Origin of the sequence: Actinacidiphila yanglinensis (assembly GCF_900107965.1) — a bacterium.
Classification (GTDB): domain Bacteria; phylum Actinomycetota; class Actinomycetes; order Streptomycetales; family Streptomycetaceae; genus Actinacidiphila; species Actinacidiphila yanglinensis.
Window position 1 is genome coordinate 343,434 of the sequence record NZ_FNVU01000005.1, and the last position, 212,584, is coordinate 556,017.

Annotated in this window: 185 protein-coding genes, 1 tRNA gene, 4 pseudogenes and 2 riboswitches (1 of these 192 running past the window's edge); of the genes and pseudogenes, 100 read left to right on the forward strand and 90 right to left on the reverse strand. The window is 73.1% G+C overall.

Going from position 1 to position 212,584, the window contains the following annotated elements; all coding sequences use genetic code 11:
* From C4U44_RS14120 to C4U44_RS14150, 7 genes are all read right to left on the reverse strand, one after another.
* Window positions 1-60, reverse strand: the start of a protein-coding gene (locus C4U44_RS14120) for an RRQRL motif-containing zinc-binding protein (protein WP_322973616.1). Its footprint begins 270 nt before the window's first position; 60 of the gene's 330 nt are visible here — the first part of the coding sequence; the start codon lies at window positions 58-60; its stop codon lies off the left edge, out of view.
* Window positions 61-271: 211 nt separating this feature from the next.
* A complete protein-coding gene (locus C4U44_RS14125) occupies window positions 272-2,488 on the reverse strand; it encodes an ATP-binding protein (RefSeq protein WP_235032066.1) in 2,217 nt (738 codons plus the stop codon).
* Between the two features lie 84 nt (window positions 2,489-2,572).
* Window positions 2,573-2,758: a DUF6257 family protein gene (locus tag C4U44_RS14130; protein ID WP_103886104.1), complete on the reverse strand. Its 186-nt coding sequence runs from the start codon at window positions 2,756-2,758 to the stop codon at window positions 2,573-2,575.
* A 4-nt stretch (window positions 2,759-2,762) separates the two neighbouring features.
* A complete protein-coding gene (locus C4U44_RS14135) occupies window positions 2,763-3,080 on the reverse strand; it encodes a hypothetical protein (RefSeq protein WP_103886105.1) in 318 nt (105 codons plus the stop codon).
* A gap of 17 nt (window positions 3,081-3,097) precedes the next feature.
* On the reverse strand, window positions 3,098-3,958 hold the full coding sequence (locus C4U44_RS14140; RefSeq protein WP_103886106.1) for a DUF2637 domain-containing protein: 861 nt from the start codon (window positions 3,956-3,958) through the stop codon (window positions 3,098-3,100).
* Window positions 3,955-4,254, reverse strand: a complete 300-nt coding sequence (locus C4U44_RS14145; RefSeq protein ID WP_103886107.1) for a hypothetical protein — start codon at window positions 4,252-4,254, stop codon at window positions 3,955-3,957. The genes C4U44_RS14140 and C4U44_RS14145 overlap by 4 nt, the downstream gene beginning before the upstream one ends.
* Before the next feature lie 437 nt (window positions 4,255-4,691).
* Window positions 4,692-5,471, reverse strand: a complete 780-nt coding sequence (locus C4U44_RS14150; RefSeq protein WP_103886108.1) for a GntR family transcriptional regulator — start codon at window positions 5,469-5,471, stop codon at window positions 4,692-4,694.
* 16 nt (window positions 5,472-5,487) lie between these two features.
* Here C4U44_RS14150 and C4U44_RS14155 point away from each other — a divergent pair, with 16 nt between their 5' ends.
* On the forward strand, window positions 5,488-5,949 hold the full coding sequence (locus C4U44_RS14155) for an NUDIX domain-containing protein (protein ID WP_103886109.1): 462 nt from the start codon (window positions 5,488-5,490) through the stop codon (window positions 5,947-5,949).
* 148 nt (window positions 5,950-6,097) lie between these two features.
* Here C4U44_RS14155 and darG read toward each other — a convergent pair whose 3' ends face one another.
* From darG to C4U44_RS14170, 3 genes are all read right to left on the reverse strand, one after another.
* Window positions 6,098-7,165 (reverse strand): type II toxin-antitoxin system antitoxin DNA ADP-ribosyl glycohydrolase DarG, encoded by a 1,068-nt coding sequence (gene darG, locus C4U44_RS14160; RefSeq protein ID WP_103886110.1) that lies wholly within the window; start codon window positions 7,163-7,165, stop codon window positions 6,098-6,100.
* 60 nt (window positions 7,166-7,225) lie between these two features.
* Window positions 7,226-7,885, reverse strand: a complete 660-nt coding sequence (darT, locus tag C4U44_RS14165) for a type II toxin-antitoxin system toxin DNA ADP-ribosyl transferase DarT (RefSeq protein ID WP_103886111.1) — start codon at window positions 7,883-7,885, stop codon at window positions 7,226-7,228.
* Window positions 7,886-8,362: 477 nt separating this feature from the next.
* On the reverse strand, window positions 8,363-8,869 hold the full coding sequence (locus tag C4U44_RS14170; RefSeq protein WP_146088266.1) for a hypothetical protein: 507 nt from the start codon (window positions 8,867-8,869) through the stop codon (window positions 8,363-8,365).
* 409 nt (window positions 8,870-9,278) lie between these two features.
* Between C4U44_RS14170 and C4U44_RS14175 the strand changes: the two are divergent.
* A pseudogene (locus C4U44_RS14175) lies at window positions 9,279-9,795 on the forward strand (ArsI/CadI family heavy metal resistance metalloenzyme).
* Here C4U44_RS14175 and hemC read toward each other — a convergent pair.
* Window positions 9,773-10,744 carry a hydroxymethylbilane synthase gene (gene hemC / locus C4U44_RS14180; RefSeq protein WP_103886113.1) on the reverse strand — a complete coding sequence of 324 codons (972 nt, stop codon included), beginning with the start codon at window positions 10,742-10,744 and terminating at the stop codon, window positions 9,773-9,775. The pseudogene C4U44_RS14175 and the gene hemC sit on opposite strands and share 23 nt — an antisense overlap.
* Window positions 10,745-11,167: 423 nt before the next feature.
* Between hemC and C4U44_RS14185 the strand changes: the two genes are divergently transcribed.
* The 3 genes from C4U44_RS14185 to C4U44_RS14195 all read left to right on the forward strand — a co-directional run bounded on the left by C4U44_RS14185 (window position 11,168) and on the right by C4U44_RS14195 (window position 15,608).
* Complete coding sequence (locus C4U44_RS14185; protein ID WP_103886114.1) at window positions 11,168-12,190, forward strand: SCO2400 family protein; 1,023 nt, start codon at window positions 11,168-11,170, stop codon at window positions 12,188-12,190.
* Between the two features lie 326 nt (window positions 12,191-12,516).
* Complete coding sequence (locus C4U44_RS14190; protein WP_103886115.1) at window positions 12,517-14,010, forward strand: alkaline phosphatase family protein; 1,494 nt, start codon at window positions 12,517-12,519, stop codon at window positions 14,008-14,010.
* A 209-nt stretch (window positions 14,011-14,219) separates the two neighbouring features.
* Window positions 14,220-15,608 carry a serine/threonine-protein kinase gene (locus C4U44_RS14195; protein ID WP_265737325.1) on the forward strand — a complete coding sequence of 463 codons (1,389 nt, stop codon included), beginning with the start codon at window positions 14,220-14,222 and terminating at the stop codon, window positions 15,606-15,608.
* Here C4U44_RS14195 and C4U44_RS14200 read toward each other — a convergent pair.
* Both C4U44_RS14200 and C4U44_RS14205 read right to left on the reverse strand, forming a co-directional pair.
* On the reverse strand, window positions 15,571-16,878 hold the full coding sequence (locus tag C4U44_RS14200) for a hypothetical protein (protein WP_103886117.1): 1,308 nt from the start codon (window positions 16,876-16,878) through the stop codon (window positions 15,571-15,573). The two genes, C4U44_RS14195 and C4U44_RS14200, sit on opposite strands and share 38 nt — an antisense overlap.
* A complete protein-coding gene (locus tag C4U44_RS14205) occupies window positions 16,875-17,765 on the reverse strand; it encodes a class I SAM-dependent methyltransferase (RefSeq protein ID WP_103886118.1) in 891 nt (296 codons plus the stop codon). The genes C4U44_RS14200 and C4U44_RS14205 overlap by 4 nt, the downstream gene beginning before the upstream one ends.
* A gap of 229 nt (window positions 17,766-17,994) precedes the next feature.
* Here C4U44_RS14205 and C4U44_RS14210 point away from each other — a divergent pair, with 229 nt between their 5' ends.
* The 5 genes from C4U44_RS14210 (at window position 17,995) to C4U44_RS14230 (ending at window position 25,262) form a co-directional block, all read left to right on the forward strand.
* Entirely contained in the window at window positions 17,995-18,627 is a 633-nt protein-coding gene (locus C4U44_RS14210) for an AAA family ATPase (RefSeq protein WP_103886119.1), read from the forward strand.
* A 249-nt stretch (window positions 18,628-18,876) separates the two neighbouring features.
* The gene (locus tag C4U44_RS14215; RefSeq protein ID WP_103886120.1) at window positions 18,877-19,686 is read left to right on the forward strand and encodes a response regulator transcription factor; all 810 of its coding nucleotides are present in this window, start codon (window positions 18,877-18,879) and stop codon (window positions 19,684-19,686) included.
* 116 nt (window positions 19,687-19,802) lie between these two features.
* Window positions 19,803-21,446, forward strand: coding sequence for a HAMP domain-containing sensor histidine kinase (locus tag C4U44_RS14220; protein ID WP_235032094.1), 1,644 nt, complete (start codon window positions 19,803-19,805; stop codon window positions 21,444-21,446).
* A gap of 55 nt (window positions 21,447-21,501) precedes the next feature.
* Entirely contained in the window at window positions 21,502-22,995 is a 1,494-nt protein-coding gene (locus tag C4U44_RS14225) for a bifunctional glycosyltransferase family 2/GtrA family protein (RefSeq protein ID WP_235032067.1), read from the forward strand.
* Window positions 22,992-25,262: an ArnT family glycosyltransferase gene (locus C4U44_RS14230; RefSeq protein WP_103886121.1), complete on the forward strand. Its 2,271-nt coding sequence runs from the start codon at window positions 22,992-22,994 to the stop codon at window positions 25,260-25,262. The genes C4U44_RS14225 and C4U44_RS14230 overlap by 4 nt, the downstream gene beginning before the upstream one ends.
* A 61-nt stretch (window positions 25,263-25,323) precedes the next feature.
* Here the strand turns inward: C4U44_RS14230 and C4U44_RS14235 are convergent, their stop codons facing one another.
* On the reverse strand, window positions 25,324-25,785 hold the full coding sequence (locus C4U44_RS14235) for a PPOX class F420-dependent oxidoreductase (protein WP_103886122.1): 462 nt from the start codon (window positions 25,783-25,785) through the stop codon (window positions 25,324-25,326).
* A 395-nt stretch (window positions 25,786-26,180) separates the two neighbouring features.
* The gene (locus tag C4U44_RS14240; protein WP_103886123.1) at window positions 26,181-27,119 is read right to left on the reverse strand and encodes an aldo/keto reductase; all 939 of its coding nucleotides are present in this window, start codon (window positions 27,117-27,119) and stop codon (window positions 26,181-26,183) included.
* 60 nt (window positions 27,120-27,179) lie between these two features.
* Here C4U44_RS14240 and C4U44_RS14245 point away from each other — a divergent pair, with 60 nt between their 5' ends.
* The gene (locus C4U44_RS14245) at window positions 27,180-27,377 is read left to right on the forward strand and encodes a hypothetical protein (RefSeq protein WP_103886124.1); all 198 of its coding nucleotides are present in this window, start codon (window positions 27,180-27,182) and stop codon (window positions 27,375-27,377) included.
* Between the two features lie 71 nt (window positions 27,378-27,448).
* On the opposite strand, the gene C4U44_RS14250 is transcribed toward C4U44_RS14245, so the two are convergent.
* From C4U44_RS14250 to C4U44_RS14290, 10 genes are all read right to left on the reverse strand, one after another.
* On the reverse strand, window positions 27,449-28,297 hold the full coding sequence (locus tag C4U44_RS14250) for an RNA polymerase sigma factor SigF (protein ID WP_103886125.1): 849 nt from the start codon (window positions 28,295-28,297) through the stop codon (window positions 27,449-27,451).
* A 167-nt stretch (window positions 28,298-28,464) separates the two neighbouring features.
* The gene (locus tag C4U44_RS14255) at window positions 28,465-29,319 is read right to left on the reverse strand and encodes an RNA polymerase sigma factor SigF (RefSeq protein ID WP_235032068.1); all 855 of its coding nucleotides are present in this window, start codon (window positions 29,317-29,319) and stop codon (window positions 28,465-28,467) included.
* Between the two features lie 234 nt (window positions 29,320-29,553).
* The gene (locus C4U44_RS14260; protein ID WP_103886291.1) at window positions 29,554-29,847 is read right to left on the reverse strand and encodes a Dabb family protein; all 294 of its coding nucleotides are present in this window, start codon (window positions 29,845-29,847) and stop codon (window positions 29,554-29,556) included.
* Window positions 29,848-29,875: 28 nt separating this feature from the next.
* Entirely contained in the window at window positions 29,876-30,040 is a 165-nt protein-coding gene (locus C4U44_RS41915; RefSeq protein WP_200823243.1) for a hypothetical protein, read from the reverse strand.
* A 214-nt stretch (window positions 30,041-30,254) separates the two neighbouring features.
* Window positions 30,255-32,231, reverse strand: a complete 1,977-nt coding sequence (locus C4U44_RS14265) for a phospholipase C (protein WP_103886292.1) — start codon at window positions 32,229-32,231, stop codon at window positions 30,255-30,257.
* A gap of 61 nt (window positions 32,232-32,292) precedes the next feature.
* A complete protein-coding gene (locus C4U44_RS14270) occupies window positions 32,293-35,592 on the reverse strand; it encodes a GH92 family glycosyl hydrolase (protein WP_103886127.1) in 3,300 nt (1,099 codons plus the stop codon).
* Window positions 35,593-35,970: 378 nt separating this feature from the next.
* Window positions 35,971-36,057: transfer RNA gene (locus C4U44_RS14275), tRNA-Ser, on the reverse strand.
* A 31-nt stretch (window positions 36,058-36,088) separates the two neighbouring features.
* Window positions 36,089-36,523, reverse strand: coding sequence for a nucleoside deaminase (locus C4U44_RS14280; protein ID WP_103886128.1), 435 nt, complete (start codon window positions 36,521-36,523; stop codon window positions 36,089-36,091).
* A gap of 50 nt (window positions 36,524-36,573) precedes the next feature.
* The gene (locus C4U44_RS14285; protein WP_103886129.1) at window positions 36,574-37,125 is read right to left on the reverse strand and encodes a tRNA adenosine deaminase-associated protein; all 552 of its coding nucleotides are present in this window, start codon (window positions 37,123-37,125) and stop codon (window positions 36,574-36,576) included.
* Between the two features lie 349 nt (window positions 37,126-37,474).
* The gene (locus tag C4U44_RS14290) at window positions 37,475-37,690 is read right to left on the reverse strand and encodes a hypothetical protein (protein ID WP_103886130.1); all 216 of its coding nucleotides are present in this window, start codon (window positions 37,688-37,690) and stop codon (window positions 37,475-37,477) included.
* A gap of 139 nt (window positions 37,691-37,829) precedes the next feature.
* On the opposite strand from C4U44_RS14290, the gene upp reads away from it, so the two are divergent.
* On the forward strand, window positions 37,830-38,465 hold the full coding sequence (gene upp, locus C4U44_RS14295) for a uracil phosphoribosyltransferase (RefSeq protein WP_103886131.1): 636 nt from the start codon (window positions 37,830-37,832) through the stop codon (window positions 38,463-38,465).
* Window positions 38,466-38,506: 41 nt separating this feature from the next.
* Here the strand turns inward: upp and C4U44_RS14300 are convergent, their stop codons facing one another.
* From C4U44_RS14300 to C4U44_RS14310, 3 genes are all read right to left on the reverse strand, one after another.
* Window positions 38,507-39,175 carry a LytR C-terminal domain-containing protein gene (locus tag C4U44_RS14300; protein WP_103886132.1) on the reverse strand — a complete coding sequence of 223 codons (669 nt, stop codon included), beginning with the start codon at window positions 39,173-39,175 and terminating at the stop codon, window positions 38,507-38,509.
* Between the two features lie 21 nt (window positions 39,176-39,196).
* On the reverse strand, window positions 39,197-39,493 hold the full coding sequence (locus tag C4U44_RS14305) for a type II toxin-antitoxin system VapB family antitoxin (RefSeq protein ID WP_093712089.1): 297 nt from the start codon (window positions 39,491-39,493) through the stop codon (window positions 39,197-39,199).
* A gap of 320 nt (window positions 39,494-39,813) precedes the next feature.
* On the reverse strand, window positions 39,814-40,869 hold the full coding sequence (locus tag C4U44_RS14310; RefSeq protein ID WP_235032069.1) for a LysR family transcriptional regulator: 1,056 nt from the start codon (window positions 40,867-40,869) through the stop codon (window positions 39,814-39,816).
* An 89-nt stretch (window positions 40,870-40,958) separates the two neighbouring features.
* Between C4U44_RS14310 and C4U44_RS14315 the strand changes: the two genes are divergently transcribed.
* The 6 genes from C4U44_RS14315 to C4U44_RS14340 all read left to right on the forward strand — a co-directional run bounded on the left by C4U44_RS14315 (window position 40,959) and on the right by C4U44_RS14340 (window position 46,648).
* The gene (locus C4U44_RS14315; protein WP_103886134.1) at window positions 40,959-42,359 is read left to right on the forward strand and encodes an MFS transporter; all 1,401 of its coding nucleotides are present in this window, start codon (window positions 40,959-40,961) and stop codon (window positions 42,357-42,359) included.
* 120 nt (window positions 42,360-42,479) lie between these two features.
* Entirely contained in the window at window positions 42,480-44,195 is a 1,716-nt protein-coding gene (locus tag C4U44_RS14320) for a SpoIIE family protein phosphatase (RefSeq protein ID WP_103886135.1), read from the forward strand.
* Between the two features lie 153 nt (window positions 44,196-44,348).
* Window positions 44,349-44,804, forward strand: a complete 456-nt coding sequence (locus C4U44_RS14325) for a DnaJ family domain-containing protein (RefSeq protein ID WP_103886136.1) — start codon at window positions 44,349-44,351, stop codon at window positions 44,802-44,804.
* A 94-nt stretch (window positions 44,805-44,898) separates the two neighbouring features.
* The gene (locus C4U44_RS14330) at window positions 44,899-45,483 is read left to right on the forward strand and encodes a hypothetical protein (RefSeq protein WP_103886137.1); all 585 of its coding nucleotides are present in this window, start codon (window positions 44,899-44,901) and stop codon (window positions 45,481-45,483) included.
* A 77-nt stretch (window positions 45,484-45,560) separates the two neighbouring features.
* Window positions 45,561-46,154, forward strand: a complete 594-nt coding sequence (locus C4U44_RS14335) for a SigE family RNA polymerase sigma factor (RefSeq protein ID WP_235032070.1) — start codon at window positions 45,561-45,563, stop codon at window positions 46,152-46,154.
* Window positions 46,151-46,648, forward strand: coding sequence for a hypothetical protein (locus C4U44_RS14340; RefSeq protein WP_103886138.1), 498 nt, complete (start codon window positions 46,151-46,153; stop codon window positions 46,646-46,648). The genes C4U44_RS14335 and C4U44_RS14340 overlap by 4 nt, the downstream gene beginning before the upstream one ends.
* A gap of 152 nt (window positions 46,649-46,800) precedes the next feature.
* Here the strand turns inward: C4U44_RS14340 and C4U44_RS14345 are convergent, their stop codons facing one another.
* Window positions 46,801-47,802 carry a TolB-like translocation protein gene (locus C4U44_RS14345; RefSeq protein WP_103886139.1) on the reverse strand — a complete coding sequence of 334 codons (1,002 nt, stop codon included), beginning with the start codon at window positions 47,800-47,802 and terminating at the stop codon, window positions 46,801-46,803.
* Window positions 47,803-48,130: 328 nt separating this feature from the next.
* On the opposite strand from C4U44_RS14345, the gene C4U44_RS14350 reads away from it, so the two are divergent.
* Window positions 48,131-48,397, forward strand: coding sequence for a hypothetical protein (locus C4U44_RS14350; RefSeq protein ID WP_103886140.1), 267 nt, complete (start codon window positions 48,131-48,133; stop codon window positions 48,395-48,397).
* Between the two features lie 175 nt (window positions 48,398-48,572).
* On the opposite strand, the gene C4U44_RS14355 is transcribed toward C4U44_RS14350, so the two are convergent.
* Window positions 48,573-49,073, reverse strand: coding sequence for a DUF5949 family protein (locus tag C4U44_RS14355; RefSeq protein ID WP_103886141.1), 501 nt, complete (start codon window positions 49,071-49,073; stop codon window positions 48,573-48,575).
* Between the two features lie 297 nt (window positions 49,074-49,370).
* Between C4U44_RS14355 and C4U44_RS14360 the strand changes: the two genes are divergently transcribed.
* Together C4U44_RS14360 and C4U44_RS14365 are read left to right on the forward strand one after the other, a co-directional pair.
* On the forward strand, window positions 49,371-50,084 hold the full coding sequence (locus C4U44_RS14360) for a hypothetical protein (RefSeq protein WP_103886142.1): 714 nt from the start codon (window positions 49,371-49,373) through the stop codon (window positions 50,082-50,084).
* A gap of 256 nt (window positions 50,085-50,340) precedes the next feature.
* A complete protein-coding gene (locus C4U44_RS14365) occupies window positions 50,341-50,631 on the forward strand; it encodes a chaplin (protein ID WP_103886143.1) in 291 nt (96 codons plus the stop codon).
* A gap of 605 nt (window positions 50,632-51,236) precedes the next feature.
* Here the strand turns inward: C4U44_RS14365 and C4U44_RS14370 are convergent.
* The gene (locus C4U44_RS14370) at window positions 51,237-52,106 is read right to left on the reverse strand and encodes a tyrosinase family protein (protein WP_103886144.1); all 870 of its coding nucleotides are present in this window, start codon (window positions 52,104-52,106) and stop codon (window positions 51,237-51,239) included.
* A 27-nt stretch (window positions 52,107-52,133) separates the two neighbouring features.
* The gene (locus tag C4U44_RS14375) at window positions 52,134-52,568 is read right to left on the reverse strand and encodes a tyrosinase family oxidase copper chaperone (RefSeq protein WP_103886145.1); all 435 of its coding nucleotides are present in this window, start codon (window positions 52,566-52,568) and stop codon (window positions 52,134-52,136) included.
* A gap of 380 nt (window positions 52,569-52,948) precedes the next feature.
* Between C4U44_RS14375 and C4U44_RS14380 the strand changes: the two genes are divergently transcribed.
* Both C4U44_RS14380 and C4U44_RS14385 read left to right on the forward strand, forming a co-directional pair.
* Window positions 52,949-54,073: a glycoside hydrolase family 26 protein gene (locus C4U44_RS14380; RefSeq protein ID WP_107503988.1), complete on the forward strand. Its 1,125-nt coding sequence runs from the start codon at window positions 52,949-52,951 to the stop codon at window positions 54,071-54,073.
* A gap of 147 nt (window positions 54,074-54,220) precedes the next feature.
* Window positions 54,221-54,679, forward strand: coding sequence for a carboxymuconolactone decarboxylase family protein (locus C4U44_RS14385; protein WP_103886146.1), 459 nt, complete (start codon window positions 54,221-54,223; stop codon window positions 54,677-54,679).
* On the opposite strand, the gene C4U44_RS14390 is transcribed toward C4U44_RS14385, so the two are convergent.
* The 8 genes and pseudogenes from C4U44_RS14390 to C4U44_RS14425 form a co-directional block, all read right to left on the reverse strand.
* Window positions 54,636-55,838 (reverse strand): GNAT family N-acetyltransferase, encoded by a 1,203-nt coding sequence (locus C4U44_RS14390; protein ID WP_103886147.1) that lies wholly within the window; start codon window positions 55,836-55,838, stop codon window positions 54,636-54,638. The two genes, C4U44_RS14385 and C4U44_RS14390, sit on opposite strands and share 44 nt — an antisense overlap.
* A gap of 116 nt (window positions 55,839-55,954) precedes the next feature.
* Window positions 55,955-56,623, reverse strand: coding sequence for a YveK family protein (locus C4U44_RS14395; protein WP_103886148.1), 669 nt, complete (start codon window positions 56,621-56,623; stop codon window positions 55,955-55,957).
* A gap of 8 nt (window positions 56,624-56,631) precedes the next feature.
* On the reverse strand, window positions 56,632-57,858 hold the full coding sequence (locus C4U44_RS14400; protein ID WP_103886149.1) for a glycosyltransferase: 1,227 nt from the start codon (window positions 57,856-57,858) through the stop codon (window positions 56,632-56,634).
* Window positions 57,855-58,643: a polysaccharide deacetylase family protein gene (locus C4U44_RS14405; protein WP_103886150.1), complete on the reverse strand. Its 789-nt coding sequence runs from the start codon at window positions 58,641-58,643 to the stop codon at window positions 57,855-57,857. The genes C4U44_RS14400 and C4U44_RS14405 overlap by 4 nt, the downstream gene beginning before the upstream one ends.
* The gene (gene murJ / locus C4U44_RS14410; RefSeq protein WP_103886151.1) at window positions 58,640-60,430 is read right to left on the reverse strand and encodes a murein biosynthesis integral membrane protein MurJ; all 1,791 of its coding nucleotides are present in this window, start codon (window positions 60,428-60,430) and stop codon (window positions 58,640-58,642) included. Before murJ ends, C4U44_RS14405 begins: the two co-directional genes overlap by 4 nt.
* On the reverse strand, window positions 60,427-61,839 hold the full coding sequence (locus C4U44_RS14415; RefSeq protein ID WP_103886152.1) for an O-antigen ligase family protein: 1,413 nt from the start codon (window positions 61,837-61,839) through the stop codon (window positions 60,427-60,429). The genes murJ and C4U44_RS14415 overlap by 4 nt, the downstream gene beginning before the upstream one ends.
* Window positions 61,839-62,708, reverse strand: a pseudogene (locus tag C4U44_RS43595) (sugar transferase); the annotation flags it as partial. The gene C4U44_RS14415 and the pseudogene C4U44_RS43595, both read right to left, overlap by 1 nt.
* A gap of 1,151 nt (window positions 62,709-63,859) precedes the next feature.
* Window positions 63,860-65,083, reverse strand: a complete 1,224-nt coding sequence (locus C4U44_RS14425) for a glycosyltransferase family 4 protein (protein ID WP_103886153.1) — start codon at window positions 65,081-65,083, stop codon at window positions 63,860-63,862.
* A gap of 442 nt (window positions 65,084-65,525) precedes the next feature.
* Between C4U44_RS14425 and C4U44_RS14430 the strand changes: the two genes are divergently transcribed.
* The 3 genes from C4U44_RS14430 (at window position 65,526) to C4U44_RS43450 (ending at window position 67,232) form a co-directional block, all read left to right on the forward strand.
* Window positions 65,526-65,936 (forward strand): rodlin, encoded by a 411-nt coding sequence (locus C4U44_RS14430; protein WP_103886154.1) that lies wholly within the window; start codon window positions 65,526-65,528, stop codon window positions 65,934-65,936.
* A gap of 420 nt (window positions 65,937-66,356) precedes the next feature.
* A complete protein-coding gene (locus C4U44_RS14435; protein WP_103886155.1) occupies window positions 66,357-66,596 on the forward strand; it encodes a chaplin in 240 nt (79 codons plus the stop codon).
* Between the two features lie 144 nt (window positions 66,597-66,740).
* Entirely contained in the window at window positions 66,741-67,232 is a 492-nt protein-coding gene (locus C4U44_RS43450; RefSeq protein WP_103886156.1) for a chaplin, read from the forward strand.
* 35 nt (window positions 67,233-67,267) lie between these two features.
* Here C4U44_RS43450 and C4U44_RS41120 read toward each other — a convergent pair whose 3' ends face one another.
* Window positions 67,268-67,603, reverse strand: coding sequence for a hypothetical protein (locus tag C4U44_RS41120; RefSeq protein ID WP_146088268.1), 336 nt, complete (start codon window positions 67,601-67,603; stop codon window positions 67,268-67,270).
* Between C4U44_RS41120 and C4U44_RS14445 the strand changes: the two genes are divergently transcribed.
* The 5 genes from C4U44_RS14445 to cobM all read left to right on the forward strand — a co-directional run bounded on the left by C4U44_RS14445 (window position 67,590) and on the right by cobM (window position 71,357).
* Window positions 67,590-67,868, forward strand: a complete 279-nt coding sequence (locus C4U44_RS14445) for a hypothetical protein (RefSeq protein WP_146088269.1) — start codon at window positions 67,590-67,592, stop codon at window positions 67,866-67,868. The two genes, C4U44_RS41120 and C4U44_RS14445, sit on opposite strands and share 14 nt — an antisense overlap.
* Window positions 67,869-68,024: 156 nt before the next feature.
* Window positions 68,025-68,435: a rodlin gene (locus C4U44_RS14450; protein ID WP_103886158.1), complete on the forward strand. Its 411-nt coding sequence runs from the start codon at window positions 68,025-68,027 to the stop codon at window positions 68,433-68,435.
* Window positions 68,436-68,612: 177 nt separating this feature from the next.
* The gene (locus C4U44_RS14455; RefSeq protein WP_103886159.1) at window positions 68,613-69,167 is read left to right on the forward strand and encodes a dihydrofolate reductase family protein; all 555 of its coding nucleotides are present in this window, start codon (window positions 68,613-68,615) and stop codon (window positions 69,165-69,167) included.
* 199 nt (window positions 69,168-69,366) lie between these two features.
* Complete coding sequence (cbiE, locus tag C4U44_RS14460; protein ID WP_103886160.1) at window positions 69,367-70,617, forward strand: precorrin-6y C5,15-methyltransferase (decarboxylating) subunit CbiE; 1,251 nt, start codon at window positions 69,367-69,369, stop codon at window positions 70,615-70,617.
* Complete coding sequence (gene cobM, locus C4U44_RS14465) at window positions 70,614-71,357, forward strand: precorrin-4 C(11)-methyltransferase (protein ID WP_103886161.1); 744 nt, start codon at window positions 70,614-70,616, stop codon at window positions 71,355-71,357. Before cbiE ends, cobM begins: the two co-directional genes overlap by 4 nt.
* A 45-nt stretch (window positions 71,358-71,402) precedes the next feature.
* Here the strand turns inward: cobM and C4U44_RS14470 are convergent, their stop codons facing one another.
* Both C4U44_RS14470 and C4U44_RS14475 read right to left on the reverse strand, forming a co-directional pair.
* Window positions 71,403-71,816 carry a hypothetical protein gene (locus tag C4U44_RS14470; protein ID WP_103886162.1) on the reverse strand — a complete coding sequence of 138 codons (414 nt, stop codon included), beginning with the start codon at window positions 71,814-71,816 and terminating at the stop codon, window positions 71,403-71,405.
* A 75-nt stretch (window positions 71,817-71,891) separates the two neighbouring features.
* On the reverse strand, window positions 71,892-73,031 hold the full coding sequence (locus tag C4U44_RS14475; protein WP_200823244.1) for a cobalt-precorrin-5B (C(1))-methyltransferase: 1,140 nt from the start codon (window positions 73,029-73,031) through the stop codon (window positions 71,892-71,894).
* A gap of 111 nt (window positions 73,032-73,142) precedes the next feature.
* Here C4U44_RS14475 and C4U44_RS14480 point away from each other — a divergent pair, with 111 nt between their 5' ends.
* Window positions 73,143-73,886 (forward strand): cobalt-precorrin-6A reductase, encoded by a 744-nt coding sequence (locus tag C4U44_RS14480; RefSeq protein ID WP_103886163.1) that lies wholly within the window; start codon window positions 73,143-73,145, stop codon window positions 73,884-73,886.
* A 69-nt stretch (window positions 73,887-73,955) separates the two neighbouring features.
* Here the strand turns inward: C4U44_RS14480 and C4U44_RS14485 are convergent, their stop codons facing one another.
* From C4U44_RS14485 to C4U44_RS14495, 3 genes are read right to left on the reverse strand one after another with little or no spacing between them, the layout of a single operon-like run.
* Window positions 73,956-75,581, reverse strand: coding sequence for a precorrin-2 C(20)-methyltransferase (locus C4U44_RS14485; RefSeq protein WP_103886164.1), 1,626 nt, complete (start codon window positions 75,579-75,581; stop codon window positions 73,956-73,958).
* Window positions 75,578-76,264: a precorrin-8X methylmutase gene (locus C4U44_RS14490; RefSeq protein WP_103886165.1), complete on the reverse strand. Its 687-nt coding sequence runs from the start codon at window positions 76,262-76,264 to the stop codon at window positions 75,578-75,580. The genes C4U44_RS14485 and C4U44_RS14490 overlap by 4 nt, the downstream gene beginning before the upstream one ends.
* Window positions 76,261-77,742, reverse strand: coding sequence for a hypothetical protein (locus C4U44_RS14495; protein ID WP_103886296.1), 1,482 nt, complete (start codon window positions 77,740-77,742; stop codon window positions 76,261-76,263). Before C4U44_RS14495 ends, C4U44_RS14490 begins: the two co-directional genes overlap by 4 nt.
* 93 nt (window positions 77,743-77,835) lie before the next feature.
* A riboswitch (cobalamin riboswitch) is annotated at window positions 77,836-77,944 on the forward strand.
* 52 nt (window positions 77,945-77,996) lie between these two features.
* Here C4U44_RS14495 and cobN point away from each other — a divergent pair.
* Together cobN and C4U44_RS14505 are read left to right on the forward strand one after the other, a co-directional pair.
* On the forward strand, window positions 77,997-81,782 hold the full coding sequence (gene cobN, locus C4U44_RS14500; protein ID WP_235032071.1) for a cobaltochelatase subunit CobN: 3,786 nt from the start codon (window positions 77,997-77,999) through the stop codon (window positions 81,780-81,782).
* A gap of 83 nt (window positions 81,783-81,865) precedes the next feature.
* Window positions 81,866-82,816: a D-2-hydroxyacid dehydrogenase family protein gene (locus C4U44_RS14505; RefSeq protein ID WP_200823245.1), complete on the forward strand. Its 951-nt coding sequence runs from the start codon at window positions 81,866-81,868 to the stop codon at window positions 82,814-82,816.
* Between the two features lie 84 nt (window positions 82,817-82,900).
* Here C4U44_RS14505 and C4U44_RS14510 read toward each other — a convergent pair whose 3' ends face one another.
* From C4U44_RS14510 to C4U44_RS42455, 5 genes are all read right to left on the reverse strand, one after another.
* The gene (locus C4U44_RS14510) at window positions 82,901-84,151 is read right to left on the reverse strand and encodes a S8 family peptidase (protein WP_103886166.1); all 1,251 of its coding nucleotides are present in this window, start codon (window positions 84,149-84,151) and stop codon (window positions 82,901-82,903) included.
* Between the two features lie 204 nt (window positions 84,152-84,355).
* A complete protein-coding gene (locus tag C4U44_RS14515; protein WP_103886167.1) occupies window positions 84,356-84,910 on the reverse strand; it encodes a hypothetical protein in 555 nt (184 codons plus the stop codon).
* 294 nt (window positions 84,911-85,204) lie between these two features.
* Window positions 85,205-86,974: a discoidin domain-containing protein gene (locus C4U44_RS14520; protein ID WP_103886168.1), complete on the reverse strand. Its 1,770-nt coding sequence runs from the start codon at window positions 86,972-86,974 to the stop codon at window positions 85,205-85,207.
* 461 nt (window positions 86,975-87,435) lie between these two features.
* On the reverse strand, window positions 87,436-87,897 hold the full coding sequence (locus tag C4U44_RS14525) for a VOC family protein (protein ID WP_103886169.1): 462 nt from the start codon (window positions 87,895-87,897) through the stop codon (window positions 87,436-87,438).
* Entirely contained in the window at window positions 87,894-88,211 is a 318-nt protein-coding gene (locus C4U44_RS42455; protein WP_235032072.1) for a DinB family protein, read from the reverse strand. The genes C4U44_RS14525 and C4U44_RS42455 overlap by 4 nt, the downstream gene beginning before the upstream one ends.
* A 466-nt stretch (window positions 88,212-88,677) precedes the next feature.
* Here C4U44_RS42455 and C4U44_RS14535 point away from each other — a divergent pair, with 466 nt between their 5' ends.
* A complete protein-coding gene (locus C4U44_RS14535) occupies window positions 88,678-89,799 on the forward strand; it encodes a DNA polymerase III subunit beta family protein (RefSeq protein ID WP_103886299.1) in 1,122 nt (373 codons plus the stop codon).
* A 34-nt stretch (window positions 89,800-89,833) separates the two neighbouring features.
* Here the strand turns inward: C4U44_RS14535 and C4U44_RS14540 are convergent, their stop codons facing one another.
* Window positions 89,834-90,250: a Fur family transcriptional regulator gene (locus tag C4U44_RS14540; protein WP_103886170.1), complete on the reverse strand. Its 417-nt coding sequence runs from the start codon at window positions 90,248-90,250 to the stop codon at window positions 89,834-89,836.
* Between the two features lie 247 nt (window positions 90,251-90,497).
* Here C4U44_RS14540 and katG point away from each other — a divergent pair, with 247 nt between their 5' ends.
* Together katG and C4U44_RS14550 are read left to right on the forward strand one after the other, a co-directional pair.
* The gene (gene katG / locus C4U44_RS14545) at window positions 90,498-92,738 is read left to right on the forward strand and encodes a catalase/peroxidase HPI (RefSeq protein WP_103886171.1); all 2,241 of its coding nucleotides are present in this window, start codon (window positions 90,498-90,500) and stop codon (window positions 92,736-92,738) included.
* A gap of 244 nt (window positions 92,739-92,982) precedes the next feature.
* Window positions 92,983-94,422: a hypothetical protein gene (locus C4U44_RS14550; RefSeq protein ID WP_146088270.1), complete on the forward strand. Its 1,440-nt coding sequence runs from the start codon at window positions 92,983-92,985 to the stop codon at window positions 94,420-94,422.
* Between the two features lie 67 nt (window positions 94,423-94,489).
* Here C4U44_RS14550 and C4U44_RS14555 read toward each other — a convergent pair whose 3' ends face one another.
* Complete coding sequence (locus C4U44_RS14555) at window positions 94,490-95,098, reverse strand: helix-turn-helix domain-containing protein (RefSeq protein WP_103886173.1); 609 nt, start codon at window positions 95,096-95,098, stop codon at window positions 94,490-94,492.
* Between the two features lie 163 nt (window positions 95,099-95,261).
* On the opposite strand from C4U44_RS14555, the gene C4U44_RS14560 reads away from it, so the two are divergent.
* Both C4U44_RS14560 and C4U44_RS14565 read left to right on the forward strand, forming a co-directional pair.
* Window positions 95,262-95,537 (forward strand): helix-turn-helix domain-containing protein, encoded by a 276-nt coding sequence (locus tag C4U44_RS14560; RefSeq protein ID WP_103886174.1) that lies wholly within the window; start codon window positions 95,262-95,264, stop codon window positions 95,535-95,537.
* Between the two features lie 232 nt (window positions 95,538-95,769).
* Complete coding sequence (locus tag C4U44_RS14565) at window positions 95,770-96,432, forward strand: DUF4232 domain-containing protein (RefSeq protein ID WP_103886175.1); 663 nt, start codon at window positions 95,770-95,772, stop codon at window positions 96,430-96,432.
* Window positions 96,433-96,465: 33 nt separating this feature from the next.
* On the opposite strand, the gene C4U44_RS14570 is transcribed toward C4U44_RS14565, so the two are convergent.
* Window positions 96,466-97,914 carry an amidohydrolase family protein gene (locus C4U44_RS14570; RefSeq protein ID WP_103886176.1) on the reverse strand — a complete coding sequence of 483 codons (1,449 nt, stop codon included), beginning with the start codon at window positions 97,912-97,914 and terminating at the stop codon, window positions 96,466-96,468.
* Window positions 97,915-98,113: 199 nt separating this feature from the next.
* Here C4U44_RS14570 and C4U44_RS14575 point away from each other — a divergent pair, with 199 nt between their 5' ends.
* The 5 genes from C4U44_RS14575 (at window position 98,114) to C4U44_RS14595 (ending at window position 102,486) form a co-directional block, all read left to right on the forward strand.
* Window positions 98,114-98,962, forward strand: coding sequence for an IclR family transcriptional regulator domain-containing protein (locus tag C4U44_RS14575; RefSeq protein WP_103886177.1), 849 nt, complete (start codon window positions 98,114-98,116; stop codon window positions 98,960-98,962).
* Window positions 98,963-99,131: 169 nt separating this feature from the next.
* A complete protein-coding gene (locus tag C4U44_RS14580; RefSeq protein ID WP_103886178.1) occupies window positions 99,132-100,322 on the forward strand; it encodes a CaiB/BaiF CoA transferase family protein in 1,191 nt (396 codons plus the stop codon).
* Complete coding sequence (locus tag C4U44_RS14585; RefSeq protein ID WP_103886179.1) at window positions 100,315-101,262, forward strand: citryl-CoA lyase; 948 nt, start codon at window positions 100,315-100,317, stop codon at window positions 101,260-101,262. Before C4U44_RS14580 ends, C4U44_RS14585 begins: the two co-directional genes overlap by 8 nt.
* A gap of 1 nt (window position 101,263) precedes the next feature.
* Window positions 101,264-102,127 carry a DODA-type extradiol aromatic ring-opening family dioxygenase gene (locus C4U44_RS14590; protein ID WP_103886180.1) on the forward strand — a complete coding sequence of 288 codons (864 nt, stop codon included), beginning with the start codon at window positions 101,264-101,266 and terminating at the stop codon, window positions 102,125-102,127.
* The gene (locus tag C4U44_RS14595; RefSeq protein WP_103886181.1) at window positions 102,124-102,486 is read left to right on the forward strand and encodes a hypothetical protein; all 363 of its coding nucleotides are present in this window, start codon (window positions 102,124-102,126) and stop codon (window positions 102,484-102,486) included. The genes C4U44_RS14590 and C4U44_RS14595 overlap by 4 nt, the downstream gene beginning before the upstream one ends.
* A 33-nt stretch (window positions 102,487-102,519) precedes the next feature.
* Here C4U44_RS14595 and C4U44_RS14600 read toward each other — a convergent pair whose 3' ends face one another.
* The 5 genes from C4U44_RS14600 to C4U44_RS14620 form a co-directional block, all read right to left on the reverse strand.
* The gene (locus C4U44_RS14600) at window positions 102,520-103,182 is read right to left on the reverse strand and encodes a DUF4291 domain-containing protein (RefSeq protein ID WP_103886182.1); all 663 of its coding nucleotides are present in this window, start codon (window positions 103,180-103,182) and stop codon (window positions 102,520-102,522) included.
* Between the two features lie 100 nt (window positions 103,183-103,282).
* Entirely contained in the window at window positions 103,283-103,843 is a 561-nt protein-coding gene (locus tag C4U44_RS14605; RefSeq protein WP_235032073.1) for a hypothetical protein, read from the reverse strand.
* 148 nt (window positions 103,844-103,991) lie between these two features.
* Window positions 103,992-106,349: a 5-methyltetrahydropteroyltriglutamate--homocysteine S-methyltransferase gene (gene metE, locus C4U44_RS14610; protein ID WP_103886184.1), complete on the reverse strand. Its 2,358-nt coding sequence runs from the start codon at window positions 106,347-106,349 to the stop codon at window positions 103,992-103,994.
* 156 nt (window positions 106,350-106,505) lie between these two features.
* Window positions 106,506-106,734, reverse strand: a riboswitch (cobalamin riboswitch).
* 197 nt (window positions 106,735-106,931) lie between these two features.
* Entirely contained in the window at window positions 106,932-107,606 is a 675-nt protein-coding gene (locus C4U44_RS14615) for an alpha/beta fold hydrolase (protein WP_235032074.1), read from the reverse strand.
* A gap of 341 nt (window positions 107,607-107,947) precedes the next feature.
* Window positions 107,948-109,372, reverse strand: coding sequence for a DUF2252 domain-containing protein (locus C4U44_RS14620; RefSeq protein WP_103886300.1), 1,425 nt, complete (start codon window positions 109,370-109,372; stop codon window positions 107,948-107,950).
* 347 nt (window positions 109,373-109,719) lie between these two features.
* Between C4U44_RS14620 and C4U44_RS14625 the strand changes: the two genes are divergently transcribed.
* From C4U44_RS14625 to C4U44_RS14650, 6 genes are all read left to right on the forward strand, one after another.
* On the forward strand, window positions 109,720-110,460 hold the full coding sequence (locus C4U44_RS14625) for a hypothetical protein (RefSeq protein WP_103886186.1): 741 nt from the start codon (window positions 109,720-109,722) through the stop codon (window positions 110,458-110,460).
* Window positions 110,461-110,689: 229 nt separating this feature from the next.
* Entirely contained in the window at window positions 110,690-110,893 is a 204-nt protein-coding gene (locus C4U44_RS14630; protein WP_004985680.1) for a cold-shock protein, read from the forward strand.
* A gap of 321 nt (window positions 110,894-111,214) precedes the next feature.
* Window positions 111,215-112,858 carry a DEAD/DEAH box helicase gene (locus C4U44_RS14635; RefSeq protein ID WP_103886187.1) on the forward strand — a complete coding sequence of 548 codons (1,644 nt, stop codon included), beginning with the start codon at window positions 111,215-111,217 and terminating at the stop codon, window positions 112,856-112,858.
* A complete protein-coding gene (locus tag C4U44_RS14640; RefSeq protein WP_407642834.1) occupies window positions 112,855-113,922 on the forward strand; it encodes a fatty acid desaturase family protein in 1,068 nt (355 codons plus the stop codon). Before C4U44_RS14635 ends, C4U44_RS14640 begins: the two co-directional genes overlap by 4 nt.
* Before the next feature lie 31 nt (window positions 113,923-113,953).
* Entirely contained in the window at window positions 113,954-114,199 is a 246-nt protein-coding gene (locus C4U44_RS14645) for an SCO5918 family protein (RefSeq protein WP_407642835.1), read from the forward strand.
* 141 nt (window positions 114,200-114,340) lie between these two features.
* Window positions 114,341-115,429, forward strand: coding sequence for an S-(hydroxymethyl)mycothiol dehydrogenase (locus C4U44_RS14650; RefSeq protein WP_103886188.1), 1,089 nt, complete (start codon window positions 114,341-114,343; stop codon window positions 115,427-115,429).
* Window positions 115,430-115,527: 98 nt separating this feature from the next.
* On the opposite strand, the gene C4U44_RS14655 is transcribed toward C4U44_RS14650, so the two are convergent.
* Window positions 115,528-116,673 carry a glutathione-independent formaldehyde dehydrogenase gene (locus tag C4U44_RS14655; protein WP_103886303.1) on the reverse strand — a complete coding sequence of 382 codons (1,146 nt, stop codon included), beginning with the start codon at window positions 116,671-116,673 and terminating at the stop codon, window positions 115,528-115,530.
* Between the two features lie 189 nt (window positions 116,674-116,862).
* Between C4U44_RS14655 and C4U44_RS42460 the strand changes: the two are divergent.
* Window positions 116,863-117,303 (forward strand): annotated as a pseudogene (locus C4U44_RS42460) (class I SAM-dependent methyltransferase); the annotation flags it as partial.
* Window positions 117,304-117,416: 113 nt separating this feature from the next.
* Here the strand turns inward: C4U44_RS42460 and C4U44_RS14665 are convergent.
* The gene (locus tag C4U44_RS14665; protein ID WP_103886190.1) at window positions 117,417-118,037 is read right to left on the reverse strand and encodes a MarR family winged helix-turn-helix transcriptional regulator; all 621 of its coding nucleotides are present in this window, start codon (window positions 118,035-118,037) and stop codon (window positions 117,417-117,419) included.
* A gap of 84 nt (window positions 118,038-118,121) precedes the next feature.
* Between C4U44_RS14665 and C4U44_RS14670 the strand changes: the two genes are divergently transcribed.
* A complete protein-coding gene (locus tag C4U44_RS14670) occupies window positions 118,122-118,754 on the forward strand; it encodes an FMN-dependent NADH-azoreductase (protein ID WP_103886191.1) in 633 nt (210 codons plus the stop codon).
* Between the two features lie 257 nt (window positions 118,755-119,011).
* Here the strand turns inward: C4U44_RS14670 and C4U44_RS14675 are convergent, their stop codons facing one another.
* Window positions 119,012-120,100, reverse strand: coding sequence for a serine hydrolase domain-containing protein (locus C4U44_RS14675; protein ID WP_103886192.1), 1,089 nt, complete (start codon window positions 120,098-120,100; stop codon window positions 119,012-119,014).
* A gap of 188 nt (window positions 120,101-120,288) precedes the next feature.
* Here C4U44_RS14675 and uppS point away from each other — a divergent pair, with 188 nt between their 5' ends.
* The 9 genes from uppS to C4U44_RS14720 all read left to right on the forward strand — a co-directional run bounded on the left by uppS (window position 120,289) and on the right by C4U44_RS14720 (window position 130,952).
* Window positions 120,289-121,029, forward strand: coding sequence for a polyprenyl diphosphate synthase (uppS, locus tag C4U44_RS14680; protein ID WP_265737326.1), 741 nt, complete (start codon window positions 120,289-120,291; stop codon window positions 121,027-121,029).
* A gap of 92 nt (window positions 121,030-121,121) precedes the next feature.
* Window positions 121,122-122,570, forward strand: a complete 1,449-nt coding sequence (locus tag C4U44_RS14685; protein WP_103886193.1) for an oxygenase MpaB family protein — start codon at window positions 121,122-121,124, stop codon at window positions 122,568-122,570.
* Window positions 122,571-122,741: 171 nt separating this feature from the next.
* Window positions 122,742-124,238 (forward strand): flavin-containing monooxygenase, encoded by a 1,497-nt coding sequence (locus C4U44_RS14690; RefSeq protein ID WP_103886194.1) that lies wholly within the window; start codon window positions 122,742-122,744, stop codon window positions 124,236-124,238.
* Between the two features lie 133 nt (window positions 124,239-124,371).
* On the forward strand, window positions 124,372-125,394 hold the full coding sequence (locus C4U44_RS14695; RefSeq protein ID WP_103886195.1) for an alpha/beta hydrolase: 1,023 nt from the start codon (window positions 124,372-124,374) through the stop codon (window positions 125,392-125,394).
* 125 nt (window positions 125,395-125,519) lie between these two features.
* A complete protein-coding gene (locus C4U44_RS14700; protein ID WP_103886196.1) occupies window positions 125,520-127,001 on the forward strand; it encodes an MFS transporter in 1,482 nt (493 codons plus the stop codon).
* 165 nt (window positions 127,002-127,166) lie between these two features.
* Window positions 127,167-128,222, forward strand: a complete 1,056-nt coding sequence (locus C4U44_RS14705) for an ABC transporter ATP-binding protein (RefSeq protein ID WP_103886197.1) — start codon at window positions 127,167-127,169, stop codon at window positions 128,220-128,222.
* Window positions 128,138-128,926 (forward strand): ABC transporter permease, encoded by a 789-nt coding sequence (locus C4U44_RS14710; RefSeq protein ID WP_200823246.1) that lies wholly within the window; start codon window positions 128,138-128,140, stop codon window positions 128,924-128,926. The genes C4U44_RS14705 and C4U44_RS14710 overlap by 85 nt, the downstream gene beginning before the upstream one ends.
* Window positions 128,927-128,946: 20 nt before the next feature.
* Complete coding sequence (locus C4U44_RS14715; RefSeq protein WP_200823247.1) at window positions 128,947-130,293, forward strand: sensor histidine kinase; 1,347 nt, start codon at window positions 128,947-128,949, stop codon at window positions 130,291-130,293.
* Window positions 130,290-130,952 (forward strand): response regulator transcription factor, encoded by a 663-nt coding sequence (locus C4U44_RS14720; RefSeq protein ID WP_103886198.1) that lies wholly within the window; start codon window positions 130,290-130,292, stop codon window positions 130,950-130,952. The genes C4U44_RS14715 and C4U44_RS14720 overlap by 4 nt, the downstream gene beginning before the upstream one ends.
* Here C4U44_RS14720 and C4U44_RS14725 read toward each other — a convergent pair.
* Window positions 130,924-131,451: a PH domain-containing protein gene (locus C4U44_RS14725; protein WP_103886199.1), complete on the reverse strand. Its 528-nt coding sequence runs from the start codon at window positions 131,449-131,451 to the stop codon at window positions 130,924-130,926. The two genes, C4U44_RS14720 and C4U44_RS14725, sit on opposite strands and share 29 nt — an antisense overlap.
* Window positions 131,452-131,919: 468 nt before the next feature.
* On the opposite strand from C4U44_RS14725, the gene C4U44_RS14730 reads away from it, so the two are divergent.
* Complete coding sequence (locus C4U44_RS14730) at window positions 131,920-134,322, forward strand: tetratricopeptide repeat protein (RefSeq protein ID WP_160145028.1); 2,403 nt, start codon at window positions 131,920-131,922, stop codon at window positions 134,320-134,322.
* A gap of 120 nt (window positions 134,323-134,442) precedes the next feature.
* A complete protein-coding gene (locus tag C4U44_RS14735) occupies window positions 134,443-135,762 on the forward strand; it encodes a choice-of-anchor A family protein (RefSeq protein ID WP_103886201.1) in 1,320 nt (439 codons plus the stop codon).
* Window positions 135,763-135,860: 98 nt separating this feature from the next.
* Here C4U44_RS14735 and C4U44_RS43605 read toward each other — a convergent pair whose 3' ends face one another.
* Entirely contained in the window at window positions 135,861-136,652 is a 792-nt protein-coding gene (locus tag C4U44_RS43605; RefSeq protein WP_103886202.1) for a helix-turn-helix domain-containing protein, read from the reverse strand.
* A 238-nt stretch (window positions 136,653-136,890) separates the two neighbouring features.
* Between C4U44_RS43605 and C4U44_RS14745 the strand changes: the two genes are divergently transcribed.
* Entirely contained in the window at window positions 136,891-137,556 is a 666-nt protein-coding gene (locus C4U44_RS14745; RefSeq protein ID WP_103886307.1) for a DUF4097 family beta strand repeat-containing protein, read from the forward strand.
* Here the strand turns inward: C4U44_RS14745 and C4U44_RS14750 are convergent.
* Together C4U44_RS14750 and C4U44_RS14755 are read right to left on the reverse strand one after the other, a co-directional pair.
* On the reverse strand, window positions 137,537-138,268 hold the full coding sequence (locus C4U44_RS14750) for a DUF4253 domain-containing protein (protein ID WP_103886203.1): 732 nt from the start codon (window positions 138,266-138,268) through the stop codon (window positions 137,537-137,539). The genes C4U44_RS14745 and C4U44_RS14750 overlap by 20 nt on opposite strands.
* A gap of 76 nt (window positions 138,269-138,344) precedes the next feature.
* On the reverse strand, window positions 138,345-138,653 hold the full coding sequence (locus tag C4U44_RS14755) for a carboxymuconolactone decarboxylase family protein (protein ID WP_103886204.1): 309 nt from the start codon (window positions 138,651-138,653) through the stop codon (window positions 138,345-138,347).
* Between the two features lie 225 nt (window positions 138,654-138,878).
* Between C4U44_RS14755 and C4U44_RS14760 the strand changes: the two genes are divergently transcribed.
* The 9 genes from C4U44_RS14760 (at window position 138,879) to C4U44_RS14800 (ending at window position 149,528) form a co-directional block, all read left to right on the forward strand.
* A complete protein-coding gene (locus C4U44_RS14760) occupies window positions 138,879-140,492 on the forward strand; it encodes an MFS transporter (RefSeq protein WP_103886308.1) in 1,614 nt (537 codons plus the stop codon).
* Window positions 140,493-140,766: 274 nt separating this feature from the next.
* The gene (locus tag C4U44_RS14765) at window positions 140,767-141,432 is read left to right on the forward strand and encodes a GntR family transcriptional regulator (RefSeq protein ID WP_103886205.1); all 666 of its coding nucleotides are present in this window, start codon (window positions 140,767-140,769) and stop codon (window positions 141,430-141,432) included.
* A 63-nt stretch (window positions 141,433-141,495) separates the two neighbouring features.
* Window positions 141,496-142,437 (forward strand): dihydrodipicolinate synthase family protein, encoded by a 942-nt coding sequence (locus tag C4U44_RS14770; RefSeq protein ID WP_200823264.1) that lies wholly within the window; start codon window positions 141,496-141,498, stop codon window positions 142,435-142,437.
* 92 nt (window positions 142,438-142,529) lie between these two features.
* Entirely contained in the window at window positions 142,530-144,269 is a 1,740-nt protein-coding gene (araD, locus tag C4U44_RS14775) for an L-arabinonate dehydratase (protein ID WP_235032098.1), read from the forward strand.
* A 68-nt stretch (window positions 144,270-144,337) separates the two neighbouring features.
* Window positions 144,338-145,606: an extracellular solute-binding protein gene (locus C4U44_RS14780; protein ID WP_103886206.1), complete on the forward strand. Its 1,269-nt coding sequence runs from the start codon at window positions 144,338-144,340 to the stop codon at window positions 145,604-145,606.
* 14 nt (window positions 145,607-145,620) lie between these two features.
* Window positions 145,621-146,964 carry an ABC transporter ATP-binding protein gene (locus C4U44_RS14785; RefSeq protein ID WP_103886311.1) on the forward strand — a complete coding sequence of 448 codons (1,344 nt, stop codon included), beginning with the start codon at window positions 145,621-145,623 and terminating at the stop codon, window positions 146,962-146,964.
* Window positions 146,961-147,884 carry an ABC transporter permease gene (locus C4U44_RS14790; RefSeq protein ID WP_103886207.1) on the forward strand — a complete coding sequence of 308 codons (924 nt, stop codon included), beginning with the start codon at window positions 146,961-146,963 and terminating at the stop codon, window positions 147,882-147,884. The genes C4U44_RS14785 and C4U44_RS14790 overlap by 4 nt, the downstream gene beginning before the upstream one ends.
* Complete coding sequence (locus tag C4U44_RS14795) at window positions 147,881-148,792, forward strand: ABC transporter permease (protein WP_103886208.1); 912 nt, start codon at window positions 147,881-147,883, stop codon at window positions 148,790-148,792. The genes C4U44_RS14790 and C4U44_RS14795 overlap by 4 nt, the downstream gene beginning before the upstream one ends.
* A 157-nt stretch (window positions 148,793-148,949) precedes the next feature.
* Complete coding sequence (locus C4U44_RS14800; protein WP_103886209.1) at window positions 148,950-149,528, forward strand: snapalysin family zinc-dependent metalloprotease; 579 nt, start codon at window positions 148,950-148,952, stop codon at window positions 149,526-149,528.
* A gap of 104 nt (window positions 149,529-149,632) precedes the next feature.
* On the opposite strand, the gene C4U44_RS14805 is transcribed toward C4U44_RS14800, so the two are convergent.
* Window positions 149,633-149,938, reverse strand: a complete 306-nt coding sequence (locus C4U44_RS14805) for a hypothetical protein (RefSeq protein ID WP_103886210.1) — start codon at window positions 149,936-149,938, stop codon at window positions 149,633-149,635.
* A 336-nt stretch (window positions 149,939-150,274) separates the two neighbouring features.
* Here C4U44_RS14805 and C4U44_RS14810 point away from each other — a divergent pair.
* Both C4U44_RS14810 and C4U44_RS14815 read left to right on the forward strand, forming a co-directional pair.
* Window positions 150,275-150,826 (forward strand): annotated as a pseudogene (locus C4U44_RS14810) (SigE family RNA polymerase sigma factor); the annotation flags it as partial.
* 89 nt (window positions 150,827-150,915) lie between these two features.
* Window positions 150,916-152,139, forward strand: a complete 1,224-nt coding sequence (locus C4U44_RS14815; protein ID WP_103886211.1) for a hypothetical protein — start codon at window positions 150,916-150,918, stop codon at window positions 152,137-152,139.
* Window positions 152,140-152,159: 20 nt separating this feature from the next.
* Here C4U44_RS14815 and C4U44_RS14820 read toward each other — a convergent pair whose 3' ends face one another.
* The 3 genes from C4U44_RS14820 to C4U44_RS14830 form a co-directional block, all read right to left on the reverse strand.
* Window positions 152,160-153,305, reverse strand: a complete 1,146-nt coding sequence (locus C4U44_RS14820; RefSeq protein WP_235032099.1) for a metallophosphoesterase — start codon at window positions 153,303-153,305, stop codon at window positions 152,160-152,162.
* Window positions 153,306-153,529: 224 nt separating this feature from the next.
* On the reverse strand, window positions 153,530-154,564 hold the full coding sequence (locus C4U44_RS14825; RefSeq protein ID WP_103886213.1) for an RNA polymerase subunit sigma-70: 1,035 nt from the start codon (window positions 154,562-154,564) through the stop codon (window positions 153,530-153,532).
* A gap of 13 nt (window positions 154,565-154,577) precedes the next feature.
* Window positions 154,578-155,159: a TIGR03086 family metal-binding protein gene (locus C4U44_RS14830; RefSeq protein WP_103886214.1), complete on the reverse strand. Its 582-nt coding sequence runs from the start codon at window positions 155,157-155,159 to the stop codon at window positions 154,578-154,580.
* 295 nt (window positions 155,160-155,454) lie between these two features.
* Here C4U44_RS14830 and C4U44_RS14835 point away from each other — a divergent pair, with 295 nt between their 5' ends.
* Window positions 155,455-156,708, forward strand: coding sequence for a chitinase (locus tag C4U44_RS14835; protein ID WP_103886215.1), 1,254 nt, complete (start codon window positions 155,455-155,457; stop codon window positions 156,706-156,708).
* Between the two features lie 137 nt (window positions 156,709-156,845).
* Here the strand turns inward: C4U44_RS14835 and C4U44_RS14840 are convergent, their stop codons facing one another.
* Complete coding sequence (locus tag C4U44_RS14840) at window positions 156,846-157,427, reverse strand: TetR/AcrR family transcriptional regulator (protein ID WP_103886216.1); 582 nt, start codon at window positions 157,425-157,427, stop codon at window positions 156,846-156,848.
* 83 nt (window positions 157,428-157,510) lie between these two features.
* Here C4U44_RS14840 and C4U44_RS14845 point away from each other — a divergent pair, with 83 nt between their 5' ends.
* Window positions 157,511-158,392: an SDR family oxidoreductase gene (locus C4U44_RS14845; RefSeq protein ID WP_103886217.1), complete on the forward strand. Its 882-nt coding sequence runs from the start codon at window positions 157,511-157,513 to the stop codon at window positions 158,390-158,392.
* 137 nt (window positions 158,393-158,529) lie between these two features.
* Here the strand turns inward: C4U44_RS14845 and C4U44_RS14850 are convergent, their stop codons facing one another.
* The 4 genes from C4U44_RS14850 to C4U44_RS14865 form a co-directional block, all read right to left on the reverse strand.
* Window positions 158,530-159,786 (reverse strand): hypothetical protein, encoded by a 1,257-nt coding sequence (locus C4U44_RS14850; protein ID WP_103886218.1) that lies wholly within the window; start codon window positions 159,784-159,786, stop codon window positions 158,530-158,532.
* An 87-nt stretch (window positions 159,787-159,873) separates the two neighbouring features.
* Entirely contained in the window at window positions 159,874-160,932 is a 1,059-nt protein-coding gene (locus C4U44_RS14855; protein ID WP_103886219.1) for a hypothetical protein, read from the reverse strand.
* Complete coding sequence (locus C4U44_RS14860; protein WP_103886220.1) at window positions 160,929-161,516, reverse strand: RNA polymerase sigma factor; 588 nt, start codon at window positions 161,514-161,516, stop codon at window positions 160,929-160,931. Before C4U44_RS14860 ends, C4U44_RS14855 begins: the two co-directional genes overlap by 4 nt.
* 200 nt (window positions 161,517-161,716) lie before the next feature.
* Window positions 161,717-163,501, reverse strand: a complete 1,785-nt coding sequence (locus tag C4U44_RS14865) for a serine/threonine-protein kinase (protein ID WP_160145029.1) — start codon at window positions 163,499-163,501, stop codon at window positions 161,717-161,719.
* 413 nt (window positions 163,502-163,914) lie between these two features.
* Here C4U44_RS14865 and C4U44_RS14870 point away from each other — a divergent pair, with 413 nt between their 5' ends.
* The 4 genes from C4U44_RS14870 (at window position 163,915) to C4U44_RS14885 (ending at window position 167,924) form a co-directional block, all read left to right on the forward strand.
* The gene (locus tag C4U44_RS14870) at window positions 163,915-165,645 is read left to right on the forward strand and encodes a ricin-type beta-trefoil lectin domain protein (RefSeq protein ID WP_103886222.1); all 1,731 of its coding nucleotides are present in this window, start codon (window positions 163,915-163,917) and stop codon (window positions 165,643-165,645) included.
* A 282-nt stretch (window positions 165,646-165,927) separates the two neighbouring features.
* Window positions 165,928-166,311, forward strand: coding sequence for a peptidase inhibitor family I36 protein (locus C4U44_RS14875; protein WP_160145030.1), 384 nt, complete (start codon window positions 165,928-165,930; stop codon window positions 166,309-166,311).
* 309 nt (window positions 166,312-166,620) lie between these two features.
* Complete coding sequence (locus C4U44_RS14880) at window positions 166,621-167,169, forward strand: hypothetical protein (protein ID WP_103886224.1); 549 nt, start codon at window positions 166,621-166,623, stop codon at window positions 167,167-167,169.
* 5 nt (window positions 167,170-167,174) lie between these two features.
* On the forward strand, window positions 167,175-167,924 hold the full coding sequence (locus tag C4U44_RS14885; RefSeq protein ID WP_146088271.1) for a hypothetical protein: 750 nt from the start codon (window positions 167,175-167,177) through the stop codon (window positions 167,922-167,924).
* A gap of 57 nt (window positions 167,925-167,981) precedes the next feature.
* Here C4U44_RS14885 and C4U44_RS43455 read toward each other — a convergent pair whose 3' ends face one another.
* Together C4U44_RS43455 and C4U44_RS14895 are read right to left on the reverse strand one after the other, a co-directional pair.
* Window positions 167,982-168,290, reverse strand: a complete 309-nt coding sequence (locus C4U44_RS43455; RefSeq protein ID WP_322973623.1) for a VOC family protein — start codon at window positions 168,288-168,290, stop codon at window positions 167,982-167,984.
* Window positions 168,291-168,337: 47 nt separating this feature from the next.
* Complete coding sequence (locus C4U44_RS14895) at window positions 168,338-168,658, reverse strand: EthD family reductase (protein WP_103886226.1); 321 nt, start codon at window positions 168,656-168,658, stop codon at window positions 168,338-168,340.
* 114 nt (window positions 168,659-168,772) lie between these two features.
* Here C4U44_RS14895 and C4U44_RS14900 point away from each other — a divergent pair, with 114 nt between their 5' ends.
* The 3 genes from C4U44_RS14900 to C4U44_RS14910 all read left to right on the forward strand — a co-directional run bounded on the left by C4U44_RS14900 (window position 168,773) and on the right by C4U44_RS14910 (window position 173,313).
* Window positions 168,773-169,867 carry an AraC family transcriptional regulator gene (locus tag C4U44_RS14900; protein ID WP_103886227.1) on the forward strand — a complete coding sequence of 365 codons (1,095 nt, stop codon included), beginning with the start codon at window positions 168,773-168,775 and terminating at the stop codon, window positions 169,865-169,867.
* 9 nt (window positions 169,868-169,876) lie between these two features.
* Window positions 169,877-170,419 carry a hypothetical protein gene (locus C4U44_RS14905; RefSeq protein WP_103886228.1) on the forward strand — a complete coding sequence of 181 codons (543 nt, stop codon included), beginning with the start codon at window positions 169,877-169,879 and terminating at the stop codon, window positions 170,417-170,419.
* Window positions 170,420-170,523: 104 nt separating this feature from the next.
* A complete protein-coding gene (locus C4U44_RS14910) occupies window positions 170,524-173,313 on the forward strand; it encodes a PKD domain-containing protein (RefSeq protein ID WP_146088272.1) in 2,790 nt (929 codons plus the stop codon).
* Window positions 173,314-173,328: 15 nt separating this feature from the next.
* On the opposite strand, the gene C4U44_RS14915 is transcribed toward C4U44_RS14910, so the two are convergent.
* From C4U44_RS14915 to C4U44_RS14925, 3 genes are read right to left on the reverse strand one after another with little or no spacing between them, the layout of a single operon-like run.
* Complete coding sequence (locus tag C4U44_RS14915; protein ID WP_103886230.1) at window positions 173,329-174,816, reverse strand: UbiD family decarboxylase; 1,488 nt, start codon at window positions 174,814-174,816, stop codon at window positions 173,329-173,331.
* On the reverse strand, window positions 174,813-175,412 hold the full coding sequence (locus C4U44_RS14920) for a UbiX family flavin prenyltransferase (protein WP_200823249.1): 600 nt from the start codon (window positions 175,410-175,412) through the stop codon (window positions 174,813-174,815). The genes C4U44_RS14915 and C4U44_RS14920 overlap by 4 nt, the downstream gene beginning before the upstream one ends.
* Window positions 175,413-175,438: 26 nt before the next feature.
* Window positions 175,439-176,194 (reverse strand): SDR family oxidoreductase, encoded by a 756-nt coding sequence (locus tag C4U44_RS14925; RefSeq protein WP_160145031.1) that lies wholly within the window; start codon window positions 176,192-176,194, stop codon window positions 175,439-175,441.
* A gap of 207 nt (window positions 176,195-176,401) precedes the next feature.
* Here C4U44_RS14925 and C4U44_RS14930 point away from each other — a divergent pair, with 207 nt between their 5' ends.
* Entirely contained in the window at window positions 176,402-177,034 is a 633-nt protein-coding gene (locus C4U44_RS14930; protein WP_103886233.1) for a response regulator transcription factor, read from the forward strand.
* A gap of 17 nt (window positions 177,035-177,051) precedes the next feature.
* On the opposite strand, the gene C4U44_RS14935 is transcribed toward C4U44_RS14930, so the two are convergent.
* A complete protein-coding gene (locus C4U44_RS14935; RefSeq protein ID WP_103886234.1) occupies window positions 177,052-178,950 on the reverse strand; it encodes a sensor histidine kinase in 1,899 nt (632 codons plus the stop codon).
* 139 nt (window positions 178,951-179,089) lie between these two features.
* Here C4U44_RS14935 and C4U44_RS14940 point away from each other — a divergent pair, with 139 nt between their 5' ends.
* The gene (locus C4U44_RS14940; RefSeq protein WP_103886235.1) at window positions 179,090-181,903 is read left to right on the forward strand and encodes an AfsR/SARP family transcriptional regulator; all 2,814 of its coding nucleotides are present in this window, start codon (window positions 179,090-179,092) and stop codon (window positions 181,901-181,903) included.
* Window positions 181,904-181,945: 42 nt separating this feature from the next.
* Here C4U44_RS14940 and C4U44_RS14945 read toward each other — a convergent pair whose 3' ends face one another.
* A complete protein-coding gene (locus C4U44_RS14945; protein WP_103886236.1) occupies window positions 181,946-183,598 on the reverse strand; it encodes a serine/threonine protein kinase in 1,653 nt (550 codons plus the stop codon).
* A gap of 204 nt (window positions 183,599-183,802) precedes the next feature.
* Here C4U44_RS14945 and C4U44_RS14950 point away from each other — a divergent pair, with 204 nt between their 5' ends.
* On the forward strand, window positions 183,803-184,597 hold the full coding sequence (locus C4U44_RS14950) for an FHA domain-containing protein (protein WP_235032078.1): 795 nt from the start codon (window positions 183,803-183,805) through the stop codon (window positions 184,595-184,597).
* Between the two features lie 67 nt (window positions 184,598-184,664).
* On the opposite strand, the gene C4U44_RS14955 is transcribed toward C4U44_RS14950, so the two are convergent.
* The 3 genes from C4U44_RS14955 to C4U44_RS14965 all read right to left on the reverse strand — a co-directional run bounded on the left by C4U44_RS14955 (window position 184,665) and on the right by C4U44_RS14965 (window position 188,269).
* A complete protein-coding gene (locus C4U44_RS14955; RefSeq protein WP_103886238.1) occupies window positions 184,665-184,961 on the reverse strand; it encodes a hypothetical protein in 297 nt (98 codons plus the stop codon).
* A gap of 33 nt (window positions 184,962-184,994) precedes the next feature.
* Window positions 184,995-187,451 carry an ATP-binding protein gene (locus C4U44_RS14960; RefSeq protein WP_103886239.1) on the reverse strand — a complete coding sequence of 819 codons (2,457 nt, stop codon included), beginning with the start codon at window positions 187,449-187,451 and terminating at the stop codon, window positions 184,995-184,997.
* Between the two features lie 83 nt (window positions 187,452-187,534).
* Window positions 187,535-188,269, reverse strand: coding sequence for a Crp/Fnr family transcriptional regulator (locus tag C4U44_RS14965; protein ID WP_235032079.1), 735 nt, complete (start codon window positions 188,267-188,269; stop codon window positions 187,535-187,537).
* Between the two features lie 181 nt (window positions 188,270-188,450).
* Between C4U44_RS14965 and C4U44_RS14970 the strand changes: the two genes are divergently transcribed.
* From C4U44_RS14970 to C4U44_RS15000, 7 genes are all read left to right on the forward strand, one after another.
* Window positions 188,451-189,260 (forward strand): hypothetical protein, encoded by an 810-nt coding sequence (locus C4U44_RS14970; protein WP_103886241.1) that lies wholly within the window; start codon window positions 188,451-188,453, stop codon window positions 189,258-189,260.
* 9 nt (window positions 189,261-189,269) lie between these two features.
* Window positions 189,270-189,686 (forward strand): hypothetical protein, encoded by a 417-nt coding sequence (locus C4U44_RS14975; protein WP_103886242.1) that lies wholly within the window; start codon window positions 189,270-189,272, stop codon window positions 189,684-189,686.
* Window positions 189,683-190,930: a protein phosphatase 2C domain-containing protein gene (locus tag C4U44_RS14980; protein WP_103886243.1), complete on the forward strand. Its 1,248-nt coding sequence runs from the start codon at window positions 189,683-189,685 to the stop codon at window positions 190,928-190,930. The genes C4U44_RS14975 and C4U44_RS14980 overlap by 4 nt, the downstream gene beginning before the upstream one ends.
* Entirely contained in the window at window positions 190,927-192,078 is a 1,152-nt protein-coding gene (locus C4U44_RS14985) for a hypothetical protein (RefSeq protein ID WP_103886244.1), read from the forward strand. The genes C4U44_RS14980 and C4U44_RS14985 overlap by 4 nt, the downstream gene beginning before the upstream one ends.
* Before the next feature lie 14 nt (window positions 192,079-192,092).
* On the forward strand, window positions 192,093-192,743 hold the full coding sequence (locus tag C4U44_RS14990) for a vWA domain-containing protein (RefSeq protein WP_103886245.1): 651 nt from the start codon (window positions 192,093-192,095) through the stop codon (window positions 192,741-192,743).
* Window positions 192,743-193,072, forward strand: coding sequence for a superantigen-like protein SSL4 (locus C4U44_RS14995; protein WP_103886246.1), 330 nt, complete (start codon window positions 192,743-192,745; stop codon window positions 193,070-193,072). The genes C4U44_RS14990 and C4U44_RS14995 overlap by 1 nt, the downstream gene beginning before the upstream one ends.
* An 88-nt stretch (window positions 193,073-193,160) precedes the next feature.
* Window positions 193,161-194,366 carry a DUF4185 domain-containing protein gene (locus tag C4U44_RS15000; RefSeq protein ID WP_103886247.1) on the forward strand — a complete coding sequence of 402 codons (1,206 nt, stop codon included), beginning with the start codon at window positions 193,161-193,163 and terminating at the stop codon, window positions 194,364-194,366.
* Between the two features lie 294 nt (window positions 194,367-194,660).
* On the opposite strand, the gene C4U44_RS15005 is transcribed toward C4U44_RS15000, so the two are convergent.
* Both C4U44_RS15005 and C4U44_RS15010 read right to left on the reverse strand, forming a co-directional pair.
* Window positions 194,661-196,169 (reverse strand): DUF4246 domain-containing protein, encoded by a 1,509-nt coding sequence (locus tag C4U44_RS15005; RefSeq protein WP_103886248.1) that lies wholly within the window; start codon window positions 196,167-196,169, stop codon window positions 194,661-194,663.
* 132 nt (window positions 196,170-196,301) lie between these two features.
* The gene (locus C4U44_RS15010; RefSeq protein ID WP_103886249.1) at window positions 196,302-196,892 is read right to left on the reverse strand and encodes a TetR/AcrR family transcriptional regulator; all 591 of its coding nucleotides are present in this window, start codon (window positions 196,890-196,892) and stop codon (window positions 196,302-196,304) included.
* A 183-nt stretch (window positions 196,893-197,075) separates the two neighbouring features.
* On the opposite strand from C4U44_RS15010, the gene C4U44_RS15015 reads away from it, so the two are divergent.
* The 6 genes from C4U44_RS15015 to C4U44_RS15040 all read left to right on the forward strand — a co-directional run bounded on the left by C4U44_RS15015 (window position 197,076) and on the right by C4U44_RS15040 (window position 208,658).
* A complete protein-coding gene (locus C4U44_RS15015; protein WP_103886250.1) occupies window positions 197,076-198,014 on the forward strand; it encodes an alpha/beta fold hydrolase in 939 nt (312 codons plus the stop codon).
* 121 nt (window positions 198,015-198,135) lie between these two features.
* Entirely contained in the window at window positions 198,136-199,815 is a 1,680-nt protein-coding gene (locus C4U44_RS15020) for a DUF262 domain-containing protein (protein ID WP_103886251.1), read from the forward strand.
* 171 nt (window positions 199,816-199,986) lie between these two features.
* Window positions 199,987-200,520: a DUF6000 family protein gene (locus C4U44_RS15025; RefSeq protein WP_103886252.1), complete on the forward strand. Its 534-nt coding sequence runs from the start codon at window positions 199,987-199,989 to the stop codon at window positions 200,518-200,520.
* A 392-nt stretch (window positions 200,521-200,912) separates the two neighbouring features.
* On the forward strand, window positions 200,913-204,842 hold the full coding sequence (locus tag C4U44_RS15030; protein ID WP_200823250.1) for a glycoside hydrolase family 3 C-terminal domain-containing protein: 3,930 nt from the start codon (window positions 200,913-200,915) through the stop codon (window positions 204,840-204,842).
* Window positions 204,843-205,095: 253 nt separating this feature from the next.
* A complete protein-coding gene (locus tag C4U44_RS15035; RefSeq protein ID WP_103886254.1) occupies window positions 205,096-207,042 on the forward strand; it encodes a YncE family protein in 1,947 nt (648 codons plus the stop codon).
* A 251-nt stretch (window positions 207,043-207,293) separates the two neighbouring features.
* Window positions 207,294-208,658 carry a tetratricopeptide repeat protein gene (locus C4U44_RS15040; protein WP_103886255.1) on the forward strand — a complete coding sequence of 455 codons (1,365 nt, stop codon included), beginning with the start codon at window positions 207,294-207,296 and terminating at the stop codon, window positions 208,656-208,658.
* A gap of 26 nt (window positions 208,659-208,684) precedes the next feature.
* Here the strand turns inward: C4U44_RS15040 and C4U44_RS15045 are convergent, their stop codons facing one another.
* From C4U44_RS15045 to C4U44_RS15055, 3 genes are all read right to left on the reverse strand, one after another.
* Window positions 208,685-210,067 carry a serine hydrolase domain-containing protein gene (locus tag C4U44_RS15045; protein WP_103886256.1) on the reverse strand — a complete coding sequence of 461 codons (1,383 nt, stop codon included), beginning with the start codon at window positions 210,065-210,067 and terminating at the stop codon, window positions 208,685-208,687.
* Between the two features lie 124 nt (window positions 210,068-210,191).
* Window positions 210,192-212,087, reverse strand: coding sequence for a phospholipase C (locus C4U44_RS15050; protein ID WP_103886257.1), 1,896 nt, complete (start codon window positions 212,085-212,087; stop codon window positions 210,192-210,194).
* 149 nt (window positions 212,088-212,236) lie between these two features.
* A partial coding sequence (locus C4U44_RS15055; RefSeq protein WP_200823251.1) for a Dyp-type peroxidase occupies window positions 212,237-212,584 on the reverse strand: 348 nt, incomplete at its 5' end.

A 212,584-nucleotide genomic window follows, 5' to 3' on the forward strand; every position in this document is an offset into this window, starting at 1 on the left:
TTGGGTGCGGGTCATCAGGCCGTGCGGGGCGAGGCGGTAGCGGTAGACAGGCAGGGTCACAGCGTCGTTCCTTCCTGACGCCGGGATGGTGACTGTGCGTGCAGGGAGGGAGGCATAGGGAGGTCCGGGAGCCCTGGTTTTCGGGGGTTTCCGCAGGTCCCGGGAGCGCTCCTCCCTGACTCCCTGTCGGGGTGTTGTGGCTGATCAGGTCAGGGAGCCGGGGTGAGGGAGGCGGGTAGGGAGTTCTCCCTGCCTCCCTCACCGCCTCCCTTTACTCAGCGTCATCCTCGGCGGTGTCCGCGTCGGTGTCGCGGCGGGCGATGGCGTCGCGGACGGCGTCGGCGGACACGACCATGACGCCGCCGGACTTGTACGGGGCAGCCCCGGCGTCGGTGAGAACCGCGGTGAGGTCCTGCGCGGTCCAGTGCGCGTACGCGGCGGGGTTGAGCGCGGCGAGGCGGTGGCGGACCTCGTCGGTCCGCAGCCGCTTCGCCTCCCCGAGCACCGTGGCGATGTCGGCGAGGTGGTCCACCCGCTCCATGTCGCCGGTGTCGGCGGTGGTGCGGGTGTCGACGCCGGCACGCCGGGCCTTGATCCGGGCGGCGAGTTCCTTGGCCTGGTCCTCGTCGATGTAGTGCGTCCGCACCGTGACCGACGGCTGGCCGGGGGCGAGCTTGATCCCGTCACCCGCGACCACGACGACGCCCTTGTCGAGACCCTGCCGGAGCTTGTGCGGGGCCGCCCCGGCGTCGATGGGGTTGTCGCCCAGCGCCATCCGTGCCTGCGACTCCGTGCCCAGAACGAGCGAGGCACGGATGTGGTTGCCCTCGCGGGACCGCTTGGGCAGGTTCTCGTTCGTCGGGTCCTGCGTGCCCTCCCAGATCGTCACGTTGACCGCGCGACCCTGGTCGTGGATCTTCTTGACGGCCTGGAAGTACCGCGAGGTGGCCTTCGACCCGCCGTAGGGAGCGCCGTACCGGACGGTGCCGTTGTCCGTGACGTACGTGTCCCGGGCTGCGGAGCCGTAGGCGACCTGCGCTTCGTCCACGATGAACACCAGCGGCGGGAACGTGCTGCCGCCAGGCGCGAGCAGGCGCCGGTTCATCTCCTCGACGCCGCCTTCGACCATCTCCGTCACGTCGATGACGTGCTCGTCGGTCGGTCCCTCGATCAGGACTTCCGCGATGCCGGTGAACATCCGCCAGTCTCCGATGCCCTTGAGGTCACCGATCCGGAAGATGACCGCCGGGTCGTGGCCGAGCCACAGCGCCAACGCCCGCAAGCTCGCCGTCTTGCCCTGGTTCGACAGGCCCGTGATGAGCATGTGCCGCTGATACAGGCTGATCAGGGCGGCATCCCCGCGCAGGTCGACACCCCACGGGGCGCGTCCCTTGGCGTAGTCGGCGCTGATGTCCGCGTCGAGGACGAGCGGGGACGGTCCGATCGGCTCATCCAGCGCCCCGGAGTCCGCGATCCACGCCCGCACGGTGCGGGCGGCGGGAGCGACCGACAGGTGCACCTCGTGCTCATGCCGACCCAGGTTCTCCGCCAACTTCCGGCGCCGGGCCAGCACTTCCTCCGTACTGGACCCCGACGGCAGGGTGATGTCGACTTCCACTCCGCACCCGGCAAGGACGATCGGGGAGAGCATCCCCGCGCCGTTGTCCTCCATAGCTTTGATCGACGCCCGAAGCGGCGCAATCCCCAGGTCACGGACGGCGGTGACCACGATCGACGGGGTGATCGGCGCCCCGTCGCTTCGTTCCCGAGCCGGAAGCGCCCATTGGGGTGCGGCTCCGCGCAGGCGGCCGGTGTTCCATAGCCCGAGGAACGCGCCGCAGGGGGCGAGCCACAGTGCGGGGCCCCACACGATGGTCACGAGGACCACCGCCCAGCGGACGGCGTCGATGGTGCCCATGATGGGGGCGAGCACCAACCCGGGGTGCTTCTCCGCGATCGCCAGCAGGACACCCAATCCGAGCAGTCCGCCGGTCGCGGTTGCGGCACCGACCACCAGGGCTTTCGCGACTCGCTGCGGCATGGTCAGCAGATCCATCCGGCGCTGGTGACGCGCGGCACGAAACTGCCGGCCGCGCTCTTCCCACTCCTTGGCTTCCTCGCTGTTGCCAGCGGCTTCGGCGATGCGCATCATTCGCTCGTACCGAGCAGCACTGCGGCCGTCCCACGTGCGCTTGGCGAGCACGCCGGCACCGCCGACCACGTAGGAGCCGTGCCGGGCCACCAGCCGGGCGCCGGTCTTGGTGCGGTCATGCGTGACGACGTGCCGCGTTACACCCGCGGCACGTCGCAGCCCCGCCCCGGCGAGCGCGGCGCGTGCGGCAGCGGACTTGGCTCGCCCTGGAACCCCGGAGGGGATAACGACCCCTTCCAGCACTCGGGGGGCGTCGCGGGTGGGGTCGCTGTCGTGCTTGGTCAGGTCCGGGACGGGCCGGGCCCGTCGTGAGTTGAGGTCGATGATTTCGGTCATGCTGGTGTTCCCTGCTCTCTGGTGTGAGGTGCGGGGCCCGGACCGGCCGGTGTCTTGGCGGATGACGGTCGGTCCGGGGTGGAGCTACTCGGCGTTCTGCTCGGCGCGCTTGCGGGCGGCGTTGAGGATGCGGTCCAACTTGCGCTGCAAGTCGGTCAGGTCGACGTCGTCGCCGGCTAGACCGCGCTTGCCCATACGCGCGATGAGCCAGGCGACGCGTGCCGCCTCGCCGGTGGTGAGGGGCGGGTCGTTGGGGTGGGTGTGGATCATCGGGTCACCGCTTCCGGATGTCGCGGTAGATGCCGTAGACGACCAGCGCGACCAGGGCGATGCACGCCGACGCGATGGCCAGCGCCACGGCGGCGAACGCCACGGTGACCATGAGCATCGAGCCGCCGATACCGATGGCCAGCCACTTGCCGGCCGTGCCCGCGCTGGACTGCTGCGGGACGGCCACGGGCGGCGGCGGGGTGGTGGGCTGTTGGGCCTGGATGATCTGGGCGGCCTGGATCGCGGCGAGGATCACCGCGAACTGCTCGCCCTGCCGGGCGGCTTCCACCGCCTCGGCGGACGCCTTGTTGAGGTCGGTCATGACGGGGTCTCCCGTTCTCACAGCGCGGCAGCGGTGTCGGCGTGCTGGTCGGTGTCGACCAGGTGCAGGGGCGCCGGGGCGGTGCGCTCGGCGCGCAGGGCGTCGCGCAGCATCCGGCCGTTGGCGGACGAGGTGTGCACGGCCTTGCGGATCGCCTCGCCGGTCAACTCGGTGTCCGACCAGTCGGCGGTTGCCCGCCGTGCCTCGGTCAGCAGTTGGTCGGGGGTGCGGGTCGGTCGGGGCGTGCGGGCGACTTTGGGCACCGGGCCGGTCGGTCGACGGGGACCAGCCGGAGCAGGCTCGACGGGTGCGGGGAGCGGCGCCGGGTCGGTCGACTCCGGAACGGTCGGGGCGACCGGGGTGGGCGGGGTGTCGGCGCTCGACTTCCGCAGGTCAGACCCCAACTGATTTACGGTGGATGTGATGGTCTGATCCTGGTTTGCGACCGGGGTGGGTCGGTGGTGGAGGACCTTGGCGACCAGGTCGGAGCCGAAGAAAATCGACCCGACCGGCAGCGAGGTGGCCAGCAGGACCAGCACGCAGTTGGCGGGCCCGTAGTCGACCAGGTGCATCCGGCCGGCGGCATGCGCGTGCAGCGCGGGCACCAGACCGTGCACGTAGTTCAGGACCAGCGAGGCGGCGGTGTAGCCGGCCAGCACCCGCAAGGCGAACTTCCGGTCCGCGCCGGTCAGCACCAGCGTGGCGACCAGTGCGAGGGCCATCAGTCCGTCGACCACGAACGGGTAGAGCAGGGCGGCGGTGTGGTCGGCTCCGACCGTGCTGGCGATGTCGCGCAACGCGTTCCAGGACACCCGGAACGCCATCCCGACGACCACCACTAACGCAGCCACCAGAAGGGTCTTGGCGGTCCGGTTCATGCCGCCAGCCCCTTCCTGCCCACCCGGCGGCGGACCACCGTGGCGCGGCGGGGCGCCGGGGCGAGGTGCAGCAGCTCCGGCATCGTCCGGCCGATCGTCTCCACCGCCAGAGCAGTGGTCCGGTCGACCATGCCCGGGTCGTCGGTGAGGATGTCTCGGGCCGCCGCCTCACGCGCGGCCCGCTCCTGCTCGCTCTCGCCCTCGACGCCCAGCCACAGTTCCAGCGTGGTGCCCAGCGCGAGTTCGATGAACTCGGTCGTGCTCTCGGCCCGGTGGGGGCCAACGAAGTCGTACACGGGTCGTCTCCTGACGATGGATGGAGGGCCCGGAACGGCGGAATGTCCTTGGTCGGGAGCCGCCGAACCGGGCTGTGGGTGGTGCGAGTGCCCCGGGCCGGATCTGATCCGGCGCCCTCGCGGCGTGGATGCCGGGGCTGACGTGCATGTCTCCTTCGGGCCAGCGGCTCCCGTATCAGGTAGAGCCGCCTAAGCCCGTTGCAGGCAGAGACGTGACCTTTCGGTCTCGTGCCCTCCGGATGCAAAGGCCCCGGGCGCCTCGGTCCGCTCTGTCCCGGACCCCTTTTGGCGTGCCTGAGCAGCCCTGAAGAGGGCCACTGAGTCACTCCTGCACTCATGTGCAGGAGTGACATTTAGAAGAGTGCATGACTCCTGTACATGAGTCAACCCGCCGCGAAGAACTTCGTTCGCGACGGGCTGCGGGTGGCGCGCTGCTGTCAGTCTCCGGCGGGGATGCGGTAGTCAAGAACGAACTGGTCAGCCGCCATGATCGTGTCGCAGACCTCCACTACGCGGCCGCTCTCGGCTTCAGCGCTTCGGGTCAGATGGATGACGGGGGCTCCGGGGCTGAGCTGAAGCGCGCTGGTCTCCTCCTTGGTGGCCAGCCGTGCCCGCACGGTCTCGGTGAACTCCTTGAGGAGATGGCCGTTGTCCTCCAGCCGTGCGTAGATGCCCCCGCCCCCGGGGTTGTTCTCGAAGAGCTCCGGGATGTCCTTGGCTACGTCCCACGGCAGGTAGGACGTGGCTTCTTCGGTCGGTGTGCCGTCGCTGAAGTACAGGCGCCGGCGGGCCAACACCTTGGTTCCCGCGGTCACATCCAGGCGCTCGGCGATGTCGGCTGGTACGTCGATGGGACCGACGTACAGGACAGTCACACCCGGAGTCTTGCCGGCCTGTTCCGACTCCGCGATGTACGCCGCCTTGCCCGCAGCGCGGTGCGACCGGCGGAAGCGGTCCGACGACTTGCGGCGCACAGGGGGCTTGCTCTTCACGAACGTGCCCTTGCCGTGCAGCGTGTCGACCAGGCCCATCGGCCGCAGCTCGGCGACGGCCTTCCGCGCGGTGCCCTGCGCGACGGAGTACCGGCTCATGAGCTGTGCTTCGCTGGGTACCTGCTCACCAGGCTTCAGAACGCCTTCCCTGATCTGGTCTGCCAGGTCTTCGGCGATCTGTAGGTATCGTGCCCTGCCAGAGTCGCGCGAGGCAGTAGAGCCCATGTCCTTCAGTCCTCCTATGCTCATGTACATGAGTAACGCTACCGAGGTGAGTCCGTCAATGCCGCTCCATTCGGTCTCGGTCGCCGGCGTCGTGGTCCGCGACGACGGTCGGGTCCTGGTGATCCGCCGCGCGGACAACGGCGCGTGGGAAGCCCCGGGCGGGGTGCTGGAGTTGGACGAGGAGCCCAGCGCGGGGGCGTGCCGAGAGGTCTGGGAAGAGACGGGAGTGAAGGTTGAGGCACTGCGACTCACAGGCGTTTATAAGAACATGACGCGCGGCGTGGTCGCTTTGGTCTTTTGCTGTCGTCCAATCGGTGGTGGAGAACGCACTTCAGACGAGTCCACAGAGGTACGGTGGTTTACGCGCGCGCAGGTGCGCCGCAATATGTCTGAGGCGTACGCGATTCGCGTACTGGACGCACTAGACGCCGTTGATGTTCCCGTTCGAATCCACGATGGCCGTCGGCTTCTCCCGTGACCGATATGGGAGGTTGGGCGAGTCGGTCGATCTGACCAATTGCAGAAGTTCTACTGAACTTCGACGCCGGGATAAGAGTCGTGCGCCCATCAGAGTTTCCCTCTAGAGGAGAGATCGCTGATGGGGGCACCGATCAGCGGGCTGAAAGTTAGATCGCGTGAAGTCCGACGTCCTTAATCCGTTCCCACGCAGTCGCAACGTGAGCGTTGGTGAAGAGTCGATGCTTGCGGTCGTTCCACCCCTGGGTGCACTCAACGATTTTCTCAAGAGTGACAGGCGGGTCCACAAGTTCCTCTGATGCGAAAAGAACGGTACTAAGAAGTTCCATTCCGAACGGATCTTCGAAGCCCGAGATGAGCTTCTGGAACCTGCGAGAAACAACCTCGAATTCGGTTGACCTTAAAACAAACTTCTCGGCCTCTTCAACCGCTTCTTTGTCAAGTTCGAGAAGCGCTTGTGCCCCGCTGGTGCCGTCGCCAAATCCAGTGACAAAATGTCCCTCCATCACTGAGACCGCCCGGTCGAGTGGCTGGGAGTAGGGGCCGTAGGTACCCTTCTCAAATTTCAGGCCAAGTGGCAGCCCAAGCTTTTGAAGGAAGTAGGCAACCTTGTGAGCTTCGAGGAGTGAGACGCGCGGTTCGATCGCAAGTCCATTAGCGATTCCCGATTGGACGTAGCGACCCAATGCCGCGAGGAAGGACGCTCGTTCACGATTTAGCGGAGGCCTAACCGCTGCATTGGGCATCGCCTTTGGATTTGGCGATCCTGACGGTTCCCAGATCCGGACTTCCACTCCAGGAATAGTCCCAAGTGTTTGCTCGATTAGGGGGCCGACGTCACGCCAGTCCAGTCCACCATTTCCACATCCCAAGGGAGGGACGGCAATTGACTTTATTCCTCGCTTGACGATCTCATCACGCAAAGTGATGAGGCCAGAGGTGATATCATCAATCTTTGATGGCGAACGCCAGTGCCGTTTCGTCGGGAAATTGATGACGAAGCGTGGGCCGCTTACCTGATTGAGCTCGTGGACGTGCATGCGACCGACTTGAACTTCGCCAAGGTCACACGCAGCCTTGTAGTCCTCGAAGTTCGTCGGATAAGCCCGCTTGAATTGCAAAGCGATGCCCTTGCCCATTACGCCCACGGTGTTAACCGTGTTAACAAGGGCATCGACATCTGCCATGAGCAGGTTGCCGGTGCCTCGGGTGATCATTTGAGCCCTTCCTCGCGGTCGATGTCGCCCCTGGCTTGATGTAGCTAGTTACCGCACGGTTCAGTAGTACCACCCACGTCTGACAGTCACTGGGAGTTCGATTCCTGCTCCCCTGAGCAGGTGGGTCACTGGCTGAGCGTGTTCATGATCATAGACGGCTACCGTGTGGATAGCGGAGATCGGCAAGTGCTCGTGGACCAGGAACTCGGCGGCACGACGACGCATGCGGTCCCCGTCATCGCTCGTATTGGCCCAGTATGTGGCCTTGATGACGTCCCAATCAACGACCTCGTCCATCGATCTCAGGTCCGTGTAGTGCCTGGTGATCGCAGCGGCACAGTTGCCGTCGCTGTATACGTACGGCTGTCCAGTGCTGACGGCGTCATCAACACTGGTCACGAGGTAGACCAAGGGGTTCTGTCCGTCGCTGTAGGTTGGCACGCCCCCTTTGCTGATCACGTAGAGCATCGGCGAGCGGGGGGCGAAGTAGAACGGCACGTAGTCGGCTGGACAGCCGTACGGGGGTAGCGTGATGTGCCTGGTCCTTCGTTCGGACTTGATCGATCGATCGCCGCACTCCATGGGCACGCCACCCCTGCCTTGCATCACGCTATCGGCCACCAGGCGCTTCTCCGCAAGGATGTGCGGCAAATTGTCCAGGTGCGTGAAGTGGAACAGGTTTCGATCGCCGACTAGTGTCACGACAAGCGAGTACACCACGGATCGTCCGCCAAAGTGGACGGATAGTCAGATTCTCATGCAGCAAACGGACTTGATCAACTATCAGCCGCGTGACATCAACTGCTGACATCAACGTCCGCAGTCAGCAGCGCACATCGACCCTGCGATGTGTGATCAAGGCCTAGCGGAACGTGGTTCGTGTCGTTGATCCGCAGCACTCGGGAACGTCGTGCACGCGCCTACGGATCAGAAGGTTGCAGGTTCGAATCCTGCCGAGTGCACCACAGGTAAGAGCCCCGCCCGGATCACCCGGAGCGGGGCTCTTCCGTGTCGCGCGGCGGCGAGGGACGGCAACGGGCCCGGTCGGCCGCCCATCGCTTCGGAGAGCCGCCGCGGCGCCTCGCGCGGGGTGGAGCGTGAGGGCGACCAGGAGCGGGCCGCATGTGTGGCGGGGCTTCGGGCGTGGGAAGGCGAATCCGGCTCGGATGGTTCCCGCTTGACGGCGGACCGTATTCCTCAGGAGTCCGCGGCGACTTCGGTTTCGGCGGAGTCGGAATCGCCGCTGCGGGCGGTCGGAAGTTCGCTCTTCGCAGGCTCGCCTTCATCTTGCGGGATCTCGCGGTTCGTTGTCATTCCCAGGATGGAGAAGAGCGTGATGGCAACGACCGTCCCCGGAAAGAGCGAGTACCAGACGAACCCTCCCTTGTCGAGGGTGTATGTCCACAGTCCGAACCCGGCGGCGACCACCGTCGCCAAGGTGACGCCACCCTTGGAGATCGGCCTCTTCGGGTTCCCGAGGGGCTGTTTCGCGAGCCTGGCCACATCGAGGGCGACGCGACCGCTCAGCCAGGTGATGGCGGGAGTGTGATCACGGATGACGGAGTTGGCCTGCAACTCGTCCAGGAGGCGCAGATTGTCGCGGATATTTCCTCGCAGCCTCTTGTTCCTACTGAGGACTCCGGCTAAGGCTCCAAAAGATCCGATGACAGAAACTGCCGCATTGGCAATGCTCTCTGGGGTCACGCGAGAACGATACGACGATGAATCGCCGCGTGTGCCCCCAATTGGGACCTACCCTGTTTGTCCTGGATCGCAAGCCGGCGGATGGAGGGCGCTCGGACTCCGTGGCATGGGCGCGAGCGGGGAGTGGGGAGTTGGCGATTTCTTGGCCGGGTCGTCGCCTTGTGTGCCGTTCGCGCACGTGCCGCGCAGAAGTGAGGCGTGGCGCGGGGAGGGTCGCTCCGGCCGGACGGCGGGATTTCGGGACGGCACGGGCCCGGAAGTGGCCGCTCGGAGCCGGCCGGGTCCGCCTCGCGCGAAGGCTTGCGGACCGTCCGCACGCGGGGCGCCCCGGCGTTCTGTCCGAGCGGCGGCCTGTCTGTTTCGACCGATGTCTATATTGACAGCCGCCTCACCAGGTGTCACGGTGGAATTGTATCGACAAACGCCGAAACAAGGCTGCCGATGGGAGTACGCCAAGGCCCGCGTTCAACTCGCCCTGCGCGTCGCCGACCTGGAGGGCTCGATCGCCTTCTACAGCAGGCTGTTCGGCGCCGAACCCGCCAAGCCGCGCCCGGGCTACGCCCACTTCGCCGTCGCCTAGCCGCCCCTCAAGCTCGTGCTGATCGGGGGCACGGCGGGTGAGGACACCCGGCTGGACCACCTCGGTGTCGAGGTCGCCGGCACCGAGCAGGTCACCGCCGCCACCGAGCGCCTGCGGGAGGCGGGCCTGGCCACCTTCGAGGAGTAAAGACACGTCCTGCTGCTACGCGGTGCAGGACAAGGTGTGGGTGACCGGACCCGGCCGTGAGCCGTGAGAGGTGTACACCGTCAAGGCGGACGCCGGCACCCTCGGTGCCAGTGGCCAATGGCCAGTGGCCGCGCCGCCGGGACCGCGTGCTGCGCCGGCGGCGCCGCCGGCTGACCTCAGTGCGGAATGGCCTCGATGATCTCCCGGGCGCCCTGGCGCAGCAGTTCCGCCGCGACGCGGGCGCCGAGAGCGGCCGGGTCGTCGGTGCTGCCGTCCCGCAGGTGGGCCTGGACGAGCGTCGTGCCGTCCGCGGAGAAGACCATGCCCCGCAGGCCGAGCCGGCCGTCCGGCTCGGTGACGCAGTGCCCGGCGATCGGGCTGTTGCAGTGGCCGCGCAGGTCGTGGAGCATCACGCGTTCGGCGGTGAGCTCGGTCATGGTCCGCTGGTGGTTGAGCCGGCTCAGCAGCCCGATCACGGGCTCGTCGTCGTGACGGCACTCCAGGCCCAGGACGCCGGCCCCGACCGCCGGGAGCATCTCGTCCACGGTGAAGATCTGGCGGCCGCGGTGCGACATCTCGAGCCGCACCAGGCCGGAGGTCGCGAGGATCATGGCGTCCAGCCGGGCGCCGGCGTCCTTCTTGCCGTCGAGCTTGTCGATGCGGCTGCCGACGGCGCCCCGCACCCGTACGACGTCGAGGTCCGGGCGCATCCGGCGGACCTGGGCCTTGCGGCGCACCGCCGAGGTGGCGACCGTGGCGCCGGGTGGGAGGTCGGCGAGGGTCCGCAGCGTCGAGCCCTCGGGGAAGAGGAGGACGTCGCGGACGTCGTCGCGCGGCAGGTGCGCCGCGAAGACCAGGCCCTCGGGCAGTGGTGTGTCGCCGGGGACGTCCTTCATGCAGTGGACGGCCAGGTCGACCTCGCCGCGCTGGAGCATCACGTCGATCTGCTTGACGAACAGCCCCTTGCCGCCGAGCTGGGACAGGTCGCCCTGCCACCGGTCGGCCTCGGTGGTGACGTCCACCAGCTCGACCTGGAGGTTGGGCTGTTCCTTGCGCAGGAGGTCGGCGACCGTGTGGGCCTGGGTCAGGGCCATCGGTGAGCTGCGGGTGCCGATCCGCAAGGATCGGCCGGCCGGGAAGGTGATCATGGCGGAGGAGTCCTCTCGTTCCTGCTCTCACGGTAGAGGGTCGCGCCGGGCCCCGGAGCAGGGCCCCGGGCGCGGCGGCCTTGCCGTCGCCGTTGCTGCCGCCGCCCCCGTCGAACGGCCCCGTGCACATCACCGTCGACCGGCCCCCGTACAAACGAACGACCACTCCACAAACGGGGATTCGGGGCCGACGGATCGTCTTTCGCCCGGGCGCGGGTGTCACGGCCCGTGGGCCGGCTCCGTTGATGGGGTTGCCGGGGAGGCCCACGGGGCACGGGGTGCGGCCTCGGGTCTTTTCAAAAGCAGCACAACTCCCCTGCAAGCTCTGCCGTTACTCCTGTTATGGTCGGGCGCCTGCCCCTTCGCGCAGACGTGGACATGCCAGCGGCCTTCGGCTGCGAAGCCAGCACAGAGAGACCGCGAATGGACTTCTGCTACACGTGCCAACGGATAGTCAACGGCGCGCTGGTGTGCCCGGGCTGCGGTGCCTACGCGCCCGAGCCGGCCCCGGCCGCCGCCACCGTGCCCGGCGGGCATCACGACGGCATGTACCCGACGGGTCCCCAGGCCGGCTTCGCGCCGGACGGGTTCCAGCCCGCGGCCTCCTCCGCGGAGCCGGCTCCTCTGCCGGAGTACGCCCCGGCTCCACACGCGGGCATGACCCGGTTCGAGCAGGCCCTGTTCGAGCCGTCCGCGTTCGAGCCGTCCGCGTTCGACCCGACCGCCTCCGCGCCGACGGCGTTCGCCCCCGCCGAGGCCCCGGGGGACGGGGAGAAGCCGCCCGCGGAGTCCGTGCTCGGCCCCGCCTCCATCGCGCCCACCCTGCACCGCGGCCGTGCGGCCCGGCGCCGCCAGATGGCGCGGTGGAAGAAGAGCCGGCGCCGCGCCGGCGTCGCCACCGCCTTCGCGCTGTTCAGCGGTGGCGTGACCCTCGCCTCGCTGCACGCCCACGGCGGCAAGGGCGGCGCGACCACCGCCTCGTCCGACACCGTGGCGCCGGTGAACCTGGAGACCCACACCTCGCCGGGCAACGGGCCGTCCTCGCTGTCGCAGCAGGCGCCCACCCCCGCGCACCACGCCACCCCCGGTCGGCACGCCTCCGCGGGTACGCCGTCCGTGCCGTCCGTGCAGGCGACCCACACGGTGACCGACAACGCCGGCTCGGTGCGCATCGCCGACGGAACGTCCAGCGGTGGGAGTACGACCCACACCGGGCAGTCCCCGCAGGCCACGACGACCACCGCCCCGTCGAGCAGCGACTCGGGGACGAGCACGAGCGGCGGCACGGACACGACAGCGACGGGGAGCACCGGCTCGGGCAGCGGCGGCACCACCACCGCGACCACCCCGCCGGCCACGTCCACCCCCTCGACCCCGCCGGCGACCACCTCGCCGACGACGCCGCCCCAGCAGGGGCTGTGCATCCTCATCCTCTGCATCGACTGAGCACCGCTCGCCTCCCGCCCCGTCCGTAGGCATTCATGCAGCGGGCGGGGCGGAGTTGTCCTCACCCAAGCCACCTCACCACCCGCATGCGTCCGATACGTCCGCATACCGGCGCCCCCATGGTCACTCCTCCGTGGGGGCGCTTCCGTCATGGACGGGCGGAGTGCTGCCCAATGCCCAACCTCTGGTGCCTTGTGGGGAGTTGCTGGCCGTATTCAGACAGACTTCAACGTTCGGCCACATGATCAGGGGCCGATCAGCGTCTGGCGGGGTGAGGTTTTCGAAGGCCCCCATGTCGGCTCCTGCCGACAGTCGAAAGGACTTCGATGAACAACACTCCGGACCAGAGCGCTCGTTCAGGGTTGACGCGGCGACGCCTCCTCGGCTCCGCCGCCACGGTCGGCGGCCTGGCCGCCGTCGACTCGGCCCTGCCCAGCAACATCCGCAAGGCGGTTGCCGCGGGCGCTGCCAAGGCCGGCAAGCTGTCCGACATCAAGCACGTTGTCCTGCTGATGCAGGAGAACCGTTCCTTCGACCACTACTTCGGCACCCTCTCGGGCGTGCGCGGCTTCAGCGACCCGCAGGCCGCCACGCTGCCGAACGGCGACTCCGTCTTCAAGCAGCCCGACCCGTCCAGCTCCGCGGGCTACATGCTGCCGTACCACCTGCCGACGCTGACCACCAACGCCCAGGCGATCCCGTCGACGAGCCACGCGTGGGAGGTGCAGCACGCGGCCTGGAACAACGGTGCCATGGACAGCTGGCTGCCCGCCCACCGCGCCGCGGACGGCAACACCAACGGCCCCTACACGATGGGCTACTACACCCGCGAGGACATCCCGTTCCAGTTCGCCCTGGCGGAGAACTTCACCATCCTCGACAACTACCACTGCTCGGTGATGGGCCCCACCCACCCGAACCGCTACATGTGGATGAGCGGCACGATCGACCCCAACGGCCTTGCCGGCGGCCCCGCGCTCGACAACGGCGCACCCGCCAACACCTACTCCTGGACCACCTACCCGGAGCGCCTGCTCCAGGCGGGGGTGAGCTTCAAGTTCTACCACTCCAACGCCGACGGCACCGGTACCGACCAGATCCACCACATGAAGCAGTACATGGCGCTGTCGCCCGACTCGCAGCTGTACCAGCAGACCGTCGCGACGTCGCCGATCGGCCAGTTCCAGTACGACGCACTGAACGACAAGCTGCCGACGGTCAGTTGGATGTTCCCGCCCGGTGGTCTGGACGAGCACCCGGCCAACCTGCCCGCCGCCGGTGCCAACTTCGTGGCGAGCATCGTGGACGCGATCGCGGCCAACCCCGACGTGTGGGCCAAGACCGTCTTCATCCTCTCCTACGACGAGAACGACGGGCTGTTCGACCACGTCGTGCCGCCGACCCCGCCGGCCGGCACGCCCGACGAGATCGTCAGCAAGAACTCGGTGACCGGCGTCAAGGGCGCGAACCTGCCCGTCGGCCTCGGGTTCCGCGTGCCCTGCATCGTCGTCTCGCCGTGGACCGTCGGCGGCTGGGTGAGCTCCGAGGTCTCGGACCACACCTCGCAGCTGCGCTTCCTGGAGAAGATCACGGGCGTCAAGGAGACGAACATCAGCGCCTGGCGCCGCCAGAACGTCGGCGACCTGACCTCCGCCTTCCGCTTCTCCGACGCGAAGAAGAAGTTCCCGGCACTGCCCGACACCAACGGCCAGTACAACCTGGCCCAGTACGAGGTGAGCCAGCTGCCGAAGCCGGCCACGCCGCCGGCCACGCAGACGATGCCGCGCCAGGAGCCGGGCTCGCGCCCGCACATTTTCTGACCTCCGCGCGGTCCGCCGGCCGCGCTTCGATGAGCACAACAATGAGCCGAGCCGCCTCCGCCCGCGTCCCCGCGGTGCGGAGGCGGCTCGCGTGTCTCCGGGGTCGTGCGGCCGTGCGGCCGCGGGGGCGGGCGATCGGGTTGGGGGCGGGACGGGGTCTCTGGGAGGGTGGAGCCGGTGATCCTGGGCCTGGGGGGCGGGAGTCGGAGTTGGAACGCATCGGTGGGTACGGCGTCGTGCGCAAGCTCGGCGAGGGCGGGATGGGGATGGTGTGGCTGGCCCGGTCACGGGGAGGGCGGCTGGTCGCGGTGAAGGTGGCCCGCCCGGAGCTCGCGGGCGACCCGGTGTTCCGGGAGCGGTTCCGGGCGGAGGTGGCGGCGGCGCGCAGCGTCGGGGGGTTCCACACCGCGCAGGTGGTGGACGCCGACCCGGACGCGGAGGCGCCCTGGCTGGCGACGGCGTACGTGCCCGGGCCGACGCTGGCGCGGCTGGTGGCGGAGCAGGGGCCGATGGACGAGGAGCGGCTGCGCGGTCTGGGCGCCGCGCTCGCCGAGGCGCTGCAGGCGATCCACCGCTGCGGGCTGGTGCACCGGGACCTGAAGCCGGCCAACATCGTGATGGCCGAGGACGGGCCGCGGGTACTGGACTTCGGGATCGCGCGGGCGGTGGAGAACACCCGGCTGACCGTGACGGGCACGGCGTTCGGCACCCCGGGCTTCCTCGCGCCCGAGCAGGCGGAGGGCGGGGAGGTCGGGGCCGCCGCCGACGTGTTCGCGCTCGGCGCCGTACTGATCGCGGCCGCGGGCGGTTCGGCGTTCGGCGGCGGCACCCCGGTCGCGCTGATGTACCGCTCGGTGCACCAGGATCCCGACCTCAGCGCGGTGCCCGAGCCGTTGCGGCCCATGGTGGCCGCCTGCATGGAGAAGGACCCGCTGCGCAGGCCGGACACGGACCGCCTGCTCGACTGGTTCAGCCCGCCGGACGAGGAACCCCGTGACGTCGCGGCCGGATCCACGAACGCCGGACCCGTGGATGCCCGCCCGGTGGACTTCCGTCCCGCCGACGCCATGCGTCCGCTCGCCGGCGCGCCCCGACCCGCTGCCGCCGCGGGCCCTCCCGCGCCCAGCACCCCTGCTCCCGCCGGCCCTTCGGTCCCCCCGATGCCCGGCTACGCCCCGGCGCCCCCCGTCCCGCTGCCGCCCTCGCCGTACGCCCCGACCTCCCCCTACCCTCCGGTGGCCGGGTACGGCTACCCCGGCCCGGCGCCCGCCGGGCCCGGCTACGGTGTCCAGCCCGTCGACCAACCCCCGCCCGGTGCACCCGAGTTCCTCGCTATGGACCGCAAGAACGCGATCCTCGCCGATGCCGCGGGCATCTCGCTCGGGGCCAACGGCGAAGTGCGGGAGTTCCCCTGGCCGTCGGTCGACGTGATCTGGTGCGAGAGGGGCGCCGGGCGTCGCCACGTGCTGGTGGTGGCGCTGACGCTGCACGACGACAGCCTGCACTCCTGCGAGGTCGGCACCCGGCAGCCGGCCGAGCTGGACGGGTGGATCGCCTCCCTCAGCGCCCTGCTGGCGTATTACCACCCGGAGGACTGAGCCGCGGCGACGGGAGTTCGGCGGCCTCGGGCGGCCCGGCGACCGCCGCGGTGGCGGGGACCGGGAATACCGTCGGCCCACCGCGGCCGGAGAGTTCGACCGGCGCGCCGGACCGCCGTATCGACCTGCGCAGCGCCCCTGGCAGGATGGCCGCGACCAGTCCCGATGTCGCCATCCCGAGCAGGCCGACCACGACCGCGAGTTTCGTCCACAGCGACACCTGCGGCAGCACGAACACCGCGATGTCCAGGCCGAAGGAGGCCGCGCTGACCACGGTGAGCGCGGCGGCGACCCGGTTGAGGCGGGCGTCGAGTGCCTCGGCCCGTTCGGAGGCGGCGGCCAGCAGCGAACTGCTCACGTAGCCGAGGAGCTTGTCGGCGCGCTCCTGGGTGTCGTCGAGGCCGATGACCTGGCGCGCGGACAGATAGCTGGCGCGGGGGACCTGCCCGGACTCCATCCGGTAGCTGTCGAGGTGGTGGAAGTCGGCCCACAGCCCGTCGAGGAAGCGCCGGAAGGCGTGCACGTCGGTGTTCTCGGGGTGCGCGTGCGCGAGGTCGCCGAGCACCCAGCGCCCGGCGATGATGGCCCCGGTGAGCACGGACTGCTGCGCGACGGCGATGTCGGTCGGTTCCGTCATCGTCAGCAGGTCGGACAGCGGGGCGTCGGGGTCGTGGTCCCACGCGTAGGTGTAGGGGAGCAGGATGTGGCACTCGGGCCCCGACGCCACCTCCGGCACGCGGGAGTCGGGATCCCACGGCGGGTCCTCGGTGACGAAGTGCGCGTTGTAGCGCGCGGACCGGCGGTCGATCGGCGAACCGGCGCCGGCCACCGCGAGGTCGGGGCGCAGCGCGATGCTCTGCACCAGGCCGCTGCTGACCGCGGCGGCGAGGACGGCGCTGAGGATCGGCGCGTCGGCTTCGCGTAACACCCGGTTGATGCCGGCGTCGAGGGCGTCGAGTTCGGGCAGGCTCAGCAGCCGCAGGTCCTGTTCGTGCCGCAGCGCGTAGACCACGATGACGGTGCCGGCGGTCAGGATGCGGGCGTGGCAGGCGGTGATCTCCGTGCCGGGAAGTGCCACGGCCGGGCGGATGATCGCGGTGAGGTCCAGTTCGATGGTGCCGTCGGGGTTGTAGGCGAGGGACTTCAACGACCCGGTGACGGGGCGGAGTTCACCGTGGTCGGGCACGGCGAAGGGGGCCAGCGAGGTGGTGGGGGTGCGGTGGTGCAGGGGGTAGGCGCGGCACTGCAGGTGCAGTACCCCGCCGCTCATGCGGTGGCCTCCCGCCCGCCGGCACCGCCGTCGCCTCCGGGGGTGCGGTCGGTGCGGCCCGCCGCGCGCGCGTGCCATGCCACCGCCACGTACTCCGGGATCAGCGCGGACTCGGGGACCTCCACCCGGTCCAGGTAGCGCCGCTGAAGGTCCTCGGGGCCGAGGTCGTCGAGCGGCGCGCCCAGCAACGAGGCCAGTTCGGCGTGCGTGTGGTGGCTCGCGTCCTCCGGGACCGACCGGCTGCGGAACCAGGCGCGCTGGTCGGCCAGGACGGTACTGCCCGAGCCCGCGGCGGGCCAGTAGCTCACCGCGGTCACCGCGGTGGTGCCGAACCGCGCGCCGAGCGTCACCAGCGCCCGCGCGTCGTCGGGGGGCAGGTAGAAGACGACTCCCTCGACGACGTAGGCGACCGGCCGGCCGGCGGCGACCCCCCGCACCTGCTCGGCCACCGCCGCGCGCTCGGCGGGCACGGCGAGGTCGGCGCCGATGTGGCGTACGTCGCGCTCCGGCGCGGTGCCGGCCTCCATCAGCTCCGCCGCACGGAGCCGCTTCGCCTCGGCCATGTGCGGCAGGTCCACCTCGACCGCGACCGGGAAGGGCAGCAGCCACGGGTACGACGAGAAGCCCGCGCCGCACACCACCAGCACGGTGTCCGGATCGGCCCGCAGCGCCTCGGCGAGGGTCTCCGCGATGTACCGGCCGCGCAGCGAGACCACCAGGTCGTCATGCGGGTAGACGGCGTCGGCGAACTCCTGCCACAGCGCCTTGACGCCCGGCCGCCCGTCCTCGGGTATCCACGCCGCCGCCAGGCCGTCCTGCGCGAGGTCGGGCCGGCGGGCCCGTGATTCGTTGACGAGGTACGCCGTCAGTCCGACTCCACCCTGCATCGCTCGACCTGCCCCCGTCCGACGATCCGATCGCGGTGTTCGCGCGGACCGCCGTGAAGATCCGCGCTCTTCGTGACTACCCGTCACCATCCCTCCGAACCCGATGGCGCCGCTCTCTTTGGTATCACCCGGAAGCGGGACGGCCCAAGGGGTCGACCCGCGTGGGCCGTCCGCGGCACCGCCGTTCGTGCCGTCCGGCCGCGGCGGACCGCCGTTCTAAGCTCGCCCCATGCTGATCTGGATCAACGGCCCCTTCGGTGGCGGCAAGACGCAGACGGCGTACGAGCTGCGCCGGCGGCTGCCCGGGAGTGTCGTCTGCGACCCCGAGCACGTCGGGTTCGGGCTGCACCGGATGCTGCCGCCCGCGCTGCGCGGCGACTTCCAGGACATTCCGGTGTGGCGCGACGCCGTCCACCACGTGCTGGGCCTGGCGCTCGCCGGTCAGCCCGGCCCGGTGATCGTGCCGATGACCGTGGTCGAACCCGCCTACTTCCGGGAGACGGTCGGCCGGCTGCGCGCGGACGGCCACGAGGTGCACCACTTCGCCCTGCTCGCCGAGCGCGAGACGGTCCTGCGCCGGCTGCGCGAACGCGGCCTGGGGCGGGTGCTCCAGCGGGCGGCGGGCAAGGACGCGCCGCCACGGCGGGACACCTTCGCCGTACGCCGCCTCGACGTGTGCCTGGAGCGGCTGGCCGGAGCGGAGTTCGCCGAGCACGTGTGGACCGACCGGCTCACCGTCCCCGAGGTCGCCGACCGGGTGGCCGCCTCCGCCGGGCTCGGCCTCGCCCCCGACACCGACAGCGCGCTGCGCGGCAGGCTGCGCCGCGCCGCGGTCGGCCTGCGGCACATCCGCTTCGACTGAGCGGCCTTTGGAGTGCCCGGGGTGTCCGGGGTACCTGAGGCGTGCCGTGGGGATGCCCTGAGGCTGTCCTGGGGGTGCGCTGAGAGCCTCCCGAGCGTGCCCTGAGCCCGCCCTGAGCGCCTCCTGAGCGTGCCGTGAGCGGCCTCCACGGCCGCGTCAAGCAGACCTTCATCCGTCCGCCCAGGATTCTCAGAGTTTTCACAGAAACGGATTAAGGCTGCTCTCATAGCGCGTGCACAGGGTGATCGCATGCCTTCCACTTCTTCGGCGACCACCCGCGCCACCCACTCCGCCGCAGCTGCCGGCCACACCGCCCACACCACCCCCGCACCGTCCCCGGCCGGCGACCTCGCCCGCCCGGACGGCTCCCCGGTCCGGGTCCTCGTCGTGGACGACGAGGCCCCGCTCGCCGACCTGCTCTCCATGGCACTGCGCTACGAGGGCTGGCAAGTCCGCACCGAGGGTGACGGCGCGAGCGCGCTGCGCTCGGCCCGCGAGAACCGCCCCGACGCGGTCGTGCTCGACGTGATGCTCCCCGACATGGACGGGCTCGAGGTGCTGGCCCGGCTGCGCCGCCAGACCCCCGACGTCCCCGTGCTCTTCCTCACCGCGAAGGACGCGGTCGAGGACCGGATCGCCGGCCTCACCGCCGGCGGCGACGACTACGTGACCAAGCCGTTCAGCCTGGAGGAGGTCGTCGCCCGCCTGCGCGGACTGCTGCGCCGCTCCGGAGCCGCCGCGATCCGCAACGAGTCCGTGCTGGCCGTCGGCGACCTCGTCCTGAACGAGGACAGCCACGAGGTCAGCCGCAGCGGCGTCGACATCCACCTGACCGCCACCGAGTTCGAGCTGCTGCGCTACCTCATGCGCAACCCGCGGCGCGTGCTGAGCAAGGCCCAGATCCTGGACCGGGTCTGGTCCTACGACTTCGGCGGCCAGGCCAACGTCGTCGAGCTGTACATCTCCTACCTGCGGCGCAAGATCGACGTGGGCCGCGCACCGATGATCCACACCCGGCGCGGCGCCGGCTACCTGATCAAGCCGGGCGAGCCGGTGTGATCCGTTCCACCCTCACCGCGGCGCCCCCGCCGGCGCCCGCGGGGACGGCGGCCCCGCCGCCGCCCGCGCGTCCGCCCGGCCGCCCCCGCCCGCGCTTCTCGCCGCGGCGCTGGTCCCTGCGCCGCCGGCTGGTCGCCTCCTGCGTCGCGCTGGTCGCCGTCGTCTGCGCCGTGATCGGCTCGGTCACGATCTTCGCGCTGCACGACTTCCTGTACGGCCAGCTCGACTCCAAGGTGCACGACACGGCGGTGCGCGCCGACGGGCCGCGCCCCGGACAGGGCGGCCCCGGCGTCACCCCCGGCCAGCGCGGGGCGACCGGCCCGGACGACCGCGCCAGAGCGGGCGCCCTCCCCGGGGCCATCCCCTTCGTCTTCCTCGCCGGCGGCGGCCAGCCCGGCGAGACGGTCGGCGCGACGGTCAGCTCCGCCGGCACCGTCACCGAGGCCGCCGTCAGCGCCACCAGCCCCAGCACCGGCCAGCTCGTCGCCGACGACCTCACCGCGAAGCAGGCCGCCGCCTTCGCCGGCGTGCCGCGCGACGGCAAACCGCACACCGTGACCGTCCCCGGCCTCGGCGACTACCGGGTGGAGTCCGCCACCCCCGCGCAGGACGGCAGCACCGTGCTGGTCGGCCTGAGCACCGAGGGCACCCAGGACACCCTGTCCACGCTGATGTGGGTGGAGGTCTCGGTCACCGCCGCCGGGCTCGTCGCGGCCGGGCTGGCCGGCGCCGCCCTGATGCGGATCGCCCTGCAACCACTGCGCCGGGTCGCCGCGACGGCCACCCGGGTCGCCGAACTGCCCCTCCACCGCGGCGAGGTGGCCCCGCTGACCAGGGTGCCGGACTCCGACACCGATCCGCGCACCGAGTTCGGCCAGGTCGGCGCCGCCCTCAACCGGATGCTCGGGCACGTCGGTTCCGCCCTGCACGCCCGCCAGGAGAGCGAGACCCGGGTCCGGCGGTTCGTCGCCGATGCCAGCCACGAGCTGCGCACCCCGCTCGCCTCCATCCGCGGCTACGCCGAGCTGACCCGCCGCGGGCAGGAGCCGGTCGGCCCCGACACCCGGCACGCCCTCGGCCGGATCGAGTCCGAGGCGGCCCGGATGACCACCCTGGTCGAGGACCTCCTGCTGCTGGCCCGGCTCGACGCGGGCCGGCCGGTGGACCGGACCGAGGTCGACCTGTCACCGCTGGTCGTGGACGCGGTCAGCGACGCGCGCGCCGCCGGCCGCGACCACGACTGGCGGCTGGAGCTGCCCGACGAGCCCGTCGCCGTCCACGCCGACGCGCCGCGGCTCCAGCAGGTGCTCGCCAACCTCCTCGCCAATGCCCGCACCCACACCCCGCCCGGCACGACCGTCACCGCCCGGGTGCTGTCCGGCCCGGCCCAGGTCGTGCTCCAGGTCGAGGACGACGGTCCGGGCATCCCCGACGAACTGCGCCGGCACGTCTTCGAGCGCTTCGCCCGCGGCGATGCCTCCCGGTCCCGTACGGCCGGCAGCACCGGCCTGGGCCTGGCCATCGTGCACTCCGTCGTCGTCGCGCACGGCGGCACCGTGGAGGTCGCGTCCACCCCGGGCCGTACGGTCTTCACCGTCACGCTGCCGGCCGCGGCGAGGTCCGTGCCGGCGGTGGCCGCCGTACCGAGCACGCCGGACGGCCGGTCCTGGCCGGCGCCGGAACCCGGACCCGTACCGCCCGCGCCGCCGGCGAAGGTGGCCTGGACCACTCCTGCCCCACCCGCATCACCGGACTCATAGGCGTCCCTCAGGCTCGGCACATCGCCGTGACAGGGCGGTTGTCGAGGCTCTTGGCATGCGAACCAATCTCGGCAACCTGCCCGCGCGTCGGCACCTGCCGGTCACGGCCGCAGCATCCTCGCCCGGCGCCGCGGCCCGCCTCACGACCGGCCCGTCCGGGGCGCCCTCCTCCTCCGAGGCGCCACCGGTGCTCGACGTCGTCGTCCCCGTCCACAACGAGGAAGGCAGCCTCGGCCCCTGCGTGCGCCGCCTGCACGCCCACCTGGAGGCCACCTTCCCGTACAGCTTCCGGATCACCGTCGCGGACAACGCCAGCACCGACCGGACCCCCGCGATCGCCGGGCAACTGGCCGCCGAACTGCCCGAGGTCGTGTCCTTCCGGCTGGAGCAGAAGGGGCGCGGGCTGGCGCTGCGCACCGTGTGGACCGCCTCGGACGCACCGGTGCTGGCGTACATGGACGTCGACCTGTCCACCGACCTCAACGCCCTGCTCCCGCTGGTCGCCCCGCTGATCTCCGGCCACTCCGACCTGGCCATCGGCTCGCGGCTCGCGCAGTCCTCCCGGGTGGTGCGCGGTGCCAAGCGGGAGTTCGTCTCCCGCACGTACAACCTGATCCTGCGCGGCTCGCTCGCGGCGCGGTTCTCCGACGCGCAGTGCGGCTTCAAGGCGATCCGCGCGGACGTCGCGCAGCGGCTGCTGCCGATGGTCGAGGACGGCGGCTGGTTCTTCGACACCGAGATGCTGGTCCTCGCCGAACGTGCCGGGCTGCGCATCCACGAGGTGCCGGTGGACTGGATCGACGACCCGGACAGCAGCGTGGACATCGTGCGCACCGCGGCCGCCGACCTGCGCGGCGTCTGGCGGGTGGGCCGCGCGCTGGCCACCGGGCGGCTCGCCCTGGACCGGCTGCGCCGGCCGTTCGGCGAGGACCCGCGCGACCGCGAACTGTCGGGCGTACCAGCCGGGTTGGCCCGCCAGCTGGTCGGGTTCTGCGCGGTCGGCGTCCTCAGTACGCTGGTCTACCTCGCCCTCTACTTCCTCTTCCGCGGCGCCATGGACTCGCAACTCGCCAACGCGCTGGCGTTGTTGCTCTCCGCGCTCGGCAACACCGCCGCCAACCGGCGGCTCACCTTCGGGGTGCGCGGCCCCGGCCGGGCGGTCCGCCACCAGGCCCAGGGGCTGGTGGTGTTCGCCATCGGCCTCGCCCTGACCAGCGGTTCGCTCGCCGCCCTGCACACCGCGGTGCCGCATCCCGCGCACCGCACCGAACTCGCCGTGCTGATCGCGGCGAACCTCGCGGCCACCGTGCTGCGCTTCCTGCTCTTCCGCGCCTGGCTCTTCCCCGACCGCACCGACCCGTACGGCCGGACCGGCGGCCCTGAGTCCCCCGCCGATGCCGGATCCGGCGCGGTCCTCGCCGATGACCTCGCCACCGTCCGTCCCGCTCCCGTCGGCCCCGCGCCCGGAGTTCCCGGTGCTTCCGGTGACCGCGACGACCGCGGTGACCTCGGCGGATTCGACGACCACGACCTGAGGAGTGCCCGATGACCTCCCCGAGCGACGCCCACGCGCTGGACGGCGCGGCCCGCCCGGCCGCCCTCGATCCCGTCGCCGACCCGGTCGGGCCCGCCGCCCCCGAGGCCCCGAGCCGCGCGCAGCCGACCTCCGCGGTCGCGGCCCGCGCGGCGCGCCGCGGCCTGCACCGGATCTGGCGCGGCAAACCCGAGGACCCGGCCTGGGCCCGGCCGGCGTTCCTGGGCCTGCTGGTGGCGACCCTGGTGCTCTACCTGTACGACCTGGGCGCCTCCGGATACGCCAACTCCTTCTACTCCGCAGCCGTCCAGGCGGGCAGCCAGAGCTGGAAGGCGTTCTTCTTCGGCTCCTCCGACGCGGCGAACTCGATCACCGTCGACAAGCCGCCCGCCGCGCTGTGGCCGATGGGCCTGTCGGTACGGCTGTTCGGGCTGGGCTCGTGGCAGATCCTCGTACCCGAGGCGCTGATGGGCGTGGCCACGGTCGGCGTGCTCTACGCGGCGGTCCGGCGCCGGTTCGGTCCGGGTGCGGGCCTGATGGCCGGCGCGGTGCTCGCGCTCACCCCGGTCGCGGCGCTGATGTTCCGCTTCAACAACCCCGACGCGATGCTGGCGTTGCTGATGGTCACGGCGGTCTACCTGGTGCTGCGGGCCGTCGAGGACGCCCGCACCAAGTGGCTGCTGCTCGCCGGGGCCGTCTTCGGGCTGGCCTTCCTGACCAAGACCCTCCAGGCGTGGCTGATCCTGCCGCCGCTGGCCGTCGTCTACGCGTTCTGCGCGCCGACGCCGCTGCGCCGCCGCCTGCTCCAGGTGCTCTACGCGGCCGTGGCGATGGTGGTCGCGGGCGGCTGGTGGGTGGCGATCGTCGAGTTGTGGCCGAAGTCGTCCCGCCCGTACATCGGCGGCTCGCAGGACAACAGCTTCCTGTCGCTGACCTTCGGCTACAACGGCTTCGGCCGGATCACCGGCAACGAGACCGGCAGCGTCGGCGGCGGCGGGGGACCCGGCGGCAACGGCGGCGGCATGTGGGGCGCCACCGGCATCGGGCGGCTGTTCAACTCCGAGATGGGCGGGCAGATCGCCTGGCTGCTGCCGGCGGCGTTCGCCCTGCTGGTCGCCGGGCTGTGGATCACCCGCAGGGCGCGCCGCACCTCGGCGACCCGGGCGGCCTTCCTGGTCTGGGGCGGCTCGTTGCTGATGACCTTCGTGACGTTCAGTTACATGTCCGGCATCTTCCACCAGTACTACAACATCGCCCTCGCGCCGTACATCGCGGCCGTGATCGGCATGGGAGCCTCCCTGCTCTGGCAGCGCCGGGAGCACATCGCGGCCGCGTCCGTCCTCGCGATCACCGTCGCGGGAACGTCCGTGTGGGCGTACGCCCTGCTGCACCGCTCGCCCGACTGGCACCCGTGGCTGCGCATCGCCCTGGTCGTCGCCGGTGCGGTGGCCGCGCTCGCGCTTCTCGCGGGCGCGCTGCCCGGCATGGCCACGACGCGGATCGGTGCCCGGCTCGCGGTCGGGACGGCGGTGGTCGGTATCGCCGCGGCGCTGGGCGGGCCGGTGGCGTACACCCTCCAGACGGTCGGCACCGGGCACGAGGGGTCCATCGTGACCGCCGGGCCCGCCGTGCAGGGCGGCATGGGCGGGTTCCCCGGCGGCGGTGGTGTCCCCGGTGGTGGCAAGGGCCGCGCGGGCGGCGGCTTCCCCGGCGGTGGCACGAGCCCGTTCGGGCAGGGCCGGACGCCGGGCCAGGGCCAGGGGCAACTGCCCGGGCAGGGCCAGTTCCCCGGTCAGGGACAGGGCGGGACGCCCGGCCAGGGCCAGACGCCGGGCCAGGGCACCAACGGCATCCCGGGCGGCGGCACCTCCGGTGAGGGTGCGGGCGGTTTCCCCGGCGGCGGAGGCGGGATGGGCGGCCTGCTCGACGGCGCCCAGGTCAGCTCGGCCATGAAGTCCCTGCTGCTCAAGGACGCCGGCAAGTACACCTGGGTCGCGGCCGCGATCGGCTCGCAGAATCAGGCGAGCTACCAACTGGCCACCCAGAAGCCGGTGATGTCGATCGGCGGCTTCAACGGAAGCGACCCGTCACCCACGCTCGCGCAGTTCGAGAAGTACGTGGCAGACGGCCGCATCCACTACTTCATCGGCGGCGGCACGGGAGGGGGCGGCAGCATGGGCGGCAGCAACGCGTCCTCCGCGATCAGTTCCTGGGTCCAGTCGCACTACACCGCCAAGACGGTGGGCGGCACGACCGTCTACGACCTCACCGCGCCCAAGTGACGCGCTGAGCCGGCAGCGGCGCGGCACGGACCTCCCGTGCCGCGCCGCGCCGTACCGCTGTTCAGGCCAGCCGGGCCGGGAATCCGCCGGTGGCGATCGGGCTCCAGCGTTCGGGGGTGATCCGGATCAGGGACTTGCCCTGGCGGATCATCGCCTCGCGGTACTCCGCCCAGTCCGGGTGCTCGCCGGAGATGTTGCGGAAGTACTCCACGAGGGGTTCCACCGACTCGGGCACGTCCAGCACCTCGGCGCTGCCGTCGACCTGGACCCACGGTCCACCGAAGTCGTCGGAGAGCACGATCACGCTGACCCGCGCGTCCCGCTTGGCGTTGCGCGTCTTGGCCCGCTCGGGGTAGGTGGAGACGACGATCCGCCCGGAGTCGTCGACCCCGCAGGTGAGCGGTGAGCCCTGCGGGCGGCCGTCGGCACGGGTGGTGAGGAGGATCGCGTGGTGCCGGGGCCGGACGAACTCCAGCAGTCCGTCCCGGTCGACTGTGGTGTTGGTGGCGATGTTGGGAGCCATGCCCGCACCCTACGCCGGGCCGGCCGGCCGGGGCGGAGGCAGCGCCCCCGCCCGGCGGGCTCGGCTGCCCCCGTGTGTGGGTCCCGGCGTGCGGCCTCGGCCGTCCCCTGCTCCGGCCGCCGCCAGGACCCGTACCCGTGCCGTACGCGCCGACCTCTCCGCTGCGGGTCGGCGCCGTACGACCGGGAGTTGACTCCCCGTGGTGTTCTCCCCCGCTTCCTCGCCTTCCCTGCCCGGATGTCTCCGCACCTTTGATTGCCTTGAGCAACCGTAGGGAGGAAAGGTTGTAGGACGCAAGTGCTGCGGGCCGGTCGAGTGCGAGGTCACAGGAGGGCGGCAACAGGGCCGGGAGCCGGATCCGCGAGGGAGCCGGCCCCGCGGCCGGGCGGGAGCGGTCAGGAGGAGGCGGCGGTGAGCGCGGCCACCTCCTGCGCGGTCAGCTCCAGGTCGGCGACCGCGGTCAGCGACGGCACCTGCTCGGCCGTGCGGGCGCTGGCGATCGGCGCGACCACCGTCGGCTGCGCGGCCAGCCAGGCCAGCGCGACCGTGCCGACCTCGGCGTCGTGGGCGGCGGCGACCTCGTCCAGCGCCTCCAGCACCTTGGGGCCGCTGCCCTGGGTGAGGAAGCCGGCCGCCCGAGGGGCGCGGGCGCTGTAGACCTCGGTGGCGCCGGGGCGGTACTTGCCGGTGAGGAAGCCGGAGGCGAGGGCGTAGTACGGGGCGGTGGACAGGCCGCGGGCGGCGACCAGGTCGGCCAGCGGGCCCTCGAACTCGTCGCGCTCGACCAGGTTGTACTTCGGCTGGACGATCTCGTAGCGTGCCAGGCCCTCGCGCTCGGAGAAGTCCAGAGAGGCGGCCAGCCGCTCGGGTGAGATGTTGGAGGCGCCGATCGCCCGGACCTTGCCCTCCCGCACCAGGGCGTCCAGCGCGGTGATGATCTCCTCGACGGGCGTCGAGAGGTCGTCGCGGTGCGTGTAGTAGAGGTCGATGTAGTCCGTCCGCAGCCGGCGCAGCGACGCCTCGACGCCCCGCTTGATCGTCTCGGACCGCAACCCGGCGGCATCGGCGTGGCTGCCGACCTTGGTGGCGAGCACGATGTCGTCGCGCCGGCCGCGCCGGGCCAGCCAGCTGCCGAGTATCGTCTCGGACTCCCCGCCGGAGTTGCCCGCCACCCAGGCCGAGTAGACGTCCGCGGTGTCGATGAAGTTGCCGCCGCGCTCGGTGTACGCGTCCAGGACGGCGAAGGACTGCGGCTCGTCGGCCGTCCAGCCGAAGACGTTGCCACCGAGGGCGAGGGGGAAGACGTCGAGCGCAGAGTTACCGATGCGTGCCATGTGGTGAGGTAACTCGCGGGGGGTGCGGGTTATTCCGCCGACACGCTAGGGTCTGGCGGCATGTCGAACTCCTCGCCCAACCCTGAGAACAACTACGACCCGGCCGGCAGCACCCAGATGTTCCGTGCCTTCGTCGACGAGCAGCCGCCCCCGGCGCAGGTGCAGCGCGCGCAGGGCCGCAGCCGCGCGGGCCTGGTCATCGGTGTGATCGTGGTCCTGGTGGTGATCGTGGGAGTGGTCGCGCTCGCGATGAAGTAGGCGGCCTTCCGCCTCGCGAGGAGCGGTGCGATCCGCTGGGCAGCCGAGCCCGGCGACCACTCCATCCCGTCCTACGCCTCGGCGGTCAGGCCCACCCTCAGCTGCGCAAGCGTGCGGGTCAGCAGCCGGGAGACGTGCATCTGGGAGATGCCGACCTCCTCGCCGATCTGCGACTGCGTCATGTTCGCGAAGAACCGCAGCATGATGATCTGCCGCTCGCGCGGGGGCAGCTGGGCCAGCAGCGGCTTCAGCGACTCGCGGTACTCGACCCCTTCGAGCGCGGTGTCCTCGTACCCCAGCCGGTCGGCCAGGGTGCCCTCGCCGCCGTCGTCCTCGGGCGGCGGGGAGTCGAGCGAGCTGGCGGTGTAGGCGTTGCCCACCGCGAGGCCGTCGACCACGTCCTCCTCGGAGACGCCGAGGCAGTTGGCCAGCTCGGCCACCGTCGGCGAGCGGTCCAGCTTCTGCGACAGCTCGTCGCTCGCCTTGGTCAGCGCCAGCCGCAGCTCCTGCAACCGGCGCGGGACCCGCACCGACCACGAGGTGTCGCGGAAGAACCGCTTGACCTCGCCGACGATGGTGGGCATCGCGAAGGTCGGGAACTCCACCCCGCGCTCGCAGTCGAACCGGTCGATCGCCTTGATCAGGCCGATCGTGCCGACCTGGACGATGTCCTCCATCGGCTCGTTGCGGCTGCGGAAGCGGGCCGCCGCGTACCGCACCAGCGGGAGGTTCAGCTCGATGAGCGTGTCGCGGACGTAGGTGCGGTCCGGGCTGCCGGCCGGCAGCTCCGCGAGGCGCAGGAAGAGCGAACGGGACAGTGTGCGGGTGTCGATGGCATCGCTGTGCACAGCGTCATGCGGTACGTCTGCGTCGGTTGCGTCGGTACGAAGCATCTTGGGACTGCCCAACTGTACGGACATGCCACCCCCTTGAGGTCGCGGACGGGCGTCGCGAGCGACGGTTGTTCCTCCACTGGAATACCGGAGGTCCGGCCGTCACAAACGCGCTCCCCGCAGAATGTCACATGTCGGCAACACGCTGTAGCGTCATGTCGACTTATCTGTGCAGGTGGCTTAATCCCGGTGGGTTACGATTCGAGCTGGTTTGCGGACCTCAGCCGGGCGAAGCTCCGCGACAGCAGCCGGGACACGTGCATCTGCGAAACCCCCAGCTCGGCGCTGATCTGTGACTGGGTCAGGTTGCCGAAGTAGCGCAGCAGCAGGATGCGCCGCTCGCGCTCGGGTAGTTGCACCAGCAGATGCCGGACCAGGTCGCGGTGCTCGACGCCGTTGAGCGCGGGGTCCTCGTAGCCGAGCCGGTCCAGCAGGCCGGGGGAGCCGTCGCCCTCCTGGGCGGCCTCCAGCGAGGTGGCGTGGTACGCGCGGCCGGCCTCCAGGCAGGCCAGCACCTCGTCCTCGGACAGCCGGAGCCGCTCGGCGATCTCCGCGGTGGTCGGGGAGCGGCCGTGCAGCACCGTGAGGTCCTCGATCGCCCCGCTGACCTGCACCCACAGCTCGTGCAGCCGGCGCGGCACGTGCACGGTGCGCACGTTGTCCCGGAAGTAGCGCTTGATCTCGCCGACCACGGTGGGCATCGCGAAGGTGGGGAACTGCACCCCGCGGTCGGGGTCGAACCGGTCGATCGCGTTGATCAGGCCGATCGTGCCGACCTGGACCACGTCCTCCATGGGTTCGTTGCGGCTGCGGAAGCGGGCGGCGGCGTACCGCACCAGCGGCAGGTTCACCTCGATCAGCGCGGCCCGCACCCGGCTGTGCTCGGGCGTACCCGGTTCCAGCTCCACGATCTGGTCGAAGAGCACCTGGGTCAGCGCCCGCGCGTCGGCCGCGTTGCTGTTCGGCGCCCGCGTCCTGCCGCGCGGATACGTCGCTGCCGGCGTTGACGCCGACGTTGACGCCGACGTTGACGTCGTTCGGGCCGGCACCGCCACACCACTCCCCTTATCGGTCCACTCCAGCCTGCTGCGGGCACAGCATCCGCCGAACATCCGTCAAAACGTCCAGCAAAGCGGTCATAGCATCACCATTCATGAGTGCTTTGTGCAAGCACCGCATATTGCCGTGTTGTAGGAACGGACCCCGGCCCGGGGCGGCACGGAAAAGCCCCCCGCCGGGGACGGCGGGGGGCCGGTGCGCACGGGTGTGCGACGGGGGCGGGGTCAGATCTCGTAGTCGGCGATCACCCAGGTGGCGAACTCCGACCAGGGGGCGACCGCCGCCTGGTGTGCGGGGTGTTCGAGATAGCGGGTCAGGGCGCCGGTGTCGGCGACGGAGGAGTTGATGGCGAAGTCGTAGGCGATCGGCCGGTCCGTCACGTTCCAGCCGCACTCCCAGGACACCACCTCGGGTACCTGCGCGCCGAGTTCCGCGAAGCCGCGGGCGCCCGCCACCACACGTTCCTCGTCCCGGCTCACGCCCTCGTTCAGCTTGAACAGCACCAGATGCCGGATCATCGCCACTCCTCGCGTCTTCCTTCGGCCATCAGTTGGCCAGGTCGTGCATGAACTGCCCAAGGCTCTTGGCGGCGTTCGAGATCCCGACGAACCCCACCTGCACAAGATCGGCTGCCCGGGCCGGCTGGTCGATGATCGTGTAGAGCACGAAGATCACCAGCACGTAGGTGGCGATCTTCCTCGCCTGCGCCATGCTCCTTGGCCTCCCAGCAGCGACTCGGCACCAGCGGTCACAAGTGTGCAATCGCCGAATTCTATCCGCCGTACGGAGTAACCAGACGACCGGACAGCATCATCATCCGCAAAAAATAAGAGGATCGCGAGGCCTTACGGGTGACGGCGCGAGGCCCCCGCCGGTCCGTTCCGGCGGGGGCCCCGTGTCTACCTGCGGTGCGGCGGACGGACCGTCACTTCACCTCCGCCGTCCCGGCAGTGGTACCCGCACCGGATCCGGACGCCGCCGCGGACCCGGCCGTACGCCGGCGCCGGGCCAGCAGCCAGAAGGCCGCCGCGCCCGCGACCAGCACGGCCGGCACCGACACGCCCGCGATCTCGGCGCCGCTCAGCCGGAAGTCGTCCGAGCGCGTCGCCGCCAGATCCGGACCCGCCGACCCGGAGGCACCGCCGGCGCCCTTCCCGCCCGCCGACGCCGACGCCGCGTCCGGGCCGGAGGCGGTCGCCTTGGTCCGCGGGGCGACCCGATCCGAGCCGGGCAGGACCGTCATGCGCCCCGGCGCGACCTTGATCGGGACCTTCACCGCCACCGATCCGTCCGCGCCGAGCAGCACCGCGCGCTGCTGCGGCCTGGCGAAGTCGAACATCGAGTCGAGCGAGCCCGCCTTCGCGTCGAACGAGCCGTCGCCGATCCGCCCGGTCCCCCAGTTGTCCTCGATGAAGCGCAGCACGGACGACTGGGTGGTCTGGGTGTGATCGATGTGGTTCTGCCTGCTGTAGGGCGAGATGACCAGCAGCGGCAGCCGCGGCCCCGGACCGCAGCGGTCCAGGTAGCCGGCGGATGCGGCCGGGCCGGAGGTGCACATCGCCGTGTCGGCGCCGGAGTCGGTGGAGCCGTTGCCGACCGGCGCGGCGACCTGGTCGTACCACCCGTCGGAGTCGTCGTAGGCGACGACCACCGCGGTGCTGGACCACTCCGGTGACTTCTGCAGGGCGTTGATCTCGCTGGTGAGGAAGTTCTGCTCGTCCAGCGGGTCGGAGTAGGCCGCGTGGCCGTCCTGGTACTCGCCGGCCTTCAGGAACGACACGGCCGGCAGGTTCCCCGCGGCCAGCGTGCGGTCGAAGTCGGTCAGGTCGTACTGGTGGTTGGCCTGGTCCTGGTGGCCGATCGCCGACGTCGACGTCGGCGGCAGGTGGTGCGGGTTGGCGGTGGACGCGAAGTACTGGAACGGCTCGTGGTGCGGCGAGTAGTCCACCGACGAGGCGCCGCCGACGTTGGCGTGGGTGGCGCCGCAGACCGCCTTGCCGCCTGGGGACGAGGTCGGCGCGAAGCCGCCCTGGAACCAGCCCCACGTGACGTTCCGGGCGTTCAGCAGGTCGCCGATGTTGCGGCCCTGCACGGCGGTGAGGTCGCTGGTCGAGGTGTGGTTGTTGTCCGAGCAGTCGTCGTACGCCGGGTCCGAGTCGCCGTAGACCGTGCCGACGCCGGTGGTCGGGTCGGGGCTGCGTACCGTGCCCGAGGCCGACGGGGAGCGCTGCGCGCCCGTGGTGGAGTCGACGGTGATGCCGCCGTGGGTCTGCCCGGAGATCAGGCCGAGCGCGCCGGGGGTGGACGGCCCGAACACGTCACCGAAGCTGTTGTCGCTGAGCGCGTAGTTCTGGGCGTAGTTCCACAGGGCCGTGACGGTGTTGCCGTCGTAGTAGTCCATGGTCAGGCCCGGGCTGCCGTACAGCCCCGAGCAGCGGTCGCTGCTGGTGTGCTGCACGAACTGGTCCATCGCGCCGTTGTCGTAGGCCTGCTGCTCGGGGGTGTAGCTGTGGTTCTGGTCGCAGGTCAGCGCCTCGGAGTCGGCCAGGCGCCGCGGCTGGTACTGGTTCGGGTTGGCGGTCAGCAGCTTGGAGCCGTCGCTGAGCAGGTTCACCGGCGTCTGCGTGCCGGGCGCCGCCGTGAAGGAGGTGCCGTCGGTGTTGGCGGCCTTGGGGTACGTCCCGAAGTAGTGGTCGAAGGAGACGTTCTCGTCGAAGAGCACGACGAGGTGCTTGATCGGGGAGGCGGTGGCCAGGGTGCCGGACGCGGGTGCCGCGGGGGTCGCCGACGCCGCGGGCGCGACCGTGAGCGCGGCGGCGAGCGTGACCGCGGCGGTCAGCGCCGTGGCCGCCAGCGCGCCGGGCAGGCGCCGCCCGCGGGGCCGCCGTGGTGCGAGGTGCATGGTGGTTTCTCTCATGTCGGATGTGCCGGTCCTGCGGCCGGCCGTGGTGATGGTGCGCATCTCAGGACACCGCCAGCGACGTGGTGACGGTCCGGGTCGAGGTGCCGTCGGAGACCTTGACGGTGACCCGGTAGCGGCCCGGGGAGCGGTACGCGTGGCTGCCGAAGGCGGAGTAGTCGCCGGACGCGCCGAGCGCGAGCACCGTCGCGGTGCCGCTGTGGCCGTCGCCCCACTCGACGCTGACCCGGTAGTCGGCCGCGCCGCCGCCCGCGCCGCCGGACAGCGTCACGAGGTCGGCGTTCACCTGGCGGCCGCTGTGGTCGGGAAGCACCGCACTTGCCTGCAGAGGAGCCGCGTCCGCCGGCGAGGTGCCGATCGCGAACACGTGCATCACGCCGTTGTCGGTGGCGGTCGGCAGCGTGACGCTGGCGATCGTCTTCCAGGGGTCCAGCTTCTGCGGGCTGGTGCCGTAGACCATCGCGGGCGTGTTGTCCTGCGTGCCGTTGGCGTTGTCGCGGTGGGCGGTGGTCAGCACCGTGGTGTTGGCGCCCGAGGGCAGGTTGGGCGAGGTCCAGTCGTTGAGGTCGACCGGGACGTCCTGGTGCGTGCCGTCGGTGTAGTCGACCGACGCCATGCCGGCGGACGGACCGTTCGTGGCCGCCCCCAGGAAGGAGATCTGCCCCGCGCGCACCCCGCCCATGGCGATGGTCTGGCCGTGCGGGATCCAGTTGTCCGGTGCGCCCGCGGCCGTGTCCGGCCAGGTGTACGTCACCGATGTGCCCGGCAACGCGACCGTGGCGCCGGGCGCCGGCAGCAGCCCCGCCTGGTAGCTGTTGTTCGAGGCGTCGAAGCTGCCGGTGTCGCCCTCACCCGAGGGCGTCGCGCCGATGTTGTTGTAGGCGTCGCTGCCGTCGGAGAAGGACGGCGGGACGTCGTCCTTCCCGGTGCCCCAGCTGCCGGGGTGGTCCGACATCGTGAAGTCCACGGTGCCGCCCTTCTGCGCGAACGACTGCGGCAGCCAACTCGCCGAGCCGGCCCGGCCGTCCACCCGCATGCCGGTCACGTACCGGGAACTGTCGCTCTGCCCGGGCGCGTTGAGCGTGTACGTCCGGTGCGACGGGCCCGAGCTGGTGATCTTCACCGAGCTGAACGCCGGTCCCGACACGACCAGTTCGGAGCGGCCGTAGACCGCCGGGAACACGCCGATCGAGGACCACACGTACCAGGCGGACAGCGCGCCGAGGTCGTCGTTGCCGAACAGCCCGTCGGGGTCGTTGTCCGTCCACAGCGCGTCGCGGATCTCCTGGTTGACGTCCGCGGTGCGGTCCGGGCGGCCGATCCAGTTGTAGAGCTCCGGGTCCTGCGAGTCGATCTCGTTGGACATGTAGGCGTAGGGGCTGTTGGAGCCGGGGTTGGCCTGGGTGGAGCCGGGCGCGAGGTTGCTGAAGAACGCGTCCAGTTGCGCCTCCACCTGCGCGGCGCCGCCCTTCTTCGCGACCAGCCCGGCGATGTTCTGCGGCACCATCCAGCCGTACTGCGCGCCGCTGGCCTCCGCGAACTGCCCGGTGTTGACCTTGAGGTTCACCCCGCGGTCGAAGCCGTTCTTGTTGCGGGGCGCCAGCGCGTCCTGCCCGGTGTCGAAGAGGTTCTGCCAGCCCTGCGCGCGCTGCATGAACGTCCCGTAGGCGCTGTCGTCACCGAGGCGCTGCGCCATCTGCGCGATGCCGAAGTCGTCGACCGTGTACTCCAGGTCGCTGGATGTCGGCCAGGCGATGCCGTTGGTGTCGCTGTCGAAGCCGAGCGCCGCGTACTGGTAGAAACCCTGGCGCCGGTTGGTGACCGGCACGCCGCCGGCGGGCGCGTTCGGGGCGTCGTTGGGCACCAGCGTCTGGCTGTCGACCATGCTCCGCAGCGCGCCGGCCCGGTCGTAGTCGGTCGCGCCGAACGCGTCCATGCTCGCCAGCACCGAGTCCAGCGAGTCGCCGTCCATCTTGTTCTGGGCGGAGTCGAGCATCGGCCAGTTGAACCAGCCCGCCTGCGTGGCGAGATCGGTGATCGACTGGTTCATGTCCGAGGCACGGTCCGGGAAGAGCAGCGCGATCAGCTGGGCCTCGTCGCGGTAGATGTCCCAGCCGGAGTACGTGGTGTACTCGTGGTGGCCGGGCTTCACCGCGTGGAGCTTGCCGTCGTAGCCGGTGTACTGCCCGTCGGCGTCGTCGAAGACGTTCGGGTGCAGGGTGGCGTGGTAGAGCGCGGTGTAGAAGGTCTCCAACTGCGCCGACCGCGCGGTGCCGGTGGGCTTCCCGCCGCCGACCCGGATCTGCCCGAGCGTGCTGTCCCACGTGCGGTGGGCGCTCGCGCGCAGCGCGTCGAAGCCCGTGTGGCCGACCTCGCTGTCGAGGTTGGCCCGCGCGCCGTCCGCGCTGACGTACGACAGCCCGATGTCCGCCACGGTGGTGCTGCCCGGCGCGAAGCTGACGAACGCGCCCGTGCCGTGGGCGGCGTTGGACGACGCCGACACGTCCGTCGAGGCGCCCAGGTCCACGACCGCGCTCTCCGCCGAGTCCTGCCAGGTGCCGGCGGCGGTGAAGGGCGTGGTGAAGCGGGCGTAGAAGTAGGCGGTGTAGGACGGGCCGACCTTGCAGGTGGGCTGCACGGTCGTGCTGCCCTCGATGACATCGTTGCCAAGGATGCGCACGGTGGCGTGCGAACTGCCGTTCAGCGAGCCCGCGGTGTCGAAGACGAGCGTTCCGGACGCGGCCGAGGCGGGGAAGGTGAAGCGCGCGTCACCGGTCCGCGTGGTGGCGGTCAGCTCGCTCTTGATCCCGTTCCCGAGCGTCACCTGGTACGACCCGGGGGTCGCGCTCTCCTGCGCGTGGTCGAAGGAGGAGTAGTAGGACTTGATGCCGCTCGCACTCGGCACCGTGGGCAGCACCCCGCCGGGCAGCGCCCCCGCGTACGGGAAGACCGGGAAGTCCTCGGCGCCGTTGGTGCCCGCGCAGCCCGTCCCGGAGATCCGGTTCAGCGAGAAGCCGCGGATCTGGTCCGCGTCGTACTCGTAGCCGCCCTGGTTGGTGTAGCTGCCGCCCGCGGTGTTGTAGGTGGTGGGGTTGAAGTCGACCATCCCGAACGGGGTGGTGGCGCCCGGGGTGGTGTCCCCGTACGCCGACTCCGTCGTGTTGGCCGCGTGGTTGTCCTGGGTGCCGATGAACTCGTCGACGAGTGACGCGGGATCACTCGTCGCCGCCCGGGCGGACGGAGCCGCCAGGGCCGGTGGCGCGGTGAGCCCGCCGACCCCGAAGGCGGCCAGCGCGAGTCCCGCGACGCCCACCCTCCAGGATCTGCCTGCGTGGAGAGCCATGTCCGGTTGCTCTTCTCTCTGTTCGTGACCGGACCGGCCTGAGGCGTCGTACGCGAGGCCGACCGGTCGGGTGGCCGAGCCGTACAAACGTGCGGAGTACACCTCATCGTGGGAACGCCCGGGTGAACAAGAGGGGGTGGATCACCGGCAGCCCGGCGGAATGTGCATGCCCCAGGCAATTCGGGGCGGCGGCGGCCGAAGCGGGGCGTTGCGGGAGGTGCGCGGGGGGACGGTGCGCGGCGTGGTGCGGTGGCTTGTGGTGGGTGGCGCGCGACGCGCGCGCGGCGTCGTGCGGAGAAGGGCAGGCGCGGAGACGCGGAGACGCGGAGACGACGAAAGCCGGTGCGCTGGGAAGCGCACCGGCTTTCGGTCGAAGAGCGGTAGCGGTGGGATTTGAACCCACGGAGGAGTTGCCCCCTCACACGCTTTCGAGGCGTGCTCCTTAGGCCGCTCGGACACGCTACCGGGAGAGAGCTTAGCCCACGGGAGGCGATGGTCAGAAATCGTTTGGACGGAAGAAGCGGGTGAGGAGGGTCGCACTCGGGCCGGGCAGCACCTCGGCGATCACCTCGGGGCGGTGGTTGAGGCGGCGGTCGCGGACCAGGTCCCACAGGGAACCCGCCGCGCCCGCCTTCGGATCGGGCGCGCCGTAGACCACCCGCTCCAGCCGGGACAGCACGATGGCGCCCGCGCACATCGTGCACGGCTCCAGGGTGACGGCCAGGGTGCAGTCGGTCAGCCGCCACCGGCCGAGGCCGGCGGCCGCGCGGCGGATGGCCAGCACCTCGGCGTGGGCGGTCGGGTCGCCGGTGGCCTCGCGCTCGTTGTGCGCACGGGACAGCACCGAACCGTCGGGGGCCAGCACGACCGCGCCCACCGGCACATCACCGGTGAGCGGGGCGTGCTCGGCCTCCGCCAGGGCGAGCCGCATGGCGGGTGCCCAGGGGTCCCGCAGGACGTCGGGTTCGGTGCCGGACTGTGTCAGCGGACCGCCTCCAGTACGTCGGACGCCCCCAGCGCGTCGGCGATCTCGCCCAGGGCCTCCCCGGTCAGGGCGCCGTCGCCGCTCAGCGCGAGCAGTTCGGTGGCGCTCATGCCCAGGTCGGCCAGCAGTTCGGTCTCGCCGAGCGGGCCGGTCGGCACGTGGTCCTCGGAGGGCCCGGCTACGGAGTCCTCGTCGGTGTCGTCGGTATCGCCGTCCTCGGTGCCGTCGAGGTCGACAAGGTCGTCGAGGTCGTCCGCGTTCTCCGGGTCGCGGCCCAGCACCTCGTCGGTGAGCAGGATCTCCCCGTACGAGCTGCGGGCGGCGGCGGCCGCGTCGGACACATAGATCCTGGGGTCCTCTTCACCGTCGACCCGGATGACGCCGAACCAGGCGTCCTCCTGCTCGATGAAGACCAGAACCGTTTCCTCCTCGTCGCCGGCCGTACGAGCCAAGTCGCTCAGGTCGGCGAGGGTTTCCACATCGTCGAGATCGGGTTCGCTCGCTTGCCAACCGTCCTCGGTGCGCGCGAGCAGTGCGGCGAAGTACACCGTGACTCTCCCACAGGTCTCAGGCCGTCCGGACCGGGTGGGTTCCCCACTTCCGGTTCATGAGGGTTCCATGATGGTCCCACCCACTCGGCATCGTGGCAGAAACAAGGGCGTTGCGAAGGGTCTTCGACACCGCGACGTGCCAGGACTTGGTCACTTCTCGGGAAAACCCCGATGTTGGCGGACCCCCGACCGGCCCCACCGGTCACTCGACCGCCATAAGCGGTCACGCTCCGCCGATCGCACCGGGGGCGTGAAGGGACGTGAAGAGACGTGAGGGGAGTGGAGCGGAGGCGCGAGGAGACCGCGCCGAGGCGCCTCCCTGTCGCCGGCGGAACCGGCGCGCGGGTCACCAGCGGAAGGTCCGCATCCGCATCTGCTGGCGCATCCGGGCCGCTCGGGCCCGGCGGGGCTTGACCCGGTCGCGGAGTTCCTTCGCCTCGTCCAGCTCGCGCAGGAACGCCGCGCGCTTGTGACGCCGCTCCAGCTCCCGTTCGCGCTGGGCCTGTGGAAGGGCTTTGGAGCCGCGTGCGCCGCCGCTGTCGCGGCCCGTCGTGTCCGGCATGAGTGCCACCGTCCCCGCGTCTGTGTCGCGATTCCCCGGGAACCTTCCCCCGAAGGGGCGGTTTACCCGTTCGCGAGCACAGAGGGCGAGGGTGAGGAGGGCTATCCGCGGACCCGAGGGGGCCGGATACAGTCCTCCCATGCGTCTCCACGTTGTCGACCACCCGCTGGTCGCGCACAAGCTCACCACGCTGCGCGACCAGCGCACCGACTCGCCCACCTTCCGCCGGCTCGCCGACGAGCTCGTCACGCTGCTCGCCTATGAGGCGACCCGCGACGTGCGGACCGAGCAGGTCGACATCTCCACCCCGGTCGCGCCCACCACCGGGGTGCGGCTGTCGTACCCGCGGCCGCTCGTGGTGCCGATCCTGCGGGCCGGGCTCGGCATGCTCGACGGGATGGTCCGGCTGCTGCCGACCGCCGAGGTCGGCTTCCTCGGCATGGTCCGCGACGAGGACACCCTCCAGGCCACGACGTACGCCACGCGCATGCCCGAGGACCTGTCCGGGCGCCAGGTGTACGTGGTCGACCCGATGCTGGCCACCGGCGGCACCCTGGTCGCGGCGATACGCCTGCTGATCGAGCGCGGCGCCGACGACGTCACCGCCCTCTGCCTGCTGGCCGCCCCCGAGGGGGTCGAGCTGATGGAGCGCGAACTCGCGGGCAAGCCCGTGACCGTCGTCACCGCGGCGGTCGACGAGCGGCTCAACGAGCGGGGGTTCATCGTCCCCGGCCTCGGCGACGCCGGTGACCGCCTCTACGGCACCGTCAGCTAGCCCCGGCTCGCACCTGCCGGCCCTGGTGGCCGGCCACGGCACTAGCTCTTGTGTGTCGGGCCGGTCGAGGGGGTCGTGCAGACCGGCTTCGGCGGCGGCGGGTTCTCCGCGGTCACCCGGGCCGCGGCGGCCTGCGTGGGCGTGGAGAGCTTGGCGAAGGCGCTTCCGATCATCACGTCGACCGTGGTGCCCTTGCGCCGGGGATCGATCTTCACCGTGGAGCCGAGCACCTGGGTACCCGCCTCGCGCGCGGCCGCCTCCCCGGCCGGCCCGGCCACGATCAGCGCGGACTGGGTGACCTTCGCGTTGTACGGGTCGGGCGCGTTCCCGAACCGCTCCACCTTGAAGCCGCGGCTGGCGAACTGGTCGGCGGTGGATTTCGCGAGGCCGCCCCGGGTCGTCGCGTTGAGGACGTTCATCGTTACCTGCGTCGGCTGCGGCAGGGGCTTGGGCTTGCCGGTGGCCGTCGGGCTGGGCGTCGGCGCGCAGGAGGGCCTACTGGGCGCGGCGTTCGCCTTGGAGTCGTTGTCGTCACCGTTGAAGACATGGAAGAGCTGCAAGGCGCCCCAGCCGAAGAGGCCGAGTACGACTACCGCGGCGATCAGGACGGTCACGAACCGTCCGCGTCGCTTCGGCGGGCGCATACGCGGATACGAGTTGCCCGTTACCCGGTACTTCCCGCCCATCCCGGAGGGCGTCAACATGCTCATGAGCGCAGCGTAAGCGGATTGTCAGTCCATCTCCAGGACCCGAGCGTGCAGCACCTGCCGCTGCTGGAGTGCCGCGCGCACCGCGCGGTGCAGCCCGTCCTCCAGATAGAGGTCGCCCTGCCACTTCACGACGTGTGCGAACAGGTCGCCGTAGAACGTGGAGTCCTCCGCCAGGAGTGTCTCCAGGTCGAGCTGTCCCTTGGTGGTCACCAACTGGTCCAGCCGCACGGGACGTGGGGCGACGTCCGCCCACTCGCGCGTGCTCACCCGGCCGTGGTCCGGGTACGGCCGCCCGTTTCCGATGCGCTTGAAGATCACACGGAAAGCCTACCGGCCCGGCTTGTCCGGGCGCAGCCTCGACGCAGGGATGGCGTGCAGCCGAATTACCCATAGGCGTACGAAAGGTTGAACCTGCCCGGTTCGGCCGTCAGTGTGGCGGGGCTTCCGCCGGGGTGACGACCCCCCGGAGGCAGGGCCGGTGACGCGGCGACGGTTCCGGGACGGCGGGGTGACGAGGCGATGGCAGCGCGATGGCGTTCTGGTGCTGCGGTGTGACGGTGTGACGATCTGACGGCGAGGCGGCCGGACGCTCCGGACGCGGCGACCTGACGCCCGGACATCTGCCGGCCCCCGCGCGGTCAGCCGCTCGCGGCGTACAGCAGCGCCCTGGTCGGCGGGTGGGTCGCCCGCGACGGCGGCCAGATGAGCCGCAGGTGCAGCGTCGGGGTGCGCAGCGGCAGCGCGGCCAGGGCGCCGGAGGCCACCTCGTCGGCCACGGCGAACGACGGCAGCAGTGCGATGCCCATCCCGCGCCGGGCCCAGGCGCGCATCACCGCGACGCTGCCCGCGTGCACCCGCTCCACGCCCGGCCCGCACAACCGGTCGGCGGCGAGGGCGAAGGAGCAGGCGGAACTGACGTTGACCAGCAGCCGCTCCCCTCGCAGGTCCGCCGGGGCGAGCCGATCCGCGGTCGCGTGCCGGTGCCCGGGGGCGGCGACCAGCATCAGCGGCACCGGCTCCAGGTCCAGGAACTCCAGGTCGGTGCCCGAGGGCAGCGGGAAGCCGAGGCCGCCGAGGGAGTCGCCGGCGTCCAGCACCAGGGCCGCGTCGAGTTCCCCGGCGGCGACGGACGCCAGCAGCGCGGAGCGGTCGGCCTGCGAGGTGACGTCGACGGCCAGCTCGGGCCGGCGGGCGGCGAGCCGTTCCAGGATGCCGGGCACGATGGCGGCGGCGATGGACTCCAGCGCGCCGAGCCGTACCGCCGTCCGCTGCCGGCCCGCGTCGACCACCTCGCGGCGGGCCTGCTCGGCCTGCTCCAGCAGCCGCCGGCTCCACACCAGCAGCCGCTCACCGGCCGGGGTGAGCCGCATTCCGCGCGGCAGCCGTTCGAACAGCTCGACGCCGAGCGACTGCTCCAGCGTGCGGACCGCCTGCGATACGGAGGACGGGGCCAGCCCGAGACGTACCGCGGCCTCCGTCACGCTTCCGGTGCCGACGACGGCCTCGAAGGTCCGCAACTGCCGCAGCTCCATGCCAGATGCGCCTGAGGTGCCGGATGTGCCTGCGATGCCCGCAGCGCCTGCGGTGCCCGGGCTGCCCGCGTCGCCCGCGCTGTCCCTGGTCACGGTGGCGCCCGCGGTGCGAGCCGTGCGCGTCGTGCCGGACGGGCCGGGCGCCGCCCCTCGCTTCGTCATGCCCGCCATCGTCGCATTCGGTTCCGCCGAACGGAGAGTGCGAGCCAGGCGGTGGAGCGCGGCGCGGGCGCGGCGGGAGGGTGCGGGGCATGTCGCACACGCTTCCGCCTACCCTGCCGCCCCAGGCGGCGCCGCCCGCGCCGCGCACCGGGCCCGCTCTGCTCGGCATCGCCCTCGGGTACTTCATGGTGCTGCTCGACACCACCGTGCTGTCCGTCGCCGAGCCCGACCTGGCGCGCTCGCTGGGCAGTTCGACCGTCGGGCTGCAGTGGGTGGTGACCGGCTACACCGTCGCGTTCGGCGCGCTGCTGCTGTCGGCGGGCGCGGTCGGCGACCGTTACGGGGCGCACCGGGTGTTCCGCGCGGGTGTCGCCGCCTTCGGCGCCGGGTCGCTGCTCAGCGTGTGCGCGCCCGGGCTGTGGACGCTGGTGGGGCTGCGGGCGGTGCTCGGGGTGGCCGCGGCGGCCTGCGTGCCCAGCTCCATGGCGATGATCACCCGGCTGTATCCGGAACCGGCCCGCCGGGCCCGCGCGGTGGCCGTGTGGGCCGCGGTGAGCGGGGCGGCGCTGGCGGCGGGTCCGATCGCGGGCGGGCTGCTGGTCGCGCTGGCGGGATGGCGGGCGGTGTTCGTGGTGAACGTGCCGCTCGCCGTGGTGGTGCTCGCCCTGGTCGCCGGTCCCTCGGTGCGCTGCCCGCGCGGGGAGCGCCGGATCGACTGGGGCGGCCAGCTCGCCGCGTGCGCGGCGCTCGCGCTCACCACGGACGCGCTGATCGCCTTCGGCGCGCACGCGGCCGTGCACGGAGCCTGGTCGGCGGCCGGCGCGGTCGCCGCGGGTGCGCTCTTCGCGCGGCGGGAGCGGCGCAGCGCCTCGCCGGTGCTGGTACCGGCGGTGCTGCGGGCGCCCGGGATGGCGCCGATGCTCGCGGCGGGCGCGGCCGTCGGGTTCGCCCTCACCGCGGTGCTGTTCGTACTGCCGCTGTTCCTCCAGGCCACGCGCGGCTACGGCACGGTGGCCGCCGGGGCCGCCTTCCTGCCGCTGACCCTGCCCACGGCGGTCAACCCGCTGCTGGTGACGGGGCGGCTGGTGGCCCGGCTCGGGCCGGACCGGCCGGTACGGGCGGGGCTGGCGCTGCTCGTGGCGGCGGGCGGCGTGATGGCGGGTGCGGCGGGGGCGGGGGCGCCGTACCCGGTGCTCGCGGTGGGGCTGTGCGCGGCGGGCTGCGGCGTCTCGCTGGCGCTGCCCGCGCTGACCACCGCCGTGATCACGCTCGCCCCGCCCGGGTCGGCGGGTGCGGCCGGCGGCCTGCTCAACGCGGTCCGCCAGCTCGGGGCGACCCTCGGCGTCGCGGTGCTGGGCGCCTTCGTCGCGGTGCACCCCTCCGCCCGGGGCGCTGCCTGCGGCCTGCTGCTGCCGGCGCCGGCCTGTGCACTCGCTGTGGTCCTGTCCCTCGTCCTGCGTGCGGCGCGCTCCCGCCGCGCCGGCGCCTGAGCTCCGCCGGGGCGGGCCCGCCGGGGGTGGGCACCCCTCCGTCTCCGTACGCACTCGCTTGAATCGCCGATCCGGCGACCTGCGGGCAGGGTGGACGTACGACCACGAGGAGGGACGCCGATGCAGCCCGACGTTCCGCCGCTCGGCAACGCGGTCTGGCAGGTGCTGCTGGACGGCACGCGGGCGGGCGTGGCGCTGCTCGACCGCGAACTGCGCTTCCTGTACGTGAACCCGGCGCTGGCCGAGATCAACGGGGTCGACGCCGACGCGCACCTCGGGCGGCACCTGGCGGAGGTGGTGCCGGGCGTCGACTTCGACGAGCAGATCCTGCGCAGCGTGCTGGCCGACGGCGTGCCGCGCGAGGTGTCCTCCAGCGGGCAGACCCGGGCGGACTCCGCGCACGCCAGGCGCTACTGGAACGGCTGCTGCCACCGGGTCACGGACGACGCCGGCGGGGTGCTGGGGGTGGGCCTGGTGCTGCTGGAGGTGAGCGAGGACCGGGAGACCCAGCGCGAGCTGGAGCGGGCCAGGGAGCGGCTGCTCGTCCTGGACGCGGCGGCGGTGCGGATCGGCTCCACGCTGGAACTGGAGCAGACCTGCCAGGAGCTGGTGGACCTGCTGGTCGAGGTGCTGGCCGACACCGCGGCGGTGGAGGTCCTCTCGACAGGCCGCAGGGACGGGCACCGGCCGCCGCCGCACGGCACCGTCCGGCTGCGCCGGGCCGCGATGAGCGCCCGCCCCGCGCTGCGTGCGGTGGTCGCGGGCTTCGGCGAGCCCGGGGAGTACGTCGACTACCAGCCCGGCTCGGCGATCCCGCGCTGCCTGGAGACGGGCCGCCCGATCCGGATGAACCTGCTGCCCGACGAGGAGCTGAGCCGGTCCGCGCCGAATCCCGAACGGGTGGCCGCCTACCGGGCGGCGGGCATCCACTCCGCGCTGATCGTGCCGCTGGCCGCGCGCGGCGAGCAGATCGGCACGGTGACGATGATCAGGGCCGGGGACTCGCCCGGCTTCGACGACGAGGATGTGGCCGTGGCCGGTGCGCTCGCCGAGCGGGCCGCGATCAGCCTGGACAACGCCCGCCGCTACACCCGGGAGCACGGCATCGCGGTGGAGCTGCAGCGCGCCCTGCTGGCCGCGCCCGGCACCCCGAACCCGCGGGTCGACGTGGCGTCCCGCTACCTGCCGGCGGGCGCCAACGACCTGGTCGGCGGGGACTGGTTCGACACGCTCGCGCTGCCCGGCGGGCTGACGCTGCTGGCGATGGGCGACGTGATGGGCCACGGGATCGGCGCCGCGGTCGAGATGAGCCACTACCGGTCGATGCTGCGGGTCGGCGCCAGCGAGGGGGACGCGCCGGACCGGGTGCTGCGCCGCATCGACCGGCTGCTGTCGGCCGGGGGCGCCGAGCGGCCCGCGACCTGCCTGCTCGCGATCGCCGACCCGCTGCGCGGCGCCGCCTGGTTCGCCAGCGCGGGCCACCTGCCGCCCGCCGTCGTCTCGCCGGACGGGCGGGTGCAGCTGCTCGACGTGCCGCCCGGCCCGCCGCTGGGCGCGGACCTCCGCGGTTCCTACGAGACGGTCTACGCGCCCTGGCCGCCCGGGCACACCCTGCTGCTGTACACCGACGGCCTGGTGGAGCGGCGCAGCGAGGACATCGACGCGTCGCTCGCCCGGCTGGCCGGGCTGAAGCTGCCGCACGCCGACGGGCCGCTGGACGCGCTGCTGGGACAGGTGGTGAGCCGGCTGGCGCCGGACGCGGCCGAGGACGACGTGGCGGTGCTGGCCGCGCGGGCGGCGCCCGGGCACGGGCCGAGGCGCGAGCCCGCGCGGTAGGCACCGCGATCGCCCGGGTTACGCGAGCGGTAAGGCCCGCGATTCAGGGAGCACACCCCTTACCGCCGGGTCCGGCGGCCTTGTTAGCCTCGGAGGTGCACGCGCCGCTGGTGCCCCGCGATCCCGTGTCGAGGCGTATCGAGGAGTGACCCCGTGACCGAACGCAAGCCGCCAGGCGTTTCCTTCGAGACCTGGACCGACCGGCAGATCCGCGAGGCCGAGGAGCGCGGTGACTTCGCGAACCTCCCCGGCCGGGGAAAGCCGCTCGCCTCGCTGAACACCCCCTACGACGAGCTGTGGTGGGTCAAGGGCAAGATGCAGCGCGAGGGGCTGTCCTTCCTGCCGCCCTCGCTGGTGCTGCGCAAGGAGGCCGAGGACGTGGTCGACGCCGTCGCCGAGGCCCGGTCCGAGCGGCAGGTGCGGGCGATCATCACGGCGGTCAACGAGAAGATCGAGGCCGCGATCCGCCGGCCCCTGGAGGGCCCGCCGCTGAACCTGAAGCCGTTCGACGTGGAGCAGGTCGTCGCGGACTGGCGGGAGCGCCGGGCGGGCGGCGACGGACCCGCGGGTGACGGCCCCGCGCCGGGCGGGCGGCAGCCGGCGGGCTGAGCGCCCCGGGCCGCACCCGGGAGTGGACCCGCGTCCGATGCGCCGTCGCGGGCGGGGAGTTCCGGCGGGCCGTGCCGCCTGATAGGCATGGCCCGTGCGATTCGACGCGGTACCCAAGCCGCCGCCCGTCGAGGCCAGACCGCGGGACGAGCGCGGCTACCCGGTTCCCGCGATCACGCCGTGGCAGGGCGAGCAGCCGCAGTTCGCGCTCACCGACCATGCGCGCAGCGCGGACTGCGCGCGGCACCGGCTGTGCTCGGTGTGCGGCACCCCGATGCCGCGCGGCCCGGTCTGGCGGGTGGTGGGCGCCGCCGAGGCCGAGGCGATCGCCGACGCGCGCGCGGCGGGCCGCCCGTACCGCAACCTCGCGCCGACCACCGAGGGCCCCGGGCACCGGGCATGCATGCTCTATGCCTCGATGGTCTGCCCGTACCTGGCCCGGCCCAACGCCCGCCGTGGCGCGGACGCCGAACACCCCGACGGCATGACCGCGCACGTCGTGCGGGGCGCGACGCGCGGGGTGCTGGGCGCGGTGGTCGGCTTCGCGGAGTTCGAGTACGCGGTGACCGCGCAGCGCACGCTCTTCCGCTTCCTGGACGTGGTGGAGTTCCTGCCGCACGAGACGGCCGACACCCACCTCGGCGCGCTGCGGGCCGCGCTCGACGACCCGGAGGTGTGACCCAGGTCTCACCTTGCGCGTGCAGCAGACGCGACCGCTTTCCCGTCGAGGAGGGGTGACAGGAAGGGAGGGGGAGCGTGGAGCTGGCAACCGAGTACCTGATGCGGGTCCGACGCGGTGAGCCCGGGCGGGCGGAGGCCGAGTCCGATGCGGGGTCCTACGAGGACTTCCACGACTTCGTCGTCGCCCGGTCGGCCGCACTGTTCCGCGGGGCGCTGGTCCTGACGGGAAACCGTGAGGCCGCGGAGGACCTGGCCCAGGAGACCCTGGAGCGGGCCTGCCGGAAGTGGCGCACCATCGCCGCCAAGGACACACCGGACGCCTACGTGCGGCGGATCATGGTGAACCTGGCCAACGACCGGTGGCGGCGGTTCCGCCGTACGGTCCCGCACCAGGACGGCGCCGACCGGGCCGCCCCCGGGGACCAGTTCGGGCAGGTCGACATGAGGGACCAGCTGATCCGGGCCCTTCAGGGCCTGCCGATGCGGATGCGGACGGTCGTGGTGCTGCGGTACATCCACGACCTGTCCGACGACGAGATCGCGGCCGACCTGAGGATCTCGCCGAGCACCGTGCGGTCCCAGCTCGCCCGCGGCATCGACAAGCTCAGAGGCCAGTTCCCCGCACTCCCCGGCCCTTCATCCCGGCAGCCCACGGAAGGAACCCGATGAGCACACACGGTTCGCGGCCTTCCGGCTGCACACCTTTCGAGCAGGAACTGGTGAACGCCATGAAGGACTTCATGAACACCGCCGAGACACCGCACTTCGACACGGCCGCCATCGCGCGCGGGGCCCGCCGCAAGCGGGCCACGGCCATCGCGGGCATCGCCACCGCCCTCGTCGTGGCCGGCGCGGGCACCGCACTGGCCGCCGGAGCCACCGGCGGCAGTTCGCACACCACCCAGCGGACCGCCGCGGCCACCGCTGACAGCACTACCTTGCTTGTCCGCACCAGCGACGGCACGGCCACGGAGCAGTTGGCCGGTGTGAGTTCGGCGAGGGCCAGGGTGGCGCTCGTCCACTTCGGTCTCACGCCGACGTTCACCCGGGTCCGGAAGGCCGACTGCTCGAAGCCGGAGGATGCGGTGGTCCTGGTCTCGCCGCACGCCCCGACGGTCGTCCACGCGGGGGACACCGTTCTCGTGACCACCTGCTACCGCTGACCCCGGCAGAGCCCGGACCCCGGCAGAACCGGGCACAAGGCGGCCTGACAGGGCCGGCCTGACAGCACGGAGAGTGGTGGCCCCGTCGGAACCGGGGCCACCACCCCCGCATTCCACCACGCCCGCCCGAACGGGCCCCGCGCGAGGGGAGTTCAGGAGGTGCGGAAGGCCGGCAGACCCTTGTAGTCGGAGACCTTCACCGGCGACCCCGTGCCGTCGAGACGCACCTCGACGATCCCGGCCGGGGTCCGCGCGGCGACCACGTCCCCGGCGGGCGAGAACGCCGGCTCGGTGTAGTCGGTGGTCGCGCCGGGCGTGAGGTCCTTGAACGTCGGGCCGTTGTTCGTGCCCCGGTCCAGGAACAGGTGGTCGTGGCCGTCGACCGAGCGGACGAAGACGATGTCCTCCATGGCGTCCGCGGACATCGCCGGCTCGGAGCCGGTGGTGACCGCCGAGCCCTGCTGCCGGATGTTGTCGTCCCGGATGTAGACCTTGCCGGTGCCGGGGTTGGCGTAGGCCGCCGCGCCGTTGGAGCCCGCGTTCGGCCAGATGTTGCCGGTGGCGGGCAGCGGGTCGGGGTGGTCGCTCGGCAGTTCGTTGAGGCCGATCGGCTGCGGGGCGCCGCCGGTGGCCGGCACGCTCTCCAGCTTCGTGGTGCCGCCCGACTGCGCCGCGAACATCAGGTTGTCCAGCGCGGTGAGGCCGTTGGCGGGGTCCGCCTTGCGCGTCTGCCAGGTCGGGTGCGACCAGGTCTGCCCGCCCGGGTTCTTCGCGACGACCACCCGGCCGCTCCCGTCGGGGTCGCTCACCACGAGGTCGCCGTCGCCGTCCACGAAGGCGGCCTTGGTGCCGTCCGGGGACCAGGACAGGTCGCGCACCAGGGTGCCGAAGTCGACGCGGGTGCCGTTCATGACGACGTACCGGGTGCCGTCGCTGATCGTCAGCCCGCCGTGCGCGGTGCCGTTGAGCGCGGAGGAGGAGGTGACCGGCTTCACGGGGGCGGTCGGGGCGCCCGTGGTCGCGGGCGGCGTGGTGCCGTCCGCGGTGGGGTCGTCCGGTCCGCACCCCGACAGCAGCAGGGCGGCGCCGGTGACACCGGCGGTCAGGGCGATGGCGGCAGCGGTGCCGCGGCGGCGGCGTATGGGCGCGGGCATCTCGGTTCCCCCATGAACGATGAGACGGAGCGGTGGCGGTGAACCACCTGTGGGGGCAGCGTGTCAAGGCGACTTCCCGGCCCTGTGCGGTGGTTGTCACGACCGGGCAACAGCGCGGGCACGCCCCGGACGGTCCGTCACCTGCGTCCCTCAGGCCCCTGGCCACCCGTCAACCGGGGTCCGTACGAACGGGAGGCCGCCGCCGGGATGGGCGGCCCGGACACGCGGCCCGGATGTGCCGGTCCACCTGCGGGTGAACGCGGTGGACGGAGGCTGACGCTCGGCGCCGCGGGCGTACCCTGCGGCGGGTTCGGACGTTGTACCGATCATGAACGTATTCCGCATCCTCACCACCGCCGCGGCCGGCTCCTTCGTGCTGGCCGCCGCCGCGGCCCCCGCCGTGCAGGCCGCCGACCTCAGTTCCACCCTCGCGAGCACCGCGGTGACCGCCTCCGACGCCGGAGCCCAGGCCGGAGGTGCCGCCACCGGGGTGATCCAGCAGTCCGGGGTCGGGTCCAAGGTCGACGCCGTGCACAAGGCGGTCCAGGCCGGGTCCGACGCGGTGAGCGCGGGCAACGAACTGGTCGGCGGCTGACCGCTCCCCGCACCGGCGGGACATCACCGCCCGAGCACGGCCCGTACGAGAAGGGGCGCCCCTCCCACCGGAGGAGCGCCCCTTCGCCGTCTGTTCCCCGGTTCCCCCGTCGCCTCGGCCGCCGGTCCGTGTGCCCGCCCGGGCCGCACCCGTCCCACCCGGGCGAGCACACCGCTCAGCGGTTGAGACTGCCCGCCGGGACCCGGAAGTGGGCCGCGGTGCTCAGGACCTCCTCGTCGGCGGCGAACGCGCGCAGCTCCTCCTCGGTGATCCGGGCGCCCGGCACCCCCTCGGGCCACGGGCGGCTGGCCAGGATGACGTGGACCGACCCGCGGGCCCGGGCGGCGGCCGTCCACTGGTCCGGCACCGGACAGGTCACCTTGAGGTAAGGCATCGTCAGCACCGCCTTGTCGGCCGCGACGAGCAGCCGCACGTCGAACTTCTGGACCTGAGCGACGTCCAGGACGGTGCCGCCCACCGGCAGGCCGATCTCCCGCGCGGCCTCGAGCACCGCCTCCTGCCCGGCAGCGGGGCCGTCCACCCCGTCGCCGAGGGAGTAGGCCAGCAGGAACGCGATGTCCTCGCCGTCCTCGTGGGCGCCGGCCCACGGGATCACCACGAGGGTGCCCATCCGGCTCTGGAGCGACGACGTGGACGCGGTATTGGTCTGGCTCATGCGCGGGACCCTAACGGTCCACCGGCGCCGGACCGCGCCGATGTCACCTCTGCGGGCGACTCCCGGGCCCCGGATTCGCCCGTTCGAGGAAGCGCGCGGGCCGGTGCGCGCACCCCCAACGGCCTATCTCGGCCCCGCCGGTGGTGAACGGCCGAACCCCGGCCACCCGCAGCCGACTTGCGCGGGCGCCGGGCCGCGCACCCGCGGCCCGTGGGTGCCGCTCGGTTGCGGGCGCAGGTGGCCTTTTCGACGGTGGTCGAGGTATCAGCTCCACCCCCCACGAAGGGAAACCGTCCGATGCACAGCCTTCGCACCACCGGTGTGGTCGTCTCCGCCGCGCTCGTCGCCGCTCTCGCGGGCGGCGCGGTCGGGACCGCGTCCGCCGACACCCCGCGCCACCACTCCGCCGCCGCCCAGCCGGCGGCCCCCAAGGCGCAGGCCGACGCGGCCACGCTGCTCGCCCAGGCCAAGACGCTCGGCAACCTGGGCGGGGTGCTCGCCCCGGTCACCACGCTGGTCCAGGACGCGCTGGCCACGCCCGTCTCGAAGGACAAGGTGACGTCGGACGTCACCGCCGCCACGAACGCGATCGCCGCGGCGAAGTCGGCGCTCCCCGCCGCCTCCTCGGCCCCGGCCGCGCCCAACGCCCCGGCCGCTCCCGCAGCGCCCGATGCTCCCGCTGCTCCGGCCGCCCCCGCGGCCCCCGATGCTCCCGCCGCTCCGGCCGCCCCCGCGGCTCCGGCTGCGCCGGCCGCCACCACCCGGACCGTGCACCCGCGGGCCGCCGCCGACGTGCAGTCCGACGCCCTCGCCGCCCTCCAGACCGCGGTCGACTCGCTGAGCAAGGCCGTCACGGCGGGCGACGTGGCCGGCACGGTCACCGCCGCCACCGCGGTCATCACCGGCCTGGTCAACGTCGCCGTCGCCACGGTGCTCGGCGGCGGCCTGCCCGCGCCCAACCTGCCGGGGCTGCCGGCGCTCCCGTCGCTGCCCACCACCCCGACCCTGTGACGACCTCTCCGCGCTGACCGCGCGCACCTGGCTCGCCGCCCGCCGCCTTCGTGAGGAGGAACGGGCCGCGGGCCGCGTGCGTGCCCGGGCCCGCCCGTATTCATCCCCGCGGCCCATTCCGCCCGCCCCGCAGCGGAATTCCCACCGATTCGGCTCAACCTGCGTGACCATTGCTGATCCCGGGCGTTGCCCAAGGAGTCAAAAGCCGCAGCGTTGCGGTAATTCTCATCTTGTCGGACGTCCCAGGGAGATCTTGATGTCGCGTATCGCGAAGGCCATGGCCCTCACCGCCGCCGCAGGTGCTGCGCTGGCCGCCGGCGCGGGTGTGGCTTCGGCCGACGCCGGTGCCGGGGCCGCAGCGGCCGGCTCGCCGGGTGTGGTGTCCGGCAACGTCGCCGAGGTGCCGGTGCACGTTCCGGTGGACGTGTGCGGCGACACCATCGACGTCGTCGGCCTGCTCAACCCGGCGTTCGGCGCCCAGTGCGAGAACAGCTCGTCGCACGGTGGCGGCAGCAACTGGGACAGCAACGGCGGCGGCGAGTACTGAGCCGCACCCGCCCAGCCGAACGGCCCCTGCCTCCGCACGAGGCCGGGGCCGTTCCCCCGCCGGCCACGGAACCTCGGCGAAGTCACCTCTGCCGAGGAGCCGCTGGCCGGCCCCTCCGTAACTCGTGTGTCAGCCCGCTGTTTTTCGGGTCGGGCTTCCTGCTCGTTCCCTGCGCGGTCGGTCCCTTCCGGGAGAGTGGGCGATCGCGGGTGAGGGCGGACCGGCCACTCCGGGAACTCGGGCGTCAGCCCGCTGTTTTTCGGGTCGGGCTTCCTGCTCGTTCCCTGCGCGGTCGGTCCCTTCCGGGAGAGTGGGCGATCGCGGGTGAGGGCGGACCGGCCACTCCGGGAACTCGGGCGTCAGCCCGCTGTTTTTCGGGTCGGGCTTCCTGCTCGTTCCCTGCGCGGTCGGTCCCTTCCGGGTCGGGCTGCTTCCGGGAGAGTGGGCGGTCGCGGGTGAGGGCGGACCGGCCACTCCGGGAACTCGGGCGTCAGCCCGCAGTTCCACGGGTCGGGCCTCCTACTCGTTCCCTGCGCGGCCGGTCCCTTCCGGGAGAGTGGGCGATCGCGGGTGAGGGCGGACCGGCCACTCCGGGAACTCGTGCGTCAGCCCTCTTCATAGGTGTAGTACTTGCGGTGATCCAGCACCACCGACGGCTTCACGTTGAACGGCGGCATCGGCTCGGTGAGGCTGATCACGCGGCCGTGTTCCGGGTCGCTCGCCTTGAGCGGCTTCGCCGGGAGGAAGCCGGACTTCGGGTGCTTGCGCTGCCAGCGGGTCCAGATGAGGTCGATGAAGGCGTGGTGCAGCCAGAAGACCGGGTCGTTGGGCGAGGACCCGCCGATCATGTGGCCGCCCACCCACTGGTGCACCCGGTTGTGCAGGTAGCCGCCCTCGGTGTCGCTGACGGTCCAGCCCTCCATGGTGTTCCGCAGCCCCTTCGTGCTCGGCGCGGAGTTCCACGGCGCGGTGTCGTAGGTCGCGGTCTCGAGCGCGTCGTTCAGCTCGGCGGCGGTCGGCAGCACGATCGGGCGGTCGGGGCGGCCCATGTTGCGGGTGAGGTAGTTCTCCCGCGTGACGCCGTAGGTGATCGGCCAGTTGCCGGTCTGGTACGCGAACGGGCCGGTCGTCACCTGGCCGTCGCTGGAGCGGCCGTTGCCGCCCATGAAGTCGGCGTCCCACAGGGCCGAGGTCGGGGAGCGGTCGGCGGTCCAGTCCCAGTACGGGATGGTGACGTCGGGGTCGATCATCTGCAGCTCGTGCTCGAAGACCAGCAGGAACTGCCGGTGCCACGGGAAGAAGGTGGGGGCCATGTGCGCCACCCGCAGCCCGGTCTCCCCGTCGGCGGTGAAGTACTGGGTGTGCAGCTTGACGTACTTGTCGTAGCCGCCGCTCTGCTTGAGCTTCAGCACGGCCTGCACGAAGCGGGAGCGCTGGGCGCTGGTCAGGTTCCGCTGGTTCTTCCGTGTGTACACAGGTGCGCTCCCTCGACGCTCGGTCGGTCAGTGGTGGTGCGCCGCGGCGGCATCGGCCAGCTGGGCGCCCCCGATCACGTCGACCGCACCACGGGCGGTGGCCAGCGGGGTCGGGTAGGACTGGTAGTGGTCGGCCATGCTGATGAAGCTGCCGTCGAACCGGCGCATCGCGCCCAGCGGCCGCCCGTCGACGAGCAGCAGCAGGCCGCTCGCGTCGGTCGAGGTGAAGCCCTGGATGCGCCGGCCGCGGTAGACCTCGTCGAACAGCGGGGTACTCACGCCCTCGCCGGTTCCTGCGGTCACGCCGGACTTCCCGTCCGAGCCCGCGGGGACCTCCCCGCCCGGTGCCTGGTCCGCGGCCGGCTGCCCGGCCGCGAGCATCGGCCGCAACGCGATCGCGGTGCCCGAGACGGCGGCGGCGGTGGTCAGCCCGGTCCTGAGCACTCTCCTGCGTGACACCATGCCCGGCTCCTCTCGTCGGTCCCCCTCGGCTCCCCCGCCGGCCGTGGCTCTCGTCGATGGTCCTCGGCTCCCGGCCGCGGTTCATCTTGCCTCGTACGGCTGAGAATCCCGGCATTGCAGCCGATTATCAGCAAGGGTGATCCCGGAATTCATCCGGCCGAGTGATATCGCTGCGAGGGCGTGGCGTGTAATGAGATGGAAATGGATTCCGCCGTGGGTACGGGAGTTGGGGTCGGATGAGGCGATCGTATGTCCTTCCGACCATTTGCAGCACCGCCGCGCCCAGGTCGCCGAATCCGCGCGCGCCATTTCTTCGTACGTTATGACTGTCGCTCAGGAGGCGCGTCCGGGGCGTCCTTGCCGGCGAACGAGGAGTGGCCATGGCCGATCGGCACCAGTGGTGGTCGAGGGGGAGAGTCGCGGCGGTCACGGTCGCGCTCCTGGTGTGCGGCGTGACGGCGTCGCGGCTCGGGGACGGCCCGGCCGGCAGCGGACCGCTGGGCACGGCGGCCCACGGCAGCCCGGTGGCCGCGCACGCGCGCGCGTCGTCGGCGCCGGGAACCCGGTCCGCCGGGGCCACCGGTGTGGTGCCGCCGCTGGGGGCGTTCACCGACTCCGGCAGCAAGGGCGTCGAGAGCCTCGGCGGGCTGCAGAACTGGCTCGGCGGCACCGAGGTGAGCGTCGCCCACACCTACCTGCCGGGCGACGACTGGAGCAGCATCGAGGGCGACGGGGCCCTGCTCCGCCCGTGGGCCCGGTGGACCCGCGCCGAGCCCGGCCGGCTCTTCGTGCTCAACGTGCCGATGCAGGCCGACAACGAGGGCGGGGTCCCCGACGGCGAGGTGCGCGACCTCATCGAGCAGGGCGCCGGCGGCGCGAACGACGTGCACTTCACCCGGCTTGCCCGGCAACTGGTGCGGCTCGGCGTCCCCGACACCGTGATCGTGCTCGGCTGGGAGATGAACGGCACCACGTACACCCACCGCTGCGGCCCCGACCCCGCCGGCTGGAAGACGTACTGGAACCGGGTGGTCGCTGCCATGCGGGCCGTCCCCGGCCAGCACTTCCGCTTCGACTTCGCCCCCAACCGCGGCCAGGACGCGATCGCCTGGACCGCGTGCTACCCCGGGGACGCCACCGTCGACATCATCGGCATGGACTCCTACGACCAGCCGCCGGGGTCGACCTTCCACGACCAGGTCACCGAGCCGTACGGGCTGCAGGAGCAGGTCGACTTCGCGGCCGAGCACAAGAAGGCGATCTCCTACCCGGAGTGGGGCCTGTTCACGAACGGCGACGATCCCGACTACATGAGCCTGATGCTCGGCTGGATCATCGCCCACCACCCGCTGTACCAGACGATCACCGACTACTGCCCGCACGGCGTGTGGAAGTGCGACCAGAACCCCAAGTCGTCCGAGGTGTACCGGTCGCTGCTGTTCGGGCGGAAGACCGCGGCCGTCGCCGCGCCGCACGCCCCGACCCGGTCCACCGGCCACAAGTGAGGTCCTGACCTGCCCGTACTTGCTCTGACCTGCGACGACACGGCCGATCCGGTTTTCCCGCCGGATCGGTCACATCTCCCGGCGGCGCTTCGTCACTGCGGTGGAGGCACCGAAGGGGCGCCTCCGGGAGACCCGAGGAGAGCAGTCATGCAGGCACGGATGAAGAACCCGGCGCAGATCATTCCCGCGGCGATGCCCGCCATCGTGGAGGTGTTCAAGGCGGCCGGCAGCAGCGGGGTCGAGCACTCCACCATGGAACTGGTGCACCTGCGGGCGAGCCAGATCAACGGGTGCAGCGCCTGCGTCGACGCCGGGGTGCGCAACGCCCGCAAGGCGGGCGTCACGGACGAGCAGCTCGGCGCGGTCGCCGCCTGGCGCGAGGCGCCGTACTTCTCCGACGCGCAGCGCGCGGCGCTGGCGCTGACCGAGGCGGCGACCCGGCTCGCCGACAATCCGGCGGGCGTCTCCGACGAGATCTGGGAGGAGGCGGCGCGGCACTACACGGAGGAGCAGCTCGCCGGGATCACCCTCATGATCGGGGTCACCAACCTCTTCAACCGCCTCAACGCGACGACCCGTCAGGTGGCCGGTGAGGGTGCCTGGTAGCCGGTGCGGCCTTCCCCGCCGGGGCCTCGCGTGACCGCCGCCGGCGCCGCAGTTCGCGCAGTGCGGCGCGGAGGGCGGCCAGCGCCCGGCGGGTGAGGAGGGAGGGCAGGGACCGGCGGGTGGACAGCAGCAGCCGGGTGTTGGAGGTGGGGACGGGGCGCCAGTGGGACTTGTGGGGCTCGGCGCCCCTGAGCATGCTGTGGACGGGCCGGTCGGCGGCACTGGTGAGGCGGGCGCCGTGCCGGGTGAGGAGGGTGTTGAGGTCGACCTTGGCCGCGCTCAGGGCGGGGAGGTCGGCGCCGTAGAGGTAACCGCCGGCCAGGGCGGGCGACAGGACGGTGAGGTTCACGGCGACCACCGCGCCGCGCAGCCGGAACTCGGTGAGCAGCGCCTCGCCGGATTCCGTCATCAGGGCGCAGGCGTGGGAGAGGTGCGCGGCGAAGCGGGGCCGGAGGTGCTCGGGGGTGACGCCCCGGCCCTCCCACTGCGCGGCGTGCAGCCGCAGCATCGTGGCGACGGCGGCGGGCACGTCCGCGGCGGGCACGTCGTGCTCCTGGATGCCGGCGGCGTCGATCTTGCGCAGGTTGGAGCGGATGCGCTGGCCGCGTGAACTGCCCACCCGGGCGATGAGTTCGGACATCGGGCCACCGGGCAGTTCCAGGCACTCGGAGTCGGCGAGCATCCGCTTGGGGCCGGGCCACAGGTCGTACAGCCGCCCGGCGGCGCCGCCCGGGGGCACCTCGCCCAGGTCGACCAGCGAGCCCCGGGACGCCCGGCGCATCCCCCGCACCAGGGCGGCGGCCACCGCCTCGCCGCCCGCGCCGGGGTCGACGAGCGCGTCGGAGAAGTCCGTGACGGCGCCGCCGAGCGGGACGAGGGCCGGCAGCGGGCGGTAGGTGCGCATCAGCGCGAACGCGCCCACCAACTCCCCTTGGCCGCCGGACTCCGTGCCCTCCCCGGCCGGGTCGCCGCCGCGCCGCACCAGGACGATCCGCAGCCGCCCCGGCCGGCCGTACCAGAGCCACCACGAGTACAGCCAGCCGTGGCTCTGGAACGGGGTGGCCCGCGGGCAGGCGCGGTGCAGGCGCGCCCACTGCGGGGCGAGCGCGGCGAACTCGCCGGGGTCGCGGCAGATGTGGACGTCGAGTCCGGCCGCCATGGCCGGTGCCGAAGCGTCCGTCGGGTGAGCGGCGCCGGTCGGCGGTGCCTCCGGAGTCCTCGGGCGAGGGGTGCCGGTGACGGCCGGGGGCGCCTGCGTGTCGGGGCCTTCCACGCTCACACCGCCGCGCGTTCGGGCCGGGGTTCGGACGGGTGGACCGACGGGGCCGGCAGCGCGGTGCGGGCCGGCTCGCCGTCCTCGCGCCGGGGCCGGACCAGCAGGACGAGGGCGCCGAGCAGGCCGCCCGCGCTCGCGCCGACCGCGCCCGACAGCGTCGCGGACGGGGAGGAGGGCGCGGCGGGGGCGGCGGCGGGGGAGAAGACGAGCAGCCGGACGCCGGTGCTCGCGGAGTCGCGGTTGCCGGTGGCCGCCAGCGAGCGGGCCACGCCGTTGGCGATGGTGGCGGCGGTCCGCGCCCGGGACGAGCTGCCGGTGACCGAGATCATCGGGGCGTCCGGTGAAGTGGCCGCCTGCACGTGACCCTTGAGGTCGGCGGCGGCGGTGTGGGTGGCGGCCTGGGCGCCGGCCAGCACCGCGGAGCCGGTGACGATCCGGCCGTACGCCTGCGCGAAGCCGAGCGCGGTCGTCGCGTCGGTGCCCTTCTGCGGTACGACCATCACGTACCCGGTGGCGGCGTACTGCGGGGTGGCGGCGAGCCCGTAGCCGAGGCCGCCGAGCAGCCCGATGCCGATGCCCAGCGGCACCGGCAGCCAGCGCGGCAGCGCGCGTCGTGGCGCGCGCCGCCTGCGGTCCTGCGGGTCGCTGGTGTCGCCGGTGTGGTTCACGGTGTGTCTCACTTCTGCGCGGGTGTCGGGGTGGTGGGTTCGGCGGTGGCCGCGGGTGCAGCGGGTGCCGCGGGCGGTGCCTGCGGGGGTGTGGCGGCCCGGGCCGGGTGGGGTACGGTCGCTGCTGCTTCCTGCCGGTGGGGCCGCGGACGGTGCCGCTCGCCCGCCTCGGCGTACAGCGCCATGACGCGCTGCGCGGTGCGGGCGATGTGGTAGATCCCGACGGCCGCCGGGACGGGCAGCCGGCGCGGTCCCGCGCGATGCTCCGCGGCCAGTGCGGCGGGCAGTTCGCCCAGGTCGATCCGGCGGGTGCCGGGCGCGTCCTCGGCGGGCAGGTCCTCCACGGCGGGGCAGGCCGTGTGGAGCACGGGCAACCCGGCGGCCAGTGCCTCGACCACCGCAAGCCCGAACGCCTCCTCGGCGGAGGCCGAGACGAACAGGTCCATGGCGGCCAGCAGCGCGGGCACGTCGGGGCCGCTGGAGTCGGTGACGTGCACCCGGTGCTGGAGGTTCAGGCGGTGCACGAGCCGCAGCAGCGGCACCCGTTCGGGTCCGTCGCCGGCCAGCACCAGGTGGCTGCCGGGCACGTCGGCGACCGCCCGGACCAGCGCGTCGAACCGCTTTCCCGGCACCTGCCGGCCGACCCCGCCGACCACGTACGCGTCCTCGGGGATGCCGAGCCGGACCCGGGCGGCGGAGCGCACCTTCGGGTCGAAGCGGAAGGGCTCCGGGTCGATGCCGTTGGGCGCGAGGTGCACGCGCTCGCGGGGCACGCCCCAGCGCACCAGCCGCTCCGCGACGGTCGTGGACACCGCGAGGGTGCCGTGGCCGAGCCGTTCGGTGGCGCGGTACAGGGCGCGGGTGCCGAGGGTCAGCGGGCGGCCCTCGATCTGGGTGGCGCCCAGCGAGTGCTCGGTGGCCACGACGGTGCGGACGCCGGCCAGCCGCGCGGCGAGCCGCCCGTAGACACAGGCCCGGTACAGGTGGGTGTGCACCACGTCGTAGCGGCCGGCGCGGATGAGCGCGGTGAGCGGGCGCAGCACGCCCACGTCGCGGTTCCCGGTCATCCCCAGGTGGTGCACCCGGACGCCGTCCGCCTGGATCGCGTCGGCCACCGGGCCGGGGTCGGTGAGTGTGAGCACCTCGCAGTCGGCCTCCAGGTGCGGGAGCAGCAGGCGCAGTTGCTGCTCCGCGCCGCCGACGTTGAGGCCGGTGATGACGTGCAGGACCCTCATGCCGTGCCTCCTGCCGGCACGGATCCGGCGGGGAGCGGGGCGAGCCGGGGCCGCCGCACCCGGTGCAGCAGCCGTTTGGCGTGCAGCCGGGGGGAGTTGTCGGCCTGGCCCACGTACGCGCGTGGCAGCGCGTGGCCGCATGCCAGCGGCCCGGGGTCGACCGCGCAGGCGTAGTCGTATCCGGCCCGCCGGACCGCGGCCACGGTGCGCGGGTCGACCGCGCCGTAGGGGTGGCAGAAGCCGGCCGGGACGCTGCCGGTGATCTCCGCCAGCAGCCGCCTGCTCTCCTGGAGTTCGGCGTCGAGTTCGTGGTCGTCCAGGGTGGTCAGGTCGCGGTGCAGCAGGCCGTGCGAGCCGATCTCCATGCCGGCGGACCGCGCCCGCCGGATGCCGTCGGCGGTGAGCAGCTGCTTGCGCGGGCCTTCCGGGTCCCAGACGTTGCTGCCGCCGAGCCGGCCGGGCAGCGCGAACACGGTCGCGGTGTGGCCGTACTCGCGCAGCAGCGGCACCGCCTCGGTGAGGAAGTCGGCGTAGCCGTCGTCGAAGGTCAGCCCGACCAGCCGGGCGGCTCGGCCGCGGGCCCGGGCGGTCAGCAGCTCGCGCATGCTGACGCCGGTCAGGCCGTGCCGGCGCAGCCAGCGCAGCTGGCGCGCGAGCCGGTCCGGGGTCACCGTGACCAGGTACGGGTCGCCGGCCCGGCGGTCGCCCACCGAGTGGTACATCAGCGTCCAGGGTGCCGGGCGGCCGGTGTGGACACCCGCGGGGAGGAGGAGGTCAGCGGTCATGGACGGCCCTTCCGTGTGACGATGGCGAGCAGGTCGGGGACTTCGGGCACCCGGGCGGCGAGCGCGGCCGCGGCGAACACCGCGGGCACCGCCACCGCGCAGGCGGCCACGGCGACCGCCGGGTCCGGCAGCCGGTGCGCCAGCGCCCACCCGGCGGCGGTCGCGCACAGCGCGGCCAGCGCGATCCGCGCGATGCGGGGCGCCACGGCCCGGGCCCGGACGGCGACGGTGTGGGCGCCCAGGCCGCGCAGCAGCAGGGCGGCCGTGACGGTGATGCCGAGCGCGTTGCCGGCCGCGATGCCGTACACGCCCCACGGCCCGGCGGCGGCCGCGTCGGTGACCACGGTGACGAGCAGGCCCAGCGCCATCGCGGCGGCCGGGTACCAGGTCGGGCCGGCCGCCGAGAAGTACGGCCGGACCAGGGCGCCCACCAGGCTCTGGCCGAGCAGGCCGAGGGCGTAGACCCGCATCACCGTCGCGGTGGCCGCGGTGTCGGCGGCGGTGAACTCGCCGCGCTGGAAGAGGACGTCGATGATCTGCGGGGCGCACGCGACCACGTAGGCGGTGCCGAGCAGCACCACCAGGCAGGCGAGCGCCAGGTCGCGTTCGACCCGCTGCCTGGCCTGCTCCAGGTCGCCGCCGGCCAGCGCCCGCGACAGGACCGGGAAGGTGACCGTCACGATCATCACCGACAGCGCCATCGGCAACTGGGCGACCTTCTCCGCGTAGTTGAGGTGCGAGATCGCCCCTGCGGGGAGCGGTGCGGCGAAGAACCGCTCGACCAGCACCTGTGCCTGCCGGCTGAGGGTGAACACGACGACCGGGGCGAGCAGCGCCAGTCCGAGCGGGTTGCCCGGGACCGGCCCGGCCGGGCCGGGCGGCGTGGCGCGCAACACCTGGACGAAGGACGGCAGTTGGACGGCGATCATCAGCGCGCCGCCGACCGCGACCCCGGCGGCGGCCGCCTTCACGCCGAGCCTGCCGTGCAGGGCGAGGAGCACGGCGACGATGCCGGTGTTGTACGCGATGTAGATCGCGGCGGGTGGCACGAAGCGGCGGTGCGCGCGCAACGCGGCGCTGAGGTAGCCGGCGACGCCGAAGGTGAGCACGGTCAGCGCGGTCAGCCGGGTGCACGCCACGGCGGTGGCCGGGTCGGCGAGGCCGGGGGCGAGGACGCGGACGACCCAAGGGGCGCCCGCGGCGAGCGCGGCGGTCAGCACCGCGAGCGCGGCGAGCAGGCGCGGCAGGGTGCCGCGCACCAGGGAGCGCGTGCCGTCGCCGCGGGCGAGGACCGCGCTGAAGGCGGGCACCATCAGCAGCGCCATCGCGTCCTCGATCAGGACCGTCGCCGCGATCTCGGGGATCGTCCACGCCACGAGGAAGGCGTCGCTCTCCGCGCCGGCGCCGAACAGGTGGGCGATGCCCTGGTCGCGGACGAGGCCGAGGACGGAGCCGGCGACGCTCAGCCCCGCGGTGACCGCCGCCGCGTGTGCCATGCGCGAGGGGCGCGGCGCCGCGTGCGCGCCGCGGGTGCGGGGCGGGCGTACCTCGATCGGCTCGGGCGGCAGCGCCCAGACGTCGGGCGGGTCGGGGAGGAAGGCCGATCCGGCGGACGGGTGGGCCGGGTGGAAGGAGTCGGCCGGGTGGGTCCACAGGTCGTAGGGGGCTCCGTCGACGCTTCCCGCGGCGTGCGGGTCCGGCGCCGCCTGCCGCGCCGGCCTCCTCCAGGGTTCCGCGTCCTCGGGCGGGCCCTCGCCCGCGGGCCGCGGGACCTCCGTGCTCGTCATCGGGCGGGCCCGTCGGCGGAGTGGAGGGCCCACCAGGCGGTGAGGCCGAGCAGGACGGCGGTGAGGGTGGTGGAGGGGCCGCCGATGTCGGCGTAGAGGAAGTCGACGGACTGCCACAGCAGGAGGCCGACGGCGGCGAGCCCGGGGGCGACGGCGCCGCCGGAGCCGAGGGCGCGCGGCGCGCGGCGCGCGCGGTGCAGGCGGGCGGTGCCGGCCGCGAGGAGGGCGGCCCAGGACCCGGTCAGCAGCGCGCAGCCGAGGAGGCCCTGCTCGGAGAGGGTGAGCAGGTACATGTTGTGCGGGGAGAGCAGGGGTTCGCGGGTGAACGTCTGCCCGGCGCCGGCGGTGTCGCTCCCGGAGTCGAGGGCGAGGGAGGCGTGGGAGTCGCGCTCGTCGGGGAAGCGTTTGAGGCCGACCCCGGTGGCGGGGTGCTCGCGCCACATCGACAGGGCGGCCGACCAGAGGGTGTAGCGGTCGGTGACGGACTGGTCGGGCGCGTCGGTGACCTGGGTGATGCTGTCCAGGCGCTGGGTGATCATCTGGGAGCCGACCCCGACCCCGCCGACCAGGAGCACCGCGCAGGCGGCGAGCACCCCGAGGACGCGAAGGGCCTGCCGCCACCCGGCGAGCAGCGTCATCGCGGTGAGGGCGAGCGCGGTCGCGATCCATGTGCCGCGGCTGAAGGACACGGTGAGCGGCACCAGGAGCAGGGCGGCGCAGACGGCCGCCCCGGTGCGTACCGCGCGGCGGCCGGGCGCGAGGGCGTACCCCGCGGCGATGACCAGGCCGTACGCGACGACCGTGGCCATGCCCATGATGTCGGAGGGCCCGAACGTGCCGACCGCGCGGACGTCCTCGCCCTGGTACGAGGCGCCGGTGCCGGTGGCGTACTGCCACACCCCGATCCCACCCTGGACCAGCGCGAGGGCGACCACCGCGCCCGCGACCACCGCGAAGTCGCGCCGGTCGCGCAGGAGGAGCACCAGCGCGGCGGGCACGAGCACGAACACCTGGGCGTAGCGCAGGAATCCGGTCACCCCGGCGCCGGGGTCGGGCGAGGTGATCGCCGCGACCGCGAAGCCCACCACGGGCGCGCCGAGCACGATCGCCGCGGCCGGGGTGAGCAGCCGCCGGCGGTCGCGCAACAGGCGGACGGCGCAGGCGAGTACGAGCACCGCGGAGGCGGCGTCGGCGGGGGTGACCTTCCCGGAGGTGGTGACGTCCCCCGGGGTGACCGGCGCGGCCAGCAGGGCGATGGTCGCGAGGGCGGGCAGCAGGTGGGCGTACGGGGCGAGCCGGCGGAGCAGCGGTGCGGGCGCCGCTGCGCGCGGGGGCGCCGGTACGGGTGCCGGCCCGCCGCGGTGGGTGGCGGGGGCGGTGCGGCCCGGCAGCGCGGGGGTCCAGGTCATCAGCTACCGCCGAACCGGAAGAACGAGGTCGCGGTGCGGACGAGGATCGCGATGTCCTGCCACAGCGACCAGCTGTCGATGTAGTGGTTGTCGAACCGGGCGCGGTCCGGGATGGAGGTGTCGCCGCGCAGGCCGTTCACCTGGGCGAGGCCGGTGATGCCGGCCGGCATCCGGTGCCGGTCCTGGTAGCCGGGCAGTTCGCCGCTGAACTTCTCCACGAAGAAGGGGCGTTCGGGGCGCGGCCCGACCAGGCTCATGTCGCCGCGCAGCACGTTCCAGAACTGCGGCAGCTCGTCCAGCGAGGTGCGGCGCAGCAGCCGGCCGACCGCGCTCATCCGGTGGTCGTGGGCGACGTTCCAGCGGGTCGCTGCCTCCTGGTCGTCGGCCGGCCGCAGGGTGCGGAACTTCAGCAGGGTGAACGGCCGCCCGCCCAGGCCGATCCGCTCCTGCCGGAACAGCACGCCCGGCCCGTCCGCGAGGCGCACCGCCAGCGCGCATCCGGCCAGAGCGGGTGCCGCCGCGGTGAGCGCGAGCCCGGAGAGCACGATGTCCAGCGCCCGCTTGCCGCGCCGCCCGGCGCCGCGCCCGCCCGCCATCGGGCGGCACGCGTAACCCCACAGGTGCGGCGGTGCGATCCGGCCGGGCGCGTCCGCGCCGGTGGCCTCCGGCCGGTGTCCGGCCGGGTCGACCTGCCAGATCCGGCAGCCGTGCGCGGCCAGCAGCGCGACGGCCCGCTCCGTGGCGGGCCCGGCCGGTCCGACCACCACCGCGTGCCGCACCGCCTCGCGCACGGCGATCCGGGCGATGTCCGCGGCGGCGGTCGTGACGAGGTGGGGGAGGGCAGCGGGGACACCGGGGGCGAACTGGCCGGGCGGACCGGGGGGATACGGCGCGGGCGCGCCCGGTACGGCGAGCGCCTCGGCCTTCGCCGTGCGGCGGGCGAGGGATTCGCGGAGGTGGGGCCCCGGCGGGTGGGCGAAGCCCGGGAACACCGGTGCGGCGAGGTCGTGCCCGCCGGGACCGGAGGGGGGTGCCGGGGCGGTGATCACCACCGGGGCGAGGCCGTATTCGGGGTGGGCGCGCAGCGCCGCGGCGAGGTCCTGCGCGGCCGGTGCGGCACCGATGACGAGGGTGCGGGCCGGAGTGCGGCGCGCGCGGTGCCGGTGCAGACGGTGCGCGAGGGCGCGCAGGAAGACGGCCGCGCATCCGGTCAGCGCGGTGGCGTCGAGGAGTTGGGACCAGCCCAGCGCACCGTGCGGCGCGGTCGCGGCGGTCGCGGCGGCGGCCAGCCCCCAGGCGAGGACGGTGCCCAGCGCGATCGCCGGCACCTCGTCCAGCGCGGCGGGCGTGAGCGCCGGCCGGTAGAGCCCGGCTCTTCGGTGGGCGGCGAGCAGCACGCACAGCAGGACGGCGGGCAGCACCGGGTTCCCGGCGAACCCGACCGTGCACAGCCCGAACAGTCCGGCCAGGCAGTCCGCCGCGGCGAGCACGCCGCCGCGCGACAGCCGGCCCGCGAGGGCCGGCGGGCGGGCGTCCGGGGCCGGTCCGGCCGCGCGGTCGCCCCGCTCGGGCGCCGCGGGCCGGGCACCGGCGCCCGCCTCCGGCCGGGCGTGCGGCTGGGGGACGACGAGCCGCAGATCGGGCTCGTCGGTGCGGTCGGGGGCCGTCGCCGGGACGTGCCGCTGGGCCGGGTCGCCCGCGGTGGGCGCCGTTCCGAAGCCCGGCCCGGGAGGGGCCGGCGCCGGGGTGAACTCGCCATAGGGGAAGCCGGGTGGGGCCGCGGCCCCCGCACCGGCGGCCGCTCCCGGAATGGCGCCAGTTCCGTACGGGTCGCCGTACGCCGTGTCGCCGAAGGCGGGGCCCGGGTAGGCGGCGCCGGGGTAGACGGCGCCGGGGTACGCCGCGCCCGGGTAGACCGCATCGCCGTATGCCGCGTCGCCGTACGGCGGGAGGCCGGTCTCGGGCCAGGGCGGCGGGGCGATGTCGTGCGGGACCGAGTGGTCCGGGGTCGAGGGGCGGTTCACCGGGCGGGCACCTCGACGTCCTGGAGCGGCGAGGGACGGGTCGCGGGCGGTGGCGCGAGCGACGTGTACAACGCGCCGACGGCCGCGGCGGTGCCGCGGACGTCATGGCGGGCGCGGACGTCGGCGAGGGCGCGCAGCCCGGTGGCGGTACGGGTCGCGGGGTCGGTGAGCAGCCGCAGCAACGCGCCGGCGAGCGCGGCCGGTTCCTCCGGCGGCACGACGCACAGCTCGGTGTCGGCGGCGGGCAGCGCCTCGCGGGCGCCGCTGACGTCGGTGGCCACGACCGGCCGCGCGCACGCCATCGCCTCCAGCGGCGCGAGCGCCATCCCCTCCCAGCGGGAGGGCTGCACCACCACGTCGGCGGCCTGGTACCAGGGCAGCGTGTCGGCCGCGGCCCCGGCGAACAGCACACCCGGGGGAGCGTCGTGCAGCAGCCGCTGCCGGTCCGGGCCGTCGCCGACCAGCGCCAGGCATGCCGTGGGCAGTCGCGCGACCACCGCGGACCAGGCGCGCAGCAGGACGTCCTGGCCCTTCTGCGGGCACAGCCGCCCCACGCACACGACCAGCGGGGTCTCGTCGTCGAGGCCGGCGAGCGCGGGCAGTGCCGCCCGCGCGGAAGAGTGCCGCAGCGGCGGGCGGAAGCGGGCGGTGTCGACGCCGTTGGGGACGACCGCCCAGTCGGCCCGTACCCCGTGCCGCACCCCGGAGTCGCGTTCGGCGGCGCTGACGCACAGCACGCGGTGCGTCCAGCGGGTGGCCGCCCGCTCCCAGCGCAGCGCCGCCCGGGCGGCCGGGCCGGACACCGCGTCGTAGGACCAGGCGTGCGGCTGGAAGACGGTGGGGACGCGGCCCCTGGCGGCCAGCCGGCCGGCGAGTCCCGCCTTGGAGCTGTGCAGGTGCAGCAGGTCGGGGCCGGCGGCGCGGATCAGCCGGGCGACGGACCGGACTTCGGCGGGCAGCGCGGCGCCGGGCGAGCGGCGGGCGGGCCAGGGCATCACCTGCGCGCCGCGGTCCGCGGCGGCCGGGCCGAGGTCCCCGCCGGGCGGGCAGGCCACCACGACCCGCGCCCCCTGGGCGGCCTGCGCGCGCACCAGGTCGGCGACGACGCGGGCCACCCCGCCGTCCACCGGCTGCGCCACGTGCAGCACCGTCAGTCCGTCGAGCCGTGGCCCGTCGGCTCCGGGGGCCGACGGGTCCTGGTCGTCTTGGTCTTGCGGCATCGCGCGCCGTTCCCTTTCTCCGGGACCCGGAGACGTCCGAGGTCCGGTAGGTACCGCGGTCCGCCGATCGGTCGGGGTGGTCGCCCCGAGCACCGGTGGGCGGTGATCAGCGGATCGCGTGCAATCAACGAATAGCGTGCCTGTCAGGTAATCCCCTTGAATCCTCAGCACACGGTCGCAGACGACCCCAGGTAACTCACGCAGGACGCGCGGCACCGCGGACAGCTGCTGTGAGCTGCCCGTTTCTTATGACCATCGGATTTGACCTGCGGGAGGGTGTGCCGGGGTCACATGCCGATATTCACTCGTGTGGGGGAATGTGTAATGCACGATGATCGGCAGCGATCCGTTCGGGTGAAGGATCATTACCAACCGGCGGTCACGCTGTTGATCAGACCGGACCCTGGTACCGGGGCCCGCTCTCTTCCCAGAAGGACCAATCGTGATCAAGAAGCTCCTCGCCACGGCCGCCGTCGCCGCCTCGCTCGCGGGTGTCTCCGCGACGGTCGCGCCCGGCGCGATGGCCATCGGCGACGAACAGGGCACCACCACCGCCAACGGCAACGGCTCCGAGCAGAGCTACGGCAACACGTACACCAGCGGTGTGATGAGCCCGTCGTTCGCGCTGGTCCAGGGATCGCTCAACAAGCCCTGCATCGCCCTGCCGGCCAAGGCGAACCTCGGCTCGCTCGTCGGCGTCGTGCCGATCAGCGTCCAGGACCTGAACGTGCTGACGTCGCCGCAGAACCAGCAGTGCACCGAGAACTCCACCCAGTCGCAGGGCGACGAGCCGCTGTCGCACATCCTGGACGACCTGCCGATCCTGTCCGGCAACGGCACGGCCAACCACTGACGCCTTTGACGGCGGGCCCGTCCCGCCGTCGGGCGCTGCGTACGGCCCCGGCCCCGCGCTGTCGGGTGCACCGGGGCCGTCGCCGTAGGGAGAACGAGCCGGAGCTTCCGGAACCGCTGGGAACCGCCGGAACGGCCCGGGCGGCACGTCGACCGGGTGGTCCGGAATTCACCCGCACCCTTTTCCGTACCGGCGCCGGGTCGTGATTTCCCGGCGGCGTCCGCTCGCGCCTTTCCGGTGTGAGGAATTTCCGCGCCCATTCGGGTGGATGGTGTACTCCGGGGGCCGTTCGGGAGTTTCCTCGGCACAAGTGCCATCGTTGATCCGGTCGGCAGCGGTGTGCTCGGGCGAGGAATTGCCCGGCGGCCGTCACGAAGGCCGTGGCGGTGCACGACGCCGTTTCCGGAAAAGGAGTTCACCGTGAAGTTCTCGAAGATCGCAGCGGTCGCCGCCGGCACCCTCATGGCAGCCGGTGCCGCTGTCCCCGCGTTCGCCAACTCCGGCGCCGATGCGGTCGACGCCGGCTCCCCGGGCGTGCTGTCGGGCAACGTCATCCAGGTCCCGGTGCACGTGCCGGTCAACCTGTGCGGCGACACCGTCGACGTCATCGGGCTGCTGGACCCGGCGTTCGGCTCCACCTGCGTCGACGCCGACAACTGACGTCCGCCTGCGGGGCGGTGACAGCGCCTTGATCAGGTACCGCCCCGGAGCGCCGGATCCGTCCGCGCCCCGGGGCGGTGCGTCTGGCGGGGGCGCGCGGACCAGCCGCGCGTTCCTGGAGAAGCGAAGCCGAAAGAAGAATCGATGCGACACATCCTGAGCCGGAGCCTGCTGACCGTCGCTGCCGCGAGCAGCGTGATGGCCGTGACAGGGGGGTACGCGCAGGCGGATGCGGGGGGCGGGAGCACATCGACCGGATCGCCCGGCATCCTGTCGGGCAACTCGGTGGACGTTCCGGTGCATGCGCCGGTCAACGTGTGCGGCGACAGCGTCGACGCAGTCGGGCTGCTGAACCCCGCGTTCGGCAGTTCCTGCGGCAACGACGCGTCCCCCGCGCCGACCACCCCGCCGCGGCAGGTCCCCCCGCCGCGCACCGAGCAGGTTCCGCCGGCGCCCGAGGCGCCCCCGGTCAAGCCGGTCGTGGTGCACCAGCGGCTGGCGGAGACCGGGCTCGACCACCGCGAGATCGGTCTCGCGAGCGCGCTCGGCGCGGCGCTGCTGCTGGGCGGCGCGGTGCTCTACCGGCGTTCCCAGAGCGCCTCCCGGGCCGCGCGCGCCACCGCCCGTACGCGCTGACGGTGTTCCGGCGCAGGACGGAAAAATGCCTTTCGTCACTGAAAGGTGATTAGTAGGAGAACTGCGCCAAGGTTCCGCACGTACGAGTGATTGTCCTTGCTGTCCTTCTGTTTCCGTTTCCTGTCGATCGGCGCGGTCGTTGTGCACGGCGCCGGACTTCGGCGTCCGACGGCGTTCCACGGCTGCTCGACTTCCCAGGGTCGAGCCGCCGGCTTTCGGCTCAGGAAAGGGTGGCAAGTGAAGTACTCAAAGGTTGCGGCAGTACTGGCCGGTTCGGTGATGGCGGCCGGGATGGCCGCACCGGCCTTTGCCGCTGACAGCACCGGATCGCCCATCTCGGCCGACGACATGTCGAGGATGCCCACCAGCATCAACGGCGGGGTGGACCAGGCGCTGAGCGAGCAGCCGGTGCAGAAGGCGGTCGACGACACGGCCGTCGGGTCCACCCTCCAGAAGGGGCAGGACGCCGCGCACGCCGCGGGCTCCGCGCTGTCCGGAGCGCCCGGTGCGACCGGAGCGAACGGCCCCGCCGCTGCGCAGCCCGGCAGTTCGCCGCTCGGTGGTCTGCCGCTGAACGGGCTGCCGCTGGGCGGCCTGCTGGGCGGGCTGCCGCTGAGCGGCCTGCCGCTGGGCTGATCCGCCCGCCCCCCTGCCGTACCGACTTCCCGGTCCTTCTCGGCCGACTTATCCCCCGTCGGAGTGAAAGACCGGAACCAAACCCCGCTGGAGCGGTTGATCAATTCGCTCCAGACCTTCCAGAACAGTGCGCCAAGCACCAAAAAAGGAACACAAATGATCAAGAAGATGCTTGCCGGTGCTGCTCTCGCCGCGTCGGTCGTCGCAGTCGGCGCCACCGCCGCCCCGCAGGCCATGGCGGTCGGCAACGACGAGGGCACCACCACGGTGGACGGCAACGGCGCCGAGCAGGCGTTCGGCAACACCATGACCAGTGGCACCGAGAGCCCCGACCTGGGCCTGGTCCAGGGCACCCTGAACAAGCCCTGCGTCGGCCTGCCGCTCAAGGCGAACGTCGGTTCGCTGGTCGGCCTGGTCCCGATCACCGCCCAGGACATCAACGTGCTGACCTCGCCGCAGAACGAGCAGTGCACGGAGAACTCCAGCCAGATCCAGGGCGACGAGCCGGTCTCGCACGTCCTGAGCGACATCCCGGTGCTCTCCGCCAACGGTGCGGGCAACCACTGACCCGTTCCCGGTCACACCCTGGCAACCGGCCGGTGAGGCTCGCGTCCGCGAGCCGAGCCGGCCGGCTGCTCCTCCGCTCGGGCCGCCGGCCTTCCCCCCTCGCCGGCGGCCCGTTCGCATGCCCGGGTCCCGCGCGCGCCCACCGGCGGTGTCGGTGCCCGCGGCTACGGTGAACCCATGGCGAAGACCACCTACTTCACCGCGACCAGCATCGACGGCCGTATCGCCGACCCGGCCGGTTCCCTCGACTGGCTCTTCGAGGTCGAGCAGCGCGAGGACCGCTTCGCGCCCTTCTTCGCCGGCGTCGGCGCCTTCGCCACCGGCGCGACCACCTACACATGGGTGCTGGAGCACGAGAAGGTGCTGGAGCGGCCCGACAAGTGGCAGGGGTGGTACGGCAGTACGCCGTGCTGGGTCTTCACCCACCGGGACCTGCCGGCCGTGCCCGGCGCCGACATCACCTTCGTGCGCGGCGACGTCCGCCCGGTGCACGCGGCGATGGCCGCGGCCGCCGGGGACCGCGCGATCTGGCTGGTCGGCGGCGGCGAGCTGGCCGGCGCGTTCGCCGACGCGGGACTGCTCGACGAGATCGTGCTCGGGGTCGCGCCGGTCCTCCTGGGCGGCGGCGCCCCGCTGCTGCCGCGCCGGCTGACCGCCTCCCGGCTCACCCTCACCGCCGCCGAGCAGTCCGGCCAGTTCGCCTACCTCACCTACGCGGTCGGCCGGCCCTGAGGCGCGGGGGGACCGGGAGCGGCGCCCCCGGCCCATCCGGGCGCACCCGGCGCATCCGGTGAACGTCCGGCGGCGCACCCGGCATGTGCGGCCCACCCGGCGGAGCGCCCGGGAGCGGTGAACCCGCCCGGCGGGCGTCGGCGCCAGGTCAGTAGAGTCCTGCTGACCTGGCCCGCTCCCCGACCCCGAGGTGTCCCGCGTGATCTCCGCCCCCACCCCGGTGACCGTCGTCGGCATCGGCGCCGACGGCTGGGACGGGCTGCCCGAGGAGTCCCGCGCGGCCCTGCGCGACGCTGACGCGGTGATCGGCGGTCCCCGCCAACTCGACCTGCTGCCACCGGAGTGCGCCGTCGCACGCGTGCCCTGGCCGTCGCCGCTGCGCCCGGCCGTGCCCGGGCTGCTGGCCGCATACGCCGGCCGCCGGCTCGCGGTGCTGGCCAGCGGCGACCCCTTCTTCCACGGCATCGGCCGCACCCTGGCCGAGGTGCTCGGCCCGGACACGCTCCGCGTGCTGCCGCACCCCTCGTCGGTCGCCTACGCCTGCGCCCGGCTCGGCTGGCCGGTCGAGGACACCGCGGTGATCAGCGCGGTCGGCCGCCCGGTGGCCGCGCTGGCCGCCGCCCTGCACCACGGCCGCCGGCTGGTCGTGCTCAGCGCGGGCGCGGCCACCCCCGGCGAGGTCGCCGCGCTGCTGCGTGACCGCGGCTACGGGCCCAGCCGGCTGCGGGTGCTGGAGCAACTGGGCGGCGCCCGCGAGCGCGTCGCGGCCGACGGCACCGCCGACGGCTGGGCGCCGGCCCCCGGCGACCCGCTGAACGTCGTCGCCGTCGAATGCCGTCGCGCCCCGGACGCGTTGCGGCTCGGCGCGGTGCCCGGGCTGCCGGACGAGGCGTACGACCACGACGGGCAGCTCACCAAGCGCCACGTGCGGGCCGTCACGCTGGCCGCGCTCGCCCCCGCGCCCGGCGAGCTGCTCTGGGACGTCGGCGGCGGCTCCGGCGCGATCGCGATCGAGTGGATGCGCACGCACCCCTCGTGCCGCGCGGTCACCGTCGAGCGCGACCCGGTCCGCGCCGCCCGGATCGCCGCGAACGCCGAGCGGCTCGGCGTGCCGGGGCTGCGTGTCGTGACCGGCGCCGCGCCCGCCGCACTGGCCGGACTCCCGTCCCCCGACGCCGTGTTCGTCGGGGGCGGCCTCACCGCCGCCGGGCTGCTCGACGCCTGCTGGGACGCACTGCCCGCGGGCGGCCGGCTCGTCGCCAACACCGTCACCCTCGAGTCCGAGGCGCTGCTGGCCGCCCGCTACCGGCGGCACGGCGGCGACCTCGTCCGGCTCGGCGTCGCCCACGCGGCACCCGTCGGCGCCTTCACCGGCTGGCGCCAGGCGATGCCGGTCACCCAGTGGTCGGCGGTCAAGCCGGCCGGCCCCCCAGGAGCGGACCAGACATGACCGTGTACTTCATCGGCGCCGGGCCCGGCGCCGCCGACCTCATCACGGTGCGCGGCGCGCGGCTGCTCGCGTCCTGCCAGGTGTGCCTCTACGCCGGGAGCCTGGTGCCGCGCGAGCTGCTCGCCGACTGCCCGGCCGGGGCCGAACTGGTCGACACCGCCCGCCTGGACCTCGACGAGATCACCGCGGCGCTGGTCCGCGCGCACCGCGACGGGCACGACGTGGCGCGGCTGCACTCCGGCGACCCGTCGGTGTTCAGCGCGGTGGCCGAGCAGATGCGCCGGCTCGACGCGGCGCGCGTGCCCTACGAAGTGGTGCCGGGGGTACCGGCGTTCGCCGCCGCGGCGGCCGCGCTGAAGCGGGAGCTGACCGTGCCGGCGGTCGGGCAGACGGTGGTCCTCACCCGGGTCGCGCAGCGCGCCACCCCCATGCCGCCCGGCGAGGACCTGCCGACCCTCGCCGCCAGCGGAGCGCTGCTCGTGCTGCACCTTGCCACGGGCTACGTCGACCGCGTCGTCGAGGAGTTGCTGCCGCACTACGGCGCCGGCTGCCCGGCCGCGGTGGTCGCCTACGCCAGCCGCCCGGACGAGGTGGTGCTGCGCGGCACCCTCGGGACGATCGCGGAACAGGTCCACGCCGCGGGTATCCGCCGTACCGCGGTCATCATCGTCGGCCGCACCCTGGCCGCGGAGTCCTTCCCGGACAGTCACCTGTACTCCACGGCCCGCCCGCGCGACTGAGCGCGGGGGCGGGCCGCGGACGTGCGACCGTGCGGACGTGGTGGGTCAGTTCAGCGCGACCGGCGCGGGGGCCCCGTAGAAGGTGATCGCCGGCCAGCCCCTGCTCTGCGCGTACGCGGACAGGGCGTTGGCGATCTCCAGCGGGGTGACGTCGTAGGCCGCCGGGGCCTCGGTGCACTGCACGGTGAAGGTGATGCTGAGGTTGCTGTTGTCCTCGCCCCCGGGCAGGGTCGGGCTGACGTTGCCGGTGAAGGTGGTGCCGAACGGGAAGTCCGCGGTGGAGGCGCCGGCCTGCTGGGCGTGGGCCGTCGCGGGTGCGGTGTGCGGTGCGCTCGCCGATGCCGTCTCGCCGGGCTGTGCGGCCTGGGCGGACTGCGCCGTGGCCGCCGTCGCGAGGATCGTGCCCGCCGCGGCGGTGCCGGTATAGCCCAGAACGGAACGCCGGGAAATCCCTGACATGGTGCCCCCCTTGCTGTCGGTGCCGGCCCGCCCCCTGCGAACCGGTGTACGAACTCGCTTGATCCTAGGCAGAGTTCACCGCTCGCGACGCGGAATGGCGCACTTCGGATCGGCCCGGCCGACCACCTGGCCGGCGCGGTCGATGCAGAGCACGTCGAGCGTGACGGGGGCGCCGCGGAGGACCGCGAGCGCCTGGTCGCGGGCGGTGCGGGCCACCTCGTCGCCGAGGGGAACCCCGTCCGCCGTGGCGAGTTGGAGGGCGCCGAGCGCGGTGTTGGCGCCCTCGATCGCGGTGGCGAGGGCACTGCCGGCGCCCGCGGCGCGGGCGAGGCCGGCCAGGTGCGGCAGGTCGACCTGGGAGCGGGCCGAGTGCAGGTCGAGGTGACCGGCGGCGAGCTTGGACAGCTTCGCGAAGCCCCCGCAGAGGGTGAGCCGGTCGACGGGGTGGCGGCGCACGTACTTCAGGACCGCGCCCGCGAAGTCGCCCATGTCCAGCAGCGCGTCCAGCGGCAGGCCGTACTCCGCGGTGACCGTCTTCTCCGAGGTGGCGCCGGTGCATCCGGCCAGGTGGGTACGGCCCGCGGCCCGGGCCACGTCCACCCCGCGCCGGATCGAGTCGATCCACGCCGAGCAGGAGTACGGCACCACGATGCCGGTGGTGCCGAGGATGGAAAGACCCCCGAGAATGCCCAGCCGGATGTTCCACGTGGAACGTGCGATCTGCTCCCCGCCGTCCACCGAGACGGTGATCTCCACGTCGCCGGCGTCGCCGTGGCGCGCCGCCACCTCGGCGATGTGGTCGCGCATCATCTGCCGCGGCACCGGGTTGATCGCCGGCTCGCCCACCTCCAGCGGCAGCCCGGGACGGGTGACCGTACCGACGCCGGGACCGGCCCGGAAGACCACCCCGGAACCGGCGGGCAAGCGCCGTACGGTGGCCCGGATCAGCGCGCCGTGCGTCACGTCCGGGTCGTCCCCGGCGTCCTTGACCACGCCCGCCATCGCCGTGCCGTCCGCCAACTCCTCGACGGCCAGCGCGAACGCGGGGGTCTGGCCGCGCGGCAGGGTGATCGTCACCGGGTCGGGGAAGTCGCCCGCCAGCAGTGCGGTGTACGCCGCCGTGGCGGCGGCGGTCGCGCAGGCACCGGTCGTCCAGCCGGGCCGCAGCCCGGTGTGCTTGAGTTGGGCGCTGCGGCCGCCCTCGACCCCGCTCACGCGGGCACGCCCCAGCCGGTGCGGACCCGGTTCCGCACCCGCGCCCGTACGTCCGCGCACCCGCTCGGCGTCATGCCCGCTCCCGACCGCTCACGGAAGGAACGTACCGCCGTGCACGTGCTGATCCTCGGCGGGACCACCGAGGCCCGCGAACTCGCCGGGCTGCTGGCCGCGCGCTCGCCCGCCACCGCGGTGACCAGTTCGCTCGCCGGGCGGGTCGCCGCACCCCGGCTGCCGCCGGGCGAGGTGCGGATCGGCGGGTTCGGCGGCGCGGCGGGCCTGGCCGGCTGGCTGCGGCGGCACGCGGTGGACGCCCTCGTCGATGCCACCCACCCCTTCGCCGACACCATGAGCCGCCACGCGGCCGAGGCCGCCGCGCTGACCGGGGTGCCGCTGCTGGCGCTGCGCCGCCCCGGCTGGACGCCGGTGGCGGGCGACCGCTGGCACCCGGCGGACTCCCTTGCACACGCCGCGGAGGTGCTGCCCGCCCTCGGCGCCCGGGTGTTCCTCACCACCGGACGCACCGGGCTGGCCGCGTTCGCCGGGCTGGACGACCTGTGGTTCCTGGTGCGGTCCGTGGACCCGCCGCAGGGGGCGGTGCCGCGCCGGATGCAGGTGCTGCTGGACCGGGGGCCGTTCACGGTGGCGGGGGAGGCGGCGCTGCTGCGGGAGCACCGGATCGCCGTGGTGGTGACCAAGGACAGCGGTGGCGCGGCGACCGCGGGGAAGCTGGTGGCGGCCCGGGAGGCGGGAGTGCCCGTGGTGGTGGTGCGCCGGCCGCCCGCGGTGGCGGGGGTGGAGGTGGCCGAGGACGCGGAGCGGGCGGCCCGGTGGGTGCGCGAACGGACCGGCTGAGTACGCGCCGGCGGCGGGACGGCGGGGGACGCGGTGGCGGCCATGGTCGCGGGGAGGGCGCGGCAGGCCCTAGGGCCGGGGGTAGGTGCGCGGCGTCCAGACCACCTGCTCGCCGTCACCGCGCACCACGGTCCTGGTCCGGGACGAGCCGACGATGAGCAGGGTGCGCATGTCGACCTCGGCCGGGTCCAGGTCGGCGAGCCGGATGATCCGTATCTCCTCGGCCGTTCCGCCGACGTCGCGGGCGACCACCACGGGGGTGTCGGGGGCGCGGTGCTCCAGCAGGAGTTCGCGTGCCTTGGCCACCTGCCAGGTGCGGCTCTTCGACCCGGGGTTGTACAGCGCGAGCACCAGGTCCGCGGAGGCGGCCGCGCGCAGCCGCTCGGCGATGACCTCCCACGGCTTGAGCCGGTCCGACAGGGACAGCGCCGCGTAGTCGTGGCCGAGCGGCGCTCCGACCCGCGCGGCGGCGGCGTTCGCCGCGGTCACGCCGGGCAGCACCCGGATCGGCACGTCCTGGTACGGCGGCTGCGAGGCCGCCTCCACCACGGCGGTGGCCATGGCGAACACCCCCGGGTCGCCGCCGGACACCACCGCCACCCGGCGCCCCCTGCGGGCGAGTTCCAGGGCGAACTGGGCGCGCTCGTCCTCCACCCGGTTGTCGGTGCCGTGCCGGCGCTGGCCGGGTCTGACCGGCACCCGGTCCAGGTAGGTGGTGTAGCCGACCAGGTCGTCCGCCGCGGCGAGGGCGCCGCGGGTCTCGGGCGTCAGCCACAGCGGCCCGGCCGGACCGGTACCGACGACCACCACGTGCCCGGCCGCACCCTCGCCGTTCCGCTCGTCCCCGTCCGTGGCGGGACCGGGTCCTTCCGCGCCGTCCTGCGCCTCGCTCGCCGCCCGGGCGGCGGGGACCACCGCGCCGCCCCGGCTCGGCAGCACCGCCACCGCGAAGTACGGCACCGACTCCGGGTCCACCGCGGCGAGTTCGGTGATCCGCTCGCCCGCCATCGTGGCCCGCTCGACGTACCGCGCCTCCGCCAGCCGGCCCGAGCGCTCCAGCGCCCGGCGCACCGCGGGGAAGGTACGGCCGAGCTTCAGCACCACCGCCGTGTCGGCCGCCGCCAGCCGCGCCGTGAGCTCCTCCTCCGGCAGGGTGCCGGGCAGGACGGTCAGTGCCTCCTCGCCCTCCACCAGCGGCGTGCCCAGTCGCGCGGACGCCCCCGCCAGCGAGGTCACCCCCGGCACGACCTCCGCCGGGTACCGCCCGGCCAGCCGTTTGTGCATGTGCATGTACGACCCGTAGAACAGCGGGTCGCCCTCCGCCAGCACCGCGACACTCCGCCCCGCGTCCAGGTGCGCCGCGAGCCGCGCCGCCGCCTGCTCGTAGAACTCCTCCATCGCGCCCTGGTAGCCGCCCGGGTGGTCGGTCGTCTCCGTCGTGACCGGGTAGACCAGCTTCTCCTCGATCTGCCCGTCGCGCAGGTACGCCGACGCGATGCCCCGCGCGATCGACCGGCCGTGCCGCGCGCTGTGGTACGCCACGACGTCGGCCGCCGCGATCACCTCCACCGCCCGCACGGTCAGCAGCTTCGGGTCGCCGGGCCCGAGGCCGACCCCGTAGAGCCGCCCCACGCCCGCCTCTCGCGGCGGGGCGGCGGCGGTGGATGCCGGGTCGGGGGACACAGGGGCGCTCATTCTTCCTCGCTCGCGATCGCGTTGAGAGCGGCTGCCGCGATGGCGCTGCCGCCGCGCCGGCCGTGGACGACCAGGTGGTCGAGGGCCGACGGGTGGGTGGTGAGGGCCTGCTTGGACTCGGCGGCGCCGACGAAGCCGACCGGGACGCCGATGACGGCGGCCGGGCGCGGCGCGCCGTCGGCGACGAGTTCGAGCAGCCGGAACAGTGCGGTGGGCGCGTTGCCGATGGCGACGACCGCTCCGTCCAGCCGGTCCCGCCACAGCTCCAGGGCGGCCGCGGTGCGGGTGGTGCCGAGCCGGGCGGCGAGCGCCGGCACGGACGGGTCGCCGAGCGTGCAGATGACCTCGTTGTCGGCGGGCAGCCGCTTGCGGGTCACGCCGCTGGCGACCATCGCCGCATCGCACAGGATCGGCGCTCCCGCCCGCAGCGCCGCCCGGGCGCGCGCGACCGCGTCCGGTGTCCAGGCGAGGTCGGCCACCAGGTCGACCATGCCGCAGGCGTGGATCATCCGGACCGCGACCTGGGCGACGTCGGCGGGCAGCCCGCCGAGATCGGCCTCGGCGCGGATGGTGGCGAAGGAGCGGCGGTAGATGGCCGCGCCGTCCTTCTCGTAGGCGAAGTCGGGGAAGTCCGCGAGGTCCGGGGACACCGGGGGCTCAGGGGGCACGGTCGTCTCGCTCATTCGGTCAGCGCGCCGCGGCGCGCCGCCGCCACGGTGGCGACGAGGTCGGAAGGGCGGGGGTGGGTGCCACCGGTCACGGCGCCCGCGCGGAACAGGTCCACGCGGTAGCCGTCGGGGGTGGCGACGATGTCGACACGGTCGCCGGTACGGGGCCGGCCGCAGCCGCGGGAGCAGCCGGACCAGTAGACGGGCAGCGGCCGCACGCGGGGGTCGCCGGGTTCGCCGGGTTCGCCGGCGGCTCCGCGGACGAAGGCGGCCGCGTCCGCCCGCACGTCGGCGAGCGACTTCGCGCACCCGGGCCGCCCGGCGCACGCGCCGACGCCGACCCACGGGGAAGCCGTGTCCGTCACCAGTCCGGCCGCCGCGAGGACGGCCAGCTCCTCCCGGGCGCGGCCCGCGGGCACGCCGGGGACGACGGCGCCGCGCCACGGGGTGAGCCGCAGTTGCGCGGCCGGGGTGCGGGCGGCGAGCGCGGTCAGGGCACGCCAGGCGGCGGGGGTGAGGCGCCCGAGCGGGGCGAGGACCGACAGGGCGAGCGGGCCGCCCGGGTCGTCCGGGTGCGGGACGGCGCCGAGGGCCGGGGGCGCCGCCGACCCGGCCTCTCCCCGGGTGCCGTCGCGAGGCGCGGTGGCGGGGGGTGGGCCGGAGGTGGTGGACGCGGGGAACGGGGGTGAGGCGGCGGACGCCGGGGACGCCGGAGATGCGGCAAGACGGCTGGCGAGGGCGGCGGTGAGGCCCGCGCCGCGGTCGGGCAGCTCGGCCACCCGCCACGCGGTCGGCTCGCCCCCGTCGGGCGCGGCCGCCGCCGGGAACGCCTCCGCGGCGAGCAGGGCGGCCCGGGGCGCGTCGCCGGCCGGAAGGCGGAGGGGCGCGTTGCGGCCGATCCGCAGCAGAGCGGCTCCATCCGGCGCCGCGCGCAGTGTCACGTCGGGTGCGAGCGAGGCGACGTCGCCGCGCCCGTCGTCCAGGGCGAAGAGGAACCGTCCGGACAGCGCCGCGGCCGCGGGGCTGCCGCACAGCAGCTCGTCCAGCGCCCGCACCCACTCCCCCACGTCCAGGTGCCCGCGCCCGTCGAGCCCGGACAGGGGGGAGGCGACGATGTTCCGTACCCGTTCGTGCGGGACGGACGGCAGCAGCCCTGCCCCGTCCAGCAGTTGGGCCAGCTCGGCGGCGCAGTCCGGGGCCAGGCCGCGCAGTTGGACGTTGCCGCGCGAAGTGAGATGGACGTCACCGTCGCCCCACCGCCGGGCCGCCTCGCCCAGCCGCTCCGCCTGCGCGGCGCCGAGCAGCCCGCCGGGCAGCCGGATCCGGGCCAGCGCGCCGTCGTCCGCTGTGTGCAGCCGCAGCGCGCCCGGGCAGGCGTCCGCCCGCTCCCGCGCCCTCGGCGCGCCGCCGCCCGCCTGCGCGTTGCCGTCCGCCGGGCATGCCGCGGCGTCCGGCCGGGGCGGCCGGAGGGGCTGGTCGGGGGCGGTGGGCATGGCGGCGAGCATACCCACCGTGCTGTGAATCGGATGATCTGCCGAGGGGCGGCGGCGCTTACTATGCTCACGTGCGGGCCATCAGGTCCGCCATCGCCGCAGACGGCGACAGGGGAGGAAGCCCGGTGCGAATCCGGCGCGGTCCCGCCACTGTGAACTTTGCCACCAGGGTCTCCCCGGTGGCGGGGTGAGCCAGGAACTCCCGCCGTCCGACCACCGCCCGGGGCGTGGACACCCCGAGGAAGGGTAGCGCCGTGACCGGATCATCCGAGTTGTCCCGTTCTGCCGACCAGGGACGCCCCGAGCGGATCGCACTGCTGAGCACGTCCGACACGGACCTGCTGAGCGCGCGGGCGGCGGGCGGCCCGGTTCCGTACCGCTTCGGCAATCCCGCCCGGCTCGTCCTGGACGACCTGCCGGAACTGCTGGACGGCGCCGGCCTGGTGGTCGTCCGGCTGCTCGGCGGGGTGCGGGCGTGGCAGGAGGGGCTGGACACGGTGCGCGCCACCGGCCTGCCCGTGGTGGTGCTGAGCGGTGAACAGGCCCCGGACGCCCAGCTGATGGCGGCGTCGACGGTGCCGGTGGGCATCGCCGCCGAAGCGCACGCGTACCTGGCGCACGGCGGCCCCGCCAACCTCGAACAGCTCGCCCGCTTCCTGTCGGACACGGTGCTGCTCACCGGCCACGGCTTCGAGCCGCCCGCACCGGCGCCGTCCTGGGGCCGGTTGGAGCGCCGTACGGACACGGCCTCCCATGCACGCGACGCTCCCGCCGTCGCGGTGCTCTACTACCGCGCCCACCACATGAGCGGGAACACCGCCTTCGTGGCGGCCCTGTGCGACGCGATCGAGGCGGGCGGCGGCCGGGCCCTGCCGTACTACGTCGCCTCCCTGCGCAGCCCCGAGCCGGAACTCGTCGCCGAACTCGGCGCCGCCGACGTGATCGTCACCACCGTCCTCGCCGCCGGGGGCACCCGCCCCGCCGAGGCGTCCGCCGGGGGCGACGACGAGGCGTGGGACGCGGGAGCGCTCACCGGCCTGGACGTGCCCGTGCTCCAGGCCCTGTGCCTGACCGGCTCGCGCGCCGCCTGGCTGGAGAGCGACGAGGGGGTCTCCCCGCTGGACGCCGCCACCCAGATCGCGGTGCCGGAGTTCGACGGGCGGCTGATCACCGTCCCGTTCTCGTTCAAGGAGGTCGACGCCGACGGCCTGCCCGCCTACGTCGCCGACCCCGAACGTGCCGCCCGGGTGGCGGGCATCGCCCTGCGGCATGCCCGGCTGCGCCACATACCCCCGGCCCGCAAGCGCCTGGCCCTGGTGCTGTCCGCCTATCCGACCAAGCACTCCCGCATCGGCAACGCCGTCGGCCTGGACACCCCGGCGAGCGCGATGGCCCTGCTGCGCCGGCTGCGCGAGGAGGGCTACGACTTCGGCCCCGACCCGGTCCCGGGCCTCGACGACGGCGCGGCGGCGCAGGACACCACAGCGCCCCGGAACTCCGACGCGCCGCAGGACACCCACGACCCCGACGCGGCCCCGGACGGCGCGGCGGGCAGCGCCCCGCACCCGGGCGACGCCCTCATCCGCGCCCTCATCGACGCCGGCGGCCACGACCAGGACTGGCTCACCGAGGAGCAGTTGGCCCGCAACCCGGTCCGGGTACCGGCCGCCGACCACCGCCGCTGGTACGCGACCCTCCCGCGGGAACTGCGCGAGTCCGTGGAGCGGCACTGGGGCCCGCCGCCCGGCGAGCTGTTCGTGGACCGCAGCCGCGACCCCGAGGGCGACATCGTGCTCGCCGCGCTCCGGTACGGGAACCTGCTGGTCCTCATCCAGCCGCCGCGCGGCTTCGGCGAGAACCCGATCGCGATCTACCACGACCCCGACCTGCCGCCCTCGCACCACTACCTGGCGGCGTACCACTGGATCTCCGCGCCCGTCGAGGACGGCGGGTTCGGCGCCGACGCGATGATCCACCTCGGCAAGCACGGCAACCTGGAGTGGCTGCCCGGCAAGAACGCCGGCCTGTCCGCCGCCTGCGGCCCGGACGCGGTACTCGGCGACCTGCCGCTGATCTACCCGTTCCTGGTCAACGACCCGGGCGAGGGCACTCAGGCCAAGCGCCGCGCGCACGCCACCCTCATCGACCACCTGGTGCCGCCGATGGCCCGCGCCGACTCCTACGGCGACATCGCCCGCCTCGAACAGCTCATGGACGAGCACGCCCAGATCGCCGCCATGGACCCGGCGAAACTGCCGGCCATCCGCGCCCAGATCTGGACCCTGATCCAGGCCGCCCGGCTCGACCACGACCTCGGCCTGGCCGACCGCCCCGACGACGAGGGGTTCGACGACTTCCTGCTGCACGTCGACGGCTGGCTCTGCGAGATCAAGGACGCCCAGATCCGGGACGGCCTGCACGTGCTCGGCGGCGCCCCGGCCGGCGCCGCGCGGGTCGACCTGGTGCTGGCGATCCTGCGCGCCCGGCAGATCTGGGGCGGCACGGCGGCCCTGCCCGGGCTGCGCGAGGCCCTCGGCCTGGACGAGTCGGCCCCCACCCGCACCGCCGCCGACGCCGTCGAGGAGCGCGCCCGCGCCCTGGTCCAGGCGATGGAGGACGCGGGCTGGGACCCGGCCGCCGTCCCCGGGATCGCCGCCGGGCTGGGCGAACAGGTCGCCGCCGTCCTGGAGTTCGCCGCCCGCGAGGTGGTCCCCCGGCTGGCCGCGACCACCGCCGAGCTCGACCGCACCGTGCACGCGCTGGCCGGCGGCTTCGTGCCGGCCGGGCCGTCGGGCTCGCCGCTGCGCGGCCTGGTCAACGTGCTGCCCACCGGCCGCAACTTCTACTCCGTCGACCCCAAGGCGGTGCCCTCGCGGCTCGCCTGGGAGACCGGGCAGGCCCTCGCCGACTCCCTGCTGGCCCGCTACCGCGCCGACAACGGCGACTGGCCCGCGTCCGTGGGCCTGTCCCTGTGGGGCACGTCCGCGATGCGCACCGCGGGCGACGACATCGCCGAGGCGCTGGCCCTGCTCGGCATCCGCCCGGTGTGGGACGACGCCTCCCGCCGCGTCACCGGCCTGGAGGCCGTGCCGGCGGACGAGCTCGGCCGCCCGCGGATCGACGTCACCCTGCGCATCTCCGGCTTCTTCCGGGACGCCTTCCCGCACACCGTCGCGCTCCTGGACGACGCGGTCCGGCTGGCCGCCTCCCTCGACGAGCCCGACGACCTCAACCACGTCCGCGCGCACACCCGCGCCGACCTCGCCGAGCACGGCGACGAGCGCCGCGCCACCACCCGCATCTTCGGTTCCCGCCCGGGCACGTACGGCGCCGGGCTGCTCCAGCTGATCGACTCCCGCGACTGGCGCACCGACGCCGACCTCGCCGAGGTCTACACCGTCTGGGGCGGCTACGCCTACGGCCGGGGGCTGGACGGCCGCCCGGCGCGCGGCGAGATGGAGACCGCCTACCGCCGGATCGCCGTCGCCGCGAAGAACACCGACACCCGCGAGCACGACATCGCCGACTCCGACGACTACTTCCAGTACCACGGCGGCATGGTCGCCGCGGTCCGGGCGCTGCGCGGCACCGCCCCCGAGGCGTACATCGGCGACTCCACCCGGCCCGAGACCGTCCGCACCCGCACCCTGGTCGAGGAGACCTCCCGCGTCTTCCGCGCCCGCGTGGTCAACCCGCGCTGGATCGAGGCGATGCGCCGGCACGGCTACAAGGGCGCCTTCGAACTCGCCGCCACCGTCGACTACCTCTTCGGCTACGACGCGACCACCGGCGTCGTCGCCGACTGGATGTACGACCGGATCACCGAGGCGTACGTCCTCGACCCCGCCAACCGCGCCTTCCTCCAGGACGCCAACCCCTGGGCGCTGCACGGCATCGCGGAACGCCTGCTGGAGGCCGAGTCCCGCGGCATGTGGGCCGAACCCGACCCCGAGGTGCTCGCCGCGCTCCGCCAGGTCTACCTGGACACCGAGGGCGACCTCGAAGGCGGCGCCGACGGCGGCGACCCGTCCGACGGGTGACCCCCGCGCCCGGGCGGACCCGCCCGTAGGATCACCGGGAGCCGCCGCGCCGGGACCCGGCGCCCAGACCAGGAGGAGCCGCCGTGTCGTTGCGAGTCGCCGTACTGGACGACTACCAGCAGGTCGCCGAGTCGCAGGCCGACTGGTCCGGGCGGCTGCCCGGCGCCGAGACGGTCTTCTTCCCCCGGCACATCGCCGACCCGGACGAACTGGTCGCCGCCCTCGCGCCGTTCGACGTGGTGGTGGCGATGCGCGAGCGCACCGCCTTCCCGCGCGAGGTGCTGCGGCGGCTTCCCCGGCTGCGGCTCCTGGTCACCACCGGCATGCGCAACGCCTCCCTCGACGTGGCCGCGGCGGCCGAATTCGGCGTGCTGGTGTGCGGCACCGGCGGGTACCCGACCGGCACCTCGGAGCTGACCTGGGCGATGATCCTCGGCCTGGTGCGCGGGGTGGCCGGCGACGACGCCCGGGTCCGGGCCGGCGGCTGGCAGCAGCGGGTCGCGCCCGACCTGTCCGGCGAGGTGCTGGGCATCGTCGGCCTCGGCCGGCTCGGCACCCAGGTGGCCGCGGTGGGCGCCGCGTTCGGCATGGACGTCGTCGCCTGGAGCCCGCACCTCACCGCCGAGCGCGCCGCGGAGGGCGGCGCCCGGCTGGTCGGCAAGGACGAGTTGTTCGCGACCGCGAAGGTCGCCACCGTGCACATGGTGCTCGCCGAGGGCACCCGCGGCCTGATCGGCGACGCCGAACTGGGCGCCATGCGGGCCGGCTCCTACCTCGTCAACACCTCGCGCTTCGGGCTGATCGAGGAGGAGGCGCTGCGCCGCGCGCTGGCCGGGGACCGGCCGGCCGGGGTCGGGCTGGACGTCTTCGACGTCGAGCCGCTGCCCGACGGCCACTGGCTGCGCACCGCCCCCCGCACCCTGCTCTCGCCGCACATGGGCTACGTCACCGAGCAGACGTACCGGATCTTCTACGGCGACGCGGTCGAGGACATCGCGGCCTGGCAGGCGGGCGCGCCCGTACGGACCCTGTGACCTGACAGGTCCCGGGGGAGTCCGTACGGGCGCGCCGGTGGCCCGCGTCCTGCGGGCCGGACGGGTGGTGCGGGTCGTGCGGGGTTACAGGCCGCCGGTGAACAGCAGCCGGTTCGGGGAGTCCTGGACGCCGGACAGCACGTTCTCGGTGGCGTTGTCGTCCAGCCAGGTCCGCACGTCGGCAGCCGTCGCCGACGGGTGGGCCGCCTTGTAGAGCAGCGCCGCGCCGGCCACGTGCGGGCTGGCCATCGAGGTGCCGTCCATGGCGATGCTGCCGCCGCCGAGCTTCGCCGAGACGATGGCCTGGCCGGGCGCGAACATCGACAGGCACGAGCCGTAGTTGCTGAAGCTCGTCTCCTGGTCGGTGCGGTTGCTCGCGCCGACGGTCAGCGCCTCGCCGGCGCTCGCCGGGGAGACGTCGCAGGCGTCCTCCGTGCTGTTGCCGGCCGCGACCACCGGCAGCACCCCGCTGTCGGCGAGCGCGTCGGCGGCGGCGTTGAGCGCCGGGGAGTAGCCGCCGCCCAGCGAGGCGTTGACCACGGCGGGCTGCTTGGCGTTGTCCGCCACCCAGTCGAAGCCGGCGATGACGCCGGCGAGGGTGCCGGAGCCCTGGCAGTCGAGCACCCGCACGCTCACCAGCGACGCCTGGGGCGCGACGCCGAAGGTGGCGCCGCCGACCGTGCCGGCCACGTGGGTGCCGTGGCCCGCGCAGTCCGCGCCGTCGCGGCCGTCCCCGATCGCGTCGAAGCCGGGCACCGCCCGTCCGCCGAACTCGCTGTGCCCGTAGTCGATCCCGGTGTCCACGATGTACGCCGTGGCGCCGGCGCCATGGCCGAGCGTGCTGAACTGGTTGTCCAGCGGCAGGTTGTGCTGGTCGATCCGGTCCAGGCCCCAACTGGCCGCCGTCACCCGGGGCTGCGCCCCGCCGGCGCCGCCGCGCGGGCCGCCGATGCGGCGGTCGAAGTCGGTGACCTGGGCGTTCTGCTCCACCGCGAGGACACCCGGGGTGTTGCGCACGGTGGCGAGCTGGGAGGCGGTCAGCACGGCCGCGAAGCCGTGCATCACCTTGCCGTAGGTGAACAGCGGCTTGATGTCCAGGGTGCGCGCGGCGCCGGTGAGGTTGACGTCCTTGTCGAGCGTCACGATGTACTGGTCGGGCACCGAGGTGCCGGTGGCGCTGACCAGCGGGGCGGGGGTGGTCCGGGTCGGTCCCGGCGGCGGCGCGACCGGGCCCGGGCCGAGCGGGGGTCCGCCGGCGGCGGAGGCGGCCGTCGGCAGGAGGGCCAGCGGGGCGAGCAGCAGGGCAGCGGACAGGCCGCGTGCGAGCAGGCGCATTCGTGCTCCGTGAGGGCGTGGGGGGAGATGCGGAGGGCGGCGCGATCGTCCGGACGCGCGGTGCACGCGTGCCCGGCGGGCGCCGCCCACCACCATCCGCCGCCGCCGCGGCAGCCTCCCGGCCCGACACACCGGCACGCCTGCGCGTCAGCCGATCGGGCGGCACGACCCTCCGGCCAGGTGGGCGCGCCGTGCGGGGCCGTCCTACATGCCCGCCTTCGCCAGCAGGTCGCGGGCCCCGCGCGCGTCGATCGCCTCGGCGAGTTCGCGCAGCGCGCCCCGGTCGGCGAGCAGTCCCGCGGTGTGCGCGTGACGGGCGCCCCGGTCGAGTGCGTGCCACAGGAACGGGTTCGCGAGCAGTACGCCCGCCTCCACCGACACCACGCCGCCGAACGCGTCGCGCAGCACCACCCGTCGGTCTATGGCACCCAGGAACCGGGCCGACACCAGGTAGTCCGTGTACACGCGGCGCCTGCGCAGCAGGCCGCGCACCTCCAGCCAGCCCTCGCCCGTGGTGGTCCGCTCCGGCAGCAGGATCGCGAAGAGCGCCACCGCGAACACCAGCCACAGGACGAGCCGGGCGGGGTCGAGCGTGCCGTCCCAGGCATCCAGTGCGAGTGCCGCGGCAAGGACCGTCACCGCGGCGGCGTAGGCCGTCCGGCGCCGTCCGGCCCACGCGCGGTCGTGCGCGGTGGCAGGGCCGTCAGCGTCCCCGACCCGGGGCCGGGGGACCGTGCCGGAGTACTCGCCGCGTCCCATGGTGCCGACGCTAGGTTTCGCCCCGGCCCGGGGGCCGGGCCTTGACGCCCCCCTGACGCGGGGCGCGGTCTTACTGACAGCTTCTTTACGCCTGCGTGGCCAGGTCGGGGGCCCCGCCGCCGGATCGGGTGGCAGGACACCGCCCCGCCGGGCCGGCGCCGGGCGGGAGGGAGCGGTGCGGGCCGGTCCTGACATCCCGGCCCGTACCGCCCGGCGAAGGGGCGTCCTGGTGCGGCGCGGACGTGGCACCAGGACGCGTGGCCGATCGGTCCCCGGCGGAACCGGGGACCGGGATCAGCTGCCGTAGACCTGGAACTCCCACAGCGAGTAGCCGTACTGCGTGGCGCGCTGCGTGCCGTACAGGCGCACGTAGCGGCCCGATCCGGTGACCGCCAGCGTCTGGTCGCCGCCGGTCCCGCTGGTGGTGGAGTAGACGGAGGTCCAGTTCTGGCCGTCGGGTGAGGTCTGGATCTGGAACGCCGTGCCGTAGGCGGTCTCCCAGTTCAGCTCGACCTTGCCGATCGTGTGGGTGGCTCCGAGGTCGACCTGGAGCCACTGCGGGTCGGAGAAGCCGCTGGACCACCGGGTGCCGGCGTTGCCGTCGACCGCCGCGGACGCCGGGAAGCTGCCGTTCTCCGTCGAGGATGCGGTGGCGGTCCTGCCCTGCGACAGCAGCGTGCCCGTACCGCCGCCGGGATTGCTGCCGCCGGACGGCGTGCCGTACAGGGCCAGTTCGTAGAGCGAGTCACCGTACTGGCTGGCTCTCGCGGTCGCGTAGACCCGGACGTAGCGCCCTGTGGTGTTCAGCGCGGTGTCCTGGAGGTCCTGCGGGCTGTTGCTGTTGGTGTACGCGGTCGTCCAGTTCTGGCCGTCGGCGGACACCTGTAGCTGGTAGGCCGCTGCGGCGGCCGCCTCCCAGGTCAGGCTCGCGTGGGTCAGCTGGTAGGACTGGCCGAGGTCGACCTGGAGCCACTGCGGGTCGGAGAAGCCGCTCGACCAGCGGGTGGAGATGTTGCCGTCGGTCGCGTTGGACGCCGGGAAGTCCGCGCTCTCGTTGGAGGACGACGTGGTCGGCTTGCCCTGCGCGATGTTCGCGCCGAGGTCGCCCGCGGCCGGCTTGTTGTAGACGGCCACGTAGTCGATGTTCATCTGGCCGCCGGACGCGGTCGCGGACGTCGGACCGCCGCCGAAGGCACCCGGGAAGGCGCCGCCGATCGCCAGGTCGAAGATCACGTAGTAGCTGTGGTCGACCGCGTTGGCCCAGGTGGTGGCGTCCACCTGGCTGGAGTTGACGGTGAAGTAGTTGGCGCCGTCGAGGTAGTAGCGGATCTGCTCGGGCGACGTCGAGCGGTCGATCTCCACCGCGTAGGTGTGGTATCCGGTCTGGCATCCCGAGCAGGCGCGCTCACCGGAACCGATGCCGGTCGACTCGTTGCACGGGCCGCCCGGGCTGACCCCGCAGTGCAGGGTGCCGAACACCGAGCTGCGGGCGTTGATGTCCTCCATGATGTCGACCTCGCCGGAGCCGGGCCAGCCGACACCGACCCGCAGCGGCGAGCCCAGCATCCAGAACGCCGGCCAGTAGCCCGCGCCGGTCGTGGTGTTGAGGTTCGGCTGCTGGATCGACGCCTGGATGCGCACCACGCCGCCCGGCCGCGCGCCGAACCCGTCCGCCTGGGTCTCGACCCGGCCGGAGGTCCAACCGGAGTTCGGGTCGGTGCCGGAGTGCAGCGCCTTCAGCACCAGGTGGCCGTTGCCGTCCGTGTAGACGTTGGACGTGCTGTTGGTCGTGGTCTCGATCTCGCCGGTGCCGAAGTTCGCGCCGGCGCCGTCGTCGTAGCGCCATGTCCCGGTGTCCAGCGCGGAGTTGGCGGCGCCGCTGAAGTCGTCGCTCCAGGTGGTGCTGAACCCGGACGGTGCGGCCGGCACGTCCGAGGGTGCGGCCGCGGGGCGGGCGGCGGCCGGTGCCGCGGCCGCCTTCGCGCTCGCGTCGGCCATCGCGGACGGCGAACCGGCCAGGGCGAGGCCGGTGAACGCCGCGACCGCGGCGATCAGCCCGACCATGACCCGGCCGCGGCGCAGCCGGGTCCGCGGTGCCGATGCGCCCGCCGTTCCCGATGTGCCGGGTACGACAGGTGGGGTCTGCGGTGACCTTCGTCGATGGCGCGACGCTGTCCCGCGCGTGTCTGGGGTGGACATGCGTCCTCCCTTTCCTTCCGCTGTGGGGGGTGTGGGGGTTTGTGTGTGGGGGATGGGGGGTTGCGTGCAGTCCCGTTCGGATCCGATCGCGCAGCGTCCGAACGGCGTGCGAGCATGCCTGAGAGCGCTCTCAGAACGCTCCCCCAGGAGAATCGGCCCTCGCTCCGAGCGGTGTCAAGGGAACGGCAACGTTTACGGAATCGCGCGGCAAACGTGGACGGAACCGCGGTGGCCGCCGGCCGGCCGTACCGCCGCCCGAGCGCCGCACCTTCCCTGAGGCCGCGCCAACTCTCGTTGCGTCGCGACCGGTTGGCGGGGCGGCGGCATCAGTCCAGGCAGAACTCGTTGCCCTCGGGGTCGGTCATCACGAGGAAGCCGGCGCTCATCGGCGGCGCGGGCTCGTGGCGGCGCACCCGGGTCGCGCCCAGCGCGACGAGCCGGTCGCACGCGGCCTCCAGCGCCGCCATCCGCTCCTCCCCCGCGAGTCCGGGAGCCGCGCGGACGTCGAGGTGCACCCGGTTCTTGGCGACCTTGCCCTCCGGCACCCGCTGGAAGAAGATCCGGGGGCCGCGACCCTCCGGGTCCTCGACGGCCGACCCCGCGTTGCGCTCCTCCTCCGGCACGCCCGCCCGATCGAGGAACGCGTCCCACGCGGCCAGCGGGTCGGCTCCCTCGGGCAGGTCGACACCGGGCGGGCCGGGGTGGACGTAGCCGAGCGCCTCGCGCCAGAAGGACGACAGCGCCTGCGGGTCGTGGGCGTCGAAGGTGACCTGGATCTCGCGGCTCACCGGATTCCTCCGCTCGTGGGGGCGTGCGCCTGGTGCCGGTAGAGGTCGCGCAGCAGGCAGACCTCGGACAGATGGTGGATCAGCTCGCGGTGGATGTGCAGCACCAGGTCGGCCATGGGCGCGTCGGGGAAGGGCTCCTCCGCCCCCACCGGGACCCGCAGCCCCTCGTCGCCGAGCCGGGCCACCCCCGCGAGCCACAGGTCGAGTTGGGCCTCCAGCTGGCCGAGCGCGGCGTCCGCGCCGCCGGCGTACTCCCAGGTGGCGGGTGACGCCGCCGGTGCGCCGAAGTGCGCGGCGTTGCGCGCGGCCAGCACGCCGGCGACGACGTGGCCGAGCCGCCAGGCGATCGGTGGTGAAGGGCGCCGGCACCGAGCCGGGGTACGCGTCGTCCAGGAGGAAGTCGCCGGCCCCGAGCTGTCGTGGCCGCCCCGTGCCTTCGCCGCCGCCGGAGCGACCCCGCGCCGTGGGATTCCCCGGGGGAGCGCCCTCGCGCCGCCGTACACTCCAGGCGTCCGGCACCGGGGACCAGAAGTACTCGTCGTCGGTGAGGCCGGCGAGCCGTGCGCGGAGCTGATGGTTCCAGTGGAACTCCCACTGCTCGCGCAGTGCCCGGTTCCAGTCCACTCCTGTCGTGCCCATGGAGCCACCCTGGCATCCCGCGCGGGGGCAGTGGGAGTCGTTCTTCCGGTCGGTGGCGGTGCCGGTCGGTGGCGGTCGGGGCGGATCGGGGTTGACCCTCGACCCGGTCGAGGGAGGAGATTCACGCGAGTGGAGAGCGGGATGCGCAGTATCGGCGAGATGGCGCGGGACAGCGGCCTGGGCGTGAGCGCCCTAAGGTTCTACGACGGCGCGGGCGTGCTGGTCCCCGCGCGGGTGGACCCGGCCAGCGGGTACCGCTGGTACGGCCCCGGGCAGCTCGCCGAGGCGCGGCTGCTGGCGCGGCTGCGCCGGACCGGCATGCCGCTGGCGGACGTCCGGCTGGTGCTCGCCGCGTGGTCCGGCGCGGACACCGACCTGGTACGGACGCTGCTCGACGCGCACCTGCGCCGTCTCGAACGCGGGCTGTCCGAGGCCCGCGCCGCGCTCTCCACGGTCCGCGCACTTCTCGAACACCGGGAGAACCCCATGACGTCATTCCGCACCCCGACCGTGAGTCTCACGGTCGCCGCCGACGAGCTGGCCGCGGCGCTGGACGCGGTCCGCTTCGCCGCCAGCACCGACCCCGAACTGCCGGTGCTCGGCGGTGTGCTCTTCGACACCGAGGACGACGCGCTCCGGGTGGTGGCCACCGACCGCTACCGGATGGCCGTCGCCCGGGCCGGTGCGAGCGGGCACGACGGGCCGCGCGCGCAGTTCGTCGTGCCCGCGCCGGTCGCCGACGCGATGCGGGCGCTGCTCACCGGCAGCGGCGGCGGCGACGGGGGCGTCCGGCTCTCCGTCGCGGACGGCCGGGTGGTGCTGGAGGCGGGGGACCGCCAGGCGGCCGGCCGGTGCCTCGACCACGACTTCCCCGACTACCGCCGGCTCGCGGCCCTGCCGCCGGGGACGCGCACGCTCGTCGACGTCGCGGCCCTGCGCGCGGCGGTGCGCGGCGGACCGGTCCGCGCCGGCGACCCGGGCGAGGAGGGCGGCACCGCCCGCGATCTCAGCCTGCTCGAGATCACCGCCGACGGCACCGTGGCCGTCGTGGACGAGGGGGACGGCGCCGGCAGGGACCGGATCGCGGTCGACCGCGACTACCTGCTGGACGCGCTGGACGCGCTGGCGGCCGGTACGCGGGAACGGCTGGTCGTGGAGTTCGGCGCCCCCACGGCGCCGATCGCGTTCCGCCGCGTCGACGAGGACGGGGCCGAGGAAGGGGACGCCTTCTCGCTGCTGATGCCGGTCCGCCTGGAGGACTGAGCGACGGGCCCGGCCGGCGGGGGCGACCCGCCGGTCAGGCCAGGAGGCAGGAGGGGCACAGGCCGCGGTAGGTGACCTCGGCGGTGGAGACGGTGAAGCCGAAGCGCTCCTCGGAGGGGAGGTCGGCGAGCGGGTCGCGGGCCGGGTGGACGTCGCGGACGGTGCCGCAGCCGGAGCAGACCAGGTGCTGGTGGGGGCGGTGGGCGTTGGGGTCGTACCGCTTCGCGCGGCCGTCGGTGGCGACCTCTATGACCTCGCCGAGGGAGACCAGCTCGCCCAGGGTGTTGTAGACGGTCGCCCGGGAGATCTCGGGCAGCCGCTCGGCCGCGCGGGCGTGCACCTCGTCGGCCGTCAGATGGACGTGGTCGCCGTCGAGCACCTGCGCGACGACGCGCCGCTGGGAGGTCATCCGCCAGCCGCGGCCACGCAGTCGTTCCAACAGGTCGCTCATGTCGGTTCACCTATCAGGTTCGCGGAGTGACCGCAGTTTACCAGCGGACGTCCTGATTTTGATCGGATATGTGCTTGGCCCGCTTCTTGACTTGGACTGCGTCCATCGTAGGATCGGTTCCGGCGACAGCCAAGGGTCAGGAAGAGCCGAGTCCCCGCGGGGGCGGCCCCGGGCGCTCGCGCCCCGGCTCCTCCGCACCCCCGCAGTTCCTGAGCACCGTGCTCCGCCCGGTCCGGAAGGATTCCCCATGTCTGACCACACCCCCAACAACGACGACGCGATCGTCACGGACGCCAAGACCGAGGGCGCGGGTGGCTGCCCGGTCGCGCACGACCGCGCCCCGCACCCGACCCAGGGCGGTGGGAACCGCGGCTGGTGGCCCGATCGGCTGAACCTGAAGATCCTGGCCAAGAACCCGGCCGTGGCCAACCCGCTGGGCGAGGAGTTCGACTACGCCGCGGCGTTCGGCTCCCTCGACCTCGCCGCCGTCAAGCAGGACATCGCGGAGGTGCTGACCACCTCGCAGGACTGGTGGCCCGCCGACTTCGGCAACTACGGCCCCTTCGCGATCCGGATGGCCTGGCACAGCGCGGGCACGTACCGGATCAGCGACGGCCGCGGCGGCGCCGGGGCCGGGCAGCAGCGCTTCGCGCCCCTCAACAGCTGGCCGGACAACGCGAACCTCGACAAGGCCCGCCGCCTGCTGTGGCCGGTCAAGAAGAAGTACGGCCAGAGCCTGTCCTGGGCCGACCTGCTGGTCCTCACCGGCAACGTCGCGCTGGAGTCGATGGGCCTGCAGACCTTCGGCTTCGCCGGCGGCCGCGAGGACGTCTGGGAGCCGGAGGAGGACGTCTACTGGGGTCCGGAGACCACCTGGCTGGACGACCGGCGCTACACCGGCGACCGCCAGCTGGAGAGCCCGCTCGGCGCCGTCCAGATGGGCCTGATCTACGTCAACCCCGAGGGCCCCAACGGCAACCCGGACCCGATCGCGTCGGCCCGCGACATCCGTGAGACGTTCCGCCGGATGGCGATGAACGACGAGGAGACCGTCGCCCTGATCGCGGGCGGCCACACCTTCGGCAAGACCCACGGTGCCGGTCCGGCCGACGCCGTCGGCGACGACCCCGAGGCCGCGCCGATCGAGGCGCAGGGCCTGGGCTGGAAGAGCAGCCACGGCACCGGCAAGGGCGCGGACGCCATCACCTCCGGCCTGGAGGTGACCTGGACCAGCACGCCCACCCGCTGGAGCAACGGCTTCTTCGACAACCTCTTCGGCTACGAGTGGGAGCTGACCAAGAGCCCGGCCGGCGCCAACCAGTGGAAGCCGAAGGACGGCGCCGGCGAGGGCACCGTCCCGCACGCCTACGACGCGGACCGGAAGATCGCGCCGTCGATGCTCACCACCGACCTGGCGCTGCGCTTCGACCCGGTCTACGAGCCCATCTCCCGCCGCTTCCACGAGAACCCGGCCGAGTTCGCGGACGCCTTCGCCCGCGCCTGGTACAAGCTGACCCACCGCGACCTGGGCCCGAAGTCCCTCTACCTCGGCCCGGAGGTGCCCGAGGAGACGCTGCTGTGGCAGGACCCGCTGCCGGTGGCCGACCACGGGACCATCGACGCCGCGGACGTCACCGCGCTCAAGGCGAAGATCCTCGCGACCGGGCTGACCGTCTCGCAACTGGTCTCCACCGCTTGGGCGTCGGCCTCGACGTTCCGCAGCAGTGACAAGCGCGGCGGTGCCAACGGCGCCCGGATCCGCCTCGACCCGATGCAGGGCTGGCCGGTCAACAACCCCGACCAGCTGGTGACGGTGCTCGGCGCCCTGGAGGGCGTCCAGCGCGAGTTCAACGCCGGTGCGGGCACCAAGAAGGTCTCGCTGGCCGACCTGATCGTCCTCGGCGGCGCCGCCGCGGTCGAGAAGGCCGCCAAGGACGGCGGGTTCGCGGTGGAGGTGCCCTTCACCCCGGGCCGCGTCGACGCCACCGAGGAGCACACCGACGCGGAGTCGTTCGCCGCGCTGGAGCCCGGCGCGGACGGCTTCCGCAACTACGTGGGCAAGGGAAACCGGCTGCCGGCCGAGTACCTGCTGATCGACCGGGCGAACCTGCTGTCCCTCAGCGCCCCCGAGACGACCGTCCTCGTCGGCGGCCTGCGCGTGCTGGGCTCGAACCACGACGGTTCGAACCTCGGCGTGCTGACCGACGCCCCGGGCACCCTGACGAACGACTTCTTCGTCAACCTGCTCGACCTGGGCACCACGTGGCGGCCGACGGCGGAGGACGCGACCACCTTCGAGGCCCGCGACGACGCCACCGGCCAGGTGAAGTGGACCGGCAGCCGTGTCGACCTCGTCTTCGGCTCGAACTCCGAGCTGCGCGCGCTGGCCGAGGTCTACGCGAGCGACGACGCGCGGCAGAAGTTCGTCACGGACTTCGTCGCGGCGTGGAACAAGGTCATGAACCTCGACCGGTTCGACATCGCCTGAGCACCCGTCACCCGCTCCACCCCGCCTGACCGCCGTCCCCGGACGGCGGCGCGGTGGACCACCACGTCCGGGCCGGCCCCCTTTCGGGCCGGCCCGGACGTCGTTCGTCCGGCGGCGCGGACGGCCGATCCCGGGACTCGTGGGCCGGGTGGGGCGTGGCGGACCGGGATGAGGGCGGGCGGTCTGCATGATGGCGGGGCGGGTCTCTGTCGTCGGTCGCGATTCCGAGTGGAGTGGGTGCAGCATGCCGGAGCAGGAGCTTTCGTCGTCCGGACCGGCTCGCGGGGTGAACCGCCGGTCACTGCTGCGGGCGGCCGGGCTGGGGACCGGGGTGCTCGCGGCGGGCGGGCTGGCGGCCGGGCGGGCGGACGCCGCGGGCCCGGCGGGGCGGGCGGCGACGGCCGCGGTTCCGGCGCACGTGGCGGACGGGTCGAGTGCCGCGGCGAGCACGGACCTCCCGCTCGTCGGGGGCCCGGACTTCCCGATCGGGCTGTTCTGGCCACCGCACCCCTACGAGACCACGCTCGCCCGCTACCAGGAGATCACGGAGGCCGGCTTCACCTTCCTGATCACCGGGAACTACCTGTTCGACGCGCGCAGCGCGTCCTACGCGCTGGGCATGGCGGACCAGGTCGGGCTGAAGGTGCTGGTCGCCGGGGACCCGCGGATCGAGGCGATCGCGCAGCACATGACGGTGACGGACGACCGGACCGTGCCGTCGTCGATCACGACGGCCGACGCCACGTCCTGGGTGAGCGCCGCCCTGGCGAGCTATCCCGACCATCCGTCGCTGGCGGGCCTCAGCGTCTACGACGAGCCCTCCCGCGAGCGCTTCCCCACCGTCGGCGCGCTGACCGGCATCGTGCGCGCCACCGCCCCCGCCCTGCTGCCGTACGCCAACATCAACCGGGGCAACGGCGCGACCTACGCCGACTTCGTGCAGGCGTACGTCGACGCGGTGCGGCCCGCGCTGATCTCCTTCGACCGCTACCCGATCCTCACGGACGGGGTCGACGTCAACTACTTCGACACCTGGGCGATCGTCCGCGCCGCGTCGCTCAAGGCCGGCGTGCCCGCCTGGACCTACATCCAGTCGACCGGCTACAACGGCCACCGGGTGCCGACCGCCTCGCAGCTGGCGTGGCAGGTCAACATCAGCCTGGCGTACGGCTGCAAGGGCATCCAGTACTTCACCTACTGGACGCCCGACCCGGCCCGCGGCGAGGGGTACACGCAGGCGCTGATCACCGTCGACGGGAAGCGCACCCCGCTCTACGACGCCGCCAAGGCGCTGAACGCGGGCTGGCTCCGGCCGGTGGGCCGCGAACTCAAGCCGCTGGTCTCGGAGTCCGTGCAGCACGCCAACGACACCCCGCTGCCGCCCGGCACCACGGCGTTCGCCCCGGGGCCGTACGTGGCCACGGCCACCGGTGACGCGGTGGTGCTCGCGCTGTTCAGGGCCGGGGCCGGTGCCACGGACGACGGCACCCGGCACCTGCTGGTCGTCAACCGCGATCCCGACGGCGCCGCGTCGGTGCGGATCGGGGTCAACCCGGCCCAGGTCAAGGGCGTCGCAAGGTTCACGCCGTCGAGCGCCACGTACACGGACACGGGGGCGGCGGGCCCGCTCACGGTGGACCTGGAGGCGGGCGCGGCGGCGCTGTACCGGCTCTCGCCGAGCTGAGGACGTCCACCGGCCGTGCCGGCGTCCGGCCGGGGCCGCGCCGTGCCGGCGGCTACCGCGCTTTCGGCTACCGCGCGTTCTTCGGGTGCTCGGAGCGCTGGGCGCGGCCGCGGGTCCTCGGGCTCTTCCGGCCCTTCGGGCTCTTCCGGTTCTCCGGGTCCCGGTCCTTCGGCGCCGGCGCGGGCTCCTGCGCATGCCACTCCGGACTCCGGGCGAGCAGTACATCGACGCGCCCGCGCAGGTCGTCCCGCTCGAACGGGTCGAGGTCGACGGGTGCCCGGAGCAGGACGGGCTCCAGCATGTGCCAGCGCTCCTCCACCCGGGTCCGCGCGCCGGCCGAGCGCAGGGCGGCGTCGGCGTCCCGCCGCTCCTTCTCCGCCGCGGTGGCGGCCTCGGCCTCGATCCTGCGGAGCGCCTCGGCGGCCCCGGCGCGGTCCACGGCCTCCAACTGCTCGGCGGAGACCCCCACTCCGCGCGCCATCCGGGCCAGCGTCTCGTCGACGCCGCGGGTGGGCACCTTCACCTTGTTCACCAGCTGGTAGCCGGACACGATGCGGCGCCACCAGGTCTCGCTGACGTCGGCCCGGCGGGCGGCCTCCCGCTGGGAGATGCGCAGCTTCTTCGCCGCCGCCATGATCAACAGCCCCTCGGGCGGCGGCTGCGGGCCCTCAGTCATGGCGCGAGCTTCGCACAACTACGCACGCAGCGTCCAGCGTCCTCGCCCCGCGGCCGCCGGGGGATCGGGCTGGCCTGCACCGATGTGCCGCACTACGCCCGCATGTCGCGTAGTACGCGCGTAGTACTTGATCCACGCCCTACTACGCGCTAGTTTGTCCCGCATGACGCCCCGCAGCCGCACCCGTCCGAGGAGGCTCTGCCAGGAGCCGGAGGCGGTCACCTGGGCGCGGGAGAAGTCCGGGCTGACCAAGCGGGCGCTGGCCGATCGCGTCGGCATCTCCGAGCAGTTGATGGGTGAGATCGAGTCCGGCTGGCGCAGCGCCACCCCGGCCAACCTCGTGAAGATCGCCGAGGCGCTGAACTGCCCCATCGTCGTCCTGGAGCGCAAGCGCCATGCCGCCGGGGTCGCCCCGTCGAAGGACGCGCCCGGGGCCTGACCGGTGCGTGCCGCGCGGAGTCGCGGGGTCGCGGTGCCGTAGTGTCGCGGAGCCCGGAGGATCTTCGTCCGGTTCCGGTCACACGCCCGGGGGGTACGTCACGAGGTGCCTACTCGCCTGTCACGGGAGTGTCTTCGTGTCACTCCGGCCGAAACCGCGCCGGTGACCAGGGAGTCCGGGAGGGAGAAGGGCCTGCCCGGCACGGGTGGGCATCGGTTGAGAAGGAGAAGTCATGCGGATCCGGAAGATCTCGTTCGTTGCCCTCGTCGCGGTGGCCGCGGGCCTCTCGCTCACCGCCTGCGGGGGCGGCAACGACTCCTCCACCGCGGATGCTTCGTCCCCGTCGGCGTCCGCCACTCAGGACGCCTCCGGCTCCGGCGGTTCCTCCGGCTCGACGGCCGACCCCTCGGCGAACGGCAAGGGCGTGTCGGCCACCAGCGACTCCGGCTCGGGCAACTCCGGTTCCGGCAGCTCCGGTTCGGGCGGGTCCGGCACGGGCGGCGGCGGGGGCTGCCAGACCGCCGACCTCTCCTTCAGCCACTCCTCCGGCATGGGCGAGGGCGAGGTGCTGATCAACCTCACCAACCACGGGGCGGACACCTGCACCCTGCACGGCTTCCCCGGGGTGGACCTCAAGGGCAAGGACGGCACGATCAGCGCCGCCCGTACGCACCTCGCCGCGCCCGACGTGACCCTGACGCCCGGTCAGGAGACCAACTTCACGCTGCACTTCCCGCCGAACAACTCCGGCGGCAGCGGTGTCACCTTCACCAGCCTCGTCGTCACCCCGCCCAACGAGACCCACTCCCACACCATGGACCTGGCGATCAACCTGCCCGTCAGTGACAGCACCCAGTCCGCCGTCACCGTCGACCCGGTCGGTGCGGGCAAGTAGTCCGCGCGCACCGACCGGGGCGGAGCCTGCGGCTCAGCCGCCGTGCGTGCTCCCGCTCTGGTAGTCCGTGTACGTGTAGGGGTTGTCGAGCACCTTCGTCTCGGGGACGTCGGGGTTCATGCCGCGCTCCCAGGCCTCGGGGCCGAGTTGGGACCGCAGGTGGTCGACGGTCCCCTCGACGGTGCGGCGCAGCGCCGGGAGGTCGACGTCGAGCAGGCGGCCGTCGCGCTTCACCAGCCGGCCGTCGACCAGCACCGTGTGGACGTCGCCGCGCTGCGCCTGGAAGGCGACGTGCCCGTGCGGGTTGAGCAGCGGGAAGGAGACCGGCGAGGCGTCGTTCTTGATCAGCACCAGGTCGGCCTTCTTGCCGGCCTCGACGCTGCCGAGGTCGGACTCGCGGCCGAGGGCGCGGGCGCCGCCGCGGGTGGCCCACTCCACGACCTGGTCGGCGCGCAGCGCCGCGTGCGTCACCGTCTCCCCGGCCGCGTGGGCGGTCAGGTGCTCGTGGGAGCGGTCGGCGCCGAGGGTGGTGCGCATGGCGGAGAACAGGTCGCCGCTCCACCAGACCGAGGTGTCCATGGACAGCGAGACCGGTATGCCGTGGGCACGCAGCGCCCAGGAGGGCGGGTAGCCCTGCCCCGCGCTCTGCTCGCTCTCGGTGGAGACGGAGGCGGACCCGCCGGTGGCGGCGATCCGCTGGTAGGAGTCCTGGGACAGCGAGGCGCTGTGCACGTAGACGGTCTCGGGGGTCATGAAGCCGTGCTCGTGCATGAGCCGGATGCCGTCGTCGCCGGTGGCGCCCCACACGCCGGCGTGCGTGGTGACCGCGACGCCCAGGTCGCGCGCCACCTCGAAGGCGGGCTTCTCCGGGAACGCCGGGTCGCCGGTGACGTCGAAGGCGAGCTGGAAGCCCAGCATGTCGTCGCCGGTGATGCGGCGGGCGACGAAGTCGCGGAACTCGGGGGCGGCCGTCCAGGTGGCGGGCGCCTCCTGGATGTTGCCGTAGGCGAGCACGAACCGGCCGGGCACCGCCTGGAGGGCGTCGACGGCCGCGTCGGCGTGCTCCGTGGTGCGCAGCCCGTGGGACCAGTCGACGGTGGTGGTCACACCGGCGTCCAGCGCCTCCCAGCCGCCGAGCAGGTTGCCCGCGTGGATGTCCTGCGGGCGGAAGATCTTGCCCCACTCCAGGTAGTACCAGACGAAGTACTGGGTCAGCGTCCAGTCGGCGCCGTAGCCGCGCATCGCGGTCTGCCACAGGTGCCGGTGGGTGTCGATCATCCCCGGCATCACGATGCCGCCGGACGCGTCGATCTCGACGGTGCCGTCGGGGACGGCGAGACCGGGGCCGACCGCGGCGATGCGGTCGCCGACCACCAGCACGTCGTGCCCGGGCAGCACCCGCCGGGCGGCGTCCACCGTCAGGACGGTGCCGCCGCGCAGCACGACCGGGCGGCCCGCGGTGTCGTCGGTCCGCTGGCTCATCGCCTCACGCTCCTTCGCGTTACGCGTACACACGTCCGCTCTGCGGACAGTGCTTGGCTGGGGCCACCCTCGCGCAGGCCGCCGCCGGTGTCAATGGACGATGCGGAGCCGGCCGCCGCGCATCGCGGGCAGGACCGTCCGTAGCGCGGACACCTGCGGCTACCCTTCGGGGGAGGCCAGCTCGCGAGGAGGTCGTGCCATGCCGCGTACGGGGACGGGTCCCGACTTCATCGAAGCGCTGGCGCGCGGGCTGGAGGTGATCACCGCGTTCCGCCCGAACCGCCCGGCGATGACGCTCGCCGAGGTGGCCGCGGCGACCGGGCTGGCCCGGCCCACCGCCCGCCGCATCCTGCTCACCCTGGAGGAACTGGGCTACGTCCGCGCGGAGGAGCGCGGCTACCGGCTGACCCCCCGCGTCCTGGACCTCGGCGTCGCGTACATCGGGTCCATGGGGCTGTGGGAGGTGGCGCGGCCGCATCTGGAGCGCCTGGTCGCACGCACCGGCGAGTCCTGCTCGATCGCCCAGCTGGACGGCTCGGACATCGTCTACGTCGCGCGGGTGGCGGTGCCGAAGATCGTCTCGCTCGCGGTGCAGATCGGCACCCGGTTCCCCGCGCTCGCCACCTCGCTGGGAAAGGTGCAGCTGGCGGCGCTGTCGCCGCAGGAGCTGGAGGAGGTGCTCGCCCAGCCGACCCGTTCCGGCCTGGCGGCCCGCGAGGTGCCCGAGTCCGCGGAGCGCGACGCCGAGCTGCGCGACGTGCGGGCCCGTGGCTGGGCCCTCACCGACCAGCAACTGGCCCTGGGCATCCGGTCGGTGGCGGCTCCGCTGCGCGACGGTTCGGGCCGGGTGATCGCCGGGATCAACGTCAACTGCCATGCCGCGGAGACCACGGTGGAGTACCTGCTGGAGCATCATCTGCCGCTGCTGCTCCAGGCCGCGGGGGACATCGGCGCGGACTTCGCCCGGGTGCAGGACCTGCCGCAGGTCAGCGTCGCGCCCGGCGCCCCCGCCGCGGAGGGCCCGCGCCCGCAGCCCGCGCGGCGGTGAGGCGGCAGGGGTGAGGCGGCGGCGTGCGGGGCCGCGCCGCCCGGCGCAGGGAGCGGTCACGCGCCCGGAGCACCTTGACCGATGGGGCGCGCGGCGGCAGACTCGCCGTTACGGACAAGGGTCCGCTGTGCGGACAGAAGTCCGCGCAGGAAGGCGAGAGGCGGAGCGCATGGCGGACCACCCCACGACGGCGGCGCCACCGCCCGGCCCCCTGTCGGGCCTGCTCGTCGCGGACTTCTCCCGGGTGCTCGCCGGCCCGTACGCCACGATGCTGCTGGCCGACATGGGCGCCGAGGTCGTCAAGGTCGAGGGCCCGCACGGTGACGAGACCCGCGGCTGGATGCCCCCGGTCCGCGGCGACGTCTCCACCTACTACCTCGGCGTCAACCGCGGGAAGCGCTCCGTCGCGCTCGACCTGCACGACGACGGCGATGCCGGGCTCGCCCGCGAACTCGCCCGCCGCGCCGACGTCCTGATCGAGAACTTCAAGCCCGGCGGCCTGGCGAAGTACGGCCTCGACTACGACAGCGTGCACGCCGCCAACCCCGGCGCGGTCTACGCGTCGATCAGCGGCTTCGGCACCGGCCCGGGCCGCGACGTGCCCGGCTACGACCTGATGGTGCAGGCCGTCTCCGGGCTGATGAGCCTGACCGGCGACCCGGACGGGCCGCCCTACCGGGCCGGCATCTCGGTCTTCGACGTGATGGCGGGCAACCACGCGGTGATCGGCATCCTCGCCGCACTGCGCCACCGCGACGCGACCGGCGCGGGCCAGCACGTCGAGGTGAACCTGCTGTCCTCCGCCCTCACCGGCCTGGTCAACCACAGCTCGGCGTACGCCGCCGGCGGCGTGGTGCCGTACCGGATGGGCAACGCCCACCCCAGCGTGTTCCCGTACGAGCCGCTGCCCACCGCCGACAACCTGCTGATCGTCGCCGCCGCCAACGACGGCCAGTTCCGGCGGCTGTGCGAGGTGCTGGAGCTGCCCGGCGTGCCGGACGACCCGCGGTTCGCGCACAACGCCGACCGGACCAGGAACCGGGAGGAGCTGCGCCCGCTGCTGGAGGAGCGGCTGGCCACCCGCGGCGCGATGGAGTGGTTCGACGCGCTGACCGCGGTCGGGGTGCCCTGCGGGCCGATCAACACCATCGACGGCGGGTTCGCGCTGGCCGAACGCTTCGGGCTCGACCCGATCGTGGAGGTCGGCGAGGCGGACCGCGCGGTGCCCACCACCCGCAACCCGATCCGGTTCTCCGGCACGCCGGTCGGCTACCACCGGCCGCCGCCCGGGCTCGACGAGCACGGCGCCGAGGTGCGCGCGTGGCTGGGCGACGCCCGGAAGGAGGCGGACCATGGCTGACCGGCCCGGGAGCGAGCCGCCCGCGAGCGAACGGCCGGCTGACGAACAGCCCGCCGACGAACAGCGCCCGTACGAGCGGCCGGTGTACGCGACCGCGCTGGGCGCCTCCACCCGCGACACGATCACCCTGCTCGGGCACGACCTGGCGCGCGACGTCATGGGCTCGGTCGGCTTCGGTGAACTCGCCTTCTGGCTGGCCACGCAGCGCCGCCCGACGCCGGGGGAGACCCGCGTCTTCGAGACGGTCCTCGCGGCGCTGGCCGACCACGGCTTCACCCCGACCGCGATCGTCACCCGGCTGACGTACCTGTCGGCGCCCGACTCGGTACAGGGCGCGCTCGCGGCCGGGCTGCTCGGCGGCGGGTCGCGGTTCCTCGGCGTGACCGAGGACAGCGGCCGGTTCCTGCACGACGTCCTGGCCTCGGTCGACGGTCCGCTGCCGGACGACGACGCCGGATGGGACGCGCTGGCGCTGGCCACGGTGACGGCCCGGCGGGCGGCGGGCGTGTTCGTGCCCGGCCTGGGCCACCACGTCCACAAGGACGGCGACCCGCGCACCCCGCGGCTGCTGGAGATCGCCGCCGAGGAGGGGCACTTCGGCCCGCACCTGTCGCTGTTCACCGCGATCGGGCGGGTGCACCCCCAGGTCCTCGGCCGTACGCTGCCGCTCAACGGCGCCGGTGTCTGCGGCGCGGCGCTCGCCGACCTCGGCCTGCCGCTGGAACTCCTGCGCGGCTTCGCGCTGCTGGCCCGTACCGCCGGACTGATCGGGCAGCTCGCCGAGGAGCTGCGGCACCCGGTCGGCAACGACGTCTTCTTGTCGGTCGACCTCAACAACCGCTCCGTACCGCCGGATCCGTACCTGCCCGACGGGTGCCCGCTCCCCCCGGACGCCGAGGCACCCGCGTCCGGCTCCGACTCCCCCGCCGAGGAAGGTTGACATGGCCGAACTGGTCGCGGTCATCGCGTCCACCCACCACCCCTTCTACTACCGCGCCAGTACCGCGACCGGCGCGGACCGGCCGCCGTTCGCCGACGAGTGGGTGCGCAAGATCGAGGCGTTCCGCGCGACGCTGACCCGGGCCCGCCCCGACGTGCTGGTGATGGTCGGCTCGGACCACTTCCACCAGCTCTGGCTGGACAACATGCCGCAGTTCCTGGTCGGCAAGGCGCCCTTCTACGACGCCAACTTCTCCAACGAGGAACGCGAGTTCGGGCTGCCGAAGATGCTCCTGAAGGGGCACGAGGAGCTCTCCGCGCACGTGCTGCGCGAGGGCCTGGACGCCGGGTTCGACCTGGCGTTCTCCAACGAACTGCGGATCGATCACTCGATCACCTGCCCGATCATCACCCTGCGGCCGCAGGCCGACCTGCCGATCGTGCCGGTGTACACCAACATCTTCGCGCCGCCCCTGCCCCAGCCGAAGCGGTTCGTGCAGCTCGGCGGGATGATCCGGCAGGTGGTGGAGTCCTGGCCGTCGGACCAGCGGGTCGCGGTGATCGGCACCGGGCACCTGTCGCTGGAGCTGGGCGGGCCGCGGCAGTTCGGCCCGCACGGCCCGGACCCGGAGTTCGACCGGAAGGCGGTCGGCTGGATCGCGGGCGGCGACATCGAGGAGTGCCTGGCCGAGGTGAGCCTCGACAGCCTGCACCTGCCGGGCAACGCCACCCACGGGTTCATGGACTTCATGCTGATGATGGGAGTGGCGGGGCAGGGCCGCAGGGCCGACTACGTGGACACGCTCGACCTGTTCCACACCATGGAGGCGTACTTCACCTGGTACCCGAACGGAGCGCCTGAGTGAGCAAGTACCTGCTGAACAAGTTCCTCTACACCGTCGACCGCGACCCGGAACTGGTGGAGCGCTACCGCGACGACCCGGCCGGGACCGTCGCCCACTGGGAGGCGGAGTACGCCGGGCGCCTGCTCAACTGCGTGGCCGGCGAGGCCACCACCTGGCTCGCCCTCGACGACACCGAGCGGGCCGCGCTGGTCGCGCACGACTACCCGGCGCTCTTCGCGCTGGGCGCGCACCCCTTCCTCACCCTCACCCTGTTCATCGCGATGTTCGAGCGGGACCACGCCGAACCGCTGGGCTTCCAGCTGGAGTACGCCCGCCGGCTGGCCCATGTCACGCTGCCGTACCCCGACATCGCGACCTGAGCCTGCCGGGGCGACCCCCCGCCCCTGAATACGTCAGAGCACCGGGCCGACCGCAGACGTGCCGCCCTCGGTTGCCGGCGTCGCGTCGACACGGCCCGCGAGGGCGGCATCCAGCGGGTAGGGGCGCTCGTCGGGGAGGAGGGCCCTGGCGCGGTCGAGATCCTTGGCGCGGACGTGGGCATGGATCGTGTGGGCGAGGCCGGTGACGTCCTCGATGCCGGTGACCCACGCGTCGAGGTAGCGGTCGACGGCCTCGCCCCGCAGCCCGACCTGGAGCGAGCGCCACGCCAACGGGCGTGCGTGCAGGTCGCGTTCGGGGTCCCACTGGACGCGTACGGGGCAGCGGCGCATGTCCTGCCGCCACTGGTCGCGGGAGGCGTGCACCCGGTCGGTGTACGAGGAGAGCGCCGCGTGCGCCAGTGCCCAGTCCAGCCCCTCGCGGCGGATGCGGATGGCCAGCACCCGCTCCTGCCCGGGCGCGGTGGCCCACGCGCTCCGGTACATCATCCACAGGAACGACGGCTTGATCCACGTCATCCGGCCGCGTCCGTAGTCCGCCGGGAAGCGGCCGGCCGCGGCGGCGGGGAGTGCGATGGCCGGGGAGTACGCCTGGTAGACGGTGAGGGTGTCGGCGCTGTGGACGGCGCGGATGCCGCGGGTGGGCACGGCCGCGGGTACGGGCAGGGACGTGGACATGCCCGCATCGTCGCAGCCGCCCGGCGGGGTGGACCACCGGATTCCGTGCGGCCGCGGCCCGTGCGGGGGCCGGCCCCCGCACGCCTGCGGACCCCGCGGGTCAGCCCGTCGTGGTGACCCGGGCGGACAGGTGGACGAGGCGGGCCACGCCGAACTGGAGGATGAGCGGCAGCGTGTGGGCGGCGGTGACGCCGTGGACCGCCGTGAAGGTGACGGTCGGGCCGGTGCCGCCGAAGGTGACCGTCGTGCCGGTGGGCAGGTAGATGCCCGCGTCCATCATGCTGCCGCTGTCGCCGGTCACGCCTTTGGTGCTGCCGGCCAGGGTGCCGCGGCCCGCGTCCGGGGCGCCGACCATGTCGAGGTGCTCGGGCACCCCGCTGTCGTTGCGGACCGCCATCGTGAGGGTGCCGTTGCCCGCGCCGTCGAGGTGCGCGACGGCATCGGTGATGGTGAGGTCGACGTCGTCCTCGTGCACGGTGACCTGCCCGGGGGTGTCCGGTGCCGCCGTGGTCTCGGCCGGGGTCGCGTGCGACCCGGAGCCGGAGTCGGAGCAGGCCGTGACGAGTCCGGCGAGGACCGCCGCCACCGCGATCGCCCGGGCGGTGCGCACGGCTCCGGAGGCACGGAAGGCTCGGGCGGCGGTTCGGCGGTTTCGGCTCATTTACGCATCATGCCAAGCCGCGGGCCCGGCCCGGCGGGCGCCCCCGCCGTGTCGGGCCCCGAGTCGGGGCGGGGGCGCCGCGCCGGGCCGCGGAACGGGGCGGGTACGGCGCCCTGGACGCCGTCCCGCCCGCGCCGGTGCGTACCGCTCAGCCGCCCGCGGCCAGCTCGGCGCGCACCTCGCGCGCCGCCGCGACCAGGTGCTCCAGCGAGGTACGCGCCTCCGGCCAGCCGCGGGTCTTCAGCCCGCAGTCCGGGTTGGCCCACAGGCGTTCCGCGGGGATCGCGGCCAGGCCCTGGCGCAGGAGCGCGGTCAGCTCGGCGGTGCCGGGCACCCGGGGCGAGTGGATGTCGTAGATCCCGGGCCCGGCCTCGCGCGGGTAGCCGTGCGCGGCCAGCTCGTCCGCCACCTGCATGTGGGAGCGGGCGGCCTCCAGGCTGATCACGTCCGCGTCGAGGTCGTCGATGGCCTGCACGATGTCGCCGAACTCGGCGTAGCACATGTGGGTGTGGATCTGGGTGTCCGGGCGGACCCCGGCGGTGGTGAGGCGGAACGCCTCGGTGGCCCAGGCGAGGTAGGCGGGCCGGTCGGCGGTACGCAGCGGCAGGGTCTCGCGCAGCGCGGGCTCGTCGACCTGGATGACCGCGGTGCCGGCCGCCTCCAGATCGGCGACCTCGTCGCGCAACGCGAGCGCGACCTGGCGGGCGGTGTCGGCGAGCGGCAGGTCGTCGCGGACGAAGGACCAGGCCAGCATCGTGACCGGGCCGGTGAGCATCCCCTTGACCGGGCGCGGGGTGAGCGACTGCGCGTAGGAGGTCCACGCGACGGTCATCGGCGCGGGCCGCGAGACGTCGCCGGCCAGGATCGGCGGGCGTACGTAACGGGTGCCGTAGGACTGCACCCAGCCGTGCCGGGTGGCGAGGTAGCCGGTCAGCTGCTCGGCGAAGTACTGCACCATGTCGTTGCGTTCGGGTTCGCCGTGCACGAGGACGTCCAGCCCCGCCTGCTCCTGGAAGGCGATCACCTCGCGGACCGCGGCGGCCATCCGCTCCTCGTACCCGGCGGCGTCGATCCGCCCGGCCCGCAGGTCGGCGCGGGCCGCGCGCAGGTCGTCGGTCTGCGGGAACGACCCGATGGTGGTGGTCGGCAGCGGCGGCAGGGCGAGGCGTTCGCGCTGCGCCGCGGTGCGCCGGGCGTACGGCTGGGAGCGGCGGTCCCAGGAGGTGTCCGCGGCGTCGACGGCCGCGGCGCGGGCGCGCACCGCCGGGTCGTGCACCAGCGCGGAGTGCGCGCGGGCCGCCAAGTGCGCCCGGGCGGCCGACAGTTCGGCCGCGATCGCTCCGGTGCCGTGGGCCAGGCCGCGGGCGAGCGTGACGACCTCGGCGGTCTTCTGCCGGGCGAAGGCGAGCCAGCGCAGCACCTGCGGGTCGATGTCCTTCTCGGCCGCGGTGTCGAGCGGCACGTGCAGCAGCGAGCAGGACGGGGCGACGTCCACCCGGCCGGCCAGGCCCAGCAGGGTGCCGAGGGTGGACAGCGAGGCGGCGAGGTCATCGATCCACACGTTGCGGCCGTCCACCACGCCCGCGACCAGCCGCCTGCCGGGCAGGCCGCCGACGGCCGCGAGGTCGTCCAGGTTGGCGGCCCCCGGCCCGGTGAAGTCCAGCGCCAGGCCCTCGACCGGCGTCCTCGCGAGCACCGGCAGCGCCTCGCCGAGCCTCCCGAAGTACGACGCGACCAGCAGCTCCGGCCGATCGGTGAGCCCGCCCAGTTCGCGGTACGCGCGGGCCACGGCGTCCAGTTCGGCCGGGGTGCGGTCCTGCACCAGCGCGGGCTCGTCGAGCTGGACCCAGCGCGCGCCGGCCGCCCGCAGGTCGGCCAGCACCTGCGCGTACACCGGCAGCAGCCGGTCCAGCAAGGTCAACGGGTCGAAGTCCGCGCCCACTTCGGGCGCCGGCTTGGCCAGCAGCAGATAGGTCACCGGGCCGACCAGCACCGGCCGGCCGTCCAGCCCCATCTCCCGCGCCTCCCCCAACTCGGAGACCTGCTTGGCCGAGTCGGCGGTGAAGACGGTGTCCGGACTCAACTCCGGTACCAGGTAGTGATAGTTGGTGTCGAACCACTTGGTCATCTCCAGCGGCGCCGTGTCCCGCGTGCCCCGGGCCATTGCGAAGTAGCCGTCCAGGGCGCCCCTCCGCAGCAGGGCCCGGTGCCGCTCGGGCACCGCGCCGACCATCACGCTGGTGTCCAGCATGTGGTCGTAGTACGAGAAGTGACCGGTCGGCACCTCCCCGAGGCCGGCCTCGGCGAGCTGCCGCAGGGTCGTACGGCGCAGCTCGGCGGCTGTCCGCCGGAGGGCATCGGCCTTGACCCGGCCCTTCCAGTAGCCCTCGACGGCCTTCTTCAACTCCCGGTCCGGTCCCTGCCGCGGGTAGCCGTACACGGTGGCCCGGAGCCGGGGCGGCGGGGGCGCGGAAGCGGCGGGCGTGGCGGGTGTCTGCGGTGTCACTGGGGCTCTCCTTCGCGAGCGTGTGTCCCGAACGGTTCCGGGGACCGCGCGGGGCGCGAAGGAGCGGCGGGCCGGGCGGTCGCGCACACGAGGTGCCGCCGCTTCGTCCCGTACGCCGACCCGCCCTCGGGGTCACCGGATCTCCGCGCGCGCCGGGGCGCGCACGGGCAACGGGCAGGTCTTCGGACTCACGAGCACGTACTCCCGGCCGGGCCGGACGTACACCTACTGGCCGTCGCTTCCCAGGTCCGTACCCGGACCCAGTGCGTATGACGGCGGTCGTTCCCGCTCACCGCTGCGGGGCAGTCCCGGATTCCCACCGGGTTCCCTCTTACGACGCGCCCCGCCTGGCGGGCGGGAGCGAACCAGCTGCTCCTGCCAGCCTAGTGCCGTGGCAGGAAAGGTTCACCGTTTCGCGGCACCCGGCACGGCACCTGTCCCCCTGCCTCCGGCGGGAGGACAGGTGCCCCCAGCGTTGTGGGAGCCGCATGAGTACGCATGCACCGCACCGGACACCGCGAACCAGGCAGACCTTTCCGGCCACGGCACTGGACGCAAGCCGCCCCACCCGCGTGCCGATCGCTACGCCGCAGTCCGCGCCGGGAGCATCGGGAGCGCGAGGCCGTCCGGCTGACCGGCGCGCTGGGCGAAGGCCGAGGCCATCTCGGCGGGCACCGGCCCGAGGCCGAGCACGGCGCCGGCGGCACAGGTCGCCAGGTCGTGCCACACCCGCATCCGGCGGAGCATCGCGTGGTCGCCGCCGGGCAGTTCGTAGCGGGCCACCTGCGCGCCCGCCGCGCGGGCGTCGACCGCCATCTGCAGCGACTCGGCGGGCGAGGTGACGCGGTCGCCGGTCGCGTGCGCGAACACCAGCCGGCGGGACTCCAGTTGGGCGACCGGTTCGCCCGGCGGGCACCACGGGGCCAGCGCGACCACCCCGACCACGTCCGCGGCCCCCGCCGCGCGCAGGGCGGCCCTGGCACCCATGGAGTGCCCGATCAGTACGGTCGGGGCGCCGCCGGTCAGCTTCACCAGCCGCTCCACCGCCTCGGCGGCGTCGTGCGCGGCGTCCGCCCGCTCGCCGTTCCACCCCCGGAACCGGTACCGGGCCTCCGCGACGGCCACCCCCCGCCCCTCGGTGGCCCGCGTCACCGCCGCCGCGAAGGGCCGCATCCGCAGCCCGGGCGCGTTCAGCCGCGACGGGCCCCTGGCGTCCTGCTCGTACCCGCCGTGCAGCAGCAGCACTGCCCCATCCACCTCCCGAGGCATCCGCCGCACGGCCAGCCGCCCCCCAGCGCTCTCCCTCACACCCACCCTCCCTCACCCCCGAGCCCCCCAGTCTCCTCCCCCGAGCCCTTGCCAGGGGCGCGAGGAACGGCGCGAGCAACCACCGGCGGCCTGCAGGTCCGGCGACAACCGTCCGTACCGATTGGTGCGGTCCGCCCGCGGTGGCGGCCAGCGGCCCCGTCAGCGGCGCTGGTGGCACCTCCCAGCCGCCAGGCTGGGGGAGGAACGGCGCGAGCAACGCCCCACCGCCGGATGGTCCGGCGACAACCGTCCCTACCGATTGGCTCGGTCCCGCCCCGAAGCCTCCGCACTCACGACCCCTTCCGGGCCCGCGCCCCCCGTCCCCCGGCCACCGCAACCCCTTCCGCCCGCACCCGCCGCGCCTTCGCCGCCTTGCCCAGCGCAGCAAAATCCCGCTCGTTCTGATCCGCGTACGCCTCCGCGAACGCCGCGACCGCCCGGTCGAAGACGTCCCCGCGCCCGAGGTACGCGGCGATGGCGATCCGGTCGCCGGACCGGGCATGCGCGCGGGCCAGCGTCGCCCCGCACAGCTCGCCGAAGACGCCCATGCCGCGCGGCACCATCCGCGAGGGGTCGACCACTCCCTTCCAGTCGCGCAACTGCCGTACGTAGAAGTCGCGTTGCACCCCGTCCATGCCCAGCGTCCGCTCCCACCCGAGGAAGATGTCCCCGGCCGACTGCATGAGCCGCTGCCCGACCACCACCCGCTTGCCCTGGAGGGCGTAGCGGCTCGCGCCCGCGTAGGGGGCCAGCACCGACGTGTCGGCCTCCTTGGCCTGGAGGAAGAGCGGGTCCCCGCTGTCGCGGCCGATCAGCAGCATCACCCAGCAGCGGGTGCCGACGCTGCCGACCCCGACCACCTTGCGCGCCATGTCCACCACGCCGAACTGCTCCAGCAGGTGCTGGCGGTCGGGCTCCAGGGTTCGCCGGTAGCCGCCGAGCAGCTCCCGCAGCAGGTCCTCGACCCGCTCGGCGTCCGCGCCGGGCAGCAGGTCCTCGAGCCGGGTGAGCATCGGCGGGTCGGAGACGATCCGCTGCCTGCCGCCGACGACCTCGGTGAGTTTGCGTGCGGCCTGGAGGCTGTCGCGGCCGCGCGCCTTCGCGAGTTCCGAGGACAGCCGCTTGCGCCCGCGCGCCTGCAGCCGCCCCGCGGCCAGCGACTGGAGCAGCTCGGCGTCCGCCTTGGCGTACCAGACGTCGAGGTCGCGCATCCCGGCGAAGCGCCGCATCTGCTCGCGGTAGGACCTGACCGTTCCGCGCACGATCGATCGCCGCTCCCCGTCGTCGAAGCCGTTCTCCCGCGCGGCGATCACCATGCTGGTGGCCAGCCGCTTCACGTCCCACTCCCAGGGCCCGGGCAGCGTCTCGTCGAAGTCGTTGATGTCGAAGAGCAGGTTGCGCTCGGGGGAGGCGAGCAGGCGGAAGTTCATCAGGTGGGCGTCGCCGCACAGCTGGGTGCGCAGCCCGGAGCCGGGGGTGCGGGAGAGGTCCTCGGCCATGATCGCGGCGGCGCCCCGGTAGAAGCGGAACGGCGATTCGAGCATCCGGCCGTACCGGATCGGCACCAGTTCCGGCAGCCGGGTGGCCGACTGGCGCTCCAGGGTCTCCACCGGGTCGGTGCGGTCCGGGGCCGGGGCGAACTCCGCGTGCGAGGAGCGCGGCGCGTCCGCCCGCGCCGCCCGGCCGAGCCGGGCCCGCTCCTCGGGGGACCGCATGGCCGCGCCGCTCACGGTGGCCACCCCGCCGGACCCGGCCTCGTCCTCCCGGTCCCGGTCGACGCCCGTCGGCTCGGCCGCAGCCTTCCGCCCGGTCCCGGTCCCGCGCTTCGCCTTCGTCGCCTCGGTCTGCTTCATCGCCGGACCTTCCTGACGCCCGCGCGGAGGAACCCCAGGCTCCGCACCCGATAGACACCGTTTTGTCCGGACTCTACGACACCCCTTCACGGCCGACCTCCCGGAGGAGCCCATGCCGGGGCCTGCGTCCGTCGAGGTGTCCGTCGAGGCATACCCACAGGGGGTGCCCGCAGGGCAGGATGCGGGCAGGCCGACCACGAGGAGCAGTCGTGATAACCGAGCCGGAACTGACCGGGGGCTCCGAGGAGTCCGGGCCCGACGTGATCGGCGACGCCGGCGACCGCCCCCCCGGCCGCCTCGCCCGCCGGCGGCACTGGACCTGGGGCGCCGGCGGGCTCCTGGTCGCCTCCGTGCTGTGGATGATCGGCCTGCACGTCTACGACGACCACCGGGACACCGGCCCCGACCTGCACGGCTACGCGCTCGGCGCCAGCCCCTGCTCGGACGGCAGCCTCGACCCGCTCACCCGGGCCCTCGGGGCCACCGACAGCGAGGCGGTCACTCCCGCCGCCGCCCACCTGGGCCCGGCGCTGGACCAGATCCACTGCACCCTGTCGGTCGGGTCCCGCACGCCCGGCACCGTCACCAGCAGGTACCAGGTGTTCGTCACGATCGACCTGCACAAGAGCACCGATCCGCGCGCCGAGTTCGACGACCAGCGCGGCCTGGACACCGGCGACCTCAATCCCGCCGAGGCCGACTCCTCCGTTCCGGGGATCGGCGACGAGGCGTACCTGCTGACCATCAGCTCGCAGACCGAGGAACTGCGGGTACGGCACGGCGGCGCCGTCTTCTCCGTCACCCTGACCGGCTTCAACGACATCGCCCCCGATCCGGCCGTGGCGAACTCGCTGCAGGGCACCCCGCCCAGCCCCGACGACCTGAGCCGGTACCGTTCGGCGCTGGTCGCGTCCATGCGGGACGTGATGGCGGCGCAGCGGCGGCACTGACCCCGAGCCCCCTGCGGCGGCCGTGTGAGCTGCGTCCCTTCGCGTGCCGGGGGAGGTGTGCTAGCCTGGCAATTGTTGCGGTTGTGGTACCCATGAATTCTGTGTGCGCCTGACGGGATGTGACCCTCGGGCGCATTTTGTTTTCCGGCCTCCAGATGGGGTTCATTGCAGCGACGCCGAACGCGTGACGTGCGGGTTCGGGAACTGCACCTATCAGAGGAAGTTAGACATGGCAACCGGTACCGTGAAGTGGTTCAACTCGGAAAAGGGCTTTGGCTTCATCGAGCAGGACGGCGGCGGCGCCGACGTCTTCGCCCACTACTCGAACATCGCCACCTCGGGCTTTCGTGAGCTCCAGGAAGGCCAGAAGGTGACCTTCGACGTCACGCAGGGCCAGAAGGGCCCGCAGGCGGAGAACATCGTCCCCGCCTGATCGCGGACGACGCACCACCTGGGGCCGGGTCCCGCTGCAATCGGGCGCGGGGCCCGGCCCTCGCCGTACCCGGGTGCGCTTTTCGAACGGACCACGGAATACCGTGTCCCCCGTTCGCCGCGTACCCGGGGTCCCGGTGCTCCCCAGCGTTCTCCGGGGTCCCCCCCGTGTTCCACGCTTTTCCCGCGTCCCCCGCAGTTCACCTTTCGCTGCGGTCCGACTCCTCCGCTGTTCATCTCCGGCTCGTTCTGCGGGTCTCCGCCTGATGTCACTTTGCGGAGTCTTTTTCGGCACGCGCCGCCTTCGAGGAAGGCTTCACGCATGCCCGAAAGAAACCGGCAGTCCACATCGGGTGGCCCCGCCCGCCCCCGCCGCCGCTCCCGTGCTCCCCAGCAGGGTGCCGGCCGTACCGGTGCGCCCCGGGGGTCAGCCCGCGGCGGCGCCCGCCCGGCCGACACCGGCTCCGACGAGCCGAGCCTGATCGTCACCGGCACGCCCGCCCCGCCGGCCGTCACCACCTTCGCCGAGCTCGACCTGCCGACGCCGCTGTCCGAGGAACTGACCCGGCAGGGCGTCAGCGTGCCGTTCCCGATCCAGGGCGCCACGCTGCCCAGCTCACTGGCCGGGCGCGACGTCCTCGGCCGCGGGCGCACCGGGTCCGGCAAGACCCTCGCCTTCGGGCTGGCCATGCTCGCCCGTACCGCCGGCCACCGCGCCGAGCCGCGCCGGCCGCTCGCGCTGGTGCTGGTGCCCACCCGCGAGCTCGCCCAGCAGGTCACCGACTCCCTGACGCCGTACGCCCGGGCCCTGCACCTGCGGATGGCCACGGTCGTCGGCGGGCTGTCGATCGGCCGCCAGGCCGCGGCGCTGCGCGGCGGCGCGGAGATCGTCGTCGCCACGCCCGGCCGGCTGCGCGACCTCGTCGAGCGCGGCGACTGCGCGCTCGACCAGGTCGTGATCACCGTGCTCGACGAGGCCGACCAGATGGCCGACATGGGCTTCCTGCCCCAGGTCACCGCGCTGCTGCGGCAGGTGGTGCCGGGCAGCCAGCGGATGCTCTTCTCCGCGACCCTCGATCGCAACGTCGACACCCTCGTGCGACGGTTCCTGTCCGACCCGGTGGTGCACGCGGTGGACCCGTCGGCCGGCGCCGTCTCCACCATGGAGCACCACGTGCTCCACGTGACCGGCGAGGACAAGCGCGACGCCACGGTGCGGATCGCCGCCCGCGACGGACGGGTGCTGCTCTTCCTGGACAGCAAGCGCGCCGTGGACCGGCTCGCCAAGACCCTGCTGGCCAGCGGGGTGCGGGCGGCCGCGCTGCACGGCGGGAAGTCCCAGCCGCAGCGCACCCGGACCCTCACCCAGTTCAAGAGCGGCGAGGTGACCGCCCTGGTGGCCACCAACGTCGCGGCGCGCGGCATCCACATCGACGACCTGGACCTGGTGGTCAACGTCGATCCGCCCGCCGACCACAAGGACTACCTGCACCGCGGCGGCCGGACCGCCCGCGCGGGTGCCTCCGGCCGGGTCGTGACGCTGGTGCTGAGCGACCAGCGCCGCGACATGGAGCGGCTGATGGCCAAGGCCCGGATCACCCCGCACACCGCGAAGGTGCACTCCGCGGACGACGAGCTGGCCCGGATCACCGGTGCCCGGGTGCCCTCCGGGGTGCCGGTCGTGATCACGGTGCCCACGGCGGAACCGCGTTCCGCCGGCGCCTCCACCGGACGCGGCGGCAGCAGGCGGCGGCCGCGCGGCAGCGGCGCACCCGCCACGGGCGCGGCCCGGGGCGGCGCGGGCCGCGGCGGCTCCGGCCGCACCGGCGGCGGGACCTCCGCGGGCCGGGGCGGTGGCGGGACCTCCGCCGGCCGGGGTGGTGGCGGGTCCTCCGCGGGCCGCACCGGCGGCGCCCGCTCCTCCTCCGGCGCGCGCACCGCCCAGCCCCGCCGGCGTGCCGCGTGAACCCCACGTCCGACACGGCCGCGACGGCCGTCTCGGTACCGCCCGTCGAGGCGGCTGCCTGCGACAGCAGCGACTTCTCCGTGCTGGTCCGGCGGATCACCGACTCCGGACTGATGCGGCGCCGGCCCGGCTACTACGTGGCCAGGATCGGCGGGGTCGCCGTGCTGTACGCGGCCGCGTGGACGGTGTTCGCGCTGCTCGGCCCCACCTGGTGGCAGCTCGCCGTCGCGGTCGTGCTCGGGGTGCTCTTCTCCCAGATCGCGCTGGTCGCCCATGACATAGCGCACCGCCAGGTGTTCCGGCTGCGTCGGCCCAGCGAGACCGCCGGGCGGATAGCGGGCAACCTGTGCGTGGGCATGAGCTACGGCTGGTGGCAGGACAAGCACACCCGCCACCACGCCAATCCCAACCACGAGGAACTGGACCCGGACGTCAGTCCCGACATCCTGGTCTGGTCGCAGGGCCAGGCCCGCAACGCCCGCGGCGTCGCGCGCTGGATCGGCGGACGCCAGGCGTACTGGTTCTTCCCGCTGCTCACCCTCGAGGGCATGAACCTGCACGTGGCCGGGGTCCGGGCGCTGTTCGGGCCCGCGTACAAGCAGCGCACCCTGGAGGCGGTGCTGCTCGGCGCCCACATCGTCGCCTACATCACCGCGCTGCTGCTGATCCTCCCGCCCCTCCAGGCCCTGGCGTTCGTCGCCGTCCACCAGGCGGTGTTCGGCGTCTACATGGGCTGCACGTTCGCGCCCAACCACAAGGGCATGCCGACCCTGACCGGCAAGGACCGCCCGGACTTCCTGCGCCGCCAGGTGCTCACCTCGCGCAACGTGCGCGGCGGGATGCTGATCGATGTCGTGCTCGGCGGGCTGAACTACCAGATCGAGCACCACCTCTTCCCGAGCATGCCCACACCCCATCTGCGCCGCGCCCAGCCGATCGTGCGGGCGTACTGTGCGGAACTGGGCATCCCCTACGCCGAGAGCGGGCTCCTGGCCTCCTACGCCCAGGCCCTGCGCCACCTGCACCACGTCGGCGCGCCGCTGCGCTCCGCCGCCACCGTCTGACCTTCCCCGTCCTCTCACCCCCTGTCGAGGCATGATGCGTGTCACCATCGCCCGCCGTCACTTCTACTTCCACCCGGCCGAGGTCGAGAAGGCGATGAACGGCGTCGCCCCCGAACCCGTCACCGGCGGTTCGGTCGACATCGGCGGGGTCCGCTACCCGCTCATGCAGGTCGGCGCGGTCATCACCCGCCAGGACCGGCGGGACTTCAACGCCGGCGAGGTGCAGCGGGCCATGCAGGCGCTCGGCTTCCCCCTGCACGCCGCGACCAGCCAGTAGGCCCCTCCCGACCGTCCCCCGCCGTTCGCCGGCGGGGGACGCGGCACGGCTGGGCGGCAAAGGTGCCGGGTGCTGTTCCCGGCGCCGCTGGATAATGCCCGGCAGGCGTACTCCGCAGAGATCCGCAGAGAGGTGGATGCCGTGGTGCAGCAGGTTCGGGGTGTGGTGGCGCGGGACAAGGGCGGGGCGGTGGCGGTCGAGACGATCGTCGTGCCCGACCCGGGACCGGGCGAGGCGGTGGTCGCGGTGCAGGCGTGCGGGGTGTGCCACACGGACCTGCACTACCGGGAGGGCGGCATCGGCGACGACTTCCCGTACCTGCTCGGACACGAGGCGGCCGGCGTGGTCGAGGCGGTGGGCCCGGGAGTGACCGAGGTCGAGCCCGGCGACTTCGTGGTGCTGAACTGGCGTGCGGTGTGCGGGCGTTGCCGTGCCTGCCGGCGCGGGCGGCCCTGGTACTGCTTCGACACGCACAACGCCCGGCAGAAGATGACGCTGCTGGACGGCACGGAGCTGTCGCCCGCACTGGGCATCGGCGCGTTCGCCGAGAAGACGCTGGTCGCCGCGGGGCAGTGCACCAAGGTCGACCCGGCGGCGTCACCCGCCGCAGCGGGCCTGCTCGGCTGCGGCGTGATGGCCGGGCTCGGCGCGGCCCTGAACACCGGGAACGTGGGCCGGGGCGACTCGGTCGCGGTCATCGGCTGCGGCGGCGTCGGCAACGCGGCCGTGGTCGGCGCCCGGCTGGCGGGCGCCGCGCGGATCATCGCGGTGGACGTCGACGACCGCAAGCTCGCCACCGCGCACCGGCTGGGTGCCACGCACACCGTCAACTCCCGTACGGACGAGCCGGTCGAGGCGATCCGCGAGCTGACCGGCGGCTTCGGCGCCGACGTGGTCATCGAGGCGGTCGGCCGCCCCGAGACGTACCAGCAGGCCTTCTACGCGCGGGACCTGGCCGGGACCGTGGTGCTGGTCGGCGTGCCCACCCCGGAGATGAAGCTCGAACTGCCGCTGCTGGACGTGTTCGGCCGTGGCGGCGCGCTGAAGTCGTCGTGGTACGGCGACTGCCTGCCGTCCCGCGACTTCCCGATGCTGATCGACCTCTACCTGCAAGGCCGCCTGGACCTGGACGCGTTCGTCACCGAGACCATCGAACTCACCGACGTGGAGCAGGCGTTCGCGCGGATGCGGGACGGCGACGTGCTGCGCTCGGTGGTCGTGCTCGAATAGGGCCGCAGGCCTTCCGCCACCCGCCGGCCCCGTTGCGACATCCGTCGGAACGGGGCCGGCGCGGTGAACCGTCCGTCGTCGGTCGTACGGTCGGGCGGTCAGGCGGCGAGTGCGGGGTGCAGCACCACCTTCGTGAAGCCCTCCACCCGCATGTCGAACTTCTCGTACGCCATCGGCGCCTGCTCCAGCGGGAGTTCGTGGCTGACGACCAGGCTGGGCCGGGCCCGCCCGGCGGTGATCAGGTCGCGCAGCCGGCGGTTGTAGCGCTTGACGTCGCACTGCCCGGTGCCCATCCGCAGGCCCTTCTCGAACATCTTGCCGATCGGGACGAGCAGCCGGCCGTGCCGCGCGTCCTCGTCGGACGCGCCGGGGTCGGAGGGCACGTAGAGGCCCGGGACGCCGATCGCGCCGGTCGGGCGGACGGTGTCGACCAGGGCGTTGAGCACGGTCCCGGGCTCCTCGTTGCCCGCGTCGTGCGCCTGTGCCTGGTAGCCGACCGCGTCGATGCCCTTGTCGGTGCCCTCGCCCTCGGTGAGGTCGCGGATCTGCTCGACCGGGTCGCCTTCGGTGTAGTCGACCGCCGTCGCGCCGACGCACTCGGCCTTCGCCAGCCGCTCGGGCACCCGGTCGACCACGAAGACCCGGGACGCGCCGCGCAGCAGTGCGGAGTAGCCGGCCATCAGCCCCACCGGCCCCGCGCCGTAGACCGCGACCGAGTCGCCGGGGGCGACGTCGGCCAGCTCGCAGCCGTGGAAGCCGGTCGGGAAGATGTCGGCGAGCAGCACGAAGTCGGTCTCGAACTGGTCGCCCGGCGGCAGCTTCAGGCAGTTGAAGTCGGCGAACGGCACCCGCAGGCGTTCGGCCTGGCCGCCGGGGTACGGGCCCATCGCCACGTAGCCGTACGCGCCGCCGGCGAAGCCCGGGTTCACCGTGAGGCAGAAGGCGGTGCGGCCGGCCACGCAGTTCCTGCAGAACCCGCAGGCCACGTTGAAGGGCATGACCACGCGGTCGCCGACCGCCAGGGACGTCACGCCCGCGCCGACCGCCTCGACGACGCCCAGGTTCTCGTGGCCGAAGACGATGCCGGACTCGGCCGCGGTGCGCCCCTCGTACATGTGCAGGTCGGATCCGCAGATCGCGGACGACGTGATGTGGACGATCACGTCGGCGGGATGCTCGATGACCGGGTCGTCGACCTCGGTGACCGCGACGGAGAAGGGTTTCTCGTAGACGACAGCCTTCATGTTCACCACCTCCGTGGTCCTTCCAGCGAACACCCGCGGGCGAGGAGGCTCAAGGCGGCGGCGCACGCGCAGCGTGAGGCGGCGGGCACGGAACCCCTCCGGCGCCCCGTCGCGGCCGGGCGCCGAGGGGGTACCGGGGCGGCGCGGCGGTGCCAGACTGGCGGGAGGGAGCCACACGAGGGGGCGGCGATGGGGATCTACACCGACCGGGTCCTGCCGCGGCTGATCGACGCGGCCTGCGGGTCGCGGCAGGCCGCGGTGCTGCGCCGCCGGGTCTGCGCGGAGCTGGCCGGGACCGTGGTGGAGATCGGCTTCGGCTCGGGGCTCAACGTGCCCTTCTACCCGCCCGGCGTGACGCGGGTCGACGCCGTCGAGCCCTCCGACAGCGGCTGGCGGCTCGCCCGCTCCCGGCTGTCGGTCTCGGCCGTACCGGTGCTGCGGTCGGGTCTGGACGGCCAGGCGCTGCCGTTCGCCGACGCGACCTTCGACGCGGCCGTCTCCACCTGGACGCTGTGCACGATCCCGGACCCCGACGCGGCGCTGCGCGAGGTGCGGCGCGTGCTGCGCCCCGGCGGCGTGCTGCGGTTCGCCGAGCACGGCCTGGCCCCCGACGAGGACGTACGGCGCTGGCAGCGGCGGCTCGAGCCCCTCCAGCGGCGCGTGGCCGGCGGCTGCCGGCTCACCCGGCCGATCCCTGACCTGCTCACCGGCGCGGGCTTCACGCTCGCCGAGCTGGACGTCTTCTACGAGGAGGGGACGCCGCGCTTCGTCGGCGCGATGTCGCTGGGCGTGGCCGTGGCGCCGTCCGGATCGGACAGACAGGAGTCACCCTCGGTGAAGGCGGAGCGCGCGTCGGCCACGCAGGGCTCGGCATCGGCGACGCAGGACTCGGCGTCCGTGACGCAGGACCCGTCGGCGGAGGATTCGCCGAGCTGAGCGCAGGCGGCGGTCCGCAGCAGTTCGTACAGCGTCTCGCGCTGCGCCTCGTCGAGGACACCCAGGACGTCGTCCTCGGCGCCGGAGAGCGCGAACTCGGCGTCGGCCAGCCGCTGGGCGCCTGCGTCGGTGAGGCGGACCACGTGGCGGCGCCGGTCCTCCGGTGAGCGGTGCCGCTCGACCAGGCCGTCGGCTTCGAGTTCGTTGAGCAGCCCCACGACGTTGGCGCGGTCCAGCGTGAGGGTCGCGGACAGGGCCTGCTGGGTGCTGCCGTGCCGGTCCCGCAGCACGGTGAGCGCCAGCAGGTGGCGCGGCCGCAGGCCCAGCTGGGCCAGGGCGGACTCCCCGCGCAGCCGCATGCGCCGCGCGAGCTGGTCGAGGAGCGCTCCGGACCGCCTCGGGGACTGGTTCCGCACGGGCAGGGCCATCCGCAAAGTCTACCCGGACGTCAAGAAGAGTGGTGTGCTATAAATCGTTGGTGTTGCACAAACTATCTATGGAAGGCCAACGACATGCCCCATCTCCTCCACATCGACGCGAGCATCCAGGGCGAGCGGTCCGTCAGCCGGAAACTGACCGCGCGCGCCGCAGCCAAGTGGCAGGACACCCACCCGGGCGGGACCGTCACCTACCGTGACCTGGGCGCACACCCGCTTCCGCACCTGATCCCCGCGTCCGTGCACGCCGGTGCCGTGCCCGCCGCCGACCGCACCCCCGAGCAGGCCGCCGCCTGGGCGCTGAGCGAGGAGATCATCGGCGAGGTCAAGGCCGCCGATACGGTGCTGTTCGGCCTGCCGCTCTACAACTTCGGCGTTCCCAGTGGCGTCAAAACCTGGGTCGACCACCTGATCGTGCCGGGGCTCTCGCTGGACGCGGAGACGATGGCGCCGCTGCTCGGCGGGCGCGAGATGATCGTGCTGGCGTCCCGCGGGGGCGGTTACGGCGCGGGTACGCCCCGCGAGGGCTGGGACCACGCCGAGCCCTGGTTGCCGCACGGTGTGTCCATGACGGGGCTGGAGCCGCGGTTCATCACCGCGGAGTTGACGCTGGCCGGGAGCAACCCGGCGATGGCCGAGCTTTTGCCGTTGGCCGAGGCGAGTCTGGCGGCGGCGGAGGCGGAGATCGACGAGATCTGGAAGCCCTGACGGGGGTTGCCCGCGCCTCTGGGAGGTGCCCCCACGCGCCCCTGGGTAGGTGCAGGTCTCCCGCGGGGGCCGGTGCGCTGACGCGCCGGTGATGCGGGAGAAGGGCAACTCAAGGGGCGCGGGGGACGGCGCGGGTCACCCACAGCGCGCGGGCACTGTGCGACGGACCGAGCCACCCCGGGGGCGCGGGGGACGGCGCGGGTCACCCACCACCGGAGGGTGGTCCCGGGGCGGGCGGGATCACCCGTCGTCGGGGGTCACGCGCAAGACGTGATCACCGCATCGCTCACCGCACTCTGGTGCCGCGCCCCCTCGTGCCCGCCGGTGAGCAGGTCGGTGAGGTGGACGAAGACGAGGCCGCGGCCGGGATCCGCCCAGGCAAGGCAGCAGTTGCTCCCGTTGTGCCCGAAGGCGTCCTCGCTGCTGTGCCGGCCCATGGGCCGGGCGTGGGCGGCGTCGCGGGGCGGACCGCCGAGCTGGAACCCCTGGGCCCAGCGGATCGGCAGCCGGATCACGCGGTCCACCTCGTCGTCGCTGGACAGCCGCCGCGCCTCGCGGACGGTGTCGGGTGCCAGCACCCGGGTGCCGTCCAGCTCACCCCCGCGCAGCAGCATCGCGTAGAAGCGGGCGAGGTCGCGGGCGGTCACGGAGACACCGGCGGACGGGATGACCGCGCGGCGCGTGGCGCGACGGTTGAGGGCGCGGCCGCTGAGGCGTGCGGCGGTGCCGCGCCCGCGGACGGGGACGTGCCGGGACCAGGCGCCGTCGGGCAGTCCGAGGTGCAGGTCGCGCAGCCCGAGCGGTGCGAGGAACTCGGTGCGCAGGAGTTCCCGCGGCGGCGTGCCGGTGACGCGCCGGACGAGTTCCCCGAGCACGAAGCCGTAGATGATCACCTGGTACGCGGGTGCCTGGCCGGGCGGGTGCCGCAGCGGGGCCCGCTCGATGCCCCGGACCGAGCGCTCCCAGTCGGTCATCGCCAGCGCGTCGCCGAGCATGCCGCGCGCGGTGGACATGCCCGAGCGGTGCTGGAGGACCTGCCGTACGGTGACCGCTTCCTTGCCGTGCTCGCCGAACTCGGGCCAGTGCCGGGACACCGGGTCGTCGAGGGCGAGCCCGCCCCGCTCGGCGAGGAGGTGGACCAGCAGGGCCACCAGGGGCTTGCCCGCGGAGAAGGTCAGGAAGAGCGCGTCCGGGTCGCAGCCGAAGGAGCGGTCCAGCAGCACCTTGCCGTCGCGCAGCACGCACAGCTGGGACACCGCGCCCCGGGCCCGTACCAACTCCGTCACCCGGCCCAGCCGTTGCCGGTCCACGCCCACGTCCTCGGGCGGGCACTCCGTCCAGTCCATCACGCCCCCTCGGCCCTCACACCCGTGTCTACCGGCCGGGACTCCCGCTGTCCACGGCCCCCGGGAGCGCCGGGTTCGGACGGGCGTGCGGAGGGTGAACCCGGGGGGAACCCGGTGTGGCGGGGGGCGGGCGGCGGCAGGCTGTCGGGGGGTCCGGGGTGCGGGCCGGATCAGGTGGGGGAGGACGTGTGACGGTCGAGGAAGCAGCTCCCACCGCCGGCGGCACCCGGAGGGGCGTGCCGCGCCACGTCGCCTGCGTGATGGACGGGAACGGCAGGTGGGCGGCGGCCCGCTCGTTACCGCGGACGTCCGGTCACCAGGCCGCCGAGACGACGGTGATCGACGTCATCGAGGCCGCGCGGGCCGCGGGCGTGCGGTGGCTGAGCCTGTACGCGTTCTCCACCGAGAACTGGCAACGGCCCAGCGGCGAGGTCGACTTCCTGATGCGGCTGGTCCGCCGCGTGGTGCGCAAGCACGCCGCGCTGCTGCACGCGCGCGGCATCCGCTGCCGCTTCCTCGGGGTGGCGGACCCGCGGATCCCGGCGCCGCTGGCCCGTGACTTCGCCGACCTGACGACGCTGACCGGCACCAACCGGGGCATGACGCTGACCGTCGCGTTCGACCACGGCGGTCGCCGGGACATCGTCGAGGCCGCCCGCTCGCTGATCCGCAGCGGGTTGCCCGCGGACGCCGTCGACGAGCGGCACTTCGCGGCGCACCTGCCCTTTCCCGACACCCCCGACGTGGACCTGGTCATCCGGACCTCCGGCGAGCAGCGGATCTCCAACTTCATGCTCTGGCAGGTGGCCTACGCCGAGTGGATCTTCCCGCCGGTGCTGTGGCCCGACTTCCGCGCGCCGCACTTCCTGGAGTGCCTGCACGCCTACCGCCGCCGCGACCGCCGCTTCGGCGGCGTCACCCCGCGCTGACCCCGCCCTGACCCCGGACTGCCTCCGCCCACCCCCGTACCAACTGCTCTACCGCGCCGTACCGATGCCGCCCGCGAACGGAGACCCCACCCGTGACGGACACCCCCGCCCAGCAGCCCGCCTCCCTCTTCGGCCCCGACTCGCAGTTCCACCGCTTCTTCAACGATCCCCGCTGGGCACTGGCCGTGGTCAGGGCGACCGTCATGGAGGCCGCACATCCGCAGATCGGCGCGGCCCTGATCGACAACTCGTCCTTCGTGATGCACCCGTGGCGACGGCTGCGCAACACCCTGGTGAGCCTCCAGCGCATGTTCGGTCCCGACGAGGAGACGCGGCAGCGGGAGGCGGCGCGGCTCAACCGCCTGCACGCGCGGCTGAGCGGCACCGATGCGCGGGAGCGGCCCTACGACGCGATGGACCCGGAGGTCCGCGCCTGGGTGGTGGCCACCCTCTTCGAGAGCTCGGTCACGATGTGCCGGCTGAGCGGACAGCCGCTCGACCAGGCCACGATGGAGCAGCTCTACGCCGAATTCCGCGCGTTCCTGGACGTGTTGACGGACCGCCCGGACCATCTTCCGCCCACGTTGCCGGAGTTCTGGCGGTACTACGACCGCGTGGTCGAGGAGGAACTGGAGAACACCGAGGCGCTGCAGATCATCCTCTACAAGCTCTTCGACCACCTCCCGGCGCCGCCCGTGCTGGACGGCCTGCCCACCGTGTGGGCCGCCGGCCGCGCCCTCGCCGGCCCGCTGATCGGCACGATCACCGTGGCCTCCCTCCCCGAGCCGTTCCGGCGGCGGGCCGGCCTGCCCGAGACCCCGGGCGCGCAGGTGCTGATGCAGAGCGTCTACACGGCCGTCGGGCTGTCCCGCTTCCTGCCCGACGGCTGGCTGCGGACCGAGACCCTGACCAACCTGCTCTACCTGACCCCGGACAGCGACGACCCGCAGGCCGCCGCGCTCACCGCGGTGCGCGACCGGATGAAGCAGGCCGGCGCGCTGTTCCGGCTGGTCGCGCCGCTTCCCGAGCAGCGCGGACCGGCCGAGCCGGGCGGTGGTGGTGCGCCGCGCGGCAGCGGCGAGTTCTTCACCGCGGTGCTGGACCAGACCGGCGACGGTTATCTGGACTGGCCCGACCTCGCGTCCATGGCCCGGGAGGTGGCCTCCCGGCTCGATCTCGACGAGCCGGAGGAGACCCGGCTCTACAACGCCTACGCGGCCTGGTGGCGGGAGCTCCAGTCGGACCTCGACAGCGACGGCGACGGGCGGATCAGCAGGGAGGAGTACGTCGCGGCCGTCCCCTCGCTGGCCGGGCCCGCGCTGATCCGGGTGGCCGAGGTGCTTTTTGATGTCACGGACGCGGATGGGGATCAGGTCATCGACGCGGAGGAGTACCGGGCGCTGTTCCGGACCGGGTTCCGGCGGGTCGTGGGCGGTTCCGGCGGGAGCTGCTCGCGCAGCGCGTTCGTGAAGGAGTTCCTCTCCTTCATGGCGGGGCGGCAGCGTTCCACCGCGTACGATCCGCTGCTCACCGGGGCATAGGTCGGGCCGCACCAACGGGTGCGAACGGTTGGTGCCGGGCCTCGCGGTCGGTGGAGGGTTGCCCGCGCAGCCTCCCCCAGCGCCCCGGGTGGGGCCGCCGGGCGCGGCGAGTGCTTCCCCCAGGAGGACTCGTACTGGTCCTTCCGCGCGGCAGCGGTCAGGATGGGCGGCATGACTGTGACCGACCCGCGGCCGGCCTCGGTCGACGTCCTGATCGTGGGTGCCGGCATCTCCGGTATCGGCGCCGCCTACTACCTCCAGCGCGAGCACCCGCAGCGCAGTTACGCGGTGCTCGAGGCGCGCGAGGCGTCCGGCGGGACGTGGGACCTGTTCCGTTACCCGGGGGTCCGGTCGGACTCGGACCTGCACACCTTCGGGTATGCGTTCCGGCCGTGGCGGGACGGTCCTGCCATCGCCGGCGGCGACCGGATCCTCCGCTACCTGCGGGAGACGGCCGCCGAGTACGGCATCGACCGGCGGATCCAGTTCCGGTCGAAGGTGCTCGGGGCATCGTGGTCCTCGGCCGACGCGCGCTGGAGCGTGGAGGTCGAGGACACCGGCACCGGCGCGCGCCGGGTCGTGTCCTGCAACTGGATCTTCTGCGCCGGCGGCTACTTCCGCTACGACGAGGGCTTCATTCCACGCTTCGAGGGGCAGGAGCGGTTTCGCGGGCAGCTGGTCCACCCCCAGCACTGGCCGCGGGACCTGGCGTACGACGGCAAGCGGGTGCTGGTGATCGGCAGCGGCGCGACCGCGGTCACGCTCGTCCCCGCGCTGGCCGGGGCCGCCGCCCACGTGACCATGCTGCAGCGCACCCCCTCCTACGTGGTGGCGGTGCCGGCCGCGGACCGGCTCGCCCGGCTGCTGATCCGGGTGTTCGGCGAGCAGCGCGGCGACCGGCTGGCGCGGCGCAAGAACATCGTCCGCCAGCAGGCGTTCTACCGGCTCTCCCGGCGGTACCCGAAGGCCGTACGGCGGATCATCCGGCGCCTCAACGCGCGGCTGCTGCCCTCGGGTTATCCCGTCGACGAGCACTTCAACCCGCCGTACGACCCCTGGGACCAGCGGGTGTGCGCCGTGCCCGACGGCGACCTGTTCCGCGCCATCCGCCGGGGGACGGCCTCCGTGGTCACCGACCGGATCGCGTCGTTCACCGCGACCGGTGTCCTGCTCGCGTCCGGCCGCACGCTGGACGCGGACGTCGTCGTCACCGCCACCGGCCTGAACCTCCAGGCGATGGGCGGCATGGCGCTGACCGTGGACGGGCGGCCGGTCCACCTCGCCGACGCGATCGCCTACAAGGGCATGATGCTCTCCGGGGTGCCGAACTTCGCCTACGCGATCGGGTACACCAACGCCTCGTGGACCCTGAAGATCGGCCTGCTGTGCGAGCACTTCTGCCGGCTGCTCGCCCGCATGGACGCCCGCGGCGACGACATCGCGCACCCGGTGCCCGCCGACCCGGCCATGCCGACCCGGCCGTTCCTCGACTTCGGCGCCGGCTACGTCCGCCGCGTCATCGACCGGCTCCCGCGGCAGGGCGACCGCGCCCCCTGGCTGACCTCGCTGAACTACACGGGCGACGTGAAACTCCTGCGGCACCTGCCGGTCGAGGACCCCGAGCTCCACCTCGACCGCAGCACGCGCGCAGGGCCGCGGCCCTCGTGACCGTGCCGCAGCACGGCGGTCGCCGCCCCGGGACCGCCCGCTCCTCCACCCGCCCGACCGCACGTCCCCTCGCCCACCCCGATCGCCGCCGAGCCGGCCGGCTCGACGGCGCCACCCACCCCGGAGGTCGTTCATGCCCGACACCGACTGGCGGCCGGACATCCTCGGCGACGGCTACCGCCGGCACGAGATCGACCTGGGCGCCGACCCCGACGGGGAGGGCCGGATCTCGGCCGTCCTGGTCCGGCGCGAGGTCCGGGCGCGGGAGGCGGTCCACGGCGCGGTCGTGTACGTCCACGGCTTCTCCGACTACTTCTTCCAGACCGAGCTGGCCGACTTCCTCGCCGGGCAGGGACTGGCCTTCCACGGCCTGGACCTGCGCAAGTGCGGCCGGGCGCGGCGCGCCGGCCAGACCGCGCACTACGTGTCCGACCTCGCCCTGTACGACGACGAGCTGGAGCGCGCCCTCGCGATCGTCGCCGCGGCCCATCCCGGCCTGCCGGTGTACCTCGTCGCGCACTCCACCGGCGGGCTGATCGTCCCGCTCTGGCTGGACCGGCGCCGGGCCGCCGGTCAGGTCGCGCCGGTCGCCGGCGTGGTGCTGAACAGCCCGTGGTTCGACCTCCAGGCCAAGCCGGTGCAGCGCGGCGCGGTGACCCAGGCGCTGCGCATGCTGGTCCGGCCCTTCCCGCGGCGGCGGCTGAAGCTGGGCCCGAGCGTGTACGGGGAGACGCTGCACACCAGTGGCACCGGGGAGTGGGAGTTCGACCTGGCGATGAAGCCGCTGGCCGGATTCCCGGTGACCGTCGGCTGGCTGCACGCCATCCGCCGCGGGCACGCCCGGCTGCACCGGGGCCTGGACATCGGGGTGCCCTCCCTGGTGCTGCGCTCGGACCGGTCGCACTTCTCGTCCCGCTACACGGAGGTGAGCGATCGCGCCGACACGGTGCTTGACGTCCGGCAGATCGCCCGGTGGGCCGGCTGCCTCGGCGGCGAGACCTCCGTGGCGCCGATCGAGGGCGCCCGCCACGACGTGTTCCTCTCCCTGCCCCGGCCGCGCGCCCGGGCCTACGCGGTCCTGGACGCCTGGCTCGACCGGCGCCGGCCGGCGGGCGCCGCGGTCCCCGAGGAGGCGGTCGCCCAACACGAGGAGTAGCGACTGCGGCCGGCGGAGCATCGAACGGGTGACTTCAGCGGCTGCGCTTGGCGGGAGATCGGCGGCAGCGGGTCACGATAGGGACCGTACGCGTACATTTCCCACCGAACGTGAAGGAATCGCCCATGCACGAAGGCCCGCTGGCCGGCCGGTATCCCGCGGTGGCGGCGATGGTCGTCTTCGCCCTGGTCCCCTACCTGGCCCTGTCGGCGGCTCTGGGGCCCATCACCCCGATCATCGCCGGCGATCTGAACATGAGCCTCCAGGCGGTCGCCATCACCTCGGGCATGGCCAACGCCGGGTACGCGGTGGGGACCGTCCTGGCGGTGCAGTTCGCCCAGAAGCGCCCGCAACGGCGGATGCTGCTCGTCTACGGCACCCTGCTGCTGATCGGCTCGGTACTCACCGCGGCGGCGGACTCCGCCGCGATGTTCATCATCGGGCACGTCCTGCAGGGCCTGTGCACCAGCCTGCTGCTGATCGCCGCCGTACCGCCCCTGATCACCGGGTACCCGGCCGCCCGGTTGCGCGAGACCGCGGTGATCATGAACGTCTGCATCTTCGGCGCGGTCGCGCTCGGCCCGGTGCTCGGCGGCATCCAGGCCTCCTCCAACGGCTGGCGCCCGCTGTTCTGGGCCATCGCCGGGGTCGCCGCGGCGGCACTCGTGCTGTCCGTGCTGACCTTCCAGGACACCCCGCCGGTCGATCCGGGGGCGCCCATCGACTGGATCGCGCTGTCGCTGGCCGTCATCGGGTGCGCCGCCGCCTTCTTCGGGGCCTCGGAACTGCTCACCCACCCCTTCGTCGACGCCACCACGATCGGGCCGCTGCTCGGCGGGCTGCTGGTGATCGTCATCCTCTTCGTCCACGAGTACACCGCCAAACGCCCGCTGCTGTGCGTGCGGAGCCTGATCAGCACCCTGCCGGTGGCCGGCATCGTGGCGGCCATCTGCGCGGCGGCCGCGTCGGTGTCGGCGATCTCGCTGACCGAGACCGTCCTGGCCCACCGGTTCTCCGACATGCACCTGGGACTGCTCTACCTGCCCGAGTTCGGCGGCGCGGTGATCACGGCGGTCACCTTCGGCATCGTCTTCCGCACCCGCTTTCTCCACTACTACGTGCTGGTCGGCCTGGCCTTCCTGGCCGTCGGCATCGCCGTCATGAACGCCGCCTCCCCGCCCACCTCCGTCCTGGTCGGGGTCGGTTCGGGACTGGTCGGCATCGGCGTCGGCTCCTCCGTCGTCCCGGCCCTGTTCATCGCCGGCTTCTCGCTGCGCTCGCCCCAGGTGCAGCGCGTGTTCGCGATCGTCGAGCTGATCCGCGCGGTGGCGGCCTTCATGATCGCCCCGGTCCTGCTGTACGTCGCCGCCACCGTCGGGAGCAATGCCGACGCGGGCACGAGGACCGCGCTGTGGATCTGCTTCTGGATCTCCATCACGGGCGGCGTGATCGGCGTCGCCCTGTACGCGGCCGGTGGCGTGCGCCCGCCGAAGCCGTCGGTGGACGCCTGGATGACCGGCCAGCAGCCCGGCTGGTACTCCCCGCCGCTGCTGACCCGGCTCCGCCGGCGCGGCCCCTCCGACGAGGACGTCGACGCCTGCCCGTAGCCGTACCGCCGCCGCCTCCACCGATCGGTGGAGGCGGCCCTCCGTCCGGTCGATCGACCGGTCCGCGCCGGAATGGGGCCGGGCGGCCGATGGGGCCGTGACCGCGTCGCTGGCAGGCTGAAGGCCAGCGAACGGCGGACCACGGAGCCGGAGGAGACGTCGGGCATGCCAGCGGTCATCGAGGTGCGGCACCTGCACAAGAGCTACGGCGCCACCGTGGCGGTCGACGACGTCTCGTTCACCGTCGAGCAGGGGGAGATCTTCGGCATCCTCGGCCCGAACGGCGCCGGCAAGACGACCACCGTGGAGTGCGTCGTGGGGCTGCGCGACCCCGACCGGGGCGAGATCAGGGTGCTGGGGCTCGACCCCCGGCGGGATCGGGCCGAGGTGACGCAGCGGCTCGGGGTCCAGCTCCAGGACGGGCAGCTGCCCGACCGGATGAAGGTCGGCGAGGCCCTGCGGCTGTACGGCTCCTTCTACCGGAAGCCGGCCGACCCGGAGGTCCTGATGGACGTGCTCGGGCTGGCAGGCCGGCGCGGCACCCCGTACGCCAAGCTGTCCGGCGGGCAGAAGCAGCGGCTGTCGATCGCGCTCGCGCTGATCGGGAGTCCCGAGGTGGCCGTACTGGACGAGCTCACCACCGGGCTGGACCCGCAGGCGCGTCGCGACACCTGGGACCTCATCCAGGACATCCGCTCCCGCGGGGTGACGATCCTGCTGGTCACCCACTTCATGGAGGAGGCGGAACGGCTCTGCGACCGGGTGGCGGTCATCGACCGGGGCCGTGTCGTCGCGGTGGACAGCCCGACCGCCCTGACCGAACGCGTCCAGGACGGCCAGCGGATCCGGTTCCGCCCCTCGGTCCCCTTCGAGGACGCCCTGCTGACCGGCCTGCCCGAGGTCACCGGCCTCACCCGCCAGGGCGACCTCGTGGTGGTCACCGGAACCGGCAACACCCTCCACGCGATCACCTCGGTGCTGGCCCGCAACGACATCGTCGCCGAGCACCTGCGGGTGGACCGGCCCAGCCTCGAGGACGCCTTCGTCGCGCTGACCGGTGACCGCGCCGCCACCGCGACGGGCGCCGCCGGGGCCGCCGTCGGCGCGAACCAGCCCACGAGCAGGAGGAGCACGCCATGTCACCCACCACCCCGGCCGGGCCCGTACCACCGGCCGTCCCCCGCGGATCCGTGCTGGGACGGCTCGCGCTCGCCGAACTGACCCTGTTCGTCCGGGAGAAGGCGGGCCCGGTCCTCGCCGTCTGGATGCCGATGATGCTGCTGGTCGTCTTCGGCAACATCCCCTTCTACAACCGGCCGCGGCAGAACCTCGGCGGCTCCACCCTGCTCGACCTCTACGTGCCGATCCTCGCCGCCTTCGTCCTGGCCACCGTGTCGTTCAACGTGGTGCCCCAAGTGCTGGCCGGATACCGGGAGAAGGGGGTGCTGCGCCGGCTGCGCACGACCCCGGTCGGGCCGGCCCGGGTGCTCGCCGCCCAGCTCCTGGTCAACCTGGCGACCGCGGCGGTCTCCGTGATCGCGCTCCTGGTGGTGGCCCGGCTGGCCTTCGGTGTGTGGATGCCCCGCCGGCTCGGCGGCTACGTGCTCGCCCTCGTGCTGGCCGCGCTCGCCCTCACCGCGATCGGCCTGTTCGTCGCCGCGGCCTCGCCCAACGGCCGGATCGCGAGCGCGGTGGGCGCGACCCTCTTCTACGTGATGATGTTCTTCGCCGGGCTGTTCCTCCCGATCGCGGCCATGCCCGCGCTGCTGCGGCACGTCTGCCGGGCCACCCCGCTGGGCGCCGCGGTGCAGGCGCTGACCGACGCGACCGAGGGGCACGGGCCGCATCCCCTCCAACTGGTGACGCTGGCCTGCTATGCCGTTGTCTTCGGCGTGGCCGCGGTGAGATTGTTTCGCTGGGAATGACGCCGACGTGGAGGGCACGCATGAGCGGGCGGGAGTTGCCCGCCATGAAGGGCGGGCAGGACGAGCGGTTGCTGCCGCTGGTGACGGTCGTGCCGTACGTGCTGCTGGCCGCGCTCGCGGTCGTGACCCCGGTCCTCCGGCACGGAGTGGGCACCCCGCCGGGCGTCGACCTCGGCCTGTGCGCCGCGACCGCGCTGTGGATCCTGTGGATGTTCACCCTGCACCCGGACTGGTGGGACCGGCCCGGCGTGATGGGGCTGTTCTTCGCCGGGCTGGTCGTGCTCATCGGCGTCCTGGTCCTGCGCGACCCGTGGTTCGGGCTGTTCACACCGGCCTGCTACTTCTACGCCTTCGGGATCGTGCCCTGGCCGTGGCGAATGCCCGGGGTCGCCGCGGTCGCGCTGGAGTCGGGCTGCGCCCAGGCGGCGGGGGTGCCCAAGGACAGCGCCGTCGGTCTGACCGCCTTCGTGGTCGTGCTGGCCGTCAACGTGATCTGCCTGTGCGGGTTCGCCTGGTGGGAGCGGAACGCCGAACGCGTCAACGAGGCGCGGGAGGCGGCCCTGGCGGAGGCGCGGGAGGCCAACCGCCGGCTGCGGGCGACGCTGGCCGAGAACGCCGGGCTGCACCGGCAACTCCTGGTCCAGGCACGGGAGGCCGGGGTGCTGGACGAGCGGCAGCGGATGGCGCGGGAGATCCACGACACGCTGGCGCAGGGCCTGATCGGGATCGTCACCCAGCTGCAGGCCGCCGAGCTCGCGGGCGGCGTACCCGAGCGGGGCCGCACGCACTTCGCGGCGGCGACCCGGCTGGCCCGGGAGAGCCTGGCCGAGGCGCGCCGGTCGGTGGACGCGCTGCGGCCGCAGCCGCTGGAGACCGCGGGGCTGGGGGAGGCGCTGGCCGGGGTCGCCGAACGCTGGTCCGCGCTGCACGGCGTGACCGTCCGGGTCACCACCAGCGGTACGGCCCGCCCGACCCGGCCGGAGGCGGAACTCGCGCTGCTGCGCGCGGCGCAGGAGGCGCTGGCCAACGTGGCACGGCACGCAGGTGCCACCACCGTGTCCCTGACACTCGGTTACCAGGAGGACGAGGTCGTCCTGGACGTGCGGGACGACGGCCGCGGCTTCGAGCCGGCCGCGGGCCGCCCGCCCGCGCCGGTACTTCCCGTCCCCGTTCCGGCCGTCCCCGTTCCGGCCGTCCCCGTTCCGGCCGGCTCGGGGGCGGGGGGCGGGCCCGGCGGCTTCGGCCTCGAGGCGATGCGGGAGCGGATCGAAGCGCTGTCCGGCACCGTGCGGGTCGAGTCGGCACCGGGATCGGGGACGACCGTCTCCGCCCGGGTGCCGCACGGGACAGCGGAGGCCGGCGCGTGAACTCCCCCGAACCGGCGCCCATCAGGCTGCTCGTCGCCGATGACCACCCGGTGGTCCGGGACGGCCTGAGCGGTCTGTTCTCCCCCGATCCGGCGTTCGAGGTCGTCGGCGAGGCGGCCGACGGCGCCGAGGCGGTACGGCTGGCGGCGAGCCTCGCACCGGACGTCATCCTGATGGATCTGCGGATGCCCGTCATGGACGGCGTGGCCGCGATCGCCGAACTGGCCCGGACGGGCAGCACCTCCCGGGTGCTGGTGCTGACCACGTACGACTCCGACAGCTACGTCCTGCCGGCCATCGAGGCGGGAGCGACCGGCTACCTCCTGAAGGACGCGCCCCGGGACGAGTTGCTGCGGGCCGTGCGCGCCGCCGCCAACCGGGAGGCGGTGCTGTCGCCGTCGGTCGCGGCCACGCTGATGAAACGGGTCCGCACGCCCGCTCCCGGGCTGCTCAGCCAGCGGGAGGCCGAGGTGCTGAAGTGGGTGGCCGCCGGTGCCACGAACCGCGAGGTGGCGGCCCGCCTGCTGATCAGCGAGGCCACGGTGAAGACCCATCTGATCAACGTCTACGGCAAGTTCGGCGTCAGCGACCGCGCGGCCGCGGTGGCCGAGGCGTTCAACCGCGGCCTGCTCACGCCCCGCCGACCCGCGGAACCCTGACCGGCCCCGTACCCGATCCGTTCCCCGGCAGCGGCGTGGCGGACGCGCCGAGGGCGTGCCGGCGGTGCAGCGCGCGCAGCGCCGCGAGCTTCGCGTCGAAGGCCACCTGGTCGTCGGCGGCACCGCTCACCGGCAGCGGCAGGCGCCAGGTGCGTCCGTCGTGCCGCACCACGCGGACGCGGCGGACCCGCGTGCCGCGCACCTCCCGCACCTGGACGCGCAGGTCCGCGACATCGCGCCACGGCACGCTCCGGCGCCGCAGCACCGTACGGGAGCGCAGGCCCTCCGCGTCCGCGTCCACCCGCGCGCCGAGCAGGTGCACGCACGGGACGCCGACGACCGTGAAGACCAGGCCCAAGTCGGCCCAGGGGTCGTCGAACGCGGCCCCGTACACGAAGCGCGCCGCGGCCACGCCCGCCCCGAGCACGCCGGACGCGATGAGGTACGCCAGGGTCCGCGGTGCGGTAGGGCGGCAACTCACGGTGCGGGAGTCGGTCATGGGCGCCATCGTGCCATCGGCCGGGGCGGACGTTCTTGTGCGGAACGCGGCAGCTTTCCGGGCCGGATCGCTTCCGGCCGCGGCCGGATTCCCCGAACGCGGGGCCACCGTCCGAGAGTCGGTGCCCTGGTGCTCGCCGCCCGGGTCGTCACGGCCGGTCGCGCGGTGCCGGGGGGCGGAGCTCCCCCGTCCGGCTCCGCCCCCGCCACGCGGCGGCCGCCGCCGTCCCCGTGCCCGGTCGCCCGGGCGGGCACGCCTCCGACCTGCGTCGGGTGCCGCGAGGGCACGTGGCGCTGCGGGTACGGTCCGCGGCCTGCTCGACGATCCTGACCGGCCGGGTGCGGGGCCGTCGAGACCCTCAGGTGGACGTGGGACAATCCCATCCGTCCCAGAGCCGTCACCTCGTCTTTGGGACGCGAGGGTGCGCCGATGGGGACGGGCGCGAGAGGGACGACAGGGAGGCTGGCCGTGCCGACCAACTGGGTGCCACTGCCGGACGGGCTCACCACCCCCGCCCGCGAACTGGCCCAGGAACTGCGGAGCTTGAAGGACGCGCGCGGCTGGACGCTGGCCGACCTCGGCTCCCGGACGCACTACGCGCGCTCGTCGTGGGAGCGCTGGCTGAACGGCAAACGGCTGGTCACCCGCTCGGCGCTGGCGAACCTGGCGCGGGCCGCCGAGGTCGACGAGGCCCCGCTGCTGGGCCTGTGGGAGCGCGCGGCCGGCGGCGCCGGGCCCGCCGAACCCGCGGTGCCGGTACCGGCGGAGCCGCCGGCCGCCGCCGCGACCCCGCCGGTGCCGTCCCAACTTCCCCCGGACGCGCCGGACTTCACCGGCCGGACAGCGGAGGTCGAGCGGCTGGCCGGCGCGCTCACCGCGACCGCGGGCGGCCCGGGCAGCCCCGCCGTCGCCACCGTCACCGGGGGCGGCGGCCTGGGCAAGACCACGCTGGCCGTGCATGCCGCGCACCTGGTCGCGCACCGCTTCCCCGACGGCCGGCTCTACGTCGACCTGCGCGGCGCGGACGCCAACCCCCGGCACCCCGCGGACGTCCTGGCCGCCTTCCTGCGTGACCTGGGCGTCCCGCCCCGCGAGGTGCCCGACGATCTCGAAGGGCGCACCGCGCGCTTCCGCTCCGAGGTGTCCGGGCGCAGGCTGCTGATCCTGCTCGACAACGCCCGCGACACCGCGCAGATCCGCCCGCTGCTCCCGGCCGCCGCCGGCTGCGCCGTGCTGAGCACCAGCCGCGGCCGGCTGTCCGGACTGCCCGGCGCGCACCGGCTCGACCTGGACCTGCTGCCGGTGCAGGACGCGCGGCGGCTGCTCGCGTCGATCCTCGGGGCGGAGCGCGCCGCGGCCGAACCCGCGGCCGTCTCCGCGGTGACCGCCGGCTGCGCGGGCCTGCCCCTGGCGCTGCGCATCGCCGGTGCCCGGCTGGCCGAACGCCCGACCTGGTCGATCGCGGGGTTCGCCGCCCGCCTGGCCGACCGGCGCCGGACGCTGGACGAGCTGTCCGTCTCCGACCTGGCCATCCGGGCGTCCTTCGACCTCAGTTACCGGTACCTGCTCCAGGCGGCGGCCTCCACCGGGCGGGTCCGCCGGGTGGACGCCGCCCAGGTCTTCCGCACCGCCGCCCTCGTCCCCGCCTCCTCGTTCGGCACCCAGGAGGTGGCCGCGCTGTCCGGCGCGCCGGCCGCCGACGTGGAGGCCGCGCTCGACCATCTCGTCGACATCCACCTGCTCGTCGGCCTCGAACCCGGGCGCTACGCCTTCCACGACCTGATCTGGTCCTACGCGTGGGAGCGGCTGGAGGACGCCGTGCCCGGGGCGGAGCGGGACGCTGCCGTGCGGCGGCTGCTGTACTGGTACACCCGGGCCGCGGACGCCGCCATGGTCGTGATCGACCCGACCCCCTCCTCCCTGCCGGAGCCGGCGCCCGAGCCCGGGGTCGGTGAACCGCCCCGCTTCTCCGCACCCGAGGAGGCGGTGGCCTGGTTCGATCAGCACGCCGAGGCCCTGTCCGCGGCGGTGGACGCGGCCACCGGGTGCGGGCGCGCCGACCTCGCCGCGCTCATCGCCATCCGCATGATGGCCTATGCGATGACCGACCTGACCTTCGACTGGCGCGGCTGCCTGGAACGGGCCCTCGTCGTGGCGCGGCAGAGCGGCGACATCTCCGCGGAGGCGTGGACGGTGCACCGGCTCGGCGTCTGCCACGGCGTGTGGGAGCGCAGCGAGTCCTGCCTGGCCCGGCTCCAGGAGGCGCTGGCGCTGCACCGGCGGGCCGGGGACGGCGTCGGCGAAGCGGTCGCGCTGGGGAACCTGGCCAGCCTCTACTCCCAGATCCGGCAGGGCGACCGGGCCATCGAGTGCGGCGAGCGGGCCCTCGCCCTGTGGGCGGGGTTCCCGCCGGAGATGGGGATCAAGAAGTCCACCCCGCACGTCGCCATCGCCGATGTCCACCTGGACGGCGGCCGGTTCGAGCAGGCGGTCGTCCACTACCGCCGGGCACTGGACTCCCTCGGCACGACGCGCTCGTCCTACACGCGTGCGGTCGCCCTCAACAACCTCGGCGACGCCTACCGGGGGCTGGACCGGTTCGAGGAGGCGGTCGCCTCCATCGAGGAGTCGCTGGAGGTCTCGACCGGCGCCGGCATCCAGTACCTGCAGGGCGACTCCCTGCACACCCTGGGCCGGACCTTCCACCACTTCGGCCGCGCGGACAGTGCCCGCGACTGCTTCCGGCAGGCGATGGAGATCTTCGAGGAGCTCGGCTTCCAGCCGGGCCTCGCGCGGGTCCGGGACAACCTCGCCCGCCTGGACCCCGCACCTCCCGACGCTGCCGCACCGAACCTGCCGGAGCCGGCCTGACGCGTCGGACGGGGCGCTTCTCCTGGGTAAATATGATGATGCGTCCGATCGGGTCGATCATGGAGTGGCCGTCCGTGTACAGAAGAGTGAACCCCGTACGGCCTTCCTAGTGTCGAAGGTATGCATACTCCCCCACTCGCGTCAGCGCTCGTCTGTGCCGCCGGCCTCGCCGTCGCCTGTCTCGTGACCCTGCCCTCCGCGGACAGCGCCGCCGCCGCGCCGCGCGCGGCGATCGGCAACCCGGTCGAGGGGAACCAGGGATTCGGCACGATCGTCGAGCACGACGCGCTCCTCGGCAGCACCGAGACGGAGGGGACCGTCGCCCTGGGCGGCGACCTCTCCTTCGGCCCCGGCTACAACGTCGCCATCCACACCGCCGGTTCCTTCACCGACGCAGGCGACGCCCGCCCGACCGCGCTGCTGGTGGGCGGCCGGGTGGACACGGCCGACAGCGCGCCGGCCGGGGTGCTGCGGGTGGGGAGCGACGGCTACCTGAAGATCGGCGACCGCGCCGGGGTGTCGGTCCTGGACCACGACGCCAACGGGGCCGAGGTCCACGACCGCGTCGTCCCGGCCGGCGCGGGCTACGACGCCACGCCGCGGGTCGAACTCACCACCGACCAGCCGACGGACTCGGTCGCACCGCGCCCGGGTCTGATCGACTTCCCGTCGCTGTTCTCCACCTATCGCGCCCGCGCGACCGAGATCGGCACCTGCGCGGCGAACGTCACGCTCGACGACGCCCAGGGCGCCCCGCTCGACCCGCAGACCGGTTTCGCCGACGGCACCCAGGCGTACGTCACCCTCACCCCGGGGCGGACCAACGTCCTGCACATCACCGGCCGCGACCTCAACCGGCTGTCGGTGCTGACCTTCCGCAACCAGCCGAGCGCGAACACCCCGTTCGTCGTCGTGGTCGACACCACCGGCACCGGCGGGCGGTACTCCTGGCAGAGCGTCGAACTCGCCGGTGCCGCCGGACCGCAGGCCCCGTACATGCTGTGGGACTTCCCCGACGCGCACACCATCGACATGACCTCCGGCGACAGCCTCGAAGGCACGGTCTACGCGCCCGGCGCGGACTTCACGGACCTCGACGCCTCCAACATCGAGGGCGACATCGTGGTCCGCTCCCTCCAGGCCGGCCCGTCCGACGGCAACGGCGGTTACGTGAACGCGGGCGAGATCCACGACTTCCCCTTCGCGGGAGCCATCGACTGCAGCACGTCGCCGACGACCCCGCCGACCACGGAACCCACCACGGCGCCGACGACTTCGCCCACGACGACGCCGCCCACGACTCCGCCGACCACCGAGCCCACCACGACGCCGACGACTTCTCCCACGACGGAGCCGCCCACGACGCCCACGGCCTCGCCGACGTCCTGCCCTCCGTCGGACGAGCCCACGGACCAGCCCACCGGCGGCTACGGCCACTGACCCGGAGGCGTTTCCCGCCGGGCGGTCGACGGGGGCCGGTGGTGCCGAGGGCGCCGCCGGCCCCTGTCCGTTACCCGTTATCCGTTATCCGTTATCCGTTATCCGTGTTCCGGGTCCGGCCGGGCCGTGCCGCCGGAACCCGCCCCGGGAGTGTCGGGTGCTCCGGGAGTTCCGGATGACGTGTGGAGCACCTCCCGGGCCTGGTCGGCGGCGCGGGTGATGCTCTCGCTGATGAAGTCGAGGAAGCGGGCGATGTTCTCCAGCCGGGCCGCGGCGGGGGTGCCGGTACCGAGCACGGCGACCCCCTGGCGGGCGGCCTCCACCAGCCGGTCGTTCGCCCGGGCGCTGGCGATCGTCGCCTGGTAGAAGAGCTCGTCGTCGACGGTGTAGCGGTCGCGGCGGTGCTCGTCGCGCTCCCGGCGGACGAGGCTCTGGCCCTCCAGGAAGGCGATCGCCTTGGACACGGACGCGGGGCTGACCTCGCAGCGCCGGGCCAGCTCGGACGCGGTGAGGCTGCCCGCGTCGGTGGTGAACAGGCAGGTCAGCACCCGGGCTGCCATCTTGGTCAGGCCCGAGGTCATCAGGACGGTGGTGAGCGTCTCCTCGTACTCCGCCACGGCTTCCGCGTCGCGTCCGTGCGGGTCCTGCGGAGCGCGGGCTGACGCCGGGCCGCGGGACGAGGCGGGGGAACGCCGGTGGGCGCGCTTCTCGGTGGCGCGGTGGGCCAGGTCCGCCCGGTAGGAAGTGGGGCCGCCGTTGCGCATCACCTCCCGCGTGATCGTCGAGGTCGGGCGGTCCAGGCGCCGGGCGATCTCGGCGTAGGCGAGGCCGTCGGCCAGTCCCAGCGCGATCTGCCGGCGTTCCTGCTGGGTGAGCCTGCCTCCGGGCATCGCGCTCTCCTCGGTACTCCCTGGTGATGGTCCCCGATCTCTCCGACCCTAGCGTTCACCTCTCGCCCATTGCAACGCAACGCAAGTCGCCGTTGCGTTAGTTCTCAGACGATTGCAACACTTCTACGGCTCTGAGCTGGTCAGATAGTGATGTCATGCAACGAAGCCGTTGTCCGATCATGGAAAGCAACGTAGCGTTTCACTCATCGGAAACAGCGAACGAGCAACGGAGAGCATGATGCAGAAGTTCGACACCCCCGCCCCGATCTCCACCGTGCTGGACATCCCCGCGGGTCGTATCCAGATCATCGCCGCCGAGCGCACCGACACCACCGTCGAGATCCTGCCCGCCGACTCCAGCAAGTCCCGTGACGTCAAGGCCGCCGAGCGGACCACCGTCTCCTACGCCGACGGCGTCCTGCGGATCGCCACCGACCAGCCGCAGAACCAGCTCTTCGGTCCGTCCGGTTCCGTGCAGATCACCGTCCAGCTGCCGGCCGGTTCCCGTGTCGAGGGCAAGTCCGCCGGTGCGGAGCTCCGCGGCGTCGGGCGGCTCGGTGACCTCGCCTTCGAGGGCGCCTACCGCCACACCAAGGTCGACGAGGCCGGGAGCGTCCAGCTCACCGCGGTCGACGGCGACATCGAGATCGGCCGGCTGGGCGGGCCCGCGGAGATCAGCACCGCCCGGGGCGACATCCGGATCAACGAGGCTGTGACCGGTGCCGTCGTCCTGCGCACCCAGTCCGGTGCCATCTCGGTCACCGCGGCGGCGGGGGTCTCCGCCGCCCTGGACGCCGACACCGGTCACGGCCGGATCAGCAACGCACTGAAGAACGACGGGACCGTCGCGCTCGACATCCGCGCGACCACCTCCCACGGGGACATCACCGCGCGCAGCCTGTGACACGGCGCGAACGCCCGTACGTCCCCGGCCGGTTCGTGCCGGCGACCGGATCGACACCGGTCGCCGGCACGGAGCCGACCCACCGCGCCCGCACTCGGCGGGCGCGCACTGTTTCCCCCCAGAAGACCCACGCCTCCGCGTCCAGCACCTGGTTGGCGGCGTACTCGCCGAGGGTCTCGTCGTCGCCCTGGGTGATGGTGTCCGGCGAGAAGGCGAAGTGCTCGGCGGCAACGGCCTGCGCCTCGGCGGCCGTTCGGGCCGACGCCGCCACCGAGACGATCACGCGGTCCGGGCCGACCCTCACCAGCCGGGTGCCGAAACGCTCCTCCCACGACCGCAGCACCACGCTCAACTCCTGCGCGTCATGGACCCAGCAGTCCACCAAGCCGCGCTGCTCGGCCAGGTCCGGCAGGTCCGCGGCGCGGTGCACACCGTCCAGCCGGCACTCCTGCCAGCCGCCGTCCTCCGCCATCTCGGCCAGGACCTCGGCCGCCTGCCGGTCGGTGCCCGGCCGGGCCCCGGCCGTCGCGGCCAGTCCGGGCCACGCGGCACCGAACGGCGCGACGACCTCCTCGAAGTCGTCGGGCTCGCCGAAGAGTTCGGCGATCCTCTCCCGGCCCGGGTAGTCCTTCCCCGCGCTCTCCTGCTTGTCCTTCGCGTCGATCTCCCAACCGCGGCGCAGGATCCGTTCTGCCGCTGCGTGCTCGCCCATGGGACGTTCCCCCCACCGTGCGGATGCGCTTGCGGCGGGAGGCTAGAACGCCCCACGGACAGTTCAGCCAGTTCGGCTAGCTCTCGGCGACCGTGATGGCGAAGCCGAGCGCGTCCGTGATGCGGTCCGCGGCGGCCATGACGCGTGCCGTGCCGACGACCGGGGCGACCGCGATCAGGACGTCCTGCACCTGCTCCGCGGTCACGCCGGCGTTGGCGGCCGGCTCGACATGGGCGAGATAGGACACCGCGGGCGCGTCCATGGCGACCAGCGCGGCGATGCGGGTGAGGAGGAACGTGCGCTCGTCCAGCCCGCAGCGGTCGATCGAGTCGAGCGTCATGGCGGCGAGGGTGTCGAGAACGGGGGTGTCCGACGCTGTGGTCATGTCCGGACCACCTTTCAGCGATGCCGTGAGCCGCTACCGATGGTGCGTGAAACGGCGGCTTGTCCTTCCACGGTAACGCCGGACCGCCCCGCGGGCCGGTCCGGCAATGCGGCGAAAACGGTCGGACAGGGAGTTATCGTGTCGACTCCGCGCCCGGTGGCCGTGCCGGCGCCGCAACCGCCGGTCACGCGCTGCGCGCAGCGCGTCCGCGCCGAGGAGACGCACATGGGACGCTGGCGGGCGCTGGTCATCCTCGGCACGGCGCAGTTCCTGATGGTGCTGGACACCTCGGTCATGAACGTCTCGATCAGCCAGCTGGTGAAGGACTTCGACACCGAGGTCACCGCGATCCAGGCGGTCATCACCCTCTACACGCTGGTCATGGCCGCCGCCATGATCACCGGTGGGAAGCTCGGCGACCTCTTCGGCCGCCGGCGGATGTTCGCCGTCGGCCTGGTGGTGTACGGCGCCGGCTCGGCGATCACCGCCGCCGCCCCGGTCCTGTGGGTGCTCGCGGTCGGATGGTCGGTCGTCGAGGGGCTGGGTGCCGCGCTGGTGCTCCCCGCGCTGGCCGCGCTGGTGGCCGGCGCCTACCGGGGGGCCGACCGGGCGGTCGCCTACGGTGTGATCGGCGGGCTGGCCGGCGCAGGGATCGCCGTCGGCCCGCTGCTGGGCGGCTGGGTGACCACCTATCTCACCTGGCGGCTGGTGTTCGTGGGCGAGGTCGTGCTGGTGCTCGCGATGCTCGCCCTCCTCGGCTGGATCGCACCGGACCCGCCGCGCGGCTCGCGGCGCGCGCGCCTCGACGTGGTCGGCGCGCTGCTGTCCGCGGCGGGGCTGGCCGTGCTGGTGCTGGGTGTCCTGCAGAGCAGTTCCTGGGGCTGGTTGCGGCCGCGGAACCCGCCGTTCACCGTGCTCGGCTTCTCGCCGACCCTCTTCGTCATCGCGGCCGGCGGCGTCGTGCTGGGCTTCTTCGGTGCCTGGGAACGCCGGACGACGGCGCGGCACGACGAGGGTCGCGGCCCGGCGCCACTGGTGAAGTTGTCGCTCTTTCACCTCGCCCCTCTGCGCTCGGGGTTGGCGATGCTGCTCGGGCAGAACCTCATCCTGCTCGGGCTGTTCTTCACCATCCCGCTCTATCTCCAGGTCGTGCAGGGCCTGGACGCCTTCCAGACCGGGCTGCGGCTGCTGCCGGTGTCCGCCACGATGCTGGTCTCCGCGATGAGCGGGCCCGTGCTCGGGCGGTTCGCGAGCCCCCGCACGGTGGTCTGGATCGCCCTGCTCGTCCTGCTGGTCGCGATCGTCTGGCTGCTCGCCACGATCGCCCCGCACATCGACGACCTCTCCTTCGGGTTCGCCATGGCGGTGCTGGGGCTGGGCATGGGACTGCTCGCCTCGCAACTCGGCAACGTGGTCCAGTCCAGCGTGGGGGAGACGGACCGCAGCGAGGTGGGCGGGCTCCAGTACACCGCGCAGAACCTGGGGTCCTCACTCGGTACCGCGCTGATCGGCTCCCTCCTCATCGGTGCGCTGGTCACCGCGTTCACGACGCAGATCGAGAGCGATCCGCGGATCTCCGAGGCGGCCCGCAAGGAGGCGGCCGTCAGGATGGAGGCGGGCGTCAGCTTCGTCAGCGCCGACCAGGTGCGTGCGGGGGCGCAGAGCGCGGGCCTGCCACCGGCGGAGGTCGACGCCGTCGTGGACGCGTACTCCACCGCCCAGCTCGACAGCCTCAAAGCGGCGATCCTGGCGGCCGGCGGCATCACCCTGGCGAGCTGTGCCTTCACCCGCCGCCTTCCCGCGACCCGGCCGAACCGGAAGCGCCCCGCGGCGAGCTGACGCACCCCCGATCGGGCGCGAGGCCCGGTCGCTCGCCGTCGCACATCAGATATCAGAGCCGACCGGTCCGGCGTATAGCCCGTCCTCGCCGCCCTAGCACGATGCGTGGCGGAAGGGGCTGATACGGCCAGTTATGCCCGGTGGGAGCGATGCGGCGGGATGGTGCGCGACCCCTTGACCGTCCACGACCAAGACCCTACGGTCGGCGCACATCGTATATGAGAGGCCGTACGGCACAGCCCCACCTGGTGCGAACCCCGGGAGCCGAGAAGACGTGTCCGACACCGTCGCCCACCGCGATCCGTCCCGCCCGCGCGCGCTGCCCTCCCGAACCGAGGCAGTGCTCGCGTCGATCAAGCACGCGATCCTGACGGGGGAGTTGAAGCCGGGCCAGGCGCTGGTCGAGGCGGATCTCGCCGAGCAGTTGGAGGTGTCCAAGACCCCCGTGCGCGAGGCGCTGAAGACGCTCGCCGGCTCGGGACTGGTCATCATGAGCCCGTACAAGGGCGCCGCCGTGCGCGAGGTCGACCAGGCGCACGCGCGCTGCGTGTACGACATGCGCCTGCTGCTCGAACCCGCGGCGGCGGCCCGCAGCGCCGCGGCCGGACGGATCGGGCGGGAGGCCGAGGAGGCGCTGGACCGGGCGGACCGCGCGGCGGACACCGCGGAACGCTCGCTGGCCAACCGGGCGTTCCACCGCGCGCTGTACTCCCGTTGCGGTAACCCCCTGCTGGTGAGATCGCTGGACGAACTGCGCGACCAGACCGCGCTGCTGTCCAGCGCGGCGTGGTCGCGGCAGCCCTCCTGGCGGATGGAGGCGGCCGAGCACCGCGCGATCCTGCGGGCCGCGGAGGACGGGGACTCCGAGCTGGTTCGCGACCTGATGCGCAGTCACATCAGTTCCTTCGCGGCCCGCAACTTCCCCGAGGACGGAGCCTGAGGCACCAGCGGCCGTCGACGATCACGCGGCTGCCCGGACGAGACGGTGAGTGAGGCGTACCTGATGATCCTGGAGACGCACGACCCGGCCTCCCCCATGGAGGCATTACGCGACCGGCTGGCGACGATCATCGCGATACCGGTCACGCCGTTCCAGGAGGACGGCAGCGTGGACTGGGACAACCACGCCGCGCTGATCCGCCGCCTGGTCGAGCACGGCGTGGACGCGATCACGCCGAACGGCAACACCGGCGAGTTCTACACGCTCACCGAGGCGGAGACGCGGCGCTCGGTGGAGTCGGCCGTCGCGGCGGCGGGCGGCGGGGCCGCCGTCATGGCCGGCGTCGGGCTCGACGTCGAGAGCGCGGTGCTCGCGGCCCGGCACGCGCGCGGCGCCGGCGCGGACGCGGTGATGGTGCATCAGCCGGTGCACCCGTACCGCTCCGTGGAGGGGTGGATCGAGTACCACCGCAACATCGCCGACGCCGTGCCGGAACTCGGGGTCGTGCTCTACGTCCGCGACCCGCGGATCAGCGGCGAGCAGATCCGCGCCCTGGGCGAGCGCAGCCCGAACGTCATCGGCGTGAAGTACGCCGTCCCCGACCCGGTGCGCTTCGCCGGGGTCGCGCGTGACGCGGGGCTGCGCCGGTTCGTGTGGATCGCCGGGCTGGCCGAGCTGTCCGCCCCGGGCTACTGGGCCGTGGGCGCGACCGGCTTCACCTCCGGCCTGGTCAACGTGGCGCCCGGGCTGGCCACCGCACTGCTGGAGTCGCTGCGCCGCGCGGACTACGCGCGGGCGATGACGGTGTGGGAGTCCGCCCGCACCTTCGAGGAACTGCGCGCCGCGGACGCCTCCGCGGACAACGTCAGCGTGGTCAAGGAGGCGCTGGCCCACCTGGGCCTGTCCGGGCGGGCGGTACGCCCGCCGTCCCGCGTGCTGCCGCAGGACCTGCGCGAGCGGATCGCGGGCCTGGTCGGGCAGTGGCGGCAGGAGGGTTGGCTGTGAGGGATCCGGTGAACGGGCAGGCGGGTGGTCCGGCGAACGGCTCGGCGCACGGGCCGGTGAACGGGCAGGCGCACGACACCCCGGCCCCGCGGCTGCGCAGCGCGGCCTGGTTCGGCGAGGGCGGCGCGGCCGACGGCGGGCTGCGCACCTTCAGCCACCGCTCCCGGATGCGGCAGCTCGGCTACCTGCCCGAGGAGCACCTGGGCAAGCCGGTCATCGCGATCCTCAACACCTGGTCCGACATCAACCCCTGCCACATGCACCTGCGCGAGCGCGCCGAGCAGGTCAAGCGCGGGGTGTGGCAGGCCGGCGGATTCCCGCTGGAGTTCCCCGTCGCCACCTTGTCGGAGACCTTCCAGAAGCCCACCCCGATGCTCTACCGCAACCTGCTCGCCATGGAGGCGGAGGAACTGCTGCGCTCCTACCCCGTGGACGGGGCGGTGCTGATGGGCGGGTGCGACAAGACCGTTCCGGCGCTGCTCATGGGCGCCGCCAGCGCCGGCCTGCCCGCCGTGGTGGTGCCGGCGGGGCCGATGCTGCGCGGCCACCACCGCGGCCGGACGCTGGGCAGCGGCACCGACCTGTGGGCGTACTGGGACGAGTACCGGGCCGGCCGGATCGGCGGGTGCGAGATGGCGGAGCTGGAGTGCGGGCTCGCCCGCTCGCCGGGGCACTGCATGACGATGGGCACGGCCTCCACCATGACCGCGGCGGCCGAGGCGCTGGGCATGGCCCTTCCCGGCTCCTCGTCCATCCCGGCCGTGGACTCCGCGCACCACCGGATGGCCGCCGCCGCGGGTGCCCGCGCCGTCGCGGCGGTCCGGGAGGAGCTGACGCCCGCGCGGATCATGACCCGGGACGCCTTCACGGACGCCGCCACCACGGTGCTGGCGCTGGGGGGTTCCACCAACGCGCTGATCCACCTGGTCGCGATGGCCGGGCGGGCAGGCGTGGATCTGGCCCTCGACGACTTCGACCGGATCGGGCGCCGGGTCCCCGTGCTCGCGGACGTCCGGCCGGTGGGCGCGTTCCTGATGGAGGACTTCCACTACGCCGGCGGGCTGCCCGCGCTGCTGCGCCGGCTCTCCGAGGTGCCAGGCGCGCTCCACCCGGACCGGATCACCGTCACCGGCAAGGACTTCGGCACCTACTACGAGGGCGCGGAGGCGTACGGCCCGGACGGCACCGCGTCCACGGTGATCCGCACGGCGCAGGACCCGGTGTCGCGCGAGGGCGGCGTCGCCGTGCTGCGCGGGAACCTCGCGCCGGACGGTGCGGTCATCAAGCACCTCGCCGCCGATCCGCGGCTGCTGACCCACACCGGCCCCGCGGTCGTCTTCGACTCCTACCGCGAGTTGCAGGAGCGGATCGACGACCCGGCGCTCGGCGTCACGGAGGACACCGTGCTGGTGCTGCGCGGCGCCGGACCGCTGGGCGGGCCGGGCATGCCCGAGTACGGGATGCTGCCGATCCCGGCGTACCTCCTGGAGCGCGGCGTCAAGGACCTGGTGCGGATCTCCGACGCGCGCATGAGCGGCACCAGTTACGGCACCTGCGTGCTGCACGTGTCCCCCGAGTCGCACATCGGCGGTCCGCTGGCGCTGGTCCGCACCGGCGACCCGATCACCCTCGACGTCCCGCGGCGGCTGCTGCGCCTGGTGGTCGACGACGCCGAACTGGAGCGCCGCCGCCGGGAGTGGCGCGCCCCGCCGGCCCGCTACGAGCGCGGCTACGGCGCGCTGTACGCGGAACACATCACCCAGGCGGACGAGGGCTGCGACTTCGACTTCCTCGCCAGGCCGGGCCGCAACCCGGCACCCGACCCCAGCTGACGTCCCGTCACATCCCCATCGGAGTACGGCCCACGCCCACTTCCTGCGACCGAAGGGTTCCACCGGACATGTCCCCCACCGGCACCTCCCCGCTCGGAACGTCCCCCAGCAGCCCGCAGGGGCTGCCCCGCCGCCGGGTACTCGGCACCCTCGCCACGGCCGTCGCCGCCGGTCCGGTGCTCGCCGCCTGCGGCGCGCCCAGCAGCGGCAACTCCGACGACAAGCCGGCCGCCCCCACCGCGCTGGCCGGCAAGCCCTCGAAACCGGTCACGCTGAACATCCTCGACGTCGCGGGCAACCTCGCCCTGACCCAGCCGATCATCGACGCCTTCAAGGCGGCGAACCCCGGCTACGTCTCCAAGATCACCACCACCACCGGCACCGCCCCCGAACTCGCCCCCAAGGTGCAGGCGCAGCAGCAGGCGGGCAACGTGCAGATCCAGCTGGTGCTGACCGGCACCGACGGGCTGTCGGCGGGCATCCAGAAGAGCCTGTGGTACGACCTCAAGCCGTACTACCCCGCGTTCTTCCCCGACCTGATGTCCAACTACCAGCCCTCGGCCGCCGCCATGGCCACGCTGGCCCAGGACCAGGGCATCGAGCTGGTGTGGTACCCCTCGGGCCCGCTGCTGGAGTACGACCCCGCCAAGGTCCCGACCCCGCCCACCACCACGGACGCCCTGCTGGACTGGGCCAAGGCCAACCCGGGGAAGTTCCAGTACGCCCAGCCGCGCAACTCCGGCCCGGGCCGCACCTTCCTGATGGGCCTGCCGTACCTGCTCGGCGACTCCGACCCGACCGACCCGACCAACGGCTGGTCCAAGACGTGGGCGTACCTGACCGAGCTCAACAAGTACGCCGCCGCCTACCCGTCCAAGACCTCGGCGACGATGACGAACATCGCCCAGGGCACCACGCACCTGATGGCCAGCACCACCGGCTGGTACATCAACCCGCGCGCGCTCGGCACGGTGCCGAAGTCCATGAGGGTCACCAAGTTCGACAGCATGACCTGGGTCAGCGACGCGCAGTACGGCGTCATCCCCAAGGGCGTCTCGAACGACGAGCTGATCGCCGCGATGAAGCTGCTGGCCTTCATCCTCACGCCCGAGCAGCAGGCCGTCACCTACGACCAGGGGTACTTCTACCCCGGCCCCGCGGTGAAGGACGTCAGCATCACCCAGGCCCCGGCCGCCTCCCGCGCGACCCTGGCGAAGTACGGCGACCCGCGCTTCGACTCCTGGATCTCCGGCAACCCGATCAAGAACTCGCTGCCCGCCACCGCCCAGGTGACCGCGTTCGATCTCTGGGACAAGCGGATCGGCTCGACCAAGTGAGCACGGTGACCGACATGACCGCCAGCGCGAGGACGCCCGCCACGAGGGCGGGCGGGGTCCGGGCCGCCTCCCAGCTCGGCGAGCTGCGCCTGCGCGGCATGAGCCGCGCGTACGGTGCGTACACCGCCCTGCACCCGCTCGATCTGACCGTCAGGGGCGGTGAGTTCGTCGCGCTGCTCGGCCCCTCCGGCTGCGGCAAGACGACCGCGCTGAACTGCCTGGCCGGGCTGCTGCCGCTGACCGCGGGCGAGATCCTGCTGGACGGGAAGCGGGTGGACACCGTGCCGCCGGAGAAGCGCGGCTTCGGCATGGTGTTCCAGAACTACGCCCTCTTCCCGCACCTGACGGTGCGCGCCAACGTCGCCTTCGGGCTGAAGATGCGCGGCGTGCCGAAGGCCGAGATCCAGCGGCGGGTCGAGGAGGTGCTCCGGCTGGTCCGGCTCGGCGAGCACGCCCACAAGCACCCGGGGCAGCTTTCCGGCGGCCAGCAGCAGCGGGTGGCCATCGCCCGCGCCATCGTCATGGAGCCGCCCCTGGTGCTGATGGACGAGCCGCTGTCCAACCTGGACGCCGCGCTGCGGCTGGAGATGCGCAGCGAGATCCGCCGGCTGCACCAGGAGTTCGGGCTGACCACGCTCTACGTGACGCACGACCAGGAGGAGGCGCTGTCCCTGGCCGACCGGCTGGTCGTCCTGGACGCCGGCCGGGTCAGCCAGATCGGCACCCCGGCCGAGCTGTACGAGCACCCCGCCGACCCGCACGTCGCCGCCTTCATGGGCTACCGCAACCTGCTGGCGCTCGAGGTGGTGTCCGCGCGCGGGCCTGAGGTGGTCGCGGCCCGGCGCGGACTGCGGCTGACCGGGACCGTGGTGGGTGACGCGCGGGTGACGCAGGGGCAGCAGGTGACCGTCGCGATCCGTCCGGAGGACGTGCGGATCGCGGAGGAGGGCGAGCCCCGGGTCGCCGAGGCGGTGGCCGAGATCGTGGAGTACCACGGCAGGGTGCTGCACGTGGAGGCGGTCACCGCCGATGGCGACCGCGTCCACCTCCGGGCCGGGCGCGAGGTCAGGCCGGGCGACGCGATCGCGCTGGCGGTGGACGCGGAGCGTGCGCTGGTGTTCGGGGCGGGGGGTGCGCCGGCCGGGGCCGCGGAGCCCGGCGGGTCCGCGGAGCCCGGCGGGTCCGCGGAGCCTGACGAGCCGGGCGGGCCCGAGGGGTCCGCGGAATCCACTGGGCCGGCCACGCTCGCCAAGTCCGCCGATTCGTCCGAGCCCGGCGATTCGTCCGAGCCCACCGCGTCCGCTGAATCCACCGCGTCCGCCGGGTCCGGCGAGTCCGCTGAGGAGGGGTCCCGGTGAGCGGTCCTGCGACGAGCGGCGCGACGATCCCGGCCGGGAGCGAGCCGAAGGCGGCGCTGCGCCACCGGCTGGCCGAACGCGGCGTGGACCGGACGCTGCTGCTGGTGCTGCCCGCCGCGCTCGCGGTGATCGCGCTGTTCTGCTACCCGTTCCTGTACGGCCTCCAGCTGTCCTTCCAGCCGGCCAAGGGCGGCGCCCTCGGGGCGTACCGGCAGTTCTTCTCCGAGCCGTTCTCCCGCAAGTCGATCTGGGCCACCTTCTCGCTGGCCCTGCCCGCCTCGCTGATCAACGTCGGGGTGTCCGTGCCGATCTCGTACCGGATGCGGCGCGAGTTCCGCGGAAAGCGGCTGCTGCTCGCCCTGCTGGTCGTCCCGATCACCCTGGGCACGGTGCTCACCGCCGAGGGCATCCTGGAGTTCTACGGCCCGGCCGGCTGGTTCAACCGCACCCTGCACCTGCTGGGGCTGGCGGACTCGCCGATGCACCTCACCATGAACTACACCGGGGTGCTGCTCTCGCTGATCATCAGCGGCTTCCCCTTCGCCTACCTGCTGACCCACTCGTACCTCTCCGGCATCCACCCGAGCCTGGAGAAGGCAGCGTCCACGCTGGGCGCCGGCTGGTGGCAGCGGTTCCGGTACATCACCTTCCCGCTGCTGCTGCCCGGGCTGCTGACCACCTTCAGCCTGTGCTTCGTGCTGGCGTTCGCCGTCTTCCCCTCGGCGATGATGGTCGGCGACCCCAACGGCAGCACCCACGTCATCTCCATCGAGGCGTACCAGGCCGCCCTGGAGCGCTTCGACTACGCGCAGGGCAGCGCCGACGCGATGATCATGACCGCGCTGATGCTCGTCGTCCTGGTCGCCGTCGCCGTGCTGCGCTCCCGGCTCTACCGCGGATCCACCGGAGGCAAGGGATGAGCGCGAGCGTGCACGCGGCCGATTCCACGGCGGGCTCCGGGCCCGCTCCGGCCACCGGCCCCGCTCCCGGTGCCACGGCCCGGCGCCGCGGGGGGCTCGCCCTGCGGCCGGGGACCTGGCTCACCTGGGCGGTGCTGGCGTTCTTCTTCGTCAACCTGCTCGGGGTCATCGGCACCGTGCTGGTCGACTCGCTCGGCAGCCGGTGGTTCGCCAGCTGGCTGCCCTCGGGCTGGACCGGCCACTGGTACAGCGACGCCTGGAAGGAGTTCTCGCTGGGCCAGGTGCTGGGCACCACCGTCGAGGTGACCTTCCTCGTGGTGCTCCTGTCGCTGGTGCTGGCGGTGCCCGCCTCCTACGCCCTGGCCCGCCGGGACTTCCCCGGCAAGAAGCTGCTCACCACGTTGTTCGTGCTGCCGATCCTGGTCCCGCCGATCGCGTACGGCATCCCGATGGCGACCGTGCTCTACAAGTTCCACCTGGCCGGCTCGCTCACGGGTGTGGTGCTCGCGAACCTGGTGCCGTCCATCCCGTTCGTGATCTTCACGATGACGCCGTTCATCGAGCAGGTCGACCCGAAGATCGAGGCGGCGGCCCGGATGTGCGGGGCCTCCACCTGGACGGTGCTGACCCGGATCCTCGCGCCGCTGCTGCTGCCGGGCATCCTCGCGGCCGGAATCCTGGTGCTGGTGCGGACGTTCGGCATGTTCGAACTCACCTTCCTGACCGCCGGTCCGACCAGCCAGACCCTCATCGTGGCGCTGTTCTCCGCGGTCAACTCGGCCGGAATCCGCAGCACCCAGTCCATCGACGCAATGGCCGTCCTCTACACCGGGACGATGGCCGTCCTGCTGCTGGTCGCGCTCCGCTTCGTCAATCCCACCCAGCTCGTGACCCGTTCGTCGGACTGACCGGAAGGAGCGGTCGGGCACCCGGCCGGGTGGGCAACCCCGAGCGATTTCGCGCCGATTCGGCGAACGTGCGGAGCCGGCTACTTGTGGAGGCCGCCATCCTGATGGTGCCCTTGTGGCGTGTGAGGCAATCGATGCCGAGGAGGTGCACGAGCCTATGATCAAGCGCATAGTCGCCGTGGCGGCGCTGGTTCCGGCGATGCTGGGCACGACGTCCGCCGTCGCATCGGCGCAGTCCGCGCCGAAGGCGACCGCGGCGGTGGTCACCCTGACCTACGACGACAGCCAGGCGGGGCAGTGGGCGAGCGCGATCACGCAAGGAGCGCAGAACTGGAACGCCGCCCTGCACAACGTGCAACTGAAGCCCGCCAGTTCACGCGGCTCCGCCGACTACGTCTACGTGGCGACCGCCGGCTGGCCCCAGACGACGCTGGGGCCGGTCTTCCCCGGCGACAGCGGTGAGGTGCAACTCGGCCAGGAGGCACTGGACGAGGGATACGACGCGACCCGGATCGCGGCGCACGAGACCGGGCACATCTTCGGTCTGCTCGACGACTACACCGGCCCGTGCTCGGAGCTCATGTCCGGCCACGGACCCGGCACTTCCTGCACCAACGCCCTCCCGAGCGCGGCCGAGGCGGCGCAGGTCGACCGGACCTACGCGGGGGACGCGGCGGCTCCGCGCGTGAAGCACCACCAGATCGTGGTCGACGTCTGGTCGAACGCGGCCCACTGATCCACCGTCACCTCGCCTCACCGGCAACCGGGTTGAGGCAGACCCGAGGGGCCGCGCCCCGGATCCCGGACGCGGCCCCTCTCCGGCTCGATGCCTCGGTGAGGTCAGCTGCCACCCTCGGCCGGGACCGGGTGGTCCCCGTGGTACCAGAGCTCGGTGGCATTGGCCCCGCCGCAGTAGAAGTACCCTCCGTCCACCGCGTTCTGCGCCTGGTTGATATCCCTGTCCCGTGCACACGAGGCCGGGTTGTCGTAGGTGAAGATGTAGTAGTTGGCGTCGGCCGCAACCGTCGGAGCGGCCGAGGCGGTCGCGGCGGAGGCCGGTCCCGCGGTGAGGGCAAGAGCTGCGGCGGCCATGCCGCCGGCAAGGGCGACCGATGCAGTGAATTTCTTCACGCGCGCGGCGATCATCAAGAGGTAGGTCCTTATGGCTGGCACTGCTTCGAAAGGGGCAACGGGGGTGCGTTGACCCTCCATTGGTCGAGATTCGACCCTAGGGCGGAGAGCGGCGGTGAACCTGTCACGGCCGCACACCCCGTACCGCGGGAGCTGTCGGATCGCCACACCGTCGACCGGCCCGGCCCGGCCCGGGCAGAAGGCCTGGACGCGCCGGGACATGGTGTCCTCGACGCGAGCGCGGTGTCCGTGGCGGCACAGTGCCTGCAAAGGTGAGGCATAGCGGGGGCCGTCGGCAGGCGTCAGTACCGGCAGGAGGGGGCAACGGGCCGCCGGGGAGCGAAGGTGATCATGGATGCCGAAGACCAGGACGTGTTCCGGGAGTTCGTGGCGAACCGATCCACCGCGCTGCTGAGGACCGCCGTGCTGCTCAGCGGCGGCGACCGGCACGCGGCGGAGGACCTGCTGCAGAACGCGCTGGTCAAGGTGGCCAACCGGTGGCACCGGATCGACGAACCGGAGGCGTACGTCCGGCAGGTGCTGTACCGGCAGCAGGTCAGCCGGTGGCGGCTGAAGGGGCGCCGCAAGGAACTGACCGTCGCCGAACCGCCGGAGGGGGCGGCCGGGGGTGACGGCACCGGCGCCGCCGAGTTGCGGCTGGTGATACGCGGGGCCCTGGCTCGCCTGACCACCCGCCAGCGCACCGTGCTCGTCCTGCGCTACTTCGAGGACCTGCCCGAGGCCGAAGTGGCCCGCATGCTCGGCTGCTCGGTCGGCACGGTGCGCTCCACCACCCACCGCTCGCTCGCCCGGCTGCGCGCTCTGGTACCCGAGTGGGGCGCCCTCGACGAGCCCGCCGGGCCGGACTCGCCGCACGCGGAAGCCACGGGGAGTCAGGCCCGCGGCCGGCCCACCACTCCCGCGCCGCCTTCCGACGACCACCGTGGCGACGCCAGTCCCGCGTCCGCCGGCACCCCTGTGGAGGTACGACCGTGACCTTCGACGAACTCGTCCGTGACACCTTGCACGAGCAGGCGGCGTCCGCCCGGCCCGCGCCCGCCGACCTCGCCGAGCGGGTCCTCGCCCGCCGCGTCCGCCGCAGGAACCGCGGTCTCACCGCCGCCGTCGTCGCGGTCGCGGCCGTCACCGCCGCGGTGATCACGCCCACCGCGCTCGACCGGGGTGGCAACGGCCCGTCAGAGAGCTCGGGCGTCAGCGGCGTCGAGAGCCATCCGTCGCAGTCGCCGCCCCTCGACCGCATCGCGGCCGGTGACCAGGTGCTGGCCGCCTACTACTCGACCCGGAGCGTGCGCCAGCCCGACCACGACGTGATCCAGACCCGTACCTACCACCTGCTGAACCCGCGCACCGGCCGCTACACCTCGGACCCGCGCTGGTCCGACGTGGCCGTCGCCCCCGGGCTGCGCACCGCCGTCGTCATCGAACAGACCCTGCCGGCACGCCGGGTGGGCCTCCTCGACCTCGCCACGGACCAGGTGACCCGCTGGATCCCGGTGCCGCAGGGCGCCGGCGCGGTGGCCGTCTCCCCGGACGGCGGCAAGGCGGTGGTCACCACCTACGACCAGAACCCGAACCGCCTGTTCTGGGCGAAACGTTCCATGGTCAACGACACGTACCAGCCGCGGGCGGAGTACTCCCGTACCGGTTTCGCCGTCGTCGACCTGCCGTCCGGAGCGTCGCAGTGGCATCCGGTGGCACCCGACGTCTCCGTGCCGTTCGAGGCCTTTCCCCGATCCGGCTCGGCGCTGCTGTTCAGCGCCGACGGCTCCCTGCTGATGGACCGGAGGATGACGGCGCCCGTGACCGTCTTCCGCCGTCTCGACGGCACCGCGGTGCCCGCGCCGGGAAGGGAGAAGTACGAGGACACCGAGGGCGTGCCGGCCGGGCTGTCCCCCGACGGCACCCTGATGGCGGGAGGTTCCGCCGGCCACGGTTGGTCGACCGCCACCGAGGTGCTCGACCCGGTCACCGGCAAGCGGGTCGCGCTGCAACGGGGGGAGGTACTCCTGGCCTGGGTCGACGACAGGCACCTCATCGCGTGGGACATCATGCCCGGCAGCACGAACGAGTTCGGCACACGGCTGGTGCTGGTCACCGTCGGCGGCAGCAAGGAGGTTCCCCTCTCCGGGCCACGGCACACGACCACTGACGAACCGTCACCCGGAGGCTGGGAGCCCGTCTTCGCCCACCGCTGAACCGGGCGGGGCCGGGCGGGTCAGGCGGTGGTGGTGGCGCGGAGGGTGAGCAGGGTGATCTCGCTGGGGGCGAAGACCCGGAAGGGCGGGCCCCAGAAGCCGGTGCCGCGGCTGGTGTAGAGCTGGGTGCGCTCGCCGTGCTCGCTCAGGCCGTGGACGACCGGCTGGTCGACGCGGACGAGGTAGTGGAACGGCCAGATCTGGCCGCCGTGGGTGTGCCCGGAGATCTGCAGGTCGACACCGGCGGCAGCGGCCTGCCCGACGTACTTGGGCTGGTGCGCGACGAGCAGGACCGGCCGGTCCGGGTCCGCCCCGTCCAGCGCGCCGGCCAGGTTCGCGCGGTGCCCGGCCAGGCCGGAGGACTCCGCGGTGACGTCGTCCACGCCCGCGAGGACGAGGTGGTCCCCGCCGCGCTCCACCACGACATGGCGGTTGTGCAGCGGTTCCCAGCCGAGGTCCGCCATGCGGTCGAGCCAGCCCTGGGCCTCCCCGAAGTACTCGTGGTTCCCGGTGACGTAGACCTTCGCCAGCCGCGACCGGATCGTCCCGAGCGGCGCGGACTGCTCCTGCCGCTGGGCGGGGGTGCCGTCCGCGATGTCGCCGGCGTGGACCACGACGTCGGCGTCGAGCGCGTTGACCGCCTCGGTGACCCGCGCCGACCAGCGGGCCCGGTCGATCGGCCCGTAGTGGGTGTCGGCCAGCACCACGACGCGGGTGCCGTCGAGGCCGGCGCCGAGCCGCGGCACGCGGACGTCGACCCGTTTCACCCGGGGCACGCGCATGGCCTCGTGGTGGCCCCAGGCCAGCAGCACGGCCGAGACCGCGGCGACGGCCACGGCGACGATCCTCGCGCGGTGCGCGCCGCCGGCGTCGAGGCCGAGCAGCACCAGGTGCACCAGGCCGCCCAGCACCGACCAGGTGAACAGCACCCAGACCACCCCGAGGGTGCTGTCCGCGATCCGAGCCGCGCGGTCGGCCCGCCGCCGCCCGTGGCCCGCGGTGATCAGGAAGGGGAAGGAGACCAGCGCGACGGCGAAGACGACGGTGCCGGCGAGGAACACCGGGAACGGCCAGCCGGCGCCGGAGCCGAACAGCGTCCACCAGGGCAGCACGAACAGCAGCGCGAGGACGAGGAAGACGACGGTGGTGCCCAGCCGCCGGCGCAGCGACCCCCGGGGACGCCCGCTCCCGGGCTCGCCACCGGTCCCGGATTCGGTCCCGGTTCCGGGCGCGGCCCCGGCGTCCGGCGCGCTGTCGGCCGCGGGCCGGGCGCCGGCCGGTGCGCGCTCCGGTTCCCCGCCGGGCGCCCGCGTCCCCGCCTCCGCCCGGATGGATTCGCTCTCCGTCACTGCGCCGCCCCTCACACCCGCCGTCCTGCCGTCACCCCCCATCATCCGCCACGCGGCGCCGTCGCGACGCTGCCCGGTGCCCGCCGCCGTGGGAAGCCGAACGCGGCGGCCAGCGCGGGCTGGTGGAAGGAGGTGATCCGGCTGATGCCGCCGACGGTGACGGTGAGCACCACCACGCCGTACGCCTGGTAGCCGCCGCGCCGATCACGGGTGTACGCCATCGCGGCGGGCTGCCCGTTCGCGCGCGTGGGCAGCATGAGCCAGTCGCCGGGCGATCCCAGCACCCAGGTACGGAGGTAGGGCACGCAGGTCGCGTTCCCGGCGAACCAGGTGGTGAAGGGGGTCGCCTCCAGGGTGGCGTCACGGCGCAGCAGCCGTTCCAGGGCCGGTGCGTCGGCGTTCTGGAAGGCCGCGATGTACTGGTCGAGGAACGCGTGGGCCGCCGGTTCGGTGGGCGGCGTGATCTCGTCGGCCGCGGGGGACACCTCCCGCAGCCGGCTGCGGGCGCGCTGCAGCGTGCTCTTGACCGCCGTCGTGGTGGTGCCGAGCATGGCGGCGACCTCCGCGGCCGGGAAGGACAGCACCTCCCGCAGGATGAGCACCGCGCGCTGCGTGCCGGACAGGTACTGCAGGCTCGCGACGAGCGCCAGCCGCAGGTCCTCCCGCGCGAGGACGACGGAGGCGGGATCGGCTGCGTCCGGGGTCACGAGCACGTCGGGAAGCGGTTCGAGCCAGCGGACACCCGGTGCGGCCGGTACCGGCGCGGCCTCGGGGTCCGGTTCCGGACCGCCGAGGCCGGACGGCAGCACCCGCCGGCTGTGGTGCGCCAGCGCGGTCAGGCAGGCGTTGGTGGCGATCCGGTAGAGCCAGGTGCGCACCGACGACCGGCCCTCGAACGCGTCGTAGGAACGCCAGGCGCGCAGGTAGGTCTCCTGGACCGCGTCGGTGGCGTCGTCGACCGAGCCGAGCATGCGGTAGCAGTGCGCCAGCAGCTCCCGCCGGAAGGGCTCGGTGGCGCCGGCGAACGCCTCGCCGTCGGGAGTGCCGGTCTCCCGGTCGGGTCCGTACCAGGTCACCAATGGTCTCCGGTCATGTGGAGCGGCCGAGGAAGGCGGCCAGCCGGTCGGCCGGGTACGCGCCCGTCGGAGCCTCGACGACGGGCCCGAAGGGTGCCTCTCCTTCCCCGCCGCGGTAGGCGTCGGGGATCTCCACCCGGGCCTGGGCGAGCAGTTCGTCCGCGAGCCCGGGATCCAGGTCGGTGTCGTGCCCGAGGGCGCGGGCCAGGTCCCATCCGTGGGTGAACTGGTCCCTGGCGAGCAGTCCCATCAGGCCCGCGCCCGACAACGTACCGAACCCCAGCTCGAACGTCCCCTCCAGGACTCCGGCGGACCCGAAGGCGGCCAGCGCGACCTTGATGCCGTCGTCGTAGACGGCGAGGAAGTCGCCGGCCGCGAAGTCCTCGTCGGTGTGCTCCCCGCCCGTCCCCAGCGTGGCGGAGGCTCCCCAACGGGCCGAGTCGACGAGGTGGTTGATCAGGGCGCGTACGTCCCACGACCGGCACGGCGTCCCGGCGTCCAACCCGTCGGGTCCGACCCGGGCCAGCACGGCCCGGGTGCTGGCGAAGGCCCGGCTCAACTGCCGGAAGGGCGCGGAATCCTGCTGACTCTCCACCGGTGGTGATCCTCTCTGACGGTTCCTGGTACCTCGGCCCTCGGCCCGCCGCGCACGCGGAAGGTCCTCGGGCCCCGACAGGTAGACCGTCCGGGACCGGAAAAGGAATCGCGGCGCCCCGGAACGCAGCTCAGCGCACCGGGCGGTGGCGCTTCGTCAGGGGCGGGTGGGGCCGCGGGAAACAGGAAAGTTGGTCTAGTCCTCTTGACGCGGTGTGCTCGCGCGCGGTTTGGTACGTACCAACTCAGGCCCGAGATGCACGCTCCCCCCACCACTTCACGCTTGAGGGGCTTCCATGCGCCTTGCGAAATGGGCGGCTTCCGCCTCCGCGCTCACGCTCGCGACGACCGGTGCGGTCCTCGCCCTGGCCCCCGCCGGCAACGCCGCGGCGACCAGCACCTACTCCGTCGCTCCCTACGTCGACATGTCGAACGGCCAGGAAGGCATGCTCGACACCGCCATCACCGGCCACGGGCTGAAGGCCTACACCGCGGCCTTCGTCCTCGGCTCCGGCTGCAACCAGATCTGGGGCGACACCCTCCCCATCGGTGCCGACTCCTTCACCGACCCGCTGATCGCCAAGGCGAAGTCCGAGGGCGCCTCCGTCATCATCTCGTCCGGCGGGGCAAGTGGGCTGCCGCTCGCCTGGACCTGCTCCACGCAGAGCTCGATCGAGTCCGGCTACCAGGCCCTCATCAACGACTACGGCGTCACCCGGCTGGACTTCGACATCGAGGGCGCCGCGATCGCGGACACGGCCGCCACGGCCCGCCAGATGCAGGCCATGAAGGACCTGAAGGCGTCCAACCCCAACCTCCAGTTCTCGGTGACGCTGCCGGTGCTGGCCAGCGGGCTGACCTCCGACGGCGTGAACATCCTCAAGGCCGCCAAGACCGCGGGCGTCAAGATCGACGTGGTCAACATCATGACCATGGACTACTACTCGGGCACCGGCACCGAGATGGGCCAGGGCTCGGTCGCCGCGGCCGGGGCCACCCTGTCCCAGATGCAGTCCGTCGACTCGAGCTACTCCTACGCCAACCTCGGGATCACCCCGATGATCGGCAAGAACGACGACGGGTCGACGTTCACCCTCGCCGACGCCCAGACCGTGGAGAGTTTCGCCGCCCAACACGGCATCGCGCGGCTGGCGTTCTGGTCGGTCAACCGCGACCAGCCGTGCAGCGGAAGCGCCAACTCCCTGCCCACGTGCAGCGAGATCAGCCAGAACAGCCTGGCGTTCACCGACGCGTTCCTCCAGTACGCGGGCGGCTCGGGCGGGACGACGGGCGGCACCACGGGCGGGAGCACGACCGGCGGCAGCACCACGGGCGGGACCACCACCGGCGGGAGCACCACCGGCGGCAGCACGACCGGCGGGTCCGGATCGACCTGCACCACCGCCTCCTGGAGTTCCTCGCAGGTCTACACCGGCGGCGACAAGGTCAGCTGGAACGGCCACAACTGGTCGGCGAAGTGGTGGACGCAGGGCGAGGAGCCCGGCACCACCGGAGAATGGGGTGTCTGGCAGGACCTCGGCGCCTGTTGAGCCGCTGATCCGCGTGATCCGCGTGATCGGCGTGATCGGCGTGATCTGAGAACGTCCCACGGCCTGGCCCGAGTTCGGGGCCAGGCCGTTCGGCGTCGTGGGGTCCGCGGCGGAGGCCGGCTCTCCGGCCGCCGTCCTCAGCGAAGTTCCGCCGCGGCCGCCCGGAGCTCGTCGAACGCCGCCCGCGTGTGGGTCGCCAGCTCGCCGGGGTCGGCGTCCCGGGCGGGGTCGGCCCAGCGGGCGTACCCGCGCTTGAAGGCGAGCACGCCGATCTCGGCGGCCACCTGCGCCGCGGGTTCCGCGACCTCGCGGCGCGTCAGCGCGTCGGTCATCGCCGCGGCCATGCCGATGCTCTTGAGCGCCTCGCGGTTCCGCAGCTCCTCGTTGGCCTCGATCGCCGCGCGCAGCATGGGGCCGAGCTCGCGGTTGAACGACGTCATCGTGCCCGACGCGCGCTCCAGTCCGGCCGCGACCGCCGCCATCGGCGTCGCGTCCGCCGGCGCGGAGTCGATGCCCTCGGCCAGCAGCCGGCTCAGCGCCTCCTGCCCCGCGGCGAGGATCTCCCGCTTGTCCGGGAAGTGGCGGAAGAAGGTGCTCCGGGTGAGCCCCGCACGTGTGGAGATCTCGGCAACCGTCGTGTTGTCGTAGCCCTGCTCGACGAACAGGTCGAGCGCCGCCACGATCAGGCGCTCGCGCGCATCCGGTTTCCATCTCGGCATACCGCCAGCCTAGCCGATGGGACAGGTGTCGCATCACGGTGTACGGTGATGGGACACCTGTCTCATCATGTCTGGGAGCTCCCATGCGCGTCTTCATCACCGGCGGAACGGGCCTCATCGGCACGGCCGTCGTCGCCGAACTGCTCACCGCCGGCCACTCGGTCACCGTCCTCACCCGTTCCGACGCCTCCGCGGCACGCGCCCGGGCCGCGGGCGCCGACGCGCTTCCCGGCGGGCTCGCCGACCTCGCGGTGCTGCGCGGCGGCGCGGAGCAGGCGGACGGCGTCATCCACCTCGCGTTCAGCAACGACTTCAGCTCGCCCGAGGCGTGGGCCCGGGGCATCGCCGAGGAGAGCGCCGCCCTGGAGACGCTCGGCGAGGCGCTGGTCGGCACGGGCCGGCCGCTCGTCACCGTGTCGGGCACGCCCGCCGCCGCGGGCCGCGCGTCGACCGAGGACGACCCGGTGCCGACCGACGGACCCGTCGGCGGCCGAGGCCGGTCCGTGAACCGCACGCTCGCCCTCGCCGAGCGCGGCGTGCGCAGCTCGGCCGTCCGCATGCCGCGCACCGTCCACCACCAGGGCGAGGGCGGCTTCGCCGGGCTGCTCACCGGCATCGCCCGCCGCACCGGCGTCTCCGGCTACCCGGGAGACGGTGCGCAGCGCTGGCCGGCCGTCCACGCGCGCGACGCCGCCACCCTGTTCCGGCTCGCCCTGGAGGAGGCCCCGGCCGGAACCGCCTGGCACGCGGTTGCCGACGAGGGCGACGCGGTACGCGACATCGCCGCGGTCATCGGGCGGCGGCTCGGCCTGCCCGTCGAGTCGGTGCCGCCGGAGAGCTTCGGCGCCCTCGCCACGATCTTCGCGGCCGACCAGCCCGCTTCCAGCGCGCACACCCGCGCCGCCCTCGGCTGGAAGCCGACCCACCCGAGCCTGCTCGACGACCTGGAGAACATCCAGCCCTGAGCACGGGCGGCCCGGAGTCTCCGATCGACTTCGGACGAAGGGGCGCCACCCGTCGGCCCGAGCCCCCTCCGGGTCCCCCGGCAGCCGGCGGGCGGCGTCCGGGAGATGGGGGACCCGGGTGACAGGTGGGTGGCAGATCAGGCGCCGCTGGTGAGGATCATCGGCTGCGGCTCCGGCTGGGTGGGATCCGCGACCACGCCCACCACGGTGGTCTGCCGCGACGAGGAGCCCACCACGCCCTCCGGGTCGAAGAGCGTGCCGGAGGGCAGGGCGAGCGAGTGCCAGGTGCCGCCGGACAGGCGCATGGCGTACCCGTCGGCGCCGGGGCCGGGGTAGGCCGCGGTGGTGGTACGTCCGACGGCCACGACCCCCTGGGGGGTGACCGTCACGGCGCTGAGGCGGCCCGCCGCCGCGGGGACGGTGACCTGCCGCCAGCTGTGGCCGTCCCAGTGCGCGACGAGTGCGTGGCCCTCGTCGCTGTCGTCGAGGACGGTACGGCCCACCGCCCACACGTCGTCGGGCCCGGTGCCGGCGAGGGCGTTGAACTCGCCTGCCAGGCCCACGTACTGGGGCGCGGGCACCTGCGTCCAGCCGTGGCCGTCGTCGTGCATGAGCACCGGCTGGTCGCTGTCGGTGGTGCTGCCGGCGGCCCACACGTCGTCCGGGCCGATCTCGGTGACGGCGTTGAGGACGAATCCGTCGGCCGGCTCCGGGAGGCGCTGCACCGTCCAGGAGGAGCCGTTCCAGTGCTCGGCCAGCCCCGCCATGTGCGTCTGGGTGTACGGGAGCCCGCTGTCCGGGTCGGTCGCGGTGCCGTCGTCGATCTGGGCCCAGCCCACGGCCCACGCGTCGTCGGAGCCGCGCCCGGAGATGCTCAGCAGCCCGGCCGAGTCGTCGTAGGTGGCGGCCGGGACGGGAGCGGCGTTCAGGCTCCAACTGGCGCCGTTCCAGCGCTCGGTGACGATGCCGCCGGCCTGCGCGGCGTCGTCCCCGACGACCCAGCCGTCGGAGGCCGAGGTCGCGGTGACGCCGTTGAACCGGGTCTGGGCCCCGTCGGGCAGGGTGGCGGTCGGCGTGCTCACCCAGCCCCGCGGGTCGCCGGCCCGGCGGGTGAGCAGCACCGGCGTGTGCACGCTGACCTTGCCGATCTGGGTGATGCGGAAACCCGCGGCCCAGGTGGTGCCGGCATCGGGCTGGGCGGCGCCGTCGAGGACGGTGTCGCTCACCGGCAGGGTGGCCGAGGTCCAGCTCGACGCATTGCCGGCAAGGGACGGGGACCTGGGCGCCGCCGAGGGTGAGGACCGGGGCGCTGCCTGGGCGGTGGCGGTGGTGGTCGCCGTCCCCGCCACGATGAGCACGGCGGTCGCGAGGGTCATGATCGTCGATCGGGACATGGTGATCTGCTCTCCAGGAGGGCGTGCGGGGGTGGCCCGGCGGCCGGGGTGGCCGCCGGGTGGAGCGGACGGAAGGGCGTCAGGCCGTCAGGGTCGGTCGAGGCCGGTCGCGGGGCCGATGGACGTGTAGGTGGTGCGCTCGACGACGCCGCCGGCGGGCACCGCGGGCCGGCTGCCGTCGATGCCGCGGCCCTGGGTGACGCCGTTCATGCCGGCCAGGCTCCGCAGCCTGGTGGTCGTGGGCAGGGCGGGCAGCGCGTGCTTGGTGGTCACGACCGTCTCCAGCAACCGGCCGGTCGGGTCGATGAGGTAGCGGATGACGACCGAGCCGTCGCCGCGCTCGACGGCAGTGCCGTGCCGGCCGCTGCCGTCCGTCGCCGGGCCGACCACGTGGACGCCGGGCAGCCGGGCGGCGACCCGGAACAGGGCGGCCCGGACCCGGGGCGGTGCCGGCGAGGCCAGCAGGTCGCCGACGGTGCCGAAGACCTCCTCCGAGGGGTCCTGGCCCGGCTCGGCGTACGGCTGGAGCCGCGCCCGCAACTCGACAGGTGAGGTGGGGAGTTCGGCCAGCTGGTCCCACGTCAGCCGGCCGGTCCCGACGGTGAAGCGCCACGGCCCGGCGGACGGCTTGTCCTCCGTGACCGGGGCTGTGGCCCGCAGGTGGGACGTGAGCCCCGCGCGGTGCGCGAGGAACGCCGTCACGTCGCCGCCCGGGTTCCCGCCGGCCTCGACCCGGGTGGACACGACCTTCCAGTACGGCGCGTCCTCCCAGTCGGCGGACCCGATCGACTGCTCGGAGGCGACGTCGGTCAGGAACGAGGTGCCGCTCCCCGGACCGGTCGTCCCGCGGTGGTGCGCGGGGAACGGCGCGAGGGTGATCACGGCCGCGGCGGCGGCCGCGGCGAGGCCGGTCACGGCCACGCGCAGCGCCGGGCGGCGCCGTCGGGGCAGCCGCCGCACGTCGTCCCGTGTGACCTCAACAACCGCTTTCGTGCGGGGACATGGGGAGGTGTCGCGGTGGACTGCGCCGGCGACCGCCGTACGCGCCGCCGCGAGGACCGCGGGGTCGGCGGCCGGCGCCGCGCCGGCGGCCACGAGCTCGTCCCAGCCGTCGAACGGCAGGTCGTGCGGGCTGGGCTCGGTCACGTCTGTGCACCTTTCAGGACGAGGGGAGGCGGGGGGCCGGCCCGCCGGTCGGCGGGGTGGTCCGCCATGAGGTCGCGCATCCGGGCCCTGGCCCGGTGCAGCCGGGAGCGCGCGGTGGCGGCGCCGATGCCCACGGTCTGCGCCGCCTCGGCCGGGGTGAGCTGCTCCCAGGCGGTGAGGACCAGCACCTCCCTTTCCACCGGCGGCAGTTCGCGCAGTGCCGCGCGCAGGGCGGGCCGCAGTCGCGCGGCGTCCAGCCGGGCGTCCACCGCGTCCCACGTGTCGTCGCCGCCGGGCGCGGGGCTGCCGGGCGTGGGCGCCGACGCGTTCCTGCGCCAGTGCGCCAGCGCGTGGTTGCGGGCGATCCCGAACAGCCAGCCGCGCACGGTCCCCGTCTCCACGACCCGGAAGTCGGCCCTGCGGGCGTACGCGGTCAGCCAGACCTCGGAGAGCAGGTCGTCGGCGACCGGGCCGCAGCGGCGGAACAGATACGCGTGCAGTGCCGCGGAGTGCCGGTCCACCAGCGGTTCGAACGCCGCCGGATCGTGCCGCGCGCGTGACAGCGCCTCTTCGTCGGTGCTCACACACCCTCCTCGTCCCGTCCCCGCTCCCGGGGCTCCCACCCTCTACATGTCGCGACGGCGAAAAGCGTTCGCGGCGGGGCTGGTTGGGGGCCGTTCGGGGGTGGGGGCGGTGGTGTGCGCCGGGAGGACGCGCGGACCGGGAGGGGCGGATCCGAGGGTGGGCCCGTGGGTGGGTCGGAGGGCGCGGGAGGGCCGGCCCGTCAGTCGTTCGACCACATCATGTCGGAGGAGGCCGTGCACGCCCTGGTGACCGCGTACCCGCCGACCGCTGTGGAGTTCTGCAGGCACTGGCCGGCCGAGGTGTTCTCCAGCGTGCTGCGGGCGGACTTCGGGGAGCCGAACTTCCAGCGGTCGGCGTCGGTGCTGCCGCAGGTGGTCATGTAGGTGAAGTTGTCCCCGCTCCCGGCCAGGCAGTTGCCGGTGCTGCCGTTGCGCAGTTCGAAGGTGCCGTCGGAGATCGAGAAGTAGGTCCACTGGAAGATGCTGTTGGAGCTGCAGCTCGCGAGGTAGGCGGAGGTGCTGTGGTTGACGTTGGAGGCAAGGCAGTTGCCGTCCAGGGCGGAGAGCAGGCGGTGGGTGCCGCTCGCGGAGATCGCGGAGCCCGATCCGGACGAGCCGGTGCCGCCGGAGGAGCCGCCGGACGACGAGCCGCCCGCACCCGAGCCCTTCGACCCGCCGGACCCGCCCGCGTTCGTCGAGGAACCGCCGTCGGCCGACCCGGAGGAGCCTGACGCACCCGAAGTAGCCGTTCCCGCACCGGCGGTGCTCCTGCTGCCCTGTTTTCCCGCACCGTGCGGGGGAGAACTGTGCGCCGTCGTCGAGGGCTTGGCCGAGGACGGCGTCGCGGACGGGTGGGAGGAGCGCGTGGTGGCGCCAGCAGGCGTTCTGGTACCCCCGCTTGCAGCGGAGGACGGGGTGTGGGTCTTGGGCGTGAGCACGTACGGGACGAGGACCGCCGCGCCGCCGGTCGCGACGACCACCAGGGGTATCACCAGGACACGCGGTAGTCGCCACCTGTGCCGTTCGGGACCGGCCGCCGGGAGCGGCGCCCGGCTGATGTCCGCGGGAGCGTCCTCGGACCGCGGTTCCGGCATGCGGCGGGCCGACTCGGTCCGCATGGCCAGGGGTTCGCGCACGCGGGGTGGCCAGGGGGGCACGTCCGCGGCGACGTGGGGAGTGGCGCGGCGCACCAACTCCGCAGCGGTGGGCCGGTCCTGGGGGTCATAGGCGAGGCAGTCGGCGACCACCGCGGCCAGTTCCCGGTCGACCGCTCGCAGCGGTTCGAGGTCCGGCTGTTCGTGGATGATGCGGTACAGCATCTGCACGCCACCGCCGTCCCCGTAGGGCGGCTGCCCGGTCGCGGCGTACCCCAGCAGGCAGCCCAGCGCGAACACGTCGGTCGCACCGGTCAGGTTCCGCCGACTGGAGGCCTGTTCGGGCGACATGTACGCCGGGGTGCCGATCACCATCCCGGACTGGGTCAGCCGGCTCTGCTCGAGTGCCATCGCCACGCCGAAGTCGATCAGGGTGAGCCCGTCCGGGCGCAGCATGACGTTCGACGGTTTGAGGTCGCGGTGCACGATGCCGGTCCCGTTCACCGCCGCCAGTCCCGCGGCGGCGTCGCGCAGCAGCAGCCAGACGTCCGGCACCGGCAGCGGCCCGCCGTTCACCTGCAGCGCGGCGTCCAGAGTGATGCCGGGTACGTACGCGGTGGCCAGCCACGGCGGCCGGGCGTTCCGGTCGCTGTCCAGGAGTTCGGCGCTGACCCCCGCGGGCAGGCGGGCGAGATGGTCCAGCTCGTGACCGAAGCGCCGCAGGAAGCCCTCGTCCTCGGTCAGGTGCGGATGCACCCGCTTGACGGCGGCGAACCGCCCGTCGGCCAGGCCCAGATACACCCGCCCCATGCCGCCCGCCCCGAGCCGCCCCACCAGGGTGAAGGGCCCTATTCGTGGCGGGTCGTCCGGTGTGAGCGGTGTGGCTCCCACGTCACTCAGGCCACTTCGATCTCCCCCGTGTGCAGTCATGCGGTGCAGGCTAGCCAACGCGTGTGCGCCATGTCATACGGCGAAGCGACGGTTCTGTCCCGGAGCCGGTGGCACAGGTTCTCGTCGATGGCGGAGGCCGCCCCGGAACCGGCCGCCGCCCCTCCTGTGCCAACGGCCGGTGCCAACGGCCCTGTCCCCGCAGGCGATCACGGCATCGGCGCCACCGGCCCGGAGGGTTGGCGTGTCCCGTGTCTTGTCGTGCGACGGGGCGATCGACAAGCTGTGTACATGACATTCCCAGGTGTCTGTCCTCGCGGGAGGCAGACGCACCCCGGCGTCCTGCGCCCGGGGCCTCCCGCCAGAGGCGGCGTGGCGGACACGCGGAATCGTGCCCTTTCCCGGAGGTCGGACATATGCGTTCAACCCTTGCAAGGCTGCGGCGCGGCGGGTGGAAGAGAGCGGCGATCCTGGTCCCCGCCGTCGCGGTCATGATGGCGGCCACCGCCGTCATGACCCCGAACGCCGGGGCGACGGTGCCCCCGACGCCGTCGGGTTTCACGCTCACCTGGAGCGACGACTTCAACGGTGCGGCCGGCACCGGCATCGACCAGAGCCTGTGGAAGTACGACACCGGACCGGGCAGCAGCTTCGGCACCGGTGAGATCGAGACCATGACCAGCAGCACGTCGAACGTCGCCTACGACGGCCAGGGCCACCTGGTGCTCACGGCGCAGCACTCCGGTTCCGACCCGGGGAGCGGCTGGACGTCCGGCCGCGTGGAGACCCAGGCGGCGACCTTCGGCGCCCCGGCGGGCGGCGTCGTCCGGATCGAGTCGATCCTCCAGCAGCCCAACGTCACCACGGCCAACGGGGCGGGCTACTGGCCCGCGTTCTGGATGCTCGGCGAACCGCTGCGCGACGGCGTGACCTGGCCGAAGTCCGGCGAGGTCGACGTCATGGAGGACATCAACGGCCGCAGCTCCGACTTCAGCACCATCCACTGCGGGGTGAGCCCGGGCGGGCCGTGCAACGAGTCGACCGGCATCGGCTCGGGCGAGCGCGCCTGCTCGGGCTGCCAGACCGGCTTCCACGACTACGCGGTGGAGATCGACCGCTCGGTGTCGCCGGAGCAGGTCAGGTTCTACCTCGACGGGAACAACTTCTTCACCGTCAACGCCAACCAGGTGGACGCCACGACCTGGTCCGACGCGATCGACCACCCGTTCTTCATCATCTACGACCTCGCGATGGGCGGCGGCTTCCCGGCGGCCTTCGGCGGCGGCCCGAACGCGGCCACGGTCTCCGGCGGCAAGCTGGTCGTCGACTCGGTGGCCGTGTACAACAAGGCGCCCGGTTCCGGTTCCGGGGGCGGCGGTTCGGTGACCGGCCAGACGATCACCGGCCCGGGCGGCAAGTGCGTCGACGTCTCGGGTGACGACACCGGCGGCGACGGCGCCGCGGTCCAGCTGTGGGACTGCCAGTCGGCGGCCGCGGACCAGCACTGGACCTGGAGCGGCCAGACCCTGCAGACCCTCGGCCGGTGCCTGGACATCGCCGGCGGCGCCAACGCGAACGGCACGAAGCTCCAACTCGCCACGTGCAACGGCGGCGGCTACCAGAACTGGGTGCGGCAGACCAACGGTTCGCTGCTGAACCCGACCACGGGCCGCTGCATCGACTCGCCGTCGGGCGCCACGGACAACGGCACGCGGCTGCAGATCTGGGACTGCAACGGCTCCGGCGCCCAGAACTTCGCCATCGGCACCCCGATCTACGGTCCCGGCGGCGCCTGCGTGGACGTGGCGGGTGACGACACCGGCGGCGACGGCACCGCGGTCCAGCTGTGGGGCTGCCAGCAGGCGACCTCCCTCGACCAGAAGTGGACCTGGAGCGGCCAGACCCTGCGCACGCTGGGCCGGTGCCTGGACGTCGCCGGCGGCGTGAACGCCAACGGCACGAAGCTCCAACTCGCCACCTGCAACGGCGGCGGGTACCAGAACTGGGTCGTCGACGCCGACGGTTCGCTCTCCAACCCGACCACGGGCCGCTGCATCGACTCGCCGTCGGGCGCCACCGCCAACGGCACGCGCCTGCAGATCTACGACTGCAACGGTTCCGCCGCCCAGAAGTTCGCCCTGGCCTGACCCACCCCTCGAAGGGCCCCGCTCCATACGGCGGGGCCACTTCGGTGTACCCGGGCCAAGAGTGGATCGGATTCTTTTCGTCCGTTCGGAAGAATTAATTCCAGGTGACTCGAAATGCGCTGCGGTGCGCGTCCGTTGCGAGATTTCCTGGCTGTCGGGGCCGGCCGCTGCTAGGTTCGTACGGCGACATCTCGTCATAGCCGGCACCTTTTCTCGGTGAGAAGAACGGATGCGTACATGCGCGTACGAAAGTCTTTCTCCGCGGCCGCTTTCTCCGTCACGATGGCTACCGCGTTCCTGGCCGGCAGCGGCGGGAGCGCGTCCGCGGCTGATGGAGCGCGGCAGGCGGCCTCCGTGCACCCTGCGGCGTACACGGACTGCAAGGACGGCTGGGTCTGCTTCTGGGACTACCCGGGCTTCGCGGGTGGCGCCTGGTCCGAGGTCAACGGAAAGGGCGCCTACGGCATACCCGCGCCCCTGGCGGGCAAGGTGTCCAGCGTTCTCAACAATTCGCCGTACACCATCACCCTCAACTCCAACGGCGATTGCTCGCCTTCCCTTTCCCTCAAGCCCGGCAGATGGTACGAAGATCTATCGCTGGAGAACTGCGGCGGCACCGTCTACGACACCTGGAACAACAGGGTAACGGGAGTCGACATCGGTTAGACGAAAAGGAATCGATTTCCCGTGACACCGAAGGGCCCCGCTCCGCACGGCGGGGCCCTTCGCACGGGGTGAGCGGCTGCGAGCAGCGAGGCGGCACGTGGTGTCGAGGGAACCGCGAGGCCGCCCCGGCCAGTCGTTGACTTGAGGGCTCCTACAAGGGAGGCACGGGCATGACCGACAAGGAAACAGCGGCTGACCTCCGTTCACGTGTGCAGAGCTTCGTTCCTGCGCCAAGCGTGACAGGCCCAACGCCGTCTGGGTGAAGCGACTGAAGACCGGCGTCATACACGCTTACCCGACCACGATTGGATGACGATGACCTTCTGGATCCAGACCGGGGACCCCGAGGTCAGGGATGTCGGTGACGAGGTCGTCCTGGACATGGGGGACGCGCTCGTCGCCCTCTACCCCGACCACACGGAGCGTCTGGTCATCTCGTGGAACCGGGTGCCGGTCGTCGTCAACTACTGTGACGACCTGCGCGTCTTCGTGGACGACATCGTCGATCTCCTGGAGGAGCTCCGGTCGGACGGATTCGTCCAGGCCGAACTGACCACCGGGGCGGCGGATTTCTTCGCCGTGTGGTCGTTCCGGCCGGAGGGGGAGAATCTGGTCGTCGACTCCCGGTGGGACAACATCGTCGGCAACTACGAGTTCCTTCTCAACGAGCGTTCTCGACTCATCGTGCGCAGAACCGATTTCGTTGCCGAGTGGCTGAAGGTGATCCGTCGCGTCGTCGGCGACATCACCGCGCAGTCCGTATCCATGGAGATCGACGAGACGTTCCTCCGTGCGAAGGGGCTGCTCGCCGACGGCGGCGAGGCGGCCGGTGCCACCGGCGCGACCGGTGGGGTGTGAGTCTGGTGACCCAACCCGACATCTTCGGGCCGGGCACCGAGTGGCTGCCGGAGTTGCGGACCCTGCTGGAGGCGTACCGCTCGGTGCCGGTGCCGGCGGAGGAGTGCTTCGTCGACACAGAGGACACGCCGTCGCGTGGCATGTCCAGCTATCTACGGGTGGCCGTGTACTACCCGTTGCGCTGCTTCCGGGCCACCCGGGAAATCATGGAGGTGGTCCATCTCGGCGTCGAACACTGGGACGTGTCGGCCGCGTTCGCACGGATGCCCCCGCTCATCCCGCCGCGCGGCAGGATCCGCGTCGAGTGCCTGATGATGATGGTCCCGTACCTGGCGGCGTTCGAGAACGAGGGCTACCGGGTGGCCCCGGCGCCGCCCGACACCCACTGGGAGTGGCGGGAGCGGTTCCCCAATCTCCAACGCCTGCTCTCCCGCGGCGGCTTGGACCCCGCGAGTGCGGTGCCCGACCGCAACGCGGGTGCGCCCTCGGCTCCGCTGGAGGACTTCCGTATCGCGGCGGCCCGCCGGGAACTCGACGAAGTGCGGGGCCTGTGGCCCGCGGGCGCGACGGAGGCGGAATGGGCCGCCGCGGTCCACGGCCTGCGGGCCTCCGGCCTCCCGGACGGAACGTCCGTCCCGGAATGGCTCGCACAGCTCGACGCGGACGCCGCCGCACATCTGGATGCCGCCGGATACCGGTTGCCGGCCGCACCCGATCCGGCCTACCCCGCGCACGACATCCGCGCCCTGTGGTGAACGGCTCCAACAGGCGGAGGGACCGGGCGTGTTGAGAGCGGCCCGGCCCCCGGTCGTTCAACGGTGCGGCGCGTCAGTAAGGGGGCGGGTGGGGGCGGTGCCGTAGCCGGGGGCGGGGTGGTCGGTGGCGTCGACGACCTGGGCGATGCCCTGGTCCATGACGTCCGCGGCGACATCGAGGTGGAGGCGGACCGTGCCCTGGCGCGGCTCGGTCACCGGCCGGAAGGTGAGGCGGGGCTGCGGGTCGTCGGGCCGGCCGAGGTGGACCCGGCCCGGCCGGGAGGGGTCGGTGGCCGGTCCGGCAGCGCGCTCCGGAAACCCGCCACCCGCTCGACGTCGACGCAGTCGACCGTTGCCCCGATCCAGCGGTTCGCCATGCCGTCACCCCTTCCCCGTTCCGGACGCACGACAGGTCAGGCGTCCTCGAGGATCTCCGCGAACGCGATCACCACGCCTCCGGTGGCGTGTTCGAGGGTGGCGGTGACCAGGGGGCCCGCCTCCGCGGTGGCGGCGCTGGCCGACGCGTAGTCGGTGAAGTACAGGTCCAGCAGCCGGTACGCCGGCGTGGGGCTGCCGTCCTCCTTCGGCCAGACCTTCGACGCCTGCAGCCGCAGCAGGCCGGGGAGCTTGCGCGCCAGCGTGAGCTGCTCGGGGTAGGCCGCCTCGAACGCGTCCGGGTCGGTGGGGTTGGAGTAGACGAAGCTGATCTTGGTCGGGTTGTCCTGCTCGGTCACGGGTGGCCTCCTGTGTCGTCGGGTGCGATGCGGACGATCCGTCTGCGGCGGGGGCCTGAGCCCTACGCTTCACTCGCTGTACGTCGAGCCTAGGCAGGGAGAAGGGGGGCGGCCATGACGGTTCCGCCGCGGGATTTTGCTGATCGTCCACGGTCGCCGGGCGAGGGGGTCGAACCGCCGCGGGAGGGCGCCGGAACTCCCGCGGACGGCACCGCGGCACCCGCCCCGGATCCCGCCGGCCAACCGCACGACCTGCTCTCGGAGTTGCTGCGGAGCGTTCGCCTCAGCGGTGAACGCATGGCGGTGTACGCCCCGTCGGGCCCCTTCTCGGTCGGCTTCTCCGGCGTCGGCACGCTGCACCTCGTCGAGGAGGGCGAGGTCCTGCTCCGGATCGACGGCGCCCCGCGGGCCGAGCGGGCCCGGCACGGTGACGTCATCCTGCTGCCGCGCGGCGACGCGCACCACATCAGCGGCACGGGGGAGCCGGCGCCCGCCACACCTCTGACGCCCGCCGTACCTGTCGCGCCCGCCGCCCGTATCGCGGCTCCGGACGGGTCGGACGGGTCCACCCCGCAGGACGCCGCCGCGCCCGGACCGCCACGCTGGCTCTGCGGGACCTTCACGATCGGCGACCCCCGGGCGAGCCACCTGCTGGCGAGCCTCCCGCCGGTGATCGTCCTGCGCGGTGGCGGCGGCCCGGCACTGGAAGGGCTCGAAGTGGCCCGCAGGATGATCCTCCTGGAGATGGAATCGCCCTCCCAGGGATCGGCGGTGATGGTCGCCCGCATCCTCGACCTGCTCTTCATCCAGATCCTGCGCGCGTGGGCCGCCGGCACGGGCGCGGAACCGAACTGGCTCGCCGGCGCGCTCGATCCGCAGATCGGCCCGGCCCTGGGCGCCGTCCACCGCGACCCCGGCCACGACTGGAGCGTCGAGGAACTCGCCCGCACGTGCAGCCTCTCCCGCTCCGCGTTCTCCGCCCGCTTCGCCGCCCGGGTCGGGAAGCCGCCGGCCACCTACCTCGCCCACGTCCGCCTCGACGCCGCCGCCGACCTGCTCCGCGGCACCTCCCTTGCGGTCGGGGCGGTCGGGGACCGGGTGGGATACACCTCGGAGGCCGCGTTCAGCCGGGCGTTCAAGCAGCGCTACGGCAGGTCGCCGGCCCTGTGGCGGCGGGACGCCCGGGCCGGCGCCGGGACGGTTCCGTAGACTCCGGCCATGTTCAAGGGGTGGTGGCATGTCCTGCCGGACGAAGAGCGGCAGCAGTGGACGTCGGAGCCGTACAAGGCAGTGGGGCCGCTGCACTTCGGCATGAGCCCGGCCGAGGTCGCGGACGCCATGAGCGGCGTCACGGAGGAGACCGAGCGGCAGCAGAAGGCGGCTCGGGCCGGGGAGGCGTGGAGGGTGGTGGAGGGCACCTTCCAGGAGTTCGGACTGCACCTCTACTACACCGACGAGCGCCTCGCGGGCGTGGTGGTCGATGCCCTGTGCGGACCCCAGGTCCGCGCCGACGGGATGGCGCTGGTCGGCCGGGTGCCCTCCGTGCTGGAGCAGTGGATGCTCGACCGTGCGGAGACGCGCCCGCCGGAGACCGAACTCGTCTACTTGAGCGCGGGCGTCCCCGCGTCGGAGTCGCTGGGCGTGACGATCAACGTCCAGCGCGAGGGCGACCGCCTGCTCACCCGCCCGATCTTCTACCCCGCCGAGGCGTGCGACGACCTCTTCCACTGGCTGCCCCGCGAGGCCTGGGCCGTCCACTGAACCGGCCCGGCGGCTACTGATAAGGTCAGGCGCTTTCCTCACGTTCGTCACTCGCGGCGCCCCGCCCGCGTCGAACGGTGGAGCGCGGTCCCTGGGGGGGAACTGTGCACAGATCACGTGCGGTCGGTGTTGCCGTGCTGGCGCTGCTCGTCGGCGGCGGGCTCCTGCCGGGTGCGGTGGCGACGGCGTCCGCCGACACGTCCACGCGGTACGTCGACATCAACAACGCGTCCTGCTCCGACACCGCCGCCGGTACCGGCACGCAGGCGGAGCCCTACTGCACGCTCCAGGCCGCGGTGGACGCCGCGCAGCCCGGCGACACGGTGTCCGTGTCGGGCTTCGGGGAGTACCCGGCCACCACGGTGACGACGTCCGGCACGTCCGGTGAACCCGTCACCATCGAGGGCGGCTTCACGGTCGCCGGGCTCACCTTCGCCGGCGTCCACGACGTGGCCCTGCGGGCGGGGTCGCTGACGCTCTCCGCCGGTTCCGTGCGGGTGCAGGACTCCGACGACCTTACGATCGACCGGTTCGACTTCAACGGCGCCGAGGACGCACCGACGATCGCGGTGTCGGGCAGCAGCAGCGACCTGACGATCAGTCGCGACTACTTCAACCCCAGCGACGAGGACAGTCCCGTGATCAGCGTCGGCGCGGGGGTACGGCACACCGTCGTCACCACCAACGACATCGACGAAGGGGAGTACGCCGACCGCGACATCGTCCTCGACGGAGCCGTGGACACCGCCGTCACCAGCAACAACCTGGGCGGGCTCACCGACCTCGTCGCGATCGACGGCGCCTCCACCGGCACCACCGTGGAGAACAACGGGTTCGACCGCGGCCGGATCGAGGTGAGCGCGGACTCCACGGCCACCACCACGATCGGCTACAACCTCTACTACCCCCGGGCCGGAGGCGCCGCCTACCGCTGGGCGGGCACCGACTACTCCGAGGTCGCCCCGTTCCAGGCCGCCACCGGGCAGGGCAGCCACGACATCGTCGCGGGGACGGCGTCGACCGCCAAGGGCTTCCAGTGGTACGGCGAGGGCAACCCCGGTATCGACTCGGCCGACGCGAACGCCCCCGGCGAGCTCTCCTCCGACATCCTCGGCTACCCCCGCGTCGACGACCCGCTCACTGCCGACACCGGCACGGATCCCGGCTACTTCGACCGTGGCGCGAACGAGCAGCGCAACCCGTTCGCGGTCGGCTACCCCGAGGTTTCCTCGAACCGCATCGCGGTCGGCGCCACCGTGACGGTCACCCCGCACGACACCAACCCGTGGGGGACCACGGTCAGCCGCACGTACGACTTCGGCGACGGCACCCCGGAGGTCACCTCCACAGCTGCGTCCGTCCGGCACACGTACACCGAACTGCCTGGCGGTGACGGCCGCGTCGTGATCACGGTCGACACCGACGCGCCCCCCGGCGCCCTCGCCTGGGAACGTCAACTGGTGCTGTACATCGCCCCGCAGGCCCCTTTCGCGGCCGACATCGACGTGTACGCGCAGGACGCGAGCAAGCCGCTCGCGGTGAGCGTCACCGACCGGGCCCTGCAGACGGACCCGTTCGAACTCGGCTCCTGCCGTATCGACTTCGGTGACGGAACGCCCGCGACGACCGGCAACTACTCCTGCCAGGACCTGCAGCACACCTACGCGAAGGCGGGCACCTACACCGTCCACGCCACCGAGGACGACCTGGGCGGGCGGACGTCGAGCACCACGGCCAAGGTCACGGTCGGCCCGGTGTTCGTCTCGACCAGCCCCACCCGCATCCTCGACACCCGCACCGGGCTCGGTGCGTCCAAGGGGCAGGTCGCCTCGGGCGGCGTCGTCCACCTCAAGGTCAACGGCGCCGGTCCCGTCACGAACGCCACCTCCGTGCTGCTCAATGTGACGGTCACGCGCTCGACCGCCGGCGGGTACGTCACCGCCTATCCGGGCGGCGCCTCCCGGCCCACCTCGTCGGTCCTCAACTACGCCAAGGGCCGGACCGTGGCCAACCTGGTGACCCTGCCGATCGGCCCCGACGGGACGGTCTCCCTCTTCCACTCCGGCGGCTCCGCGGACCTGGTCGCCGACGTCGAGGGCTACACCACCCTCACCCCCGGTACGGGCCAGGGCGATGTCCTCGTCGACGAGGGCGACGAGTGGAAATTGCTGGACACGCGGGGCGACAAGGCACGGGGCCTGCCCGCCCTCGGCAAGGTCGCCGCACACTCCTCCCTCACCTTCACCGCCCTTCCTCGCATCGGCGTCCAAGGCTCCTCGGAGTACGGGGCGACCTCCGTGGTCCTCGACGTCGCCGAGACCGGTGCGACCGCGAGCAGTTACGTCACGGCGTACCGCCCCGGGGACGCGGTGCCGACCGCGTCGAACCTCAACTTCGGTGCGGGGGAGACGCGTGCGGCCATGGTCGTCGTCCCCGTCGATGCCCAGGGCAGGGTGTCCCTCTACAACAACGCCGGTGCGGTCCACCTCATCGCCTCGATCGAGGGCTTCTACACACCGTTCGGCCCCCAGGCCCAGCCGGTCAACAAGCCTCTGCACCCGATCACTCCGGTCCGGGTGCTGGACACGCGATCCGGCATCGGAGGGCCCAAGGGCGTGATCACGTCCCGCGGGGGAGTGCAGGTCAAGGTGGCGGGAGTCGCCGGCATCCCGTCGAACGCCACCGGCGTCCTGGTCAACCTGACCGCCGTCGGCGCCAGCGCCAACGGGTACCTCGCCGCGTACGACTCCGACGTCTCCACGCTCAACTTCATGGCGGGCCGCACCACCGCCGTCCTCACCTACGCTCCCCTCAAAAACGGCCGCCTCGTGATCCAGAACGCCAGCGACACGGTCAATGCCGTCGCCGACGTCGAGGGCTACTACACCAGCTGAGCCCGGCCGACGCCGTCACCGGTAGCCGTACGCCTCCCACCTGGCCAGGACGCGCTCCCGGATCTCGGCGGGCCATCCGTTCTCGAAGCTGCCCTTGACCGGCCGGTCCCCCTTGGCGAACAGGTCGGCCAGCAGGCAGTTGTGGAGCACCTTCCCGGCCCGGTAGGAGTGCGCCTCGGCCTCGGAGAGGTAGACCGACAGCTGGACGTGCGGCAGGGCGGGGAAATGGATCTCGCCGTGCTCGGGGTGGGTCCGGGTCGCGAAGGCCCACACGACGTCGTCGATGTCGGTGATGTCGATGTCGTCCTCGACCAGCAGCACCTTCGGGACACCGAACCCCGCCTTGCCGGTGAAGACCACGTCGCCGATCCTGCGGGCGAGTTCGGCCGACGGCACGGCCGTCACCTCGTGCCAGTCCGCGCGCACCGAGACGATCAGCCAGTGCATCGCCGACTCGAAGGAGAACCACGCCGAGGCGACCGGCAGGCCTGCCGCGCGGAGCTGGTGGAGGATCTCGGCGGCGTGCATGGTGCCGGTGACGGTGTGGTCCTCCTCGACCGGCGGGCCGGCCGCGACGACGGGGAGGACGGCGCCGTTCCGGTGGGTGATCGCCGAGACGTGGAACACGGGCTTGAGCGACTTCTCCAGGGCGTTGTAGCCGGGGTACTCGTTCATCGGCCCCTCCATCACCGTCTCGTCGAAGGCGATGTGGCCCTCGACGACGATCTCGGCGGTGGCCGGCACCATCAGGTCCACGGTCTCGGCGGGGACCACCTCCAGGCCCTCACCGAACAGTGCCCCCAGGAAATGGGACTCGTCGGCGCCTTCGGGCAGCGGCATGCCGCCGATGAACGGCAGCGCCGGTTCGACGCCGAGGGCCAGCGCGATCGGGAGCGGCCTGCCCTCCGCGGCCCACTGGGCACGGATGATGCCCAGGTGCTGCGGGCCGGGGATGAGGCAGCCGAGGGTGTTCCGGTCGGCGATCATCATGCGGTTGACCGACCAGTTGGTCCAGGACCCGTCGGGCGTGCGGGCGATGTTCATGCCGTACGTCTGGAGGTAGCGGCCGCCGTCGTTGCCGTGGATCAGCGGCGTCGGGAACCTCAGCAGATCGACGTCGTCCCCGAGGAGCACGTTCTCCTTGCACGGAGCGTCCTCCGCGCGGACGACCCGCGGTGGGATCCCGGGTTTCGCGCGGGCCGCGACGACGGTCTCCATGATCTCCGGCCCGGTCGCGCCGGCCGGCAGCCCGAGGGCCAGCGCGATCCGGGCCAGCGGGTGATCGGGCCCCGACAGCGCGCCGGGAGCACCCAGCACCGCGAACCCCGTGCCCTGGTATCCCGTGATGTTGGTGAACAGGGGCGCGGGCGCCCGCAGGTCGTAGGAGCGGCGGATGACGGCGCCGATCTCCAGCCGCCAGTCGACCTCCTCCTCGATCCGCTGGACCTCCCCGATCGCTTCCAGTTCCTCGATGAACTCGCGCAGGCTGCGCAGGTGCTTCACGACATGTCCTTTCGAGAGGGTTGTTCGCCCCATCGGGGCATGCCCGGGACCTTCATCCCGAACAGGTCCAGCGCACGGCCCACGGAATGGTCGACGATGTCGTCCAGGTTCCGCGGCCGCAGGTAGAAGGCGGGAACCGGAGGCATCACGATCGCTCCGGACTCGGTGGCCGCGGTCATCGCCCGAAGGTGCCCCAGCGTCAGCGGCGTCTCGCGCACCAGCAGCACCAGCCGGCGCCGCTCCTTCAGCGTCACGTCCGCCGCCCGCGTCAGCAGGTTGTCGTTGCCGCTGTAGGCGACCGACGACAGCGTGCGGATCGAACAGGGTGCGACGAGCATCCCCGCGGTGCGGAAGGAGCCGCTGGCGATGGCCGCACCGACATCCCCCGGACGGTAGGTCACGTCCGCCATCGCGGCCAGGTCCGCCGCCGTCAGATCCGTCTCGTAGGCACGCGTCTGCTGGCCGGCCGGCGTGACGACCAGGTGCGTCTCCACTCCGGCCTTGCGGGCGAGCTCCAACGCGCGCATCCCGTAGGCGATCCCGGTCGCGCCGCTGATGCCCACCACCAGGCGGCGCGGCGGCGTTTCGTCATTCATCGTCGGGTTGTCCGTCATCCCCGACGTCAGAACATGGCGCCGTTGGCGCGGACCGTCTGGCCGGAGACCCAGCCGGCCGCTTCGCCGACCAGCCAGCCGACGACGGGCGCGACGTCCTCGGGCCGGCCGAGGCGGTTGCGCGGGCTGTGGTGCGTGGCAGCCGCGATCGCCTCGGGGGTCTCGGCGTCGCGGTAGAAGGAGTCGTCGATCGGCCCGGGCGCGACGGCGTTGACCGTGACGCCGCGCGCACCGAGATCCTTGGCCGCGGCCAGCACCATGCGCTCGACGGCGGCCTTGGAGCCCGAGTACAGGCCGTAGGGCCCGGTCATGATCGAGGTGAGCGTCGTGGAGAGCACGACGTAGCGGCCGTTGTCCGCGATCGTGCGTGCCGCGGCCCGCAGGGTGTTGAAGGCACTACGGGTGTTCAGGTCGATCAGGTGGTCGAAGTCGGCGTCGGTGAAGTCGGCCAGCGGCTTCTTGATCACCGCTCCGGGCGTGTGCACGACGATGTCGAGGTGGCCGTGGCGGGTGAGGACGCCGGCGAACAGCTCGTCGACCTCGGCCGAGCGGCGCGCGTCGGAGCGGACGGCCTCGGCGACGACCTCGTGCTTCTCCAGCGCGGCCAGGGTCCGTTCGGCGGCGCCCTCGTCGTTGGCATAGCTGACCACCGTGGTGGCGCCGCGGGAGGCGATCAGCTCGGCTATGGCCGCGCCCTGGTTGCGGCTGCCGCCGACCACCAGGGCCACCTTGCCGTCGAGGTCGCGTCTCGGTTCGTCGGGCATGACGTCCTGTCCTTTCGAGGAGGCGGACCGGGCGGTGGCAGCAGGGGCCCGCGGTCCACGCGCCTGCGCGTGGACCGTGTGCACCGGCCCGGGGAAATCAGCCTGTCGTGCCCGGCGTGGATCTCGAAGTGCCGCTGTCAGGTATCCGGTTGTGCATTTCGCACAGTCGCGGTGGTACATCCGCCGGTGATCGGTGAGAATGCCCCCATGGCCGAGGGTCTCGCGTCGGATGGTCGGATACGGATCCTCATCGCCGAGGACATGCACTTGCTGCGCGAGGCCCTGGTCGGCCTGCTTTCCGCCGAGCCGGACATGGCCGTCGTGGCCGAGGTCGACGACGGCGCACGGATCGTGCCCACCGCCCTGACCCACCGGCCGGATGTGGCGATCATCGACATCGGGATGCCGGGTCTCGACGGCGTCGAGGCCTCGATCGGGCTGCGCACGGCGTTGCCCGGGTGCAAGGTCGTCATCCTGACCGCGCTCACCGCTCCGGGCCAGCTGCGCAGGGCACTGCGGGCCCAGGTCGCCGGCTTCCTGCCGAAGGCCGCGCGGGCCGCGGAACTGACCTCCGCGATCCGCACGGTGGCGGCCGGCGGACGGGTGATCGACTCCGATCTCGCCGTAGCCGCGCTGGAGACCCCTGCCAGCCCGTTGACCCAGCGGGAGACCGAGGTGCTGCGCCTGTCGGCCACCGGCGCCCAACCGGCGGAGATCGCCCAGCGGTTGTTCATCACCTACGGCACCGCGCGCAACTACCTGACCTCGGCGGTGGGCAAACTCTCGGCCCGCAACCGCGTCGACGCGATCAGGATCGCCACCGAGGCAGGGTGGATCTGAAGCGGCCGTGACGCGACTCAGGAGAGGGCGACGAACTCGGCGACGACCTCGAAACGTCCCCGTGGCAGCGGCCCGGCACTCAGCCGGCCCCCGGTCCGCTCGGACATCCCGAGCAGCCCCGAACCGCTCGTTCCCGGTGCGGCGGGCACCCGGGCGGCGGCGCTCGGCACCGGCGTCGCACCGTCGTTGACCACGCGCAGGCGCACCACCCCTGCCACCGACGTGATCGCTATCGTGCAGTTCCCGGCCCGGCTGTGGCGCACCACGTTGGTGACCGCCTCGCGCAGCACCGCTGCCAGCGCCGCGTCCACCTCGGGCGGCAACGGGCCGTCGGGCACGGACACGTCGGGGCGCACACCGACGCTCTCGAGCACACTGCGCGCGGCGGCCACCTCGTCGTGGGTGCGCAGCAGGGCGGGGCCGGAGACGAGCGCGTCGAGTTCGGCCTGCATCCGCTCCGCGAGCTCGGGCAGCTCCGCGAACCGGGCCCGCGCCCGCGCGGGATCGGAGGCGAGCAGCCGCCGGCACGCCTCACCCTGGAGCGCCAGCGCCGAGAGGCTGGAGGAGACCAGATCGTGCAAGTCCCTTGCCACCCGGGTGCGTTCGCGGATCACCGCCTCCCGCGCCAGGTCCTGCCGGGCCTCCCGGAGCACCACCACGAGCTGGGACAGCCGGATCAGGCTGTAGGAGACCCAGGTGAGTACGACCATCGACATCACGGACGCCGCGATCCCGGCGGGATTGGGGATCGGCGGCGGATAGACGAACAGCGACGCGTACGGGATCGCCAGCGCCCCCGCGACGGACCAGGCCACCCGCCGCCGGTACTGGGTGAAGACCGGGCCGAGGACGAACGGCCACAGCAGGGTGAACAGGTTGAGCTCCCACAGCAGATCGCCCAGCGGGAACGCGGTCGGGACCAGGAGCAGCCCCAGCAGCACCGTCTGCCGGCGCGAGGGCCGCATCAGCAGGAGCACCGCGCCGGCCGCGCACATGACCGGCACCATGACCAGCACCGTCCAGGGCCGGTGGAACTGGGCGAGATCGCTGAAGACCACGACCAGGGCGTCGGACAGGTACACCCCGGCCAGGGCCCGTCTCGCCTCCTTCGGTGACACGATCGGTGCGGTGGCCGGCGGCGGGCCGGTGGCCGGACGCGGCCCGGAGGGCTCCCGGTAGGAGCCCGCCGCGCGGCGGACGTCGGCCAGGGCGCCTCTGGCCGTCTCGACCATCACCTCGAGCCGGCTGTCCACCTCGTGCTCCGGCCCGGCCTCCGGCGAGTGCGCCAACTGCCGTGCGAGCAGGCGCAGGCGCCGTCCCACGAGGGCGCGCAGCTCTCCGTCCAGCCGTTCCCGCTCGCGTGCGAGGAGTTCCCTCGCCAGTTCCCCCCGGGTCGCGTGCAACTGCGCCACCATCGCGGCCAGAGCGTAGAGGCCGAACACGATGAAGCCGTCGATCGCGGTCTTCGCCGTCCTCTCGCTCGCGACCACGACCCCGTCGTCCAGCCGGAGCCCGGCGAGTTGCGTCACCACCAGGACGAGTCCGAACAGCGCCCAGCCGAGCCGCCCGCGGAACCTGCACAGCGCGACGACCGCGACCGGCCACGGCAGCCAGTCCCAGTGCACGCCGAGCAGCGTGAACGGCAGCAGGTAGAGCACCGCGAACAGGGCCGGCAGCAAGCCGCGGACGGCAGGTCCACCTCGCGGCGGCGCCCGGAGCAGCGCCACCATCGGCGGGTAGGGGGCCGTCGCCAGCAGCACGGCCGGCCAGGCCAGACCCTCCTGCCACGCCGACAGCAGCCTGATCACCATGATCAGACCGACCGCGGCCCACAGCATCGTCCGCACGAGACCGAGCCGTAAGTCGCCGGTGTCGTCCCGGTCGTCGCCGAACCCGGATCCGCCGATCGAATCCACCCGTGCCCCCTCGTCGGCCCCCAAGGCAGGCGGGGGGTCCCGCGCCGCCGCGCCCATCGTGCGCGTCCGTGGTCGAGACTGTCAGCCCCACCTGTACGATCGCTGTCCCCCCCGGCTGCGCGCCTGACACACTGCCCCGGTGCAGATCCTTGTCCTGGGCTTGTTGGAGTTGCGGCACGAGGGACGCGCGGTCGTCCCCACCGCCGGCCGGGACCGGGCCCTCCTGGTCGAACTGATCGTCCACCGCGGCAACGTGGTGAGCACCGGCCATCTGGCGGAAGTCCTCTGGGGTGCCGATCAGCCCACCGACCCCGCCAACGCCCTCCAGGTACGGGTCTCCCGGCTGCGCGCGCTGCTGCGTTCGGTGGCGGGACCGGCCGGAGCCTCCCTGCTGCACACACGGCCCGGCGGCTACCAGTTCACGCCGGCTGAACCGGAGCTTGACGTCCTTGCCTACGAGGCGGCGCTGACCGCCGCGTCACAGGCCGCGGCCGACGAGGACCGGGCGGCGGCGCTGATGCTGCACGAGCGGGCGGCGGCGCTGTGGCGTGGAGAACCCTTCGGCGGGATGCCGGTCGGCGGCTGCGCCGCCGCGGAGAGCGCCCGGCTGGATGAACTCCACCTCACCGCCTGCGAGGATCGGGCCGCCGCGGCCCTCCGTGCGAGACGTCCCGCCGACGTCCTCGCCGCTCTCGGCGCCCAGGTCGCGGCGCATCCCCTGCGCGAACGCGCGCACGCCCTCCTCATCGCCGCGTTGCGCGACCTCGGTCGGCCCGCTGAGGCCCTGGCCGCCTACGGTCGGCTGCGCACCGTGCTCGCCGAGGAGTTGGGAACGGAGCCCTCCCCGGAACTGCGCGCACTCCATCTCGATCTGCTGCGCGTCACGGCCGCACCGGCGCCGGCACCACCTCGGCGCCCGGCCCAACTGCCGCCGAAAACCGTCTCGCTGGTGGGTCGGAGCGACGAACGCGCCGTTCTGGACGACGCGTTGACACGGGACATGCCGGCGGGCGCGTCGACGGTCGTGGTGGTCAGCGGCATGGGCGGAGTCGGCAAGACCGTGCTCGCGTTGAGTGCCGCTCATGAACTGAGCGAGCGTTTTCCGGACGGGCAGCTCTTCGTCCGGCTGCACGGTGCCACCCCCGGGCTGGAGGCCGTCGCACCGGCCGGAGCCCTCGACACCCTCATCCGTTCGCTCGGCGACGCCCCGCCCCCGGGGGAGGGAGCGGAGGCGGCCGCCGCTCATCTGCGGTCGCTCCTCGCGGGTCGCAGGATCCTGCTGGTCCTCGACGACGCCCTGTCCGCCGCACAGGTACGGCCGTTGCTGCCGGCCGGGCCGGGCTGCGCCGTCATCGTCACCAGCAGGGTCCGGCTGGCGGGCATCGAGCACGCCGTGCACGTGCCGCTCGGCCCGCTGGCCGAGGAGGACTGCGTGGCCCTGCTCGGCTCGGTGGCCGGCCGCGACCGGATCGCCGCGGAGCCCGCAGCGGCCGCGCAACTCGCCGAACTCTGCGGGGGCCTGCCGTTGGCGCTGCGTATCTCGGCCTCCCGGCTGAGCGCCAGAACCGCCTGGTCGGTCTCCTCGTTGGTGGAAAGGCTCACGGGACACCGCGAGCGGCTCGACGAACTGGACCTCGACGACCTGAGCGTGCGGGGGACGCTGTCCGTCACCTACCAGGCACTGACCCGTGGCACCGGATCCGAGGAGCGGATGGCGGCCGAGGTCTTCCGGGGCATAGGAACGCTGGACCTGCCGCATTACAGCGCGCCGGTGGTGGCCGTCCTGCTGGACGTCACCGAACACCAGGCGGGCAGGGCGCTGGACCGGCTGGTCGATGTCGCGCTGCTGGAGGAGACCCACCTCGGCCGGTACGCACCCCACGACCTGGTACGCGACGTCTGCCGGGAACTGGCCCAGCAGGAGACCGACCGCGAAGGCCGGAGCGTCGCGGTCGCCCGGGTGCTGGAGTGGTACGCGGCGATGGCCGGCGGTGCGGCCAGGGCGCTGCTTCCGTCCCGTCACCGCGGGCTCGTCTTCCTGGCGCCGGGGAACGGTGTGCGGGTGCCTGTCGACGCCACGCGGGCGGCTGCCTGGTCCGAGGTGGAGCGGACGAACGTCCTGGCGCTGCTGGGCAGGACGTTCCCCGGACCGCGCGCCCACCCTGTGGTGATCCAGCTCGGCATGGCCGCGTGCGCCTGCCTGCAGCGGCAAGGGCGCTTCGCGGAACTCCTGGCCGCGGGCGGCATCGTCGCGGCCACGGCGACGGCGGCGGGCGACACCCCCGCGCGGGGAGCGGCATGGAACTACATGGCCGCCGCCCACTGGGGTGCCGGTCGCCACGGTGAATCACTGGCCCTCATCGACGACTGCCTCGATCTGTGGCGCGCGTGCGGTGACACGGACGCGGAGCGAGGGGAACTCTGCAACCGCGGGCTGCTCCTGGACAAGCTGGATCGGCTGGAGGAGGCGAGGGTCACCCTGCTGGACTGCCTCCGGCTGTGCGAGGAGTCGGGGGACCGCTACAACGAGGCCATCACCCTCAGCCATCTGGGCAATCTCCATGATCGCATCGATGCGCGGCTGTCCATCGGCTTCCACCAGCGCAGCCTGCGGCTGGGTGAGGAACTGGAACACGCGGTGTTCATGGACACCGCGCGGTGCAACATCGGTTACGCGCTCCTGGCTCTCGACCGGCCCGGGGAAGCGCAGCTCCATTTCGAGGCCGCCCTGGAACTGCTCGACGTGGACGGGCAATGGACCACCGAACGCGAGATCCGGCTCGGTCTGAGCCGCGCACTGCGAGAACAGGGCGCCCATCAGCGCGCGGCGCGCGAGTGCGCGGTCCTGCTGGAACTGAGCGGGAGCCGCGACGACACGTACTCCCTGAAACTGGCCCGCGCGGAGGCGGCCGTCATCGACGAGCTCCTCGCCGCCGAGCCGGCGACGACGTGAGCGACGTTCCGCCGTCGCGGCTCCCGCGTCGTGCCGTCCGCCTCACTCCTTGACGGGAGTGGTCCCGTTCATGCCGAAGCGGGGGGAGCACTGCTCGCTGGAACGGTCGCTCGCGTTCCAGACGCAGATCCACATCGTGCGGCCGGCGTCCGGGAGGAAGGTGGTCTTCGCGGCGCCCCGGGCCGCCTGGAAGGTGTACGCGACGCCGTCGCTCCGGTAGAGCTCGGCGCCGCAGGTCTGGTTGAGGGAGGTGTTGAGCACGCCCGCGAGCCCGCCGGAGCCGTTGTCGTCGAGCCAGGCGGAGCACGTGGCGTCGTTTCCCACCCAGGTGGTGTCCGCCTCGGAGCCCTTCACCTGCGTCGTGTCGTCGGTGCCGTTGATGCCGCTGATCGACGAGGAGGTGGGATGGGGATCAGGTTTCGCGGGCGCGGTGGTGCCGGCGCCCGAACCCGGGTGGGGCGCGCCCACGGAGGCGGTCGGGCCCGGTGAACCCGCGCTCGGGTGGGGGGACTTGGCGGCCGTGGACGCGTGCGGGCCGCTCGGACTCGCGGTGGACGTGCCCGGGTGACCTGAGCTCGCGGCGGACGGGCGGGTCGTCCCGGCGACGGGCTCGATGGTGGCCGGCGCGCTCCCGGACGACTGCCCGGCGCCTTTCCCCGAGGACGCGGACGGCAGGAAGGTGAGCACCGTCGCCGTGGCGCCCAGGGCGACCACTCCCGCGGCCAGGCCCAGGAGCAGGCGGGTGCGGGGACGCGGACGGCGCGGCGCCGCGGGGGAGTTCGGCACCGTCACGGGCTCCGGGGCCGCGTCCGGGCTCGGCGGCGGGACGGTCTCCAGCCTGCCGACCGGCGTCGCGGCGAAGGCACGGCGCGAGGCGATGCGTGCGGTGACCTCGGCGGGCCAGGACGGGGAGTCGACGGGCAGGTGCCCGCGGGCCGCTTCCACCACCTCACCGGCGGTGGGGCGGTCCCCGCGGTCGGTGGCGAGGCAGGTCGCGACGACGGCGGCCAGGCCGGCGTCCACGGCGCGCAGCGGCTCGACGTCGGGGACGGCGCCGGGCGTGCGACCCGAGGCGGCGTAGAGGAGCAACGCCCCGAGCGCGTACACGTCCGCGGGCGCGTGCACGTCCTCGTCGCCGGCCTGCTGCTCGGGCGCGGCGAATCCGTGCGTCCCGTAGCCGGCACCGGTCCTGGTGAGCCGCGCCTGGTCCGCGGCGCGCGCGATGCCGAAGTCGATCAGCTTCACCCCGTCGCGCACCAGCATGACGTTGCCGGGCTTGACGTCGCGGTGCGCGATCTCGGCGGCGTGCACGGCGCGGAGTTGGGCGGCCGCCTCGGCGAGCAGCAGCCACAGCGACTCCGCGGGCAGCGGGCCGTGCAGCCGTACCGCCTCGTCCACGGTGAGCCCGGGGACGTACTCCGTGGCGAACCAGGGGCGTTCGGCGGTGACGTCGCTCGCCAGCACCCGTGGCCCGACCCCGCCTGGCACGCGGTAGAGGATGCCGACCTCGCGCTCGAAGCGCTCGCTGGTGACGAGGCGCGGCCGGACCCGCTTGACCGCGGCGTAGCCCCGGTCCCACGCCCCGAGGTAGACCTCGCCCATGCCACCGGTGCCGAGCAGGCCGATGATGTGGAAGCTGCCGATCTCCTGTGGATCGTCCGGGCTGAGCGGTTCGGCGATCGTGCTGTCCATCATCAGCGGTTCCCCGGCTGCTCGTGCTCGCGGCGGGTCGGCTGCCGCGAGCAAGTCGGGTCCACACCCTACGCGTTGGCGGCGAACGCGCGCGTGCCCTCCGGGCGGACCCCGCGTATCCCGGACGCCGGTGCACCGCCTCTGGTAGGAGGACCGGTCCCCGCGGTGCGCTCGTACACTGGCGCGAGCCGACCGGAGGTTTGTGATATGGAGTACGGAAATTTCCCACCCCAGATGCTGCCACCGGGGAGCCCTTCCGACCGGGTGATCTCGTCGCCGCCCGGGACGATCTTCGTCCTGGGCCCGGAGGGCGGGTACGCGGTGCCGCCGCGCCGGTACACGCTGCTGTTCGGACGGGACCGCGAGGACGTGCATGTGCCGGTCGGCGTCGACGATCCGACCGTCAGCCGCAGGCACGGCCTGTTCACCCGTACGGGAGCGGACGGCGACTGGTGGCTGATCAACACCGGCAACCTGCCGATCGAACTGCCGGACGGCGTGCTGATGCTCACCGGCCACAAGAGGATCATCGCGTCGGGGTACACGCCGCTGGTGATCAACTCGTCCAAGCAGCGCTCCCACCTGGTGGAGGTGCGCGTCGTGGACGAGGACCGCCGCTACCCCCGCTCGACGAGCAGCGCGGAGACCGTGGATCCCGAGACGGTCCACGAACTCTCCCCGCAGGAGCGGCTGGTGCTCACCGCGCTCGCCCGGCGCTACCTGGAGGGCCACGACGCCTTCCCGCTCCCGCTGGCCTGGGAGGACACCGCCCGCCTGGTCAACGCGTCGCCGTACGCCACCAAGTCCTGGACCCACAAGTCGGTCGCGAACGCGGTCGAGGACGTCCGCGAACGGCTGCACCGCCGGGGCGTGCGCGGGTTGCGGCGCGACGAGGTGGGCGAACCGGTCGGCTCGACGCTCAGCGTCAACCTGATCCGGGAACTGCTGAAGACGGCGACGTTGAGCGCTCAGGACCTGGAGTTGCTGGCCGACCAGGAGTGAGCGGAAGTGCGGGAAGCGGTGCGGGTGCGTGCCCCGGTCGATCGCCGACCGGGGCACGCGGCGTTCCTCAGCGGTCCGCCCCGGGTTCCTCCGCGGGCTCGGGCGCGGTGTGTTCCGGGTGTGCGGCGTGTGCGGCGAGTGCGGCGTTCTCCGGGGTGTACGTGACGTGCATGGTGCCGTGCGCGACGGAGAAGACGGCCGCCTGGTCCGCCGCGGAGTTCCGCTGCTGGGGTCGGGGCTCGGGCTGGGCCTGCTCGGGGGCGTGCGTCGCGTGCGTCACGTGGTTGTCGTCGCCCACGATGAACGTGCCGGAGACGTCCCCCACGTGGATGTTCCCGTGGGGCGGGCTGCTTTCCGCGGTCATGGGCGAGCCTTTCTCTGCTGGTCGGGGGAGATGTCATTCACCGCAGTCGGTATCCAGGCTGTCCGCGGCCGAGAGGATTGACGACTGCTGGTCCAACGTGTCGAAGTCGGTGCCCTGTGCGGAGTTCTCGTACGACTGATACAGGCTCTCCATCTGCTGAACGGGATCCAGCATGCTGTTGACATCTGTTGCCACGTCGTCGTCCTGGGCCTGTAATGCTGCCGTCTCCAGCGTGGACTCGACGGAGCCCAGGTCGCTGATGACGGTGCGGACCGCGGAGAACACCGCGCCGGAGTCGGGAGCGGTGGCCGCTTCGCCCGAGTTCCAGTCGCCCATGGCGCTGTTGTACGTGTCCATCTCGTCGGTCGCGGCGGAGGCATCTGTGCTGAACTGCTCGATTTCTGGGGGCAGGTCAGAGACCAAACTCGCGCACACGGGATCGACGGTGGGCGTACTGACGTCGTCGGGAGCCGTCGTACTGATGTCATCCACGGGGGGCGTACTGACGGGGCCCGATGCGACGGCGGGACTCGGGTCCGGCCGGCTGTGCTCGTAGGCCGCGGCACCCACGCCGAGCACGGTGACGAGCCCGAGCGCGCAGGCGATGGCGAGGGCCGACATGCCGCCCTTGGCACCCACGGCGACCACGGGGGCGAGCGCCGCGTGGCCCGAACCCCCTGCGGAGACGCCCGTGCTCGCGGCATGGGGCGACTGCGCGGCGGAGGTGTGCGTGGCGGAGGTGTGCGCGTGCGAGAGGTCGATGCGCTGCGGGATCTGCGCGGCGGGGTTCGCGCCGGCTCCGTGGGCGGCCGAGGCGGCTGTGTGTGCGGCCGCCGCGGGGGGCTGCTGGGCGGCGTGGGAGAGGTTGACCACCGGCCTCGCCGCCGACGCGTGCAGGTGGGCGGACGCGGTGGACGCGTGGCTCGCCGTGTGCGCGCCGCCGGCCGTGTGGATCGGGGTGTGCGCGGGGGTGACCGGGTGGGCCGGCGGGTGCGTGACCGGCGGGGTGACCGGGTGGGCCGGCGGTGGGACGGCCGACGCCCCGTTGACGACCTGCTGGATCGCCGTGTGACCGCGCAGGACGGTGAGTTCGTGCCACAGCACGTCCGCCTCCAGCACCAGGGCCGTCGTCAGCGCGGCCCGGCCGATCGCCTTCCGGCGGGTGCGGGCCTCGCGCAGGAAGAACTCCTCGCCCTCCTTGTCCCCCGCGCTCTTCGCGGCCGACCACCCGGCGCCCAGCAGGCTGCCCCACGCGTCGAACTGCCGGGACAGCGCCAGCTTCGGCGAGGCGGCACGGGCCAGCCCAGCGCCGAGCGCCGCGTGCCCGCTCCTCTCCGCCCCCACCACCGCGGCGTCCAGGACCCGGAAGTGCGCCGCGACGTCGTCCGGCGCGGTGTCCGTCGCCCGGACCCATACGGTGAGCGCACGGCAGAGCCGATCCGCCGGAAACGTCGTCGCCCGGCTGTCGAGGACATACGCGGCGACGTCCGGCGGGCAGCTGTAGCCGGTCTCCGAAGCGAGCAGGAGACCGCGGCGCACCAGGCCGTCGGCGACGGCGTCGCCGTCCGGACGGCCGAGCAGATCGTTGAGGTGCCGGGCGGCCAGCTCGGCGCCGGACACCGAGCCGAGCAGGTGCAGCAGGTCGTGCTCCTGCGGCTGGAGCCGGCGCACCAACGCGGGGAGCAGTTCCGGGAGATCGGCGATGCCCGGCAGGCCCGCGCCCGTCGCGGCCGCCGAGGCGATGCGCCGCAACTGGAGCGGGCTGCCGTCCACCACGTCGCGCAGCGCGGCCACGGTCGCCGCCTCGTCGGGCCGCAACGCGCGGCCCAGCAGGGCCTCCACCAGTTGCGCCGTCGCCGGGGGCGTCAGCCCTTCGAGCCGGATCGCGTGCACCGCGCCGACGGTGGACCGCTGTTCCGCGGTGAGGACGAACGTGGACAGCTGGGCCAGGTCGAAGAGCCGGCGCAGGTCCTTCTCGTCAAGTCCCGCGTCGTCGAGGTAGATCCGCAGCCGCAGCGTCTTGAGATGCTCCTTCAGCACCTCCAGCGACGGCTTGTAGTTCGGCGCGTCGAAGCTGATGTCGAAGATCGCCTGCGCGATGTCGTCGGCGGTACGTCCGCCGGCCTCGATGTAGGCGGCGCCTTCGGGCCCGGGCGGCAGCGTCCGCGCGAGATGGCGCAGCAGCGCACTCTTGCCGACCCCGCTCGCACCCCACACCTGCACCAACTGATGGGCGTCGACGGCCTCGTGCAGGATCCGGAGGTCCCGCGCGCGGCCGATCAGCGGCTCGGCGGTGGACCGCGGCAGATGGGAGATCGGCCGGCGCTTGACCGGATCAGGCAGCGGCCCCCCGTGCACCGTGACGGTCGATCCGTAACCAGCGGTGATCCTCAGGTTGTTGACGGTGTTGTGGCTGCCCACGACCATCGTTCCGGAGACGTCGCCGACCCGGATCTCGGAATCGTCCAGCTCACCGTTGTTGTCCGGCATCCGCTCTCTCCCCGTTCTCTCCCGCGCTCGGGTCTCGGCACCCGGTCATGCTGGCGCCGGCGCGTCGTGCGAACCCGGCGCTTCTACGTGTTTGGCGACATTGGCCGGCCGTTCGGCGGTGCGGCCGCGGCGGCGATCCGGGCCAGGTGCTCCAGGTCGAGGATCGTGATCCTGCGGTAGCCGGTCACGACCGCGCCCGACTCCCGCAGCGCGCGCAGGGCCTTGTGGATCGAGGACTCCGCCGCGCCGACCAGGGTGGCCATCTCCGGCTGCGACAGCGGAAGTTGGGCTTCGTTCCGGCCGGGCAGCCGGTAGGTGACGGCCAGGTGGTGCAGGATCCTGGCCAGCCGGCCGAGCACGTCGCAACCGGTGAAGTCGACGATCCGGGTGGTCGCCGTGCGCAGCTTGGCCACCACGCTCGCGCTGAGTGCGAGGCCGATGGCGGGGTGCTTGTTCGTGCACTCCAGCAGTTCGGCGCGCAGGATGTAGCGGGCCAGTACCCTGCCGCAGGCGGTCACCGTGCCGGTCCGCGGCTGACCGTCGATGCCGGCGAGTTCGCCGACCAGATCCCCGGCCATCCGCACGGCCAGCAGCGCCTCGCGGCCGTCCAGCGCGTGCGCGGTGACCTTCACCGTGCCGCCGAGCAGCAGCAGCGCGAAATCCGAGGTGTCGGCCTCGTGGATGGTGATCTGACCAGCGGGGTAGACGACGCGGTGGCCCAGTCCCAGCAGGGTTGCCCGGTCGGCCGCGTCGACCCGGCCGAGCAGTCCCGCCGGCGGCCAGTAGGCCGCGGTCACGCGCACCGGTGTGCTGTTCATCGGCCGCACCTTCCTCCACGTTTCTTTCTCGTCCCGCCGAAACGGCACAAGCGCTATTAGTAGCCGTTCTCCCAGAGGACCCCTCCCCTACGCTCTCGTCAATCATCGTGCCGACACCGGGATATCCGGGACGGCGGCCTTTCGATCTTCGAATTGCCGCCCCAGTCGTAGCCGCGGAGGAATGGTGAATGCGACGTACGAATACCGAGCGCTGCTGGCGTGCGACATCGCGGGCTCCGCGGGCCGGGGCGAGCAGCGGCTGCAGCGGATCCGCGGCGTACTGCGTGCCGCGCTGTTCGACTCCCTCGATGCCGCGGACCTGGACGGACGGGACTTCGCGTACTTCGACACCGGCGACGGCTGCCTGCTGGTCGCCCCGGCGGGGTTGCCCAAGGCCCGGCTGCTGGTGCCGCTGCTGCCGGAGCTGAACGCGCGCCTGCGCGAGCACAACCGGCACGCCGACCAGGGCACCCGGCTGCGGCTGCGGGCCGCGCTGCACGCGGGGGAGATCCGGGTCGACGAGGAAGGCGCCGCCTCCGGCGCCCCCTTCGAGGTGCTGGCCCGGCTGCTCGACTCGGCGCCGCTGCGGCAGGCGGCCCTGGCCGGCCCGGACGGCACCCCGGTGGCCGCGATCCTCTCGCGGCACGTCTACGAGGAGACGGTCGGGCACGGCCACGCGGGGCTCGACACCGACGCGTTCACGGCGGCCGACGTCCGGGTCAAGGAGTACGCCGCGCGGGCCTGGCTCTGGTACCCGGGCAGCCCTGTGGGCCCGCGCGCCGGCTCCGACCGGGAGGACGCCGGCTCCCGCACCTGCACGGACGCCAAGGCCAACGCCGACGCCCGCTCCGACGCCCGCTCCGGCTCCGGCGAGCAGCCTGCCGGTCCCGAGCCGCGCACCGCGGAGCAGTCCGTCCACGCCACCGGGCACGGCACCGTCTTCGCCGTCCACCGAGGGGACCAGTACATCCGCCACGACGACCGGAGTTGATCCGCGCCGATGAACGAGGAACTCGCCGAGCTGGCCGCGACCGGGGCCACCGCTCTGGTCTCCGCGATGGGCACCGATCTGTGGACCGAGGCGAAAAGGCTGATGAGCCGGGTCCTCGCGGGTGCGCGCGGCGGGCGCCAACGGGAGCTGTCCGCCGCACTGGACCGGCCGTCGACCGCCGCGAGGGGAGCGGTCGACGGCACGGCGGTGGCGTACTGGACCGAGGCACTGTCCTCTCTGCTCGACCGGAATCCGGCTCTCGCCGAGGACGTCACGGCGCTTGCGTCGCTGCGCGTCCCGGAAAGGCCGGACATCGCGATCCAGGTCAATTCCGCCGCCGATGCAGGGGAGGTTTTCGCGGTGCAGCACGGGAGTCAGCACTTCGCCGCCGGTCCGAAATCCCGCGAGCCCGGGGAACGGCCGTGAGCCGGGAGGACGGCCGGTACGACGGCCGGTACGAGAGCCGGGAGGACAGCCGGTACGAGAACCGGGACGGCGGTCTCATGGACGGATGGGTGCGGGCGGTGCTGCTCGCGGCCGTCGTCATCGGGGCGTTCATCGAGGTCAGCACGCCGCATCGGCAGTACGGCCGGGTGGTGGACGCGTTCGCCCTCGCCGCGGTCGGCGTCGTCGGCACGGCCGCCGCGCTGGGCTCCCAGGCCGCCGCGACGCTCGCCCGGCAGCGGGACCGGCTCGCGCAGGAGCCCCAGCCCCCCGCCGCGGCTCCGGTCTGCCGTTACGTCACCGGACCGGCGCCGCAGGCCCGGCCCGCCCGGCTCCGGCCCTTGTTGCGCGAGCGGCCCACCGACCTCAGCGTTCCCCGCTTCGGCGACGGCGCCCGCGCCCAGGGCTACCCCTGGCTGCTGCCCGAGCGCACCGTGCAGAACGGGATCGCGGCCGACGAGGCCACCGTCGGTGCCCTCACCCTCCGCGCGGCCTCCGTCATCGGACCCGGCCACCGCTGCGCCCGGCCCGCCGAGCCGCGGCAGGACTCCTACCGGATCGGGCGGAGCCGGGACAGCCGGTACGCGATCGTGGCCGTGGCCGACGGCCTGTCCAGCGCGGCGTGGTCCGATGCCGGCGCCACCACGGCCTCCAGCCAGGCCGTCACCCTGCTGCGCGAGCAGCTCGCGACCGCGGGCTTCGACGGGCTCGACGCCAAGGGCCTGTACGGGCGGATCGCCGAATCGGTCGCCGCGCAGGCGACCGGGCGCGGCGTCGCCACCTCGGACGTGGCCACCGTGCTGATCACCGCGGTGGTCGGCGAGCCGGACGCGGACGGCGTCGCGGGGGCGTGGGTCGCGTGGCTCGGCGACAGTTCGGCCTGGACGCTCGATCCGCGCGACCCGCTGTGGCTGTTCTCCTCCGGCGATCCCAAGGACCGCGCGGCCGCGGTGATCTCGAACGAGGTGGCGGGGCGGCTGCCGGACACGCCGCAACTGGCGAGGGACCACTTCGTCACGCTGCCGCCCGGTGCCGCCCTGGCCCTGGTCACGGACGGGATCGGCGACGCGTGGGCGGACCCGGCGAGCTCCGTCAACGAGTACTTCGCGCAGACCTGGCGCTCGCCGGTCCCGGCGACGCGGTTCGTCGCCGACGTCGGCTTCGACGCGCCGCAGTGTCTTGACGACCGCACCGCGGTCGTGGTGTGGAACGGGGGCCGGTCATGACGAACCCCCCGCGCGTCGAAGGAGCCGGTGCCGGGGCCGGCAACGGCGCCCCGGCGGCCGATCCGCGCGGCTGGACGCTGCCGCCGGCCGTGCGTCTCGACGATCTCGGACCGCTCGCCGAGCCGATCTCCGAACGCAACGGCCAGGCCATCGCGGTGCGTCCGCTGGCGGACCACCCGGGCTGGCTGGCGAAGCTCTACCGGCCCGGCCGGCACGCCGAGGACGCCGCCCGGCTGGACCTGCTGATCGCGGCTCCGGGCACGCTCCCGGAGGCGGATCGTGCGGTGCTGCACGCCGGGACGTGCTGGCCCGCGGCCCGGATCCATGCGCCCGGCAACCCGGCCGTCGGCTGCGTGGTCCCGATGGCGCCCGAGCACTACCGCGCCGAGCTGCGGCGCGGCGGGTTCGGCGAGCGCCGCTTCGTGGAGATCGACTGGCTGGCGAAGCCCGACGCGTCGATCCGGCGGATCGGACTGCCGCCCCCGGGCTTCGACGGCCGGCTGGCCGCCTGCCGGCGTCTCGCCGAACTCGCCGCGGTCATCGCGGACCTGGGCCTGGTCTACTCGGACTGGTCGTTCTCCAACGCCTTCTGGAGCCCGGACCGGCACTCCGTCTACCTCATCGACGTCGACGGCTGCCAGCCCGCGAAGATGCCCGACGTCCACCAGCCGAACTGGGACGACCCGCTCACGCCGCAGGGCACCGACGCGGACACGTACACCGACCGCTACCGGCTCGGTCTGCTGGTCGCCAAATGCATGACGGGCCTGCGCGACGCGGACGCCTTCCACGCCGTCGCCGCGTCCCCCTGGCCGAACCAGTCCGCCGTCTGCGAAGTACTGCTCGACACGCTGCTCGCCACGGACCGGGAGCGGCGCCCCTCGGCCGCCCAGCTCCACCAGGCGCTGGACGGGGGGCCCTACCTGCGGGCCATGCCCCGTCCGCCGCGCGCCGCGCTGCCCCTGCTGCCCGTCACGAACCCGCGGCCTCGCACCGCCCTCGTCACGGACCCCGAGAAGACCGCGCCGGTCGCGCCGCCGACCGCCGAGAAGAAGCAGCAGGCGCCGACCCCTTCGTACGACGGATGGATCCTCGCGCTCGTCGTCGTCGCCATGATCGTGATCTTCATCCTCGCTGCCAGCCACTAGCCCAGAGGTGCACCATGTCCGTCTGCCTGCCCACCTACGTGGTGATCGACGCGTCCTCGTCGATGAAGCCGCACGAAGCGGTGCTCAACGCCACCCTCTCCCGCCTGCACTACAACCTCGCGATGAACCCCCGCGTCTCGGAGTTCGCCCGCATCTGCGTGATCGCCTTCTCCACCGACGTGCACGTGGTGATCCCGATGTCGGACATGGAGCAGGTACCGGCCATGCCCGAGGTGATCTGCGGCGGCCGCACGGAGTACGGCAAGACCTTCGACCGGGTGCGGCAGTGCATCGAACAGGACGTCCACGAGCTGAGGTCGCAGCACCTCAGCGTGCTGCGGCCGACGGTCTTCTTCCTGACCGACGGCGGCCCGACCGACGCGCAGTGGCAGAACTCCTTCCGCACGCTGGTGGACAGGGACTGGCCCCGCCACCCGCACGTGATCGCCTACGGCTTCGGCGGCGCGAAACGGAACGTGCTGGAACAGGTCGCGACCAAGGCACTGTTCATCGCCGACGGTTCGGACACCGAGTCGGCGCTGAGCTCGGCGATCTCCGGCCTGCTCAACACCCTGATCGCCTCGTCGCAGACCGGCACGATGCTGATCGACACCGACGTCAAGGGTTTCGAGTACGTCCCGGTCGCCCAGGAGTACGTCGACTGATGAGCGCCGCCGACCCGCGTTCCACGACGTCCCGTTCGCTGCGCGCCTCCGTCGGACTGACCGTGCTGGCCGCGGTGCTGCTCACCTGCGGCGCCGCGGTCGAGGCGACGGGCAACCTCCGCGGGTCCGCCGCGGACGGGAGCGGAAGCGGCTCGCCGCCGGCGACGACGGTGCGGCCGACCCACACGAGCCCCCACCCCGGCGCGCACCCCACCCCGCACTCCCGTGCCCCGGAGGTGCCGTCACCCCCGACGCCGACCGTACGGACCTCTCCGCCGAGCCCGACCACCCTGGCCGACGTGCCCCGGAATCCGCTGAGGTGGCGGTAGGGCCGGGCGCCACGCCCCCGAACCACCGACCCCGGCCCGACACACCGACCACGCCCCCGCAACAGACCACGTCCGGAGGACCCCACACATGTCCGACCCCTCTCGTACCCCTCCTCCCTCTCCCGCCTCCCGCCCGAGCCGGCGCACGGTGCTCAGGTCGGGCCTGGGACTGGGCCTCGGCGCCACCGTCGCAGGCGCCGGCCTGCTGGGCGCCGCGCCCGCACAGGCCGCGGGGCAGAACGGCACCCCGCTGTGCGACGAGCCCGGCGACTCGGCGAGCGCGCAGGGCCTGGGCTCCGGCGACCTCGGCATCCCGTACCACCGGGAACACGACAACACCTGGGGCTACGTCTTCGGCGACGCGTGGACCCACATCCAGCAGGGGGAGCCGTACATCGGCTCGCCGGTGATGCTGAACCAGGACTCCTTCGACGCGTCCGGTGCCTCGCCGATCTCCTTCACCTGGGCGATGCCGACCGGCGGCGCGGCGGGCCAGCTGTTCGGCTACGCGCACCGGGCGGACAACGGGTACGGCTTCGAGATCAGCCGGATCCCCAACGACTGCATCGAGTTCGGCGGCCGCACCTACATCCAGTACACCTCGGTGTACACGTGGGGAGGGCCGGACGACCCGCCGTGGGTGGACGGGCACGACGGTTCGCTGATGTCGGGGGTCGCGTACTCCGACGACTACGGCGTGACCTGGACCGACTACGACTACCACTGGGACGGCGACCACCGGGGCATCAACCAGTCGATGTACGGCATGTGGTCGTTCGCGGGCATCGACCCCGACGGCTGGCTGTACATCTTCTCCAAGCGCTGGAACGGCACGCACCGGAACTCGGCCGACGGCGGCGCGATCCAGCTGTTCCGGATCCGGCCCGACGACTTCCGCGCCGGGAACTTCGGCGCGCAGCAGAACTGGGCCTACCTGAACGGCTCCTGGCAGTGGACCGGCTCCGCGACGCCGCCGTCGGTGATCCTCTCCGGCAACAACACCGGCGAGTTCTCGGTCAAGCGGATCGGCGACACCTACTGCATGAGCTGCTTCGACGTGGTCCTGGGCGCGATCTTCACCCGTACCGCCGCCCGCCCGGACGCGGTCTGGAGCACCCCCGTCCCCAAGATCACCAGCGTGCAGGTGCCGAACCTCTACGGCGGTTACATCCACCCGGGCAGCGCGAGCGCGTCCTCGCTGACCCTGATCGTCTCGCAGTGGAACGGAACGGTGGGCGCCCCGCCGTACTGGGTACGGCAGTTCGACGGGGTCAACCCGACCTCGGTGGTGTGACGGCCGCCCGGCGGGGCGGACCGCACGTTCAGGCCCTGCGCCATCCGGCCGGCAACTCCGCCGGCCCGTACACCGCCTGAAGCCCGGAGCCGCTCACGCCGTTGCGGGAGAAGGGTGGATCGGGTTGGTATCACCAGAGATCGTATCTGTCGCGATACCACTCCGCGCGCTGGTGGAGCGTGCCGTCCCTGCGCCGGGAAGCTCCTTCGCCCGCGGCCACCCGGACGGCGGCGTCGGGGTGGCCGCGGACGCGACCGGCCGCGGCCCGGGGGGGCGCTCCGGGCCCGGAGCCGCTCAGTGCTCGCAGAGGGAGAACTCGCGTTCGTAGAGCTGCTCGTTGTGCTCGTCGACGAAGAACTTCCGCTCCCGCATGAGGTGTTCGCGGTAGGTCCTGGCCTGTTCCAGGGTCATGGTCGAGGTGTCGGACCACGGCTGCTGCGGCGGCACGTCGGAGGTCGAGACGATGTTCTCCGACGGGTCGACCAGGAAGAACGCGAGGATCTTGCGGTGCCCCGGGCGGGTGGGGTCGGCGAGGCGGAACGAGCCGACGCGGTGCTGCAGGATGTTCGGGAAGGCCAGGCAGCGGCCCGCCGGGGTCGACGCCGAGCCCAGCGACTGGTTCAGCGCGTCCTCGTCCTCCAGGCCGTAGACCTCGCGCAGGCCGTTGTCGTCGTTCTGCTCGTAGTCCGGGTCGTCGAGCGCGGCGCGGAAGCTCAGCCGGCTCTCGGTGATGTTCTCGCTGTCCCAGTAGTAGATGCCGGTCGAGACGATCCGCTCGTTCACCATCCCCTCGACGTGCCAGGAACCGCCGGCGTACTCGGGCCGCTCCGGGGTGAGGTGGATGGTGGCGAGCTTGACGATGACCTGGAGGCGGCGGCCGCGCAGGTCGACCCGGGCGGAGCCGTCGGGCACCTCGGGCGGGGTGAAGGCCGGGGCGTCCGGGACGACCGGGCGGCGGGTGTCCCACCAGGCCTCATGCGCCTCTTCCCATACGCCCCGGGCTTCGGCGTAGGCCGCGTCGTCGGCGTAGGAGGACCGGTCCGGATACGCCGGCTCCGAGTCGTACCACCCCCAGGGATCGGCCGTGATGCGCAGCGGCCGCGGATGGCGCAGATCGGTGAGGACGTTCTCCAGCAGCGGGAGCATCCGCGCGAACAACTCGGGCAGGACGGCGGACAGTTCGCGGTGGGTCTCGGGGTGGACGTTGTTGACGTACGAGCGGAACGCGACCTCGCCGTCCTCGTTGACGTCGACGTCCGTGGGCAGCCACTGGAACCGCTCCGAGAACTCGTACGACGAGTAGCGGTCCGTCGGGTTCTGCCAGGCCCGCTCCGGGGCGCCGCTGACCTCTCTCACCAGGCAGAACAGCGAGGGGTGCACCAGGTCCAGCACCTGGCCGCCGGATCCGGGATGCCAGTCCCGGTCCGGCTCGGGGACCTCTTCCAGCACCCGCACCGCCGTGCGCAGCCGCGACCTCAGCTCGTCGTCGACCAGCGTGTCCGACTGCCACACCCCGTCGACGGCGGACACCTCGACGCCGGTTCGCCCGTCCCGCAGCGCCGCGTAGTAGCCGAGTTCGGCCAGCACGTACCGCACCTGCGCCTCGGTGAGGCCCTGGGCGAGGGCCTCCTGGGTCCACCGGGCGGCGATACCGGTGTCGTTCCTCTTCTCGAACCACTCCGGCTTCTCCCGGATGTGGGCGCTGCACTGCATCATCTCGAGTTCCCGCAGCGTCCGGGGTGTCGCGAACGACAGCGAGCGGGAGGCGTGGAAAGGCAGCGGAAAGGCAGACAGGCCGGTCAATTTCTCTCGGTCCCCCCAGTCGGTGTGCGGTGGCGGGAACGATACTTCAGCGGACCGACACGACAGCCGTGGTCCCGCCGCCTTCACGGCCCTCCCCGGTGACACGCCCGGCGCCGACCGCGACCTGGGCAACTATGCGTGTGCGCCCAGCGCTTGGGCGAGCGCGTCCACCGTCACGCCCACGACGGCCCGCAGTTCCGCCGCGCTCGTCCCGGCTCTGCTCATGACGGCGAGCGAGTGGTTCACGGCGGCCACATGGACGGCGAAGGCGTCGGCCTGCTGGTCGTTCAGCCCGCCGGCCGTCAATGCGGCGCGCAGCCGCAGCCGTTGGAGGCCCAGCGTCTCCTTCGCGTGCGCCGCGACGCCCGGGCTCAGCACCGGGATCGCCATCGCGGACTGGGCGACCAGGCAGCCGTCCGGCAGCGCGGGATCGGCGATGCGCTCCAGGGTGACGTCGAAGAACGCGCGGACGGCGGTCAGGGGCTCGTCGGCCGCGCACGCCAGGGCGGCGTCGTACCTGTCGCCGTAGCGGGTGGCGTAGCGGTCCAGGCAGCGGACGAAGAGCGTGTCCTTGTCCCCGAGCGAGGAGTAGATGGAGCTGCGGTTCAGGCCGGTGGCCCGGGACAGGTCGTCCACCGAGGTGTCGGCGTATCCGGAGCGCCAGAACCGGATCAGCGCCGCATCGAGCGCGGTGTCCATGTCGAACTGCTTCTTGCCTGCCACGTGGCACTTCCTTGCCGAGGGGTGTTCCGATCGTACGGGCCGGTGGGTGACGGCTTCATCTTGAACTAACCAGTCCATGATGCGCTAGTCTTCCCGTGTGGCGCCTCGCCGGGGGTGCCGCGCTCAGGGCCCGCGCCCTCGTGACGCACCGCATCAGCACACCTGGCACCGATGGAGGATCCCGTGACCGACCCTGCGACCGATGTCCGGAATGCCGGGAAGGGCAACCCGGTCGGCGAGCTGCCCCTGCGCGACCTCCCCGGATTCGCCCACCGCTGGGTCGACGCGGACGGCGTCCGCCTGCACGTCGTCGAAGGCGGCCTGCCGACCGGCCCGACCGTCGTCCTGCTCGCCGGATTCCCGCAGACCTGGTGGTCGTGGCACGAGGTGATGCGCGGCCTCGCCGGGCGGTTCCACGTCCTCGCGGTCGACCTGCCCGGCCAGGGCCACTCCGAGCGTCCGGAGGGCAGCTACGACACGCACACCGTCGCCGCCCGCGTCCACGCCGCCGTGCGGGCCCTCGGAACGGAGGCCTACTGGCTGGCCGGCCACGACATCGGCGCCTGGGTCGCCTTCTCCCTCGCCCTCGCCCACGAGAGCGACCTGCGCGGCGTCGCACTGCTCGACGCGGGAATCCCCGGCATCACGCTCCCGGAGGCGATCCCCATCGACCCGGAACGCGCCTGGAAGACCTGGCACTTCGCGTTCCACCTCGTGCCGGACCTGCCCGAGACGCTGCTCGCCGGCCGCGAACGGGAGTACGTCGGCTGGTTCCTGAAGGCGAAGACCCTCGCGCCGGAGACGTTTAACGACGACGAACTCGACCACTACGCGGCGTCCGTGGCTGCCGACGGAGGCCTCCGCGCCTCCCTCGCCTACTACCGCGACGCCGCGGAGTCCGCGCGCAGGAACCACGAGGCGCTCCGGCGCCGACACCTGGCCCTGCCCGTCCTCGGGATCTCCAGCAGCCACGGCTCCATCCCGGACATGGCGGCCTCCCTCAGCCCGTGGGCCCCCCACGCCACGGGAGTCGTCGTCCCCGACGCGGGCCACTTCATCCCCGACGAGCAGCCCGCAGCCGTCACCGCCGCCCTGACCGCCTTCTTCGCCGACGGCGCGTAACGAGGGTTCCGAAGAGGGCGTTCCCCCTCGGCCCGAGCGGAGGCGTGCGGCCCGGCGATATGTGTCGGGCAGATTCCACGTTCCACTCACACTGCTTCCGACGTCGCGGAACGATTGATGTATGAAGCAGCTCGAAGCCCACGAAATGCCGCTGGACAAGGTGTTCTGCAGCGACTACGACTTCCGTATTCCTCAGTACCAGCGGCCCTACGCATGGGAGGTCGAGCAGGCCCAGCAGTTGCTGTCCGACCTGACCGAGGCACTTGACGGCGGCGCGGACGAACCGTACTTCCTCGGATCGATCGTCCTGGTGAAGCAGCCGTCTGACTCGGTCGCGCAGGTGATCGACGGGCAGCAGCGGCTCACCACGCTCACCATCCTGCTGGCCGTGCTGCGGGACCTGGCCGAAGATCCCGCGCTGCAGTCCGAACTCGACGCGGCGGTCTGCGAACCCGGCAAGATCTCCAAGGGCCTGTCCGCCAAGCCTCGGTTGACCTTGCGGCCCAAGGATGCCGACTTCTTCCACAGCCGGGTGCAGACGAAAGGTGCCACGCTCTCGCTGGCCGACCTTCCGACAGCCGAACTGAAGACCGATGCCCAGAAGGCCATCCGTGACAACGCCATCGCCCTAGCGGGAGAACTGTCCGGATGGACGGCCGCGCGGCGGCTGGAACTCGTGCAGATGATGATCGTCCGCACCTTCCTGGTGGTCGTCAGCACTCCCGATCTCAGCAGCGCCCACCGGATCTTCAGCGTGATGAACTCGCGCGGACTCGATCTCACTCCCGCCGACATCTTCAAGTCCCAGATCATCGGCGACCTCGGCGAAGGCGGAGCAGCGGATGCTGCCGCCGCCAAGTGGGAGGACGCCGAACAGGCCCTGGGCCGCGATGACTTCGCCGAGCTCTTCCTCCATCTGCGCATGATCTACGCCAAGGAGCGGGCCAAGGCGGAGTTGCTCAAGGAGTTCCCCCGACAGGTGCTGGAACCTCATTTCCTGCCCGGCAAGGCGCAGCGCTTCGTCGACGATGTACTGGTGCCCTACGCCAACGCCTATGTCCAGATGCGTGATCACCGCTACGGCGCAGACGCGGGCGCCGACCAGGTCAACGCGTGGTTCAGGCGCCTGGCCCAGATCGACAACAACGACTGGCGTCCGTCCGCGCTGTGGGCACTGCGGACCCGGGGGAGCGATCCGGAGTGGCTCAACAGCTTCCTACGAGCGCTGGAGCGCCTGTCCGCCAGCATGTTCATCCGCCGGATGTACACGACCAAGCGAGTGCAGAGGTACGCCGAGCTGCTGCGTGACCTGGACAGCGGCGCCGGCCTGGACTCGCCGTCGCTCCAGCTCACCGAAGAGGAGCGCAACGCGACGCGAGAGCGCCTCGAAGGGCCTGTCTACCTGGACATCAGAACGCGCAAGTACATCCTGCTGAGGTTGGACGAAGTACTGGTCGAGGGTTCCGGCGTCCTCTACGCACACCCCTTGATCACGGTCGAGCACGTGCTGCCCCAGAACCCCAAGCGTGGCTCGCAGTGGATGTCGGACTTCGCCGACGAGGAGCGCCAGTTCTGGACCAACCGGCTGGCCAACCTCGTGCTCCTCAACCGGTACAAGAACTCGCAGGCCCAGAACTACGACTTCAGCACGAAGAAGGAGCGCTACTTCACCGGAAAGCTCGGGGTGGTCAATTTCGCACTGACCACCCAGGTGCTCCGCACTCGGACCTGGACTCCGGTCACCCTGCAAAAGAGGCAGGATGCGCTTCTCGACGAACTCTGCAGCGCCTGGAAGCTCTGACCGAGTGCGTCGGCCGAAATCGCAGGTCGGGCGGGTGTGTACGCGCTATGGAGATGGCCGGAACCTCGCCGCCCAGGGCGGCCCCGACCGCACCCTGGCGCAGACCTCGCCGACCAGTTGCTCACCCGGGATCCGCGGCGGAGGCAAGAGATCGGGCTGCGCCGGAAGTACGTGAAAGCCCGGGGCCGGTACCAGTACGTCTTCACCGGGACGGCTTTCCTGCTGCCCCGATCGAGGGGCTGGCGGGAGGCCGCGACGGCCTGCCGGCTGATCGCCGCCGGGCGCCGCACCGATCTGCGGGACCGGCTGATCCGGATCCTCGACGGTGAACCGGCCGCCGACCCGCAGGGTCCGGCTCTCGCGCTGGCCTGCCTGGGTGGCGAATTGGACGGCCGATTGCTCGTGGCCCACCTGCGCAAGGCGCTCACCCCGGCAGCCGAGGCCGAGGGCGAGTACTGGACGCTGGCCGCGCTGCTTCACCTGGACGCTCGGCTGGGCACGCGGCGGGCGCGGGAGTTCCTCGGGTTCGACGGTCTCTGGGAACGGTGGGTCGGCTCGGCAGAGCGGTCCCTCACGGACCTGCGGCACGAGTTCGAGCAGCTGGTCCTCCTCATGAACAGCGGCAGCCCCGACAGCGGGCGGCGGTTCGAGGAACAAGGGCCCCACGCCCCCGGGTCGAGTCGGCGGCACAAGCCCACGCGGTAGGGGGCCGAGCCCCGGAACGCGACGATCGTCCCCACCCCCCTGTGGAAGAAGTTTGACGCACTCTTGGAGAGCGCTCTCCGAGACTTCCGGCCCCGGCGGCGGGACACTCTCCATGGTCGGCGGGACGACCCACGGCGTACCGAACTGCCGTACCCGGCAGCGCGGTTCGCCATGCCCCGACGCCCTCACCGCACCACCGGAACGCCGCTGCGAGCACCCCCGCGGAATCAGTCCTGCCCCCCACCGGTCGGGCCAGCGCCCGAGACACAGATCAGGCACCTGAAGGGAACGCGATGACGTTGCTCTCTCGCCCTCGGCCGCCCGCCCCCGCGGCTGCGCGCCGCAGACCGCGACCACCCCGCCACCGGCCCACGCTCCTCGCGCTCCTCGTAGTGGCCGCCCTCTTCGGCCTGTCACTGGTCGGGGGCCCGCCCGCGGCCTACGCCGCCGGCAGCGCGGCCTTCGGCGGCACTCCGGCCGCCGTGCCCGGCACGGTCCAGGCGGCGAACTACGACACCGGCGGCCAAGGCGCGGCGTACAGCGTCACCGCCGTCAACGGCACCGCCAACAGCTACCGTTCGGACGGCGTGGACCTCGAGACCACGGCGGACACCCAGGGCACCACCGCGGCCGGCGGTGCGTACGACATGGGCTGGATCACGGCCGGGCAGTGGTTCCACTACACGGTCGACGTCGCCACCGCCGGCACGTACAGCGTCGCCTTCCGGGTGTCCTCGCCGTACGGGATCACCGACGCGCTGCACCTCGCCAACTCCTCGGGTACCAACCTGTCCGGCGCGGTGGCCGTCCCGAACACCGGGGGCTACGAGACCTGGACGACGGTCACCGCGAGCGTGACCCTGCCGGCCGGGCAGCAGACGCTGACCCTCGACCAGGACTCCAACGGCTGGAACTTCCACGCGATGGACTTCACCCTGGCCTCGGGGAACGGTTCGGGCGGCTCGGGCGGCGGCCATCCGTACGGCGGCACGCCCGCACCCGTGCCCGGCACCGTGCAGGCGGCGAACTACGACACCGGCGGCCAGGGCACGGCGTACAGCGTCACGGGCGCCAACGGCACTGCCAACAGCTACCGTTCGGACGGGGTGGACCTCGAGACCACCGCCGACACCCAGGACACCGGTGCGCCCGGCGGGGCGTACGACATGGGCTGGATCACGCCCGGGCAGTGGTTCACGTACACCGTCCAAGTGGCCACCGCCGGTGTCTACACGGTCAGTTTGCGGGTGTCCTCGCCGTACGCGGTCGCGGACGCGCTGCACCTCGCCGACTCCTCGGGTACCAACCTGTCCGGCGCGGTGAACGTCCCGAACACCGGTGGCTACGAGACCTGGACGACGGTCACCGCGAGCGTGACCCTGCCGGCCGGGCAGCAGACGCTGACCCTCGACCAGGACTCCAACGGCTGGAACTTCCACTACATGGCGTTCACCCAGGGTTCGGGCGGCACCGGGGGCACCGGCCCGACCGAGTACTGCGGCACCCAGGACCTCGCCCTGGACGAACCGACCACCGCCTCCTCGACCCAGGACGCCGTCGCCTACCCGGCGATCGACGCCACCGACGGCGACCCCGGCAGCCGCTGGTCCAGCGCGACCACCGACCCGCAGTGGCTGGAGGTCGACCTCGGATCCCAGCGGCAGATCTGCAGCGTGGGCATCCTGTGGGAGGCCGCGTACGCCAAGGCGTTCCAGGTCCAGGTCTCCACGGACGACGCGACCTGGACCACGATCTACTCCACCACCACCGGTACCGGCGGCAACCAGACCTTCCCCGCCTCCCTGACCGGCCGCTACGTCCGCATGAACGGCACGGCCCGCGCCACCTCGTTCGGCTACTCGGTCTTCGAGCTGCAGGTCTACGGCCTGACCACGGTGGCCCCGGTCACCGGCGGCAACGGCAACGGCGGCAACGGCACCTGCTCGTGGGTGGGTTCCACCGCGCCCGTCGCCCAGCGGGTCCAACAGGTGCTCGACACGATGGACCAGTCGGAGGAGGCCTCCCTGCTCTCCGGCGACGGCACCTCCTCCTACATCGGCCAGGTGCCCGGCATCCCCGATCTGTGCATCCGGCCGCTCAACATGGAGGACGGCCCGTCCGGCGTCGGTGACGGCAACGGCGGGGTGACGGCCTTCCCCGACGGGGAGAACGCCGCCGCGACCTTCGACACGGCGCTGATCCAGCAGGAAGGGGCCGCGAAGGGCGCCGAGTTCGCGGGCAAGGGCGCGACCGTCTCGCTCGGCCCGACCACCAACCTGGTCCGCGACCCGCGCTGGGGCCGGACCTACGAGACCTACGGCGAGGACCCGTTCGAGTCCGGCCGGATCACCTCGGCGGAGGTCGCCGGGATGCAGGACCAGGGCACGATGGCCATGGTCAAGCACGTCGCGGCCTACGACCAGGAGCAGTACCCGAACGGCGGTGACAACGAGATCGTCAGCCAGAAGGCGCTGGAGGAGCTCTACCTGGCGCCCTTCCAGACCGCCGTCGCCAAGTCGTCGCCGGCCGCGATGATGTGCTCCTACGCCGTGGTCAACAGCGCCTCCTCCTGCCAGAACGCCGACCTGCTGGAGAACGGGCTCGACGAGCAGGCGAACTACGACGGCTTCGTCACCTCCGACTGGGGCGGCGCCGGCAACGCCGTCGCGACCCTCGAGGCCGGCATGAACATCGCGATGCCGTTCTCCAACGCGAGCAGCGTGACCACCGCGCTGTCCAACGGCACGCTGAGCCAGGCGATCGTCAACGCGCGGGTGGCCCAGATCCTCACCCAGATGTTCGCCTTCGGCATGTTCGACAACCCGGCGAGCGGCTCCCTGTCCGCGACCGTCACCACCGCCGCGCACCAGCAGACCGCACTCCAACTCGGCGAGGAGGGCACGGTCCTGCTGAAGAACGACGGCACCCTGCCGCTGAACCCGAACCCGGCCGGAAAGGAGTCGATCGCGGTGATCGGCACCGACGGCGGGGCCGGCGTCGAACTCGGCGGCGGCGGCAGCGGCGGCGTCAACAGCTCGAACACGGTCTGGCCGCTGACCGGCGTCCAGAACGCGGTCGGGTCCAACGTCACGGTCACCTACACCGCGGGCGACGACAACGGCACCGCGAACATCCCGCAGGCCGTCGCCGCGGCGCGGTCCGCGGCCTACGCGCTCGTCTACGTCAGCGCCCCGGAGGGCGAGGAGAGCGACCTGACCTCGCTGAACCTGTCCAGCACGGACGAGACGATGATCACCCAAGTGGCGGCGGCCAACCCGCACACCATCGTGGTGATCAACAGCGGTTCGCCGGTGATCATGCCGTGGATCAACTCCGTCGCCGGGGTGTTCGAGAACTGGTACGGCGGCGGGGAGACCGGCGCCGCCACCGCCGCGCTGATCTTCGGCGCGGCGAACCCGTCCGGGAAGCTGCCGGTCACCTTCCCGGCGAGCCTGAGCCAGGTCCCGGCGCAGACCACCGCCCAGTGGCCCGGCACCCCGACCGGCCCGACCTACAGCGAGGGCGTGGACATCGGCTACCGCTGGTACCAGCAGCAGAACATCAAACCCGCGTTCGCGTTCGGATTCGGCCTGTCCTACACGACGTTCTCCTTCTCCCACCTCAGCGTCGGCGCGTTCGACGCCGACGGCAGGGCGACGGCGACCGCGACGGTCACCAACACCGGGTCGGCGGCCGGGGCGGACGTGGCGCAGCTGTACGTCGGCGATCCGGCCGCCAGCGCGGACCCGCCGGAGCAACTGGCCGGCTTCCAGCGCGTCATGCTCGATCCGGGCCAGAGCGCCACGGTCACCTTCCCGCTGACCGTCCACCAACTGGCCTCGTGGTCGGCGGCGGACAACCAGTGGGAGGCCAGGGCGGGCACGTACTCGATCAAGGTCGGGGACGCGTCCGACAACCTGCCGCTGGCCGGCTCGACCAGCCTGGCCCAGACGCTCACCGGCCAGGTCGCCGCGGGCTCCTCGGGCGCGGGCGTCTCACCGGCCAACACGGCGGTCAGCGCGAACGTCACCGCGAACTCGGGCGTGCCGGGCGCGGAGACCGTCGGCGTGGTCAATCCCTTCGGCTACAGCAGCCCGAAGGGCAAGGCGGCCTCGTTCGCGATGCAGGCCGTCGACTCCGACCCGTCGCAGACCCCGGTCTTCACCGCGACGGGACTGCCACCGGGCATCAGCATCACGTCGAACGGCACGGTCTCCGGCACCGGCAGCACCACCGGCACGTACACGGTGACGGTGACGGCCACGGACAGCCGGGGAGTCTCCGGTACGGCCACCTTCGTGTGGACGGTGACGCAGGGGTGAGCAGGCGCGGCGCCTCCACGGAGGTCTGAACGGCCGAAGGGCCCCGCTGCCCGCAGCGGGGCCCTTCGCACGTCGTTGCCCGGAGGCGTGGGGTGGGAAAACCGGCGCCGGGTGTCGGCACCGTGCCATAGAATCCGGGCCGCAGCCCGAGCTGCGCGGTGGCCGCTGTGCCGGGGGAGGCATCCGCGGCCGACCGACAGACGCGCCGGGCTCCACCTGCTTTCTTTCATTCAGCCTTGGGGGGCTCACACCTGTGCGTACGCGCAGTTCATCCATAGCGACCGCCACCGCGGTCCTGCTCGGTTCGGTGGCGCTCGGCTTCGGCGTCGCGGCACCCGCGTCGGCGACGTCGGCTCCCGCCGTCACCGTCACCTCGGACGGCGGCGTCGTCGCCGACGGCCCGCTGGACCGGGTCTTCGTCGGCGACACCACCGCCGGCACCGTCTACGCCGCCGACCGGAACGGCACGAAACTCGGTGCGCTCACCGGCATCCCCGGGGTCACCGGGCTGGCCGTCTCCACCGACGGTTCGACCCTGTACGCCGCCGCGTCCACCTCGCACGAGATCGTGGCCATCGACGCGGCCACCCTCGCCGTCGAGGCGCGCTACCCGGTCGACACCACCAAGGGGCCGACGTACGTGGCCTTCGCGGGGGACAGACTCTGGTTCAGCTACGGTGACCAGTGGGACGCCAGTCTGGGCTCCATCGACTCCGCCGGCACCGTGACACTGGGTCAGGCCCCGAAGTTCCTGCTCTGGAACCCGGAGGCCCTGAGCGCGAACCCGGCCGAGCCGAACCTGCTCACCGCCCTCACCGAGGGGTCGTCGCCCTGCACGGTGACCGTGTTCGACGTCTCCAGCGGGACACCACAGACGGTGTCCTCGGTGTCCCCCTACAGCGGGCCCGTGGAGATCGCCGAGGACGTCGACCTCATCCCCGGCGGCGGGTTGCTGCTCGACGGCACGTACCGCATGAGCTACACCCAGAACAGCTGGACCCAGACCGGGGCGTACCCCAACACCGCCGCGGAGACCGGCGACGTCTCCGCCGACGGCATGGTCGCGCAGGTCGAGAGCGGCACCGTGCGGATCTACCGGCCCGACGGCACCCAGCCGATCCACTCCTACGCCACCAACGCCCAGACGGTCGACGCCGTCTGGGCCCCGGACGACTCGCGGGTGTATGCCCTCGAAGGAGCCTCCAACGGCAACATGGGCACGCCGACCAGCTGGACCCTCAAGGTCCTCACCGACCCGACGCTCAACGTACCGACGGTGTCGGTGAAGGCCCCCACGAGCGCGCCCCGCGCCAAGAAGCTCACCGTCACCGGCAGGATCAGCGCGACGGTGCCGCTCCCGGCCGGCGTCAAGCTGAAGGTGACCCGTACCGACCTGGACAGCCCGAAGGGCAAGGCGCTGGCCACGGTCACCACCGGCTCCGGCGGCACGTTCAGCTTCCCCGACACCCCGCCGGCCGGTGGCACGGTGACCTACACGGTCGCGTACGCGGGGGACGCCACGCACACCGCCGCCGGCACCTCGGCCAAGGTCGCGGTCTCCCGCACCGCGCCCAAGCTGACCGTCGGCAACAACGGCAAGCACTTCAGCTACGGCACGAAGACCACCTACACCGTCCACCTCGGCTCGGAGTACAAGAACCGTACGGTGGCGATCTACGGGGACCCGTACGGCACCGACCAGGGCAAGCGGCTCCTGAAGAGCGGCACGGTCAACTCCTCCGGCAACCTTTCGGTGTCGGTGACCCTGTACCGCAACTGGACGTTCAGCGCCGTCTACGCGGGCGACGACCGCACCGCACCGAAGACGGTCACCACCCACGAGTACACCTATGCCCACGTCTCGTCGGCGCTCTCGAAGCAGTACAGGACCGGGAAGATCGGGTCCACCACCTACGCGTACTACCACAAGAAGACCGCGCCGGTCCTCACCACCACCATGAACTCCCACAAGGGCCGCAAGGCGCGGCTCGACCTGCAGGTCTACTCCGGCGGCGCCTGGTACACCTCCGACTCCGAGTACTTCGCGCTCGCCTCCGACGGCAAGGTGGCGGTGAACCTGGGAGCTCCGGGCAGGACCCTTCGCGCCCGGATCCGCGCCGTCTACGTCGCGAACAGCTCCGGCGACAACGTGAACGCCACCACGTACGGCAGCTGGAAGTACATGGACTTCACCAGCTGACCCCACCGGCGGAACGGGACGGCCTCCGGGCGGCGCATCACCGCGCCCGGCGGCCGTTCCCCAGGGAGGCCCGCACAACCGGACTTCAGGTGGTCCCGGCCGCCTGCGGCTGAACTCCCCTTCAGGCAAGGGGCGAACGGGCCGCTGGAGCAAGGCGCGCATCGGCGGAGGGCCGCGCCCTCCGCCGAAGCGGCGGCAGCGGCACGGTATTCGATTGCCCGACGCCGGACGCCTCTGCGACGCTCGGTCACATGTTCTCGCGACGTGATCGCCGTTCGTCCGCCCGGTCCGCCCCACCCGCCTTCAGTACACCCGAGACAGCCGAAGCCTGGGCGCAGCTCGACGCAGGGGACGTGCCCGGTGCGCTGCGCCGGCTGCGTGCCTGCGCCGAGAGCGCACCGCTCGGTGAGATCGCCCGGGTGACCGGGCGGGCCGCGGAGGCGGCGGGCTTCGACGACCTGCGCGACGCGGCGGCCAAGGTCGTCGGGGACCCGCAGGACGGGCGCGCCCTCTACGACTTCGGCTACACCTGCATCGAGCGGGGCGTCGGACACCTGGCGATCCCCGCGCTGCGCGAGGTGGTCCGGACCCACCCGCAGGCCGCCGGCCCCCGCCGCGAACTCGTCGCCGCCTACGAGGACCAGGACCGCCACGGCGAGGCCGTGGACCTGCTGCTGCCGCACGCGGACTCGCTGGACGACTGGCCGGACCGCTACCTGCTGGTCTTCAACGCTGCCACCTCCGGCCGGCTGGACCTGGCGGAGCAGCAGTTCGCCCGACTCGCCGCCCCCTCCGAGGAGATGTGGCGGCCGGTGCACGCGCGCCTGGGCCGGGTCATGGCCCGCGCCGCCGTGGTGCGCGCCGCGGACGCGGCACCGCTGGACGGAACCGACCTGCGCGGCTGGCAGTACGTGCTCCGCGGTTCGCTGCTCGGCCACCTCTCGCCCTACGGCTTCGACGCCGGGATGCGCGGCCGCTACGCGTACCTGCAGGACTCCTACGCCGCCTGCCGCACCGGAATCGAGCGGCTGCGCATGGCCCTGGAGGCGAGCGGGCAGCGGCCCGCGACCGTCTCGCTGCTCCCGGACCGCGGCAGCCGTGTCCTCGGCCTGGCCGCGGCCGAGCTGCTGGGCCTGCCGGCCGTGCCCTTCGAGCCGGCGCGCGAGGAGACCCTCGTCGTGGCCTACGACCTGAAGGAGCTGCTGGCACCGGAGGCACCCGAAGCGGGCGTCGAGGCGGTGCGGGCGCTCATCTCCCGTACCCCCGGCCAGATCCTCCACGAGCACGCCAGTTGCTGGACGAACACCCCGCCCGTCACCGCCGACTCGGTGGGCCTGCTGGCGCAGACGGCCATGCCGCCGTGGGGGGAGCAGCTGCGCGGCCGCGTCGGCGGCTCCGGCGTGGACCGCCTTCCGGCCGACACCCGGCCGGAGCCGGAGCTGGCCGCGGAGATCGTGGCGGCGAGCCCCGAGGCCGGCTCCGGTGACGGAGCCACCCCGTCCGACCCGGACACCGCGTTCGCGTCCTTCGTCGCGGCCGTTGCCGGCACCTGGCTCCAGGGCCCCCGCGACCGGGTCCGCGCGACGGGTCCGGTGCCGAGCTCCCGCTTCAACTGACGCCGGGACGAGCGGGGTTGCCCCGTTCAGGCGGCAGCCAGCCGGCCGATCAGGTCCAACCCCACCGCGCGCAGGCCGTCGGGGGGTGACTTCGCGGCCGCCAGGACCACGCGCACGGAGCCGTCGACGGTGGCGAGGACCTCCGCGGTGAAGCCATCGGTGGCTCCGGCACGCCACACCAGGGTCCCTGCCGGGCGGTCCAGGAGCGCGACGCCGGGGGCGAACCGCGTCCCCGGCCCGGCCGGCACCGCCATGGCCAGAGCGGTGCGCACGAGGGGGTCGGTGGCCCGGCCGAACGCTCCGGCCAGCGCGAGGAGGTCGTCCACACCGGCGGTCATGCCGCCGGCGGCCGGGTACGGCGCCACGGCGGGCGGGGCCGGTGACACGTGACCGGCGGCGACCCGGTGGCCGGTGACGGTCGCGGGTGCGGCGACGCCGGGGCGCTGCACGCAGGCAGAGGTCATTCCGAAGCGGGGCAGCACCTCCCGGGAGCAGAAGTCGGCGTACGCGTCGCCCGAGACCGCCTCGATGAGCGCGCCCAGGATCGCGTACCCGACGTTGGAGTACTCCGGCCGCTCACCGGCCGGCCAGGCCATGTCGATCCGCGGCGCCACCTGCGCCAGGGGGGTGCCGGCGAGCAGCGGGGCGCGGCTGACGGCGAGGTCCTTGGGCAGGCCCCCGCGGTGCAGCAGCAGTTCGGCGACGGTCGGGGTCCGGCCACCGGGTGCGGGCGGCACGAGGACGGGGCTCGCCACGTAGGCGTCGATCGGGCCGTCCGGGTCGACGGCGCCGGTCTCGGCCAGCCGCAGGACGCCCAGCGCGGTGACGGCCTTGGTCACCGAACCGACCCGGAACACGGCCTTGTCGTCGAGCGGCGTCCGCGACTGCAGGTCGGCCACTCCCAGGGTTTCACGGTGGACCGTCTCCGCTCCGACCCCGATGGCGGCGGCCAGTCCCACGATGCGGTGGGTCTCCACCGCGTGCAGCAGCCGCTCGTGGATCCGCCGCGCCGCGGGGGCCGGGAGCGCGGACTCCACGCGGTCGTGCGTGCGCAGCGAGGCGGCGATCCGCGTCCATGGCACGGCGTCCGGCGGTACCGGGCGCGGCTGGAAACTCCGTATCAGGTACGGCGGTTCCGGCTCCACCGCGACGTCCAGCTCCCACAGCAGCGGGCCGGTGCGGACCGCGGCCCGCGCGGTCCAGGGGCCGGGCGTCTCGATGCCCTCGATGACCGCCTGGTGCTCGCGGAAGGCCGCGAACCGGCGGTTGGCGGTGAGGAAACCCGTGAGGTCCCCCCGCGCGGCCAGTCGCGGCGAGAGGCGTCCGGCCACCTCCTCCGGCGCCGTCACGGCACCCGAAAGCGCCGCCACCACCCACTCGACCGCTCCCCGCACCGCTTCCGCGACCACGCCCCGACCCTAGTCCACCCGCAACTCCCTTGCCGATGAACGGCGTTGCGATGCCGGACCCGACAACGGCGAGGGGCCGCCCCGCCGGTGCGGCGGGGCGGCCCCTGGGTAACGGTGCCCCGGCTCAGGACGCGGTGCTCCCGTGCCGCCGGCGCCGGGCGTAGTACAGCGCGCCGCCGCCCATCAGCAGCACGCCGGTGGTGATGCCGAGCGGCAGGGCCGCCGAGTTGCCCCCGGACCCGGCGAAGTCCTGGGTGGCGGCAGAGCCGCCGCCGGTCGATCCCGCCGACGCGGAGTTCGCGGCGGCGTCCACGGCGGCCGAACGGTGCAGCTGCCGGACGGACTTCACCGAGCCGTCGCTGTTCAGCAGCACCTGCTTGTCGTTGGGGTGTGAGAAGTCGAACGCGCCGGTCAGGCTGCCCGCCCGGGTGTCGAAGGACGCGTCGCCGATCCGTCCCGCGTGCCAGTTGTCCTCGATGAACCGGGTGATCGACGCCTGCTCGGTGCGGGTGTGGTCGACCGCGTTGACCTTGCTGTAGGGCGAGATGACCAGCAGCGGCTGGCGGGTGCCGGGGCCGCAGCGGTCGGCGTAGCCGCCCTTCGGGCTCGGGCCGGCCTGGCACGCGGGGCTGTCGACGGACTTGCCGTTGGAGCCGACCGTGGTGTCCTTCGAGCCGTTGGCCACGGTGGCGTAGGCGTGGTCGTACCAGCCGTCGGAGTCGTCGTACGCCACCACGACCGCGGTGTCCTGCCACTGCGGGGAGGACTGGATGGCATTGATCTCACTGACCAGGAAGTGCTGTTCGTCGATCGGGTCCGAGTAGCCCGCGTGGCCGTCCTGGTAGGAGGCGGCCTTCAGGAAGCTCACGGCCGGCAGCCGGCCCGCCGAGAGGGCGGCGGAGAAGTCGGTGAGGTCGTAGTTGTGGTTCGCCTGGCCGTTGTGGCCGATCTCCGCCACGTTCTTCGGCGGCAGGTGGTGGGGGTTCGCCGTCGACTTGTAGTACTGGAACGGAGCGTGGTGCGAGCTGTAGTCGACCGAGGCCGCGCCGCCGACGTTGGGGTGCGTGGTGCCCTGGCAACCGGCGTAGTCGCCCTGCTTGCCGTCCCACGGGGTGGACGGGCGGAAGCCGCCCTGGAACCAGCCCCACGTCACGTTCTTGGCGTTGAGCAGGTCGCCGATGTTCTTGCCGGTCAGTGCCGCCACCGCGTTGGTGCTGGAGTGGCTGTTGTCGGCGCAGTCGTCGTAGGCCGGATCCGGGTCGTTGATCATGGTGCCGACGCCCTTGGCGTCCGGCGAGACGACCGCGTACGGGTCCGGCGTGGGGGTCTGCTTCGGGTTCTCGGTGCCCGTCGACGGGTCCATCGAGATCACGCCGTGCGTCTGACCCGAGACGAGTTCGATCGCCCCGGGGGTGGACGGGCCGTACGCCGAACTGAAGGAGTTGTCGCCGAGCGTGTAGTGCTGGGCGTAGTTCCACAGACCGGTGACGGTGTTGCCGTCGTAGTAGTCCATCACCAGGCCGGGCTGGTAGAACAGGCCGCCCGAGCACTTGCCGGAGTCGGTGTTCTGCACGTACTGGTCGGCCTTGCCGCCGTTCGCGGCGTACTGCTCGGGGCCGTAGTTGTGGTTCTGGTCGCAGGTGACGGCCTGCGACGGGCTCAGCCTGGTCGGCGGGTACTGGTTGGGGTTCTTCGTCAGCAGCCCCGCGTGGCGGGCGGTGTCGATGTCCTTGGGCGTCTTCTTCGACGCGGTGAACGTCGTGCCGTCGGTGTTCGCCGCCACCGGGTACGCGCCGAAGTAGTGATCGAACGACTCGTTCTCGTCGTAGATGACGACCACGTGCTTGATCGGAGTGGCCGTGCTGCTGCCGCCACCACCCCCGTGGTGCCCCGTGTCGGCCCCGGCGGGCGCGGCGCCGCCGAGCAGTACGAGTGCGGCCGATCCCGCCCATGCCCCCCAGCGCGCCGCCCGTAGCCGCGAGCACCCTGGTTTTTCGGTCCTACCGGTCGTCCCACGCATACCTGGTCAGCCTCCGCAGTGTGGTGCTCTTCGGCGTGCCGTCGATGAATGTTCACCTGCTGTACATGATCGTCCCATTGGACCGAGCATGACAATGGCGGCGCGCCGTATGTGTCACGGCGGAGACCGATCCACCGAACGGCTCCCGCTCAGGCGAGCATGGTGCTGCCGAGCCAGTCGGTGCGGTCTTTGACTCCTGGGAGGGCGAAGAAGTAGCCGCCGCCGAAGGGGGTGATGTAGTCGACGAGGGGTTCGCCGGCGAGGCGTTTTTGGACGGTGGTGAACTGGCGTTCCAGGTCCTGCTGGTAGCAGATGAAGATGAGTCCCATGTCGAGGTTGCCGTCGGTGTCCATGCCGCGGTCGTAGTTGTAGCCGCGGCGCAGGATGCGGGAGTCGTCGGTTTTCGGGGTGCGGGGGTTGGCGACGCGGATGTGGCTGTCGAGGGGGATGACGTCGCCCATGGGGTCCTGGGCGAAGTGGGGGGTGTCGAATTCGTG

Coding starts and splice junctions, on each gene's coding strand:
- C4U44_RS14770 (WP_200823264.1), top strand. CDS start 141,496: ATGATCCTGGAGACGCACGACCCGGCCTCCCCCATGGAGGCATTACGC.
- C4U44_RS14210 (WP_103886119.1), top strand. CDS start 17,995: ATGCTGATCTGGATCAACGGCCCCTTCGGTGGCGGCAAGACGCAGACG.
- C4U44_RS14250 (WP_103886125.1), bottom strand. CDS start 28,297: ATGTCCGTACAGTTGGGCAGTCCCAAGATGCTTCGTACCGACGCAACC.
- C4U44_RS14510 (WP_103886166.1), bottom strand. CDS start 84,151: ATGCGCCTGCTCGCACGCGGCCTGTCCGCTGCCCTGCTGCTCGCCCCG.
- C4U44_RS14185 (WP_103886114.1), top strand. CDS start 11,168: ATGGACTTCTGCTACACGTGCCAACGGATAGTCAACGGCGCGCTGGTG.
- C4U44_RS14265 (WP_103886292.1), bottom strand. CDS start 32,231: ATGCACCTCGCACCACGGCGGCCCCGCGGGCGGCGCCTGCCCGGCGCG.
- C4U44_RS43605 (WP_103886202.1), bottom strand. CDS start 136,652: ATGCCCGGAGGCAGGCTCACCCAGCAGGAACGCCGGCAGATCGCGCTG.
- C4U44_RS14155 (WP_103886109.1), top strand. CDS start 5,488: ATGCTCATGTACATGAGTAACGCTACCGAGGTGAGTCCGTCAATGCCG.
- C4U44_RS14490 (WP_103886165.1), bottom strand. CDS start 76,264: ATGAGCGAGACGACCGTGCCCCCTGAGCCCCCGGTGTCCCCGGACCTC.
- C4U44_RS14875 (WP_160145030.1), top strand. CDS start 165,928: ATGGCTACCGCGTTCCTGGCCGGCAGCGGCGGGAGCGCGTCCGCGGCT.
- C4U44_RS14970 (WP_103886241.1), top strand. CDS start 188,451: ATGGTGAATGCGACGTACGAATACCGAGCGCTGCTGGCGTGCGACATC.
- C4U44_RS14390 (WP_103886147.1), bottom strand. CDS start 55,838: ATGGCGGCCGGACTCGACGTCCACATCTGCCGCGACCCCGGCGAGTTC.
- C4U44_RS15040 (WP_103886255.1), top strand. CDS start 207,294: ATGTTCTCGCGACGTGATCGCCGTTCGTCCGCCCGGTCCGCCCCACCC.
- C4U44_RS14230 (WP_103886121.1), top strand. CDS start 22,992: ATGACCTCCCCGAGCGACGCCCACGCGCTGGACGGCGCGGCCCGCCCG.
- C4U44_RS14350 (WP_103886140.1), top strand. CDS start 48,131: ATGAACGTATTCCGCATCCTCACCACCGCCGCGGCCGGCTCCTTCGTG.
- C4U44_RS14425 (WP_103886153.1), bottom strand. CDS start 65,083: ATGCCGCAAGACCAAGACGACCAGGACCCGTCGGCCCCCGGAGCCGAC.
- C4U44_RS14445 (WP_146088269.1), top strand. CDS start 67,590: ATGCCCACCAGCATCAACGGCGGGGTGGACCAGGCGCTGAGCGAGCAG.
- cobM (WP_103886161.1), top strand. CDS start 70,614: ATGACCGTGTACTTCATCGGCGCCGGGCCCGGCGCCGCCGACCTCATC.
- C4U44_RS14125 (WP_235032066.1), bottom strand. CDS start 2,488: ATGACCGAAATCATCGACCTCAACTCACGACGGGCCCGGCCCGTCCCG.
- C4U44_RS14280 (WP_103886128.1), bottom strand. CDS start 36,523: ATGCGGCTCGCCCTGGCGGAGGCCGAGCACGCCCCGCTCACCGGTGAT.
- C4U44_RS14320 (WP_103886135.1), top strand. CDS start 42,480: ATGCAGCCCGACGTTCCGCCGCTCGGCAACGCGGTCTGGCAGGTGCTG.
- C4U44_RS14955 (WP_103886238.1), bottom strand. CDS start 184,961: ATGACCGCGGAAAGCAGCCCGCCCCACGGGAACATCCACGTGGGGGAC.
- C4U44_RS14785 (WP_103886311.1), top strand. CDS start 145,621: ATGACCGCCAGCGCGAGGACGCCCGCCACGAGGGCGGGCGGGGTCCGG.
- C4U44_RS14130 (WP_103886104.1), bottom strand. CDS start 2,758: ATGATCCACACCCACCCCAACGACCCGCCCCTCACCACCGGCGAGGCG.
- C4U44_RS14470 (WP_103886162.1), bottom strand. CDS start 71,816: ATGTCAGGGATTTCCCGGCGTTCCGTTCTGGGCTATACCGGCACCGCC.
- C4U44_RS14535 (WP_103886299.1), top strand. CDS start 88,678: ATGCGCAGTATCGGCGAGATGGCGCGGGACAGCGGCCTGGGCGTGAGC.
- C4U44_RS14670 (WP_103886191.1), top strand. CDS start 118,122: ATGCCCCATCTCCTCCACATCGACGCGAGCATCCAGGGCGAGCGGTCC.
- C4U44_RS14135 (WP_103886105.1), bottom strand. CDS start 3,080: ATGACCGACCTCAACAAGGCGTCCGCCGAGGCGGTGGAAGCCGCCCGG.
- C4U44_RS14235 (WP_103886122.1), bottom strand. CDS start 25,785: ATGGCTCCCAACATCGCCACCAACACCACAGTCGACCGGGACGGACTG.
- C4U44_RS14455 (WP_103886159.1), top strand. CDS start 68,613: ATGGCGAAGACCACCTACTTCACCGCGACCAGCATCGACGGCCGTATC.
- C4U44_RS14925 (WP_160145031.1), bottom strand. CDS start 176,194: ATGCCCGACGAACCGAGACGCGACCTCGACGGCAAGGTGGCCCTGGTG.
- C4U44_RS14585 (WP_103886179.1), top strand. CDS start 100,315: ATGGCTGACCGGCCCGGGAGCGAGCCGCCCGCGAGCGAACGGCCGGCT.
- C4U44_RS14835 (WP_103886215.1), top strand. CDS start 155,455: ATGCGCCTTGCGAAATGGGCGGCTTCCGCCTCCGCGCTCACGCTCGCG.
- C4U44_RS14905 (WP_103886228.1), top strand. CDS start 169,877: ATGTTCAAGGGGTGGTGGCATGTCCTGCCGGACGAAGAGCGGCAGCAG.
- C4U44_RS14690 (WP_103886194.1), top strand. CDS start 122,742: ATGACTGTGACCGACCCGCGGCCGGCCTCGGTCGACGTCCTGATCGTG.
- C4U44_RS14205 (WP_103886118.1), bottom strand. CDS start 17,765: ATGCAGGGTGGAGTCGGACTGACGGCGTACCTCGTCAACGAATCACGG.
- C4U44_RS14655 (WP_103886303.1), bottom strand. CDS start 116,673: ATGAAGGCTGTCGTCTACGAGAAACCCTTCTCCGTCGCGGTCACCGAG.
- C4U44_RS14725 (WP_103886199.1), bottom strand. CDS start 131,451: ATGACCGACTCCCGCACCGTGAGTTGCCGCCCTACCGCACCGCGGACC.
- C4U44_RS14600 (WP_103886182.1), bottom strand. CDS start 103,182: ATGTCCACGTCCCTGCCCGTACCCGCGGCCGTGCCCACCCGCGGCATC.
- C4U44_RS14315 (WP_103886134.1), top strand. CDS start 40,959: ATGTCGCACACGCTTCCGCCTACCCTGCCGCCCCAGGCGGCGCCGCCC.
- C4U44_RS14995 (WP_103886246.1), top strand. CDS start 192,743: ATGAGCGCCGCCGACCCGCGTTCCACGACGTCCCGTTCGCTGCGCGCC.
- C4U44_RS14705 (WP_103886197.1), top strand. CDS start 127,167: ATGCCAGCGGTCATCGAGGTGCGGCACCTGCACAAGAGCTACGGCGCC.
- C4U44_RS41120 (WP_146088268.1), bottom strand. CDS start 67,603: ATGCTGGTGGGCATCCTCGACATGTCGTCGGCCGAGATGGGCGATCCG.
- C4U44_RS14495 (WP_103886296.1), bottom strand. CDS start 77,742: ATGCCCACCGCCCCCGACCAGCCCCTCCGGCCGCCCCGGCCGGACGCC.
- C4U44_RS14290 (WP_103886130.1), bottom strand. CDS start 37,690: ATGCCGGACACGACGGGCCGCGACAGCGGCGGCGCACGCGGCTCCAAA.
- C4U44_RS14245 (WP_103886124.1), top strand. CDS start 27,180: ATGTCGAACTCCTCGCCCAACCCTGAGAACAACTACGACCCGGCCGGC.
- C4U44_RS14870 (WP_103886222.1), top strand. CDS start 163,915: ATGCGTTCAACCCTTGCAAGGCTGCGGCGCGGCGGGTGGAAGAGAGCG.
- C4U44_RS14540 (WP_103886170.1), bottom strand. CDS start 90,250: ATGAGCGACCTGTTGGAACGACTGCGTGGCCGCGGCTGGCGGATGACC.
- C4U44_RS14405 (WP_103886150.1), bottom strand. CDS start 58,643: ATGACCGCTGACCTCCTCCTCCCCGCGGGTGTCCACACCGGCCGCCCG.
- C4U44_RS14365 (WP_103886143.1), top strand. CDS start 50,341: ATGTCGCGTATCGCGAAGGCCATGGCCCTCACCGCCGCCGCAGGTGCT.
- C4U44_RS14755 (WP_103886204.1), bottom strand. CDS start 138,653: ATGACCACAGCGTCGGACACCCCCGTTCTCGACACCCTCGCCGCCATG.
- C4U44_RS15050 (WP_103886257.1), bottom strand. CDS start 212,087: ATGCGTGGGACGACCGGTAGGACCGAAAAACCAGGGTGCTCGCGGCTA.
- C4U44_RS14575 (WP_103886177.1), top strand. CDS start 98,114: ATGCCGCGTACGGGGACGGGTCCCGACTTCATCGAAGCGCTGGCGCGC.
- C4U44_RS14950 (WP_235032078.1), top strand. CDS start 183,803: ATGGAGTACGGAAATTTCCCACCCCAGATGCTGCCACCGGGGAGCCCT.
- C4U44_RS14415 (WP_103886152.1), bottom strand. CDS start 61,839: ATGACCTGGACCCCCGCGCTGCCGGGCCGCACCGCCCCCGCCACCCAC.
- C4U44_RS14930 (WP_103886233.1), top strand. CDS start 176,402: ATGGCCGAGGGTCTCGCGTCGGATGGTCGGATACGGATCCTCATCGCC.
- C4U44_RS14960 (WP_103886239.1), bottom strand. CDS start 187,451: ATGCCGGACAACAACGGTGAGCTGGACGATTCCGAGATCCGGGTCGGC.
- C4U44_RS14750 (WP_103886203.1), bottom strand. CDS start 138,268: ATGGGCGAGCACGCAGCGGCAGAACGGATCCTGCGCCGCGGTTGGGAG.
- C4U44_RS14140 (WP_103886106.1), bottom strand. CDS start 3,958: ATGAACCGGACCGCCAAGACCCTTCTGGTGGCTGCGTTAGTGGTGGTC.
- C4U44_RS14260 (WP_103886291.1), bottom strand. CDS start 29,847: ATGATCCGGCATCTGGTGCTGTTCAAGCTGAACGAGGGCGTGAGCCGG.
- C4U44_RS14920 (WP_200823249.1), bottom strand. CDS start 175,412: ATGAATGACGAAACGCCGCCGCGCCGCCTGGTGGTGGGCATCAGCGGC.
- hemC (WP_103886113.1), bottom strand. CDS start 10,744: ATGATCACCTTCCCGGCCGGCCGATCCTTGCGGATCGGCACCCGCAGC.
- C4U44_RS14760 (WP_103886308.1), top strand. CDS start 138,879: ATGGGACGCTGGCGGGCGCTGGTCATCCTCGGCACGGCGCAGTTCCTG.
- C4U44_RS14700 (WP_103886196.1), top strand. CDS start 125,520: ATGCACGAAGGCCCGCTGGCCGGCCGGTATCCCGCGGTGGCGGCGATG.
- C4U44_RS14845 (WP_103886217.1), top strand. CDS start 157,511: ATGCGCGTCTTCATCACCGGCGGAACGGGCCTCATCGGCACGGCCGTC.
- C4U44_RS14665 (WP_103886190.1), bottom strand. CDS start 118,037: ATGGCCCTGCCCGTGCGGAACCAGTCCCCGAGGCGGTCCGGAGCGCTC.
- C4U44_RS14345 (WP_103886139.1), bottom strand. CDS start 47,802: ATGCCCGCGCCCATACGCCGCCGCCGCGGCACCGCTGCCGCCATCGCC.
- C4U44_RS14300 (WP_103886132.1), bottom strand. CDS start 39,175: ATGAGCATGTTGACGCCCTCCGGGATGGGCGGGAAGTACCGGGTAACG.
- C4U44_RS14945 (WP_103886236.1), bottom strand. CDS start 183,598: ATGATGGACAGCACGATCGCCGAACCGCTCAGCCCGGACGATCCACAG.
- C4U44_RS14710 (WP_200823246.1), top strand. CDS start 128,138: ATGTCACCCACCACCCCGGCCGGGCCCGTACCACCGGCCGTCCCCCGC.
- C4U44_RS14550 (WP_146088270.1), top strand. CDS start 92,983: ATGCCGGAGCAGGAGCTTTCGTCGTCCGGACCGGCTCGCGGGGTGAAC.
- C4U44_RS14555 (WP_103886173.1), bottom strand. CDS start 95,098: ATGACTGAGGGCCCGCAGCCGCCGCCCGAGGGGCTGTTGATCATGGCG.
- C4U44_RS14190 (WP_103886115.1), top strand. CDS start 12,517: ATGAACAACACTCCGGACCAGAGCGCTCGTTCAGGGTTGACGCGGCGA.
- C4U44_RS14805 (WP_103886210.1), bottom strand. CDS start 149,938: ATGATCGCCGCGCGCGTGAAGAAATTCACTGCATCGGTCGCCCTTGCC.
- darG (WP_103886110.1), bottom strand. CDS start 7,165: ATGATCACCCGAGGCACCGGCAACCTGCTCATGGCAGATGTCGATGCC.
- C4U44_RS14850 (WP_103886218.1), bottom strand. CDS start 159,786: ATGTCCCGATCGACGATCATGACCCTCGCGACCGCCGTGCTCATCGTG.
- C4U44_RS14675 (WP_103886192.1), bottom strand. CDS start 120,100: ATGGACTGGACGGAGTGCCCGCCCGAGGACGTGGGCGTGGACCGGCAA.
- C4U44_RS43450 (WP_103886156.1), top strand. CDS start 66,741: ATGCGACACATCCTGAGCCGGAGCCTGCTGACCGTCGCTGCCGCGAGC.
- C4U44_RS14565 (WP_103886175.1), top strand. CDS start 95,770: ATGCGGATCCGGAAGATCTCGTTCGTTGCCCTCGTCGCGGTGGCCGCG.
- murJ (WP_103886151.1), bottom strand. CDS start 60,430: ATGACGAGCACGGAGGTCCCGCGGCCCGCGGGCGAGGGCCCGCCCGAG.
- C4U44_RS14200 (WP_103886117.1), bottom strand. CDS start 16,878: ATGAGCGGCGGGGTACTGCACCTGCAGTGCCGCGCCTACCCCCTGCAC.
- C4U44_RS14355 (WP_103886141.1), bottom strand. CDS start 49,073: ATGAGCCAGACCAATACCGCGTCCACGTCGTCGCTCCAGAGCCGGATG.
- C4U44_RS41915 (WP_200823243.1), bottom strand. CDS start 30,040: ATGGCGCAGGCGAGGAAGATCGCCACCTACGTGCTGGTGATCTTCGTG.
- C4U44_RS14360 (WP_103886142.1), top strand. CDS start 49,371: ATGCACAGCCTTCGCACCACCGGTGTGGTCGTCTCCGCCGCGCTCGTC.
- C4U44_RS14975 (WP_103886242.1), top strand. CDS start 189,270: ATGAACGAGGAACTCGCCGAGCTGGCCGCGACCGGGGCCACCGCTCTG.
- C4U44_RS14605 (WP_235032073.1), bottom strand. CDS start 103,843: ATGAGCCGAAACCGCCGAACCGCCGCCCGAGCCTTCCGTGCCTCCGGA.
- C4U44_RS14385 (WP_103886146.1), top strand. CDS start 54,221: ATGCAGGCACGGATGAAGAACCCGGCGCAGATCATTCCCGCGGCGATG.
- C4U44_RS14225 (WP_235032067.1), top strand. CDS start 21,502: ATGCGAACCAATCTCGGCAACCTGCCCGCGCGTCGGCACCTGCCGGTC.
- C4U44_RS14310 (WP_235032069.1), bottom strand. CDS start 40,869: ATGACGAAGCGAGGGGCGGCGCCCGGCCCGTCCGGCACGACGCGCACG.
- C4U44_RS14620 (WP_103886300.1), bottom strand. CDS start 109,372: ATGCGGTCCCCCGAGGAGCGGGCCCGGCTCGGCCGGGCGGCGCGGGCG.
- C4U44_RS14780 (WP_103886206.1), top strand. CDS start 144,338: ATGTCCCCCACCGGCACCTCCCCGCTCGGAACGTCCCCCAGCAGCCCG.
- katG (WP_103886171.1), top strand. CDS start 90,498: ATGTCTGACCACACCCCCAACAACGACGACGCGATCGTCACGGACGCC.
- C4U44_RS14795 (WP_103886208.1), top strand. CDS start 147,881: ATGAGCGCGAGCGTGCACGCGGCCGATTCCACGGCGGGCTCCGGGCCC.
- C4U44_RS14340 (WP_103886138.1), top strand. CDS start 46,151: ATGAGCACACACGGTTCGCGGCCTTCCGGCTGCACACCTTTCGAGCAG.
- C4U44_RS14150 (WP_103886108.1), bottom strand. CDS start 5,471: ATGGGCTCTACTGCCTCGCGCGACTCTGGCAGGGCACGATACCTACAG.
- C4U44_RS14745 (WP_103886307.1), top strand. CDS start 136,891: ATGCAGAAGTTCGACACCCCCGCCCCGATCTCCACCGTGCTGGACATC.
- C4U44_RS14965 (WP_235032079.1), bottom strand. CDS start 188,269: ATGAACAGCACACCGGTGCGCGTGACCGCGGCCTACTGGCCGCCGGCG.
- C4U44_RS14375 (WP_103886145.1), bottom strand. CDS start 52,568: ATGGTGTCACGCAGGAGAGTGCTCAGGACCGGGCTGACCACCGCCGCC.
- C4U44_RS14515 (WP_103886167.1), bottom strand. CDS start 84,910: ATGGGACGCGGCGAGTACTCCGGCACGGTCCCCCGGCCCCGGGTCGGG.
- C4U44_RS14985 (WP_103886244.1), top strand. CDS start 190,927: ATGACGAACCCCCCGCGCGTCGAAGGAGCCGGTGCCGGGGCCGGCAAC.
- C4U44_RS14580 (WP_103886178.1), top strand. CDS start 99,132: ATGGCGGACCACCCCACGACGGCGGCGCCACCGCCCGGCCCCCTGTCG.
- C4U44_RS14570 (WP_103886176.1), bottom strand. CDS start 97,914: ATGAGCCAGCGGACCGACGACACCGCGGGCCGCCCGGTCGTGCTGCGC.
- C4U44_RS14880 (WP_103886224.1), top strand. CDS start 166,621: ATGACGATGACCTTCTGGATCCAGACCGGGGACCCCGAGGTCAGGGAT.
- C4U44_RS15000 (WP_103886247.1), top strand. CDS start 193,161: ATGTCCGACCCCTCTCGTACCCCTCCTCCCTCTCCCGCCTCCCGCCCG.
- C4U44_RS14645 (WP_407642835.1), top strand. CDS start 113,954: ATGATGCGTGTCACCATCGCCCGCCGTCACTTCTACTTCCACCCGGCC.
- C4U44_RS14240 (WP_103886123.1), bottom strand. CDS start 27,119: ATGGCACGCATCGGTAACTCTGCGCTCGACGTCTTCCCCCTCGCCCTC.
- C4U44_RS14735 (WP_103886201.1), top strand. CDS start 134,443: ATGCATACTCCCCCACTCGCGTCAGCGCTCGTCTGTGCCGCCGGCCTC.
- C4U44_RS14635 (WP_103886187.1), top strand. CDS start 111,215: ATGCCCGAAAGAAACCGGCAGTCCACATCGGGTGGCCCCGCCCGCCCC.
- C4U44_RS14270 (WP_103886127.1), bottom strand. CDS start 35,592: ATGGCTCTCCACGCAGGCAGATCCTGGAGGGTGGGCGTCGCGGGACTC.
- C4U44_RS14380 (WP_107503988.1), top strand. CDS start 52,949: ATGGCCGATCGGCACCAGTGGTGGTCGAGGGGGAGAGTCGCGGCGGTC.
- C4U44_RS14630 (WP_004985680.1), top strand. CDS start 110,690: ATGGCAACCGGTACCGTGAAGTGGTTCAACTCGGAAAAGGGCTTTGGC.
- C4U44_RS14400 (WP_103886149.1), bottom strand. CDS start 57,858: ATGAGGGTCCTGCACGTCATCACCGGCCTCAACGTCGGCGGCGCGGAG.
- C4U44_RS14590 (WP_103886180.1), top strand. CDS start 101,264: ATGGCCGAACTGGTCGCGGTCATCGCGTCCACCCACCACCCCTTCTAC.
- C4U44_RS14900 (WP_103886227.1), top strand. CDS start 168,773: ATGACGGTTCCGCCGCGGGATTTTGCTGATCGTCCACGGTCGCCGGGC.
- C4U44_RS14990 (WP_103886245.1), top strand. CDS start 192,093: ATGTCCGTCTGCCTGCCCACCTACGTGGTGATCGACGCGTCCTCGTCG.
- C4U44_RS14800 (WP_103886209.1), top strand. CDS start 148,950: ATGATCAAGCGCATAGTCGCCGTGGCGGCGCTGGTTCCGGCGATGCTG.
- C4U44_RS14450 (WP_103886158.1), top strand. CDS start 68,025: ATGATCAAGAAGATGCTTGCCGGTGCTGCTCTCGCCGCGTCGGTCGTC.
- upp (WP_103886131.1), top strand. CDS start 37,830: ATGCGTCTCCACGTTGTCGACCACCCGCTGGTCGCGCACAAGCTCACC.
- C4U44_RS14560 (WP_103886174.1), top strand. CDS start 95,262: ATGACGCCCCGCAGCCGCACCCGTCCGAGGAGGCTCTGCCAGGAGCCG.
- C4U44_RS14485 (WP_103886164.1), bottom strand. CDS start 75,581: ATGAGCGCCCCTGTGTCCCCCGACCCGGCATCCACCGCCGCCGCCCCG.
- C4U44_RS15020 (WP_103886251.1), top strand. CDS start 198,136: ATGAAGCAGCTCGAAGCCCACGAAATGCCGCTGGACAAGGTGTTCTGC.
- C4U44_RS14215 (WP_103886120.1), top strand. CDS start 18,877: ATGCCTTCCACTTCTTCGGCGACCACCCGCGCCACCCACTCCGCCGCA.
- C4U44_RS14520 (WP_103886168.1), bottom strand. CDS start 86,974: ATGGTCGGGCTGATCGCCGCGGTCGCGGCGTTCACCGGCCTCGCCCTG.
- C4U44_RS14695 (WP_103886195.1), top strand. CDS start 124,372: ATGCCCGACACCGACTGGCGGCCGGACATCCTCGGCGACGGCTACCGC.
- C4U44_RS14715 (WP_200823247.1), top strand. CDS start 128,947: ATGAGCGGGCGGGAGTTGCCCGCCATGAAGGGCGGGCAGGACGAGCGG.
- C4U44_RS14840 (WP_103886216.1), bottom strand. CDS start 157,427: ATGCCGAGATGGAAACCGGATGCGCGCGAGCGCCTGATCGTGGCGGCG.